A 230,686-nucleotide genomic window follows, 5' to 3' on the forward strand; every position below is an offset into this window, starting at 1 on the left:
AACTAACCTTCCAACTAATGGAAACACACGCAGCACATCTTGACGCTCTTGACGGATGATCTCGTTCAAGGCTTGCGCTTTATCTTGTTCTCTTAGGGGAAAATAAACATGAGCGTGGTACATAACTTCTCCATAATCACTTCCACTTGAGCACTACCTACTTTGGATAAGCTCAAGGACTGCCGAGGGTATACATTTGTAATGCCGTCACCCTACCTTGATTCCACTCAGTTGGGAAGAAGTTATGCATTCTCATAAGGTCGAGGCTTCGAGCACAACAAAAATTTGCAATTCATCATATAGCAACTGTTTGAGTTGATTCATTAATAATGACTCACTTTGTCAAATTTTACAGCCAAATTTTGTTGCAAATATGTTTCATTAACCAGTAATTAAATTCGATTTTAAAAATACCACCAACAAAATAGCAGCATATTACTCTGCAAAATCAGGGTGTAAGCAAAACTTTACTACTGAGCGAAAGTCAAAATGAAGCATAATTTAACAATTTGTTTACACTTATTGTATCTGGCTATACCACGATTTAGTTAGAGGGTTAGATGCAGAAAAAATGTTTCTCTGTGTCTTGCGATGAAATAGCCGCAGCGGTGTTATCGGAAAATAGTTTAAAGGACGTACAGATGCCTACAGCTATAGAAAACACAAGCAACCTTAGGTATGGCCTTTGCGCTGATATCAGAGTTTGAGTACCCATACAAACTCTGGTTTGATATGAACAGCTGCAGTCCAAAAGACACGCAGCGTCAAAAGGAGCTTGAGATGAACGTTCAGGCATTACCCATGCATCGGTTTATCGACCATCATGGGGACCTAGTCGGCCAACTACCCAACTGGGCTGACACTGAAACTTTGGTCGGGTTTTACCGAGACATGGTATTAACTCGCACTTACGACAACAAAGCCGTTGCGTTGCAACGCACCGGCAAGTTAGGGACCTACCCTTCGCACCTAGGTGCTGAAGCCATCGGCATTGCGGTCGGCAGAGCGCTGAAAGCCGATGATGTATTTGTCCCTTATTATCGCGATATGCCTGCAATGTGGTGTCGTGGTATTGGCATGGAGAAGAATCTTCAATACTGGGGCGGTGATGAGCGCGGTAGTGATTTTGCTCCTGAGGGCAGCCCAATTCCTAGCCGAGATCTTCCATTCTGTGTCCCCATTGCGACGCAATGTACGCACGCTGTCGGGGTGGCTTCCGCACTGAAAATTCAAGGTAACCATGAAGCTGCGCTAGTCATGTGCGGCGATGGCGGTACATCCAAAGGGGATTTTCTAGAGTCAATAAACTGTGCGGGTGCTTGGAATATTCCACTTGTTTTCGTTGTGAATAACAACCAGTGGGCAATTTCAGTGCCGCGTAGCCTTCAATGTGCTGCCGATTTCTTATCAGAAAAAGCGCAAGGCGCTGGCATCCCGGGCATTACGGTAGATGGTAACGATGTAGTCGCCGTTTATGATGCAACTAAGACCGCACTTGAGAGAGCGAGAAAAGGGAAAGGCGCAACACTCATCGAAGCGGTCAGTTACCGATTAAGTGACCACACTACGGCCGATGATGCGACTCGTTATCGTAAAGAGGACGATGTTCAAACCGCATGGCAATACGAACCTATAGCACGTCTTAAAACGTATCTCCTTAATCAAGGTGCTTGGAGCGATGAACAAGAGCAACAATGGCTAGAATACTGCAAGGAACAAGTGGAACTGGCAGTTGAGCGCTACCTCAGCTTACCGTCACAAGCACCTGAAACTGGGTTCGATTATTTGTATGAATCGCTTCCCCAAGAGCTTCACGCTCAAAGAGATGAACTCATCAACAAAGCAATGCGAATGCAGGGAGGCAAACATGGTTGAGCTAACGTTAGTTGAAGCAGTAAACCTCGCTCTGCACCACGAAATGCAACAAGACCAAAATGTTGTCGTGTTAGGTGAGGACGTAGGTGATAATGGTGGCGTATTCCGTGCCACCGTAGGGCTCAAACAAGAGTTTGGTCTCAAACGAGTGATCGATACGCCACTCGCTGAAGCGTTAATCGGCGGTGTTGCGGTCGGCATGGCAACGCAAGGATTACGACCTGTCGCCGAATTTCAATTTCAAGGTTTTGTTTTTCCGGCAATGGAGCACTTAATGTGCCACGCGGCACGCATGCGTAACCGAACTCGCGGTCGCCTCACTTGCCCTGCGGTTTTTCGTGCGCCATTTGGTGGCGGTATTCACGCTCCAGAGCACCACTCAGAAAGTGTAGAAGCGCTATTTGCGCACACTGCTGGCTTTAAAGTAGTGATTCCTTCTTCACCTCAACGCGCATACGGCCTGCTTCTCGCCGCGATTCGAAGTAATGATCCTGTCATGTTCTTCGAACCGAAACGCATTTATCGAACCGTAAAATCTGAAGTCGTTGATAATGGCGAAGCACTTCCACTCGACACCTGCTTCACCTTACGTAAGGGGCGAGATATCACGCTTGTTACTTGGGGCGCATGCGTCGTAGAGTCACTTCAAGCCGCACAGACCTTATCTAGTCAAGGGATTGAAGTCGAGGTGATTGATTTGGCGAGCATTAAGCCAATTGATACCGCAACGATTTTCAGCTCACTAGAAAAAACCGGACGTTTACTCGTTGTTCATGAAGCGAGTAAAACTTGTGGTGTGGGCTCTGAGCTTTTAGCTCGAACAGCCGAACACGCCATGTGCTTACTAAAAGCCCCACCTAAACGAGTAACTGGAATGGACACCATTATGCCTTATTACCGTAACGAAGATTATTTCATGGTTCAGGAAGAAGACATTGTGACCGCAGCGCGCGAACTCGTGGAGGATTGGAAATGAAGACGTTTAACTTACCCGATCTCGGCGAAGGCCTCGCTGAATCAGAAATTGTAAAATGGCACGTTAATGTCGGTGACATGGTTAAGTTGGATCAAGTGATCTTAACTGTCGAGACAGCAAAAGCGACGGTCGACGTTCCCGCCCCCTACTCGGGCCGTGTAGTCAGCCGCCATGGGGAAGAAGGTGATATCGTCAATATTGGCGCATTGCTACTCGAAATTGACGAAACTGGCGCAGAGCGCGGGGCAACGGTAGAGAAAAAAGAGACCGCTGACGCCGCAACCGTTGTCGGCAACGTTTCTCATCAAGCGCATCACGTTAACGTCGATGACTTCTGGATTGGAGGCAATCACAACACGACTGAGAGTAATCTAGTTACTGCTCTACCGTCGGCTCGTCTATTGGCACAAAAACTTGGGGTAGATCTTAATCTCGTGTCAGGCAGTGGTCCAAACGGTCTTATCGTTGATGCCGACATTTACGACGAAGCCGGAAAACAGCGTCCGGGCACAGAAGTATTGAAAGGTGCTCGACGCACCATGGTGTCCTCGATGACTGAGTCACACGAGCACGTTGCTGCCGTGACCATTACAGAAGAAGCGTTGCTGGAAGACTGGCTGCCGAACGAAGACATCAGTATCCGCCTAGTTCAAGCGATTGTTCATGCGTGTCAGGAAGAGCCCGCTTTAAATGCTTGGTTTGATGCAGAAACCATGACGCGTTGCGTGCACAATACAGTTAACCTTGGTATTGCTGTAGATAGCCGTCATGGCTTGTACGTACCCGTATTGCGCCACGCAGATGAATACGAGCCACAAGATGTTCGTCGTTGGCTCGATCAAACTGTTGAAGGGATCAGAGAGAGAAAAATCGGTCGAGAGCAATTACAGCACGCGACGATTACGCTTTCCAACTTCGGGGCGATTGCTGGCATTTACGCGACACCTGTCGTCACACCTCCGCAAGTCGCTATTGTTGGTGCTGGTCGAATACTCGACCGAGTGGTGATAAGAAATGGTCAAGCAATTTCGGTGAAAGCAATGCCGCTATCAGTAACGTTTGATCATCGCGCTTGTACTGGTGGTGAAGCAGCAAGGTTTACTAAAGTGCTTGCAGAACACCTGCAACGCCCGAGCGAAAAGTAACTGGTAAAAACCAAATGATAAAGGCTTCCATTTCGGAAGCCTTTTGTTTGAGAGAACAGATTATATCTACAGCTTCTCTAGCAACTCCGGCATCACCTCAAATAAATCGCCGACCAACCCATAGTCAGCGATGTCAAAGATAGGCGCATCGGGATCGCTGTTAATTGCGACAATCACCTTTGAGTCTTTCATTCCCGCTAAATGTTGAATAGCACCAGAAATTCCGACGGCAATGTATAATTCAGGTGCAACAATTTTACCAGTTTGCCCGACTTGATGGTCATTAGACACATACCCCGCATCAACCGCCGCTCGGGACGCTCCTACCGCTCCACCTAGCTTATCAGCCAATTGTTCGACTAAAGCAAACTTCTCTTTACTCCCGAATGCACGACCACCCGATACCACCACTCTAGCCGCTGGCAATTCTGGTCGCTCACTTTCTGGCGTTTGCTGCGAAATAAACTCACTAAGTTTGTTGATAATCACTGTATCGACTTGAGTAACCTTAGGGACAACTGGTGTGTCTGACAGATCTAGGGCATCAAAAGCCGTACTTCGTATGGTCATCACTTTAAAGGGGTCGTTCGACGCGACTCTCGCCAATGCATTCCCGGCATAAATGGGACGAATCACCGTATCGATAGACTCGATGGTCATCACGTCCGAAAGTTGCCCTACATCGAGCAACGCCGCCACGCGAGGCATCACATTCTTACCAAACGTGCTGGCAGGAGAAAGAATGTGTGAGTAATTTTTGGCTACTTGTGAAATCAAAGGCGCAATGTTTTCCGCTAACCCATGCTCGTATTCCTTTGCGTCAATCCAGATAATTTCTGCAACGCCCTTAACGCACTTCAACTCATCCAAAACCGATTGGCACTGATAACCAATAAGCAATACAGAAACAGGAAGCGATTTATCATCATCCTTGATATCAAATGCCGCTTTAATTGCACACAGCGTCCCTACAGCCAAGGACTGGTTGTCATGTTCCGCAATGACAAGTGTTGCTAATGGTTGGTCGTCCATGGTCATGCCTCGTATAACACGTCAGATCCATTACTTGAGCTTAGTTCACTTCACGTTAACGTCAACTGAGCTATAGTTTTCTGTATAGAAACCAAAAACCTGTCACGCAGATGACGATAATAGAAAGGAAGCAGATAGATGGAACGAGAATGCATGGAGTTTGATGTCGTGATCGTGGGAGCCGGACCTGCGGGCTTAAGTGCCGCTTGTCGCCTAGCTCAACTCAACCAAGATAGTGAAGGTGACGCACTTTCAATTTGCGTTGTAGAAAAAGGCTCAGAAGTGGGCGCACATATTTTATCTGGCGCTGTTTTTGAAACCAATGCCTTGGATGAACTTTTCCCCGATTGGAAAGAAATGGATGCCCCGCTATCAGCCTCAGTTCAGCAAGACCATTTCCTTTATCTTACTACTGAGCAAAACCATATTCGCGTCCCTCATTTCCTTACGCCACGTCCAATGATAAATGGCGAAAATAATTATGTAATTAGCCTTGCCAACCTTTGCCGTTGGCTCGCTAACCAAGCAGAAAGTCTTGGGGTGGAAGTTTTTCCTGGCTTTGCCGCTGCAAACATCAATTATGATCAGAGTGGCGCCGTGACAGGCATTAATACGAGCGATATGGGACTAGATAAGAACGGCCAAGCCAAATCTAACTTTGAGCCAGGTATCGAGCTAAAGGCAAAATACACCCTTTTTGCTGAAGGTTGTCGCGGACATCTGGGTAAAGAACTTATTCAAAGGTTCGACCTAGACGCAGGCAAGCAACCTCAGCACTACGCGCTTGGCCTAAAAGAGATATGGGAATTACCCACTGACAGCAAGGATGTATCTGGCAGTGTTATCCACTCCGCTGGATGGCCTTTGAGCGAGACAAATACCACTGGCGGCGGTTTTCTATATCACATGGAGAACAACCAAATCGCGGTCGGTTTGATCGTAGATTTAAACTACAGCAACCCTTACTTAAGCCCGTTTGACGAGTTTCAACGCTTTAAGCATCATCCAGCTATCGAGCAGCACCTAAAAGGTGCCCAACGTATCGCATATGGTGCAAGAGCCCTTGCAAAAGGTGGGCTTTCTTCCCTGCCGAAACAGCAATTCCCCGGCGGTTTATTGATTGGTTGTGATGCAGGAACTTTGAATGTCGCTAAAATTAAAGGCAGCCACACAGCTATGAAGTCCGGAATCATTGCAGCAGAAGCAGTACATACTGCCCTACAAACTGGGGCTTCTGAGCCAGACTACCAGTCATTGTTTGAATCATCATGGTTGTATGACGAGCTCGCTGAAACACGTAACTTTGGTGCGAACATCCACAAGTTTGGCAGCATACTGGGCGGTGCACTTTCGACCTTTGAGCATAACCTATGGCAACCACTGGTTAAGAAGCCGTTACCTTGGACTGTCAAGGACTATTCGTACGATCACGAACAGTTAAAACCTAAACAAGAGTGCCAACCAATTACATACCCAAAACCAGATGGTGAAATCAGTTTTGATAAGCCTTCGTCGGTATTTTTGTCGGGAACACAGCACGAAGAGAATCAACCTTGTCACCTTGTTCTGACTTATCCTCACATTCCAATTGATGTCAATTTGGGTATGTATGACGAGCCGAGCCAGCGCTATTGCCCTGCGGGGGTTTACGAAGTGGTGGAAGTTGAGAGTAAGTTGAAGTTTCAGATAAATGCCGCCAACTGCGTGCATTGCAAAACCTGTGACATCAAAGATCCTTCACAGAACATCACATGGAAAGCGCCAGAAGGTGGTGGCGGACCAAGCTATCAAAACATGTAATCAAAGAACCACTTAAAGTGCAGAAGCAGTGCATTTCTACTGCTAATTTTTAAAATGGTTAAGCAAAAAGTCGGTAGCTAACAACAGCAGAAAAGAAAAACAGCACCTGATGATTCAATCAGGTGCTGTTTACTAAAATAACTTTATCTTCAGGTAATATTAATCCACGCTAAAAACTTGGTGATGGAACAGCTGATCAACGATTTCATGAGATGTCGCTGACGACCCTAGCTCCAACCCTGATAAATCAAAGTTCTCTAATGCCACGGACATTGTGTTGCTGCCTTCTCCAGTAATCGTCAAATTCAGAGTATCTAGGGCACTATCGTAGTCTGCACTTACGTGTTCCAACAAGTTATCCATATCCGTTGTGTCGTCACCGACAAACTCAAGAATGTCACTCAAATCCAACTTGTCTTCATCCAGCCTAAAGTCTTTAATCACATCTCTTGATGGCGTCATGTCCAGTGATTCTTGAGTAAAGGTGAAGGTGTCAAGACCCTCTCCACCTGTCAAGATGTCACTGCCTAGGCCTCCCATAAGGATATCGTTTCCAAGCCCACCAACCAGAATGTCATCGCCTGCGCCACCATTCAACGTATCTTCACCTGCTTGACCTAGCAAAATATCAATGCTTTCGCCACCAGTGATGCTATTCGCAAACTCATCTCCCACCGACGCATGGCGCTCAGTTTGCACAATATCGGTGCCAGAATCGTTCAATGTAAGTGTAAAGACGTTTTCACTTATGCCACCTTTACCATCAGACACTTTAAACAAGAAATGCAAATCCGCCTGCTGGTCTCCCTGTAGAGTAAGCTCATCGCTTTGAGTAAAGCTATAACTGCCATTGGATGACACTTCCAAAGTGCCGAACGCTGTCTGGATATGAAGCTGACCATCTACGTCACTGGATGAAGAAACTAACGGCTGATTTACAGTTACACCGTGCAGATCTGCGCCCAGCAGAGTGAAATCGCCTTCTGCCAAAGAAACGGTCATGCTATCACCATCAGCATCCTGGCTTCCCGCCAGTAACTCACCGGCAATTGGATCGGGAGAGAACTGGTTTAGGTACTGCCCCAAGTCTTCACCTGAGTCGATAAACACCACTTTGTCGCTAAGCTCATCTAGAGCCTCTGCTGCTTTGACATTATCAGAGAGAGCAATACCAATCCCATATACCTTGGCGTCATGAGTCTGTTTGTAATCTTCCCAGCGCTCGGCTAGATCAGGAGAAGTAACAGCGCCCTCGCTAGGGTTGGGTTCGCCATCTGAGATAAAGAATATGGTGTCCTTACTCTCAGACGGTTTTTCTGGACCGAAATAGTCCCAACCATCCTGCCAAGGGTAAACGGCATTACTTGCCTCACCAGGCTCCATTACAGCCTCTAAAGCTTTATCGTAATCCGTATTGGTACCGTATTCTACGTCACACCAGTTGCGCACATATTCTGACACTTCATTTTGGAAACTTAAATCGTTTGGATCACGGCCATTCATCTCTGGTGGGCGTGTCATCAACTCAACTTCACTCAAGGTCAGCCAGCTATGTGTGGATGTATCTCCGTCGAAACGTACCAGGCGGATATAGGTATTTGATTCTCCTCCACCGGCAATCATGTTTTCAACCATGGAATGTAACGCTGCTGCTGCTTTGTAAGCTCTCGATTCAGTTTTCGGTGCGGTTGCCTCACGACCCACGGTATTTTCACCGTCAAAGGTGCGGGTCATGCTGTTCGAGTGGTCGAACACTACCGTCACTTTATTGATCGGTAAGTCTTCCATCTGAGCAAAGCCCTGAACTGGAGATGAGGTTGGGGCATGGTTCTCAGTGACATTCAGGATAACCTGAGTTGTATCGGTATCCACACCATCGCTTGCAGACACTTCCAACTGATACGTTTGCTGAGTCGAGTGATCCAGTTTTACACCATCTTTCAGCCAAATCTCACCACTATTAGAGTCAACACGGAATAGATCAGCATCACCACCACTCAATTCATACTTTATGGTGTCACTGCCATCCGGATCAAACGCTTCCACCTGGCCGACTAATACCCCAACTTCTTGCTCAGCGACGTCAAAGCTTGCTGTATCTTCTGTTGGCATACCGTTGGCATCGGTGCCATGGGTTTGGTCTGTATCACCGACACTGATGAATTCTGGTGCGCGATCTCGGATATCAATGGTAACTTCGCTATTTGTAGTATCACCGTCAGCATCGATAACCGTAACGTTAAGCTTCTCTTGTTGATGACCTACAACATTGCTCGCTTGATAGTCGTAGTGACCATTTTCAAAGTTAATGGTCAGCTTGCCGTGGTTGGTATCAATTTGCGCCAGAGAATGGTCCGATATTTTCGTGCCATCGCTGTTAGTGACATCACCGTTTACTTTGTTGTAGTAATATATCTCGCCATCGATAGTGATGTGATCTACCCACTGAGCATCACCGCCATTGTCATCCAGAAGGTTGCCTTGCAACTGGCCTGAGACCGTTTTACTAAGCAAATCCCCAATCTGAGAATCATCTACAACGACAATAGCACTGCCTTTATCTGTCGCGATCGACTCCAGATGTTCCAGAGACGCTCCATTACCAATACCAACAGACCAGATATTTTCAACATCCTGACCGCTACTGCTGATGCTATTTTCCATCGCATTTTGCAGAATGATGCCCTCTTCTTCAGAAGTAGGCTGAACCCGACCATTCACTATGTCCTGATAACGCTGTTCACTTTCAAAATCATCTGATGTTGACCACTTAATCAAGTTTTCACGGGTTTGAATTTCTCCCACGTTTGTTTGATTTGTCCAATAGGTAAAATCGGAAGGTCGACCATCTGAGATAAAGTAAAGCTGGGTATCGGTATTACTAAGCAATGCGTCATCTTCTGGGTCACTAAGTATTTCATTTATTTGGTCAACGGCCTGGTTATATGGCGTCGATGCATATGGATGTATACCAGAGATAAAGGCATCAATGGCCTCGGCAGAATCTAGCCACTCAGAAATCTGGCCAGATGGTTGTCCGCTGTAAGTTGCAATTCTAAAACTTACTGGACCCAAATCTTGGTATTGCTCAAACATTGACTTAATAGAGTCTTGAGCAAGTTGCCAGCGAGTAACATATTGTCCGTCTGCATCTGTTACCCAGTCGAGCATTGATTCTGACGCATCAAGTGCAATCACAACACTATTACTTTGTGAATCAACATCATTTATTTCGTAGTGAGCTGAAGACGATGACGGTAATGAATCCGTTACATTCAGATGCAAGGTGGCACTCTCAGACTGACCTCCGGCATCCACCTCGACGCTAGCGCGGATATCCAGCATGTCCGCCCCCTGCTCCGCATGATCAAGAGGCATATGTTGATCAACTGTGAAATGACCCGTTTTGCTATCTATGCTGGCTTGAACCACTTTGATGCGGTCGGCACCTGTTCCAGTATAACCAGTTAGAGTGCTCTGATCTGCACTCACTTCAAACACGACCTCTTTACCATCGCTGGTGAAACCACCTAGGTTTTGATCGGCGTTGAAGTGATATTCAGCCTCCGTTGCAGACCCGAGGTTTGCGATAAAGTTGCCTTCAGCATGTACGCCAGTATCCGTGCCAACTTGAGATTCATCCAATGCTGCGTGTGCATCACTGAGCGACATAGGCTCACCCATCACACTAACGGTAACTTTTGCTTTATCAGTCAGACCGTCGTCATCACGGATGGTGTATTCGAAGGTATAATCTTTCACTTCACCCGTTTTCAGGGTTTGTTGATCAGCTGGCAGTGACTCTAGGTACTTGGCCGCATCAAAGACCAATTTACCATCTTGCAGACTAAGGAAGCTTTCTGATGGATAGTCGATAATAGTCAGAGCGTCACCGTCCGGGTCGCTGTCATTCGCTAGAACATCCAGCTCTAAAGTGCCTGAGCCGTTGGTCTGGTAAGCTTCATCAAAGGTCGTCAGGTCCGCTGATACCTGAGTAATAAAGTACTCTGAGCCTTTAGGATCAATGACACCGTCTTTATAGCTGGTTGTAGACATTTCAATACTATCGAAGAAACGCCCATCTGCATTGATGTTGACTACTTGATTACCACCACGGGTACCTTCAAACACACCTGTCGCAACCAAGTCACCTTTGTAGTAAGCCTTCCAAACACCGCGCTCAATACCAGGCTCCCAGCTACCGTTCGAAGTATCTGTCCATAGGTTTTTCACTTCAACTTCAGCATGATCGGCAACCTGACCATTAGCGAAGGAGAAGCGCATTGCTTCACTTTGTCCAGTTGCATCATCATATCGAATCTGACCATCTTGAACCCGGTCTGAGCCGCTGTCTAGCGCAGAACTAACGCCATATTTGTGGTCGCCGTCACCAACATAATCAGCTTTCGATGCATCAGAAACCTTGTTTCCAGATCGAGTATCAATCACATAATAATCAACTGTGATATCAACACTGTCATCCCAGTTGCTCTGGTCAAGTGTCTTGGTTGTTTTTTCAATGCCCTTATCATCTTCAGCAATAGGGGCTTCATTAATATCGCGAACCAACACTTCGACCTGAGCGGTGTCTTTACCGCCAAACTGGTCACGAGCTTCCACTTCTAGCTGGTAGTTATCGATAGATTCATGGTCCGGATTTGCACCATTTTTGACACTGATCTCACCGGTAAGACTGTTGATTTCAAACAGTTCGCTATGACCGTTTAAGTGATAGGTTATCTGACTGTCCTGATCGACATCGAATGCATTTACTTTTCCAATTACACCCGATTGACTGTTTTCATCAACGCTAAACTGGTAACTATCGATGTCGGTTTTACCTTGGGCATCCAGACCAAAGTTGTCATTACTCCCACTAACAAATTCAGGAACATCATTAGTGCCCGTAATATCAATCACGATGTTTTGTTGGGTGCCATCGGTCGCCGTGAGAGTGATGGTGTCTTGTACCTGGTCACCCTCGTCCAACTGTTGAACCTGGCTTTGATCCAGCGTATACGTCCACTTTCCATCCGCCAATACTAGCTCACCGTAGGTGCCCGTAACGGTAGTGTTGCTGAACACTGGCTCATCGCCATTATCAACATCAGAGATGGTGATGGTACCTGCTGCGGTCACAACATCACCGAGATTGCCTTCGGTCACCTTGCCGGTAAACGTACCGTCAACAATAGGCGTGTCTTCGGTGCCCGTAATATCAATCACGATGTTTTGTTGGGTGCCATCGGTTGCCGTCAGGGTGATGGTGTCTTGTACCTGGTCACCCTCGTCCAGCTGTTGAACCTGGCTTTGGTCCAGCGTATACGTCCATTGCCCATCCACCAATACCAGCTCACCGTAGGTGCCCGTAACGGTAGTGTTGCTGAACACTGGCTCATCGCCATTATCAACATCAGAGATGGTGATGGTGCCTGTTGCGGTCGCGACATCACCGAGATTGCCTTCAGTCACCTTACCGGTGAACGTGCCCGTCACGACTGGCGCGTCTTCGGTGCCCGTAATATCAATCACAATGTTTTGTTGGGTGCCATCGGTTGCCGTCAGGGTGATGGTGTCTTGCACCTGGTCACCCTCGTCCAGCTGTTGAACCTGGCTTTGATCCAGCGTATACGTCCACTGCCCGTCCACCAATGCTAGCTCACCATAGGTGCCCGTAACGGTAGTGTTGCTGAACACTGGCTCATCACCATTATCAACATCAGAGATAGCAAGGGTGCCTGTTGCGGTCGCGACATCACCGAGATTGCCTTCGATCACCTTGCCGGTGAACGTACCCGTCACGACTGGCGTGTCTTCGGTGCCCGTAATATCAATCACGATGTTTTGTTGGGTGCCATCGGTTGCCGTCAGGGTGATGGTGTCTTGCACCTGGTCACCCTCGTCCAGCTGTTGAACCTGGCTTTGATCCAGCGTATACGTCCACTGCCCGTCCACCAATACTAGCTCGCCGTAAGTACCCGTAACGGTGGTGTTTGCAAAAATCGGATCGTCGCCATTATCAACATCATAGATAGTAATGGTACCTGCTGCGGTCACAACATCACCGAGGTTGCCTTCGGTCACCTTGCCAGTAAACGTACCGTCAACAATAGGCTTGTCTTCGGTGCCCGTAATATCAATCACGATGTTTTGTTGGGTGCCATCGGTTGCCGTCAGGGTGATGGTGTCTTGTACCTGATCACCTTCGTCCAGCTGTTGAACCTGGCTTTGGTCCAGCGTATACGTCCACTTCCCATCCACCAATGCCAGCTCACCGTAGGTGCCCGTAACGGTAGTGTTGCTGAACACTGGCTCGTCGCCATTATCAACATCAGAGATGGTGATGGTGCCTGTTGCGGTCGCGACATCACCGAGATTACCTTCGGTCACCGACCCCGTAAACGTGCCCGTCACGACTGGCGTGTCTTCGGTGCCCGTAATATCAATCACAATGTTTTGTTGGGTGCCATCGGTCGCCGTGAGAGTGATGATGTCTTGCACCTGATCACCCTCGTCCAACTGCTGAACCTGGCTTTGGTCTAGCGTATACGTCCACTTTCCATCCACCAATGCCAACTCACCGTAGGTGCCCGTAACGGTAGTGTTGCTGAACTCTGGCTCATCACCATTATCAACATCAGAGATGGTGATGGTGCCTGTTGCGGTCGCGACATCACCGAGATTGCCTTCGGTCACCTTGCCGGTGAACGTACCTTCAACAATAGGCGTATCTTCGGTACCCGTAACATCAATCACGATCTTTTGTTGGGTGCCATCGGTCGCTGTGAGAGTGATGGTGTCTTGTACCTGCTCCCCCTCGTCCAGCTGCTGAACCTGGCTGTGGTCCAGCGTATACGTCCACTTCCCGTCCACCAATACCAACTCACCATAGGTGCCCGTAACGGTGGTGTTTGCAAAAACCGGATCGTCGCCATTATCAACATCAGAGATAGTAATGGTACCTGTTGCGGTCGCGACATCACCGAGATTGCCTTCAGTCACCTTACCGGTGAACGTGCCCGTCACGACTGGCGCGTCTTCGGTGCCCGTAATATCAATCACGATGTTTTGTTGGGTGCCATCGGTTGCCGTCAGGGTGATGGTGTCTTGTACCTGATCACCTTCGTCCAGCTGTTGAACCTGGCTTTGGTCCAGCGTATACGTCCACTTCCCATCCTCCAATACTAGCTCACCGTAGGTGCCCGTAACGGTGGTGTTGCTGAACACTGGCTCATCGCCATTATCAACATCAGAAATAGTAATGGTACCTGTTGCGGTCGCGACATCACCGAGATTGCCTTCAGTCACCTTACCGGTGAACGTGCCCGTCACGACTGGCGCGTCTTCGGTGCCCGTAATATCAATCACGATGTTTTGTTGGGTGCCATCGGTTGCCGTCAGGGTGATGGTGTCTTGCACCTGATCACCCTCGTCCAGCTGTTGAACCTGGCTTTGGTCCAGCGTATACGTCCACTTCCCATCCACCAATACTAGCTCACCGTAGGTGCCCGTAACGGTAGTGTTGCTGAACACTGGCTCATCGCCATTATCAACATCAGAAATAGTAATGGTACCTGTTGCGGTCGCGACATCACCGAGGTTGCCTTCAGTCACCTTACCGGTGAACGTGCCCGTCACGACTGGCGCGTCTTCGGTGCCCGTAATATCAATCACGATGTTCTGTTGGGTGCCATCGGTTGCCGTCAGGGTGATGGTATCTTGCACCTGCTCCCCCTCGTCCAGCTGTTGAACCTGGCTTTGGTCCAGCGTATACGTCCACTTCCCGTCCACCAATGCTAGCTCACCATAGGTGCCCGTAACGGTGGTGTTTGCAAAAATCGGATCGTCGCCATTATCGACATCAGTAATAGCAATGGTGCCTGTTGCGGTCGCGACATCACCGAGATTGCCTTCAGTCACCTTACCGGTAAACGTACCTGTCACGACTGGCGCATCTTCAGTGCCCGTAATAGAGATCACAACTTCATGCTCAGTGCCATCTACAGATAAAACGGTAATACTTCTGATGACTGGGTCACTGTCATGATCCAAAGCCTGCACTTCTTCGTGCTCATTATTCAGCTGATAATTCCAGTTACCGAAAGCATCAATTGAGAAGACGCCCCAATAACTATCTTGAACCTCACTCTGTGATTGGAATAACGCTTCACCTGTATTTGGATCAGTAACACTGAGGTTGCCAGAAGTTCCAAGCGTCACGTCTTCTTGAACGGCACCTCTATCTTCACCATCAATCAACGCTTCAGTTTCACCAAGCTCTGAGGTTGTGAATCGAGAAATATTAAATAGCGTTGTACTTTGCTCTGTCGTCACGCCGGCGGTTTCAAAAAAAGTACTTGCTAGTACTTCTGCCCCCGTTCGTTCAACAGTACCAGAGGCAGTCAAACTTGAACCCGTAACTTCACCAGCTTCAGTAGCATATTCATCACCTAGTTCACTCGGGTCTTGTCCTTTTTCGATGGCCTCTAATATTTTCGCAAGCTTGTCGGTAGAATCAGTTTGAGCTTCACCTTCTGTGTCAGCAATATATACATGCTGAGGTTGGATCTTCCCCTCTACTAATTCAACGACCACTTCTCCCGGTAACAAGTTTTCTTTAGACGCAAAAGCTTTAATTTGACCATCTAGGCCGATTACAACATAGGTTTGTGCGGTTAATTTTGATGGTCCAACCAAGAGCTTATACCTCATTTAGTAAATACAAAAATCTCAAAGTCCATAAAACTAAGAAAGTAATAAGACTTATTTTCAAGAAGCGATATACACAATTGGACGTAAGCTAGCATCAATTAACCCATCTAAAACACGCAATTATCCTATCAATAATTTTCATGTTTTAAATTTGTTTTATTTTGCACCGTAAAAACATATGTTATGCGACCTATTTTTAATATTCTTTAAACTTGTCATTAAATTTTCATTGAAATAGCAGCTTACATTCCAAAAAAGCAAGCAAAAGGAAACGTTTGCCTTGGGTAATATTAGTAATCTTTAATATTTATTTTTGAAAAATAACTGGCGTTAAATTATTTGGGGAGATTTTAGTGAAGCTAAGTAATATTAGTATCGCGTGTTTTGGTTTGCTAATACCACTGGTTTCTAGCGCACAAACTTTAGAACAAGCAATAGCGACAACATTTGCAACGAACCCTGATATCAAAAGTGCGTTTAACGAGTATATGAGTAGTCGTTATATTATCGATAAATCACGTGGAGCATATAAACCTAGTCTCGATATTGACGCGGGTATCGGTTACGAGAGCATTCACCCTTCCGACTCTACTGGTAAGAGTGATACCGAGATGACCCGCAAAGATATGGCAATTACTCTTACCCAGTTGATCTGGGATGGTTCAAAAACCCTATATGACATTGATCGTACCTCTGCAGATGCAGAGTCTGTGCGCTATCAGTTACTTGCAGATGCCCAAAATGTTGCGTTAGAAGTCATCAAAGCTTATTTGGATGTAGTAAAAACGCAAAAGCTGACTGCGCTTTCCACTAGCAACCTAAACACACATAAGCGAATTTATACTGATATTAAAAAGCGTACAGAGTCAGGAATTGGCTCAGTTGCCGACCTTAACCAGGTTAAAGCTCGTTTAGCAAAAGCTCAAAGTAATGTTTTAGCTGCACAAAATAACCATAAAGACGCTCAAACAGCATTCTTTCGCTTAGTTGGTGAGGCACCAACTAACCTTATTTTTCCGCACGCAGACCAAAACTTTATCCCCAATTCTCTAGACGAGGCCCAATCGCAGGCTTTTGACAATCATCCTGTCATAAAAATAGCACTCGCAGATGTCGATTCTGCCAGGTTCCAATATAAACAAGCGGATGCAAACTATTTCCCAGTCATCTCATTTGAAGCGAAACAAAGCTGGAACGATGATGTAGGAGGAGTAAATGGTCTCAACTCTGAAACACAAGCAATGCTTCGTGTCCGATACAACCTTTACAACGGTGGCCGAGACTCTGCAAACAGTGACAGTATGGCCTATCAACTCAATAAAGCGAAAGACCTCAGAGAGCGAGCATACCGAAGTGTGGAGCAAGAGCTCCGCCTTTCTTGGAGCGCTCTTGAGCTGACTAAACAACAAAAGTCTTTTTTAATACAACACGTTGATTCCATGTCAAACACCGTTATTGCATACCAAAAACAATATCGTATTGGAAAGCGCACCCTACTTGATCTGCTGAACACTGAAAACGAGTTGTTTGAATCACGCAAAAACTACTTAGAAACACAATTTGCGCAGCAATACGCACAATATCGAACCCTGACTTCAACCGGGCAGCTTTTAGACGCATTGCGCGTCGACATACCGGAAGAGTGGACTCAATCGGTGGAGTACTAAATACAATGAAAAAGAATCTTCTAATCACTCTGGCTTTAGTCATAATGAGTCATCATAGTGCATACGCAAAAGATGAGCTGGCGTACATTCCTATACCAAAGGCGAATCAGATTGCTGACCTAAACGACTTGGACCAAGATGGTGTGATAAACGCTCGTGATCTTTGCGCAGGTACTCCAATAGGGGCAGAAGTGGACAATGATGGTTGTGAAACCTATTTGCATAAAGAAGAGCAATACCAACTTAAGATTTTGTTTGATAATGACTCTGCTCTTATTAACCAAATTTTTAAAAACAAGATAGATGAGTTGGCTGCATTTCTTAAAAAGTATCCAACCACTTCTATAGAGATACAAGGATACGCAAGTAAGGTAGGACGTGCAGAATACAATTTAAACCTATCTCGCCATCGTGCAGAGAATGTACGCAATCTATTGATAGAAAAAGGAATCCCGGGTGACCGCCTAGCAATTATTGCTTTTGGCGACACACAGTTAGCAGAGCCGGGTATGGATCGTGTCAGCCACGCATTAAACCGCCGCGTTACTGCCACTGTTGTCGGCCAGCAAGGAATGGTTAAAGATGAGTGGACGATATTCACTACCTTCCCAGAAGTAAAATAAACTTATACCCCTGCTTATTTGCATAGATGAGTGGGGTATTTTCATGTCATTACGCCTAACTAATTAGACACAACTAATAAAACAAACACTAACATTAATCATAACTCACTAATATTATGGCAAAAATTAAAAAGTGAGCCTTTACTCTATATTAGTAGTAATATATTAGAGTCAAAATGAAAACCACCAATACTTTTAAATGGGAAGAAGATAAGCCAATCAATAACACTGAGGGGTTTAAGCAATCACCTTTCTTCACCACAATATGAAATCAATTTATTATATAGCTTTAATAAATCAATCATCTATTGAGGAAACATAATAAAACATGACAGAAACATGTCTTCGTAGATTGAGCCAGTTATTAAAACATTACAAACACTCTCAAACGTATCACGTAAACCTCGACGATTTAGAACTGGTTTTTTCAACTTCTAGACGCAACATATCTAATATACTGAGAATACTTGACAGCTACAATTGGATCCATTGGGAGCCAGGTCGTGGTCGTGGGAAAGCCAGCACACTAAAAGTGACGGTAACAATACATCAAGCCCTCTACTTTACGATTCGTAATGAAATCAACAATGGTAGCTTTGACGTCATCTCGAGGTTACTTGAGCATTACCGTAGCACCGCTGTAAGCGCACTTAGCCAAGCACTCGCAGAAGTTTCAGAAGAAAACAAAGATTCAAATACACTCATCGTCAGCCAGTATCCTTGGGTAGATGAGCTAACCCCTTCACTGACTTATCGCTTTTCAGAACTGCAGGTAATACGCAGCTTGTATGACACCCTATTTACCGTTGATCACTACGGTCAATTAAAAAATCACCTCGCTTGTGAGTACAAAAATGAAGGCAGTTGTATATATATTTGGCTCCGCCCTGATATCTGCTGTCACGATGGGCTAACATTACAAGCAGAAGATGTCGTACACTCTTTAAATAAGCTCGTTACAACAGATGGCCCCGTCCAAAAATTACTTCAGCAAGTCACTCGTATCAGCTTCGATAATGCCAAACAAGCTATACGTATTGACTTAAAGCAGCCTAATAACTTATTCATTTACTGCTTAGCAACCGCAAATGCGTCTATCACTACTCGACGTCAGAAGAGCTTTAAAGGTCGCAGTATCACAATAGGTACTGGCCCGTTTGTACTTAGGCATTGGGATACCAACAAAATAGTACTGAAGAAACATCATAACTATTTCGCAAAAAAGGCATTATTGGAGCAAATAACGCTCTCTCATCAAGGGACTGAGCTGGATCAATACATCAGTTATAATCAGGAAACTGACGATACCGAATGTTATATGATTCAGGCATTTTCTTTTCTAGCACGTAATCGTCGCGCCGAGTGCTCACTAAGCGAGCAAACTTGGCAGCGCCTATTTTCTTTTATCGAGAGTCGTAGATTTGAATTTGCCAAAGCGAATGGCTTGGAAACGATGCACATTCTCGATGATAACTCTCACAACGAGAGTGTTCCTCAGCTTGAGGGAACGTTAGTCATAACCCATCCAAAGTGGACGATTGATTATTTAAGTAAAGCGAACCAATGGATCGTAGATTTAATCCGTCAAACTGGGTTGCATGTAGAATTTGTGGAGCTAACTGACGCTAGTAATCCTCAACTTGTAAAAGAACAAGCCGACTTGCTCTTTGTCGAAGATGTCATTGAGCCACCTTTAACCTATGGAATTTATGAGTGGCTATTAACAGGTACAGGTATTCGATTTGCTCTTCACTCTGATGAATTTGAACAGCATGTTAATCACGTACACGATGCAGTCTCAGATCCCACGCCTGAAAAACGTTTGGAGGGAATACTCTCAGAGCTCAGAGATGATACAACAATCTTACCATTGTTCTGGGGGCAAGAAAAAATCACCAGAGCGAAAGGTGTAAGCGGTGTTCAACTCCGTAAATCTGGGTACAGTGATTTCTACAAACTAAGAGTCAGAGCCGGACAAGACTAATCTGTTAGAAGCTTCTATTTACTAATTACTTTTGTAATCTACGATGTGAGTTTTCAAAATAATGCTTAATCACACTAAGCGAGCACAAAATTGAACTCACCGACCACACGACCATCAATGTTGACAGGCTCAAACTGCAAATAATCACGGGCTTTTCCGCCCCACCACTCGTTACCAGTTCGCCCTTTCAAATAAAGCTGAGTCGTTAACAGCTCTTTCTCTCCACGCCACAATTTTACGTGGATGTGGGGAGGTCGAGAGCTATATGGAACCGGAAATAACGTTTGAAAAAGGTAATTCCCATCTTCGCCAGTTAAAACTGCACCAAATCCTGCAAAGTGAGGATCAAACTTATTATTGTTAGGTTGATTCGGGTGATCATAGATGCCTTGTCCATCACATTGCCATATTTCTATTTTCATTTCAGACAATGGGTTTCCTGCTGTATCCATTACCTTACCCTGAAGAAAAATGGGCTCACCAATAAGACCTTTCGACTGCAAAATCAAATTTTGACGAAGTGGCACTGGAACCACGGGATAAAATGGCCCTTCCGTTTGAGGCGGTGTCGGCTTCATTGGGCTAGCGGATTTTAGCGAAGGCGCAAATATTAGCGACCATAAAGCTAAGAAGTGTCGACGTTCCATATCATCACCAGTGATTGTTTGCCTTACTTAAGTTTGGTGATTCTTGATGATTTTTCCAGCGTAGCAGTACACTAAAACAAACATGCCTCTGTTCAGGGCAACGCTGAACAGAGGCATTTACAAATTAGCTACTAATAATTAAACGGCTTCAAAGGCTAGTGCTTTCTTCTCTACCTGGCGGAAGATAAGAGTGAGCACACCATTTACGGTTAAATAAAATGCGCCTGCAATACCAAATACCGTCAACGTATCGTAAGTTTGTGCGTTAATGCGCTGCGCGTAACCCATCAGATCCATGATCGTGATCGTGCTTGCTAGTGAAGTACCTTTGAAGACCAAAATCACTTCGTTCGAATAAGCCGGAACGGCACGACGAATAGCGTATGGCAGCAGCACTTTTAGCGTTGCGGTTTTGTTCATCCCTAGAGCACGACACGCTTGCCATTGACCAGAAGGAATCGCGTTAAACGCGCCTTTAAACAGCTGAGTGCTGTATGCAGCGGTATTCAGTGCTAACGCTAACATCGCACAAAACCAAGGTTGGCTTAACCATGTCCAAAAAACACTTTCTCTCACTACATCAAACTGACCCGGACCGTAGTAAACCAAGAAGATCTGTACCAACAAAGGCGTACCAGTAAACAAGGTGATGATGCCACGGCTTACCCAATGCAAACCCGGAGTACGTAGAATCAGAGTCAGCGTCATCATCAAAGCTAAGAGGCAGCCGACAACCAAGGAAGCGGCGGTTAATTGAAGGCTAGTACCTAAGCCATCCACCATTTGCCAAACGTGTTGTTCGTTCATGCGGTTGCCTCCTGTCCCATGCTCATGCCTTGAATTGAGAACTTCTTATCAATCAGTTTCACGGCACGTTGCGTAATCAAAGTAATGCCTAAATAAATCGCCGCAGCGGTTGCGTACCATGTAAAGGCTTCATGAGTTGCTGCCGACGTTAGCTGCGCTTGCTTCAACAAATCCGTTACGCCAATCAGTGATACAAGCGCGGTATCTTTCAACAGAACCAACCATTGGTTAGTTAAACCTGGTAGCGCGTGTCTTACTGCTTGTGGCAAAACAATGCGAACAAAAGCATGTGCCTGACTGATGCCGAGTGCACTTGCTGCTTCTCTCTGCCCTCTTCCAACGGCTTTTAACGCGCCACGTAGAGTTTGAGAAGCATAAGAAGCGAAGATCAATGACAACGCCACCACCCCAGACAAGAACGGGCTAACTTCAATAAAGTCGCCGGTGATTAAAAACAGAACCTGCGTCGAACCAAAATAGATGAACAACACGACAAGGATTTCTGGCAAGCCACGCACAATCGTCACAAATGCCGTCATTGGCCATTTAACGAAAACGCGGCGAGACATTTCACCACTGGCGAATACCACTGCCAGAATCAAACCGACTAAAAGGCTTGTGAAGGCTAGCTGGACAGTCATCCAACTAGCTTGAACAAGCGATAAAGAGTAACCCGTTAGTGCCATATTACTTACCGAAGTACTTGTTGTAGATTACGTCGTATTCGCCGTTCGCTTTCACTGTTTTCAGTGCCGTGTTCAGCTTGTTCACTAGCTCATCGTTACCTTTGTTTACTGCGATACCGAAACCGTTACCGAAATATTTAGGGTTGGTTACGTGCTCGCCCACATATGCTAGATTGTCTTCTTTCTTGAACCATTCAGCTACGACAGCTGTATCGCCGAATACAGAATCAATACGACCGTTCTTCATATCGATGAATGCGTCTTGGTAGCTAGAGTAAGGAACCGCTGTTACGCCCGGCATTTGCTCAATCAAGTAACTTTGGTGTGTTGAACCGTTTTGAACACCAACGCGCTTACCTTCTAGTGCTTTTTGATCAGCAACTTTTTCTTTGATAGAAACAAACGCTGCTGAGTTTTCATAGTATGCATTCGTGAAATTCACTTGCTCCAAACGCGCCTCAGTAATATCCATTGCAGAGATAGCCGCATCGTAACGTTTGAATTTTAATGCAGGGATCAGGCTGTCAAAAGATTGGTTATGGAAGGTACATTTGGCTTCCATTTCTTTACATAGTGCGTTCGCCAGATCCACGTCAAAACCTTGGATTTGGTTGTTTTCATCCATGTATTCGAATGGTGCGTACGTCGCTTCCATCGCGAATTTGATCTCTTCTTGTGCTGCTGCGTTTGCTGCCATAGTTGCAGAAGAAAGGCCGATTAGTGAAGCTAGTAGAATCTTTTTCATTGCAATACTCCGTGTGTACTTAGTGGGCTGACACTCGCAATGACAGCCGAGCTTATCTGTTAAATAGACTGAACGTTAAAAACGTAATTTAGTGATTTAGGTAGTCAGCAAACTGGGCGGTTTGCGGGTTAGAAAACGAATCATTTGTGCCGTGCTCGACGATGTATCCTTTTTCTAGATACAGTACGTGGCTAGCGATTTTTTTAGCAAAATCGACCTCATGCGTTACTACGACTTGGGTGATGCCAGTTTCGCTTAAATCTTTAATAATCTTAACGACTTGGTTAGTAATTTCCGGATCAAGCGCAGCGGTCGGTTCATCAAAAAGCAAGACTTCCGGTTTCATCATCAATGCACGAGCAATCGCCACACGTTGTTGCTGACCACCAGAAAGCTGCATCGGCCATGCATCCGCTTTGTCTGCCAAATGCAGTGTTGCGAGAATTTGCATTGCTTGGTTCTTCGCTTCTTCTTTATCCATGCCAGATACTTTTACCGGAGCCTCAATCAGGTTCTCCATCACTGTCATGTGCGGCCATAAGTTGTACTGCTGGAACACCATGCCTACTTTACGACGAAGTGCTAAACCTTGTTTCTCTTTGATTTCAGTAGAGAAATCAAAAACATCATTTGCGATGTTTAGCTTGCCGTTATCCGCCCCTTCAAGAAGGTTAAGAACACGCAGTAGAGAGCTCTTACCTGCGCCACTTGGACCGAGTAAAACCAGTGTTTCCCCGCTTTCACACTTAAAGCTGACATCGTGAAGCACTTGTGTCTCACCGTAGGATTTATTGATTCCGCTTACCTGAATAGTCATGCTGACATACCGCATTAATTGTCACTTGGTATTTATATTACTCAATTGGACTTTTTATGCAATAAAAATGTATAAAAATTTAATTTGTTAATTTTTTGTATGATCAGCAACCACCAAGACAGAGTATCTGACTGGTTTGAAGAGTTAGTTTTAACTGAATTTGTTGAAGAAAAATCCAACAACATGGTGACGACCGAAACAAGGTTAAAATGGTGGTTACTTTTGTGCTGACGTGTAGAGGAAGCTTTGAGTCGATGAGGATGATCTATTCCAAGTACACCCGCTCATTTTTGCACAGCATCCCCTGTTGATTTTCCTGTAAAACCCTCAATCGGCGGGGTACTGATTACGGCTTCGCGTATGGACTATAATTTCTCTTTGTACTCTGACTCTTAATTTGAGTCATCTAAGTATTAATGGGATAACTCCATGTTGAAGTCGCATTGTTTTTCTCTCGTTACACTCGCTTCTCTGAGCTTGCTTTCTATATCCGGCGTTTGGAGTAGAACAGCAATCGTGTTACCTGGGTTGCATGAACAGGGTGTTGATCTTCAAGATAAGCCTATCTCTGCTGCCGCTGCACTTGAATGGGAGTTGGATAATGCCGATATCGTGTTTGGAGCTTACAGAAATAAGAGTGATAACGAGCGTGTAAAAGCGCTTGGTTACATGTACAACCAAAAGCTGGAACTTAACTCAGGTTGGCTGGAAAACGATATACGTAACCAAGCAGAACTGAATGGAGTTGACTACGAAGATTTCTTTCTCCACTTTTCTGAAGACACTATCATCGCAGAGGTTGACTCAAGCCATGGTGAAAATACCTTACTCAATCGAAAACCGATGATCGTTGGCTATACGGCTAGCGATGACCACGCCGGTTTTTGGCTATATCAACCACCGCCATGGGATGCTGATGTATTCGGTCAGGCAAATAATGGTGGTGCCCTCTATGTTTATCACTCAGAGAAGTTCGACCGCTTAACCCTTACGTTTTCCCAGTTTGCTCAAGGTGGCAACTTCATAATTGAATACCCTTCTGCCATCGATTCATTCGGTCTGGTAACAGAATGGAAAAACTTCGCAATTAAAAAAGCAAGACTGAGAACATGACTAAAAACCAAACGGTAAACTGGTCTGTTCCTTCGGATTGGGTTCGCGCTACGACACACGATGGTAGCGGACAAACCTATGGTGGCGGTCAGTATTTTGGGTCCACTTTTTTACGCGACGGCGGCCGCCTTTACGTTGCGAAAATTACTTGGCATGACGACAACATAGAAAACCGCCCACGCCTCGAAAACATTCAACTCAAAGATAGCTTCCCTGTCGTCAATGTCTCAGGAGCACCAACGGAGACACCTGAAGGTCAAACCATTCAGCGCTGGCGACAAATTCGAGGTTTTGACAAATCAGCCGATCGAAACCAAGATAATTATCTTTCTTGGCAAGAGTTCAAGAGCCGCTCAAATAAGAATGCAACGGCACGATTTCGTTGGGAGTCACGCGTTATTCCATTTGGTCGCATGTGGAATCAAACCTCTTCTTGGGCATTGACTAATCTCGGCAATCCCGATTTTGTCAATACAAAGCGCCACTATTATCAAGCTGAATGGGCGAAACAAGGTTTAAACGGTGCGTACAACGACGATACGAATAAGTTACTCGGAGAAAATCAGTTCTACGTTTATTCCGGTGGTACGGTGGATGAGCTTGGTTTGGTGGCGGGAAGCCAAGCCGCTGATGATGCATACAAAGCGCAATTCTCGGCGTTCTTAAACAAATTGGCGACGCTGGATGCGGATGCGTTAATTGGCCTCAACATAGGCGCGGCCAACTTATTCGGTCGTAACGGCCAAAACCACTTGGTTGGTGCTGGCTCCTTGTACTTGCGCGAGCACTACCTTTTCCCTTCTACCGGCTTTAGTGGCTATGCTGGCTTGGCTAAATTTTGGGATAACTCTGCACTCGCCAAAGTTGGCCAGAAAGTGATTTATCAAGCGACAACGCGTTATGGTCGCGTTCAATACTTTGGTAACACAGAAGACAATTGGAAACAGGACCAATACTCTGCACTAGCGGTGTTCTACTTAAACTATCACCCTGAGCGCAGTTACTTTAATCAGTGGAACAATGGCTACCTATATGGAAGCAATAACACCACCGTTAACAACTTCTGGAAGGCAGGCGTACCAAAGAATATTGCTTATCAACCTAGCACCTTGCTTGCCATCGATTTAGGTACGCCAGCCAATCAAATCCCAGATGGGTATCAGGCGACTCCGCTAATGATGTCCACCAGCACGCCCTATTCCGCCGATTACACGGTGATTGGAGATGCTTCTATGAGCAAAGTGGCTCATCCTGACTTGCCTAATGGCGCTATCGAATTGTTACCAACCCATACGTACTTTGCGTATCGCTCAGACGATACGGTAGTGATGCATGGCCCTACGGAGATGGTGTTAGCCCGAGAATTCACCAAAGGCCGAGTGCTGTATCGGACTGATTTCTTTGGCAAGAATATCGATTACTTCTCCTCACCGAAGATAACTATCGCACTTCCAGAGCCTATGCGACCTGTAGATCAAGACGGTAACATCGGCGACTATGTTTCTCACATTGAGATCGGCGGCTACGAAGGGGTGTTCTTGCTGTATTAACTCCCTTTCAACCACTCTCACTAAACGCTTCATAAATCGCCGTTTTTATGCTTAACGTCACTGAAAAAACCTTGTTCACTGAATCTTTATAAACCGATGTATATACTGAAGTAAATGACAACGACAAGGAAATTCAGTCACATGAAGACGACACCTTCACTGCTCTCTGTTCTGCTGCTATCGGTATTATCTACTCATGCAAATGCGGATGAATGCGGAAAAATAACCATCGCAGACATGAATTGGAATTCGGCCAGCTTAATGGCGCACATCGACCAATTTGTCTTAAATGAAGGCTACCAGTGCGATGCGGAATTGATCCCTGGTGATAGCGTTCCTACGGGCACCTCTATGATTGAAAAGGGACAACCTGACGTTGCGCCAGAGTTATGGACAAACGGCATTAAAGAAGCGCTTGATAAAGGCATTGCTGATAAACGCTTGCGCATCGCTGGTGAGTCGCTTGTCAATGGCGGTGAAGAAGGGTTTTGGGTTCCCGCCTATCTGGTAAAACAGTATCCAGAGCTCGCGACGATAGAAGGCGTCATTAAACACGCCAAGCTGTTTGAACACCCTGAGGATGATGACAAGTTCGCCTTTTATAGCTGCCCTGCTGGTTGGACATGCCAAATCACCTCCGGTCACTTGTTTAATGCATTAGGGTTAAGTGAGCACGGCTTTGAGATGGTTGACCCAGGCTCTGGCGCAGCATTAGCTGGCACCATCGCCAAAGCCTATGATCGCAAAATGCCTTGGTTTGGTTACTACTGGTCACCAACACCCGTATTGGGCAAGTATGATATGGTCAAAGTGGATTTTGGTAGCGGAACAGATTTGGAAGAGTATCGCAACTGTACCACCCAGCCTGATTGTACTTCTCCCAAAGTAACAATGTACCCACCTTCTCCAGTTCGCACAGTAACTACTGAGGCGTTTGCGAGCAAAGAACCCCAAGCATTTGCGTACTTGCAGAAACGCGGATTTACCAACGAGCAAATGAGTGAAATGCTGGCCTGGATGGAAGATAACTACGCGGATGGTGAAGAAGCGATGTTTTACTTCTTTAATACCTACCCTGACTTGTGGAAAGGTTGGGTATCTGAAGACGTAGCGGTGAGAATCGAAAAAGCGCTTTGATGATTAATACTTAAAGTGCCACAAATCATTTAACCTCCCATACCGTTTGAATAAACGGCATGGGAGACTAATCAACGATTCGTTAATACATGGTGTGACCATTCAATGTTTCTTTAGGAATCTCTTGCAGAGCGTCCCAATGTTCGACGATTTTCCCATTATGATCAAAACGAAAGAAATCCATCGTTACGTATTCAATATCATTAGGCCATGTTTGGTGAGTGTGTAGTGCCACCAGATTCCCTTCAGCAATAGCTCGCACAAACGTAATGTCTTTATCGGGATACTCATTTTGCATCCGCTCAAAATACTCGATAAAAGCCTCGGGGCCATTTCCGACTAATGGATTGTGCTGAATGTACTCATCGCCAACGTAGTCTTCAACTGCCTTTCTTGGGTTACCTCGATAGGCGGTTTCGTAAAACGCAATGGCATTTCTTTTGTTCTCTTGCAGGTCCATTTTTCTTCCCTATGTCGCTCTACTTGGTATTTAACGATAATCATAGTCTTAGAACCTAAGAAGTGACCGAACATCGCGCACAAAAAAGGCCGCTAAACCGCAGCCTTCATCACTTGAAACTTGGAATCGCTGTCCCTTCAGAGCTTAAACCACACCACCAGCGCCCTGCATGGAACGCTCACTGTTCTCCACTAGCAATGCGGTTGCGGTTTGTTTCAATGTTTCCCACTCTTGGTCTTCGACAAAAATACCATTTTGCCAAGAGGCTTGTTGCGTGTTGCTTAACTCATTGCCTTCAATGTGAATGGTGTATCCTTGTGCGCTTTTCTCGATATCGAAATCGTTCACAGAGAGTTCGATAACCATACTATGCAAATCCGTATCATGCCCATCAAACTGATCCGAGAAAAAGACTTCTGGCGCGATTCGTCCACGATTTAACACATAAAGCGTTCGCTTGGGACTAGAGCCATTGACCCATTGTGCACGGCACGCAATGCCTTTTGCAGAGAGCTTCAACAACTCACTAAAACCTAGCCACCGATTATGACACTGTTTCAATGTGATAGTAATCGACTTGCTGTTGATCATTTTCTCAAGTGCGAAATCCAACACGGCGGGTAAGTGGCACGCCACACTGCCATTGTGCAAATCCATCTCGATACTCGCTGACGTGTTGTTGGTCACCGATACAGCGCAGTCCGAATCTAACCCAAGAAACAGGCTGGCGTTATTAAAGTGACGCACCCCGTGCAAGCCAACCATTTGCAAGTCCGCCACCATGTTCGCAATGACATCCGCCTCACCACAGTGACGGCGCATGCCAAGAAATGCCTTATTAACCGCGGCCACCAATTCGTTGTGAGAGACGATCATAATGCAAATCCTCCGTTGATTTTTAGATTGTCACTTTGCGCAATTTCTTCTCGTTCCGGCATGCTTGGGAAAATCCATGTGTCCGCCAGTTTAGGATCGTGAATTTCATCTAACAGCGGCGCACCTTGGAAGAAAGTTACTCGAACCCAACGATCCGAGCGCGGATCAAACTTAGTCGCACCAAAGATCGCCAACTTACAGCGCAATAAGTGCATTGGCAGTGCATCTTGGCGTAGCACGTTCATTTGAATATCACCCATTGCTCGGTTGCCTAACGTCCATACGCGACGTGTGATCGAACGGTAAGTCGGATTTTGCAACAGAAACTCTGCTACGGACATTTCTTCATCACAACCAAGCAAGGCGTGGTACAAGCGATTCACTTGTCTGCCGATATCAAGCGGCAGCTCTTTTTCTTCTCCTACTTCCTCCCCACGAACACCAAGCCTTGGTTCTTCTTTGTCTTGTGAACGATACCAGAACCAGTAGTTGTTCTCGGCTAGTGAGTAATCCGCATTAATCGCCCAGCGGTATTTGCTTTGCAGCACCTCAAGTAAATCTTGGATCTTTTTCCCGCCCGGAATCGATAACGTTTCATCCGTATTCATTTGGCTAGCAAATTCATCCACTAAAGATGGGTAGAGTTCGATCAAGCAAGAGGTGAGGATTTCTTGGGCTTCCACACTCATTGTTTTCTTATGCTCGACCAAACTCGCCCAGTTCGGATGTAATGCCATTAACGTTGTTAGCTCCGATAGCAGTTGTTTGATGTCTGCTATCGCTTGATGATTGAGCCTGTCTTGATGTTCATTGATGGTGATGACTTGCTCTAAATGACGCTGTGCTTTTTGAAGCAATCCTTGCAAAGGAGCATGGAACGACGCTTCACACGGCATCGCAAAGACTCGCGCTACCGCACGTTCGCGAGAGGTCATCCATTGGTCAACGATGCACGGGTGATTAATCAAGTATGGAGCCATGCCCAAGCCAGTCGCATTGCCGACACCAAGGTAGCGCTGCAAGCCACGATGCAAAGCCACCGCGTTGTCGCCTCCTTGCTGAAGTGCCAGGTAGTGCACCCAATCCAGGCTGAATTCACGCAACATATATACGGCACACATTTGCGCACTAAAAGACTGGCTGAAATCTGGGTTATTCTCTAACAGTTTGAAATCGGCGATACCAAACTTTCCGTTACCATACACAGCAGTGGTACGAAGGATATACCCCACTTCCGCCAACTCTTTTGGCTCGGGCTGCTTGCCTTGAGAAAGAGCGCTAACAATGTGCTCAAACACGCGCACGCTTTTGTTTGCGCGAGCCAGAACAAGTACGTTGTTTGGATTACGTCCCGCTTCTTGCAGCGGTACATTTGCTCGCAATCTTTCCAACAAAGTAACATCAACATCGCCTTGAACCAGTGCGAATGTGACGTCCCACTTTTCAGCAATGACGCGGTCATTACGCTCGTCATCAGCAATTTCATCACAGAACACCACCAAATGATAAACGTGCTCTAGCGTGGTCAATTTGTAAATAACGTGACCATAACCACGCGGACAAAGTTGCCACTCATGCTTGGTTACTTGCCAATTTTGGCTTGCCATATTACGAATCAGACTACGAACAAAGCTGATTCGGTTTTGGTGCATTGCGCCAAGCCTTTCGGCTGCCATGACAATCGCTGCATCGCGCATAGTTGCTTCCGTATAAGTAGAACGATGTGCATCCATTTTGCTCACCACCTATTTGTTATTGTAAGAATACTAGGGTTTGTGCGGATGCAGGAGGAAAACACCCGCACAAGCTCCACGTTGTTTGAATTAGATAATTGTTATAGCCCTTGCTCTTTCGCCATTTTGATTGCGATTTGCGGTGCATTCCAAAGTGACGGCAACAGAATCAGCGAAACCGGAACCGCGGTAATCACAATGAAAGATTGCAGTGCAGAGATGCCGCCAGAGCCAAGCGAAATCAGGATCAGAGCTGTTACACCCATCATTACGCCCCAGAAGGTACGGATGATCGCATTCGGCTCCGTTTCACCACTGATCACGACACTGATTGTGTAGGTCATTGAGTCGCCCGTCGTGACGATGAAGATCGTGGTTAAAATCAGAAATAGAATTGAAGTCAGCATTGGCATTGGTAGTTGCTGAGTCACCGCAAGCAAAGCACCTGGCAAGTTAAAGCCTTCAAACGCCGCACTCACACTACCCGGCTCAGCAATTTCAAACGCAAGGCCAGAGCCGCCTACAATCGTGAACCAAAAACAGGTGGTGAGCGGAGCCACAATACTGATGGTTGAAATAACTTGGCGAATAGTGCGACCACGAGAAATACGCGCAATAAAGATTGCCATCATCGGACCATAACCAAGGAACCAGCCCCAGAAAAATACTGTCCACCAGCTTAGCCAACCCTCGTCACCGCGATAGGTCGCCATTGGGATAAAGTTATCCAGCATGCTACCTACGCCTTGAATGTATCCGTTAAAGATAAAGTTCGTCGGACCAAAAAGCAGAATGTAAACCATCAATGCCATGGCCAGAATCACGTTATAACGACTAAGCAGTTGCATGCCTCGGCTTAATCCGCTGAGCGCAGACAAGGTGTAGAGCGCAATCGCAAATAAAATGATGATGAGCTGAGTGGTAAAGCCATCAGGAATATCAAACAGTGCATTTAACGCATAGCTAACCTGCAAGCCGAGAAACCCAATTGGGCCGATGGTGCCCGCGGCTACCGCGATAATGCAGCACGCATCAATCAATGCACCGAGCTGGCCTTTAAGCGCTCGTTCGCCCAACACTGGATAAAGCAAAATACGGGGTTTTAGTGGCAAACCTTTGTCGTAATGCAGGTGCATCACCACGATAGAAGTTAAGCTACCGACAATCGCCCAAGCCAAAAAGCCCCAGTGCATAAAGGATTGCGACAACGCATTCACCGCACCTTGCTGCGGGTTATCTTGCGCGCCGTATAGAGGAGGTGGGCTAACATAATGCGCGATAGGCTCAGCCGCAGCCCAGAAAACGCCACCACCAGCCAATAAGGTACAGAAAATAATCGCCATCCAGCGGAAAGAATCCATTTCTGGTTTCGCAATCCCGCCCAACATCACCTTGCCTGTTCGCCCTGCAGCCAAGCCAAGACCAATAAGAAAAGTGAGAAGCAGCAGTAACTGCCAGTAAGGACCAAACACCTGAACTGCCCAGCCAAAGCCGGCGTTAACGATCGTAGATAACAACTCGCCGTCATAAAGTGCAATAGCAACGAACAACGCGATAAAACCACCGCTATACCAAAAGGCCGGGTTATTCAGTCCTAATTTGTCCGTCGTGTTTTCTGTTGTTGATGTGTTGTGTGTTGCTTTTGACTTGCCCGATGACACGCTCATCGTGGAAGCTTTCATGCTATTGGTTAAATCAGACATACTCTGGCTCCAGAGGTTCTTTGCAGCTGCCAAAGACTGGCTACAAATGTGAGTTTTACGCCTGCCGTATTGTTGTTATGTAGGCAGGCGGTTCCTAATTTTGGGTGTACTATGAAATAGGCTCTAATCCTTCTTTGAGGAAGTTAAACCAGTTTTCACCCAATATTTTTCCTGCCTCAGATTCACTGAATCCGTGACACATTAATCCGTTGTAGATGTTCTCCATCCCTGCACTGCCGCAGAACCATGGCAGCGCATCTGGCCATCCCGAGTTACTTGCCGAACCTTCGCCGTAATCCATCGCTTTTGACCAACGACCGTTGCGCATCCACTCCAACACTTGTTGCGGCTGGTTTAAGCACAAATCGCTACCGATACCTAAATGGTCAACGCCAAACATGTCTGCGGTTTTCGCAACCATCTGGCAGAAATCATCCAGCGTGCACTGGCTGCCATTTGGCAAATGGAACGGATATAAACTGAATCCAATCAAACCACCGCGCTCCGTCAGTGCTTTGATCACGGTGTTGGACTTGTTGCGCAGTGCGTCATGCGCAAATGTCGGGTTAGCATGGCTGATACAAATTGGACGCGAAGAGAGCTCGATAGCTTCCAACGTTGAACGCTCTGCGCTGTGGGACATATCAATGATCATCCCGACTCGGTTCATCTCTTCAATCGCTTGTTTACCAAAGCGAGTTACGCCGGAATCGTTTTGTTCGTAACAACCTGTCGCCAGTAAGCTTTGGTTGTTGTAGGTCAGTTGCATGATCAGCAGACCTTGGCGGCGCATCACTTCAATCAGACCAATTTCATCATCAATCGGTGAGCAATTCTGCGCGCCGAAGAAGATGCCGACTTTGCCTTCTGCTTTGGCTTTTTCTACATCTGCCATTGAATAAATAGGCATGATGAGGTCCGCATTTTGCTCGAAGCGCAAGTTCCATTCAGCAAAACGCGTTAAGGTTTCGCGCGCAGTTTCGTGGTAGACGATGGTGGCATGAACGGCGGTAATGCCACTCGCCTTAAGCGTTTGGAAATACTCTCGATCCCAATTGCAGTACTGCAATCCGTCAATCACAATCCGTTGTTGGTACATAACCACTCCTTAAACAATTTCTTAGCCTTTTCGTGCGGGCAACTGACACCATCAGTTACCCTGCCGATCTTAATAAGGACGCTGATAAGCGGTTTTCACTACGGTGTAGAACTCTTTGGCGTACTGACCTTGCTCACGAGGACCAAAGCTAGATTCTTTACGGCCACCAAATGGGACGTGATAATCTGTACCCGCAGTTGGCAAGTTAACCATGACGCAGCCCGTTTGGACTTGCTGTTTGAAGATCGCGCTATTGCGCAGGCTTTGCGTAATAATGCCGCCTGTCAGGCCAAAGCGCGTATCGTTCGCGACCGCAATTGCCTCATCCAGATCAGAAACGCGAATCACGCTTGCCATTGGTGCAAAGACTTCTTCTTGGTTCACTTCCCAGCTGTTTTGTGTGTTCAAGAACAGGGTTGGTGACATGTAGTACCCGTCATGCTCTAGGCTCAGACGCTCGCCACCAAAAGCCAGCTCTGCGCCCGCTTGGCGAGCGTTTTCGATCCACTCAAAGTTCGCATTCAGCTGGTTACCATCAACAACAGGACCCATGAATACGCCCTCTTCCAGTGCGTGACCCACTTTAAGTTCGCTCATGCGTTTGATTAGCGCTTCAACATACGCGTCGTGAATTCCGTCCATAACCACAAGACGAGAAGACGCGGTACATTTTTGACCTGCACCCGAGAATGAGCCTGCGATTGTGGCTTCAACGGCAATTTGAATGTCTGCATCATCTGCCACTACGAGCGCGTTTTTGCTGCCCATCTCTAGCTGACAACGCACAAAGTTTGGTGCCGTTGCCGCCGCTACTTTACGGCCTGTGTCCACAGAACCAGTGAAGCTCACGCCGTTCACGTCTTTCGAATTGATAAGGGTATTACCGACTTGCGAACCGCTACCCAAAACGAGGTTAAACGTGCCAGCAGGTAAACCTTGGCGATGGATAATCTCAGTCAGTGCAACGGCACTTGCTGGAGTTAGGTTGGCAGGCTTCCAGACGACACTGTTGCCAAACGCAAGTGCTGGCGCGATTTTCCAAGCCGCTGTTGCTGTTGGGAAGTTCCAAGGAGAGATAATGGCGATAACGCCGACTGCTTCGCGAGTAACTTCAACGGAGACACCTGGACGGACGGAAGCAGCGTTATCGCCAATTTGACGCAGTACCTCAGCAGCAAAATATTGGAAGAATTGGCCAGCACGGTAAATCTCACCTCGACCTTCAGCAAATGGCTTGCCTTCTTCACGCGAAAGCAAGGTGCCCAATTCGTCACATCGTGCAATGAGCTCATCACCAATCGCTTGCAGCACTGCTTGTTTACGCTCGATTGGTGTTTTTTCCCAATCTGGCTGCGCTGATTTAGCCGCTTGAATCGCTTGCTCTACTTGCGACACACTCGCTTGTGCGAAATCGCCTATGTTTTCGCTGATATCAGAAGGGTTAATATTGGCGATGGTGTCCATGCCCGATTGCCATTCACCTGCTATGTAGAGGGATTTTTCTGCTTGAACATTGTTAATAAAAGTCATGGTTCTTTCCTTGTTCTTCCGATTTGTGATGGCAAGCCACCCACTCACTGATCTCAATTATTCTTGTTGGATTTATTCTGGTTGGCTTGCCGACGCGTAGACGACAAACTCCACCAACATTTCTTCTCGTGCTAATCCTGCAACCACCATGGCGGCGCGATTTGGGTACGGCGCTTCAAAATATTCCGCGTACACTTGGTTAACGGTTTTTAAGTATTCTCTGTCGGTCACGTAAATCAGGACCTGCAATACAGAGTCCAAAGACTCCCCTGCACACTCCAGGGTGTGAATGAGATTGTTAAAGGTTTGACGTGTTTGTGCTTCGATGCCGCCTTCCACAACCGCGCCTGTGTCATCAATAGGAATTTGAGCCGTATACAGGGTTCCGTTGTTGACTATCGCCCATTCAAGCGGCGCTTTAGAAGCAAATAGACTGGTTTTAACTGGGTGTTTTTTAGTAGGAGTATTCACGTGCCTTTCAACCTTTGTAACAGCTTTGTTTCAATATAGTTAAATGATGCACATTGACAGGCGATAAATCTAACGGTAAATTTTTTACATTTGATAAATAAAACTTATCACCTCATTGAGAATAACGTAAATAAAGGGATTAAGAGGCATTAGGGATGAGTATTAAGCTTCAACAATTAATGCATTTTGTGATGGTAGTCGAGGAAGGTGGGTTTCGAGCCGCTTCACATCGTGCAAATCGATCTCAGGCTGCGCTCTCCACGTCGATAAAAGAGCTAGAGAAAATGCTAGGACAAACGCTGTTTGAGCCCGGCAACAAAACCAAATTAACGCCTTTTGGTGAGATTTGTTTGCCCAAGGTGGTTCAGTTTCTCAATATCTACAGTGCGCTGGACAACGATCTCAAAGCTGCCGCGGCCGGACAGCAAGGGAGAGTGCGAATTGCGAGCGTTCCTTCTGTTGCAGCGAAACTCATCCCGAGCGTGTTGGGTGCCTTTTGCGAGCAGTATCCAAATGTAGAAGTAAGCTTGATCGATGATAACGCGGCGGGCGTCGAGGCTCGCTTACTCTCCGGTGAAGTCGACTTGGCGCTCGGTAACCCCTCTCACCTTGATGAGGGCGGCATTGACTTTACACCGCTGTTGTCCGACCCCATTGGCGTGGTGTGTTTAAAAGATAACCCGATTGCCAATAAAACAGAGGGAATCGAGTGGCAAACTTTGCTCGAACAACCTTTTATTCGTAACGGCACCTGTACGCTTCTCGATCCAACCCCAGCCAGAGCACTGAGTGAGCAAGCGCTCTATTCGGTCGAGAATATCACTTCGCTGTTTTCTGTCTTAGAACTTGGGATTGGTGTCACGACCCTACCGAAGCTTGCTTTCCCAACCAATGAAACACGCTTGGTTTGGATCCCGCTTATCGATCCACCGCTTGAAAGGCAAATTGGTATCTTTGCGTTGACCGACCGCACGATCTCGCCTCAAGCAAAAGCGTTTCATGATTTGTGTGTACGTTATCTAAACTATCAAGATGAAGAGACGTAGTTCGAAGGTTTTAGCTAACAGTGGCTCCATTAGATTTTAGAGCCACTGTTATTTGATATTAAGTGACAGCTCCCGTCATATGAAATGACGACGCTCTTATTGCAATTATTCTGGCTTGATATTCTGATTCATTCTGAACAAGTTATTTGGATCAAACTTCTTCTTCACTGCTTGTAAACGCGCAAAGGTTGGACCATAGGCAGACTCTGTACGTTCAGCTTCGTCTTGTGTAAGGAAATTGATATACGCTCCGCCACTCGCATAGGGCTTAGTCTTGGCAAAAAATTCCCTTGCCCAGCTGATGCAAGCTTCATCATCTTCTGCTAAATCCCATCTTCCATGCACATTTAACACATAGTTTGCATCACGGCTGGAATAAGCCATAGACTCGGGCTCAGGTCTAGAGGCAGCGCAGCCAAGAGAGGCGATAAAAATCTCACACTGAGGCGATGGTAACTTACCTGCGTATTCTATCGCCGCATCAATCACACCTTCGCTTAGCGAGTTAAAATTGTGCGATTTCCAATAGTTACGTGCGCCCGGAGTAAGCAATGGATCAAACGCTTGCTGCCACGCCGCAAATGGCTGTACACCAACATGCTCACCATGTGCATCACCAAACTCTCTCAACGGTGCAATTAACTTCTCACCTTCAGCCGGGTCACCCGCATAACATATCGCGAGCACAACCACTTCTTTACCGTGAACGCTTTCAGGTAAAAATGGGAGTGGCGGCGCTCTCCGACTCACCATCCAGACACTTAGATCATCAGGGGCCGACTCAGTGAATTTCGCAAACTGGGTGATAATGGATTTCGCTTGCTCAAATGGAAAGACAATGAGACCACTTAACACCTCTGGACCGACAGGATGTAGCTGGAATTCAAAACGCGTAACGATACCAAAGTTACCGCCGCCCCCACGTAACGCCCAGAATAAATCGGCATTTTCTGTCTCATTCGCGAGCAGTTGACGACCATCTGCAGTTACGACATTTGCAGAGACCAAATTGTCTATCGTCATACCATATTTTCGGCTCAACCAACCAAAACCACCGCCAAGCGTTAACCCCGCAATTCCCGTGGTTGAATTAATGCCGACAGGCGTTGCTAATCCATATTTTTGTGTGGCCTCATCGACATCAGCCAACGTACAGCCAGGTTCAACGAAAGCCCTTCTTTCGCTTTCATCCACTTGAACATGATTCAAAAGTGACAAGTCGATCATCACACCATGATCGCAAACCGCATTGCCCGCAATATTATGCCCGCCACCTCGGACCGAAAGTAGCTGATTGTTATCCCGAGCAAAGTTAACCGCCATCACGACATCATCGGCAGACTTGCAGCGAGCGATAACACCGGGACTGCGATCTATCATACCATTCCAGATTTGACGAACTTCGTCGTACGTAGGATCTCCGGGCAAAACAACATCACCCTGAAATTGATTTTTAAAGTGTTCAATGGTTGCATTTTCTAGACTATTCATATTAGTTGCCTCTCACGTTTTACATGAGGCTTGCAAAGCACAATGCAACGACAAGCTAATACAAGTCCCTCACAATTAAACGTGACGTTTGAGTAGCTATTTTCAGAAAATAAACAAGGCCCCACATTAACTATACCGTAGGGTCACAAATTCCCTTACTCTCTTGGGTTCGATAAAGCTGAAACACAGTTATAAAAATCAGATAGTTATCGCAATGATACCGCACCTCAAAACACCTTCTGTATTCTTTACCCTGTGTGACACTCGCACCTAATTATTAATAAGTTCATTGTAAGTTTAGAATGCAATTTAGTTTCAGATATGAAACTTTGTCTTATAATTAATATTTTTAATAATTAATTATATTACCTTTATTTATCAATTAAATAGGATTATAAAAATATTTCGGACTGCGAATAGTGAATAGCCGTTAGAGGCAGTGATATTGAATTAAATTGAATAGCCTTCTTAGTGTTTTAGAAGACTATTGCGCTATTTATCAATGATATACCGCCACTTAAGGTGAGTTATTTACGACGATTTCGGTTCTTATACACCACGCAAAAGTTACCACGTTTGGTTCGGCATTTTGAGCAGCGCTCGCAATCCACTGGCGCTCGATTACCCTCTTTCCAGCGCTTTATTAACTGAGGCTCAGCCAATAAAGGACGTGACACAGCGAAAAATTGGATATCTGTGTTTTCTGCAATTTTCTCAATCGCACCAATGTCACTCAATCCGCCGACAGTAATCACCGGGATGCTCACATCTTGACTGATCACATGTCCATATTCGTGAAAATAGCCTTCTTCTTGTAGTGTGTAACCATCGAACGTTTCACCAACAAGCTCGTTTGCTTTGCCGTGAATATTGCCAGACACGATGATCGCATCAACGCCCACTTCTTCGAGTTTCTTACAAACGACGCGAGTTTCATCGAACGTTAAACCGCCGTCAAAGAATTCTGTCGCGGTAAGCTTCACAAGGATTGGGAAAGTATTCCCAACCAGCTTTCTGGTTTCAGAAAAAATTTCTAAAAGGAAACGCATGCGATTTTCTAAGCCACCACCGTATTCGTCTTCGCGACGATTATAGTACGGGCTTAAAAACTGGTTAATTAAATAAGTGTGCGCCGCATGAATCTCTACGCCGTCAAAACCAGCGTCTTGAGCACGTTTACTCGCCAATGCAAATGCCTTTACGATGTAGTCGATTTCGTCTTTTGTCATCGCTTTGCCTTGCGTATTCGTGCCACGCTCAGGCACGTCACTCGGAGCGAAGATGACACGCTCACCGACGTTGTAGGTGGTTTTGGTGCCACCGTAAGCAATTTGCATCACGATTTTAGAATCGTGTTGATGTACTAGCTCTGTTAGCTTTTTGTATTCTTCAATAAAAGAGTCGTTGTAGATCCCCATCATCCCAGCGTTGGGTTTCTCTTCTTCCACGATATTGGCATAACCCGTGACAATAAGCCCAACTTCCCCTTTCGCAAGCGTTTCGTAAATATCGTAAAGCTTTGCCGTCATGTGGCCATCTTCGGTCGCCATGTTCTCCCACGTTGCGCTGCGCACAAAACGGTTCTTTAGGGTCATGTTGCCAATGCGGGCTTCGGAAAACAAAATGCTCAAAACCAGTCCTCTTAATGTTGTCTTTATGGTTCTATCTTTTCCCAAGTAACCAAGAACAAAAAAGGAACAGCGATACACAACGTATGGCTGTTCCTTCTCTGAACCCGTGAGACCTGCAAACTACAGGCGCACCTTAATGCCTCGTGGGTGACAAAACTTTAATCTGGATTAAGGTTTAGTGAGATAAGCTTTTAAGCAAAGCAACTCTGCCGATTTCTCAGTTAACCTTCACTCTACATTCTGGGGGTAAGATCTTCTCTTTTTCGAATGAGACTTCACAATCCACAAGAACGCTTCCTCCCCCATGTAGGTAAAAGTAATCAAGAACGAAAAATACTTTATTATCACGCTCTCCATACTCTTCTACAAAAACGCCAGCACTCTGGTTGAAATCCAGTTTTTCATTATCTAGAGAAATGGAGGAAACTCGAAATACATCATTTATTTCATAATCTGAACGATTAATTGTATCGACTTCAATCACTGGATTAACCTCCATGTTGTGGATAATAAGCCTAACAAGAGTATCTCCAACGCGATAAGTTTCCACGGAGCTAACCGAGGACGGAACTTGGGCTAATACGCATGAAGAAATTGCAACAATTGGAAGAAGAGTAAAACGACGGAACATGAACCACGACCATAGTTAAAAGGGATAATCATATTATCTCTTTTAGGCATGAATTCGAGTCTAGCAAAGCATGTAGCTCTCAGAATGGGAGCTACATGGAAGTGATATTAAAGAATTTCAAACTCAATAAATAAACGGCAACGGAATAAGCTCTAATCCTAGTACACCACTGATCCCCATCACCACTAGCAGTGAGACTTTAAACACCGACTTTGACCAAGCGATGTAGTTGCTGTCATCAATGCTGCGAAAGGTCACTTTCGTCCACATAAAGCAAACGACCGCTGCAACCGCTAAGTATTCATACCCGGCTTCACCAAGTAAAAATAACCCCAACGATACGGCCCCAAACGCCACGACATACGCTTTCATGTGTCGATGCGCTTTATGAATGCCCTCTTTAACTGGTAATACGGGAATCCCGGCTTCTCGGTAGTCTTGCATCCGGAACATGGCAATGGCATACGAGTGAGGCATTTGCCAGAGACAGAACATGGTAAAGAGTAAAATCGCTTCCAAGCTAATGAAGTTTGTTACCGCCAAGTAACCCACCAATGGCGGGACTGCGCCTGAAATACTTCCCACTAAGGTTCCATACACCGAGTTACGTTTGTACCACATCGTGTAAAAGAACACGTAATACACGTAGCCAAGCAACACGACGACAGCGGATAGTGGGTTCACTCGGATAAATAACAGTGCGGTGCCTACCAGCAATAAAGCAAGTGCATAAACAAACGCAATATCGATATTGATGTTGCCTTTCACTGTTTCACGATTTCGTGTACGTGCCATCTTTTGGTCGATATCACGATCAAAAATATTATTCACCACACAACCTGAAGCGATGACTAACCCAACCCCAACTAACGTCGTAACGAACAACATTAGACTGGCTGGTTCTGTTTTTGCGGCGAGGAAGAACCCCGCCGCAACAGAAATCAGGTTGCCGAAAATAATGCCCGGTTTGGTGATAGACAAATAACTTTTCAGCATACCTTGGCCTACAACTTCATGTTGACGTTCATGTTGTAGATGATCCATACCGAGCCAGCGATAAGGATAAGTACAACAATGGCGGTAAACATCAGTGATACAAGGTTCCAACGTCCGTCGGATGTTTTTGTTTCCATGTGCAAGAAGTATTTGAAGTGAACAAATATCTGCACTAATGCACATCCAAATAGAATCGCATAGGTTGTTGTATCTGGTAATGATTTCGTCCAAACAAAGTAGAACGGAATTACCGTCAGAATCAGTGAGACAATGAAGCCTTTCACGTAATCTGACGCACTGGTTTCTACATGTTGATCCATTACATTACCCCCAGTAAGTAAACGATGGTAAAGACACAAATCCAAACGATATCTAGAAAGTGCCAAAATAGGCTTAAGCAGTTAAAGCGCATTGCCATATTGTCGTTCAGACCTTTCGTCGACAGTTGGTGATACGCTACCGCTAACCAAATCAGACCAAAGGTTACGTGCAGGCCGTGCGTACCAACCAACGTAAAGAATGCCGATAGGAATGCACTTGTTTGTGGACCATAGCCTTCTTCAATCAGGTGATGGAACTCATAGACCTCCATACAGATAAAACCAAGACCAAGTGCGAACGTTACTAACATCCAACGTTTGAGACCAGCAACGTTGTTGCGCTTCATCGCGATAATGCCAAAACCAAATGTGATACTGCTAAACAGCAGCAGCATGGTTTCGACAAACACGAATGGGAGTTCGAAAATGTCTTTACCTGTTGGGCCCGCAATTGAATTGCTCGACAGTACAGCGTATGTCGCGAACAAGGTCGCAAACAGCACGCAATCACTCATCAGGTAAACCCAGAAACCAAATAGCTTGTTGCCATTCGTGTCATGGTGGTGATCATGGTCGTGATGTGCTGCGATATTAGTTTGCATACGTCACCTCCAGATCATCTTTACTTTCGCTGTCTTTCACTGAGTTTTTCTTCGCTTCTTCAAGCTGAGCTCGACGCTCGGCCTCAATTGCTTTGATCTCTTCAACTTCCACGTAGTAATCCACGTCATCGTTGTAGCTATGCTGAATACACGTCACGATAATACCGACCAAACTTGCCGCCGCTAGCCACCAGATGTACCAAATCATGCCGAAGCCAAATAGGAGCGACCAAGCCGACACGTAGATGCCTGTTGCCGTGTTTTTGGGCATATGAATACGTTCGTATTCCACTTCTTTAGTTGGATCGAACTCGCCACTTTGTTTCTGGTACCAGAAGGCATCCAGCACATCACCTTTTGGTAGGTGTGCAAAGTTGTAGAATGGCGGTGGAGACGATGTTGCCCACTCAAGAGTACGACCACCCCACGGATCACCAGTTAGGTCACGGTTTTGCTCGCGGTCACGGATACTCACGTAAATTTGGATGAACTGAGACAATACGCCCAGCGCTATCACAACCGTACCTGCTGCGGCAATCGACAACAGTGGGAAGTATTCAGGGTTGATGTCTTGGCTTAAACGACGAGTCATACCCATAAAGCCCAATGCGTAAAGCGGTAGGAACGCCATTAAGAAACCAATAATCCAAAGATAGAACGCACGTTTGCCCCAAGTTTCATTCATGGTGAAACCTGTCGCTTTCGGGAACCAGTAAGTGATCGCAGCGAAACACCCAAAGACCACACCACCGATGATAACGTTGTGGAAGTGAGCAATCAGGAATACTGAGTTATGCAGAACGAAATCTGCGCCCGGAACAGCCATTAGTACGCCTGTCATACCACCAACAGTAAAGGTGATCAGGAAGCCCACCGTCCACATCATTGGCGTCGTAAAGCGGATGCGGCCTTTGTACATGGTGAATAGCCAGTTGAAGATCTTCACCCCTGTTGGGATAGAAATGATCATCGTGGCAATACCAAAGAAGGCATTTACGTTCGCGCCAGACCCCATCGTAAAGAAGTGGTGTAGCCAAACGACAAACGCAAGAACCGTGATAACTACGGTAGCCCAAACTAGCGATGTGTAACCGAACAACTTTTTACGTGAAAAGGTTGCGGTGACTTCTGAGAACACACCAAAAATTGGCAAGATCAAAATGTACACTTCTGGGTGGCCCCAAGCCCAAATCAGGTTGACGTACATCATTACGTTGCCGCCAAGATCATTGGTAAAGAAGTGCATGCCTAGGTATCTATCCAGCGTTAGCAGAGCGATAGTCACCGTTAGGATTGGGAATGAAATGATGATCAAAATGTTTGCACACAGAGACGCCCAAGTGAAAACTGGCATCTTCATCATTGGCATAGACGGTGTACGCATACGCAAAATGGTCGCGAAGAAGTTCACGCCTGTTAACGTCGTACCAACCCCTGATATCTGCAGTGCCCAAATCCAATAGTCGACCCCGACTCCTGGGCTGGCCTCAATACCTGAAAGCGGCGGATACGCTAGCCAGCCGGTGCGACCAAATTCACCTAAGCCGAGAGACATGTTTGTTAGGATGACACCTACAACAAACAGCCAGAAGCTCAAGTTATTCAGATACGGGAAAGCTACGTCACGCGCACCAATCTGCAATGGCACGATGATGTTCATCAGACCAATGACCAATGGCATCGCTACGAAGAAGATCATGATCACGCCATGGGCAGTAAAAATTTGATCGTAGTGATGCGGTGGTAAGTAACCTGCTTCACCCGCAGAAGAAAGGAGTTGCTGACTACGCATCATGACTGCGTCAGCAAAACCACGAACAAGCATCACCATCGCTACTGCGATGTACATGAAGCCAAGTTTTTTATGGTCTACTGAAGTAAACCATTCATTCCACAAATATTGCCACTTTCCGGCTTTAGTTACCGCGTAAACTACGGCTAAACCAACCAGCGCCACAACCGCTAAGGTGATGACGATAATAGGTTCGTGGAATGGAACTGAATCAAGAGTTAATCTTCCAAACATTACGATTATCCTTGGTTTTCAGGCAAACAGTTCATTGAACCAGGATGCTGAGTCACAACGTCGGTGAACAAGAACGGAGGAACGCTAGAGAACAAAGTGACTGGCTCTGCGATACTTGGCGCTGCCAGTGAGCTGTATTGCTCCCAATCTTCAATACGATCAGGGCTCGCCTTCACTTTCTGCACCCAATTTAGGAACGCAGCACGATCAGACATTGCTGAAGCTGTGAACTTCATTTGCGAAAAGCCTTCGCCGCTGTAGTTCGATGCAAAACCCTTGTAGTCACCTTCGTGGTTCGCTATCAGGTTGAGCTTGGTTACCATGCCTGGCATCGCGTAGATCTGTGTACCTAAGCGAGGGATGAAAAACGCGTTCATGATGTTGTCCGAAGTCAGTTTGAACTGCACTGGCACGTCTTTCGGGAACGCCACATAGTTCACCGTCGCAATGTTTTCTTCTGGATAGATGAACAACCATTTCCAATCGAGTGACACCACTTCGATCGTCATTGGTTTAACATCACTTTCCAATGGTTTGGAGGGCTCTAGTTCATGAGTCGAACGCCATGTGATCGTCGCAAGAATCGCAATGATGATGATTGGAATTGTCCATACCACCACTTCGATTTTGGTCGAGTGTGACCACTCGGGAGCGTACTCTTCTTCAGTGTTAGAGGCGCGGTATCGGTAAGCGAAGTAAATCGTCATTAAAATCACAGGGATTACAACGATCAACATCAGCAAAAGAGCAGTAATAATTAGCTCTTTTTCCTGCACACCAATGGCACCTTTGGGGTCAAGTAAAGCTGAATTACATCCTGAGAGCATAAGTATGACGGACGCCAAACTTCCCCTCGACAAGATGCGTTTATATCTTGAGGCTTCCATTAACTTTCTCGATGGTTGTCTGGTTTCAAAACAAATGCCAATCACAGTAAATAAGAGCTCAGAAACAGCGCTGGGGACATGTTTGATAAAAAGGCAAAAATTTTGATAAGTAGTTATTCTACTCACAAATTTTTCAGCGCCGTTATCAAGCATCTTAACCCGCTAGAATGAACAATTACTTGCTACGATTGGTATCAAGCTAAGAACCAGTTGTTATAGTCATTAGAATGTTTATGTGTTGAGCATGAGTAACGTCGGGATCAGAGCGAAACAAAACGGAATTGAGTGGAGATCAAAACCACACTATTAGTGTGAGTTTATTGTTACACTTTGAAACACAATGTTACATTTGGCGCATTATGAGGAGTAAAAAGTTAAAGCTCATTAGCCACAACTGGAAACTAACCTTCCATTAATGAAACCCACACACTTAAAATAGGAGATTAACCTCAACACGAATTTCACGTGCTTCACAGTTAATGTCTTTTGAAACAGACAGTTGCAAATTCATTTTGATGAGACTGACTATCAACTGCATTTACATAGATAGCTTGATTACGAAGGGGAAATTAAAAGTGGAAAATTGTGATCAATGTCAAACTAATGATTTCACTTAGTATTTGAGTGGTATTTACTTCTCATTATTTACTTTTGGCAAACCATTCGCAGGGCGAATCCAAACATGAGTAATAAACACACTTACGTTGCCCAGAACTGGCTCTCGGAAAAATAGGAAATGTTGAAAGGAAAAGAAGCTTGTCATTCCGGTCTGTGGGCCTAACCCTAGGGCTTTACATACGAATGCCTCCATCCACTTCTAAAACTCTGCCAGTAAAGTAATCACTCTCAAGAATGTATTTTACTGCATGTGCGATTTCACTTGTTTCACCCATCCTTCCAATTGGGATCATCTTTTCTAGCCGTTCTATGGCTTCTGGTTTCATTTGCTCTGCCATCGCGGTATGTACCACACCTGGTGCAATCGCCGCCGCGCGGATACCGTATCTTGCTAACTCACGGGCCCACGTTGTTGCCATGGTTGCGACCGCCGCTTTAGATGCAGAATAATTGGTTTGACCGATATTCCCTGCTCTCGCGACACTAGAAATATTGATGATAACGCCTTGTGAACCGCTCTCAATCATCTTGACGGCAGCTTCACGCCCACACAAAAATGTCCCCGTAACGTTGACGTTCATGACCAAATTGAATTGATCCAAAGACATCTTACTGATCACGCCGTCTTTTGATTTTACAAGTAACCCATCTCTTAGCACGCCAGCGTTATTGACTAGTCCATTGAGTTGGCCAAAATCTTGGATAACCGCGTCAAACGTGGTTTCAACGTCGATTTCGCTCGTTACATCCACTTGATAAGTCAAAGCTTTCGCACTCAGCATTCGGCACTGCTCTTGTGTTTCCATTAAGCCGCTAGCGTTTACATCTAATAACGCTAAATCTGCTCCGGCTTGAGCAAGCGTAATTGCCATCATTTGCCCAAGTCCCTGCCCTGCACCTGTAATGGCAATGACACTATTTTTAATATCCATAGTTACTGCACTCCTTCGCTAATAATGTTCCCTATTTCAAGCCTGTTTAGGTGGTCCGAAATGATGAGTTTTACTTCACCATTTCAGACGGCTTTGTAGCAAAACTCAGTCTAGCCCTTCTTACTCTTGTAAAACTCAAACAAGCTTGAGAAGTCGAGCTCGCCGTGGCCGCTCGCGTTGTGGAAAGAATATAAATTACGCGCCAGTGAGCCCATCGGAACCGAAGAGTGTGTTTGTAACGCCGCATCTAACCCCAAACCGAGATCTTTCAACATGAGTTTGCTCATAAAGCCCGGTTGGTAATCGTTGCTGGCTGGTGCACTGTCCATCACTCCTGGGCAAGGATTGTAAAGCTCCAATGCCCAATTTCGGCCGGAGCTTTGCAGCATGATGTTTGATAACACTTTGGGATCGAGCCCATGATCGATACCTAGATTTATCGCCTCGCACGTACCAGACATTAAAATGCCGAGCATCAGGTTATTACAGATTTTCGCCATTTGACCATCGCCCGCTTTACCGGCATGGAAAACATTTTTACCCATGTACTGCAAAATGGCATTGGCTTTAGAAAACGCTTCATCCGAGCCACCAACAATAAAGGTTAATGTCGCCGCTTTAGCGCCGGCAACGCCACCCGAAACGGGCGCGTCGACAAACAGCACGCGTTTATTTGCCGCTTCATTGGCGACTAATCGCGCAGAGTCCGGATCAATGGTTGAACAATCAATCATCAAGGTACTTGGCGAGACAAGATTGAGGACACCTACGCCGCCGTGTAAGTCACCAAGATACACGGAACGAACGTGAGAACCTGCTGGTAGCATCGTGATGACTGTGCTTGCACCATCCACGACTTCCTCAATAGAGCTCGCCACCACCGCACCAAAAGGTGCAAGTTGCTTTGCCGCTTCGCTATCGACATCAAATACTTGCACGTTAAATCCAGACGCTAATAAGTTTTGCGCCATCGGATGCCCCATTCTTCCTAAACCGATAAATGCGATGGTACTCATGATCATTCTCCTTCTTGACCTAGTGTTTGTTCACCCAAATCAGCAAGCGGATGTTCGTCATCCGGCCAAAGTGAGGTAAACAAGGTATCGATGACATCTTCATCGACTTCACTGACACTGTTAAACATCCAGTTAGGTTCGCCATCCCGGTCAATAAGCCGAGAACGGACGCCCTCTTTAAACTCACCTAATAAGGCGCTGCGAACCGATAAACTCAGCTCCAAGCGGAAGCAATCTGCAAGTGGTAAGCTGTGGTATTCTTTCACTTGTCTGAAGCAAATATGCGCGGTGATCGGACTGCCCGCGGCGAACGTTTGTTTCGCGTTTTCTATCCACTGACTGTTCCCTTCGATAGCTATGACTCGCTGTGCTATCGCATTAAGATCAAAGCCTTTGCACGCTTCCTCTATCTGATCTAAGTATGGACAAATTTGCGTGGTTGGTTTGCTATCAATAACCTGTTCTTCCATTAATTGTAGTAGCGCAGTTACCAACTCTTTCGCATCTTCTTTGCCCCACTGGAGCCGCTTTAGCTCATCCAGTAAGGTGGGATACTGCTCTTCCAACAGTAACCAATCGGCCAAACCAATAGTGACAGCGTCACTTGAATTCACCATTGAACCTGTCAATCCGAGGAATAAACCCACTTGCGGGTCTATCTGGCTTAAAAACCACGTACCTCCCACATCAGGATACAGTCCGATATTGATTTCTGGCATAGCAAGGCGTGATGTTGTTGTCACAACTTTATGGCTGGTTCCCATAAAAAGCCCCATCCCACCCCCCATGACAATACCTTCTCCCCAACCGATAATGGGCTTGTTGTAAGTGTGAATGAGATAGTCACACTCATACTCCAACGAGAAATAGTCCGTACAGAACTCTACGATTTTTTCTTTACTCTCGTTATGCATGACGTGATACATAGCTCGAACATCGCCACCAGCGCAGAATGCTTTTTCTCCAGCGCCAGTGAGTACCACACAAGTCACATGCGGATCGTCTTGCCACTTGATAAGCTGATCGTTGAGTTGGACTAACATGTCATACGTCAATGCATTCAATGAAGCGGTGTTGTCTAACGTTGCGATACCAATGCGGTGCACGCCATCTAAGCACTCTATTTCACTGATGGTTACCATCCCTGCCATGTGGCCTCCTATCGGTTTTTCCATTGCGGTGGGCGTTTTTCTAAAAAGGCGCGAACACCCTCAACTTGATCTTCCGTATCAAAAAGATTCAGAAACAACTCTCGCTCTTTCATTAAGCCGTGCTTAAGTGGCGCAGAGCGCATATTTTGAATGAGCGCCTTACACGCAGCGACAGAAGATGGCGACTGGTTCGCAACAGATTCAGCAAGCTCCAACGCTTTACTTAAAGCTTCGCCTTTGGGAACCAACTCCTCAACCAAGCCTAGTTCTTTTGCTTTGTCAGCGCTGACTTGCTCTCCACATAAAATGATACGCTTTGCCCAGCCTTCCCCTACTAACGCTGTGAGGTTTTGGGTACCGCCAGCGCAGGGCAAAAGTCCGACTTTGGCTTCAGGTAAAGCAAGTACCGCTTGCTCTTCAACTACTCGAATATCACAAGCTAATGCCACTTCTAAACCTCCGCCCATGGCGTAACCATTAATGGCGGCAATGGAAACACCACGGAATTCCGAGAGCGTTTCAAAAGCTTCACCAAAGCATCGCGCCATGTCTAACGCAACCGCTTTGTCACCATCAGAAAATAGCTTGAGATCCGCACCAGCAGAGAAAAACTTTTCTCCACTGCCAGTTAAAACCAGTGCGTAGACCTGCTTATCATTGTTAAGTGTGAGTATCAGCGACTTCAGTACCTTGAGGCTCTCTGCTGTCCACGTATTGGCTGGCGGGTTGTTCATTGTCACCACCGCAACATGATTAGTGATCGTATGTTGAATGGCTTCTTGGGTTAATGGCATATCTGAATCCTTTCTCAATGAGCAAATCCAATACTTCGCTACAGCAAGGCCGATTCCTCAGAGAGCAAACGGCGCGCGATGATCAAGCGCATGATTTCGTTTGTCCCCTCCAGAATTTGATGCACACGCACATCTCTGAAATGACGCTCCATTGGATACTCTTTGATGTAACCATAGCCGCCATAAAGCTGCAACGCTTGGTCGCAAACCTGAAAGCCCACATCGGTTGCGAACCGTTTTGCCATCGCGCAATAAGCCGTGGCATCCGGGTCATTTCGGTCGAGTTTACTGGCGGCATAGCGCACCAACTGCCGCGCAGCCACTAGCTCTGTCGCCATGTCTGCCAATTTGAATTGTAAGGCTTGAAACTGCGCAAGCGGCTTGCCGAACTGCTTACGTTCTTGAATGTACCGTGCCGCCTGATTAAGGGCCTGTTGAGCCGTACCGACGGAGCAGGTCGCAATATTTATACGCCCTCCATCAAGCCCTTTCATCGCAAAGACAAAACCTTGCCCTTCTTCGCCCAGTAAATGGCTAGCTGGAATAACGACATTTTCAAAAGTAACCGATCGTGTTGGTTGACTGTTCCAACCCATTTTGGGTTCTTTGCGCCCATAGCTGATGCCATCTGCTTGAGCAGGAACGACAAATGCAGACACGCCTTTGGCACCCGCTTCTCCAGTTCTCGCCATCACGACCAAAACATCTGTCTCTCCTGCGCCAGAGATAAAGGTTTTGCCACCGTTGAGCACATACGTATCCCCCTTTTTTGTAGCGGAAGTGGTCAGTGCAGCGGCGTCTGATCCTGCGTTGGGCTCGGTTAAGCAATAGGAGCCTAACCATTCCCCCGTAACTAACTTCGGGCAGAACTGCGTTTTGGCTTCATCGGTAGCAAAACTGGCTATCATCCAACTGACCATGTTGTGAATCGTCATAAACGCCGTAGTGGACGTACATCCCATGGCCAGTTGTTCAAAGATAATTGACGCATCTAAGCGACTCAGCCCTAAGCCACCTTGCGCTTCTGGAGTGTAGAGACTCAGGAAGCCTAACTCTCCGGCCTCTCTCAATACGTCTTTGGGGAAGATCTGTTTTTCATCCCACTCCGCCGCCATCGGTGCTAAACGCTCATCGGCAAATTGCTGAGCGGTATCGGCAAATGCACGTTGATCTTCAGTAAGTTCAAAGTCCATAAAAGCTCCTTCTATTCACTCAGCGCAGTTGAATGGTCAAATTAGGCCCCGTTGGAATATCGTCATCAAACCAACGTGCCGTCACCGTTTTAGTCTCGGTATAAAAACGTACCGCTTGTTTACCATACGCATGCAAATCGCCATAGAAACTGCCTCGCCAGCCTGTAAAAGAGAAAAATGGCAAAGGTACCGGAATTGGCACATTGATCCCCACTTGACCGACTTGAATGTCATGCTGATATTTTCTTGCAGCAGCGCCATTAGCCGTAAAAATGGAAGTGCCGTTCCCGTATGGGTTGCGATTCACTAACTCAATGGCCTCTTGCAACGTTTCGACTTCCATACAAACTAAGACAGGGCCAAATATCTCTTGCGTGTAAATCGACATATTCGCTGTTACACCGCTAAACAAGGTTGGGCCAATCCAGTTTCCATCAGGAAAGCCTTCCACTTCACACTGACTGCCATCCAGTTCACACACTGCGCGTTGTTGTTTGCCATCTTCAATTAGGTCCAATACGCGTTGTTTAGCTTGCTCACTGATGAGTGGGCCATAAGCAGCTTGCTCATCGTCCCAAGGCCCTGGGTGTACTTTCGCCATTGCCTGTTTGAGGTCTGTAATCCATTGTTTTGAATCGCCGACAAATACCGCAACAGAAATTGCCATACAACGCTGCCCCGCCGCCCCAACGGAGGCCCCCACTAGGTTATTCACCACTTGTTCCTTGTTCGCATCAGGCATGATCACCATGTGATTTTTAGCACCAGCAAAAGCTTGAACGCGTTTAAAGTGTTTCGTACCCGTGGTGTAGATATAACGGGCAACAGGAACCGAGCCAACAAATGACACCGCTCGAATGTCAGGATGAGCCAGCAGAAAGTCGACTTGGTCTTTGCGACCATGAACGATTTGCAACACTCCTTTCGGCGCGCCAGCTTGCTCAAATAGTTCGGCTAAACGAATAGAGGTCAACGGCACTTGTTCGGAGGGTTTGAGCACAAACGTATTACCCGCAGCGATAGCGATTGGGAACATCCACAACGGAATCATGGCAGGAAAGTTAAACGGCGTAATGCCGCAACACACACCCAGGGGCTGAATCATTGAGTAACTATCAATGTCCGTGGCAACGTTTTCGACGGTTTCGCCCATCATATTGCTGGCAATGTTTGCAGCCTGCTCAACAACCTCTATGCCTCGCCACACATCGCCTTTAGCATCCACTAAAATCTTACCCGTTTCATGAGAAAGCAGTGTGGCAAGCTCATCATGATGTTCTTTGAGAAGGTGCTGATAACGAAGCATGACTCTGGCACGCTCGGATACTGCCACTTCCTTCCAGGATTGGAATGTCTCTTTCGCATTATCAATGGCGGCTTCCATCTCGTGATCCGTTGAGCAGGGAACGTACGCAATGACATCATTAGTGGCAGGATTGGTCACCTCAACCCAATCCGAAGTTTGAGATTCACGAAACTCTCCACCAATAAACAAGGGAACTAAACGAGTCATCATTTACTCCTTTCTGATTTCAATTAAAGCGGTATTTCAATGCCTATCGCCGTTGCCTCTCCACCACCGATACAAAGTGACGCAACGCCTCGCATCACTTTTTTGGCGTCTAGATCACCGTCGGTACCTAAAGCTTGTAGCTGACGCAAACTATGAATCAATGTCACCAGAATTCGAGCGCCACTTGCGCCTATCGGATGCCCGAGTGCACACGCTCCGCCTTTAATATTAACTTTGCTTATATCAAGCCCAAGTTCTGCTACCGCGATTTGTGTCACGACAGCAAAGGCTTCATTGATTTCCCACAGATCCACTTCGTCAATTGACCAATCCAATTGGGACAACAACTGTTCAATCGCATAAACGGGAGCCAAAGTATATTCAGCAGGTTTTCTGGCGTGTGTGGCGTGAGACTTGATAACGGCGAGTGGCTCAAGACCTTGGTGGAGCGCAGTCTCTTCATCCATTAGAACAAGCGCTGCAGCGCCATCGGAAATCGCACTCGAATTAGCAGCGGTCACTGTGCCTTTTTTATCAAATGCAGGTTTGAGTTGAGGGATTTTATCCAGATCAACCGAGCGCGGGTGCTCATCGTAATCCAGCGTTCCTTGTTCAGACTTGGTGTTGAGTTCAATCGGTGAGAGCTCGTCGGCAGATAAGCCTCGCTCTTGAGCTTCCAACGCACGTTTTGCCGACATCACTGCCCATTCGTCCATTTGCTCTCTGGTAAACTTAAGCCTATCTGCGACGTGCTGAGCATAAACACCCATTAAGTGCCCTTCGTACGCATCTTGCAATCCATCGAGAAACATGTGGTCATACGTCGACTGGTGGCCCATGCGCATTCCCTTTCTCGCCTCTTTCAATAAATACGGCGCATTGGTCATACTCTCCATACCACCAGCAATGGCCGTTCGAATCGTTCCAGCTTTGATAAGATCGTGCGCCAACATGACGCTCTTCATGCCGGAACCACACACTTTATTGATAGTCGTGCACCCTACACTCATGGGTAAATCCGCACCAATTGCCGCTTGTCTCGCCGGGGCTTGCCCACAACCAGCAGGGAGCACACATCCCATGAAAACTTCATCTACAGATGTCACATTCACTTCATGCGTCGCAGCCTTTATCGCTAGTGCACCTAATTGGGGAGCGGAGTAAGTTTGCAACTTTCCTTGAAAGCGCCCGATCGGCGTTCTTTTCGCGCTGACAATCCAGATGTCTTTTTCCATGATTCGCATTCCCTTGAGGTATATGTGAACACTAGACTGACTGATGACGCCCCTGCATGACATTACTCACCAAGTGCTACGCCAGTCTTTGTCGCCCTTTCTCACTGACAAACTTTCATACTGCGATTTCTTGACGTTTACGTAAGCATAGCACTAGCCTTTACAATGAGATGAAAAAACACACCAAGTAGTCGTTTATCTTTCAAAATTTGCGTTCGGCCTTTCCGTTGAAGGTTCGATTTCCAGAAACTGGATTTTTATTCGAGGTAAGTATGTTATGGAAAAATACAAGATCAGTGACCTCGCCAAGGAGTTTGATATTACCACTCGCAGTATCCGGTTTTATGAGGACGTAGGTCTGATTGAACCAGAGCGAAAAGGCAACATGCGCGTTTATCAACGCAGAGATAAAATTCGTCTCAAACTGATTTTAAGAGGGAAACGGCTCGGTTTTTCACTGGCAGAAATTCGTGAACTTTTCGAGCTCTATGACATGCAACAAACCGAAGGACAGTTATTGAAAATGCTCAATATCATTGAAGAGAAACAAGCCGTCCTACAACAGCAACTCAATGACATCAGCGTCGTAATGGCAGAGTTGAATGCCGCTAAAGAACGCTGTATTCAAACACTCAAAAGCAAAGAGACATAACCGCTATACTCAAATAGCGACACTGCAATCGGCTTTTCCACCTTACCTCTGATATCGGGAGACGTTATGAAAAGCACCTACGCCCCACTCAATTTCGGACTTGGTGATACCATCGATATGCTCCGAGACCACGTTAATGCCTTTGCTACGGAACATATTGCTCCCATCGCCGCAGATATAGACCGCGATAACCAGTTTCCAAACCATTTGTGGCCTTTGTTTGGAGATATGGGGTTGCTCGGTGTCACCGTCGATGAAGAATTTGGTGGTGCAGGCATGGGATACCTCGCTCACGTTGTTGCAATGGAAGAAATCAGCCGTGCCTCTGCATCTGTCGCTTTAAGCTACGGCGCTCATTCTAACCTGTGCGTCAATCAGATCTTTCGCAATGGCACGCCTTCTCAACGCAAGAAATACCTTCCCAAACTCATCGATGGTACGCACGTTGGCGCCCTAGCTATGAGTGAGCCCAATGCCGGTTCAGACGTGATAAGCATGCAACTGAAAGCGGAGAACAAGGGCGACCATTTTGTACTGAATGGCAACAAAATGTGGATCACCAACGGTCCCGACGCTGACATAGTGGTGCTTTACGCTAAAACGGATGTCAATGCAGGTTCACGAGGTATTACCGCATTCATTGTTGAACGCAACGTCGAAGGTTTCAGCCATGCTCAAAAGCTGGACAAACTAGGCATGAGGGGCTCGAACACTTGCGAACTTGTATTTAACAATTGCGTAGTGCCGAAAGAGAATATTCTTGGCGAGCTGAATCAAGGCGTCGAGGTGTTAATGAGTGGACTAGATTACGAGCGCGTCGTCCTCGCTGCCGGACCACTCGGGATAATGCAAGCTTGCATGGACATTGTGGTCCCGTACGTACATGAACGAGAGCAGTTTGGAAAATCCATTGGCGAGTTTCAGTTAGTTCAGGGCAAGATCGCCGATATGTATTCTCGAATGAGTGCAGCAAAAGCGTATGTATATACCGTCGCAGCGGCTTGTGATCGAGGTAACGCAACGCGTAAAGATGCCGCAGGAGCGATTCTATACAGTGCAGAACTCGCCACACAAATGGCACTCGATGCAATCCAATTGCTCGGTGGGAATGGCTACATCAATGAATACCCTGCTGGTCGTTTGCTACGTGATGCAAAGCTTTATGAAATCGGCGCGGGTACCTCAGAGATTCGCCGCATGTTAATAGGCCGAGAACTGTTCGAAGAATCTCGCTAAAGGAACATACGACAAGGAAGTCATTATGGCCATTATCAAAAGTAAAACTAAGCCAACTGACGAGTTATTTCTTTCCAATAAAGCTGCGATGGAAACGTTGGTCACTCAACTGAATCAACATATCGAGACCATCAAACAAGGAGGCGGTGAAAAAGCCATTCAGCACCAGAGGCAAAAAGGAAAACTCCCCGCACGAGAACGCATCGCGCGCTTGCTTGATGACAACACTGATTTTCTTGAAATTAGCCAGTTTGCCGCCTGGCAAGTGTATGACGAATCCATCCCCTGCGCTGGCGTTATCGCCGGCATTGGTTTCATAGCGGGGATTCAATGTATGGTCATCGCCAACGATGCTTCGGTAAAAGGCGGAACCTACTACCCACTCACGGTAAAAAAACACCTTAGAGCGCAAGAGATAGCCCAACGTTGCCAACTCCCCTGCGTATACTTGGTGGACTCCGGTGGCGCAAATCTCCCTCATCAGTCCGACGTCTTCCCCGACAAAGAACACTTTGGTCGCATTTTCTTTAACCAAGCGAGGATGTCAGCAAAAGGCATCCCTCAGGTTGCTGTTGTGATGGGGCTTTGCACTGCTGGGGGCGCATATGTTCCTGCCATGGCGGATGTGTCCATTATGGTCAAAGAGCAAGGCACCATATTTTTGGCGGGACCGCCTCTGGTGAAAGCGGCCACTGGCGAAGTCGTGACGGGTGAAGAGCTCGGCGGTGCAGACGTGCATTGTCGTAAATCTGGTGTTGCTGATTATTACGCTGAAAATGATGAGCATGCCCTAATGCTTGCCCGAGAAGCCATTGCCAATGCCAATGCCAATAGAGCGAAACCGATTAAGCCGGAGAACACCGTGCTACCTCCCCGCTACGATGCTGAAGAAATCTACGGAATCGTGAATGCCAACTTACGACTATCATTCGACGTCCGAGAAGTCATCGCCCGCATCGTCGATGATTCTGATTTTGACGAATTCAAAGCCTTGTACGGCAGAACGTTAGTGTGTGGCTTTGCTCGCATTCACGGACACTTGATCGGCATTGTGGCAAACAACGGCATCTTGTTTTCTGAATCGGCACAAAAAGGCGCACACTTTATTGAACTTTGCGCCAAACGGAAAACACCGCTTCTCTTTCTCCAAAACATTACCGGATTTATGGTCGGGAAAAAGGTGGAAGAAGAAGGCATCGCAAAACATGGCGCCAAGCTGGTGATGGCCGTCGCTTGTGCTGATGTACCGAAGTTTACCGTGATCATCGGTGGGTCGTACGGCGCTGGCAATTATGGCATGTGCGGCCGAGCTTATGATCCAACCATGATGTGGATGTGGCCGAACGCGCGTATTTCTGTGATGGGCGGAGAACAAGCGGCAGGAGTCTTAACACAAGTTCGAAAAGACGCGAAGGAACGCCAGGGAGAAGCGTGGTCAGAGCAAGAAGAACACACTTTTAGAGAATCGATCATAGACTTGTATGAAACACAAGGACATCCCTATTTTGCGAGCGCTCGGCTATGGGATGATGGAATTATTGACCCCAAACAAACGCGTCAGGTGTTGAGTCAGGCGCTAACGGCAGCATTAAATGCTCCCATTCCTGATAGCGAGTTTGGCGTCTTCAGAATGTAAATATCCAAAGATGAATTAAGGAAGTTAGTATGCAGGAAATGCAACCAAGCATTATTCCCAACGCCCAAAGGCAAGATGATGTTCTTTGGCATGTCGATGACAATGGCGTAGCAACCATCACTCTAAACAGAACAGCCAAGCACAATGCTTTTGACGCTTGTACGATCGACTTGCTGATCCACCGCCTAGATTATCTCGCTTTACGAACGGATGTGCGATGCTTGGTATTAAAAAGTAACGGCAAGCACTTTTCATCCGGGGCCGACCTGAATTGGATGCAGTCGATGGCCGACAGCACGAGGCAAGATAATTTCGTTGATGCCCAAAACTTGGCAAGACTCATGGAAACACTAGATTCGTTCCCTCAACCCACCATCGCGCTTGTACAAGGCTCCGCTTACGGCGGCGCGCTGGGATTGATTTGTTGCAGTGATATCGCCATCGCGAGCCAATGTGCTAACTTTTGCTTAAGTGAAGTTAAGCTTGGTTTAGTTCCGGCAACCATTGCGCCTTACGTCATGCGCGCGATGGGGAATCGACAAGCTAGACGCTATATCTTAAGTGGTGAAGTCATTTCAGCCGAGGATGCCGAACGGTTTGGTATTGTGCATGAAGTGAAAGAAGCCAAACAACTTGAAAGTGCGGTCGATAGCGTGATCAAGACGTTACTACTTAATAGCCCAGATGCGATGCGTAAAGCGAAAACGCTATGTCACCAATGTCATCAAAACCCCATCGATCAACAACTGATTCACTATACCAGCAAGCTCATTGCGGACATTAGGGTATCGCCACAAGGCCAAGATGGCTTGCAAGCGTTTCTTGAAAAACGAAGCCCACGTTGGGTAACCAAATCACAGGACAAGTAATGCTGCCTTCCAAAGTAAATATTGTCGAAGTAGGTCCACGAGATGGGTTGCAAAATGAATCTCCTGTTGCTACCCAGACTAAAATCCGGTTGATCAACTTACTCTCTGATACTGGGCTAACGCATATTGAGGCGGGCTCTTTTGTTTCGCCCAAATGGGTGCCACAAATGGCGGACTCAACAGAGGTCATGAAAGCAATAACAAGGCGAAATCATGTTACTTATTCTGCCCTGACACCAAACCTAAAAGGCTTCGAACAAGCCTTGGAGGCTGGTGCCAATCAGGTCGCAATTTTCACTTCATCATCAGAAGGATTCTGCCAACACAATATCAATTGCTCGATTGCAGAAAGTTTAACTCGCTTCGAGCCTGTAATGCGATTAGCCACCAAACACGGCATCCCTGTTCGAGGCTATCTATCCTGCGTTGCCGATTGCCCTTATGACGGTCCAACAGCCCCTAAACAGGTGGCGAGCGTGACCAAATCGCTCATCGATTTAGGGTGCTATGAAGTATCCCTAGGCGATACCATCGGCACAGGCACGCCAAATCGAATTGCAGCTATGCTAGAAGCCGTCATGTTGGTTGCACCTCTTCCCCAGCTTGCTGTCCATTTCCACGATACATGGGGACAAGCGCTCGCCAATATTCATCAAGCATTGAGTATGGGCATCAATACCATCGACAGCAGTGTAGCTGGGCTGGGTGGATGCCCATACGCTCATGGTGCCTCGGGGAATGTCGCGACGGAGGATGTACTGTATTTATGCCAAGGATTAGGGATCGAAACGGGGATCGACCTAGAGCTGTTAGCAAAAGCTGGCTGGATGATCAGCGAAGAGCTTAATCGAGAACCCACGTCAAAAGTATCGCTAGCTTTGCGTAACCGTATGACATCTCTAACGTAAGACGTTTATTAAACCTCGTAGTTTGCTTTGATACCGATATCAAAATGAAGTGGCATCCGCCACTTTGATATAGACAGGAAGCCCATAATTAAGCCAGACAAGCCTGTCGCAATAGTCGCTACCGTCAGTATTTCGAAACAAAACGCAAAGGTTGCGATGGCAAGTAGCACTGGCACCGCTTTCAAGCCTGGAACTTTAAAACTAAAGGACTCTTTCAGCGCCACACCGGAAAAAGTGACAAAGACAAAACCAAGAGAAAGCCACACGCGGGATAAGTCTGGGTCGCTCACCATGAAGAGCAGTCCCACCCAAGTTGACCAGCTGATGACAGTACGTACAGTTTTACTGTAGACATGGATATTGGCTGCAGTTAATACACCCGCAATGGCGATGATCAGCAACACATTTCGATCATAAAATGCCGAACCTTCAATAAGGTGCAAACCCGATATCGTCATCGCGATAAGTCCAAAGGCAAATACGCTAATTCCTAAACGGTATAAACAGACACTTAAAATATCTAAAAAGTCTAGTGATTCCTGATGCTCAGTATTGGCCATGCTTCACTCCTAAATTGTTCCCTACCCAAACCTCTTGAAGCTACCTAGGGATAGACAAACGAAATCGCCCGCCAGTACGGTAAATAATAAGAGAAAATAAGATAAGCACACAGCCTACTAGCTTATTTGCCGTTAGCACTTCGCCATACCACAGCACGCTCAGAATGACGGTCCAAACTGGCTCTAATATCATGATCAAGGCAGCATTACCTGCCTGAACAAATTTTTGCCCCATGGTTTGCATTACGTAACGCAAGCTCGTCGCTAGCAAAGTGCTCAACGCGAACCACCACCAAATGGAGGAGTCAACCTCTGCCGGAAAAGACTCCATAAAGAAAGAAACCAACAAACCTAAACAACCAGCAGAAAAAAGCTGCACGCAAGTAAGCAGCAACACAGGCAATTTTTGAGAATATTTACTGTTCACATTAAAGTGAAGCGCAAGAACCAGTGCCGCCCCAAGAAACCAAAATTGACTGGCCGATTGCTTCCAACCGCCAACTAAAGAGAGACAGGCGAGACCTAATACCGCGATAGGCAAAGAAAGCCAGAAAATTCGTTGTGGTCGTTGACGAAACATAACCCACGCAACAATCGGCACAAATAGCATGGAGAGACTCATGATAAATGCGCCTTCCCCGAGCGTGTCGCTGATGGAGATGGCGTAAATCCATGTCATAACGGCACTACCTAACAGGAGCCCGACACCACCAGCAGAAAGCACATCTCTCAAATTCGCTTTCAACAAAGGTCGATAGCACAACGGCAGCAGACAGAGCGATGCAATAGTAAATCGCGCCCCGATAAAGCCAAAAGGTGGTAAGCCCTGTATTGTTTCCTTAGAAAAGATCCAACCAAGTGCCGCGATCATCGTTGTCGCAACCAGAATAACCGTCGCTTTGCGTTCTGAGTTAAACATAAGTACTCACAAAATATGGAACACAGTATCGCAGCAAGGGAAGTTTGCTGCGCTGTTGTATCAATTTGAAAGGAGTTTCTGTCGAGCGAAAGTGAAAGCCCGATCCTCTCCTGTGTTGTTGTTACGCAGATTGAAGTTCTGCGGTCGGATACATTAAAGGCAGGTAAAGTCTTAAGGCAAGCGTTTTCGTATACTAAATTGCCTAAGCATCTTATGCACTAAACAAACTGGCTAAAACTTGGACCGGATGTCGAACTACCTCCCCTTCAAAACGCTTAACTTGACTGCGGCAGGAATATCCCGTGGCTAACACACGCTCGGTGGGCAGGTTCTTTATATTCGGTTTCCAACTCAGCTGATAAATAGCTTCAGACGTACTTTTCTTATCCACTTCATGGCCGAATGTCCCTGCCATGCCACAACATCCCGTAGGTATCACTTGCAGCTTTAAACCAAAGTGATGAAAAATAGACTGCCAAGACTTCTCAGTCTCCGGTACTTTGGTCTTTTCTGTGCAATGCGCCATCAAATACCAAGGCTCTTCGTCTGATAAACTTACTGGCGGCCATTCATTGAGTGTATCCACCAGCCATTCATGAGCCGTATAAACTGTAAACTCGCCCCGCTTTTCTTTTAGAACCTGATGGTATTCATCACGATAACAAAGCACTAAGGCAGCATCGATACCGATCATAGGAATTTCAAGCTCAGCAACTTGGTTGAGAAAATCCGAAGTGTTTTGTGCATTTCTGGCGAATGCCTTAAGGAAACCTTTTACATGTTGAGCTTTCCCATTAGGTTTGAAAGGCAGAACAACAGGGTGTTTCCCTAACCGCTGCAATAACTGAATAAAGTCCGAAACCAACTCGGCTTCATAAAAGCTGGTAAATGGATCTTGAACAATCAAGACGTAATTTTGCTTCACTTCTGGGGAAAGCGATTCTAGATACGCAAAGTCAAACGGGCTCACGCCAAGTGCCTGACATCGACTTTGCAACGTAGGGATAGATAGCACTGGCGAATCAATAAAACCGATGGATGTCTCTAATACTTGCGTAACGGGCCTACTAGATGCAATTTGATTAACCAGCTTGGGAGCTTTTGCCATAATCGGCAGCAGTTGCTCAATATTCGACACCAGATAGTCGCGCAGAGGTCTGCGATAACGCGAGTGATAAACGTGTAAAAAACGTGCTCTAAAATCAGGCACATCAACTTTAACAGGACACTGACTCGCACACGCTTTGCACGCTAGACAGCCATTCATCACCTCATAAACTTCATGCGATAGGTCATCAGATGCGGGGCGAGATATCATCTGACTCAGCTTCTGAGCCAAAAGCTTAACCGATAACGTTTGATTGAGAAGCTGTTGTTCGTTAGCGAGCAAATCGAAGCCACTGTCATTCAGGCGACGCAGCCATTCACGCATTATCCCAGCCCTCCCTTTCGGAGAGTGGCGACGATCGGCTGTTACTTTAAATGATGGACACATTGGGCTATCAGCATCGTAATTAAAACACAGCCCATTGCCATTGCAAGACAGCACGGGCTTAAGCGACTCTCGGACTGCTACGGGGATCTGACGATCATAGTAGCCACGCTTGGTCGCTGTGACTTTTACCATTTCAGCGTCGCTATTCAGTGGTGTGCAAATCTTCCCCGGATTCATTTTATTGTCTGGGTCAAACGCCGCTTTAATGCGCCTTAATTCAGTAAAGAGCTCATCACCAAAGAAGGCAGGTCCATATTCTGAGCGATATCCTTTACCGTGCTCTCCCCACATTAAGCCATTGTATTTTGCCACCAGCGCGACCACATCATCGGACAGTTGATGCATCAACGCTTCCTGCTCAGGGTCACACATATCGAGCGCCGGACGCACGTGAAGGACGCCAGCATCCACATGACCAAACATGCCATAATGCAGGTTATTGCGGTCTAGCAACGTACGAAATTCCGCGATAAAGTCCGCCAAATTTTCAGGCGGCACACAGGTATCTTCCGCGAATGCAATCGGCTTTGCCTGACCTTTGGTCGCGCCAAGCAGCCCGACCGCTTTCTTGCGCATGCCATAAATGGCTTGGATGTCTTGGGGTTCACGACAGACTTGATAACCGATGATACCACTGCGTCGGTGAGCTATTTCTTTATCGAGAATTGAAAGTAAGCGTTCAACTTTATCCTCAATATCATCGCTGTGACTGCCTGCGAACTCGACAAAGTTAATCCCTTGCATCTCTTTGCCCTGCACATCTGAGATCGCGTGTTTTACCGAGTGCCAGACAATGTCTTCTCTTGCAAGATTAAGCACCTTTGCATCAACCGTCTCTACCGATAGCGCCTCTGCTTCGACCATCAAGGGAGCATTTCGCAATGCAGAGTCAAAACTATCGTATTTAACGTTCACTAATAGTCGCGTGGTAGGTATTCGCGTAAGATTGAGCTTGGCTTCAGTGATAAAAGCTAACGTGCCTTCAGAGCCACATAATATTCTCGTGACGTCAAACTCTTCACTCTTGTCGTTTATGGCATTTTTTAGGTCATAACCAGTAAGAAATCGATTCAGAGGAGGAAACTTATCCAGAATCTGTTGACGCTTGTCTCGACAAACTTCCTCCGTAATTTTTAACGCTCGCGATACTACATCACTGTTTAACCATTTGTTTTGTTGAATTGCTTCGGTATCGAGCACCGAACCATCCGCCAATACGGCTTTGAGTGCCAACACATGATCCGAGGTTTTACCATATTGCAAAGAGCCTTGGCCTGATGCATCGGTATTAATCATCCCACCTAATGTTGCGCGGTTGCTGGTCGACAGATCTGGCGAGAAGAAATAACCATAAGGACGAACGATGTCGTTGAGTTGGTCTTTGACTATCCCAGTTTCCACTCTCACCCAGCCTTCCTGCTCGTTAATCTCTAACACTCGATTCATGTAGCGAGACAGGTCAACCACAATCCCCGAGCTCAATGATTGTCCGTTGGTGCCCGTTCCGCCTCCTCTGGGCGAAAAGGTCAGGTGTTTAAATTCATCAAGTGCACTGACCTTGCCAAGTATTACCACATCATGATGGTTGGCAGGAAAAACGACCGACAAAGGAAGTTGCTGGTAGACGCTGTTGTCAGTCGCCATGCTCAATCGAGTGGTATAACGAGCATCAGTATCCCCCTTGAAACCAAGCTGTTTAAGGGTGTTAAAGAACTTGATAACCACAGGATCAGAGGAAACCTGTAGCGGAAGTGCAGGAAGCATAATTTGAATCAGTGCCTTACGGTTGTCTTTTTAGGTTCATAACATGAATGTGGAGTTAAAAGCGGTAGAGGCGCTTGGGGTTATCGACCAGAATCTTACTAAACAGTGTCGTATCTTGCGTCCAGTGCCACAAGGTATCTAACAACTGGCCATCATTTGGCATCTCAGCAGCAAAACATGGATGAGGCCAATCCGATCCCCAGACACATTGCTCTTCATTCGCTTCTAACAAAGCTTGAGCAAATGGATAAACATCATCATAAGGCGGTGATTGAGGCGACAAACGATACGGCGCCGACAATTTTGTCCACACTTTCCCCTCAGCTTTAAGCTTCAATAAGGTTTGAAAACCAGGATGAGAAATAAGCTTGTTTGTTGGCATATGTCCAAGATGATCAATCACTACGGGCACGGGTAAAGCCCTTAATCGCTGATATAAGTCATCAAACTGCGAAACATCAATTAAGCATTGAAGGTGCCAGTGTCGCTCTGCAAGGCGAGCCGCTAAACGTTCAACATCACGCCACTCAATACCACCTTTAAACAGTAGATTCATCCGCACTCCACAAAATCCCGCATCTTGTAGCTCATCCAGCGTTTGCTCGGACACATCCGCATCCACGACCGCGACGCCTTTGTAGTCGTAACCTTGCTGGCGTAAATACCGTAATGTATCAAGATGCAACTGGTTGTCATTGCCATACACACTCGGCTGAACCAGCACGCCATGACGGATGCCTAATTGCTGGTGCAAATGCAGGTACGCGCCGACGCTGGCATCAGGTGGTGTGTAGGTTCGCGTTTCACTGTACGGATAACGTGAAGAAAAAACGTGGGCGTGACAATCAACCGCGCCTTCAGGAATCGCGATTGTTGGTTTATTTACAAATGGGTCAGCCGCTTCACAAAATGGAATTATGCTCATCGAAAATCATCCTGTCAGAAAGGTAGAGGTGCCATCAACGAAAGCACCTCTTAAAGACTTAACTGAAGTTCTCACTCAACCAGTTCGCGATCACGCCAGAGAACTGAATAAACTTAGGATCGTCGTCCAACATCCACTCGGTGTGACCACCTTCCGGCAGTAAGAATAGAGATTTCGGCCCAGGGTATTTCGCGTACAGCGACTTTGCTTCGGTCACTGGGTGAAGGTCGTTTTCTGCACCGTGCGCAATCAAGATTGGCGCGTCTGCAAATCGCTCATCCAGTAGAGCTTCCGGTTTGAAATTGATGAGAGAATCCGCAAAATCCAGATCAGATGTCACGCCGTAGCCCGGCGCTTTGACCAGTTCAGTGAATACATATTCGCGGCTTACTGGATCAAGCGGGTAGATTTCAAATGGATCAATCCCCTGCTTTTCTCCACCAAGAGCAAGACGTGTACGCTCTTCTAACATAAATTGACGGAACGCTTTCCAGCCGTGCTCGCCACGTTGAGCAACCTGAACACGTACCGCATCATAAAAGCCGTTCATGGAGATAAGGCCATCAATCGCATCTTGGCAAACTCGGTAAGCATCAAGAATTAATCCCCCCGCCATGCCCCAGCCAGCCAGTACGACTTTGCGGCCTTCCTCGTCAGCGCGCTGTTTCACAACCGCAACCGCGTTCGCGATGTCGCGTACTTGTTCATCCAAAATAACTCGCTCACGAATGCCCTCAGATTCACCAAAGCCACGGTAGTCAAATCCGAATACCGTAAAGCCCTTCGCAGTTAAGGCTCTCGCGTAACGCTCTGGGTGAATATTTTTTTGCCCAGTAAAGCCTGAGCAGACAATAACGATCGGTAAGTCTGGGTTGTTAACGTTCTCGTCAGTAAAGAAAGCGCCATCAAGGCGTAGACCATCACTAATTACTGGGGCTTTTTGTTCAATCATAATTATCTCGTCCAAATGAATGTGTATGCTCGACAAAGAACTCCTTGTCTTAAGTCACATCATGTTCGAATTTTGATAGCAATAATTTAACAATTGCGACATTCTTATCCAGAAATACGACATAGATGAACTGCCCACTTGGTGACCACAGAGAATGAAAACGACACACACGTATCGCATTGGTTTTTTCCTTATTCCTGATTTTTCGATGCTCTCTTTTTCGGCGGTTATCGAACCTCTTCGAATGGCCAACCGCCTCGCTGGTTGCGATTTGTATCAGTGGGATATTTATGGATTCGAAGATAAAGAAGTATCGGCCAGTAATGGCGTTTCATTCTCGCCAACACAGTCAATCAACAACATTGCTCATTTAGACTTGCTGCTGGTTGTGGCAGGTATTGGCGCCCATGTTGCTGCTGCGAGTGGCTCGGTGAATCAGTGGTTAAAACAGGCGCTTCGTCAAGGCATCGCCGTGGGCTCGACTTCGACAGGCAGCGTGTTGTTAGCAAAAGCTGGCCTGTTAAAAAACAAAACGTGTACCGTGCATTGGGAGTCCGCCAACAGCCTGGCAGAGGAGTTTCCAAACATTAACGTGACCAGTGAGTTGTACGAATTCGACCCACGCACACCAACTTGTTCGGGCGGCTTAGCCGGTTTGGATATGATGCTTCATTTAATTACAAACCAACATGGGAGCGACTTGGCGAATCAAGTGGCTGAGCAATGCATTCACCCTGCGATTCGACCAGCGCATGATAAACAGCGGATGTCGTTAATTCGTAAGCACAACATCCGCCACCCGCGCCTGCTCGACGCTGTAGAGATCATGGAAGCCAACATGGAAGAACCGCTAAAGTGCTATGAAATTGGCGAACAAGTAGGGTTATCGGTCAGGCAGATGGAAAGGTTATTTTTACAATACTTGCAAGACAAACCAGGCAATTACTACCTTCAACTGCGCCTAGAGCGCGCTCAACATTTGTTGTTGCAAACCATGTTGTCCATTACTCAAATCAGTACCGCTTGTGGGTTCAGTTCTACATCGTATTTTGCGCGCTGCTACAAAAAACGCTATGAAAAAACGCCGCGTGAAGAGCGACGTTTAACTTAAGATTGAGTAAGAGAAAAGAAATTCGATCTCTTCGATCTCATCGTGATGTGTCAGACGGCTTATCAGACAAAGTGCCTTGGTAAAGCAGTGATAGCCAAGCAAGTACCTGCTCTTTACTGGCTTTATCAAGTTGCAAACAGCCCTCTTCTATCGCTGACACGCGCGAAGCGGACAATTCTTTCTCTGCCAAAGTGCGAAACTTACCTTGCATCTCGTCTCGACTGAGAGGATTTTCAGGATTACCTCGCGCAATACAGGGAGGCGACGTCAGTTTGTCGCCATTTTTCAACGTCACCACGACATGCGCCCAGCGTTCGGCTGGAAACTTATCATTGTAAGCAGGCTCTTCAATTAACTTCATCCGCTCCGTAATTGCCAAGCGAGCAGGATCTTTCAGTCCTTTGGTAACGGCTTCTACCGTGACCGTATTATCCATGACCGCACTCGCGACTGAAAATGGCAAACTGTACTGAGCCTGCTCGGTTGTCTCAGGGCGCTTGGTATGCAGGCACACCGCCTGGTGAAAGCTGTGAACTTCGATAAGTTCAATCTCATCAGGTTCTAGTTTATTTTCTTGTTGCAGTGCTCTCACTGCTTCAACCGCGGGTTGAGCCCAACGACAAACCGGATACGGTTTAAAGTATTGCTCCAGGATATACCAGCGCTGCCCTAAATCTGCCCACAAAGCGTGAGTTTGTTGGTCCAGCAGAGTCACGGCTGGCGCGCCAGTAAATCCTTCTTCTGCCAGCTCTGCACTGGCAAAGCCCGCCATTGCTCCCCAGCCAGAGCCGTCTTTGAGCATGGTTGGATGTTCAATACAACGCATCATTTGGCTGCGCGGGCCATAGAACTCGGCAATGCCGAGCGCATGCTCTGTTTGTGCCTCCGTTAATTCTTTTCTTCTTGCAGATACTGCGGCGACGCCCAACGCATTCCAAGCACCAGAAGTATGGTAGTCACAAGCGGTTTGATGCAGAGCGATTCCGGCGCGAGTTGCTATTTCGTAGCCAATGACGAGGGACGTTAATAACTCTTCTCCCGTAACTGCTGACTCATGCATACTGGCGAGCAGCCCCGGCAAAACAGCGACGCCAACATGGCCTTTCGTCAGGACTTGGCCGTCGTGCGCGTCCATACTATCAATCAACATGCCGCCATATAGAGTCGCCCCACAACCACTGGCCGTGTGATCAGAAAACAGCATCGGCGTATCACCGGCAAACTGCTTCTGCGCGAGTTTGGCTACCATGTTTTGCAGCTGCGTCGCTTTACCAGCTGCGGCGACACCTAACAAATCCAAGACGCAATATTTCGCTTGTTCAATAACGTCAGCTGGAAGGTGTTCAAAGGTTAATTCGTGAATAAATCGATGAATAGATTGCATCGTCTACTGCTCCAGTTTTAGCGTTTTGCCTTCGACAATAGCGTTGTGATCAATGGTGTATTGCTGTCTCGCATGGTAGGCAGCTCGAATCTGGCTTTATCAATATCGTCCAATGACAAGGTCGCAGTTATCAAGGTTTCACCGTCTTCTGCCTGCGCCAATAGCTCACCCGTTGCAGACAAAATACAGCTTCCTCCCCAAAACCACGCTTCGCCCTCTGGCCCGTAACGGTTGGCCATCAAAACTGGGGTCCCGTAGAGCACCGCATAAAATTTAACGTTAACTAACCAGTTGTCTTCATTGGAAAAGTCTTTACTGACAATACTGCTGGCCGAGTTGATCGGCGCGAGCAAGATTTCAGACTTATCGAGTAGCGCGCAATGAACCAAAGGTGGGTTCCATAAATCGGCACAAATTAAAACCGAGCCTCGCCAATTATCATCAAGAGAAACGCTGGTGGTGGCATCTCCAGAATGAAACCACTTGCCCTCTTCAAGCCCACCATAGGTTGGTAAATTGATTTTGCGATGCACAGCAACCACCGTACCACCGAGCAACCAAGCCATCGCGTTGTAGTACTCTCCCGGAGCAGCCTGTTCAACAAAGCCGACAATCACGGACATGTGCGGTGCAAGTTGCGCAAGGTCTTTAAGCCGAGCATCATCACGCTTCATGGCGACTTCACGCACAGAAGATTGGAGCTGGTATCCGGTCAAGGAGAGTTCAGGAAACAGCAATAGCTGCGACCCCAAGGCCGCAGCTTGCTTTATGTAATCCTGATGAGTATTCAGATTGGCATTCACATCGCCTAACTGGGCGTTGATTTGGGCCACACTGACTTGCAGGATAGTCATGGTATTACCCCAAGTTATGCTCAGATAGGAACTGGCTTGCGACTTCTGAGATCGAACGTCGCTCCACATCAACTTGTTGATTCAAAGTCGACATCGTATCGCCATCGATCGCCGCAGAAAGCGCGTTCATTTGCTCGGCAAGCTCTGGGTTCGCATCTAGCGTTTCTTGGCGAACCACAGGAGTGATCGCGTAATCAGGGAAGAACTGTTTGTCATCCGTTAAAACGGTAAAACCGAATGCTTTGATACGACCATCGGTTGCAAATACGAGCGCAGCATCGACTTCTTTCCCTTTCAGCGCATCATAAGTTAACCCCGTATCCATGCGTTTCACTTGGTCTCGTGACGCTTTGAATTTGTAGGTTTTCTGTAAAGGTCGGAAGCCATCTTTTCGTGCATAGAATTCCGCATTCAAAGCAATGGTCATTGGCGGGTCTTGGCGCATTTGCTCGGCGAAGTCGGATAAGGTTGAAATGCCACGTTGTTTCGCATCGTCACTGCGCATAGCGAGCGCGTAGGTGTTGTTCGCTTTTGAAGGGTTAAGCCAAACTAGGCCTTTCTTCGCATCGAGTTCCTTAACGCGTTGATACACTTGCTCTGCTGGGAGCTTGTCTTTGACTTTGTTGTAAATGATCAGTGATGTGCCCGTGTATTCCCAATAAAGATCAATCTGGCCGTTTTCTTGCGCTTTACGCAAAACCGCACTGCCCATGCCCGAACGCTTATCAACGTCGTAGCCTTTTTTGGTTAAATATTGAGACGTGATCTCCGTTAAAAGCTGTTGTTCTGTAAAGTTTTTACCACCTACCACGATTTCCGCGGATGCGTGAAAACTTGAAAGCAGTACACCAACGGCCAGCAAGCGGCGAGTAATTTGCTTTAACATGTTTGACTCCTGTCTGTGTTCAATTTTTAGGATTGTTATTGTCTAGCTCTAATAGGGTTACAGCCTTTAGGTACAGTGACATAGGAAACGGCTCCTACCACACTGTCGATAGCGATAGCCAACATTGCTGTAGGAATAGCGCCTGCCAGCATCATGATCGGTTCATCCAGATCAATACCGGTAAAAATGAGCTCCCCTAACCCACCGCCACCAATTAAGAAGGCCAGTGGAACGGTGCCCACGTTGACAGCTAACGCCGTGCGGATACCGGCAAAAATGACGAACAGCGCATTAGGAATTTCAACCTGAAACAACATTTGTAACTCGGTCATACCAATGCCTGACGCCGCTTCTTTTAAATGAGCGGGCACTTCTTTCAGCCCGATGTAGGTGTTTCTGACAATCGGCAACAACGAGGCAATCGTCAGCCCAAATACCGCAGGCACGGTACCAATGCCAAGAAAGCTCATTGCCAGCGCAAGAATAGCTAAAGTAGGAATCGTGGTCCCCACATTCAAAACCTGCATCGCCGATTCTGCGACTTTCTGAAAACGAGGACGGCTGAGCAATACGCCGACGGGAATAGCGATTAGGATCGCCAATCCACCAGACAGCAGCACCAGTTCAATGTGCTGAACCGTCAAATAAACAATGTCTTCTTGGTAGTAGAGGAAATCATCGATCGTACCCGCGCCTTGTAAATAAATACCCAACGCAAAGACACACGCCAATAAAACGAAATAGTAGGTTTGTTTTAGCTGATTGGTCACGATGCCTCCTTAGCCTGATGCAATGGCTGTGGCTCACTAAGAGAGGTATCGCGCTGATAAGTTGCGCCTAGATAATGGGTAATGCCGCGCTGTGTGACTTCGCCCACTAAGCGGCCATTCTCGTCAACACACGGCATCCAAACAATGTCGTGCGTGAACATCTTCGATGCGACTTTACGCAGATCATCCGTGGTTCGGGCGATTGTTTTCAGGCCGACATAATGTGCACCGCAGTACCCCTTCATATTGATTGCGGTAGCTTTGGGCACATAACCGATAGGTTGGTGTTGGTCATTCACTAATATCACGGCGTCGCGATACCCATACGCGTCAATTTTGGTTAGAGCGTCGGCAAGCGTATCGTTAGGTTTCACGTACGCAAAAGTGGTCTGCATGACGGACTCAGCCGTCACTAAGCGAAGACGTTTAAGTGCGCGATCATCTCCGACAAAGTTTTTCACGAAATCATCTTTCGGGTGTGCGAGCAAATCGTCAGGCGTATCGTACTGAACCAGGTGACCATCACGGAAAATCGCAATTCTATCGGCCATTTTGACCGCTTCATCAATGTCATGACTGACAAACATGATGGTCTTGTTGAGCTCTTGCTGCATTTTAAGGAACTCATCCTGGATTACTTCACGGTTGATCGGGTCAATCGCGCCAAAAGGTTCATCCATCAGCATGACGGGAGGATCCGCCGCCAGCGCTCGGGCAACACCAATTCGTTGCTGCTGTCCGCCAGACAACTCATTTGGATAACGATTAAGGAAGACACTAGGATCAAGAGCCACCATCTCCAATAGCTCTTTTGCACGCGTCATGTATCTTGCCTTATCCCATCCTAATAACTTGGGAACCACCGCGATGTTTTCGCCGATCGTCATGTTGGGAAATAAGCCAATTTGCTGAATAACATAACCGATATTGCGGCGCAGAGTGACTGTATCCATCCCAGAAGTATCTTCACCACCAAGATAGATCTTGCCCGATGTCGCGGGAATAATTCGGTTGACCATTTTCAGCGTGGTGGTTTTGCCACAACCGGACGGGCCAAGTAACACACATATTTCACCACTGGGAACTTCCATCTCAATGTGATCTGCGGCAGTCACCGGGCCATTAGGCGTTTCAAAAATTTTGGTTAGCTTGTCAATTTTGATCATTTGAATGTCCCTATTATTTGTCCTTTATCGAGCTGCAGTCAGGCCCGGTGGCGTTAATCTTTTTTGTAGTCGAATCAATCCATAATCCGCGATGATAGCCAGAAGGCTGACGGCGATGGCACCAACGATCAGTTGTCGAGGATCACTTTGCGAGATGCCGCGGCTGATAAACACGCCTAGCCCTCCTGCTCCGATATACGCGGCGATCGCCATAACGCCAATATTCATTACTACTGCCGTTCTCACACCCGCCATAATCACCGGAATCGCCAATGGAATTTCCACCATTTTCAAACGCTGAAAAGGCGTCATCCCGATGCCGCGAGCTGCCTCTCGGAGTGACGGTTCTACGTTGTGAATGGCGGTATAAGTGTTGCGAATAATAGGCAGCTGAGAATAAAGCAGTACGGTAATCACGGCGGGCACGTAGCCAATCCCATGACCAATGGTCGATAAGAGAGGAATCATCAAACCAAACAGTGCGATTGAAGGAATGGTGATAATGATGGACGCTACGTAAAGCACCACTTTCGCAACGCGCTCATTTTGTGTGATAAGAATGCCGATAGGTACGCCAGTTAGGATGGCAAGCCCAACAGCCAGAGCGACCAAAGAGATGTGCTCCATGGTAAGCGTACCTAGCAGCGCTAAGTTATCTATGGTGAAATTTAGTAAGTCCAAGTAGGTCTCCCCCAACTGTGATTCGCAACCAAGTTAACAGGAGATTAAATTACGCTACTTTTTATTAACAGTGTTGTAAAATAGCGACACGTTAAGATAGAAATACGAAATATTAAGGAGGGAAATAATTGGCTTTCTCATCACCAAAAAAAGCGCTTTATTGGCGATGAGCAGCAGTAGTAAACAAGTTGATTATATCGGAACTGAAAAAAGCCATTGATAGCATGAAGAACCAACTACAATGAGCGGTTAAATTGCTCCACAGCCTCTACGACACGGCTAGCGCCATCTTGTATTTCGTTCATCACATTCCCCGCTTTTTCTGAAAGCTCTAGCGTATCTAGTGCTTCTTTTTGGCACTTGGCGATCAGTTGGACAGCATTATCGGTTCGCTCTAAGTTTTCAGTTACCATTGAGACAATTTCATCCGTGGTCGCATTGGTTCTTGTGGCAAGCTGTCTAACCTCGTCAGCCACCACGGCAAAGCCTCTACCATGCTCACCCGCGCGAGCTGCTTCTATCGCCGCATTTAACGCCAGTAAGTTAGTTTGGTCAGCAATACCACTGATGCTATTAACCAGTTCACTAATGCGTGATGAGTGCGCTTTGAGCTCGTCAATGGCCGTATTCGCTTGCTGCATTTGGTCAGACAGTGTTTGCACCTTTTCTAGCGTCGAACCTATCACTTGCTGACCTTGCAGTGTTTGTGTTCCGGTCTCTTGAGAAACTTCATTAGCCAATTGCGCAGCCTGAGCCATTTGCTGCTCTTGCATCACCTGCTGGGTGATGTCGGTCGCGAACTTGACTACCTTGTAGAGCTCTCCTCTATCGTTATGGATAGGGTTATAGGAGGCTTCTAACCATACCTCTTCACCGTAACGGTTAACTCGCTTAAACCGGTCTGAAGCAAACTGTCCTTTTGCCAAACGTTGCCAGAACTCGCGATAAGCTTCAGAACCAGCCTCTTCCTGATCGCAGAACATACGATGATGCTTTCCTTTAATTTGATCCAGTGTATAACCCATCGTACTAAGGAAATTATCATTGGCTTTTAATACATTACCATCTAACGTGAACTCAATAACCGCCATAGAACGGCTCAACGCATTCAGCATGTCCTCTTGCTCACGCGATGTTTTGATCGTTCGCGTAAGCTCAGAAGCAAACACAAAAAAGCTTTCAACTTCTTGATGTTCGTTCAAAACAGGCTGGATAACCGTTCGTAACCACGCTTCTTCGCCGTTGCCTTTAAGTACTTGCATCGCGCCATTCCAAAATACTTTGTCTTGAACGGCTCTCTTCATTCGATGAAAGTGCTCTGTATTACGCGAATTTGATGGAACCAACTCGGTAATCGGTTTCGCTAAAATATCCGCATCAGTGAAAAAGAGTTGTTGCTGAAGTTTTGTATTTGCAGAGGTAATGCAGCCTTTCTTATCCAGCGTTAAGCGAAGCATTTCTTCATCTAAACTGTGTTGGATTTGCTGCAAGCGTTGCAGATCCTGCTTTAATCGTTGGTTTTCTTGCTGAAGCGACTTATTAAAAAACATGACTTTCTCTCATTTGACTAATCTTCGAACTAGTCAACGGTTTATTATTTATATGCCCAATAGCCTGCAAAGATCCGATTTCGTTTGATCGTTCTTCAAACGCAATTCCTGTCTCCGAGCTGAGACACCTACATGACATAAGGCTATTTTTCTTTGTTATGACTTAAGCGCAGTATACTGAAATTTCTTCACCGCCCAAGTTGTTTATATATTTATCAATATTAAGACAATTGGCAGCTATTATAGATCCGTATTAATGCGGATAGTTGTATGGAGAAAGGATGTATTTGGATCAAAAAAAGCCCTTTCCATAAAGGAAAGGGCTTTGACTTAGTTCCCAAAATTTTTGCCGTTTTACAGCAGTTCCACCGACTGTTGAGCGATTACCCACTCTTCATTGGTAGGAATAACTAGTGCTTTCGCACCGAGCAACTCAGATGTTGCAATAACACCTGCGTTGCCAAATCTTGCATCTTCGTTGCCTTTCTCATCTTCAACAAAACCTAGCAGTTTTAGGTTTTTCAAGATTTCACGACGAATTGGTAGTGAGTTTTCACCAATACCACCAGTGAAGATGATGCCGTCTAATGAATCCAGAGCAGCTAGGTAAGAAGTAATGTATTTCGCAACACGGTAAGTGAAGATTTCAAATGCCAACTTCGCACGTGAGTTACCCGCTTCCATGGCTTCTAGTACACCACGTGCGTCACTTGTTACACCGGATACACCTAAGAAGCCTGACTTCTTGTTCATCATCTCGAACACTTCGTCTTTTTCCCAACCTTTACGGAAAAGGAACTCGATAACACTTGGGTCGAGGTCACCACAACGAGTGCCCATCATTAGGCCAGCTAGCGGCGTCAAACCCATACTTGTATCAACACATTCGCCATTTTTAACCGCACTCACTGATGCACCGTTACCTAAGTGCACGGTGATAAAGCTGCTTTCTTCAACCGGTTTATCTAGCATTTTCGCTGCTTCACGGCTTACGTAGTAGTGGCTTGTGCCGTGAGCACCGTAACGACGCACTTTATGCTCTTCGTAAAGCTCGTAAGGAAGCGCGTACATAAACGCTTTTGCAGGCATTGTTTGGTGGAAAGCAGTATCAAACACAGCGAATTGAGGCAGTGAAGGGAATGCTGCCATTGCTGCTCGCATGCCTTCTGCATTCGCTTTGTTATGAAGTGGCGCTAGCTCAGCAAGACGCTCAACTTCTTGAATAACTTTTTCATCGACTTTCACTGTGCCTTTAAAGGTTTCGCCACCAGCAACAATGCGGTGACCTACAGCTACAAATTTTGAGCTCAAACCCAAAGTCTCGAGTAGTTTTACCACTCGCTCAACAGCGTACTGATGATGGTTACCGCCAGCAGGAATTGCTTCAACGGTTTTTTCTCCCTGATATTTCCAACTGATTTCAGCTTCAGGTAGGCCAAAACACTCACCAATACCTGATACCAAAGCTTCACCGGTTTCAGAATCAATAACAGCAAATTTTAATGAAGAGCTACCAGAGTTGATCACCAGTACAAACGAATTAGACATGAAATAGTTATCCTGTTGTAGAGCAGAGGTTGTAATAGCGCTTGTGCGCTGCGTACTTCTTGTTTGCCCCTCTATTATTCAATAATTTTTTAATCTTTCAACAATCTTTTAGTAAAAGCGATTTGATTGAACAAATTTTGTTGATCTGTAGCAAGTTTTGATTTTATTTGAAGACTAAAAAATATTACTTGTTAAACATAATTTATAAATAGGTCAATTTGTACAAATTCAGAGATATGAGCTACGTTGTTTATTGGGTGAACAAAAATAATAAACCAATCAATAAATCGGGGTAATAATGTGCCCACTATTGCATTTCTATTAGTGATCTTAGGTTTGATTTTGCTCTGCTGGGGATGGCAGATGACAAAAAACATCTGCTCGAGAACTGATGTACCCGGGTGGACTTTCCTATTGTTGTTAATCAGCTGCTTCATTTTTGCGTATGCCGCTTTTTTACACGCTATAATGCAAAAACCTATCGCTTCCCTCTTGGAAACCGGAGTTTCTCTCATTTTATTCGGTGGCAGCATTTTTGTGGTGCTGGTTATCAAATGGAGCAACGACTCCATACTGGAACTTCATACCGTTGCTGAAAAAGAGAAGCGTAATGCCGTTCACGACGCACTTACTGGACTCCCTAACCGTAAATACTGCTTTGAGTTAATCGAAGATAGAATACAGTCTGGAGACCCTTTCTCAGTGATCCTTTTCGATGTCGTTAACTTTAAACAAGTCAACGATGCTATGGGACACTTTTGTGGAGACCAACTACTGATTCAAATTGGGCAACGTCTCCAAGAGAAACTTAAAGGCAGTGACAAAATTTTCCGCGTTGGTGGCGATGAATTTGTCATCCTCACCTCGTCAGCATGCGAGGAAACAGGCAAAAGTCTCATCGAAGAGTTAGATTCGGCACTGTCTAATCGCTTCCATTTAGATGAGTTTCAAGTCTCTTCCCGCGTTGTTTTCGGTGTCAGTACCTACCCTTATGACGCTCTGTCCAATGATCTATTGATAAAGCACGCAGACATTGCCATGTATCACGCCAAACGAAATGGCAATCTCTTTGCATTTTATAATGAGGACATGAACGTCGGGGCCAAGTACCAGCTCGAAATCTCTTCTCGTATTCAATGTGCGCTGGAAAAAGAGGAGTTCCAGCTATACTACCAACCGTTGATTGATGCACATACTAACTTAGCTGTCGGCTTTGAAGCCGTGATCCGTTGGCATGATGAAAATGGTAAAACGATTTCGCCAAACGACTTCATCCCCATCGCGGAGCGAAGTAATCAAGTGCACAACATCACCATGTGGGTCCTCAACCAAGTTGAAAAAGATCTCCAGACCTTTATAGAAAAAGACATCAAGCTTCCTGTCCACGTTAACTTATCTGCAAAAGATCTCTCGTCTAATTTATTGTTCAACCGCTTGGAAACACTGCTCAAGGTAAACCCTCAATTTGCTGACCTTATAAGCTTAGAGATTACTGAAACGATGGCGATTGATAGAGTTGTTGAGCTCAACCCCCTAATTCACCAAATCAAAGGATTGGGTATTAAGATCAGCTTGGACGACTTTGGCACCGGGTATTCATCTCTGTCGCTTTTGAGAGATCTCCCGGTTGATCAAATTAAAATCGACCGATCATTTCTTTGTACCGCAAGCCGGACAGAAGGCACCCGCTCTATCGTTGAGAACACAATAGCGTTAGCGCATGGCCTAGGGTATTCAGTCGTCGCAGAAGGCGTTCAAGACATGGATACACTGCATTTTTTGCGCAGTCGTGGCTGCGACATCATTCAGGGCTACTTGTTCTGCCCAGCCCTACCCTTAAACGAAGTAATAACCTGGGTAAATGAGCACGATGAAAAACAAAGCCGTATTCGACGCGCATAAAAAAGCCGAGCATTTCGCTCGGCTTTCAATTCTTGCGGCAATTTAATCAATTGCTCTAATCACTGATTCGTGATTATGCTTCTTGAGTGCGACGACCACGGCCGTGACCACGCTCACCACGGTGGTTACCACGGTGATCACCACCACGGTTACGATCGAAGCGACGTTCGCCACCTTCACGGTTACCATCGCGGTTGCCGTCACGGTTACCACGGAAGCCACCTTCGCGACGACCGCCTTCACGACGATCACCACCACGGTTGCCGCCTTCGCGGTTGCCACGGTAACCGCCGCCATCACGACGACCACCATCGCGACGACCACCGTCACGGCGACCACCACGAGACTCTCGGAAGTCATCGAAGTCACATACTACAGCACCAACATCTTGTTGACGGATGCGTAGTTTGCTTAGCTTGCCCGCAGCTTCAGAAGTCATTGCTTTTGGTAGCTGAACGAATGTGTGGCCTTGTGCTAGCTTGATCGCACCGATAGAGCCTTTACCTAGACCTAGTTCGTTCGCTAGAGCACCAACGATGTCTTTAACTTGAACACCTTGCTCGCGACCAACTTGAAGCTGGTAAGTATCCCAATCTTGGTTGTTGAAGTTACGACCGCCGTCACGACCACCTTCACGGCGCTCTTTGCGACGTTGCTTATCACGCTCAATCGCTTCAACCATTGGGTCTTCGCCAATGTAGAACAGAGGACGTTTACCTTGCTGACGCTTAAGAAGCATAGCAGCAAGCGTTGCTGGGTCGATTTCTAGAGAAGTTTGTAGTTTCTCTACTAGCTCAGCAAATTTGTCTAGAGCTTTGTGCTCTTTCTCTGCTTCAAGCTCAGCGCCTAGCTTAGCTAGACGAGCTTCAGCAACTTGGTCACGTAGAGGAAGTTGAATCTCTTCCATAGATGACTTAGTTACACGCTCGATAGTGCGAAGCATACGGATTTGGTTAGTGCGAACAAGAAGGATCGCTTTACCTTTACGTCCAGCACGGCCAGTACGACCGATACGGTGGATGTATGACTCAACATCGAATGGGATGTCGTAGTTGAATACGTGCGTAATACGTGGAACGTCAAGACCACGTGCAACAACATCAGTTGCAACTAGGATGTCGATAACACCTTGTTTGATGTGATCAACAGTACGCTCACGTAGAGACTGAGGAATGTCACCGTGCAGAGCAGCCGCTTTAAAGCCACGTGCAGATAGCCAATCAGCTAGACGCTCAGTGTCTTGACGAGTACGTACGAAGACGATTGACGCATCAGTTTCTTCCGTTTCAAGAAGACGAGACATCGCTTCATCTTTCTCTACACCCTTCACTACCCAGAACTGCTGTTGAACTTTGTCTACAGTGTGGTTCTTACCAGCAACGTCAACCATTACAGGCTCACGTAGGAAACGCTCAACGATTTTCTTAAGCATCGGAGGCATTGTTGCAGAGAATAGAACGCGTTGAGCAGACTCTGGTGCGTGTTCCATGATCGCAGTAACGTCATCAACGAAACCCATGTTTAGCATTTCGTCAGCTTCGTCTAGTACAAACGTGTTTACTTCATCTAGGTGTAGACGTTCACGGTTGATAAGGTCTTGAACACGACCTGGAGTACCAACGATAACTTGAGCACCGCTCTTAAGAGCACGCATCTGATCTACGATAGAAGCACCACCGTAAATCTCTAAAACTTTAAGACCCTTGATGTTCTTACCAAGGTTTTTCATTTCAGCCGCAACCTGGATCGCTAACTCACGCGTTGGCGCAAGAACGATAGCTTGTGGTTTACGTTGGTTGAGATCGATCTTATTTAGAAGAGGCAGAGAGAACGCTGCCGTTTTACCTGTACCTGTTTGAGCTTTACCCAGCGCGTCAGCACCTTCCAACAGGTGTGGGATTGCCGCAGCCTGAATTGGAGTTGGTGACACGAAACCCATTCCGTCTAGAGCAGAAAGGATAGAATCATTCAGAGATAAATCGCTGAATTGAATAACAGAATCTTGCATTGGGATCCTACTTAATTAAACAAAAAAACAGTCCCATATGCTCTTCCAATTCGATACTGATTCATCCAGTTACTGATTCCATTCAGACAGGAACACAGCACAGTACACAACCGCGATAAGCCATTAGGGACGACTAAGGGAGGCGGATTATTCCTTAAAAGCATAAAAAAAGCCAGAAAAAATTGAATTACATCACAATTTATTCTCAATAATGGCATTTTTAGCATATTTTTCCACCAGCCCCACCATTCCCCGTAGATTTGCGCAGCTCGCAGATGAGTTTTTCATCAATATTTAAGCCGATTTCCTGCAATTCGATCAGCAAAATTCACGGCGAAATTGCGCTCCACAGGTAGTAATAATAGCTCGCAATGATTATAGTGTGCCCAACTCCATAGGTAATTTAAGAAAAGATGTTTCAAGATAACCCACTACTCGCTCAGCTTAAGCAGCAAATCCAAGAAAACCTGCCGAAAAAAGAAGGCTCAATAAAAGCCACAGATAAAGGCTTTGGCTTTTTGGAAGTGGACAGCAAGACTAGCTTCTTCATCCCACCTGCGTACATGAAAAAGTGCATGCACGGTGATAAAGTCGTCGCCATTATCCGCACAGAAAATGAACGCGAAGTTGCAGAGCCGCAAGAGCTGTTAGAACAAGCCGTGACTCGCTTTATTGGTCGAGTCAAAATGTTCAAAGGCAAGCTAAACGTAGCACCTGATCACCCGCAGCTTAAAAAGCTTTCTCTTAAAGCGAAACTAAAGAAAGGTCTAAAACCTGACGAGTTCGCTGAGGGAGATTGGGTTGTCGCACATCTTATTCGCCACCCTCTAAAAGGCGATAACTCTTTCTTCGTAGAAATTTCTGAAAAAATCACAGATGCGAACGACAAAATTGCACCTTGGTGGGTAACGCTTGCTCAAAACGATCTACCAAACTCTGAGCCAGCAGGCATCGAGAACTGGGAACTAAAAGACGACGCCGATCTAGAACGCGTAGACATGACACACGTTCCTTTCGTGACTATCGACGGTGAATCAACCAAAGATATGGACGATGCGCTGTACGCGAAGAAAACCGAATCTGGCGATTTCGAACTGACTATCGCTATCGCAGATCCAACCGCCTACATCACACCAGAAGATGAAATGGATAAAGTAGCACGTGAGCGTGGCTATACTATTTATCTTCCGGGCCGCAATATTCCAATGCTGCCTCGCGATCTAGCAGACAACCTATGCTCTCTGATTGAAGGCGAAATCCGCCCTGCTATTTGCTGTACCGTAACAGTAAATAAAGACGGCGTAATTGGCGACGATATCAAGTTCTTTGCAGCAAACATCAAGTCACACGCACGCCTAGCATACGATCATGTGTCTGATTGGCTAGAAAACGGCAGCTCAGAAGCATGGCAACCATCTGAAGAGATCGCGACGATCGTTCGTGACCTTTACGACTTTTCTCTTGCTCGCGCAGAATGGCGTGAGAAAAACGCAGTGGTCTTCCCAGACCGCCCTGACTACCGTTTTGAGCTGAGTGAAGACAACGATGTGGTTGCTATCCATGCAGATATGCGCCGCAGTGCAAATCGCTTGGTTGAAGAGTCAATGATTACCGCAAACATCTGTGCTGGTCGTACACTGCGCGATAAATTTGAAACAGGTGTTTTCAATACTCACGCTGGCATTAAGACTGAGAAGATTGAAGAAGTGGTTCAACTTGTCAACCCAGAAGGTGAACTGGAATTCACAGCGGAGTCAATTACCACTCTAGAAGGCTTTGCTGCATTGCGTCGCTGGTTGGCTGCGCAAGAAACCTCTTACCTTGATAATCGTATTCGTAAGTTCCAAGCCTACAGTGAAGTAGGTAATCAGCCTCTTCCTCATTACGCTATGGGGCTGGATATCTATGCGACTTGGACATCACCAATTCGTAAGTACGGCGATATGATCAACCATCGCATGTTGAAGGCCGTCATCCTAGGCAAAGAGCCAGTGCAAAAACCTGATGATCAAGTCGGTGAAGAACTAGCTCTGCACCGTAAACATCATAAAATTGCTGAGCGAAATGTCTCAGATTGGTTATATGCACGTACGCTTGCTGATGAGCCGAACAAGAAAACTTGTTTCACAGGTGAGATTTTCGATATTAATCGTGCAGGTGCACGTGTCCGACTTCTCGAAAATGGCGCAGCAGCCTTTATTCCTGGTGCACTAATTCTTGATAATAAAGAAAGAATTGAGTGCAATGGCGACAACGGTACCATCTCTATCGATAAAGAGGTCGTATACAAACTTGGTGATACATTGGAAATTGTCCTTGCGGACGTAAACCAAGAGAACCGTAGTTTAGTTGCAAAGCCAACCCAGGTATTTGCTGAACAACCAGCAGCACAAGCAGAACAGACTGTAAGTGAATAATACCGAATGAAGTTAAAAGGCGCTCTATTGAGCGCCTTTTTTATTTGTTATGTAAAAATGATAAGAACGAATATGCCGAACATTGAGATCATTCGCTTTAATCACTTCACTGCGCGCAAAAGTGAACGTTACACCGCAACACATAATGGCTTATATGTTGTTGAAGAAGGTGCCCTATTAGTTCATCAACCAAATGGTGAACAGTTTGAACTTAAAGCAGGAGATTTTACTCTCTACAACTCTGCTGATTTGAGCAGCGCAGAAGCCATCCCTAGTGAAAATGGCTTTAAAGCACTGGCTCTAGTCTTCAACCCAAATCTATTCTGTGACTTTAAAAAAGCACACCCAATGCTACGCTCCAAGACGGAAGAAAGGCGCTTCTATCCTTTTTCAGCGCAAGCCAGCAGCGAAGTAGCACAACTAAAAGACACATTGGTCAACTTAGCGAGTCGCAATGCTCCAGACTACACACAAGGTCATATCGCAATGGCACTGCTGTCGTTAATGGTGGAGGTAGAGCCAAACATCCTATCAATCATAGATGATGCAAGCAGCCTAAGCGACTCTCAAAAGGCCATCAAGTATATTGAGAACAATATCGAGAAAGATATCACTCTGGAAGGCTTAGCGGCTCATATGAGCATGTCTATTGCGACCTTAAAACGCCGCCTCGCCGCAGAGGATCTTTCATTTTCACAGATATTAAAAGTGAAGCGGATCAACTTCGCCGCAACCCAGCTGCGCATGTCAGAAAAATCTATAACAGAAATAGCGTTTGAATCCGGATTTAAAAGTGCTGCGCATTTCAGTACCGCATTTAAATCGGTTTACAACATGACACCGAAAGACTTTAGAAACCAAGTCGTTAAATCTAAAGCATAAATCATGGTGACATTGACAGCTGTTAGAGTTGGAGCGTTCCCTATTCCCAAAAACACGCTTGAGGATCGCTTTCCAACTCAGTGAGTAGGTCTTCGAGCGTTTGACTGTATGGAAGTGGCTTATAAGGTATCCACCTTAATAATTCGTTGCGGTACGTTGGGACGTAGAAATACCAAAGCTGATTGCCCTCATCAAACACGATCTTCGCGACGGGAGAGGTATATTCGCTGTGCTGTGAATCAAGAAGAAAATGCGCTCTATGAAGCTCGACACCATTCTCCACTGGCTCATATAGGCACTTACCCTGCTCGACAGGCAGGTTAGCATTACGCGCAGAGCAGAGCGATTGAACTGATTTGTATAAACGACTTGTCGCCATTTGGGACACTGACATCAACGTTCTCCCGATGGATGATAGTTAGAGCTGTCGATCCTAGTATATAACCTTTACACCACCACCGATGGTGATTATCTGCCTACCTCAAACAAAGGGTGGCTATATTCTCATTTACTCAGATTATCATCTCACTCTGCTTGGAAACGCTACCTACATCACCTCTTGGTTAGAAAGAATTCCCTTGTTTAGACCCGACAATTCACAAAAGTGTAACCTGAACGCAATATCATAAACGCTGCTTTATACCGTATATGGAGTTTAATATGTTACGTTTTACTGTGGCGACGTTATTGGCCATAGCAGTCTCCCTCCCCGCCATTGCAAAAGAAATTAATATCTCTGGGTCAACCTCGGTTGCTCGCGTGATGGATGTACTTGCAGAGGAATACAACAAAACACACCCGGACGATTACATTGCAGTTCAAGGTATTGGTTCTAGTGCGGGTATCACAATGGTCAATAAAGGCGTAGCCGAGATTGGGATGAGCTCTCGCTATCTGACAGAAAGCGAAAAAGGTGAAGATCTCAACGTATATCCTATCGCTTATGATGGCCTAGCTGTTGTTGTAAACCGTATAAACTCTGTAAAAAACCTTTCTCAACAACAACTGTTTGATATCTACAAAGGTAAAATCAAGAATTGGAAAGAGGTTGGTGGTGCAGATCAACCTATCGCTGTTGTCACTAGAGAGGCATCTTCAGGCTCGCGCTACAGTTTTGAAAGTCTGCTAGGACTAACCAAAATCGTAAATGATCGCCTCGTCTCAGATATCAGCCCGAACAACTTGGTTGTAAATAGCAACAGCATGGTAAAAACCATCGTGAACCATAATACTCGTGCAATTGGGTTTATTTCTGTGGGATCAGTAGATCGCTCAATAAAAGCGATTCAATTAGATGGTATTGACCCAACTTCGGCAAACATTAGCAATCACAAATATAAATTGGCGCGGCCATTCCTAGTACTCTACAAAGTCAATAAGATTAGCGAACCAGGTAAAGGATTCGTCACCTTCCTTCGTTCAGAACAAGGACAAAAAGCGATTGCTGATTACGGTTACACTCCAGTAAAAAGCTTTAATCAATAAAACCAAAAAGAGAGCATATTAATGCTCTCTTTTTATATGTTTTCTATCTGGCTCTGGAATTAGAAATGCAGTTGAATAACAGAAACGACAACAGCACCAGGTCGACGAATACCTTCGATTTCCACTTTAATTTCACGCTCGATCTCCAAACCTTTTTTGATCGGCGTTACTTTTGTCAACGTGCTGACAGCACGAACGTTGTTTCCTGCTTTAACAGGGTAAGGGAAACGAACTTGGTTTAAGCCTAAGTTAACGACCATTTTGGCTGTTGGGAACATTGGCTTATCAGGGTCCACTGAGTCAGTCAATTTAGGCAACAATGCTAATGTTAAAAAGCCATGAGCGATGGTTGTCTTAAATGGAGATTCAACTGACGCACGTTCTGGATCTGTGTGAATCCACTGCATGTCTTCCGTTACCGCACCAAATTGATTGATACGTTCTTGAGATACATGCACCCAGTCACCAGTGTGAATCACTTCACCAATTTTTTCACTTAACTCGTCATACAGCTTTTGAGCCTCAGGTGCCATTACGATTGGTGCAGGTTGAGGCGCAACCTCTTCGTTAACAGCTGGCTGTTGGTGATCACGAACTTTCGAGAAAAGAAAGCTATTCTGAGCTTTTCCCAAAAAGTCACTCCAATAATCGCGTAACGTTGGAGACATCCAATTCATAAACTCGGATTGATGAGCAGAAATCGCATCAACTTTGTCTTTAAATAGATTTGTGACCTTCATAAACACCCTTAAAAAATTTAAGCACAACTGGCTATACCAGTTAATTTTGAATTAGTTCACAAAGTCTTGCAAATACTTTCGGGCGAACACCTGTACCCTAAAAGCAAGTTATTTCTTAAATATCATAAAGATAACAATAAAACACCATTTTATTGACTTGCGCCAATATAAAGTAAAAACTCTATAAATCGCTACTATTTGTCTCTTTTTTACCCCATTTTCAAACTGTTTAACATTACATCAGCGACTATAAAACGAGCGAACAGTACTTCTATTATAATTCAGCACTTTACAATTCGGACTATGCTCCCTATTATACGTTCCGCAACGGAGAGATGGCTGAGTGGTTGAAAGCACCGGTCTTGAAAACCGGCATACGTTAATAGCGTATCTAGGGTTCAAATCCCTATCTCTCCGCCACTTATTTAGAAAGCTCGCATTTATTGCGAGCTTTCGTCGTTTTAGTGCTTGTAAAATGACGGAGGTTCGAACCCCTAGTCGTATACGGCCCCAGAACTTCACCACATTCCAATAAAGAGCCCGCTAAAAATTAGCGGGCTCTTTATTTCTATTTTCTAGTGTTTAAGCAAACTTCTTAATCATTTCAGATAGGTCATTGGTACAACTTTGCACTTTAGAGTTCATCTGATTCGTTTCTGTCATCAGATCATACGATTCACTGTACTTTAAGTTAAGCGACTGGATGTTTTCGTTAATCTCATCCGTTACGTAAACCTGTTCTTCTATCGCTACCGCAATTTGTTGATTTCGCTCGACTACATCCTGAACGAGAGATTGCAGCTGTTGGATGCTCTCTAAAGCCGTGCCTAATAATGTTACCGTTCCGGTCGACATTTCATTGCCTTTCTCTAGCGCAGAAACCGCTGATTTACTGCCCTTTTGAATTCCTTCAATGGCCGCTTTAATTTCTGTTGTCGATTCCTGTGTTCTTTTAGCAAGGGTTCTCACTTCATCCGCAACGACTGCAAAGCCTCTCCCTTGTTCGCCTGCCCTCGCCGCTTCAATTGCTGCATTCAACGCTAATAAGTTGGTTTGTTCAGCAATATCATTGATCACTTCAACAACGGTTCCTATTTGCTCGGTTTGTTGGTTCAAACGCATGACCACTTTAGAGATTTCGCCGAGCTCATCCACCAGCTCTAGTACCGAGTGGTTAACATTATCGATAACGCTACTGCTATCTGTCATCGTGTTCTGCGCTTCTAGCGTAGCATCGGCCGTCGCTTGAGCATTATTTGATATCTCAGATGATGAGGCTTGCATCTCGTTGACCGCTGTAGCGACCGAGTCGATCTCTACTTTCTGTGCACTCAAGTTTTCCGTCACTTGCTGGCTATTAGTCGCAGCACTGTTGGCACTTGCACGCGTTTCTTCGCAAGAGTCTTTTACAGACACCCCGACTCGCCCTAATAGCGCATCTGCAAATTGCTTACGCATCTTCATACCCAGCTCAATTTCAGCCAGATCGTTAATTTTTCCGCAATAAATATACTCCATTAGCGGATTGTTGAAGTCTTGCCTAGCCTGTCTAGCAAGCTTCTCAACTGGCCTTGTTAATACATAAATTGAGAAAACGGAAAGTAATGCAGCAATGCCAAAGGCCACCGCTGGTGATTGGTTCATTTGTAGAGTTAGCAAGCCAAGAAGGTTTGAAATGAAAAGAAAGAAGGCTGATCTCATCCACAAACGCGTACGAGGAAGATACATTTGCAATGGTTTACCGTTATTCCGAAGCTTTGAATACGCTTTTTCCGCTCGTTGAACGTGTATACGCTCAGGTTTAAATCGAACCGATTGGTATTCAACAACTTCGCCATTGGATTTGATAGGAGAAGCAAACGCATCAACCCAATAATACCCTCCGTTTTTACGTCGGTTTTTCACCATTCCCATCCAGTGTTTTCCGGCTTTTAGGTGCGTCCATAAATCTTTAAAAGCCTGTTTCGGCATGTCGGGGTGGCGTACAACATTGTGAGGCTTACCGATAAGTTCACCATCACCAAACCCCGCGACTTCATTAAAGTTTTCACTGGCATATTTGATATAGCTGGACGTATCGGTGATAGAAACTAGGCTGTAACTCGAAGGGTAATCATATTCCGTTTCACTCATAAACATGTGTCCTTACATTGATTAATTAAATAAACGGCAAGTATGAGTGTAGCAGCATAACATTTATGCGCATAATGATAAGCGCATTGTAAAATTCAATGAAATTACTGATAGGTCAATTTATTACCTGCAAGCGTAGTGGCTGTTTCACTCTCAAATAGCACTACCCTTGAGTGCTCACAAGATGCTGCATTGATTAAAATTAATACACAAAAGCGCTTCCTTACTGAGTTCGTAAATTGTTATAAATAAACGATTACAACGAAAACAAGGAAGACAAACATATGACTATTCGTTTTAGTCAACTTGCTGCTCAAGAGAACACGGCTCACCTATTTATTGACGATTGGAAAATAGATACTCAGCAATCTTGGGGAATATTCAGCGCGGATGGGGATATTGGTTCTCTACTTGGAGACCTTATTTGTGGTGAGCTTTTACCAATAAGCGGAAAACTTGAGCTTGATGGGCTGTCCGTTGCTCAAGTGTCGTTATCAGAGCAACAGCGATTACTGGAAAGAGAATTAGAAAAGGACGATACAGACTTTCTTGATCGTATCGATCAAGGCAGTACCGTTTACTCACTCATTCAGGAGCGCAGCCAAGACGCTAATTTAATAGATCAACTGATTACCGACCTCGACCTAACTCACCTTAAACACAGTGGCTTTCGTGTTCTCTCTACAGGGGAAACAAGACGAGTGATGTTAGCTCGCGCTTTAGCAACACAGCCTGATTTGTTACTGTTAGATAACCCATTTACTGGTTTAGATATTGCCCATCGAGCAGCTCTCGCTCACTATTTACACTCGCTTTCTCAAACCGTACAGCTGCTGGTCACGTTTTCTCGCGAGTCTGATATACCTGAGTGGATTGATCGAGTTGCGCTTTTCAGTGCAGGAAAGCTGGACAGTACGATGGATAAATCCAGTTGGGATAATCATCCAATCATTGGACAACTTAAATCTCAGTCCGAGCAACAGAGTGAAGAAATGATGAACTTGATACGTCAGCATCAGCACTCGACACACTTCGACAACCCAATATTTAAACTAACAAATGGGTCTGTTGAATACACTGATAAGAAGATCTTTACTGACTTAAACTGGCGAATAGACAAAGGTCAGCATTGGCAGGTCAAAGGCCCAAATGGCTGTGGGAAGAGCACCTTGCTTGGGTTAATCTTTGGTGATCATCCTCAGTGCTACAGCAATGACATTGATATCTTTGGTAAAAAGCGAGGGTCTGGCGAGACAATCTGGGAAATTAAGCAGCACATAGGTATGGTATCTTCAGCGTTACACCTTCAATACCGCGTTAACTGCAGTGCGCTAGACGTGATTTTGTCCGGTTTTTACGACTCCATAGGGTTGTATAACCAACCCACTCGTAAAGAAGTGGACATCGCAAACGAATGGCTCGACATCCTGCACATGAGCCAATACCGAAAAACCTCATTCAAGCAATTAGAGTACGGTCAGCAGCGCCTGTTGTTGATTGCAAGAGCCATAGTTAAACAACCAACATTACTGATTTTGGACGAGCCATATCAAGGGTTAGATTTTCTTGGTAGGCGTTTAGTTAAGAATACACTTGAGCTCATCGCCCGAGAGAATTTAAGCCAGCTATTGTATGTATCTCATTACCAAGAAGACCGCTTGGATAGCATCAAGAATGAGCTAGAGTTTGTTTTTGATGACAATGACCAATGTTATCGGGCTAACGTTTACCAATCATAATGACTTCGCTGAGCAAGTTGATCATAAGGTAAAGGCTTGGAGTAAAAATATCCTTGATGATATCGCACTCCCATCTTTTTCAAATGGTCGGCTTGCGCCGTTGTTTCTACACCTTCAGCGATGAGTTGTACTTTTAGCTCTTCCGCAAAGTGAACAATAGCTTTTAAAACGGAAGCACTAAGGCTAGGTATACCAATAGTTTCGACAAAACATTTATCGATTTTTAGGTAATCAATACGCATGTGCTGCAGAAACGCCAGCGAGGTTTGACCGGTACCAAAATCGTCGATTAACACATCAATGCCATGTACTCGCAGCGCTGCGATACACTTTCTGGCTTCAGCATCAATGAGTTGACGTTCTGTTATCTCTATGCCTAATGAGACGTTATTTCGACTTAACTTCCTATCAATGAGTTGAATCTTTCTAATCGCGTTTGGCCCAACTAAGTAACCGGGCGGCACATTAATACCAAGGTGAACAGACTGATTAAAGTCTAATTTACTAAAGTCTTCTGCCGCTTTATCGAGAACGTAATCCGTGAGCAAAAAGACCAATCCACTTTGCTCCGCCGCTGGCACAAACTCATCAGGAGAAATGAACCCTTTATTCTGATGTTCCCATCGCACTAGGGCTTCAAAACCAAATAGTTGACCAGTATCGACGTTAATCTGGGGCTGGTAATACAGAGTCAACTCGCCTTTCTTTATGGCTTTCTTTAAATCCAGGACCAAGCTTCGATGAGGATCGATAAATTTATTTAACGCATATAAGCAAAGATAGATAACAAAAATGATTGGAATTGAATACAAAAAATAGGAAAGTGTTCTCTGTTTGACGAACAGATCGCTAGCTTCACTCAAAGCTTCATACTCAAACATTTGCGACGATTTGATGCCAATAGGATTACTTCCCGTTCTCAACGCTTCTTCAGGTGCAACTTGGTCATGGATAAATAAGGCAGAGCGTTTTAAACGTAAATCGTTATTAAATCCTATCTTCGCATTAAAGTAGTCATGATCAATAATCGTCACCGCTTGATAACCTTGCTCTCCTTCGGTCACGACGAGCAAAAATTGGTCATATACGCTATCCACGTTTCCCAGTGCTAACGCTTGTCCCTCAGGAAATGTAATGTGCTCGGCTAACGGCTTAGAAATTACGCCCAGTTTAGAAGAACACGTAATGATCCCATCTTTTACAATCAGCATTTCTTCGATATCTCGTTCAAACATCAAGTTTTGCTGAAGCTCTTCACATCGTCTAGGATGCAACAAAGCCGTGCGGTTTTCGGTCTCTATTTGGAATAAAATTTCGTCTGCGATTTGAACGTTTTTTTCTAATAGATGGTTGAGGTTGTTTTGCACGCTTTCACGAGCTAAATACAAGACTTCGCCAACAATCAAAGGAATGGGCAACAAAAAAATGATGGCTTTTTTAAAAAGCGCCTTATTCAGCATATAAAAGTAACCTTTTATAAAACCGATTTACTGAGATGGTATCTGGATTCTGATACCCACTAGCAACTCTCGTTTATAATATTATTTATTTAGATTAACTCAGTATGCGAAACACTTAGTAATACCGCAAACTAAACAATACCTTAATCCCTCTTGTTCCAATTTAGCATCAAACGACTCAAACCTGAGACATCAATACGACATCACTTTTGAGCCCATCGGTACCAAGGTAAGCCCTAAGCCATCAAATTCTCACCCTGCGAGAATTACCCATTAAAATTATTTTTCTTTTCTCAGTGATTAAGAATTATATTTGTCGTAATTCATATAACACGTTACAACACTCTCATGACGACAAACAAAGCTAATGCGAACCAGGTAAACGAAAAAGCACTGCAGTTGTTAATGCAAGTTGCAGTTAGTCCATTCCCAGTCTCTGCGAAAACGCTAAGCGAGCAATTGAACGTTCCTTTGAGCAGTCTCTACCGACACTTGAAGCTGCTCAAAGAGTGGAACTTGATTGAAGAAAGCGTACACGACAAGACATTTGTCGTTGGCCCGGCAGCATTGCTGCTCATGCATAGCTATGAGACCGCACAGCATGGTTTAGATATGGTCGAAACCATACTGGCTCGGTTGGTACAACAAACAGGGGAAATGGCCGCTTATATGGTACCTGCAGGGTATCGCGCGCTTTGTGTCAGACAAAAAGAAAGTATGCAGGCGCTGCGTTGCAGCTTCGTCCAGGGTCAAAGTCAACCTCTGCTACGTGGTGCCTCATCTAAAGTGATGCTCGCTTTTATGCCTCAAAGTCGATGCGAGAAAATCTTGAGATACTTTAATCAAGATCACCGACGAGACGAATGGGAACAAGAGCTCACAACCATCCGTAAACACGGATATGCCGTCAGTACTTCAGAAATTGACCCGGGTGTTTCTGGCATCAGTGCACCAGTGATGAAAGGAAGCAAACTGATCGGCGCGGTCTCGGTGATGGCTCCGGCCCACCGAGTCGAAAAGGATAAGCAGCGCATTATTTTGCATGTGTTGCAAGCGGCAAGGGCACTACCACCAGAAAGGTAATTCATCATGTTAAGCTTTTTCAAACGCTATAAACTCCACCACACCGTGAAACAGCCGCAGCATTACCCTTTTTCTTTTATGACAGTGTGTGAGTATTTGCCACCCATGTCTAAAGGCGCGTTTGAATTAGCTGATCAAAGTTTGGAAAATGCTAGCGATTGGCTATACCAACAGCATGATCATGAAACCGCTGAAAACTTTGGTCACTTCAACCACGACAAGCTGGAAAATGGCGAGTTTCAGGAAGCGTTAAGTCTTTCGCTTTCTCGTCATTCTATTCCCGTTTTAGTGACCAACTGTACCGAGGCAATCTTGTCCATGTTACCTGTGGTCGTGTCTTATCGAGACGAAGTGGGTGTGGTAAATATTGGACATGACATGAACTTGAAGCCGACACTTGAACCACGTTTAGGCTCGGCATTCCATTTTGCTCTTTCTCGCTATCAAAACGTGCGATTATTTTTTGCTGGTGTTAGCGAACAAGATACAAAGCAAGAAACGTGGGAATACGCGGAGGATCAAGGTTGTGACTGGGTAACCGATAAAGAGTTTTCTTTTCGTCATCGCAATAATGTAAAGCAGTTGATCGGCAATTACCTCGACCATTGCGACCAAATAATCCTCAGTATCGACCTTGGCTCCCTAAAAACCAAAAACAGCCTTGATGGTACCTCAGAAATTGATATCCAAATGGTTCTACGCACCATTAGGCAATGTCTGGTTGCAGGTAAAGTCAGAGCCATTCAACTCGTAGGCGATCGCGATCGTCTGGTCTATTCGAGACAAACGAAAGCCATACTAGAAGAGTTATATCAAATGGCGCCACTCATTGTTCACGCAGCCTAGGATTAAGTTCTGTTCAGAATCAGGACGCTCAAGCTACTGATTCTGAACCAACATGGTTAATTATTATCTTTTACCAACAAATAGTTACACGAATAAAGCGACTTATGTCACACTTAGCTATTGAACTAATCACATACTTACGTTCTAATAACACCACTATGCTTTGGTATGACATACGAAATAAAAATAGCCAAAGTTCAATAAGTAAGCGGATTAAAAACCAAAAACACCGCCGACATTTCAACTTCTGTGAGCATTTGCTCACGCTCGCTTGATGCCATCTTGTTCCACTTTTTTAGGACATTTGATGATGCGTCTTTGCAGTATTTTCGCTGCGGTTCTTGTTTTACCGCTAGCCTCACACGCCACCACTTATGACGTCAAAGATCTATCTGAGCTAGGTCAACTTTGCTCACACAAGAGTTTTAGTATCGAAAGCGATGGCACGACTTATCGCTGTACAGGGGAAATAGTCCTACCTGCAGGTGACAAAATTATCTCCTCATTACCGGAAAAAGAGATAACGTTAAAAGCAGATTATGGCATTGTGTTAGAGGGTAACAATACGATTGGTGACCCCAATAAGCGTATCTCTCTACACGCACTCGCTACCGGATTAACGGTTAACAATGAGAAAGCTTCAAGCATTGACGATTACCAAAACAAGCACACTGTTATCTATGGTGATCTTCTATCGGCTTATCCAACAAAGCTGCATAACATTCTCATAGACGGGAATATTAAGCTAACAGGTTCGACACTTCACATTGATGGAGCATACAACACCATTATTGGTGAGATTTCGACACACAGCACGACCGATATATTCAATGCAAACATCTGCGGTAAGGTCGAATCACAAGGCGACACACTACACCTAAAAACAAACCATCCTTTACAAGATCATTTTGTCGTCGGTGACATTGTGGCGCACAGTTCTCTGCTTATTGATGACATGGAGATCTACGGCACTACTGAGACTAAAGGAGCATCTGCCGCATTGAACGGTTCGTTCTATGGCTCTACTACAGCAATTAAATACTTCCAAACATTGAACTTCAACAACGCTCCAAATCAGCCAAGTCAAGTTTGTGGTGAAATCCAACAAACGCCAGGAAGTGCACAAACGAAAGCACAAGACAACAGATACACGCAATACTGTGGATTGGGCGACACTGATTGTCACTACTCTTCTCAGCTCTGTCCGATCACCCCTCAAGATGTTCCGAATTGCAGCATGCAACCTCCATCGGAGAACGACTTCGACCTAAGCGTCACACCATCGGACGATATGGCACTGATGTGCGGCGACGATCTTCCGCAATTTACAGCAACAACAACCAATAATGGAGAAGTTGTAAGCGCAGAAGTCAGTGCTGTCCTATCACACCCTGACTTGTTCACTTTAGAGGTGGTCAAAGGTCAGCAGATATTAAAAGCAAACCAATTTATGTCTGACGACAATGGTGAGCTCGTTGTTCGAGTGGTCCCGAACGATATTGATGCCATCGCGTTAGATACTAACTACACGCTGACTTTCACTATGGCAGAAGACACCAGCAAGCATCAAACGGTTAGCTTTATGTTTACGCCATTTATGTTTGAGGCCTACTCAAAGACGAAAAGCGCCACTTTAAATGAAATACGCGTTATTGCAGGTAAACCAGAAAACGTGCATACGCGATTGCTTGCTTGTGCTTCCACCGGCGAACCTGTAGTCGCAAGCAACTACAATGGTACTCCTAAGATTTTTCATCCATTGGTTCAACCATTAGGAGGAAGTGAAGGAAACTTTAGCTATTCAGCGGAATTTAAAGACGGCTTGTCTGAGCATGGTCTTATCACGAACGAGTCCGGCATATTTGAAGTGACATTGTCCGATCATTTTGAATGTGAGGGATTTGAAGAGTGCCCAGAAGAAGGCAAAGTGGAAGTGAAAGGAACATTTAATGTGTACTCGCGACCATGGACACTCGCTATTTGTGACAACCAACGTGCTTTGCCTTCTGGCACCTCTGAACAAGGAGATGGGTTTATTGCCGCCGGAGAACTTTTCTCTCTAACAGTGAAGCCGATCATTTGGCAAACTGACGGCTCTGTAAGTGGTTCTGTTGAATCAGCACGTTATTGTGATGCCTCTATCACCCGTAATTTTATGCTTGATGACGCTCCAGCAGCATCGGTTGTCTTGTCGAGTGAGCAACATACGCCATCAGAGACAGCGAACCAAACCTCGAAATTGCTAAAAAGTAGTTACTCACTGGCTCAGGCGCATAATTCAGCCAAGAATGATCAATTCGTCTTTAATGGATTATATTGGGAAGAAGTCGGGAGCTTGAGAGTAAAAACAAACCTAGAAAGTAAATATCTAGGTATGACTGTTAACGAAGGCTATCGTTACATCGGTCGTTTTTACCCAAAATATTTTCAAGTGCAAGACCAAGAATGGCACTACCCACATGGCCAAACTTTTGCTTACATGAATCAACCTTTTGAGAAAGTCACTTACGATGTTGTCGCACTCAATGCGAATAAGGAAAACGTGAAGAACTACGTCCACTTTTCATCTAACCTTCAACAACATTTCGATTTAGGCGAGCTAAGCTCATACTCCGATCGGTTTTTGCCGCCTAAGCCTAAGAAGGTAGACTGGAAACTACTGGGTAACGCGAGTGTTGGAACGTTTGTGATCGAGAAGCCCTCGACCAATGCGACTTGTAACAATAGCCCATGTTGGAAAAAGAACACGACCGATAAACAATACCCTGATGGCCCATTTAATAAAGGGACTAACAGTGACAGCAGCAAAATAGGTATAGTCACGACTAAAGCCGTTGATGAGGTAAATTTCTTTGATAACAGCGAAATGCTCACTCAACAACCGGACATTCGATTCGGTCGTTTGAACTTTCAAGATGTAGGTGGCAACCAAGGCATGGTGATCAAAGTGCCACTTGATGTGGAAATTTGGCAAGACGGCCGATTTACGACTAACTTCGATGACAGCTCAACAACGGCGAATGGTGAATATTACTTCAGCACGCCAATTTGGTCGCATGCGCCAGAAAACAACGCCCTGCTTTCTGGAGTTGGAACGATGAGTATTGGCAGAATGACCGATATCGTTGCAAGCCAAATTGACTCAGCGCGTGAGCAAATACAATTCCACCTAGATTTAGACAGCTCAGGCAATCGAATCCCTTGGCTGAAATACGATTGGGATAGCTCTACAAGTGAAGAGGAAAACCCACCCGTCATTGTTACGTTTGGTATTCACCGAGGAAACGATCGCATTATTTATCGTGGTGAACCCAATATGCTTGGCCTAAATTAACGCGAAACGGCAAACAAAAAGAGCCCCTCCATTGAGGGGCTCTTTTCATCACAAACTGATGTAATTTACTTTGCGCCACGACGCGCTTTCAGGCGCTTCACCATAGCAAGACGACGCTCTGCCGACCCTTGGTCTGTTGCCGACTGGTTCGGATTATTACGACGACCTTGACGATTCTTGAATGCTGGTTTTGAGTGCAGCTTTTCAATGTAAGATTCACGCTGTTTTGGTTCATAGCCTGCAAGCTCAATACGGCGAATGCGTTGCTGGATTAGATTTTCAACCTGAACCACCGTGAGCTCTTCATCTCGATTTACAAATGAAACAGCATGACCTTGTTTACCTGCACGGCCCGTACGACCAATTCGGTGAACGTAATCTTCCGCTAGGAAAGGCATGTCATAGTTCACAACGTGAGGTAAGTCTTCAATATCTAGACCTCGAGCAGCGACATCGGTAGCCACCATGACACGTGCTTTACCGGACTTGAACTCTTCTAGCGCACGACGACGAGCACTTTGAGCACGGTCACCATGACAAACCACCGCTTTGATACCATCAAGTTTCAGCTCTTTTACCACTTCGTTTGCGGTCTCTTTGTAGTTCACAAATACCAACACTTGTTTCCAGTTTTTGCGACCAATTAGCTCTGAAAGCAGTTCTGTTTTTCGCTCTTGATCAACTGGATATAGCACGTGAGCAACTGTTTGTGCCGTAGTATTTGCACGCTCTACTTCGATACGTTTTGGTTTACGCAGAATGTCTTTCGCTAACAGATTTAGCTGGCTTGAAGTCGTTGCCGAAAACATCATGATTTGTGGGTCTGTATCTACATCCAGCATGATCTTACGAACTGCATGAATAAAACCCATATCCAAGATACGGTCTGCTTCATCAAACACCAAAAACTCTAAGTGTGCCACCGAGACATTACCTTGTTCGATGTGCTCTTCCAATCGACCAGGTGTAGCCACAAGGATATCAACACCATTTTCCAGTGCCGCAACCTGAGAAGACATTTTACGGCCACCGAAAATCGCCGCCACCGACAGATTGGTGTACTTCGTGTAAGCTTTGATGTTGTCAGCAATTTGTTCAGCAAGCTCGCGAGTTGGAGCCAAGATAAGTGCACGAGCAGTCTTACGAGAAGCGCTACGGTTACTGTCTAACAACTGCTGAATCATAGGCAGAGAAAACGCAGCCGTTTTACCAGTACCTGTTTGTGCTGTAGCGAAAATATCATGGCCTTTGCGAGCCATTGGAATCGCCTTCTGTTGAATTGGCGTTAACTTTTCATAACCGCATTCTGCCAGTGCTTTAACCACTTCTGGCGCAAAACCTTGAGATGAAAATGACATTGAGCGTATTCCTTAAACAAACCACTAAAAATAGCTTTAAAAATTTAGCCGTGCACTATACCCGAATTTGAGTGATTTATCTCACTTTTCTCATTGAAACGCTACAAAAGCAAAAACGACGAACGCAGACAGATTGCTGGCTCACCGTTTCCGTTTAACATTTGTTCGATTTAACGCTTGATGCCAGACAGCTGAAGGAGAATTTGCTCAAGTTCATCCCATGGCAACAGCTGAGAATCTATCACTTCTAATCGTGATTCAAACCCTTCTAAGCTGATTTCATTTACCGACACGACTCGGTTGGCAACATTAAACGCGTAGCACCCCTGATCCGTGTTGACCACCGCTTTAACGCGTTCCGCCGTTAAGTCCGAAAGCATTGAGAAAAGTTTATCAAAATCAAACGTGTACTCTGCCCCAAACAACCACCCGCAACTAAAATACCCTTGCCCTTTGTTCTCTTTGCGCACAAAGGCTTCACCTGGCGGCAACTGGAATTGAGGCTCTTGGTGAGCATGGTCATGATGATGTGACTCGATATGGGAAGAAGCGCTGCCGTAAACCCGTTCGATATCCAAGACTTCTATCGGTAACTCACCGTCATGAATAAGCTTACTGAATACTTTTGAGGGAGATTGGTCCGTCACCCAGTCATTAAACACATCAATGTCGTGACTGGTACAAAGGTCAACCTTACTGCCTATAACCACATCTGCGCTGTCTAACTGGTCCACGAAATTTTGGTTAGAAAGATATTTTTCATCACTTAAGTTACGCGGATCAACCAGAGCGATCGTCGCTTTTAGATCAACGTAAGGTTCATACTGTTCTGAGGTAAGCGTCGCGATAACCTGTTTTGGATGACCAAGGCCTGTCGGCTCAATCAATAAACGGTCCGGTTTTTGGCGCAGTAACGCGGTAATACCGACCGACATCGGCACACCCGCCGTGCAACACATACAGCCACCCGGCACTTCTTTAATAAGCGCACCTTGGTCGCTCATCAATGCACCGTCGATGCCAATCTCACCAAATTCATTGACCAAAACCGCCCAGTTTTCGTTTTCCGGTTTGTTCTTCAGTAGATTTAAAATCGTGGTCGTTTTACCGACACCCAAAAATCCGGTCAGTATGTTGGTTGGTACTCGATTTGACATGCTTATCTCCGACACGTTAGTGCATTAATGCTCCAGCAAAGTATACGGAGAATGTGACTCGCTTCAACGCTTTTTATCGCGCTCATCAAGCTCATTGCGTGATGCGTGGGTACACATTTTTTGAGAATGATCAGAGTGACTTATCAACTCTGATCGCTTCATATCAGAAAGATACATACTGGTGTAAATGACGCAGGTAAAAAACGCGGTAATAGCGACTACGATGGGAAGAACTCCGAGCGTGTTTTCGAATTTAAGCGCAGCGATAGCCAATGCGAAAACAACGACAGAGATAAGTGCGATAGACTTACTTTTGTTGCTTTTCATGATAACTCGCCTTTCGTAAAGGTAGCCCCTAATACCTCCTGTATTAGGGGAGTGCCAGTTTGAACAACATCCAACCTGACTATTCAATGCTACTCCTTTCGCTACTTGTGAAATTTGACAAAGCTAACATTTATTACAACATCAAACGATGAACTTATTACTAGCTTTCAGACACTTAGTGGACTGTAAAACACTTACTAGCAAATCGACCCGCCGCTGACCAATATGTCGTTTTCATTGGCAATACAAACTTGAGCCACCAGCCTTAGCCCTTCGACTATCATCTCCAGAGACATGGAAGGCTGACTGCCATCTACTGCTTGTTCTGGCAATAATGGGATATGAACAAACCCATGACGAATAGGTTTGTCTTTTAGATAATGTTGGATGCCATAAAAAAGGTGGTTACATACAAATGTTCCGGCACTGTTAGAAATCTGGCTAGGTATCCCCTGCTTTTGCAGCGTTTGAACAACACGCTTTATCGGCAGCGTCGAGAAGTAAGCATCTGGGCCGTCAGCAACTACGGGTTCATCAATCGGCTGATGACCAGCGTTATCTGGAATACGAAAATCATCCACATTAATTGCGACACGCTCTGGGGTGATCGCGCCACGTCCGGCCGCTTGCCCAACGGTAATCACACAATCTGGCTGGTGCGCTTCTATTGCATCAATAACGGTATTCACTGACTCATACCGAATCACAGGAACTGGGCAAGTAACGATCATGGCATCTTCTATTGCCGCAGCCTCTAATCGCTTCACCGCTTCTAAGGCGGGGTTAATGGCGTCACCACCAAAAGGTTCAAAACCGGTAATCAGGACTTTCTTCATAACAGCCTTTAGGAAAAGAGTTTCACAAATTATTGCACTCCCCTTCACCCCATCCAATAGCAAAAGTATTGTTGACATAAGCCAGACAACATTATGTGACTCATGTCTAACCAGCGAGGGTTTTCACTTTATTGAATCTAGACAAGTTCCGGACTATCGAGACTAACTATCGATGATTAGTGGCAGGGCTAGGCTCTCTCATTACATGACTCACGCAGAAACTTGGTTTCCACGCTTAACTTAGGTAGAGTACGCGACCGCAATGCAATTCGAAGAGATTGAATACAATGAATATTGATAACCATGTAATCGAAACGATTGAAGAGTTAGAGGCATTTCTGCATTTAGTAGAAAGCGGCGCTCTGGGTCTTGAAGGTGTCACTGGCGTTGCGCTAGCCACCTCTAATACCGATGGCCGTCCATTTGTTGCCGTATTAGGAGAAAAGCACCAATTGCTCCTTGGCCGCTGGGTTTCGCAGCACGTATATGACAATGGTAAAGACATCGTTCGTAACGGCCCAACCAGAAAACACTAAGCGCTCTGCACCATCTATAACACCATGCCGTCTTATACACCAAACGTATGCTTTGAAAGCAATGCGCTTGGTGTACTTAAAAATAAAAAAAGAAAAGGCTAGCCTTTATTAATTTTGTCGGTATACTGCACATCAGCTCTTACGGAAAGAGCTATTAATGTAATTAAAGATCAAAGTTTCTCTCAGTTCCACATCGAATTCCTCGTTTACGTTCCTGCGACAAAATAGTTATCTCTAAAATCATATAGTAGCACTTGATATTAGCTAAAAATTCAATATTTAAAACAATCAAATATAGAGGTATCTATGTCTAATAAATTAACTGGTTCAGTAAAATGGTTCAACGAAACTAAAGGTTTTGGTTTTATTTCTCAAGACAATGGCGGTGATGACGTATTCGTTCACTTCCGTTCTATTGTTTCTGAAGGCTTCAAAACTCTTACTGAAGGCCAAAAAGTATCGTTCGTTGTTGAACAAGGTAACAAAGGTTTACAAGCTGCTGAAGTAACTGCACTGTAATTCTTTGTGTGGCATCAACGTTGTTGGTGCCACCATCTCCTTCCACTTATCGCCGCCCTTACTATTCTCTATCTAAGTTTATATACCCAAATCACTTACCTCTCCCACACCGTCATTAATCACTTTCAATAAAGTCACTTTGGTATACATCTTTAGGTAATCACACTACCTATCTTGCAATTCCAGTTTGGAATTAAATTAATCTGATTCATATCTGAATCACTTCGCCTCATGCTTTGCTCATATAAATAAAGTTTATAAAATAAAAGCGATTGGCGAATATAAGAGAAAAAAATGAAATTAAATATATCCGCACAATCAATAAATTCTAATAATTACGAGCACATTATCCCTAGCCGAGACGTTATCCTTAGCCTATTCGATAAAGTTAAAAATCACTTAAGTCACGAGCAAATTTCTCGCTCTACTGGCTTAGATGAGAAACCACAAAAAGACGCTTTAAAAAAACGTTTACGCGCTATGGAGCGCGATGGCCAGTTGATTTTCACGCATCGCCGTGGTTATAAAAAAGTCGATCAAACCGCTTTAGTTTCAGGAAAGGTCAGCATTCACGCAGACGGCTTTGGTTTTGTCACTTACGACAGTAATGAAAAAGACCTTTTCTTACCTAAACACCAACTTACTCATGTGTTTGATGGCGATATCGTACTGGTTCTGAAAGGCAATGCTCAGCATCAAGGACGCTCAAATCATCGTTTCATCAAAATAGTGGAACGAAAAACAACCCACATCATAGGCTTGTTAAAGAGAAAAGGTTCGAACTTCTATCTAGTGCCAGAAAGCGCGAAACTGACTCAAACCATTCATGTCACACCAAATGATCTTATCGCCAAAAGTGCCGGTAAACTCGTTCATTGTAAAGTCACTGCCTATCCAGATCACAGACAATCAACAACAGTTGAAGTGGCGGAAGTATTAGGGCGTCCGGGAGAAGCAGGGATTGAAGTTAAATTGGCGTTACGTCGACATGGCATCAATGACCATTGGGATGATGAAGTTCTTCACGCTGCTTCCGCATTTGGCAATCACGTAGAAGAAAAAGACAAAACGTCACGAGTGGATTATCGAGATTTACCGTTCGTCACTATCGACGGGGACGACGCGAAAGACTTTGATGATGCCGTTTATGCATACCAAATGGACAATGGGCATTGGAAGTTATTCGTCGCGATTGCAGACGTATCTCACTACGTTCAGCCAAACGACCATTTAGATCTTGAGGCGCAATCTCGTGCAACGTCCGTTTACTTTCCCGGATACGTTGTACCAATGCTACCAGAAACATTATCTAACGGTTTGTGCTCGCTTAACCCGAATGAAGACCGATTGGTTATGGTATGTGAGATGACCTTTGACGACGAAGGTAACATGCTAGATTCAGAGTTTTCTGAAGGGATCATTCACTCGCATGCTCGTTTAACTTATAACGAAGCTTACCGCATTGTTTCCCAATCAACGGAAGCAAAAAAATACCAAGGTAAAAACCCAAAACAAAACATCAAACAGCATCTGGTGAATCTCCATCGCTTGTATTTGAACCTATCTGGTCAACGTCAAGTCCGTGGTGCCATTGATTTTGACACGCAAGAGCTTTCATTCACGTTAAACAATAAAAAGAAAATCGCGTCCATCGTTCCTGTAGTTCGAAATGATGCCCACCGAATGATCGAAGAATTCATGCTATGTGCCAACGTTGCCACCGCTCAATTTTTGCAGCAACAAAAAATACCGAGCTTATACCGCGTGCACTCTGGTCCTCAGATGAAAAAACTGTCTTCATTAAGAATGATGCTTGCAGAGAAAGGGCTAACGCTTGCGGGTGGTGATAAACCAACTTCTCATGACTACAACGCATTACTGGAACAAGTGCGAGATTTGGATGAGTGTGATGTGATTCGTACCCTACTGCTACGTTCTCAGAGTCAAGCCGAGTATTCGCCGAAGAATATGGGTCACTTCGGTTTAGCCTATGACGCATACGCACACTTTACTTCGCCAATTCGTCGTTACCCAGACTTACTCGTTCACCGCGCCATTCGCGCTAAACTTCGAGAGCAAAAAACAGGCAAGCTACGCAGTCTGCTCATGAAACTAAAGCCTATTCGTCAATTGACAGGTGCTGCGAACAACTACCCTTACGATACAAAAGTGATCGAGCAACTGAGCGTGCACTGTTCGCATCAATCTCGTCAGGCAGATGAAGTGAGTCGAGAGGTTGAATCAGCACTGAAATGTCATTACATGAAGCCATTTATCGGGCAACACTTCACGGGGACAGTGTCTGGGGTCACACACTTCGGAGTATTTGTTGAGTTAGAGGAAAACCGAATCGAAGGTCTCATTCCTTTATCAAGTTTCCAAAATGGTGAGTTCGAATTTGATGCAGTCAAACAAAAAATTTCTAGCCAGAGCACCACGTTTACTTTAGGGACTAAAGTGCACGTGTTGGTTAAAGACGTCGATTCGAAACAAAGAAAGATCATGTTCAATTTAAAAGATGCAGAACACACGGTAGGTTAGTCTGTTGTCGTCTATTTTCTAACCCATTGTTCAAAAATAAAAAATAAGCTTTAGATACCGCGATTAACTTGTGACATTTCGCTGACATCAGCTCATTCTAAAACCCTAATATCTGGCAAAGGAAACGAATCTAACTTTTGTTTCCAGACACCATCGCAGAGTGTATTTCCAGCACTCTGTTTGCCTCGAGAGGTTCTTATGACAGCCTAGGATCTCTCGGGGCTTTTTTGCGTCTCTTAAATCCCACCTTATGTTGTATCCAACCCGTTACCAACCACACAAATTGTACTTTTTAACTAGTGCACTAGATCGCGAACTCTGATTTAAGCAACTGATCACACAACCACTTCTAAATTTTGGGTATAAAAGTATCAATACTTTCGTTAACTAGGATGTAAATAATGAAAAACTCGTTTGATCTCACCATACCCAATGAAGAAGGATACTTTGGTGAATACGGTGGTAGCTTCGTGCCGCCGGAGCTTGAACAAATCATGCGTGACATCAACGCAGCTTATGAGGAATGCAGCAAAGATCCTGAATTTAAAGCGGAACTTGCTCGCCTGTATAAGCACTTTGTTGGACGACCTAGCCCAATCTTCCATGCGGAAAACTTGTCTAAAAAATACGGAGCAGACATCTACCTAAAGCGTGAAGACTTAAATCATACAGGCGCACATAAAATTAACCACTGCTTAGGAGAAGCCATTCTCGCTAAAAAGATGGGTAAGAAGAAACTGATTGCAGAAACTGGCGCAGGACAACACGGTGTTGCGCTTGCTACAGCCGCGGCATTGGTTGGCTTGAAATGCGATATTTACATGGGTGAAGTTGATATCGCCAAAGAGCATCCGAATGTCGTCCGCATGAGAATCCTTGGTGCTAATGTCATTCCTGCCATTCATGGGCGCAAAACCCTCAAAGAAGCGGTAGATTCTGCATTCGAAGCTTATCTGAAAGATCCTGATACACAACTTTATGCGATAGGCTCTGTCGTTGGCCCTCACCCATTCCCTAAAATGGTACGAGATTTCCAATCAATTATCGGCAACGAAGCACGTGTTCAATTCAAAGAAATGACTGGTAAGCTACCCAATAATCTCGTTGCATGTGTTGGGGGAGGATCTAATGCGATGGGGCTATTTACTGCTTTCTTAGACGATGAACAAGTCGCTATTCACGGCGTCGAGCCCGCGGGCCGCTCTTTGAAAAAGGTTGGCGAGCATGCTGCAACACTCACACTCGGTGAGCCAGGTATTATGCACGGATTTAAGTCTTACATGCTTAAAGATGAGCAAGGCGAACCACAGGAAGTCTATTCTGTAGCAAGTGGCTTAGATTACCCATCGGTTGGGCCTCAGCATAGTTACTTAAAAGACATTGGCCGTGTCAATTACGGCTCAATCACCGATGACGAAGCGATTGATGCATTCTTTGAACTGTCTCGCGAAGAGGGGATTATTCCAGCGATTGAATCCTCACACGCTGTCGCTTACGCGATTAAACTCGCGAAGCAAGGAGAAACTGGCTCAATTCTGATCAACTTATCCGGTCGCGGTGACAAAGACATTGATTTTGTCGTTGAACACTACGGCGAAAAATATGGCATTGAATCAATTATTTAGTCACGACTTCGTAGGCTAAATGTCTATACAAAAAGCTACCTATTACTAGGTAGCTTTTTGTTTGAGCCTTACTTTCCCTGCATGCGCTTTGAAGGCTTAACTACACAGTCCAAACCTTTTACTTTTGAGAAATAGGCATAGCTGAGAAAGCCCTCTCACTCACCACTCCAACTAGTCCTTTAGAACATAATTCGATTAACCGACCAGAGCAGGAATACCCGGAAGCTGACCAACGACAGCAAGCGAACCTGCACAAACGATAAATGCAGTGCCAGGAATCAGGTATTTATCTTTCCGCGAGAGTTCGTTGGCACGCTCATGGTCGCCGATAAGTCCAAGGTTATCCAGTAGCATCGTGATTGCCCAGCCAAAGACTGGATTAACGAATGCACAGGCAAAAATACAGATACCTGCACTGAGTGAATCTTTATGCTTGTGGATCATCTGCATACCCGCTTCAAGAAGTGGTAAGAATACACCGACAATCAAAGCAACGCGCAGAACAGGTTCCCACATCGCTAGATCCATAGGGTAACCAATTACCGCGGCGGCAATACACATGAAACCCGTTAACAGTGCGCCACCTGGAATAGGACGTTTAGCAATTGCGGCTGGAATCATGTACGTTCCCCAAGAAGAAGCTAGGTTTCCGCCACCTAATAGTGAGCCAACCCCCTGACGAACAGACGCTCCGACCATCGTGTCGTCGACATCCATGAGTACGCCTTTCGCTTCTTTTGGGTAGTTCAGTTCTTGAAACACACGATGGCCGAGATAATCAGGGGACCACATAGCGACTGCCAGTAGCGCAAATGGAGTCACGGCAATAAAGTGCTCTAGGGTTGGCCAGCCTAGCTGCCAGCCTGTATCTTCACCCCACCAGTAGAATGGACTGAAATTAGGCAAGCCCGGTTCTGTGGTAAAAGCAAACTCAGCGCCCATCAAATAAGCAACAATACCCGCGAGTGCAGAGCACAGTGGGATTGCCAACCAACGCTTGTTGATCTTAGCTAGGTAGGCATAAACCATAACCGTTAGACCAATGACAACAAACGAAATGTAACCTTGGTCTGTACTTGCAGCCCACGCCTCAGTCTTATTAATTTGTCCGAGCAACCCAACAGCGCCTAGGTAGATCAATAACCCTCCTCGAACCCCAATGCCAGTCAAGGTCATGAGTTTAGAACCGCCTTTAGTCAAAGCGAGAATTAAGCCAAAAGCACATACCATCAAGCCAAGCGCCAGAGGATGCCCTCCTGCGGCAGCAATCATGGGAATCAGCGGTATCATTGGGCCGTGGGTACCGGCTAAGTTTGCATTCGGGTTTAGGATGGCAGAAAACAGAATAACGAACAGAGCACCCGCGATAAGCAATTCGTAACGCACGTTTTCTGCAACGAACTCCGGAGATAAACCGAACTGAGCAGCAAAGGCAGCAACCATAGCGGTGACCATCACCACTTTACCAATGGTTGCGGCTAATGCAGGCACCCAGTCTTCGATTTCAATACTGTAATCACGTGATGGCAAATGAATACCCCAGCGACGAAAGCTCATGATGGTTAAATCATGGTTTAGAAAGTCTTCACGACTTTCAAATTCATGCGGTTTTTTGCGCACATCCCTGTAAAAGGTCTTACTTGAGTCAGACATTGAGCTATCCTTTGTTATATTTCAACGTTGAACTATGCCAACTAGAGTTTCGCTTGGTATACAGACCAATACGAGACAACACCCACATCAAACATCGAGGCCAGACCAAGAAAGTGGTATGGCTAATTTTTGATTTGAACCTATTAAGCATGTATTGCTATCGGTAGGAATATTAGACATTAGTAAAAGAACAACAAAAATCTCACTTATTACACAAAGATTTAACATCACATTAGAGTACGCTGATCTTTAGTGAGAGTTTTTGAACAGCAATTCAAAAAGAGGAACAGTCGCAACTCCACCTGTGCTTTTCAAGGTAGAAAAACATGTCTGAATTCACACAGGTAATTGGTTAATTTTGCTCATGCTAGTACGCACTAACAACATCAAATCGAGTTGCAACTCAAACCATCGCTGCCTAACTATAGATATCTCTGTAATGTATACTTTGCTAAACTCCACCCTTTGATGAGTAAGGCCCCTAAAATGATGACTGACGAAGAAAGAATCGAACTGCAACGGAACAACCCACTGCACGGGTTAAAGCTAGAGACAATGTTGCAAGAGTTGGTGGATTTTTATGGCTGGGACATTCTAGATACAGCAATGCGCTTTAATTGCTTTAACACTAAGCCTTCGATTGCAAGTAGTGTGAAGTATTTAAAGAAGACCGAATGGGCGAGAGAAAAATTAGAAAACTTTTACCTTTATCGCTTTAAGCGCATGCCACGCGCAAGTGAAGAAGAATATGATTTACCACCGAGAGCTCGTACGTTCCCTCATGGTCTTGAACCTAAAGAGCCAATGCCGCTAACCGTTGACTCTATCCTCAAGTCACAAGCTAAAGCTGCATCCGCATTTAAAAAACGCTCACCTCGTGGACGTCCGACGCGCCGATAGTACATAACCTTGAAAAGCAATAGAGCCCTACTGGTAGCTCCAGCAAGGCTCTATTGTTCTTTAAAGAAATGGCTAGAAGAAAATACTCAAGCTAGTGCGCCCCCTTCTCCAGCGCCTCCCATAAGTAAACTCACATATAGTTTACGTTTTCTATTGATTACGCTTTTTCTTCTTTTTCCCTGTACCTGCTGGCTTTGCTCGCGGCTTCATTGGTAAAAAGTAGGCTTCACTCTGGTCGTCTTCCACTTCAAAACCAGCTACCTGCTCGCGTTCAAGTTGGAACTTATTTTTCTTTTCTATCACTTTGAAATGGTGGTAGTCATCGTAATCGATAAGAGATAACCCTAGACCCACTTCACCAGCACGACCACTACGCCCTATTCGATGCATATAGTCAGCAGGACTACGCGGGAGATCGAAGTTAATCACCACTGGCAGCTTTTCAATATCAAGGCCACGTGCTGCGATATCGGTGGCAATAAGAACTTGAATCTCGCCAGACTTAAAACCGTCAAGTACACGAGTACGAGCGCCCTGCCCTTTATCACCATGGAAAACTTCAGCTGTAATACCGCGTTTTGACAGTTTTTGAGCTAAATGGTTACAGGCATTCTTAGCATTCACAAAAATCAAAGTCTGTCGCCACTGATGTTGTTTGATTAAGTGCGCGAGTACCGCCGTTTTCTCACCTTTATTTACACTAAACACGCGTTGCACCAAAGTGCTGGCTTCTGCGCTCTGCAACTGAACTTCAGCAGGGTCGCGGAGCAAGTGCTGAGACAGCGTCGTGACTTTATCAGGGAAAGTAGCAGAAAATAGCAGCGTCTGCTTCTTCTCTGGCAGTAACGCAAGAATCTTATTGAGTTCTTCGGTAAATCCGAGGCTCAACATACGGTCAGCTTCATCGAGCACGAGCGTTTTTACTTGGTCCAACTTAATCGCGTTACTGGATACCAGATCAAGTAATCGACCTGGCGTAGCTACGATAATGTCACAGCCACCGCGAAGCGCCAGCATTTGTGGGTTCACCGACACACCACCAAATACGGCAACCGTTTTGATCTTATCTCTAAGATGGTATGAGTAAGATTTGACGTTGTATGCCACCTGTGATGCCAGCTCACGAGTTGGAACTAAAATCAGGTGAGAAACGAAGTTACCACGGCGATTATTTGATTCATCTTGCTGAACAATTTTTTGCAGAATTGGAAGCGAAAAAGCAGCGGTTTTACCAGAGCCCGTATTGGCACCGCCAACAATGTCTTTCCCTTCAAGGATATAAGGAATGGTATGAGATTGAATGGGCGTCGGTTGGCTGTATTCTAACGCTTCTAGTCGCTCGACTAAGGTTGGAATCAGGCCAAGATCGGCAAATGTCGCTTGCTGTGTTTTATCTGTCATTACGATGAGTGGCTCAGTGCTAGTAAAGGCCGTGTATATTATGCTATTTCGCGTCTGGATGTTAGCGATAATGAGCCAAACAGAAGACTGGTGAGAGAAGCACTGTAGGGAGCAGGAATTTCCTTTCACTAACATGAGTTAATGGTTTCGATAACCAAGGCTCTACGACTCACGGTGGTAGCGTTCGCGACGAACAAAGGGAAAAAGAGTCAGGCCTTCTGAATCCTGTAAAGCAAAATACATTGTATTTTGGGGAAAGAGATTGCAAAGGCAGGCCACATCCGAATCAAAGGCTTAACCACACTATTTAGCCCTGCGGTGTTGAGAGCTTAATATAGCTTGAGAAAACACTATAGCTTGCAGTTGGACAAAGTTACTTAGAACTTCTACTTAAATTAGTAATGTACGAGTAACTTCAAGTATGGAAAATTACTTAATTCAGTGTCCAAAATTGCTGGTTCGGATCTAGTAAGACAAACGGATTCCCTTAGTTTTTTGGGCTCTTGCTTTAAACGATAATGGAGTACTGTCGAGCTAGAACGTATCTACTCTTCGTGGTGAGTCACAATACATGCTTGTGCAAGCTGTTGATATTCAGCTTGCATGGTTATTAGAAAGTCATCTGCATTTTCAAACCTCGCGATTGGCGCTCCCAATACAACATCACAGTTAAAAGGAACAAGCATCGCTGTTCCTTTAGGGAGCGCTCGACCTAATCCGCGCATCACCACCGGAATGACAGGACAAGTTTTATGTTCATCAACTAAGTGATGAACCCCTTTCTTTAACCCGCTCATCGTTTCAGGTTCACCGCGACTACCTTCAGGAAAGATAATCAAGATATCTCCTTGATTAAGTGCCTTATGGCACTCATCAAATACGGTATGCCGCTCACTTTTACACGGTGAACGATGGATGGGAATAATGCCCAAAATATTAAGTGATAACCATGCTGATACTTTGTTTTTGAGAAAGTAATCGGCTGCTGCCACAGGACGCACCTTATGTACCATACTGATAGGAAAGAGTGCCAGTAATACCAACGTATCGAGATGACTATTGTGGTTAGCCGCGACCACCGTAGGACCATTGCTTGGCAGATTTTGCCGATTAATGATGTTGAGCCCCAAACCAACAAACACCAGTGGTTTCACAAACAGCAAGACGAACAAAACTTTTAAAATTTTCATATCGCCTTCTTAGTAGTAAAGGTAATAAATATAGTGGAAGAATAAGGGGGCGGTGAACATCAGACTATCAATACGATCTAAAATGCCGCCATGGCCGGGGATAAACTGGCTGGTATCCTTAATTTGTAAGTCACGTTTAACCGATGAAATTACTAAATCGCCAATAAAGCCACTCAAGGCGATAATCATCCCTGCAACTAAACCTTGAACTGACGTTAATGGTGTCAGGTAAGGTGCCACAAAATAGCTAGTGATGATTATGGTTGCCGCACCACCAATAAAGCCTTCCCATGTTTTGTTTGGACTGACTTTCGGTACGATTTTGTGTTTACCGAAGCTCTTACCCCATACGTATTGACAAACATCATTAAACTGAGTGAAGACCAATAAGAACAGTAGCATTCCCATTGAACCGGCCTCTGGATTCTTGCTGGGCAATACCAATAAATATGCCATATGACTAACACAAAATACCGTCAGCATTAACGCCCAGTGAATGATACCTGCTGAGCGAATGAAACCTTTGGTATCGCCAATCAACACCGCGACCATTGGAAGATAGAGGAAGATGAAGACAGGAATAAAGATGATATACATGCCATACCAACCGATTGATAACCAGTAGTATTGAAACGGGATCGAAAGGTAAGCCCAGAAGATCACGCGTCGATCTGTCATGCGCGTTGGTACTACAGAGAGAAACTCTTTCAGCGCCATAAAACTCAAAAAGGCGACAGAAATCAGCGTGTATTGAGTGGGCAGATAGAGCACAACAAAGACGATTCCGATCATCCACCACCAAGAACGAATGCGAAGTTTAAGCTCGTGGTAATCCTTATTAAGATTATGGCGTGACAAATACAGGTAAACCAAAGTGCCAATCACTAGTACGAGTGTGATGGCGGCCATCATGTATAGCGAATGCGTAGGGATATTAATCATGGCTAGTCTCACCTACCGCCTTATCGATTGTCTCGTTGGCGGTTAGAGACTTAGAATGCTTGGCCTGCTGATTTTTTTCATGGTTCGATAATAAGTTAGCGAGTTCTTCTTTAGCATTAAAAATACATACCAAACGACGCCAGCAAGTTACAGCACAGCCAATTACCATGATTGCAAGCGATATGTCCATCAAATAAATGCCAAGTGATAACGTAAACCAATGGTTAATCGCCATTACTAAAAGCGTTACTGTGAGTACGGCCATTCGATGCTGCTTAGCCATTGGTCCTCGAAAATCGGCCGAGCAGTCCATGCTAACACCCAAAACGCGAATGTAAGCTGAAAGTACCGCTAATAGTGCCGCAATCCAAGCCAGAGGCATAGAAAATGCTGAATGAGCAACTAAACCGGCAGCGACAATCAACAGCGGATCGGCAATGCGGTCTGGAACATCGTTAAACAATTCACCAGCAGGGGTTTTCTTCCCACCTTCTACAGCGACCATTCCGTCAAATAGATTGCACAATAACCGCATTTGAACCATCAGAGCGATCAGCACTAACCAAATTGGCGTAGGCCAGAAGCGAAAACTAACTGCAAACGCAAGGCCAATAGCGGCAAATAGGATGCTCATCAGTGAGATTTGGTTAGGGGTAATGTTTTTTTGGCTCAGCCAAATAGCAATGCGTTTGATAACAGAGATTCTACGCACTGCAAGAGGGCGTCGATTAGACTCGTTTTTGGATTCCATGCAGTCCATGTCCTTAAATAAGTTTTGTCGTTTTATACTTACGTGTTTTTCTTTTAAAATATTATGCATTTGCCATCAGTAGCATTGAGTCTACAGGTATATTTGATATCTCCACAATTCAGACTTTTATCGGGAAAAGCCTATAAACTGAATGCGAACGAGTAAAAGGCCTAACGCATTTTGGGGCAAATCCGAGCTAGCTCAATATTGGATAAATCTTGCCAGTGTGTTTGTAATTTAGAAAACTATGGGTAATCACAGGTATTGCAGTTGTTGAGAAGAGCTAGTGCGATGTTACTCATCGCACTAGCAAAAAGGTTGGATTAGTACAGTTTAAGTGACGTTACGTTAAATCATCGAGCTTTCACGTACATCAGATGTATTCCTGTTGGGGTGATTTTTGTTAAATCTCGACTGTACACATATCCATATTTTTCTAACAAGTCGATAGAGTGATATGTCCATCCAGCAGCAAATGCCACGCCTGCCAATGCAAAATAAATACTAATTTTGTTAGCTAACTGCATAGCTCTTTGAGAATAAAGTTCATTAATCTTCTTCCCATATAGCAATGCTTTAGGTGTCATAAAAAGCACACACACTAAAGCCCCAAAAACACCAACAGGAACCCACAAGGTAATAATGGAAACTTGCACGGTATCGGCTCGATTCAATAGTTCAAGGTAATCCAGATAAACGCCATAAGAAGGATAAAACCAACACAACAACATTAGTGAAATAAAAAACAAGCCAGCCAAACGGATTTTAGTTTTATATCGCACTTTCTAACCTTTCAACTATCGTTTGAGAAATTTTGTATTCGCCCCAAGCCCATTCAATTAGAAGATATTTCGCTGTTACAGCAATTGCACAGATAATTATCGGTTGACCTAAGAAAGCAGCAGCAAACAATGCGGCTTCACCAACTGCGCTCTGGAGTATAAATTTGAACATGTCAGAGCCAACATTACCAAACCAATTCACTAGGTGGTAATCATCTTTGAACACTAGGTCACTGGTAGCAATACTCGCCGATACAACAAACGTTAAAACTCCTGCACCTTTAAAGTTTGCAGCCCTAGATTTCGGGCCAAAACCAGTTTGCATTGCTTTAAATGAGTTAAGCGGGTATTTTTCCGTTCATGTTGATACGAGAGCCATTCACAAACGCATGTTTGAGTGCTTTCCCGTTCTGATCTGTCCCATTGAATACGACAAAGATTTTTCCTCTGCTCTCAACAAGATCCGCCTTAATGTTCATGTCCCCGAATTGCTTAGCAATAGACGCGGCGTCAAACATCGGCTCTGTGTGGTTGAACCATGATTTTTCTGCATTAATACTCGCAGCAAGAGCTGCAACGTCTTTACCAGAATCGAGCCAAACGTTATGCAATATCTTGTGCGCATCTTCTAAATCAGTAATAAGTATATGCTGATGATTCTTCGCCATTTCATCTTCAAGTGAACACTGTTGCCCGATAGAATCGCTCAGAATTTGAGGCGTTTTTAAACCTTGAGAGATTTGACCTAATCCAGCCTCTTGTCTATCTCTAAGAACCCTCTCTCTAATTTGTGCCCATCGCTTTTCATCGCTCGCGGTATACCTCAACTCTTCCTGCGCTCTCGACGTTGGCGAGCTGCTCGTTCTCTAGTTGTTTCTGTCTTTCTTTTGGGGCTACAGGAGCGGATTCATATCTCATGGAAGTCGGTTTTACTGATAAATAAAAACGATAATAACAATATTTTCAGGTATTTATCATCATCAAGAAGACAATCTGATGATTCAACCAACTAAATAGGCAATCTGACAGGCTAAATAAGCATAATGAAGACTCAATCGTGTTGAGTTGCATTCTATCGAATAACTTTTTGTAGGGTAAAATGAACGACACAGATCTTGTAGAGTGTTTGGTCTAGCGAGTCTTGGGGCACTTTTGCGTTAGAAGTTGCCCACGCTAAAGTTTCTGGACAAAAGCGTTTTAGTTCACATGCTTCGCCTGACGTTACATAATTTTGGCCTATAAAAAACTTTTATTCATTGCAATGAATGAGCAATGACAATCATTCAGTTTTCCCTTAAAGCCAATCACACCAATATCTAGATCACTGATTTCTTAGCTTGCCACTGCTAGCGTGTGTGTTTCTTGATGTAAACAGGAAATAACACACATGGCACTACCCACGCTCACCGAGGATAAAGGCAAAGCTTGGCTCTTCAAGGTCATTACCTAAACACCAGAGCTAAATGCTTGTCTAATGAGGTTATTCTTGGATAGTGGAATGACAACACTAGAGATATACCGCATCCAAGTTCGTGATATTGTGAAGAAGAATGGACAGTTAACAAAATTCTTTGCGGTTAAAAGATGGTGAGCATCCTAGCATACTAATCGGTAGAAGCACTTTTGCAGTATGACTGGAACATAATGACGTGAACGTACCAATCATTCATTTGATGATTGGGGATAAGTCATTAGAAACAACATTGAGGCTAATATAAACAGATACTGTAAGTATGTTAGCCATTGCTGATATGGAGTTTAAAAATAAAACATATGCTGAACAGTTGTGTTGTAGTGGTCAACTAAAATTTAGAGGGGCACCTTGTATATGGAAAGCTTCGTCTGTTTTTTATAGTAGAATAGACATAATATACAACAGGTTAAGTTTTATTGAATAAGGGAAGATAATGCAGAAGTTACAGCCAATTCTTTTGATAGGATTATTTTTACTGGCAGGCTGCGAAAAAGAAGCTACCCCAACACATCCGCTTATGCGGCAAGAATTGGTTGAAATGATCAAAGCAGGTAGAGATGTAACTCAGGTAGATGTTTCTAAAATTAAAGATATGAGTAGACTTTTTGCTCATAGGCATACATTTAACCAAGATATCTCTAGATGGGATGTTAGTAACGTTACTAACATGTCCTATATGTTTCATGATGCTAAAGCGTTTAATCAGGATATCTCTGGATGGGATGTTAGTAACGTTACCAATATGACCAATATGTTTAGCCATACTCATTCTTTCAACCAGAACATATCGGGGTGGAATGTTAGTAATGTGACGGATATGACAGCCATGTTCTTTGCGGCTAGGACCTTTAATCAGGACTTGAGTGCTTGGAATGTCTTGAATGTGGCCAACTATATGACTTTCAATTACGATGATGATGAAATGACTTCAGCGCTGACGGATGAGCATAGACCCAAATTTCTTCCAATGAAGGTTACTGTCGATGATATTAAGGCGATGCTCTACTTCAAGGAGGATATATCAAACGTTGATACTTCTGAAATAACAGATATGAGTAAGCTTTTTTATGAAATGCATTCCTTTAACCAGGATATTTCTAATTGGGATGTTAGTAATGTAACCAACATGGCGGGAATGTTTTGGAAAGCAGACTCTTTTAATCAAGACCTATCAAAATGGAATGTCTCCAATGTGACCAATATGAGAACTATGTTCGGTGGTGCTAGCTCTTTTAACCAAGATATTTCAAACTGGAACGTTGGCAAGGTTGAGGATATGAATGGAATGTTTGCTAAGGCAAAGTCTTTCGATCAGGATATCTCAAGCTGGAATGTAAGCAAAGTCAAGACTATGGAAGGTATGTTTGCTAATGCTGTATCATTCGATCATAGCATAAATCTCTGGGATGTAAGTAATGTTGAAAATATGTCCTACATGTTTTATCTGGCGAGAAAATTCAACCAAGACTTATCAGAATGGGATACAACTAGTGTACGATATATGTCGTATATGTTTCATGGAGCGAGTAAATTTAATGGAGATATCTCATCTTGGAACACGGGTTCTGTGCACTACATGAAAGGTATGTTTTATCAAGCAGAGAATTTTAATCAAGACATCTCCAACTGGGATGTTACTGGAGTGAATAGTACTTATATTATGTTCTACGGAGCCAAATCTTTTAATCAGGACATAAGCAATTGGGATATAAGAAATATTAACTCAATGTGGGGAATGCTTCATGGTACAGAGTCCTTCTCTTATGATTTATCCGATTGGGCTCTTGATTCTATTTTATACGCAGATCCTGAAGAATCTACTCTTTAATCCTTTCTCTAGATTTCCTATAGTTAAATCACTGATAAAGCATGTACATTTGCGTGGATACTTATTTCTCTAAATAAGCGTTCTCAATTGTAAACGGTATAATCTAATTGGTACACACACCAAAAGGATACAGTGCTAGGACTGAATGGCCCAAAAAGAGTCAGCCTAACGGTCTGGCTCTTTTGAATGAAAACACATGGTATCGTGGAATAACTAGGGAGGCTGTGGCAGATTACACTCACTTACTCCTTAGGCAGGTGACCAGTTTCCTTCGCAAGCTTTTGCATCGCCTCGGCAAACGTTGTTGTCCCGCCTTTAGCTTTCACCTGTATTACCTTATACCCCATTTTTTCCAACACTTGGCGCTCTGCCAAAACAGCTTTGTCATCTTGCTGGCTACCTTGAGCTGGCTGATGAATGTAACATCCCTCTAATTTACCATCTTCGACCAATTGGTGGTGTTTCAGTGCATCGATATCAAAATTCATAATAAGTCTTTTCATTAAAAGTGGGAGTTTCTGTGGCAGGTTACATACGCTTCAAAGGCTTCACGACACTATCTAAGCCTTCAATTTTGAGCGCTAAACACAGCTTGAGCAAATCCCCTAGCTCGCCGCTTGGCCAGCCCTTTTTATCGAACCACAGTAAGTATTCTTCAGGTAGGTCGATTAACACTCGCCCTGCATATTTCCCAAATGGCATTTGCATTCTAGCGAGTTTAATGAGGTTTTCTTTTTCTAACATAAGTGACAAAGATTTGAGGTAACTCGTCCAAGAATATCACTGCCGCCCTCTCCTCACCAGCAAATCGCACTCACGTTTATTTTGGCGGCTTTGACTCGCTTTGTGCTAGAGTACGCGGCATAAAAAATGAGAACGAGAAAGCAATGAAGTCACCTTGTCGAGCAGCATGTAAAAATAACGCCGGAATATGCTCTGGTTGTCACCGAACGATGGATGAAATCATCCAATGGAAAGACAAAACCGATCTCCAACGAAACACGATTATCGAACAAATCGCAGGGGAAGATTCAACGCACAATTGTCCTGAGTGCGGGACTCAAGCCCATTGTGATATCGCCGCAGGCAAAGAAACCTGTTGGTGCTTTACTATTGAAACCCGTGATTTACCCAAGCCAAGCGCCAACCAGCTGTGTTTGTGCCGAAAATGTCTAGAAAAAAAGCCAGTCGCATAATACGACTGGCTTACTGTTCTGCGTTTTCTGACTGGTGTTTATTTAGCGGTTAAAGCGGGTGCTTCAAACCTAATACCATCCCACCCTGTCACCATAAAATTACGAATATTCTGGTGTTCGCTGTTCTCTGGATGCTGCAATACATCTTCACGATAAAAACGGCCAAAGCAGGCTAGCGTCGCTTCTTTGTCTAGGTTATTTAGCAAGCCGAAAGCGAAGATCTTACACGAACCGTTGTTCTCACCCGCGTTGTTTTGCGTCTCACCATTAACAAAAGCGGTTGGCTCAAACGTATAGTTATCTTCGATCACCGCCATCGTTGCTTCAAATTCGACCTGCTCTGGTGACGCTGCCAACAAATCTAAAAACGATTTTAATTCCATTATTCCCTATCCCTACCTCATCATTTTGATGACACATTAGTTTCATAAAAAGCCAATATAAGAGTCATCAATCATACATATATTCAGAGCCTTACCAAATCACACGTCATTCAGCGTTCCATCATTCCAGTGGCGGAAATGGACAGAAACATAAAACCCATGCTGATTGACAACCTATCGGATTGATAAGGAGATATCATGATCACCCCTTTAAAGGCAATCGGTGCACTCGCATTGTCATCACTTGCCATCGCGTGTTCATCACAACCCGAAGATACCGTGGCTTCATTCGCTACACAATGCAAACCTACCACTGCACCCGTTACTGGGGAAACTTCAATTCAAGGGTTAACGTTTATCGGGACATCCGTTGCTGATGCCCCATTCGACACATCGGCAGCTGAAATCGTTAGTTATGACGCCTGTACGGATAAGCTCTATGTGGTCAATGCTGAAGCAAAACGTGTCGATGTAATGTCTATGGATGACAACGGCGTACCAATGCAAACCGCATTCATTGATCTCAACAGCGCTGGCGAAGCAGCGGGCATTGAAATTGGCGCTGCAAACAGTGTCGCTGTATTCAATGGTTTGGTCGCGGTTGCGATTGAAAACAGTAATAAACAAGCGAATGGTATTGTTGGTTTGTACCGCTCCGACGATTTGTCATTAGTCACGACGTTCCCAACAGGCGCATTGCCAGACATGGTTGGCTTCTCGAAAGATGGCCGATATATCGCAACCGCTAATGAGGGCGAACCAAACAGCGATTACAGCGTCGATCCTGAAGGTAGCGTCACTTTGATCGATCTGAACCTTGGCGTTACTCAAGCAGAAGTGGCACAAATTGGCTTTAACGAGTTTGATGGTTCACGAAAAGCAGAGCTCCCAATGAATGTGCGTATTTCGGGGCCAAACGCCACCATCGCACAAGATCTAGAGCCTGAATACCTCACTTTTGCAGATAACGGTAAAATCTATGTCGCGCTACAAGAAAATAACGCCATGGCAATCGTCAATCCAGAGAGCAAATCGGTAGAAAAAATTGTTGGCTTAGGTGAGAAGTCTTGGTCGGACGCTAAACTCGATGCATCTAACAAAGACAAAATTATTGGAAACTTGAAAAGCTACCCACAACTGGTTGGCTTATTTATGCCTGACACCATCGACAGCTACTCAGTGGATGGCAGTACTTACATCGTATCTGCAAATGAAGGCGACGGACGTGAGTACGGATTCAAAACCACTCAAGAACTGTGCGACAAAGCTGGCTTTATGTGGGATGAAGACGATTACCTTGGTACAGATGAATACACATCTGAGCAAGGGAGCTGTTTAAGCCATATTGATGAAGTGCGTGGTAAGAAGCTGAAAGTAGCAGCAGAACACCCATTGGCAGAGGCACTAAAAGACAACAAACAACTCGCGCGTTTAAAAGTGATTAAGCCGGCACAAACGCTTTCTGCACAAGATAAGGTTCAAGCATTTGGCGCACGTTCATTCTCGATTTGGGATGAAAACGGCAAGTTGGTGTTCGATAGTGGTGACGATTTCGCGACCATCGCGCTGCTGAATGAAGGTAAAAACTTCAACAGTACCAACGATAACAATCACAGTGGCGATGACCGAAGTGATGATAAAGGCATTGAGCCAGAGGCGATTGAAGTAGCACAAATTAACGGTCGTCATTACGCGTTTATCGGCTTGGAGCGTCAAGGCGGTATCATGATTTATGACATTACCGATCCGAAACAAGTGCAGTTCCTACATTACGTAAACCGTCGTGATTACAATCAGCCAGTGTGTACACAAGTGGAAGATGGAGAATGCACCAACGACACATACAATCCAAAAGCAGGCGATTTAGGCCCAGAATCCATCAATTACTTTACCCGTAATGGTAGTCATTTTATCGCTGTTGGCAATGAGGTATCTGGCACGACATCCGTCTTCCGAATTAACCTATAAAGCAATGTAAAAGTCATTTAGAAACACAACGCCCGGCATAAAGCCGGGCGTTTTTGTGTGAGGTAATGTCCTACTCTTTCGATGCTAGCGCATCACACTTTGATGCGCAGATAAAATCGTTTTTATGCAGACCTTTGATCGAGTGACTCCACCACGTTACGGTGACCTTACCCCACTCCAACAAAATAGAAGGATGGTGGAACTCATCTTCTGCCAGTTCCGCGATTTTGTTACTGAAAGCCCATGCTTGTTTGAAGTTCTTAAATTTATACACCTTTTCTAGTTGAGGTATGTCTTCTCTTTCAATGATCTGCCAATCAGACAATTGCAGCAGCAGAGATTGTTGTTCTTCTTTGCTTAGTGCAATGGCATCGATACTACAAGCTTCGCATTTTTGTTCATTCAACATGAGCAGGTTCCTTTGGTTCAAAAAGTGGAGGAAGCAGTCCAGCTTCAATCGCTAGATCGGCTTGTTTCAATAAATTTAACTGACTGATTTTAAAGAGCTGAGAAAAGTCATCAATCACGTAGTACTTCGGTTGCATGATGTCGATACGATAAGGCGTTCTCAGCACAGTTTGTAATTCAAATGGGTCGCGAATTGCTACATCACTCTCTAATGCGTAGAGGGTTTCGCCAGGAGATGAGAGAATACCACCACCGTAAATTTTGGTTTTGTCCCCTTCTTTCACCAAGCCAAACTCTACGGTAAACCAGTAGAGGCGAGCGAGATAGGCTCTTTGTTTTGGGGTAGCGGCTTGCCCTAGTTGACCATAATGTTCGGTAAATGCAGCAAAATCTGGGTTGGTTAACATCGCACAATGACCAAATATTTCATGGAAGAAATCCGGCTCTTGCAAGTAATCGAACTCTTCTCTGGTACGCAAGAATGTGGCGACGGGAAAGCGCTTATTACCGAGCAGATTAAAAAAACGGTCGAAGTCAATAAGCGCAGGAACGGGCTCCACTTGCCAACCTGTTGTCTCCATCAGGACACGATTAATTTCTGGCAATTGAGGAACGCGGTCTTGAGGTAAATCAAGCAGCGTTAAACCGTGTAAATAAGCCTTACAAGCTCTGTTTTGGATCACACCCATTTGTCGTGTTACCAAATCTCGCCAAATGGCGTCTTCTTCACGGCTCCATTCAACCCTGCCTTCCTGGTTTACGGGTTTAGAACGATACTGAGTCATGGCACATCTCCATTAACAAATCCTTTACATTAAGCCTATCTTCAGTCTTAAGAGCTTCCAATCCCTACACGATTTTCTCAGTATCGACTCGATGTAATATATTGTTTACAACGCATCGTAACTGCATGATTTTTATGACACGATATAATATCTAGCTTGTTTGACTTTATCGTGTATTCCTCTCAAACTAAAATCTGTTACCACTTTGTTATAGAGGGACCTATGCGCGAGAGCAGCAAAGTATGGCAACCGAGCGAAAGTCGTATCGAAGAAGCCAACATCACACAGTTTATTGAACACATTAATCGACAAGGAAATACCATTGAAAACTTCGCCGATCTGCATCAATGGTCGCTCGATCATGTGGAAAAATTTTGGCAAGAAGTCTGGTTATTCTGCGACGTCATTGGTACTCAAGGAGAGACCGTAAAGGAGCAAGCAGAAAGTCGCTGGCAGCAACCCGTCGAAAATAGAGACATAAAATGGTTCCCAAACGCACAAATTAACTACGCAGAAAACTTGCTAACCTACGCGTGTCACCAACCCGATGATCTCGCGATTTGGTTTGAAAATGAACGTGAAGAAAAGCAAACCTACACATGGAAACAATTGTGTGAAGAAGTTTCGAGTGTCCAGCAATGGTTGAAAGAATGTGGAATCAAGCAAGGTGATGTCGTCGCTGGCTATTTGCCTCACTTACCTCAAACGGTGATAGCCATGTTAGCAACCACCAGTTTAGGGGCAACCTGGACTTCTACCTCACCTGATTTTGGCGTTGAAAGCGTTTTGGAGCGCTTTGGTCAAGTGAAACCTAAAATCCTGTTTACTTGTGATGGCTATACATTCAATGGCAAAACTTTCGATATGTCTGAGAAAAACCAGCATATTGCGGATCATCTTGATGGTCTTAAACAGGTTTGCCAAATTAGCTACCTGAAACCACACATTTTTGAATGCGACGTCTGCACTCAAGATTGGCAAAACGTCCTGAATCAATACACACCTGAAGCGCTGACTTTTACTCGTGTTAATTTTAACGATCCGCTATTTGTGCTCTATTCTTCAGGCACGACAGGCAAACCGAAATGCATCGTTCATTCCGTCGGCGGAACAGTGCTTAACCATTTGAAAGAGCATCAACTGCATTGCGACATCCAACCGAACGACAGAGTGTTTTATTACACGACCTGTGGCTGGATGATGTGGAACTGGCACGTTTCTTCACTCGCGAGCGGCGCATGTTTAGTAATTTTTGATGGTAGCCCTGTTTATCCCACTCATAACGTGCTTTGGGACCTCGCTGAACAAGCCGAAGTGACGCTGTTTGGAACTTCGGCGAAATACCTAGAGGCATTGGAAAAAGTTTCTTTTTCTCCGCCGAAAAGTGATGCATTTCCAAGTCTGAAAACCATTTGCTCAACGGGCTCAGTTCTGTATCCAGAACAGTTTGATTATGTCTATCAGCACATTAAAGAAGATGTCCACCTCGCATCGATCTCAGGCGGGACAGACATTTGTGGCTGCTTTGTGTTAGGCAACCCTATTTCTCCCATTTATCGAGGAGAGTGCCAATCAGCGGGATTAGGGGTCGATGTCAGAGTCTTTAACCCGCAGGGTAATAGCGTAATCGGAGAGCGCGGTGAGTTGGTTTGTGCCAATTCATTGCCCAACTTCCCCTCTGGCTTTTGGAACGACACCGGGGAGAGATACCATCGTGCTTATTGGGATAAGTTCGACAATATTTGGCACCACGGCGACGATGTTGAACAAACCAGCGTTGGTGGATACGTGTTTTATGGTCGAAGTGATACCACGTTGAATCCCGGTGGCGTAAGAATCGGCACGGCCGAAATCTATCAGCAAGTGAACAGTATAGACGGTATTCTAGATTCCATCGCAGTAGGAAAAGAAGTCGATCGCAACGAAAAAATATGGCTGTTTGTCCAATTAATGAAAGGGATAGAGCTCAACGACGAGATGATCGCCTCCATCAAAGCACAGCTAAAATCTGCATGTTCTCCAAGACATGTACCTAGTGCAATTTACGCAATAAGCGATATACCTAAGACCCGTTCGGGAAAACTGGTTGAGTTAGCCGTTAAGCAAGTCGTTAACAATCGGAGTGTAGAAAATTTAGGCGCAATAGCCAATCCTGAAGTGTTGGAGGAGATACGCAGGATAGTCGCCCCAAAATAACCTCAAAACACTTGGTTGTTAGAGAACCACTTTGCGTACACCCGCAGCGACAGGTTGAAGAACAAGTGAGGTTAACTTGGGTACATACCCTCAACCGATAAGAAAAAAGCGAGCTAGGTAGCTCGCTTTTATCATGTGGTGTTCTTTATTAAGTCTTAACGGCGACCAAGCCCCATTAATACCGACATCGTTTTACCGTCAGATGTAATGTCAAAAACGTGTTGCGATTCCACCTCAGTAAAACCTGCATCTTTCAAAGCACGTTTAGACTTCGCTAGGGTAAAACCGTCTTGTTCAGATTCTGCAATCCAATCAAAATGAACAAAGTAACCGCCGTGGTTAAGTAAAGAATGCGAGATTTTTAATGACGCGTCTAAGTCTTCCACAAACGCTAAAACTGACGATGCAACTACTAGGTCAAACTGTCCACGAAACGCTGGATGCTGAGCGACCAAGCCGCGAGACAATGCATCTACGACAGGTTCTACATTGGCAAGCTCTTTTTTATCGAGTTCTTCAATCATGGCTTCCGATGCGTCTAATGCTACGATGTCTTTAACCATCGGTGACAATCGTTGACTTAACTGCCCTGTTCCGCATCCAAAATCTAGTACTTTAATGCCATCAAGCTGAGTTAGCTGTTGTAACTGCTCAAACACCGACTGCGCAAATTGCTCTGTTGCTGGATTTGATTCCCAGTTTTTTGCTAAGCCGTCCCAATCTTGTGCCATCGTGGCCTCCATGTTCACTTTTTGTAACCCACATAGATTACCGCAAAACCGTTAAAAGACCATAGACTTATCTGGCGGATTCGCGTTTTTTTCGATAATCTTTCACGGCTTTGGGAGCATATCTGCATAATACCCAAATTATTTGAATTCATTTATTGGTTGTGTCAAATCATGAACTTAACTCAAGTAGAAGCCTTCTGCACCATCGCTGAGTGTGGTTCTGTTTCTGAAGCAGCGAGGCAACTCGATTGTAATCGCACCAAACTCAGTATGTCGATTAAGGCTTTAGAGAAAGATCTCAACGTTGAGTTGTTTACCCGAACTGGCAACCAGCTCACTCTCTCTGAAGCTGGGAAAGCCATTTACAAAGATTGCGAACACCTACTTATCATCGCACAGCGGATAAGAAAAACCTGTGCTCAAATCTCGGAAGGTTTTAACGCGGAAGTTTGGGTTGCACGTGACGACTCCTTGCCTGATGATCTCTGGCAGGAGCTTTCTCATACACTGAATAACCGCTTCCCTTCCACAACCTTCAACTTAATCTTGGCATCCAGTGGCGACTTGGCCAACTTAGTTAGTACCCATCAAGTGGATTTTGCCTTTGGTGTTGATTATGAGCGCGTCGACGATCCTCGTATCGTGTATAACCCGCTAGGCAAGATACGTATGATGTCAGTATGCAGTGCGGAACATCGCCTAAGTAAGATGCGCCGAGTCTCAGACGAAGATCTACGCAGTCAGATGCAAGCATTGATGGTGTACCTAAATGAGAAAGACAACCCTGAACTGCAGCCTTTCTCGACTCGATACATTGGCTTTTCAAGTTTTGACTACATGCTTAACACCATCTTAGAAGAAGACGCTTGGGGTGTACTGCCAGAACCATTAATCCGCCATTACCTTCGCCAGCAAAAGCTCGCCGTTATCAAGCATACATACGGATTGACACAAGAAGACTACTGTATGTTTTCACCTAACGGTCAAACTGAGCACCCAGCAATGACATGGTTAGCGGATAAATTGAGCGAGTATTTATTTGACTTCTAAACATTTTATCAGTGAGCGCCAATTTTATTGGCACCAAGATCATGCAGCAAGTTATTGTTTTATAAGAACATAAACAAAAACGCAACTTTTTAGATTAGAACCTGCTCACTTAGTGGTTGCCTAAATTACCTTATGCGAGAAGAATAGTAAGGTATTAAAATTTAAAGGCATCTTTTATGTGTGACAGGACAAGCAAAAACGAAAACCGTATTCTAACCATTTCAGCCCTTTTAGCATCTGGGTTCGCTGCTGGTGGTATGGTACTTGGCTTGCTTGTAGGATCAATTGTCATCGTTTTTGACGGTGTTTACTCTTTGGTCAGCTTACTGTTAACTTTATTGTCACTGGCCGCTTCCTACTATATTAACAAGCCCTCAAAATCTGTATTCCCATTTGGAAAAGCGGTCTTAGAGCCAATCGTTATTGCGATAAAAGCGGCTGTTATTTTAGTGGTTGTAAGCTTTTCTCTTTACTCTGCAATTTCAGCATTGATGTCCGGAGGCCGTGAAGTCGATGCTTCTATTGCCACTCTATTCGGCATCGTAAACGTCATCGGTTGTGGTTACGCCTGGTGGTTTATGGCTAAACGCAACCGTCGCTTCTCATCAGGCTTGATTGAAGCAGAGAAAAAACAGTGGCAGATGGATACGCTATTAAGTGTAGCGGTGACGGTAGGATTTGTTGCTGCTTGGGTTGTATCACTAACGCCATTCGCTGAATATGCGGTTTATGCCGATCCTATGATGATGGTGCTAATGGGCTTCTACTTTCTGAAAGTTCCTTTTGATATGTTGGTTGGTGCACTACGTGAGCTACTAATGATGACACCAAGCAAAGAGCTATGTCAGGTCGTTGGCAATGATGTACTAGAGATAGAAAAAACATCTGACCACCAGCTGAAGTTAGCGGGTATCACTAAAGTGGGCCAAGAGCTTCGTATTAACATCGATTTGCACGTCGATGACGACACCATCGCATTAGATAAGTTGGAACAAACTCGCACTCAGTTAACGAAACGTCTGTCGAAGCACAGATTCAAACTGCAACTCCATTTAAACGTCGCAAACTGTTAGAACACGAAAGAAAAAGCTCCCGACCGAGGGAGCTTTTTCTTTCTGTCATTTGAGCATACAGCGCAAAAACAAAATCAGATAATTTTGGTTTAACCTGCTGCTTCACGCTTCTCCTTGGTGACTACCCAACAAAGCAAAGAGCCCACCGTAACCATCACAACCCCCTGCCAAAAACTCGGACTCAACGTCACACCAAGAATAATGGAAGAAAATAGCGCAGAGAAAATGGGCGTAAAGTAAGAAAGTGTCGCAAGAAAGACCATGTTTCCGCCAACAATCGCGATGTTCCACAAACCATAACCACCAGCCATCAACGCCGCAGAAGCAAAAAGGTAGCCCATTGCTTCCCATGAAAAAGTCATCTCTGGCTCATCAGCAAACGCATATTTCATCCATAACGAAACAGCAGTAGCAATGAAAAACAACGTAATCGCGTTATGTTTGGATTGCTGCCTTTGGGTTAAATTACAATAAAAGGCCCATATAACTGCTCCTGCGAAAGCCATAAAGTACACCAAAGGGTTACTACTGACATTGGACATAATCTGAGTAACGGATAAGCCATTCTCACCACTCACCGTCCACGCGACTCCAATAAACGCCAGCGCAACCGCTGGATAAAGCAGCAAGTTTGTTTTTTTGTTACTGCCTAAAACCGCAAACAAAACGGTGAGTGCTGGCCAAAGGTAATTGACAATCGACACTTCAATAGCCTGCGCACGCGAGTTGGAATATCCCAGAGATAAAGCGAGAAATATTTCATAGCAAACGAACATCGCGCCACCAAGCATGAGATACTTTGGAGAAAAGTACGATAACTTCGGAATACCAACTACGATAAGAAGGAAAATAGAACTGAGAGAGTACAACATGGCCGCCCCGCCCACGGGACCTAGGCTCTCGGTAACCAACCTGGCAATGCCAAGTAAACAACTCCAAGAGAGGATGGCAATACAACCATAAAGTGTGAAACGAAATTGCACTGATTTCATGTGACCTACCACTCACGAATGCCAAAGGAAACATCAGCTTAACTCAAAAATGATCAGGTTCAACGTACTGTTTTATAAAAATCAGTATAAAAATCACTCCATTACGCAGTTGGAGTCGATATGAAACATTTTCTGCCCTCGAGTGTTATGCTTACACCTTTTGTTGTGCGCTACTATGATGAAGAAGACGACGATAGCGAAATCGCCGAAACTGATTCGAGCACTCAACATCTAAAAGAAACAGAGCAACAAACGGAAACCTCAGACTAAAGGAATTCTCAAATGAAAAAAGTCGCAGTTATCTTCAGTGGTTCAGGTGTTTACGATGGCACAGAACTACATGAAGCCGTATTAGCACTCCATGCCATTGAAAAAGAAGGTGCATCATGGCATTGCTTTGCTCCTAACATCGATCAATTACACGTGATTAATCATCTAACTGGCGAAGAGATGGACGAAACACGAAATGTGTTGGTGGAATCTGCACGCCTTGCACGTGGCAATATTGATGATGTTGCAAGATTAAACCCAGATGAGTTTGATGCCCTACTCTTACCTGGCGGTTTTGGTGCCGCTAAAAACCTCACTGACTTCGCAGTATCAGGAGCTGAGTGCTCGATTAATACACACGTAGCTCAAGCATGTCGCGCATTCGCTTATGCGAAAAAGCCAGCAGGTTATCTGTGTATTTCACCTGTCATTATTCCGATGATTTATGATCAAGGCGTGAAAGGCACCGTAGGCAACGATGAAGCGATCTCGATAGCATTTAATCAAATGGGCGGTGAGCACATCACTTGCTCTGTCGAGGATATCGTTTTTGATGAAACACACCTCGTTCTATCAACCCCAGCTTATATGTTGGCAGAGAATATCTCTCAAGCGGCATCAGGTATCGAAAAGTTAGTATCAAAGCTGATTGAAATTGCCTAATTATTGATAGATAACTTATAAACCTACCTCCCATCCCCATTGATAGTTAAGTTATTAATGGGGATTTTTTATACTTTAGTCTAATTTAGAGATATATCCGTATTAGATATCAATTTTTGCCAATCGATTGCGTCACTGGTTTCATATTTGTTCTACTTTATATCTGTGTTGCACCTATATGCTGTGCAACAAGATCACTGTCACAGTTTTTCTCTTGCAAATACCTCTAAATAGGTAAACTTGCTTCAGATCAACTTCAATCTGGAAACGAGTGTGCGACAGTAAATGGCAAATTAAGAAAGATTATTAAAAATAACGACGGAGCTATCCAATATGACAAGTGCATTTTTTATCCCTACGGTAAACCTAATGGGCGCTGGTTGTTTAAAAGACGCAGCAGACAGCATCCAATCTCAAGGCTTTAAAAAAGGTTTGATCGTTACGGATAAGATCCTTAACCAAATCGGTGTAGTCAAACAAGTTCAAGACCTTCTCACTGAACGCGACGTAGCAACCGTTGTGTACGATGGCACTCAACCAAACCCTACTATCACCAACGTTAATGATGGCTTAGCTTTACTAAAAGAAAACGAATGTGACTTCGTTATCTCACTCGGAGGCGGCTCACCGCACGATTGTGCAAAAGGTATCGCTTTAGTGGCGTCAAACGGCGGCAAGATCGGCGATTACGAAGGCGTTGACCAATCCGCAAAACCAATGCTGCCTCTCGTATCAATCAACACAACGGCTGGTACTGCTTCTGAAATGACACGTTTCTGCATCATCACAGATGAAGAGCGCCACATTAAGATGGCGATTGTGGACAAACACACAACACCATTGATGTCAGTGAATGATCCTGAATTGATGCTTGCTAAACCTGCGTCTCTTACTGCCGCAACAGGTATGGATGCGCTAACACATGCGATTGAAGCTTACGTATCTATCGCTGCGACACCAATCACTGACGCGGTAGCAATCAAAGCAATTGAACTGATTCAAACTCACCTTCGCACAGCAGTGAAAAACGGTGAAAACCTTGAAGCTCGAGAGCAAATGGCATACGCACAGTTCATGGCAGGTATGGCATTCAACAACGCATCTCTTGGTTACGTTCACGCAATGGCGCACCAACTAGGCGGCTTCTACGACCTACCACACGGTGTATGTAACGCAATTCTTCTACCTCACGTACAACGTTACAATGCGCAAGTATGTCCAGAGCGTTTACGTGACGTTGCTAAAGCAATGGGTGTTGATGTTGAAGGTATGTCAGCAGAGCAAGGTGCTGCGGCGGCCATTGATGCTATCGTTGAGCTTGCTAAAGATGTCGGCATCCCATCAGGCATTAAAGAGCTTGGTGCGAAGCTAGAAGATATCCCAACCTTAGCGGACAACGCGCTAAAAGACGCTTGTGGTTTCACTAACCCGAAACAAGCAACGCACGAAGAGATCTCTAAGATCTTCGAAGAAGCGATGTAGGCTCGCTAAGTAAACAATTCTCTAGTCTTAATTCAATCCCCGATCTCGTATTGGGGATTTTTTATATTCGCATACCCTGCCAAACATCCTCTTTTAGTGTTAGCTTTTAAGTATCTTGGATTCATATTGGAAGGAACCATGAGAACTATCACTGCGACCCTACTCGCTTGCCTAGCTTTTTCTATCGATGCTGCGGACTATCGTGCCAATGAGGTTGCCAATGGGTTTCAAATCCCATGGGGAATTGAATTTCTCGATAAGCAACAAATGATCGTGAATGAAAAAAACGGCACCGTTTCATTACTTAATATTGCGTCGGGAAAACAGCAAACCCTCTTCAAAGTACCGAATGTGAACACCAGTGGGCAAGCTGGTTTATTAGATGTAGCTCTAGTGCCGAATACCGCTCCACAAAATCCACAACTTTTCTTTACTTACAGCAAACGTACCGATAAAGGAAATACTGTGGCCTTAGCGACCGCACAATTGAAAAACAATCAACTTGTGGATTGGAAAGACGTCTTTGTCGCCGACGCAATCACGGACACCAGCCGTCATTACGGCAGCCGTATTGCGTTTGTCGATGACAAGGTTTACTTCTCAATTGGGGACCGTGGCGAACGTGATAATGGGCAAGACACTCAAACCCATGCAGGCACTATTCTTCGCCTCAACCTTGATGGCTCGGTACCACAAGATAATCCATTCAAGACTTCTGAGGCTCGCCCTGAAATATGGAGTTACGGGCACCGCAACCCACAAGGCATGTTTTACGACGAAGCAACAAAACTACTTTGGTCGATTGAGCATGGCCCTCGTGGTGGTGATGAAATCAACCTGATTAGGAAAGGTGCAAACTACGGCTGGGCAAAAGTCTCTCAGGGTAAAGAGTATTGGGGACCGTTAGACGTTGGAGAAGCGAAAAGCTTACCGAATATGGAAGACCCAAAGTTGGTTTATATTCCGTCTATCGCGCCAAGCAATATGGTGGTGTATCGTGGTGATAAGTACCCAGAGTTGGATGGAAAAATCCTCGCCGGTGCCTTGAAGCTGGCGCACATCAACGTGGTTTCTATTGAGAATGGCAAGCTCACCGAATCAAAAAGATTGATGGAGAATCTTGGCGAGCGAGTCAGAGATATTACCATCAGTCCGGATGGCTATGTCTATTTTTCAACAGATACAGGCAAAATTTTCCGTCTTGAAGAGAAGTAATCAAACACCAACATTATTGAGACTATTTAATTTGTGACGTATCAGTGATTTATTTTCGTACAAGTAACACGTTTGAATCTAAAATTAACAATAACCTTTTGTTTTTAGAAAGATAGCTTGGTTTAAGTCGTACGAGGTCATCATGGTTCCTTTTCCATTAAAACTTGAAAGAGTCAAAGCCGTTATTTTCGACTTAGACAATACGCTCGTCAGCTCCGATATGAACTTCAAAGATCTTCGTCAGCAACTAGGCTGTCCACAAAACGAAGATTTATTGGATTTTGTTGATAAGCTTGACCATCCACATCAGAGAGAGCATGCCCATAATGTTATCTTTGATCATGAAATTTCTGATGCCGAGCAGTCATCTCCGATGCTGGGTTGCCACGAGCTTTTGGCATACTTACATCAGCATAAAGTTAAAACCGCGATAGTAACGCGCAACTGTTTGATCGCTACGCAGCGTAAGTTGGAACATAACCGAATTAATGTTGAACATGTCCTCACTCGTGAATGCTACCCAGCAAAACCTGATCCTTTATCACTCCAAGTCCTAGCTAAAGAGTGGCGATTAATGCCAGATGAAGTACTTTATGTGGGCGATTTCCTTTATGACCTACAAGCCGCATACAACGCCCAAATGCCATCCTGCCTTGTTCACCACAATACGACTGCACAATTCCACGACTCCGCCTCTCTTGCTGTAACAGAACTGACCGATTTACTCGAACATTTTCAGTCTTTTAAGCACATTCACGACTAACTAGGTACTTTCATAAACAAAGGAGCACTCGCGTGCTCCTTTGACTTATTCCCGACTTATTTATGCCTTCCCAAGTGAGTGCTTGGGCGATGCGTCGCTTAGCCTTGTAGGTAAGCGTTAAGCATCCACATTAATTTTTCTTGCTCACGGATGTAGTCACCCATCAATGCCGCGGTACCTTCATCGCCTGCTTCACCCGCGTTTTGTAGAATCTCACGCTGTTTTAGAAGTAGAACGCTAAAGCCTTGAACCAGACCTTGTACACACTCCTCACCAGAAGTCGCGTTTTGATGTTCTTTAATTTCACTTGCTTCCAAGTAGTTGCTGAATGCGTGCGCTGGCGTATGACCCAAAGTTAGAATACGCTCTGCAAGCTCATCGATTTTTGTTTGCAGATCAGTGTAGATCTCTTCAAATTTTACGTGCAGTTCGAAGAATTGCGCACCTTTAATGTTCCAGTGGTAACCGCGAGAGTTCATATACAACACTTGGTAATGCGCTAGCAGTTGATTTAGCTGTTGAGCTAGTTGTGCTGATTGTTCGCTGTCTAGACCAATTAGGCTTACTTGTTTGTTCATAATCTTGCTCCTAGAAGGATGATACCAATCATAGTAACGAACGATTCTCTTACCGGGATTGGTATAAAGTTTAAAAATTCTTTTGCAGTATTTGCTGCCGATGGAGTCATATTACGACTCCACCTCGGTGAAGAAAATTTGGTTTTAGCTATGATTTAAATAGCTAAATCCAATGAGCAAGTAGACGAATATCGGCGTATCATCCAACAAAAAGCCCCAACCCTTTTTGTGTAAAAAGGATTGGGGCTTTTTTACTATTTGGTTAACGTTCAAAAGTTTATGAAAAGATGTAAACCTTATCTACGCCGTTTTGAAAGTTGCCATCTGTTGATTCAGCTCGGTAACTTGCTCTTTTACTTGCAATGATGTCTCTGATGCACGTTGGCTGTTATTCGAAACCTCATCCACTGATTGAGTAATATCGGACATTAATCCAGTGATCGAATTGGTCGCATGAGATTGCTGCTCTGCCGCTGCCGCAAGTTCTGCCATTTGTTCATTCAAAGAGCCAATTTGCTCAGTAGTAACAAGCAAACGAGTTACCGCTCTTTCAATGTGCTCCGCGCCCTGCTCCGCAAGTGATTGGCTGTGTTCAATTTCCTCAACTACCGAATTAGTCGAGCGTTGAATCGCATTGATGATGCCGTTGATTTCTGTCGTCGACTGAGTAGTGCGAGTCGCCAACATACGCACTTCGTCCGCCACAACCGCAAAGCCTCGTCCTTGATCACCCGCACGCGCTGCTTCTATCGCCGCATTCAATGCCAGTAAGTTAGTTTGCTCTGCCAAGCCTTCAATTACTTCTGTCACTCGACCAATGGCTTCGCTCTCTTTGCTTAACTGCGTCACTTGCGTACTCGCGGTTTCAATACTGCCGTGCAAGCTTTCCATGGTGACTTTGTTTTGCTCTAAAGCATCACGACCTTGTTCAATCTCGCCTTTTGAATCAGAAAGCTTCTGCACCGATTGGTTAGCTTGATCTAGGGTGTTACGCGCCGCTAAAGCGATTTCATCCAATTGGCTTCCCATTTCAACAATGCTGGTCTGTTGCTGTTCCACATTCGATGAGGTGACTTGCGCCGATTCCAACAAAGCCCCCATACTGGCATCCACTTGGTGCGCTTTTTCACTCACCCCTGCCACAATGCTCGCTAACGATTGGTTCATGCGGTTAATCGAATCGGTAAGGTCTGCCAATTCATCTTTCCCAACAACGGTGAGCGGAGGCTGAGAAACATCTCCTGAAGCGATCGTCTTGGCTCGCTCCGATAAGTTTTTCACTCGGCGACCAATGGTGTTGCCCATGTATTTTGAAATCGCTACCGCGGCAAACAAAACCAACGCTGCCGCAATCAGCATGGTGGTGAGTACGTTTTTGATCGACTGATTAATACCCTGTCCGCTTTGATCAGCACGACTTTGCTGCGCCAATACGATCGTTTCTAAACTTTGGTCTAGGGCATCCGCTGCTGGTAACAGTTCGTTCGCCATCAGCAAGTTTGATTCGTTCCATTCTGGTGACTGACGTAATGCAATTACCTGCTCTGCTAAAGGAAAGTACAGTTGCTGCATTTCTTTAAACAGTGACCACAATGATTGGTCGTTATCAGTGAGCCTGTCGAGTTTGCTATCGATTTCCGCCACAGACTGATTGTGGTACTTAATCAAGTCGTGGTATTTGTCCAGATGATCTTGCTGCCCGTACAACAGGAAATCACGCAGAGCAGACAGAGCATTGGCGAGCGAGGTATAACTGTCGGCGTAAACTTTAAACAGACGTTTTCTGTCTCCACCAAATGGGTTTCCTGACTCTTCATTGATTAAGCTTTGAAGCTGATCAAGTGCCACTTCTGCAATGGGTGCCGCTTCGTTAATAAAGAGGTTGTGCGCGGGTAAGTTCTCATCACTGTGGCTGAGCTCAATCAGCTTGTTCAAAGAGACTTTGACCGCATCCCACTGACTTTGAATCGCTTGAAAATCCTGTTCAGAGATCAAAGCCTGCAACGTTGGAAGCGACTCGTCTGTTGACGCCATGATATTGCGTACGTCCTCACTTAGACGTGCGCTCGCCTCTTCATCGCCACCTAGCAACATGTAGGCTCGAATAGAGGACAGCGACGCCTGAACGGACTGTTGGATACCGCGACTGGTGTCGACGGTCGGTAAATCGGATTTAAGTAACGAAGAGGCGTATTGCTCTACAGTGGTGACGTTGCGATACGTGAATACCGCTGATGCCATAAAAAGTACGGCTAGCAGCACAAAACTGAGCTGCAACTTCCCTGATATCGTAAGGTTCATCCATAAACTCCTGACAACGATGAGCCTTAAATATAACGATGTTTACAAAAATGTTAAACGCTTGTATCAAAAACAACTTCAGAACAAGGCATTATTTGTGATTGATTGCATTATTTAGGGATAGCAGCTAAATGAAAGGCGTCTTTAGTAACTATACCGGATATTAGCAAACACCAAAGTTGCAGGTGTTTCTCCAAATAAGCTGCCGTCCGTACCGTTAAAATGTTGAACTACAGTTAGCAGTTGCCAATTATTACTGAGTGAATAGCTGCTGGATAATCCAGCAAAGTAAGAGCCATCATCATAGTAACTAGCCGATAAGGTGACGCGGTTGAGCGCCGTTAAGTCGAAGCTAGCATCGGCATAAACAGTATGCTCCGTGAAGCTCAAGGTTTTCGCAGAGAGAGGGAGGTTTAGGTAAGTTAATGCGCTGCTCGCTGGCTTTGGTTCAGAAATAAACAACCAAGCACCTCTCACCATCCAGTTACGCACACCACCAAAACTGTAGTCTGATTCCAAACTAGCGACTGTCGTATCCTCAGTAGGCTGACCTTGATGCTTTGTATCAATAGGATCAAACCAGCTTAACTCGCCTCGAAACCCAGCTTGATAGATATCAGTCGCGAACCCTGCTCCAAGAACATAGTCTTGCCGAGATCGACCCGCAATGATTTGATAGTCCCAACCAGAAACGTTGGAGAAATATCGTAGTGACGTGCTGTTTTCTTTAGACTGCTTTGACGGAGAGAAAACGAGATCTAACCCAGCGGCAAACCCAAGTTTTTTACTCACCATGACAGCGTCGGTGCCCGCCCGCTCTTCGTAATCAAAGTCGTAAATAGAATAGGCGTTGTAGATGTCGTTTGGGTTCCAAATGGTGTTCATTGACCAGTTGACCCGGAACCGCCCTAACCTTGCACTCCAATCTTGGTCACTCCAAGAGACGTAGAGTCGATCCAGTTGGGTATTGAGGATTGCATTATCTTCTCGCCAGTTTTTGCTTAGATCAAAATACCCATTATCAAGCGCCACAAGTTCCGCATATTGAGGAATCTCAAGCGCATCGCCCCACAATGCTCTATTCCTGATACCAAGATTTATTCGCCATTCAGGAGAAAAGCGATATTCAACGTTAATCCGGTTATGGAGTAGATGGTCAAGGGTATTACCCTGCTCGTCAGGCATACTATAGGTCGCCATGTATTTCACATAGCCATTGATATCCCATGCTTTTTCAGGCTCCAAACCCGGTATGCTGGCATTAGTTTTAATGCAAATTACCGCAGGACTTAACGCAAAAAAAAGCCGCAATAACTTGGATAGTAAGCTTACGCCTTCTACTCTACCACGCATGGCTCTTCTCTATGGTGTTATCAATGTTGGCAAAATCTCGTGCCAAACGCCCGTCCTCAAATACTATGATTCGATGTGCGCGCTTAATAACTCTAGGATCATGGGTAGAAAAGATAAATGTCGTGCCTTCTTTTTCACTGAGTTGTTCCATGATATCAAGCAGCTCGGCTGTACTTTTTGCATCTAAGTTGGCGGTAGGCTCATCTGCCATTACAAACCTTGGTTTTGGTGCCAATGCTCTTGCAACCGCAACTCTCTGTTGTTGGCCTCCAGACATTTTACTCGGACGTTTATGCATCTGCTGTGATAATCCAACCTGTTGCAGTAGCGCGCTGGCGCGTTCACGACATTCCCTTTCTGTTTTCCCTTGCAATTGCATAACAAACTCGACGTTTTCAAGAGCTGTCAGTACGGGGAGCAGGCTATAATCTTGGAAGATAAAGCCAATGTTATCGCGCCGATAAGCGATCAACTCTTTTTCTGACATATCAGAGATTAAGCATCCATCAATTTCCACGCGTCCTGATGTAGGCGAATCGATCCCGCCCAACATGTTTAGTAGCGTCGTTTTCCCTGAACCAGAAGGTCCCATAATAGCGACAAACTCACCTTGCTTGATCTCCAAATCTACGTTCTGAACCGCATGTACCGGGAAGTCACTCTTTGGGTTGTACGTCTTGGATAAGCCTTCCAATTTAATCGTCATTACGTTTTCTCCGCCATGGCATCCGCAGGTCGATGTTTGAGAATTTGCCTTGCTGGATACAGAGCCGCAAATAAGCTCGCGACAAAAATAGCCACAATAATCAATTGATACTCGTAAAACGATACTCTTGGATAAAGCAAGGTATCGACGCCATAAGCACCTAATCCATCAGCAAGTGCGCCAAGCGATAAGCCAGTAATACTCAGTATTTTCAGCATGACTGCGCTTCCTAATAACCCTAGCGCGCAACCACTTAAACCAAGGAATAGCGTTTCCAAAATAATCAGTGTGCGAATTTTATGCTGCTGCATGCCAACCGCCATTAACACACCAAACTCTCTCGTTCTTTCAAAAACTGACATCAGCATGATGTTGATGATTCCGAGAGTCATGGCAAGTACGAAAACGACCAACATAATTTGGTTAGAGATATCCATTGAGCTCATCATTGTTGCGAGTAAAGGCTGTATTTCTTGCCATTTTCTCACGACCAATTGTTCACGGTTGGCTTGTGGCAATATTGATAACGTAAATGCCTCTGCACTTTCTAGCTGTTTAGTCTCGTTGGAGTTCAACAAAACGCCAATTTCATGCGCACCCGACAAGCCTGCGATTGTTTCGAGATCGACTTTACGGACGTAGACATTACCGTCATCAAACGTGGTGGATGGCGTTTTAAAAATACCTCGAACGCGAAAAGCTGCGCCAGATACATCACCCTTGATGTCAGATAATGTTAAAACCACTTTCGATCCAACACGCAGCTTCAACCGATTTGCGGTTTTTTGCGAAACAAGAATGGGGTTTCTTCCCACTTCGTTTAACCATTCTCCGTCTATCACATGGCTTGTAAGCGGTGTGATACTTTGCTCTTGTTCAATATTGATGCCATTGATCCGAACGCCTCTCGTACTACGCGCAGAAGCAATCATGCCATCAGCAAGAAATCGCGCCGATACCGCTTTAACATCTTGATGTGCAGCCAAAGCGGCCGTTATCGTTTGATAATTCGTTATTGTGTCACTAAGGTCAGGATTATTAAGGTAGGATTTCTGATGCACTTGTAGATGACTGGTTTGCCACGCAATCGCGTTTTTGATCATGCTGTCGACCAAACCGTTCATGAATCCAATCATGGCAACAACGCCCATTAAGCCGAACACCATCGCTCCTAGCATAATGGAAGTTCTGAGCTTGTTCCGCCATAAATTACGCCACGCCAATTTAATCAACATGCGCGCCTCCTTTTAGCCCACTAGCAATGGGCAAGCGAAGAAGTCTAGCCATCGGATACATCAGACATAACGATAAAATAACGAGAACGACAAGAATTTGATCAATTAACAAATACGGCTCTAGCGAAACAGGTACGATTGGTTCAAAGCCACTCTCCAGCATCACTTGTGCAGCATCGCCTGTAATCTCAATCGGATTGATATAGAAATACGCAAGCACAGGCGCGCTGATCAAGATACCGAGCACAAGACCAATAACGGAGATAAACATCGATTCAATGGCGACGAGCCCCATAAGCTTGCTGCGCAACATACCCGTCGCGAGCATCACCGCAAATTCACGCTGGCGCTCTAACGTCATCATCAAAATCGTGGCAAACAGGCCAAAACCAACAATGCCGTACAAGATATAGATCAAAAAGATCCCACCCGCTTTGTCCAAGGCGATCTGTTGGGAAAGTTCTGGCGACAGCTCCTGCCAGCTTTTTACTGCGACGCCATTCCCGTAGTGGCGCTTTAGTTGTTTAACAATGTCAGGCAACACGCGTAAACTTTGAGTGTTAAGGACCCATGCGGTGACTTGGTTATCAAGCGAATACAGCGCTTGTGCGGTATCAAGAGGCATGTAGACCAACTGAGAATCTAACTGCTGCAAAGGAAAGTGCAAAATACCAGACACCTGATACAGTCCAGCCGCCGTTTGACCACGATAACCCGAACCATACAACACCAGTTCATCACCAACGTTCAAATGAAGGTAGTTTGCCAAGCCCTCACCAACAAGCACCGAGTTTTGTCCAGATGCAATAAAGCGCCCTTGTACGATTTTGTCACTAATGCTGGAGTAGCTATCTTCAGCGTCAGGCTCAACGCCGAGCACCATCACGCCTTTGGATCGTTCGTCTTTGGCGGCAAGCGCAAATGACTCAATTCTCGGCAGAACGATGTCGATATCAGGATTATTTTTGGCAGATGCAATGAACGCAGGCGTTTGTGGAAGGACATCATCAATGCTAGAGGAGTCCCCAAAATCGGGATGTTGTAGCTGAATTAATCCCGTATAGAACTTCGCAGCGTTTTTAATATTTGAGGAGTAACTTCCTTCTTGGAACGCTCGAGTCAGTAAGGAGAGAAACAGAACAAGAGCTAACGCAGAAGCGGTTAACAATGTCCGCCGTTTTTGCCGCCATAGATTTCGCCATGCGAGCTTGATGAGCATCCGATTCTCACCTCTTATCTAAACCAAAATCCACCCTAATCTCGCAGAGCCTTCATTTGCTGCTGGGAGAAAAAGTCATCATCGATATCAAAATCAAATTGCGCTTCGTGCGTAATCAAAACCGTTTTATTTCCTGGTTTATCTATCGGTTGCATCTCCATGCGAGTCGCAACGTCTCGCCCACCCAACGTTTTCACATCGTAAGTCGTCAAAACATTTACTAGTTCATCAAATTCATCGTAAAACTCGACTTTGCGCTGTAAAAAGCTCGTTTGAGAGATCCACAGTCTGACTTTGCTCCAAACCACTGGGGCGTCAGGCTTGGCAAGTGCATCAACTACCCAAACTTTGTCACCATCAAAGGTTTCACTTTGAAGCAGTTGATGTTGATAATCGACAACAATAGAAGATTGGTTAATTAAATCATCATTCGTGAAGTCTGATCCCATCCAAGACTGACTGAGCATGGATGGCGCAATTTTAATCACTCGCTCTATACTCGGCACCCAATTCCACATTTCTCTATGACGTTTTAACGAGGCGCTACCTTTATCTTTCGCCGGAGCAGTCACCAAGACCAAAGATAATTCCGTACCTTTCGTCCAACTCTTCATGGTCATTGAACGTGACCAGTCAGGGCGAACAATTTTCATGATGGCTTCGCTATAACTGGATTTTCCGCGCATCGCTTGATCAGACTTTTGGACTATATCGAAAGCGCTCTCAGCGTAAGAAAAAGAAGAGAGAAGTACACAAGCGAGAACACAAAACGTTTTATACATACCTTCCCTTTGTACCGACACGACCTAGAATTTGAAGCTAAACGGGTATAATAATTTTAAATTCAATTGAGTATAGCAAGTGAGGATTTAGAAATAGCGATTGGTGACTCAAAAACGCTAAGGGACTTGACGAAGCTCAGGTTGAACCTGGCTGTCTGTTATGACTTGAAACACAGCGCGATTTTTACCTTCAGACTTACCTTGATACATCAGTTGATCAGCGTCTTGTAAATTCACGATGTGAGTAAATTCAGGGTAGTATGCGCAGCCTAAGCTAATGCTCAAATGAATCGCTTGCCCGCCAAGGATAATAGGTTGTTCGTACACGGCTTTGCAGAGCATTTGAGCAAAGTTGCTCGCTTCTCGCTCAGAGAGCGATGCCGTCACGAGTGCGAACTCTTCTCCGCCAATTCTCGCCAATGTCATACGTTCATCAGTCATTGATTTTGCTGTTTCAGCCACGGCCACTATCGCTCTATCTCCGACAAGATGACCGTATTGGTCATTAATTGATTTAAAATCATCAATATCAAATACCATTACCGTCAAGCTTCTCTGCAAGTGATTCAAGAGCGCCAATTGTTCAATCAAGTGTCTACGGTTGTAGAGTTTTGTTAGGGAATCCGTTAACGTCATCTCCAGCAATTGCTGGTTAGCAATCGTCAATTGTCTTGTGCGCAGCGCAACCATGCGTTTGAGTGCGAAGATATGATACAGCGTCGCGACCGCCATAACGAAAATCGCAATAGGTAGGAGATAAAGAGGATAGACCGTTTTCACCACACTCCACCGATTGAGGATCCTTTCTCGATCTGTATCGATAACTTTTTCAAACGCTCGAGAGACATCTAAAATGGAAGCAGAACTATGCAACCCTGCTGCAATCCGAAGGTCTTTACTATATAAATTTATTACAGGAACAAACATGCCTGCTCCCGGCATAGTTGCCATATAAAAGTTAGCTACTTGAAGGTCCGCGACGAAATACAGCACCTTCTTATCGACAGCGGCCTGTATCATCGTGTCGTTATTAATGTACTCTGCAATAGGCGCATTAGGATAATTCGTCTTAATAAACTCAGACTCGTAACTTCCTTTAACGACACCAATTGGCAACGTCATTTCACCAGCTAAAACACTTTTGACATCAATCGAAAGCACGTCTTGATTGACATATAATTTAGTTTGAATGGGCATGATAACTGCGCCAAAATCCAGGTAATCGGCTCTTTCCGATGAGTAAACCAATCCCGCGTGAAAGTCAGCACGCCCCTCTTTTACGGCCTGTAAAGAAGCCTCCCAATCAAGAAGCAGAAACTGAACATCAATTTGGTTGTCCGCCGCATACGCTTTCCAGAAGTCGATCAAAATGCCTTTGGGTTCACCGTCTGGGCTAAGGTAAGAGAATGGCTTCCAAGCTTTGGAGTTAGCAACAATTAAAGAATGAGACTCTGACTTGTGCGCATACGTCATCGGGCAAATAGACAGCCATAGTAGTAACAAAGAAGCACACGCTTTTGTACACTTGCAACCATAAGTACCATAACTCGTCGATGACATACCTACTTCTCACCAGTCTTTTTAAACCATAATCTCGGCTGTTTTGTCTGATCTAAAGATATAGCAGAGCGGTGTCGGACAGGAAGTAGCTCCTATTGATATGAATCTAACTTAGTAGGTTTTAGTACTTATTTGGTACTTTTCAGCGTCTAGTTTTAAGAAGAAAGCTAGCCAGTACAAGGTAAGATAAGAGTGATTTAACTAACACTAAACCATTGAATTTGAATAGTTTGATAAAAACCAGCATCAATAAAAAAGCCCTATTCAAAATCCACATCGGGGAGAACTTTGAATAGGGCTCTTTGCCTCTATGCTTCATTTTCCGACTGAAGCTGCCTTTACCTTTTTTCGCTTTTACGACTCGTGTTCTGAACAATTGACTGGTGACAACCGCTTTTAACGCATTGTCCTTGATTTCACCTCTGCCGAAATCGGTCTCGTGTTGTAACTCATTCGGCTGAGGACTGGTTTTAGGTTTTGCCATAAATCCTCCTTAATGGTCGAACCAGATTGGACAATAATTATATAAATAAGTCAAATTTATAGATTTAGTTGAATTTTATGCTGAAAAACTTCACATCACCGTCATTTATTTGAAATTTAATCAAAAACATGCTGGTTAAATAGTGACTAAATACAAATATTTGTCCATAAAGCACTAATATATGTTGACTCTTCGTGGAATTAACCTAGACTCAAACACGGCTAGAAAGAAAGTTCTTTGTTTTCACATTTCGTTGGATTACTTGTAACCCGTCGTCCTGTGGTACGCAATAGCAATTTATTTTTCCACGCTATAAGCGCCGTTGAGGCGAAAGATTACATTATTTAGATATTTAGGAAATAGACATGTCTAACACAGCTACTGGCACAGTTAAGTGGTTCAACGAAACTAAAGGCTTCGGTTTCATTCAACAAGAAAACGGTCCTGACGTATTTGCTCACTTCTCTGCAATCACTGGTGACGGCTTCCGTACTCTAGTTGAAGGCCAGAAAGTAGAATTTGTTATCTCTCAAGGTCAAAAAGGCCCTCAAGCAGAGCAAATCAAAGTACTTTAATTCTTAAAGAATTTGATACGATAGCCAGCTTCTAAAGCTGGCTATTTTTTTGTCTATAACTTATTTTTGCCAACAAAAACGATATAAATCCATGGCTCTTAAACCGACTATTTATAAATTTCGTATCGCCATTTCCGATATGAATAACGACTATTACGATTCTAAAAATCTAACTATCGCCCTTCACCCTTCAGAAAAACCTCAACGAATGCTGGCTCGTGTTTTAGCTTACTGCTTAAACGCTCAAAGTAATTTAGAGTTTACGAAAGGGCTTTCTACAATTGAAGAGCCTGATTTATGGCATGTTGGCGATGATCAAAGCATTACTCACTGGATTGAAATTGGCGAACCAGAACCAGAAAGAATCAAGAAAGCCTCTCGCCTAGCAAAACACGTAAAAGTCTACACTTATAACACTAAAGCGACGGTATGGTGGGATAAAATGTCAGGAAAGTTCTCAATGCTTCCCGTCAACGTAGAAAGCTTTGACTACGACGCTATCGACTTGATTTGTCAGCACCTTGACCGAGGCACTAGCCTTTCTGTTATGATTACCGGCAGCTCTATTTTTGTTGATATCAACGATCAACACGTCGAAGTAACGGTGAAGGAACTAAAAAGCCATGACGTCTCTTAGTGAACTGAGTCAAGAGATGGGATTCAAAGAAATTCCCTTCGTTAAAGAACATAAAGCGGCAAAGCGACGTTGGTTAAAAGAACAGTCACAACTGTTTACAAAAGTTTGTGAGAACAAACCCGCCACGGCGCCTACTCTTCACCTGCTTGGTCTTTTGACTAAGTCGCATATTGAAGCCAGCGCTAACTATGAGCAACATGCGCATTCTGCCCAGCAAATGCAGCAAGTGCTGACTGACTCCTTGGGTGATGAGCACGCGGATAAGTTCACTAACCAGTCCGCAGAAGACCTTATCTTGATAACCCACCTTTGGCTTTATACTCAAGGCTATTTGAATATGGACTTTAGCTTGGCGCACGATCATGCCGAGCAAACTCAGAATACATTGCAACACGAGCTTGTTGTAAAACGCATGGATGTTGATGCATTCAGAACCGAACTGATGCAAAGCTTTTATCTAGGTAGAGAAGCCAGTCCAGCTTCGACTAGCGGTTTTTGGGGCAGGTTAAAACGCTTATTTTCCGCATAAAATACATGGTTTTATCCATTTCAAACAACTGATAGACTTCACGCTCAATGCAACAAGCATCATGATTGCATTTTTAAAGGACAATTACCCAATGAACATCAAGGGATCATTATGAAGTTTATCCGTTGGATTTTAGGCAAGGTTATCTTATTGCTGAACGCCGTGTTCTCACCTCGTGGTGTTAAACGCAGTGCAGAAGAACAACAACGTATTGATGAAAAAGCAAAGCAATACGCACTTTACCAATTTGAAGCTTGCCCTTTTTGCGTAAAAGTCCGCCGTGCAATGAAGCGTCAGTCAGTGAACATTGAGCTACGTGATGCAAAAAATAACCCGACTCATCGAACTGAACTAGAGCAAGGTGGTGGACGAATTAAAGTCCCTTGCCTACGTATCGAAAAAGATGGCGAAACACAGTGGCTATACGAGTCATCTGACATCGTCGCTTACGTTGAAAAAGAATTTGCCTAAGTTCCCCCTATGAACATTGGCGGATGTAAAAGAGGCACCATACAGGTGCCTCTTTTCTATTCAGTCTAGCTGCTCGTTGCTATGCCTAGCCTTTGGGTTCACTCTTCTTGCTCATTCCCAGACGGAAACGCCAGTAAACACATAAGGGCTCAGTGAAAACGACACGACGTAGTTTATCGACCAGCCATCGCCTTACTCATCAACGATCAGCGTTAGCTCTACGCGTCGATTACAAGCTTTGCCACTGGCTGTCGAATTACTGCACTGCGGCACATACTCGCCAAAACCTCTAGAAAATACGCGTTGACGAGGAATACTCGTCGCCAGTAGTTGCTTTTCCACTTCACGAGCTCGCTTTTCTGACAACGTGTCATTAAAGCTGGCAGCTCCTGTGCTATCGGCATGGCCATCGATCACGACATCCACATCCGTTCTTCCTGCTAGATAGTGACCAATGTTTCGAATCCAGTCTTGAGATTGCGCTGATAACTGAGCAGAGCCAGTTTGAAAATGCACTTGCTCTTTCAAACGTATCATTAAGTGACCGCCACTGAGTGTCTCATGAGGAATATTGTGCCTGTTCAGAAACATTTCCAAAGAGGTCACATTTTGCGACTTTTTTACTGATGCCCTCTCAGTCTGATACGTGCGAGGTGAAGAAGCCACACTGGAGGCGCTCGGATAGCCCCACTCAGGATGTCTCAGCTCGGTGTTTGTTTTAGGAGCTGTATCTAAAATGTTCCCGCCAGGAACCATGTCTTGATCAAGGCTACTGCACCCAGTCAGAATGCCGCAAACAATTAAAAACCACTGCTTCATACCACTACCAACTTAGAAAAACTCTTGTCCATTGTGTCGACAAAACACGCCGAATCTTTAGCGCTTTTATCCACCGATTGGTTTGTATATGCAGCGTTCATGCCACTGGAATCAATATCAAGTATCTCTCAAATAAAAAGCGATGCCAAAATACCTCCCTGCAGCCTACACATCAGGAAAAGTCTGTTACCAATCGTCTCACTTTATTGTTATTTAATGGTTTTAGTCACTATCGTTAACCGATAAACTAACGCAAATTTCTTACTTAGAGCATTATTATGTTAAAAACCATATCGAAAGGCTTTGCTGTGATTGCCGCCATGATGGCCTTGTCGGCATGCGATAGCGGCAACACTCAGCCTCAGCAAGGCAAACAATACGAAGTTTTGCCTGTATCCCTTGAAGAATATGATTTGGCGCCATTGACAGAAGCTTTTGCCCTAACTTGCGGCCACTGCCGTTCAATGGAAGAGTTTGTCCCTCAAATCGAATCGCTAACTGAGCAAAGCGTTGAAAAAATGCATGTAACTTTCAATGAGAGTGCACAAGTAAGCGCCATCATCTTCTACACTGCAGTCATGCAACTAGAGTCGACACCTGACAAAGCATTTATGGCGGATCTTTTTGCTGCCGTACAAATGGGTCCTGATGCGACTGCTGAGGAACGTCAAATCGCCGTAGAGAAAGCCTTTGAGTCTCGCAACCTTATCAGCCCTTACCATTTAGATGAAGCACAGCAAAAAACGCTGTTTGAGTACATCACTAAGGCAGAAGCGATCACGACTCGCGGCCAAATTAACTCCGTTCCAGCCTTTATCGTTAACGGAAAATACCAAGTCATTACTGGTGTTCATGACAGCGTCGAAGCCATGGCAGAAACCATTAACTATTTGCTAAAACAACCTAAATAGACAAGGAGCTTACGTGTCTAAATTTTTGTTCCCTCTCATTATTTTCATTCTGGCGGGCTTTTTCATTTACCGTACTTGGACAAACCATAAAGTAGCGGATGAAAACTTTGCGAAAGGCCAAGCATTCTTGCTCGAGAATGCGAAAAAAGAAGGCGTCATTACAACAGAAAGTGGTCTTCAATATATTGTTCTTGAAAAAGGCGAAGGTGAGGTTCACCCAACCGCGACAAGCAAAGTCAAAGTGCACTACCACGGCACGTTGATTGATGGCACTGTGTTTGATAGCTCCGTTAATCGCGGTGAGCCAATTTCGTTTGGTCTTAACCAAGTCATTAAAGGCTGGCAAGAAGGCCTACAATACATGGTCGAAGGTGAAAAAATCCGCCTTTTCGTACCAAGCACGCTCGGTTATGGCAAAAGTGGCTCAGGCCCAATTCCACCAGCAAGTGTTTTGATCTTTGATGTTGAATTGTTAGAGATTCAATAATTCTAGAAACTTTGCATTAAAGCCAAACTATCAAAACCAAAAACGCCGCGAACCACGCGGCGTTTTCTGTTTAAAGAGAGGCTACAAGCCAATATAGTGATCCGAAAGCAATGCAATGAACAACGCAAAAAGGTGATAGATAGAAAATTTAAACGTCTCCATCGCGGTATTGGGCTCTGGCGCGTATTTTAGCTTCCATGCATGGTACATAAAGCCAGCGTTAAGTAGTAACGAGGCAAAAAGATAAACTACGCCGACCATTCCAACCAACACCGGCAGCACACAAACCAACGTCAACAACACCGTATACAACAGAATGGAAGTTTTGGTGTACTTGATACCATGTGTCACTGGCAACATTGGAATATCCACCTTACGATAGTCCTCTACGCGATGAATTGCGAGTGCCCAAAAGTGTGGTGGCGTCCAGATAAAAATGATCATCACAAGCAGCCAAGCATTCGCATGCAAGTGCCCTGTTACGGCAGTCCAACCGAGAAGAGGCGGCATCGCACCCGCAATACCTGCAATTACGATATTTTGGGGCGTAGCGCGTTTGAGGTACATGGTGTACACCATCGCATAGCCGAGTAAACTCATCAAAGTCAGCCATGCCGTCAGTGGGTTGACCAGCGCATATAAAAGAACAAACCCTATGACGCCTAACGCCGTCGCAAAGGTTATCACCGATAACGGCTTAGCTTCACCCGATGGCAACGGACGTTTGTGTGTGCGAGCCATTCTCGCATCAATGCGGCGGTCAATCAGGTGATTAAACGCTGCCGCGGAGCCTGCCATCAAACCAATGCCTGTTAGGCCAACCGCCGCCTGCAACCAAGGAAACTCAGTAACAGGCGCTAAACTCATCCCGACAACGGCCGTCACCAGCATTAATGCGACTACTTTAGGCTTCGTTAACTTCAAATAAACGGAACTTAGTCGCTTTCGCTCATTTAACGACAGTGCGATTTCTTTACTCATAGCGAACTCCTTTCGCGGTGTAACTCCAAGCTTTTTTGCCCTGCCACAAATAAAACTGACTCACACAAACAAGACTCAACATAATGGCGGCACCCAAGTTATGTGCCACGGCGACATAAATAGGAAGTTGGAATACAACGTTGCTCACGCCCAACATAATTTGACACGCTAAAGTGAGTAGTAACCATCCTCCAATGCGCTGTGAATGATGGGAATCTTGCCTCATGAGCATAATGCTATAAGCCAATACGACGGTAGCGGTGACCATCGCACCGAGGCGATGCGTAACATGTATGGTCATTCTTGCCGGATACTCCAATACACCAAACTCGTAATTCTCGAATCCGGTTTGCCAGAAAGAAAACGCCTCTTTCCATGAGAGATAACTCATCCAATCTCCCTCACAAATCGGCAGTGAGGTGCACATGAGCGCGGCATAGTTTGACGAAGTCCACCCTCCTAGCAGCACCTGCATAAAAACAACCAGAAAAACCAATAATGAGAAGCCTCGCAGCGAGCTGGAAGACGGAGAGAAATAGAGATTATTTTGCGCTTTTAACTGACAGTAAAAAATCGCCTGCAGAACCAGTAAAGTAAAGCCACCAAGCAGATGAAGCATTACGATAACTGGCATTAATTTGAGCGTCACGGTCCACATCCCCAAAAGTGCTTGCCCGACCACCAGTATACTGAGAAGCATCGGAATAGTAGGATTCACGCGCTCAGACCTCATTGATATCACTGTCATGGCAAAAATGACCAAACCCAACGTTCCTGCAAAATAGCGATGAATCATTTCAAGCCATGCTTTCTCATGCTCGACAGCCCGTTCAGGGAAATTAAGATTGGCACGTATTACGTCTTCTTCTTGATGAGGCACAGCAAGATGCCCATAGCAGCCGGGCCAATCAGGGCAACCTAACCCTGCATCAGAAAGGCGAGTATATGCGCCTAACATGATCACCACGAAAGTTAGGAGCAAACTGAATTTAACCAACTGAATTAACTTCATATACGCCCCTTTCTAACCAACTCGTGACAATTTTAAGAGCTTGCGTAAATCCGCCAACATACCTTTGTTGAACGAGACTAAATCTTCATTCGGTTGCGGCGAGTAAGACATCACCAATTGCCCCAGAGGATCAACGATTAATATTTGTCCGGGTTTCACTTTGGCGGTAACCGATTGATTCATTTGCATTGTCGTCATCGATACATCTACGGTATCGGACAACTCTGTCTGCCAAAGCACCGGCACCACACGCTCTTGATATTTTCCTAAAGCGACATGGCTTTGCTGAAGCAGGTAAAGCTGCTGCCTGCATTGTTCTGTGCACTCATTAGGTAAAACATAAGCGAGTTGCCACCTGTGCTCCTCGAGTGGGGACTCTTGACCAAGTAGCTCTAACGTTGTGTATGGTTCAACTAACACACCTATATTGGTCACACCGCTTTGATACCACCCTTGGGTGAGAATGACCTTAGCGATGACGGCAGGAAGCGCAAACGTACACACCAACGCAATCAACATTAGCCGCCCTTTGGTTACTTTAGATGTCATGCTTCACCTCCATGTGACGCAACTTTCTTTGCCAACGAACAAAAACAATTAAGGTCAATAATAAGAAAACGCCCGCCATCGAAAACCACTGAATCGAATAACCGAAATGCTTGGCGCTGTTGAGCGGCAATGGGTTCCAAGGAAAGTCGTAAGGCCAATTTTTTAGATTGTCTGGCTGCAAGACTGCGGGCATAAGTTCAATATTAAGTAGCTGATTCAGTTGCGCGATATTCAGGTTCTGCACACGAATGGCATCGCCAACTTCTGGCATTAATTCAGAGCTCAACGGGTTAGCAGATTTTCGGTACAGACGTCCCGAGATAAAGGTCGAGACTTCGAGTGTTGTGACGGTTGGTAATATTGAACGATCTGCTATTCCCTCCACAAAACCAAGCTCTAATAATGCATAGGTTCCTGATTCATCACTCATAGAGACAATCTGAAATGCTAAATAGCCCACATTGCCCTGATGCGTTTGGTTATCCAGTAAAATCACGGGAAACGCCTGAGGAACAACATTAGCTTCCACTTTTTTCCCGAGAATGCTGCCTTCTCTCCAATCGTTTTCTTCAAGAACTTCGCCTAATGCTTGGTACGCACTATCCGCTCGCGCAAGAATGGCTTGTTCCAAAGCCTGTTTTTCTTGCCCTCTCTCAAGCTGCCAAAAACCCAGTTTGACCAAAAGAGAAAACACAACCACAGTTAAACCAACTGCAACCCAAAACCGTTTCGATAGCCATAATTGTCTCGATAACAACAACGATGAAACCGGAGGTGCTATGTCCACCGTATTTCTATTCAAACTGACGCTTGTCCTTTTGCTGCTTTTCATTATCTTCAACCTCGCAAAAGCGCTTATCGAAATGGTTCGTGAAGACCCAGATAATCCCGAAAAAAGAGACAAACCTATGAGTCATTACTTAGGCCGTCGAGTCATGTTCTCCGCTTTAGTAGTTATCCTTCTACTTATTGCGCTCAGTTCAGGCTGGCTGGCTCCGAATCCCCGTCCTTACTAATCGCCCAATGCACCTACAACACGTACACAAACACAAACAGACACAACCAAACCACATCCACAAAGTGCCAATACCAACTACCTGCTTGGAAGGCAAAATGGTTGTTAGACGAAAAATGATCTTTAGCGATTCGGAGCAATAATACGATTAAGAAAATCGTCCCAAGACAAACGTGCAAACCGTGAAAACCCGTCAGCATAAAGAAGGTGTTTCCGTAGATACCAGATTGCAACGTGAGCCCCATTTCTTGATAAGCATGAGCATACTCAACCGCTTGGTAATATAGGAAAAAGCCCGCAAGCACGATGGTGATTTCCAACCAAACAATCAGTGCCGTTCTTTTGTCTTTTTCAAGGCTTATGTGCGCCATATGCAGTGTAATCGACGACAATAACAGCAAAATAGTATTAGTAAGGGGAATGCCCTGCCACGGCATAGCTTGCGTTGTGTCTCCACCCGGAGTCAGTGTGAGTGGCCACATCGCTTCGAAGGTTGGCCACAAAACCTCGTTGGTCATGAAGTTGTTATCTGCCCCACCTAACCAAGGCACAGAAATCATCCTGGCGTAGAATAACGCACCAAAAAAGGCACCAAAAAACATCACTTCAGAGAAGATGAACCAGCTCATCCCTTGGCGAAAAGAACGAGTAATTTGCGAGCTGTACTTTCCACTCAGTGACTCAGTAATCACATTACTAAACCAGCCCGCCAACATGTAAAGCAAGAACAGAAAACCTACCGCTAGCACAATGCTACCAATGGTTCCCACAGCCCCTTCACTTTGTGTCCCCTGAACGGTCATTCCTGCACCAACGGCAACTAAAAATAGAGCAAATGCACCGATGATCGGCCAGCAACTTTGAGCGGGAACATAATATGTTCCTGGCTTGTTACTCATAATTTCTCTCCTTACTGACCAGCCTTGGTCTGTATCTCTCTCCTTGAGTGGCTAAGAACCTGTAGGAGGGGGAAGTTTATAGAGTGTGTAAGACAGCGTTAACGTGTGTATCGACTCCGGTAAGTCCGGTTCGATATAAAAAATCAACGGCATTTGAGCTTGTTGTTTGCCATCCAAAGGCTGTTGGTTAAAACAAAAGCACTCAATCTTATTGAAATAAGCGGCACCATTCCCGGGAGAAACAGAGGGAACGGCTTGCCCTACCAACTTCTGCCCGCTTTCATTAAATGCAAGGTATTCGGTTTGTACGACTTCACCGGGATGAACGTCCATCGAAATCACTTTGGGTTTAAACTCCCAAGGCATATCGGGGCTTACATGCGCCATAAACTCCACGCGAATGGTTCGACTCATGTCCGGTTGCATACCAGTTGGTTGAATGGCGGCCACTTCACTTGTTTTTCCATTGATACCCAGTGCGTCGCACATTACGTCATACAATGGGACAAGTGCGTAGCCAAACCCAAACATCAAAAGGGTCGCTAAAAGCAACTTCACAGTGAGCTTTTTGTTTGATGGATTCGGTTTCATCTCACTCACCCCGTTCGTTTCTAATCGACTTTAGGCGGCGTAGTAAACGTATGATGGGGCGCCGGGCTTGGCACCGTCCATTCTAAGCCCTCCGCACGTTCCCACGGTTTTGCAGCAGCCTTTTCACCGCCACGAATACACTTAATCACCACCCATAAAAAGATCAATTGTGACAACCCAAACGCAAATCCACCAATGGAGACAATTTGATTGACATCAGCAAACTGAATAGCGTAATCCGGGATACGTCTTGGCATACCCGCTAAACCTAGAAAGTGCATCGGGAAAAACAAAACATTAACTGAAATAATCGAGCACCAGAAATGCCACAAACTCAGCTTGTGGTCGTACATATTGCCTGTCCACTTAGGTAGCCAATAGTACGCAGCCGCCATAATCGAGAATACAGCACCAGATACCAACACATAGTGGAAATGCGCAACCACGAAGTAAGTGTCATGATATTGGAAATCCGCCGGCACAATCGCCAGCATCAACCCTGAGAAACCGCCAATCGTAAAGAGCACAATAAAGGCAATGGCAAACAACATTGGCGTTTCAAATGTCAGAGCCCCACGCCACATGGTGGCGACCCAGTTAAAGACTTTCACCCCGGTTGGTACCGCAATCAGCATGGTGCAATACATAAAGAAAAGCTCTGCAAAAACTGGCATCCCCGTTGTAAACATGTGATGCGCCCACACAAGAAAAGACAGCAACGCAATGCTGCACGTCGCGTAAACCATCGAATGATAACCAAACAGCTTCTTGCCACTGAAAGCAGGAAGGATGGCAGAAATGATGCCAAACGACGGTAAAATCATGATGTACACTTCTGGGTGACCAAAGAACCAAAAGATGTGTTGGAACATCACCGGGTCACCGCCACCAGCAGCATCAAAGAAGCTAGTCCCGAAATATTTGTCGGTAAGAACCATCGTCACCGCACCTGCTAATACCGGCATAACCGCGATCAACAAGAAAGCGGTGATTAACCAAGTCCAAACAAACATTGGTAACTTGAACCAAGTCATTCCCGGAGCTCGCATATTTACTATCGTCACGATAACGTTTATCGCGCCCATGATGGAGCTGATACCCATGATGTGAACAGAGAATACAAACAGCGCGGTGCTATCTGGGCCATAAGTCGTGGACAACGGAGCATAGAACGTCCAGCCAAAATCGGGGCCGCCGCCAGGTAAAAACAACGAGCTCAATAAAATAAGAAATGCAAAAGGTAGAATCCAAAAGCTCAAGTTGTTCATGCGAGGTAGCGCCATATCTGGAGCACCGATCATCATTGGAATCATCCAGTTAGCAAGGCCCGTAAATGCTGGCATCACAGCACCAAACACCATCACCAAACCGTGTACCGTAGTCATTTGATTAAAAAACTGTGGATCAACCAGCTGAAGTCCAGGCTGGAATAATTCGGCACGAATGACCATCGCCATCGCACCACCAGTCAGAAACATCGCAAAACTAAACCAAAGGTACAGGGTGCCAATATCTTTATGGTTTGTGGAATACAGCCAACGAGCAATACCTTGGGGAGCATGATGATCATGGCCATCATCAATCGCAATGGTACTGTTTGCACTGGCTTCCGCTGGAGCAGACTTCACTGCCTTATCTATTGGCTTACTCATATTTCCTCCTTAGCACTGCCTTGTGCCTTAAAGGCATTCACATCGGATGCTTGCACCCTATCACCAGTGTCGTTGCCCCATGCGTTTCGCTGGTATGTGATGACCGCAGCAATTTCTTTGTCACTTAACTGGTTCGAAAAAGACTGCATTGCAGTGTCCGGACGACCATTCACAATCACATCAATGTGCTCTGAAATTGGGCCTGTTGCGATAGGACTGCCCTTAATCGCGGGAAATGCACCCGGAATCCCCTCACCATTAGCCTGATGGCACACAGCACAACGCGCCGTGTATATCGATTCGCCCTGCGACATCAACTCATCCATGGATAAGTCTTGAGAGAGCGCCTCTTGTGCCGCCGCTTTTTGAAGTGCGATTTCTTCCTTCTTATTCGCTAACCATTCATCAAACTTTTCTTCTTCCATCGCATGCACCACCACCGGCATGAACCCGTGTGCACGACCACATAGCTCCGCACATTGACCGCGATATACGCCTGGCTCATCAATTCTTGTCCATGCTTCATTAATAAAACCAGGGATGGTGTCTTTCTTGACAGCAAAATCCGGCACCCACCATGAGTGAATAACATCATCAGAAGTCATCAAAAAACGCACTTTGCGATTCACAGGCAACACCAAAGGGTTGTCTACTTCCAATAGATAATGCGCGCCTTTTGTCTCGATACCATCAATTTGCTTTTGGCTGGTGGCAAGCAAACTGAAGAACTCAACATCTTCACCAAAATAGCTGTAATGCCATTTCCATTGCGAGCCTGTGATCTTGACCGTGATATCTGATTGGCTTGTGTCTTCCATTGCGACTAAAGTTTTCGTTGCGGGAATCGCCATGGCGACAAGAATGATGATAGGTATGACTGTCCAGATAATTTCCACTTTTGTACTTTCGTGGAAATGTGCGGCAACTGCTCCTTTTGACTTGCGATGACGAAAGATGGAATAGAACATGACACCAAATACAATCAAAGCAATTACGCAGCAGATATAGAAAATCAGCATATGTAATTCATACACTTGCCCACTTATCGCTGTGACCCCTTTGGTCATGTTGTAGTCACTTTCCTTTGACCAACTGAAAGAGGAGAATGTGATTAAAATCACATTCAGTGATAAGGCTAGAGTAGTCGTTAATCTTTTCAAAAGATCTCTCCTCTGCTCAGCCGCTACGCTTGCGCGAGCTTCCTTGCGTCCCGATGCAAATATCGAACAACTTTACGAAAAATCACAAAAACTACGATTTCGACACGGTTTGTTATATTTATGTTAAAAGGCTAGTTATAGTTCCAAGGTTCTTCAAGAAATTAAATATGATTAAATTTTGTTCGGATAAGAAAAATTAATTCGGTTTATCGATTGCCCTCTTTGAAATGTAATTGAGAACCATTTACATTAATTTAAAAGAAAACATTGAGATACTTACAAAACGAAGTGTCCAAGAAAGTAGGCGCCCCCTACTAAGGAATGATTGATATGACAGCACTAATTACTCAATGGCTAGAACGAGACCCTGATCCTAAGACTCGCGAAGAGCTACAACACCTCGTCGATACAAATAATGAACAAGAGCTTACTGATCGCTTTGGATCACGCCTTGCCTTTGGTACAGCAGGGTTACGCGGCAAAGTGGGCGCAGGTCCAAACCGAATGAACCGTTTGGTGATTCAAGAGACAGCCACTGGTTTAGGAAACTATTTGCTAGAGCAAGTCAAAGATGCCGCAAGTCGTGGTGTCGTTATTGGCTACGACGGTCGTCCTGATTCGAAACAGTTCGCACATGATACCGCTTCCGTACTGACTGCCCTTGGTATCAAGGTGTACTTGACGTACGACGTCGCAGCGACCCCAATTGTTGCGTTTGGTGTCCGTACATTGAATGCTGCTGCCGCAGTTGTCGTTACCGCCAGCCACAATCCACCGGAGTACAATGGCTTTAAAGTATATTGGGAGAATGGCGCACAAATCATTCCTCCACACGACTCTGGAATCGCAGCGAAAATTGATGACGCAACAACAAAGCCATTACCTTTAATGTCTCTCGATGATGCAAAACAGCGCGGTTTGTTAGTTTGGTTGGAAGACGACTACTACCAAACTTACCGTAAAACGATGAACGAAAACGCGCTGCTTACTCCTGACAACAACACCGATATTTCTATCGCTTACACTGCGATGCATGGCGTTGGGGCGAATATGGCGGAAACGCTACTTACCGACGCAGGCTTCCAAAAAGTGGCAAGTGTTAAGGAACAGCGCGAACCTGATGGCAGCTTCCCAACCGTCAACTTCCCAAACCCTGAAGAAGCGGGAGCAATGGATATGGTGATGGCGTTGGGTAAATCTGTAGATGCTGATATCGCTTGTGCCAACGATCCAGATGCCGACCGTTTTGCAGTGGCGGTAAAACGCCCAGATGGCGAATACCAAATGTTAACCGGTGACCAAGTGGGGTCACTGTTTGGCGATTACTTGCTAGAACAGCAACCTAACGCTCTGGTTGGCAACACCATCGTATCATCAAGAATGCTGAGTAGCATTGCCAAAGCGCATGGCGCCCAATACTACCAAACGTTAACAGGCTTCAAATGGCTCACGAACGTTGCAATGGAGCAAGAGACAGAAGCCAATCCATTCTTGTTTGCTTATGAAGAAGCGCTCGGTTATACCGTGGGTAACAAGGTGTGGGATAAAGATGGTTTATCTGCAATCGTCGCATTTGCTCAGCTAACAGGTAAACTTAAAGCTCAAGGCAAAACACTATGGGATAAACTGGAAGAACTGTACCGCGAGCACGGTTTCTACTTTAACGCTCAGCGCAGCATCGCTCTCGACCCGAACTCTCCACCAATCGGCGACAAACTCCGTGCAAACCCACCAACAGAGATTGCTGGTAAAAAAGTCGCAGTAACTGAAGATCTAAAAACATCGGTTCGCATGTTTGATGACGGCTCAGAAGAATCCATTGACTTACCAGCAAGTGACGTATTGATTTATCACCTAGAAGATCAATCTCGCGTGATTGTTCGCCCTTCGGGTACTGAGCCAAAACTAAAATGTTACTACGAAGTCATCAACCTCTTCCCTGCGGATATGAGCTATGCACAAGCACAGCAAGCGGCAGAGGCGAAGATGAACGAACTTATCGACGCGCATCAGACAAGTTTGTAAGTCAAAGAGAAGTAGAGACATCTGATACGATAAGAGGCGCAAATTCGCGCCTCTTTTTTTGATTTTGACTAGAACAAGTCAAGCTAACCAGTGCTTTTCCCTAGCTTACAATTTCCTTTTGTAGAAAGTACTTGTGGATGCCCTCTGCAGGATAGCCTGAGTACTGCCCTACTTTTTCAAAACCCAATTTGAGATAGAATTCGAGAGCTTGGAAGCTGTAGGTATCCAAATAAACATGGGTAACCCCGTGAGGCTTTACTTTTTCTTCTAACATTGACATTAACTGGCTACCGATACCAGATGTCCGACTTTCAGCATCTACCCACAAAAACTCAACAAACACCGTGTTTTTAAACATTTCGCCAGTCAGACCACCCATGGTCTTGCCATTCTCATCTTTAGCAAAACATCCCACAGCATGCACTTCCCCTTCAGGCAAATGCAGTCGGTTATAAGATCGAATACCTTCACGAACAGAATCAAGGTCTGTTTGATCTGGATTTAAACAAAATTCAAGCTTCATACATCCTCTCCTTAGGAAACACCAATATCCTAAAACAAAAAGCCAGCAATTGCTGGCTTTCTGGTGGAATATGATAACTTTACAAGGCGAAACTGCTCAGCATCCACAACGCGAGAATAACGAACACTAAACCCATTAGTTTATGTTGATACGTGCGGAATTTTTCGTTCTCGAGCAGCCCCTTACCCAATGTGCCTGCCAGCCCAACAAGTAATAAATTGAATGACAAGCCAAGGACGTTTAACAATAACCCTAGTGCTAGCATCTGCTCACCAGAAGACGCTGTAATATTGCTTGAGACAAACTGCGGCAAAAACATCACAAAAAATACCAACGCTTTAGGGTTAAGCAAATTACTCATCAAAGCACGTTGATAATAAGTTGACGCCATTTTGTTTTGACCATCAAGCTCTGGAGCCGAAGATGCCTCAGCTCGTAAGCAGTCCCAACCCATTTTTAACAAGTAAGCGCCACCTAAGAGATGAAGGACTTTAAGGGCGATTGGGCTCATTGCAATCAGGGTAGATACTCCCATTGCAGCAAGCAAAGTAAGAATAACACCAGACGTCGCATTGCCTAAGCTAGCAAACAGACCGACCTTCTTACCGTAACTCATACTAGAGCTCGCGATAAGCAACATATCGGGCCCTGGTAACAGCAACAAAGCCACTACTGCGGTGAGATAAACAGGAAGTACAGATAAATCAATCATGATGGAACCGCTTTTTCTACAACAAAGCGGCGAATGTTATACCAACAAAATGACAACAGCCAGCCCAAAATCACCAAGATAATTCAGAAAATAAAAATCATAGTTTGCCAGGACGAAAAATAACAATCAATTCGCCTATTTATAAAAATCGAATAGCAATTTTGTACAAAAATAAGCACGATGGATCCGTTACACTTCTAAGATGATTTTCTTGAGCAGACCGGATAAAGATGAAAGAAAAGAATAAGGAAATCGCTACCTTCAAGATAGCTCAAGAGCTCGGCGGTTTAGAACTTCTCGATGCAAAGTATGAGAAGCAGAATTTTTCACGCCATAGCCACGAAGGTTACACTATTGGCGTCATCGAGAAGGGAGCACAGCAGTTCTTTCGAACAGGCGGAAATCATATCGCGCCACAGGACAGCATCATCCTTGTAAATGCAGATGAAGTACACAACGGGCATTCGGCCTCAGAAGGCGGTTGGGAATACAAAGCAATGTACCCCGTACCACAGCAGTTTCAGACCTTGGGGCAAGAGCTTGGTTCACCAAATGTAGCTCTGCCCTATTTTCCTCAACCTGTGGTTTACGATCCTGAGCTGGCTAGTCAGTTGCGATTGGTGTTTGAAACGCTAGAAAAATCAGACAACCGACTACTACGAGAAACTTTGATTTACGGCACGTTGATCAAACTAGCCAGCAAACACAGCACCCACCGGGCACCGCTCAAAGAATCAACCAGAGCTCAGCGACAAATACAGTTGGTCAAAGAGTTTTTGGAAGACTTCCCGCAAACGGACGTCTCGCTAGAAGAGCTCGCAAAACTGGCTGGGTTAAGCCCTTTTCATTTGCTAAGAGAGTTTCAAAAACAGTTTGGCTTCCCTCCCCATGCTTATCAAATTCAGCAACGTTTACGTATGGCGAAGAAGCTACTAAAAATGGGACAAAAAATTTCAGATGTGGCACAAGAATGTGGCTTCCATGATCAAAGCCATCTGCATCGACACTTTAAAAAAGCCATGGGCGTCACTCCCGGCCAATACGTCCGTCACAGCTAAAGCAGCAATATTGTACAAGGCGTTATGCGACTACCGAGCTATCTTGGTAGCCTGATTTAGGAATAACTAAGAAGAAACTATGGACCACACTTTGCCGTTACAAGAAGAATCAAAAGCCACGCTATTTTGGCAAGGCACACTTGCGATGATGCCACTGAGTATCGCGGTGTTACCGTGGGGTTTGCTCGCAGGCTCATTCGCGATTGATACTGGGCTTCACCCTTTGGAAGGACAAGCACTATCCGCCATTCTGTTCGCAGGTTCCGCGCAGCTCGTCGCGATGGGGATGATTAAATCGGGGGCAGGTCTAGTAACCATGTTACTAACAACGTTTTTTATCACCTCTCGACACTTCCTCTACAGTGTATCGATGCGCAGTAAAATTGCACCACTTCCTCTTAAATGGCGGTTATCACTCGGATTCTTACTCACTGATGAGCTGTTTGCGATTGTAGGTCATCATTCCGATAAACAATTTAATCGCTGGTATGCGCTTGGGGCTGGTTTGAGTTTTTACCTGTTTTGGAATATCGCGACATTGACGGGCATTATTGCGGGAAGCCTGATCCCTGAACTGAACGAAATGGGATTGGAATTTGCTGTGGCCGCGACTTTTATCGCAATTGTAGTTCCGACTATTAAAAATATGGCGGTGCTCGCGAGTGTTGTCGTGGCATTAGTGAGCTCGGTCGCCCTAACCTATTACCAAGTGGAAGGAAGTTTGATGATTTCGAGCATTTTAGCCATGCTTACAGGCTACTTTGTGGAACAAGTACAGGAGAAACACTAATGATCATGTTGTCTATTTTACTGATGACGGGACTTGTTTTCACCAGCCGCTACTTGTTTTTAGAACCCAAGCTACCACTGCGATTAGGAACACGTACACAAAAAGTGCTCAACTACGCCAGCCCTGCGGTACTCACTGCGATCTGGGCGCCTATCGTTTTCATTCCCGATGGAGCACTCAGCGTGAATGTGCACAACCCATTTTTATTGGCTGCCTTGCTGGCTGCGTTAATCGCGTACTTTACTAAAAATGTTCTTTTAACGACGGTGATCAGCATGGTGGTATTTCTCGTTCTGCGAATTTGGCTTTAATCCGCCACCCACTCAATCTCCAACAAGGTGACATCACCACACTTTAATCGTCCAAGGAAGATGTCACCTTTATGCACCTCACCAACTCCTTTTGGTGTGCCGGTCATTACCACATCGCCATCTTGAAGTGTTGTGTAACTCGTTAATTCATCCAAAATGGTTAGCGGCGGATATAGCATCTGGTTAACGTGACCTTTTTGTACACGAACGCAGTTAATCAAGAGCTCTAGGTTAAGATCATTAATATCAATGTTATCCAAAGAGACAAATCGACTAAACACTGCGGAGCCATCAAACGCTTTAGCACGCTCCCAGGGCAACCCTTGTTGTTTAAGTGAAGACTGCAAACCGCGCTTGGTCAGATCCAATCCCAAACCGACCGCTGAATAACGTCCATCTTTGATCAGAAAACAGATTTCAGCCTCGTAATGAAGAGGCTCTTGATGAAATGAACGCAGAGTCGTCGATACGGAAGTCGCGGGTTTATTAAATACCACCATTTGCTCAGGGATCGCATTATCAAGCTCATGAATATGTTCAACGTAATTTCGCCCAACACAAAGCACTTTACCCACTTCTACTTTCTTTTCTTCAACTTGAATAACGCTCATCGCTCTTCCCTGCAAAACAAAAACCTCATCATAATCTAACCTATTGACTTAACGACACTAAATCCCATCCTCTAGTGTGAAAAATAAGACATTCACCCCGTTTTGAGTTTTGTATCATCTAATTGAAACATCACGGTATTTACAAAACAAATAGACAAAAAAGCCAGCACGAGGCTGGCTTTAAATCAATAAGGGTGAATGATTGTTCTCGCTAAATCCTATTATAGGTAGTAACGAGCACCTATCGCCCATTTGTCATCAGTTTCACGACCATGGTCATCATTTAGGTCAAACTGGTAACCCGCGTAACCAACAAATTTAGGCGTGAAGTTGTACTCTGCCTGCAGTGCCATTTCCTCACGAGCGGTTTCTGTTTTAGAATTTTTGAACTCTTTACCTTCAACCATCTCGTAGTTAACGCTCAAGTTTAAGCTGTTCGCTAGAGCGTATGCGATGATCGCTTCGTACGTATCACTTTCCGCCAAACGGTCGCCATTTACACTGAAGTTCATATTTTCATTTGAACCATATACCGCGGCAAGGAACAGACCTTGGCCGTAAGCGCCGTAAGATGCAGACACAACATGTGATTCTGCGGTGTGTTTACCTGTGTAAGCAGGGTGTTGGAAGTCACCACCGTTGTATGAGTAGCCAATTTTCGCGCCCATGATTGCGTAAGAAAGCGCAACTTGCATGCGGTCATCGTATTTAAGACCACCAGTGATAGTACCTGCGTCGTTACGCGTGTATTCATCATTTGCGCCTTGCCATCCAAGACCAACGTTAATCGCACCTGCTTCGCCTAAATCAAAGCCATTTCGATAAGACAGCATTTTATCCGCACGACCTGTGCCTAGGTTTCCGTGATCGTCGTAAATGAAGTCATTCGCAAACGCAATTGGCATATCCGCGATGCCTGCTACATCATAGTAAGGTGACCATTGCGTACCACCTACTGCACGACCGTAAACCTCATGTGTTAAACCTAAGTAACCTAGACGAGTTTTAAACGACTCTTCACCGCCATCTAAGTAGTTTAGAGCCCATTCACCACGTGCGTCTGCGGTGAAGCCATTGCCTAAATCTTGTGTCGCAGAGATATTGATACGAGGAGAGTTAGTACCAACATCCGTGTCACCTTGCTCTGAACCATTTAAGTTAACAGAAACGTGGCCGCCCATCGAAAATGTTGTGCCATCGTTATTATAAAGTTCCACTGCCACTGCTTGAGTGCCGAAAGTTGCTGCTGCGATTGCCGCTGCTAATAATTTTTTATTCATTTCTAAATCCATTACTTATTAGTTGGTTAGTCAGTTTTAGACCCAGCTCTGATTCACTTTCGTAAAACGAAATGATGAACACAGAAAGGAATACAAAGGCCCTCTGGGGCATCTTTTCCGCCAGAATGGATTTACCTTTGTGTAACAACTGCCGACACTTTATTTGATTAGTTCCTGATAACCGAGTGAAAAATTCTCAGCAAAAAACTAAAAAGCAAACGTTTACTTATCCGAAAAAAAATCCAGGCGTAAAAACCTTACAAAAAGAAATGCTTTAACGAGATAGTGCTCACAAATACTTGATGAACCCCAACTTTTGAAAATAACTTTCCCGTCAAAATGAAATATTTACTTACATTTTGGAACAAAAATAGGTTCAGGAACTTTTTGAAAAAAGCACGGTCTCCAATAGAAGGCAGAAAAACCTCAAAAAAGATAAAACCTTTCTTTTTATAAGAGATATAAGAAGGGGCACTTATTCTCGCCAGCAATAAAAGTGCAATCAAATCATAACTTAACAGAAATCTATCTTTCATTTTCAGGGTTTACCTTAGCGTCATCAACACATCGGGCAAGAAAGCCCATCGATTACAACTAGGGTAATAAGAAAATGAAAAAGGCAGCACTAACTACTGCAATTCTTACAGCATTGGTATCAGCACCATCATTCGCAGCAACAGTATACAAAAACGACGGTACTGAATTAAAAGTTGGCGGCCGCGTTGAGTTCCGTGGTGACTTCATCGGTTCAGGTGGTGCTGAAGTTGAAGGCTCAATGGAAGATAAAAGCCGCGCTCGTCTTAATCTAAAAGGTAAAACGGACATCGGCAATGGCCTTTCTGCATTCGGTGTTTACGAAGCCGAGCAAAAAACGGGCAAAAGTGAATTCAAAAACCGCTACATGTATGCAGGTGTCGACTCTGATATCGGTGCTTTCTCTGTAGGTCGTCAAGACATGGCTGCAGTCATCATCTCTGACATGACGGATATCACTGAGTTCTCTGGTGTTCAGCAAGTTATCGATTCGTCTTCTGATAAGCAAGACAGCGTTTTCGCATACCGTGGTGCGTTTGATGCGCTACAACTGCAAGCAACCTACCAAGCAAACTCTAGCGATAACGAAGATAAATACGGCATCTCTGGAATGTACTCACTGCCAATGGGCCTAGACCTCGGTCTTGCATATTCTGGTGGCGACGTAAATAAAGACAACTCTGAAGATCAAATTCTAGGTGGTATCGCCTACTCGATGGATAACCTATACCTAGCAGGTACTTATTCTCAAGGTTCCCTGACTGACGCTGAAGACTTTACGGCTTACGAGCTAGTCGCAAGCTACAAAGTAGCAAGCAAAGTGACACTTGCTGCGCTATACACAGCTCAAGAGAATGATCCAGACAACAGTTCAAAGTACGACACCGTTGAAGGTATCGAGCTTGTTGGTTACTACAAACTAAACAGTAACTTCCGTACTTACCTGTCTTACTACATCAACCAACTCGATGAAAAGAAGGATGTAGTAGATGGTAAAGTGAAAGTGGTTCAAGGTGAAGACACACTACGTCTAGGCGTACGTTACGATTTCTAATTCACTCTTGTCCTAAGAGCGAGTCCAATTGGCCAGCATGCTTGCTGGCCATTTTTTTGTGTAACCCAACATAACTCGATAAATTTTCACACTATCCAAACGTCGCTCAGCAATGAAAAACGAGCGTAGTGACTCCTGCCTCTGCCCTCTTTTAATGCGATTTGTCACTAAGTTAGTGCATTTCTCCTAATAGCCAACCGAACTAAAATAAAAAGACAATTAAAATCAAATAGATAAAAATTGGCACGCGTTCTGCAATATTATTTATGCAAATGCATGGCAGCGTTTGTGCTTCTCGTTCTTTGTACCTGTTATAACAGGCACGTCCTTTGAATTGGTAATGTCGCCTCCCTCTGGGAGGCATTTTTTTATTGGCGCGAAAAACAATAGGACGTATGATCCCGCCACCTCTATCAAACTGGAATTTTTCAATTGAATCATCATCCTGTTCAAGGTGCGTCCTGGATGCTAACAGCTGGCTTGGCATTCGCCATAGTGAACAGCTTCGCCCAAATTGCTAGCATCAACTTTGGTGTCTCTTCCACCACATTCGCATTATTCCAATACGCTATTGCCTTATTTGTCATTCTGCCCTATCTGCGTACACTTGGAATTAGACGCTCACTAAGAACCCAACACTTTGGTTGGCATGCCTTCCGTATTTTTCTCTCTGTTATCGGGATTCAGCTTTGGCTTTGGGCACTCGCTTATCCAGTTCCGATTTGGCAAGGCATTGCGCTGCTGATGACCTCTCCGTTATTTGCAACGGTTGGATCTGGCTTGTTACTCAAAGAGAAAGTAGGTACTGCACGCTGGTTAGCAACATTAACAGGGTTTGTTGGTGCTATGATCATTCTTGAGCCGTGGGCAGATTCATTTACATGGGCGACCCTGCTTCCTGTTGGCGCCGCATTTTTCTGGGCAGCGTATTCTCTGATGGTAAAGAAAATGTCGGTCAACGATCCGCCCTCAACCATGGTTGTCTATTTATTACTGCTGATAACGCCGTTTAATATCTTATTGGCAATACCGACATTTACGATGCCAAATACCTGGACGATATGGGGCGTACTTTTAGCCGCAGGCGCGCTTACTGCACTCGCTCAATGGGCTATCGTTAAAGCATATGCAGTAGCAGACGCTTCATTTGTACAACCATTTGATCACGCAAAACTGCCTTTGAATGTCGTTGCTGGCTGGTTGGTGTTTGGCTGGGTACCACCTGGTCGTTTATGGCTAGGCGCCGCGATTATTATTGCCTCCATTGCGTTTATTACGCACTGGGAAGCGAAAAAGACAAAGCTAGTTGAAAGAAAAGTCTAATTTCGAGGTTCTATATTTTCAGGAAAGGAAATGAGGAACACCATATGAGTCAACCAATCAAAATTACACTGTACCGCTGGGCTGGTAGTTGGGGTCCATTCAAAGTCAATATTCCTTGTGGTGAATGTACGTTAACTAAAGATATTTTGACGGATACTTTTAAAAACGAACTCGCTGATGTCCCCGTTGAACTGGAAGTAAAAGATTGGTTATCACATTGGTGGGAACCATTAAAAGCAGGGGCCTGGCATGCACCGATTCTTATTGTCGAAGGAAAAGTGGTCAGCCAAGGAGAAGCGCTAAACCGGGGCGTGCTTGTGCAATCAGTTATCGCTGAATGGGTCAAACGCGATGAGCTAAAAGGCAACATTGTTTATGGTAAAGCCACCTGCCCTTACTGTGTCAAAGCGAAACAACTACTTGACGATGCTGGTGTTCAATACGAGTATCATGACGTGGTTAAAGACAGCGCCGCTTTGTATCGCATGATCCCCGAAGTAAAAGCCATCATTGGAGAAAAAACGCCGGTAACAGTGCCGCAGATCTGGTTGGATGGAAAGTATGTTGGAGGCGCTGACGATTTAGAAAAGTGGTTAGCAGCAAAGGGGCTAGATAAAGTGCCTAATAATGTCGTGGAGATACCAAGCCAATCCGCTTAGCGTTTGATTCAAATGCCATCCGTCTTTGAGTAGTGGTTTACCAATGTTGTTCAATATGTAGGCTGCCACTAAAAACAAGACAGATAAAAGCAAAAAGCCCTGATTCTTCAATCAGGGCTTTTTAAATTATTTCGCCAGTTTTTTCATAACACGAGCAAAAACAGAAGCTTTTTTCTTCTTCGCTTTACCGTAAAGCGCTTTGTGCATCGCGTCTTTTGCAATCATCTGGCCAATATAAGCACCACCAAGTTCGTTACCCATGACCTTCTCCTGAATGTATTGACTTAACTATGTTGTAATTTTACACCACAATTAGATAAAAACAAGACTAGCGTCACATTTATTTTGTAATTAACTTTCAGGTTAGTTCTGATTACTTTTTCGAAACGGGCGCCTATCGCTTAGGTTGCTGGTATGTTTTACCCGCTGCGACGTACGTATCTTTCTGTTTGATTTCAAAGAATGTTTCAAAGAACCACGCAGCAAATTTGATCAAGTGATCGCCTTCATTCATGACGTGCTCCACGTATTCTTGCTCTTCTCCGGACTCGTCTTCTTGAGTGGTAATATGGTAAATACGTTTCTCGCCATCAACTTCTGCAAGACCAAACTGACCCGTTAGGGATTGTGCCGCTTGTGCAACTTCTTCTTCCTCACACGCCTTCAAGACTTCGAGTGCCTTTGGCATGCTTTCTTGCTGAGTAATTTCTTTTACCAGTGTTTCAAATTCGTTTTGTTGCATTCTTTCACCTAACGATTAGAGATCGGATAGTCATTTGGGCAGAAAGGTATCCCCAAGCTGAGAGGAGCATCAGGCATTGCCCTCTTCCTCTCAAACTGAGTCATTCAATATACACAATGATCCTGACTTAATTTAGCAGCGCATTTTAGAAAGCTGCCTCTTTCGTTGCAAGTATATTCAGGTGGAAGTTTCTGCTTGAATCGTCCCTTCTGGCACTTTACGAAATTGGCTTAGTACGAGAACAAAGCAAGAAAGTAACGCAATAAACAAATAAAACACCCCAAGCTGGTTTTGATTCGTGACCCAAGAATCTACCAAGTATCCGCCAAACAAACCGGCTAAACACATTTGAATTGATCCAGATAGCGCAGAAACCGCTCCGGCCTGTTGCTTATGTGGCGACAGCAACAAACTAATTGATACCGGAAACGACATGCCTTGGGCAAAACTTAAACACGTAAATGCCACTAGTAATGAAAATACACTGAAGGGTGTAACCAATAACATGAAGCCAGCAATAGCAACAATCGCGAAACTCATCAGCAAGATTTGCTGAGCTTTGTAACGAGCGTTGATCAAATTAAGCACCAAGCTACCCGTCAGCAAACCAACTGACGGTATGATCATCAAAGAACCGTAATCTGCCGCCGTTAAGCCTAACTCTTGTTGCATTAAAAATGGATACAAGGAGAGCGTAACCAGAGCCGATAAATAACTAAGCCAGTTGTAGCTCGCACTACCAATCACTTGTGTATTCGTTAACAGACGCAAATAATTCGCGCTGACTTGGCCTACTTTAAATTTTCGCTTCGGGTAAGGCAGCGTTTCTGGCAACACCAATAAACCAAGTGTAAAAATTGCCATTAAGTAAATCAGCACAAACACGAAGACAGCATGCCAACTCAGGTGAAAAGCAATCCAGCCACCAAACAGCGGAGCAATAATTGGCATCACAGATGCCGTGACTGAAATATAAGATAGCGCTTTGGTTAATTGCATACCGTCATAACTGTCACGCAATACGGAGCGACCAAGCACCGAGGCACTGCCCGCTCCCAAACCTTGTAGTAACCGCCCCGCTTCAAGAGCGATAATGTTGTCCGAAAACGCGATACACATAACCGTACCAACTAGGTACACACTTTGGCCCAGAATAAACACTGGTCGACGACCAATCGCATCAGACAATGGGCCGTAAAAAAGCTGAGAGATACCGAAACCAACGAGAAATAGTGTGACGAGATTCTGAATCGAATGTTGCGGCAAATTCAAGTCATGACCAATCAATGGTAAAGAAGGAAGATAAATACTAACGCCAACTTGGCCTGTGGCAATGATCATCATCGCTAATAACAATGGTGTTTTACGCAAACGTTCCTCCTACTTTGTGACAGATTGATGGCAAACAGTGTATATTTGATACTCAAAGATGATAATCAGCTAAGTTGGAAAGGAATTAATTCCCAAGGAGACACAATGGACTGGATTCAAAGCGTGAAGAGTTATATTCGTGTGGTCGAAGAAGGTAGCTTTAATGCTGCAGCGCGGAAACTCAATACCACCAGCTCAGCTATCAGTAAACGAGTTCAATGGCTAGAAGATAAAATTGGCGTTCAGCTACTTAAACGCACGACCCGCTCTATTAGCCAAACCGAAGCTGGTGCGCTGTTTTATCAACGAGCAAAAAGTCAGTTGGATTCATGGCAATCAGTATTAGATGAAACTCGCTCAGTCAATCAATCACCAGCAGGGTTATTGAAAATTGGCGCGACACTGGCGGTTGGTTCTAAGTTTTTGGTGCATTACCTAGATGATTTTCTTGAGAAATATCCAGACATTACGCTTCAATTAACGACAACGCTACCGGGCCAATTGCCAGAGCTAAGCTTAGACCTGTTTATTAGCCGGGAATTAGAGCAACTTAATTCGCTAAGTTTCAAAGCCACCGCACTTTTCGAACATAAAGCCCAGTTTTACGCCGCGCCTAGTTACCTAAAAAAATATGGCACGCCACAATGCGTTGAGGATCTGACAGAGCATAATGTCCTGATTTGGGGTGAAAAGCCCTCACGAGAAATCAAAACCAATCGAGGCAAACGTATCAGCTTGTCCGGTAACTTTGCCACGACCAACCCAGAAGCGCTGTTTCATGGTGCCAAAAGAGGCATGGGTATTCTGATGACGAATAACGTCATGATCAAAGATGATCTCAAATCCGGAGCTTTAGTGCCTATCTTGCCCGATATCACAGCGGATAAAGCCACTGTATATGCCTACTATCCAAAGCTGGATTATCAGCATACCCGAACTAAGCTGTTCCTCGATTATCTCAAATCGCGATTAGAAGAGGAGAAGCGCGCCTAGCTTAGCGTTTTTATCGCTATACCTTTAAAAGGTTCAAGCATAAAAACATGAAAATAATGATTTGTTCGTTCACAAAATTTGAAAAATTCGCCTTAGTAACCGATAGTTTATTTGATGCATATCAAATAATAATTCTTCGTGTCTCACACGATATGGTAATCACAACGCTAGGTGAAATGCTCAATGGGTCAGGTACAAATCAGTTTCCACAAAATTGATGAAATATTGAAGCTAAACGGCACGGCTCAGCTAAACCGAGTCACGTTAGATATTCATCAACAATTGCAGAGCCATTGCACTTGCGTTGTAGAAGTTGCGCATCTTCAACATTCGGCTCATACCATCTCCTTCGCTAGCAATGGAAAAATTACAGACAATCTAAGCTACCACCTTTCAGGCACCCCCTGTGAAAAAGTGGCAAAAGACATTGGCGAACATATTTTCTATCAGGACCAAGTTTACAAACGCTTTCCTGAAGATCAGATGTTTCAAGAGGATGGTATTCAAGCTTACATTGGTCTGCCATTAAAGACACAAAATGGCGAGGTTCTGGGAATTTTATTGTCCACCTTTACCCGAAGCATCCACGCTAAGGAAGCGCAAGATATCCTCGACTTCCACCGCTTTTATGCCAATGTCATTATTCACAGCTTACGTGAAAAGTGGGTCAGTGAACGTTCAGATAAGCTTCTTAATCAGCTTAGCTATGAAGTATCGCATGATAACCTAACTGGACTGCTCAACCGTAGCTGCTTAGCTGACACCTTGGAGACATTGACGCAACAGGCCACTCGTCCATTCAGTTTGGCTTACCTAGACATCGATAACTTTAAATCGATCAATGATATCAACGGAAACTACATCGGCGACCAAATCATTAAGTTTACGGCGAACGCCATTCAACAAAGCTTGTCATCGCCAAACAACGCTTTTCGTGTAGCAGGAGATGAATTCGCCTTCATTACTTACGACGAAGATCCTGTCGCCGTGTGTCAGGAAGTACTCGACAAAATTGAAAGCGGCTACAGCGACAAATCTAACCGAATTTCTTTCACTGTTAGTATTGGTATCGCGCGCGCACCAGTACATATGTTGAACAGCGATGAGCTAATTTTGAATGCCAGTCTCGCTCTCAAAGACTGTAAAAAACATCGCGATACACGAATTCAGCATTACGACACACACCTTAGCGCCCTTTATCACCGTAGAACGCAGCTTATTGAAGCTATGCGCATTCAACTTAGCGCTGACATACATGATAGCGAAGAGTTGTATGTCGTTGTTCAGCCAATCGTAGATATCACAAGCGATCGCTGGAATTACTTTGAAATCCTAGCCCGCTGGAACAGCAATGTTTACGGAAACATCTCCCCTGCGGAATTCATTGAAGCTGCCGAACAATCAGGCCTGATTATCGAGTTGGGTGAACGTATTATTGAGCTCGCATGTATCGCAAAACAAGAGCTAGAGGCCAACTTAGGATACAAAGTTAAACTCTCTATCAATTGCTCTGCGTATGAGCTGGTCGACTCTAACCGCTATATTAACCACCTAACTAACATGGTTGAAAAGTATCAGCATGAAGCAAAAGACTTTGTTATAGAGCTCACCGAGACCGTTTTACTCTCGCAAAGTGGTCGTGAACAGATGGTACTTAACTCATTGCGGTACTTAGGTTTTAAAGTCGCGTTGGATGATTTTGGTACGGGATACTCAAGCTTGAACTATATACACAATTATCCGATTGATAGCATTAAAATCGATGCAACCTTCGTCCAAAACATGCTCTCAAATACAACCTCTGAACAAGTGGTGTTTTTGATAGCGCAATTGGCAGAACTGCTTAATGTGGATTTGATTGCCGAAGGCGTAGAAGACGATAGAGCACTACAAAAGTTAATTGAAATGGGCTGCCACTACATTCAAGGCTATTTCTACTCTCGCCCACACAGTGTTGATGAAATCGTACACCTGATAAATGAACGTGAAGTGCGGAGCGCCTAAGAGCTCTAAACAAGCGACGGTCATGGAATGTAAATCTAGTTAATGCACAAAGTAAAAGAGACCAAGCTATGCTTAGTCTCTTTTTATTTTTTGAGCGAAGTACTTTGTTACAGCACTGCTTTCTCTTTATCGCGTAATAGCTTATCCATTTCATCTCTGTTCGCGACAAAGGTTGCCATCTCTTTCTTAGGAACAGAGCTCGCCATTGGGATGTTTGCTCGCATAGCGTTAACTGGACGGCCGTATTCAATCAATTCATAGTGAAGGTGTGGCCCTGTCACTCGACCTGTTTTACCGGAAAGACCGATACGCTGGCCTCGAGAAACCTTTTGCCCTTTCTTAACCAGGATCTTACTTAGGTGTAAGTAACGGGTTTTGTATTTGCTGCCGTGCTCAACAACCACGTAGTTACCCGCATAAGGGTGTTTACGAGTCATGATCACTGTACCGTCACCAGTAGAAACGACTGGTGTACCGGTTGGCACGGCAAAGTCAGTACCGTTGTGCGGCGCGACGCGCCCCGTTACTGGATGTAAACGATTAGGATTGAAGCCAGAACTGATACGCCAACGGCTACTTACAGGATAACGCTGGAATGCGCGTTGCAAGCTCTCGCCTTTAGCATTGTAGAATTGACCATCGGTATGAAGGTAAGCCGTGATTTCACGTCCGCGATTGTAGATCTTAATCGCCTCAATTTCGTTCTTGCCCGTTGGCACACCATTGATGCTTTGCGAACGACGAACGACTTCAAATCGATCACCTGCACGAAGATCACGCCCAAAGTTGAGCTGCTCTTTGAGTAAGCTCACAACTTGACTCACTTCTGCCGACGTTAGACCTAGTCGACTTGCAGAAGAAGAGAAACTGCCTTGAATAACACCAACCAATGGTTCTTGGCTCCACACGCCAGGAATCGAGATATCGGTAAAGTCATAGCTACCATCACTATTTAGTTGGTAGACCACTTTATCTGCAATAGAAAATTGCAGTTCCATTTTCTCTAACTCGCCTGTCGCATCATCACGCCAAAAGCGGAGCGTGTTGCCCGGCTTTAGTGTATCAAGTGCAAGGTAGTTCAAATCCGTTTCCATTACTTTCATTAACGAGCTGTAACCGAAACCGAGCTGGCTAAAAATAGTGCTTAGGTTGTCACCTGCTTGGATTTGATATTCGAAGTTCGGGGGAGTGACAACTTCGGCAGTTGTCGCATCAAGAATTTTTTCAACGACCTGAGATTCAGGCAGGTTCAATGCGATGGTTTTGGTTAAAGATGACTCTTTGAGAGAGTGAGAAACACCAATCGCAACTAAAACTGGCAAGGAGTATAACAGCAGCGCTCTACGACTTGTCAGATTCGGCAACCGTCTTGTAATTTCATTTGTAGACACGGGAATTACTATCTCCTTTCAAACAAGGCTCATAGCTTATGCATTCCCGTATAAGAAATCACTATGAAATTTCGAGATCTAGCGCAGAAAACACTGATTTTTTACAGAACTCAAAAAAATTTCATCACTGTTGCATATGTAAGTTATTCCCTACACGCTTTAATGTGGATGAATTTAATTGATTTGGCGTATCTGCCATTGCTTGATCGTCACCATGCGCTAAATATGAAAGCGTGATAATGGCATCACTTTCCCATGTAATTTGGGTAAATTTAACGCGGTCACCGACAAAAATACTGTCTAAAAGGACAACTCGGCTCGGCACGGGATCAAACTTAAACAAGCCAACATAGTTAAACGAACCGCTACCTTGTGTCGTTACAATCATCGGTGCAGCAATCCATGAAACACTCTCAATCTCACGCTGACTAATAAACGCAGTTGGAACAAGTACCTGACCTTTTGTCGCACCTGCATCATAATCGCCTATCAAATAGCCGTTTTCTTTGTCCCACTCATCAAGAAAAGTGACCGCTCCCTGCTCTGGTACTTGAATCGTCCATGGGTTGCGTGAAGTAATTCCCAGCGTCTCTTGCACAATAACATTGGTTTCTACTTCCGTTTGAGGAAACTTAGCCATGATCTCTTCATCAGACAAACTAAAGCGATAAACACCCGCGATCACAACCACGACCAATAATACGATCGGAATAAGAAGAATAAGTGGTATCGGCAGGATTCTTTTGTGAGCCATGAAGACTTCCTTGTTTAAAGGTATAAATGAAAAAGCGAGTATAGCATTGTATACCCAAATGATTTCATCCCTTCAAGTGTTTCAAAATTAAACTAAACTGACTGTATCCAAATGATTTTCAAGCCCAGAGTTCATAACTGGCCACTGACACTGCTCTCAGTGTTCCAAATTCATTGGTGTATTGGGAAGAATAGGTAATCACGATGACAACAACCATTCATACATGCGAATGCGCTTGCGGTTTAGTTGAGCTCCGTTGTAAGGGAGAACCCATCCGTACGTCTGTCTGCCATTGTTTTGAATGCCAAAAGCGGACAGGCAGTGTGTTTGGGGTACAGGCTCGCTTTGATAAAGAGCACGTAACCTTAAACGGTGAAGTCACCTGCTATACCCGAATGGGGGATGATGGCAGCGAGGTTCAGTATGAGTTTTGCCCTTCTTGCGGCACGACAATGCGCTTATTGGTCTCTACATTTCCTGAAATCATGATCATTCCCGTCGGTCTTTTTACTGATAAAGAGTTCCACCAACCAACGGTTTCAATCTATGAACAGAGGAAACATGGATGGGTGAGTTTCGAATGTACAATGGAACACATCAGGTAGGGGAAATCCCCCTCTATGTCGTTATCATGGTCAAAGCAAAAGCTCGATAAATGAGATTTTTTTGAGAATGATCAACCGAGTTTTACTGTAAGGGGTTTCGTAACGCGGTGTGAGCGTTATAATCGGCTCCTAACATTTGGTGGGGTTTTATTGTGATTTCCAGACTTCCTCGTTGGGTGGAATATGGCGCGTTTCTACTTGCCCTTCTCGCGGGCTGCGTCAATGCCGTTGGTCTTCTCGGCTTTCAACATCAAGCGATAACACATCTTTCGGGAACCGTAACTCAGCTAGGGAACAGCTTGTTAACAGGTGTGGATAGCTCCATTCACCTGCTCTTCATCGTATTTAGCTTTTTGATCGGTGCTGCCTTTAGCGGTTTTTTTATTGAGAGCAGTGCGTTAAAACTAGGGCGAAGATATGGTGTTGCACTGTGCATAGAAGGGAGCTTGCTCCTACTCAGTTTGGGCTTTTTGGTGCAAGGGGATTTGTACGGCCAATATCTAGCGTCAGCAGCATGTGGATTACAAAACGCAATGATCACTACATTCAGCGGCGCAGTAGTCAGAACCACACATATGACTGGGATCATCACCGATCTGGGGATTATGATTGGAGAAAGCTTAAGAGGTCGCCAATTTGATCGACGTAAAGCAAAGCTATTCCTATTCATTTTCTTCGGATTCTTGCTTGGCGGTGTCGCAGGAGCCGCACTTTTCGTGGTATATGGATTATATACGCTCGTTTTCCCTGCAATATTGGCTTTCGCTACGGCTCTGATCTACTGGAGTTACCTTTACATGCTTAGTCGCCAACAAAAAGCATAAAATCTCGAACCGATTGAGGCCGAATGCTTCAATCGGTTGTAGATCAACTCTCTCACCACTGCACATCATAATAAACGTTTTATCGTGTTGTAACGCAGCTAAAAAACCTTATAACATCTAGGGCTAACAGGGCTCCCGGCAAAAAGTTAGTTAGATCAAAGTCACATTTGTTTACCGTTTTATTATTCCAGTCACAATGCGCCCCATAATTCTCTGCGCTGCCCGCGCTCCGTGCTACAATTTTCTAACACAAGCAACATATTCGTATACACTTATACGTTATTTGACCAATTACCCGACAAATCGGCTGAATAACTAGATGTATTTAATGAATAGTATTGCAATGGATGCAGTTTGCGGGTACCCTCCGCAAAACTGTGATTAAATACGGATGTTTAGTGAATATTTATGTCATGGAAATGGCAAGTATTGACTAGTAGTAACACGAGACAACTATGCATAATACCACTAATGCTACTGAAGCACCTAAGGGCAACTTTTGGATGTTTTTCATCCCTTCCCTTATCGGTCTTCTACTCTTTATGGCTCCGATCTCATACGATGGCGGCCTAACTATCCCTGTTGCGGTTATGGCAAAAGTCATCCCGGCAGTATTAGGCGATACCTTGATCGCTATCGTCACCAGTATCATCGCTTTCATGGCAGTCGCTTCTGTTCTTTGCAAAATTTTCAAGCCTGCAGCGATTTTACGTAATGGATTTTTAAACGGTCTTTTCAATCCATCGCCACTTTGGCTTATTGTTCGCTTAATCGGTGGTGCAGCCGTATTAATGACATTCTTCCAAGTGGGTCCAAAAGCGATTTGGGAAGAAAATACAGGAGGCCTTGTTCTTACCGGTCTTCTACCAACTTTGTTTGCGGTGTTCATTTTTGCGGGCCTACTCCTTCCGCTTCTTCTGAACTTTGGTCTTCTTGAGCTGTTTGGCGCGTTACTGAGTAAAATAATGCGCCCGGTATTCAACCTGCCTGGCCGTAGCGCAATTGACTGTATGGCGTCTTGGTTAGGCGACGGCAGTGTTGGTATCTTGCTAACCAGCAAACAGTACGAAAATAAGTTCTATACTCAGCGTGAAGCCGCTGTTGTCGGGACAACGTTCTCAGCAGTATCGATCACGTTTAGCTTAGTGGTTATCGCTCAGGTACAGTTAGAGCATCTGTTCCTACCTTTCTACGGCGCAATCTGTTTAGCAGGTATTGTCGCTGCGGTTATCATTCCTCGCTTACCGCCGCTAAGCCTGAAGAAAGATCGCTACATTGATGGCAGCAACCCAGATAAAGATGCTGACGCCGTACCAGAAGGCCACACCACATTCTCATGGGGTATGGATCTAGCACTTAAGCGCGCGGGTCAGGTAACATCTGTTCAGTCGGTATTTAAAGAGGGCGTACATAACGCAATCGACATGGTGTTTGGTGTACTGCCTGTGGTTATGGGTCTGGGTACCGTGGCATTAGTGATTGCAGAGTACACTCCTGTATTTGAAATTCTAGGTCAGCCATTCATTCCATACCTAGAGCTACTGCAAATTCCAGAAGCTGTCGCCGCATCACAGACTATTGTTGTTGGCTTTGCGGATATGTTTATCCCGGCAATTTTAGCGGCATCAATTGATAATGAAATGACACGTTTTGTTATTGCAGCAATGTCAGTAACTCAGCTTATCTACATGTCAGAAGTTGGCGCCCTACTACTAGGCAGCAAAATTCCAGTAAACATTGTAGAACTGTTCGTTATTTTCATTCTGCGTACGCTAATCACATTACCTGTGATTGCTGGTGTTGCTCATCTGATTTTCTAAAATCAAAGCATCAATCAACAAAGGCTCCGCATTGTCGGGGCCTTTTTTATGTCTAAAACTCTATCTACAGCTCTATTCAGATCACTTAATTAGCAAACGCTCATAACTTACAACGAACAGCTCCAATCACGCCCCCTTTTACGACAGTTAAGTCGCTCTCATCTCACCAATAACGCCAACCTGAAACACTATGCTTTACGCAATTCTTTTCATTATGACGCTTTCATTAACAGAGCGCACAAATCTGATCAAACTCACGGTTTTTGTCGTAACTTACCGTTTTGTTTAAATTTGGTTAAAAAAGACAACAAATAGACTCATGTTTTTGACAAAGATGTCGATAAAAAAGATAACCAAACACAATAGGTTTCTCTTGATGCCGAATTCGCCCGTTCAAAAAGAGGTGAAAGCATAGTGAAGCCAACCGGGAGAATCAGAGGAAAGCTCATGAAATTTAGACATAAGGTTGTCACAGCCTCGTCATTTTTGCTGCTAATTACCGTGTCACTACTGTCGACGCAACAAGTTATGACGATCCGCTCCCAAACGCAGGAGCACATTGACTCGAGTGTGAACGAGATATTGACCAGTGTTGGCAATACCGTGCAATCAGAAATGAATGCTAAAAAGGATCTCGCTCGTTCTATTACTGAAGTTATCGAACTTAATCCAAGTTCACACAACTACGTTCAGAACATTCTTGAGCGACCAACACCAAAAGCCAGCTTTCTTGCGATTGGCTTTGGTTATGAAAGCAATGGCTTCGTGATTGAAAATGACGACGGCTGGGAAGCAGGACCAGACTACGATCCGCGTCAACGTCCTTGGTTCATCGCAGCTAAAAACAAAGGCGATTTGGTCGTAACAGACCCATACGTCGATGCGTCTTCAAAAAACGTCATCATCTCTGTTGGTACACCAGTAAAAGAAAACGGCCAGTTCTTAGCTGGTATGTTTTATGACCTTGAACTAACTACCCTTTCTGACCTCGTCAACCAAGTGAATCTGTTTGACGCTGGTTACTTATTTTTGGTCACCGCTGATGGAACAACCATTGCTCACCCTCAAAGCAAATACAACGGTGAAAAAGTTGGTAGCTACCTACCACAGGTCGATCTTACACAATCAACGCAACACATTGAGATCGATGGCGATCGTTATATGATTAACTTGACTCACATCCCGGGCGAGAACTGGTACGTGGGTTCAGTTATTGATGAAGCTATCGCCTACTCTGCCGTAGGAGAGCTTCGCAACAGCGCTATTATTTATTCAATCATTGCCGTGATTGCTTCTGTTATTGCACTGACTCTACTCATTCGCACGCTCATGCGTCCGCTGGACACTTTAAACAACGCGATTAAAGGTGTTGCGTCTGGGAAAGGCGATCTTACACAGCGCCTTGAAACTGATACTGACCAAGAATTCTCAGAGCTTGCTACAAACTTCAATACGTTCATGGAAAACTTGCAACAGCAAATTATTGAGTCGAAGAGTATTTCTGATCAAATTTTGAATGGCACTCAAATCACCGCTGAGGGTGCAAAAGATTCGGCAGGTGCTATTCAAACTCAGCTACAAGAGCTAGAACAATTAGCCACCGCGATGCACGAAATGTCTGTTACCGCGACTGAAGTTGCCAATAATGCGCAAGGCGCAGCGAGTGCAGCCAAAGAAGCTGATCAAGCAACGGTTGAGGGCTCTTCTGTGGTCGGTGAATCGACACAAACGATCAATATGCTTTCCGATAGCATTGACCTTGCTGTCGAAGAAGTGCAAGTGCTTGAATCTGCAACCGCCAACATCGAAACGATTCTAAAAGTCATCAACGATATTGCGGACCAAACGAACTTACTCGCGTTGAATGCCGCGATTGAGGCTGCACGTGCGGGAGAATCTGGCCGAGGCTTCGCCGTCGTTGCTGATGAAGTTCGCACACTGGCGCAACGAACTCAAGAATCAACAACAGAAATTCGTACTATGATTGAGCAGCTGCAATCTGGCGCATCATCTGTGGCAAATGCTATGCATCAAAGCAAGGGTAGCGCTGTAGAAGCCGTAGAAAAAGCAGACTTGGCAAACAACGCGCTACAACGTATTCGTGATGCGATTCAGCGTATTTCTGATATGAACTTACAAATAGCCTCAGCGGCGGAAGAACAAAGCTTAGTTGCGGAAGAGATCAACAACAATACGGTGAATATTAAAGACCTATCGACTCAAGTCGCCGAATCTGCAAATCGAACTAACGATGCTATGCAGGCACAGCAAGAAGATGTACATAAACAAGATCAAATATTAAACCGATTTACAGTCTAGTCTTCACCTAAAAAAACAGCGAGCCAATGCTCGCTGTTTTTGTTTTTAGACCTCTATCGCAGTGGTATCTAGACTTAGAACGCCTAGTTTTTAGTGTTGTTGCCACTCGGCTCAAAACTGTTATCACGCTTGCTATGCTGCCTTTCCCACTCTAGTTGAATTCAACATGGATATAGCGGTCATTGGAGCGACGATAATAACGATCATCCACTTTTAAATAGGTGAAATCTCCAATCTTTATGTAGGTACTATTACGAGGAATTCGGTCGTGGTAGTAGTAACTGCGTCTTGGTCGTCGAGACTCCACATAAATAACGTCACGATGTTTATACTTATACTTATACTTATACTTATACTTATACTTATGTTTATGCTTGTGCTTGTGCTTGCGTTTATGATGATGGTGATGCTCATGATGGTGATCATATCGATGACCATGCCTATGTTCCGGGTCAGCCATCACTTCTGTACTAAACACACCTAAAGACAATATAACGCCAACCATGGCAAAAGATAATTGCTTTGACACAACAGAGCCTCTTATTAATATCAATAGCAACATAATAGGTAGGTGAATCACTGCACATGTCAGCCTTTCGCTAAGGAGTTTTACTACAAGGTCAAAGCTTATCGTGATTATCAGAGAAACGTCAAACATCACAAATGCTGATGACTTTGAGTGGCCTGGATTCGGCTATGAATACAAAAAAGCCGCCCGTTATACAACGAGCGGCTCAGTTTTTAAATCAGCTAGCGTGATTTTATACTGCTTGGGCAAACAGCAAGAAACAGCCGAACAGGAAGATCATGCTCATTCCCATTACGCCACCACCAGCTTCATAAATATTGTCATCTTCTACTGGCACTCGACGCACTTTCATTGTCATTGATAATGGGACAAAGACCGCGAGAAACACAAGAATAATCCCCGCGTAGCTAAGAATAGCCAAGAAGTGTTCTGGCGCAAACACAGCACCTAGTAGTGGTAGCACAAAAGTAGTAACAAAAATCACTGGCTTACTTGCTTTCAGTAAGTCTGCATTTTGATCGTATAGCGCCATTGCCACACCTAAGAACGACGTTAGCAGTGCTAACCCAGTGAACATGGATAGGATAAACTCCAAACCCTCGTATTGCTGACCTAATACCGAGATCAACTCCGTTACGTTGGAGTATTGAACAAGCTCATGAGGTGGTAGGTTACCGACAACTGCTAACAACCATAATAGGTAACAAACAAGCGGAATAGTTGAACCCACGATAATCATATTACGCAGTTGTGTTTTGCTCGCTTCTTTGTTGTAAGTTACAAGCGATGGGATCACGACCATAAAACCGAAACTGGTGAAAAGCACCGAGCTTGTCTTAATTAGCGCCATCTTATCGTCACTCACGACTTCATCAAGTCCCTCAAACGAGACGCTTGGTGCAAGCGCAAAAAGTGTCAGGATCAACGCCACGATCATGCCTAGGAACAAACCGCGATTAAGCTTATCTACAACCCCTGTGCCTGCCGAAACAATGATACCGACTAAAAGAGTAAAACCGACTTGGCTTGCAATCGTAGATGTTGGCAGCCCAATTGAGGCTGTTACTTTTTGTACGAGATCACCCGCACCAATGATATAAGCCATCAATAGACAAACTAACAGGGCGTAAAGCAAGCTGTTGGTTACCAACTGGCCACCTTTACCTAGCGTTTCGCGAGCAATTGCATTCATGCTCACGCCGCCGCCTACTTTGCAACTGGCTTCAAGAAGGAGCAGCGCAGCGTAAGTCGTCCCAGCCCAGATGAATAACATAAGAAGAGTGCCCCAGAGGAGGCCAAATTGAGCAAGCACCATTGGTATAGCAAGCATACCAGCGCCAAGAGCAGTACCTGCAACGATCAGGGAGCTGCCGACAAGTTTTAGGTTCACGGTTAATACCTCTAAATTCAATCCGTTTATTTCTCGCCAGTTGTGCTACATCCAAAGCACACCCAACAAAACGCTCTACTCAACCAAAATTTGGTTACAAGAACCCTATATGGCTAAGAAAACATGCAGCAAAAGGTGGTTAATTCAATTGCACATGAACACTTGAGAGACGTTTTGGGCGATGTCATCGTTGATGAAATGCGCACAACTTTGGGTTCGAAGCAAAATTGTTCATCTTAATTCATCAACGCCATTCGTTATGAATGGATTTGGTTCGAAAAGATTGTAAGGCATAAGCAGGACGATTGAAAAGCAAAAGGTCAATCTTATAGCGATATATTTTAACAACTCTCCTCATTCACCTAAGATGTGTCGTTATTTTCATCACTAATCAGTCTTTTATCGCCTAATGAAGAGTAAGAACGTGCTCAACCGCTCAATTTTGGATGGGTGTACAAATTAGTTTACAGTTCAAGTACAGGTGTTAGATTCCAGGGGCGTAGCCTAGATCGGACAATATCGCTATTATTCGCTGCGTACCGGCACTGTTCGGTTCACATACCTCTAAACACTGATTTACGGTTCGAAACTATAGGTAAATGAGTGTCCGAATGCTGGGTGTGGTTCCCCAGCATTTGCATCCTTTCTTTTAGGTGTTATCCAAACTGTCTAAATCTAAGCTAGCTTGCCCATTCTATTAATACTAATACGCTTTATCTAACGCTCCGATGATATAAGTTAATGCTGAAACGCCCATATCCGCGACCTGCTTCTCAGTCACACTCATATTTTCATACGCAATCTGCAACTCTACCTCACCTATCGATTCTTTATGAAGATAAAGCTCTTTGTAGTTCATCAACCTCTGTTGAGACTGTCGAGTCAGAGCGACAACATTTTCTTTAGTGACACGATGCTGCTCATTAAGCTCGCTAAATAATTGATCTAAAATGCGTTGCATTTTGCGAATTGAAGATTTTATCTCGATCGATTTGTATGATTGATACTTTTCCATTGAGTTTATAACTGACTAAAATATGTACATTTTTATTAGATAGCTATTCTTATACTGATTGCAAAACAGGTAAATATGAGATGGTTAAACTGGTCCACTTCTTGCTTTATTTAGGTCAAAACTGTCCTTTCAGGAGAGCACATGCAGGTCGATCCTATTATTGAAGCACTGATTGCGAGAAGAAAAGCGAGTGGCCTATCCCGTGAACAAATGGCAAACATCGCAGGGATGAGCGTGAAAACGTATCAACGGATAGAGCGTGGAGAATCCGACCTGAAACTTTCCCAATATCGCTCCATACTGCGCTCTCTGCATTTGACCGATCTCGACATCGCATTGGATATAAGAGACGTTCAACATGTAACAGCGGATGATCTAATGGCCGTTGCACGCTTGCTGTCTCCTGAAGCTCAGTCCCTACTTGTTCGCCTGTTATCGCTCGTTATTGAACAGCGGAACACAAAAAGCGGCTCATAACCTTATGACTGATTAAGAACAATAAAATTCCCGCTCGTCCTATAATATTCTCGGATTATGGCCTTCGTTCCCTTTTTCATTGATTCTTCTTTTCACGCTTTAAATGACATTCGCGTTGTCTGTTCTACGCCTCCCCAAAACGAATAAAACCCGCAGCTTGGCGGGTTTTAGGGCTGTATAAGAAAATACTTCGTTTAATGTGTTTGGGATTTTACTTAGTAAAAATCCTTAAACTCTGGAATCCTGGCCTTACCTCTCAGCAATAAGAAGTTCAAGAATCGGCTCGTCGACGTAGTGAGTATCTTCTCTTCTTCCACACCGTGTTTTTTCAGCAAAGCAATCGCCAAATCTAACTTGGAGATCTCTTCACAGAAGTGCGCATCAGACCCGGTACTGAAGTAAACGCCAATCTCTTTGCCCAGCTCGACAATTCGATCACAACGAGAATCACTGCCCTTACGGCTTTTGCCTGTCAAAGATGTATTGTTAACTTCAACCGCAACATTGTGCTCTTTAGCACAGCGGAGCACCTGTTCCATATCGAATGGGTAATTTGGGTTACCTAAGTGACCGAGAACATCCACTCTGCCGCTTTTAATCGCATTTATCAGAGCGGCAGTATGCTCAGCTTCGGTTGCGGGCTTGAATACGGGTTCATGGAAACTCGCAATCACCCAGTCAAGATGTTGGTCAGAGGAAGGTGGTAAGTCTATCTCCCCTTTCACATTCAGCGTGTTGGCTTCTACGCCGCGGAGAATACCTACATCGTGTAAAAAACGGGGCAAAATTCTTTGATTGTTGAAATGCCAGTAGTGAGGGGCTCCTGGCATCTCGGGAGCATGATCGGTGGTACAAAGAAGTTTTAGCCCCTTATTCTTAGCAGACAATGCGTTCTCTAAAATCGTGCTGTAAGCGTGTCCACTGGCAATAGTATGGGTGTGGCTATCAACGACGATATCCATGGTGACCTCCTAAATTGTGGACGAATTATCGAATTTCGAACGAACCGTTTTGATTGAGAAACAGCGTGAGATCCGCTGGAATTGAGTGATTTAAAACCTTATCTACATTTACGGCATCTGAGTTCAAATAAAACTCCAATGCAGCTTCTGGCTCTGTACCACCAAGAATCTTACGATTGACTAAACGCTCTTGTAGAAACTCAGGCTGTGTATCTACAAAGACGGTAAAATCGGCCAAACGATGCAGTTCATTCCACACCGGTTCATTAAGCAGTAACCAATTCCCCTCAACGACAACCACATTCCGATTTACCAAAATGGCGTCGTCGACTGGATCATGCAAATTGCGGTCGTAGTATGGCCATTTTGTATCTTTCATTTTGAGCTGTTTGAGCTTGTCGATAAGCTCCGTCAGATTAAATGTTTGATAGGACCCCTTAATACTGCGCAGAGGCACGAGCTCGCCATCTCGTTCAATCGTATTGTTGTCGAGGATCTCATTTGGATAGTGGAAACCATCAAACGGCAGCACTTGTAAAGGCTCTTGGCTTTCATCATGTTCAGAGAGATATTCCCAGAACGCAGCAAGGGTTGACTTACCGCTGCCCGGAGGGGCACACAAGAACACCACAATGCGTTCCTGCTTCTCATGATAAAGACGGGTAAATTTTTCGATAAGAGGTTGATGGATTCGCTTTACGTCGGCATCAGGAAAGGTAGCTTCGGTTTCAAAACCACTGACGTTTAAATTCACTTTCATGGTGAACCCTTATTGATTGATCTCCCCTTCGATTCTTTCTATCAACATTTCACACGACAGCTTCAACACTGTTTTGATGAGAGATTCGTATCTCATTTGCGAAAAGGACTCAAACGAAGAGAACTTAAGCTGATTGATCGACTCAAGATAAAAGCTGTCTTGCTGAGAAGAGAGTACCGCCTGGTTTTTGATGAAATCGTAAATCACGTCATCCGCGAATTCGACTTTCTCCGGTTGGCTAACCACATACTCCAACACCTGATCGTACAACCCGATATCGGCGTAAGTTTCCAAAGAGATTTTGCCCATCGCAAACATCAGCTTCGATACCACATCGGTTGTTGCTAACGGACCATCTTCTTTCAATAAAGGATCCACAGCATACTCCTTCACAAGGTCGTCTTGAACGAACACTTTCGGAAGCAGTGCTTTTAACTTGAGGTTAATTATTTTGTTAGAAACCTGAAGAAACGCAGTGGCATTTTCGCACTCGTCCAGTTTCTCCAGTAATTCATCTTCACGTGACAACGTATTATGACCTCTCCATTGTGTGGCAGCGCAAAGGCTACCACACAAATTCGTTGCAACTAAACCGTTAAGCTCACGTCATAAAACTCAAGTAACGCTTTTTCTGCATGTGCGTTCCACACATAGTTATTAGCGTTCAAAATTGCGTCTAATTCGGCGAAGAACGGGTCTTGGTCTACCAACGATAAGAAATCATCAATCGCGGTCAATGGCAGGTCAATATGCGGGTAAATCAACTTCTTACCGCCCGGAATATCCAACTGATTCAAAATCGTATGGGGTGCAGCTTGTAAGCCACCAACATGCGTGATCATGAACGATGGATTGATCTTACCTTGTGAGGAAAGCTCTATAGATTCCACCATGTCACCGGTCGAGCCGCCAGATGTGCCCACAATGTGCGTTGATTCGTAATGCACGTTATAGAAGTTAAACGGTACTTTGAATTTTTTATCGGTAGGGCCTGCGAAGAAATTCAAGCAGCCATCATTGCCAAGTAGCTCATCGGCTTGTTCTAGCACTTGCGATACTGCTGCATACACCATCACATCATCGTAGCCTTTGCCATCGTTCAGCGCTTTCAGATACGCGACCGGATCGTCGATTTGAGCGGTATTCACATAATGCAGATCAACGCCTTGCTCTTTTGCTTTCTCAACAGGAATTAAGCACTTAGCTCGGTCTAAACGTGCGGCATCAATGTCAGTAACCACCACCAGCGTTGGCTTTACAGGTCCGTTGATCGCGTAGTCAATCGCACCAATCCCCATTGGGCCAGCGCACGCCAAAAGCGCTAACGCACCGCCCTCTTTGATGCCCATATCATGCTCGTACACGTATTGCGTGGTGTGGTAGCTCGCATGGTACGCACCGATAATGCAAGACATTGGCTCAGCCAAAGACGCATCTGCAAAGTAGTCACCGTGGTAAGGCAAAACGCAACCTAAGTCGATAGCGATTTTAGGAATGATGGAATACGTTGCGTTGCCGCCAAAGGTTTCGTAGCTGTAACCCGCTGAGTAACCAGTAGGCAAACCCATTGCTGGTTGCAGTACAAAGTAATCGCCTGCTTTGTATTGATCTTTTAGGTTCTCACCAACTTCAACAATCACACCTGCATATTCATGACCAGTCATCACTGGCACTTCATCAATGTTTTCAGGAACGCGTTTGTGTTTGCTACCTAACAATGCTGCTTTGTAAGTGGATAGACAAATGCTGTTTGAAATGTTTTTAACCAGAAGTTCGTCGGCTGAAATGTTTGGTAAATCAAAGGTTCTTAATTGAACGTTTTTCTCACCACAGATAACCGCTGCCGTTGTTTGTACCATGATTTCTCTCCTAATTGGGGCGATACCTGCCGCCCCAAACTGCATTGTTAGGCTGGTTGCTCAGTCGCGACCGTTTGTTGCTTAATCTTATCCATCAGCTCGTCAAGCGCTGGGTCGTTGAGGAAGTTCTTGATCGTTACGACTGGTAAACCTGTCGCGTTGACTGCGCGGCTTTCTAAGCTCTCATGTGTCACGACGATATCGGCTTCACTCGGGACTTTCTCGATGGCAAAGTTCTTCACTTCAATCTCTATCCCAGCTTGTACTAGCTTGCGTTTGAAGGTCGAAGCGCCCATTGCACTAGAGCCCATACCCGCATCACATGCGAATGCGACAAATGAAATTGGTTTGCTTAGTTCTTGCGTCGTCGCAGCTGCAACTGGCTTAACTGCGCCTTCCGCTTTCATCTCTTTCATGTCAGAAACTGACTTCTCAAACTCGCTTTCTTTATCTTCTGATTTGCTCACCTTCAGAATCGCACTTGCTACCAAGAAAGAGACAATCGTTGCACTTGTCACACCGGCGATGGTCGCAATGAAGCTACCTTTCGGAGTAAGAGCAAGGTAAGAGAAGATAGAGCCTGGACTTGGACCCGCGACCAAACCTGCATCGAATAGGTTGAAGGTTGCGATGCCTGTTGCCGCACCAGCAATCATTGCCACAATCATGATTGGTTTCATGAGTACGTATGGGAAGTACAGCTCATGAATACCACCAAAGAAGTGAATGATGATGGCACTTGGCGCAGAGCGTTTAGACAAACCCTGACCAAATTTCGCGTAGGCCAGTAGCATACCAAGACCTGGGCCTGGGTTAGATGCCACCATAAAGAAGATAGATTTACCTGTTTCAGCTGCCGCCTGCAGACCTAGTGGGTAATAAATGCCTTGGTCGATAGCATTGTTTAGGAACAGTACTTTCGCAGGCTCGTTGATAATCGCAAGCAGAGGAAGGAATCCCGTTGCCACCAAGGCTTCGATGCCTGATTTCACAAACAAGTTTGCCGCTGTTACCGCAGGACCAACAATCTCGTAGGCGAACAGACACAGAATCATGCCCACAATACCTAGTGAGAAGTTGTTCACGACCATCTCAAAACCAGAAGGTATGCGGTGTTGAATACGTTTATCCACTTGCACCACAATCCAAGCGCTCAGTGGACCCATGATCATTGCGCCAACAAACATCGGTATATCAGCCCCGACAATCACGCCCATCGTACCGATAGCCCCCGCTACCGCGCCGCGTTTTTCACCAACAATCTGACCACCGGTGTAACCAATCAAAAGTGGCAGCAAGTAAGTGATCATTGGCCCCACGAGTTCGCCAAAGGCTTCGTTTGGCATCCAACCCGTGGGAATAAAGAGTGCAGTAATAAAGCCCCAAGCGATAAAGGCTCCGATATTTGGCAGCACCATGGCGGTCAAATGACCTCCGAAGGCTTGCACATTAGCTCGCATGTTTGCTTTCACGTTATGTTCCTTTTAGTATGCTTTTATTATGTCTAGCACTTGTTCTTTGGAAGAGGCTTGTGCCAGTTTTGCAATGTTCTCTTCATCCACAAACATCTCGCTCAACGCTTGAATCACCTCAATGTGGGTATCAGAGTCTTTCGCAGCTAAGGTAATAAGAATATTGGCCGGACCGAGATCCGATCCAAAATCAACAGGTGATGGGAAAATATGGATGCCTAAGCCTGTTTTTAAAACACCAGTTTCAGGTCGGGCATGAGGCATTGCCAATCCAGGGCATAACACATAGTAAGGACCGTTTTCTTCCGTTGAACGGATGATTGCATCAGCATAATGCTGGGAGACGTAACCTTTGTTTTCTAGGTATTGAGTGGTCTTTTTAACCGCATCTTGCCATTGGTAAGCGCGATCATTAATTACATCTACTAGTTCGTGGTCGATTAACTCGTACAACATATTTAACCCTATCAACAGTTCGTCATCTGATGGGTTAATTATCAATAACAGAGTCCCAACCGCGCAACCGAGCTACTTTTGCGCTTCGAGTCACACTTTAAAGCCTGTCAATTTGTTTAAATGGACAGAGCTCAAAAATCCCACACGTAAAAAATCTACAAATTTTATTTGAGCAACAAGTCAATAGACGAATTTTGAATACAATCACCTTCTCGAAAATATTCTTAAAGTTACATTATTTAAATCAGATCACATTAGACCTATTGACTCGATATAATTCGTGATTAATTTCAAAGTTCATTTCGGGCCGTTTCTTGATCACTCGCGCTCAAACGTAGATAAGCATCACACTTGTTGGCTAGAAAAAATAAAAACGTCACTGGCTTTCACCAAATTGCAGACACAAAAAACCGCCATTCAGGCGGTTTTGATCAGTCCGCAGACCAAACGGATCGTATGTCTGGCCATCCCCAGTTTGTGAGTGCGACATCTTCCAAGACCCCTTGAAAACGTAGCGTCTGAGTATGGTGAAACATCGGTGCAATCCAATATTCGCTAATCAATGTGGACGCAATCGGCTCTAACGCGCTCAGGTAATCTTCAAGCGGTGAGAATGCGCGGACATTTTCCATTTGAGCATCCAACCACGCCGCATTTTGCGCCCCTAAGGTGTGGTAAAGCACAGTATTGCTAAAGAAGTTGCTAAACGCAGACGCATGACGGTTATCGTCCAAGTTAATATTGGTGACAACCAGAGTCTCATCAAGCGTGCCGTTTTTAGCTTTCTCGCTCAGTTCACGGTAGGAGTACATAACGATCTCCACTCGGCTGCCCGCACGCTCTAAACGCGAAGAAATCGCTCGTGCGCACCGGCGTAGCGCCGTGTAATTGTACCCTGCGATGGTGATCAGCTTTGGCAACTTGACCGCATCTCCAAAGGGGCGCAACACTGGCTTCCAGTTAGGCAATAAGTTATAAGCAGGTATGCTCCCAAATATAATGTTTTCATTACGCATCACGTCAGCTAGCAGTTCAGGTTGAATCAATTCACTGATGTATCGGCGCTGGGCCTGAGACAAAGCGTGCTTTGCATGATGGTTAAACAGTGCGAACAAACAACCGTCTTCCGTTCGACTGCGTTTACTCGCTGGTGATACTTCACTGTTTGGCGTCGACATATAGTGGCTGCACATGTCATCAGCAGAATCAGGTTCTGGTTGCAATGTGTTTGCGGCAAGCGATGGATTTTCCATCTGTTCATCGTTGACGATCCATATCGTCACAAAATCCGTTAATACTCGACACGCGTAATAGCCATCAAACGCTTGCAGTTTCAAACGGTTTTCACTGTGCTCAACGACGGAAAATGGACCACTCCCCACCACCAACTTGTTGTTAGCAACGTTCACCTGACTCACGGGCTGAATGCCATATTTCACGCCAGAAATAAGTCCAGCAAAACCCAAGTCAGGTCGGTTAAGCTTAAAAACAACCTTCAATGGATTAAGTGCCGTAATGTTGGCAACATGCGCCAGCTCTTTTTCGTAGTATTCCAAAGAGCTTAATTTGGCGAACAAACTGACAACCGTTTCAGCATCAATTGGGTTGCCATTATGAAAAGTCAGACCCGGACGAAGATAAAATGTCCATTCGTACAAGCTGTCATCATAACGCCAATGATGAGCCAGCTCTGGCTGCACCTGCCCGTTGTAATCGCTCGAAACCAAACAACAATAAATTTGGCGAAGCAAAAAACGTTCACTACTTCGCTGCAGTTGATGCGGAACCACACGCTCGAACATGCGTTTGTAGGTCAGCTGAATATTGAGCCGCCCCTCTTTTACCGATGCGCCCGACGTTGTTTTGAGGAGTCGCCCAAATGCAGCTTCATCTTCATCCAGAATCGACAGCGCTTTCTCGTACTTACCAAGCTTGATTCGCTCTAGTGCAAGGCTTTCTTTTAGCGCGCTGAGTTCAACGTTTAACAACAATGTTGAACGCTGGTTCCGTCCCGGTTTTGGTCGCCAACTTAACCACGCTATCTCTTGCATCTGCGCCAGCAAACTGCGCGCATGACGAGGCGAAGTAAACAACAAATCGGCGATTTCTTGCAGCGTGGTTTTTGCTTCATTACCAACACCAAAAGAGAGCAAGCGTTGGTAATAACGAAATAAGTTGAGATCAGACACCGCACGTACCTTAGCTCTAGGAGGTCATTGGATAGGCGTATTTTACTGAACTTGGCGGCAATAAAATAAGAAAACTTCCAAACACTTTGTTCCCCTTTTACTAGCATTTCGTCCCTATATTGTAGGAAAACCCCACCAATTCGGTTTTATCAGGAATAAAGCGAAGAAATCTACTCTCTTTTTTGCCTCCCCTTTTTTCACCATACTGGTTTGGCGAACAGGAAATATAGAGAATTGCTCATAACCTAACCCCAAGCAGAACTTAGCTCCTGATACCACACCCCCAATTCGTCGTATCTTTAAGTTCTGCTTTTTTATTTCTAGTACTCGCATGCTTGATTCAAAACGAATAGAGTACTAAAAGTTAACTAGTTGAAATAGCGTTGTTTCCCTTAGCTAGCTTCTAACACAGCGATCATAGCTTTTCGTAACTGGAATAATTGCACAAATGCCTGAGCTGGCAATAATGATTCGATGAATTTAGAATAGCGAGACATAACTTTCCGATGACATTAAAACCCAATAATCCCGCTTGTTTCTACTAACATTGCAACTGCTTTCGAATAGAAACACTTACATAGTTAACCCCTTACTGAACTAAAACAAGCGACAGGTGATCTCATTAATAAAAATTAGTATGCTTATATACCTGCGGCAGTACTTCAAAATAGATCTGATTTATATCGTGATGCCAAAAATTAAATAATACGTTTTATTTTTATAATTAAAGCAATCTTGGATGATAAGAATTACATCTTAAACATTCTATTTGATCAGGAGTTAATTTTACCTAGATAAAATTAACTCCGATCGGTATAAAAAAGCCAACAAAATCAAAACATTAAGATTTTTTACTTTTAAGTGTAAACATTCACATACAATAATTATTAGATATGTTGCAAAACTGTGCTTGCAATCTGATTGACATTGCTTCCATTAGTAGTAACTCCCTTAGAAGTAAAGTTCCACTCTTTATTTTCATAAGTCAAAAGGCCAATATAAATTCCTGTATGACTTCCTTGTTCATTTAAAGTAAAGCGACAAATCTCATTTGAAGACTGGTCCAAAATACGGCAGAAAGCGTTTTCGACTTTATCGAAAGTTTGTCCTCGAAAGCTGTTAACTGTAACGGCAATGTATTTAACAGAATTGGGCAATTTTTTCAGGTTAATAGCAATTTTCTCATCGTCACCATCGCCTTCGCCTGTCAAGTTATCTCCTTGATGATTAACAGATTTACACTTTGATTTCAACTGAGCGTACCAAACAGAATCTAGTACATTTAAATTTTCATCAATCAAAAGACAGGATGCATCTAAATCAATTGAAGTGGTACCAAAAATAGAAGCAAGGAAACCTTTCGATTTAGCTACATCCCAACCTAAACCAACAGTAATACTTGATAATTTTTCAACCTCTTTAGTTAGCGATATCGTTGAGTTCTTTGATAAATTAATAGACATAATCTTACCTTATTGATAACCAGCCACAATATCGCCGAGGCCTAGTTGGTACCCAGCTCCAACTGCATGGAATTCCCACTCGCTACCACTTTTAACTAATGAACCTACTTGCACAGCGGATTCGTTTGCAAATTCTTGACCTAGTTTGTATTCAGCAATCAAGCTCCCGGTTACATCATTGTAAAGCTTGATATAGCTGGTATTTACGTGCGAAAAGCCACGTGTATCATTATGAATAGTAACGAAAATAGATAGCTCAGCTGCTCTTGTGTCAATTGATTGTAGATCGATGGTGATGACTTCATCATCACCATCACCAGCACCAGTGCGGTTATCACCTTGATGTACCACAGCTCCTTGGGGACACTTAAGGTTATTGTAAAAAACAAAGTGCTGATCAGATAACAGCTTAGGGTGCTCTTGTGCATTGTAAGAACAAATAAATATACAGCAATCAATATCAATTGGTGGTTCTGTAGGTATTAGATCCCAACCAAGACCGAGTCTTAATTTACTTAACGCAGGCTCCGCTTTCGTCAAGTTTATCGCATTACCTTTTTCTAAATTAATCGCCATAAATTACTCCTTATTTTTCAGTAAGTTAGATAGTTCTCTTTTCATATTAACCATTTTTTCATCAGCGATCTCACGATTTCTAGCCCCCTCCTGCTCAATGGATACAACATCTTGCAATGTTGTGATAAGAGTATTTTGCACGTGCTCCAGTGTTTCCAGATCTATAACCGAACGTTGATTAGCTCTTGCTGTTTGCAACGTGTTTTGTCTTAATAAATCTGCATTTTTCTTAATTAAGTCATTTGTAGCAGTGTCAATTTTTCCCGCAAGTTCTAGCGACTTTCTCTGCTCCAACATAGAAATAGCAAGCGTAAATTGCTTCTTCCACGATGGGATTGTTAGTGTCTTAATATTGTCGAACTTCTCAATCAAAGTGATATTGTTAGTCTGTACCATCCGAATCATTGGAGCCGTTTGTAACGCAAGCATTTGCAATGACCTTAAGTCGTGAACGCGTTTCTCAATACGATTATGAAAGGATTGTAGATCGCTTAATTCTTGTGCTTTTAAAGGAGAGTCTTCATCTTCAAGTTCTTTTGCTAAGACTTCTGCTTTATCTTTAATAAGCAAACGCCTTGACTCCCCGTATATTATGGCTTCTGTTAACGCCTTATACTGCGTAATGTTTTGAGAAAAAACAGTTTCAAGCTGAACAGAGCGCTCTTGTAGGCGTGCTTGTTGCGAATTAATCTCTTTTACTACTCTGTCGAGCTGGGAACTTACCGAGTTAAACTGCGCTAGAATAGCCTCTTTAGAATATTTGAATCTAGATATCAACTTTCCAAAAAAGCTGTCTTTTCCCATTAGCCCACTCAAGTCAACCCCTTTAGCCAAGCCTACAACTTGATTTAGGTTCTCTCCCATTTCTTCAAGATCTTTAGTCCGAACTTGACTCAACATAGAGTCAGAGTATTGAGCAATTTTTTCCGCTGACTCGTGACCGAGAGTACTAATACCTCGTGAAGAATAGATATCAATCTGAGTAAGTTGAGCAACTATACGTTGAAGCGTTTCTTTCGGATTTAAGTTCGCTTCTCTCAGATCTGCTTGATAAATTTCAATCGATTTTTCAACACAGCTGTATAGACTTGGAACAACTTGTCCTTTAGTCGCCGATAGTTTAGAGACATCTGGCGTGTCTGTAACTATTAGTGAGTTTTCTATTTTTCTTTCAACACTAGTATTAGATGACTTTACTAGATCGCTGGAGTTAACATTTGTGGATGTAAAAATCTTTGGTTGAAATACCATTTATCGTAACTCCTCTATATTACGAATCAATTGTTCTTGAACATCGGTAAGCTCATAGTAAAGGATTGAATCGCTTGACTCGTCGATAGCAATCACTGTTAAAAATTGCTGCTTCCAGACTTGGATAACATCTACTTTTATTTTTTCTAGTTGTTCAAAACTGCCTAATAAGTTAGAGATATATAAGTCGATTTGAGGAAAAGTTAAATCTATCGATTGTTTTAGAGAAAGCAAAGTTTTTATTTTTCTTTCCCATCTCTTAATTGAATCAAAGTCATTATTTATAGAAGAAGTAGATAGATTAATATTTTCTTGTTGATTTGAGTTTTTTTCTCTTTCAATCCTCAGTATCAATGCTACCATTTTAAATAGTAGGTTTCGATTCAAGTTTCGTAACTCAATAGACCAATACTGAAATTTTTCTAGATGTGCTCGCATTTCAGCTAGGTTATCAAATACTCGATCTATTCTTTCATCAATATTATCACTCACACGATCAAACTCATACTTAATCTTTCTTATCTTTTGATTATGGTTACCAAAAATTTTAGATAGCTTCGTCCCAACTCTATTTGGATTGAAAATATCAATATCTATACTTTTCGATAATTTAATAATAACTTGTCCTAATCCTAATATTTTATCGACTTTACCTAACTTGGCATAATCAGATAAAAAACCTTGCAGTTGTTGAAATTTTTTTGATTCTTCATTACCAAATTCTATTTGAAATACGGGATCATTGAAAACAATGGAATGATAGATATTAATTATAATCAAATAATCTCCATTATTTAAATTGACATCTTGAAACTCTTGTTTACACACTCTGTCAACTTCATTTTTAAACTCTTCTTCGACAATAATTAAGTCACTTTTAATTGACTTGATTTTATTACTAAATAATACTGATGGTTTCTTCTTATTAGTAGATTTGATATGTTTTTCTTGTTTTTCACTCTGAGGCTGTCTAAATTTGTCTTCGGAAACAAGATTTTTAGTAGGTTTAACATGACTAAACCTCTTAACAACTGGTTTATATTTTTCTTCATTTTCAGAAAGATCATTAATATGAGTTGGAGTTGAATCTTTATGATTAAATATTTTTACCATTACTTCTAGCACTCCGATATTAAATAGAAACTGCTCAACAATATTTAGGTCATACGCTATCTAAAATGAATTAGCTAAAAACTTAGTTCGTTTAGCCCAATTGCTGTGACATGCTATTTCCATCATTTGTCCATTCATTTGATATACAGCTGGAGAAGAATCTTCCAAAACTGATTTAGCCTGATCGATATGTGTATTGGAATAATTTTTAAAAAAGCCTTCAATTACTTTAACTTGTTGAGGGTGAATAGCAGTCTTACCAAAAAGGCCATAATTCACATCCATTGCAAGTTCCCTTATCAAGGTTTTATGGTCATCGAGCATATCAAACACGGGTGCAGAAAGCTCATACCCGTATGGTCTAAAAGCGATGATTAAACTCTCTATCACCGAGCGTAAGGGGGTTTCATAAATTGTTTGACCTGGCATACGTTTTATACCTAGAAGATTGAATAAATCGTTACCTCCTATACGAAGGCAAGTTATATCTCCGTAGATATTCTGTAAACTTTTTCTAACCTCCGGCAATTTAAAAATATCCAACACATCAAGTGATTCTAACGTTGGCATTAGTTTAAACTTGATAGAGCGGCATTTTAATACTCTATGATAATCATCACATGTTTTGAGATCATATTTAGGGAGAACAAAACCATCAATTTTTTCAACCCCTCTAAAATGCATAATTTCTTCAAGAACTTCTGGCGTTCTGGGACGAATAAACCTTTTGAATTGTGTCCCCGAACTATCTAAGCCCTCGATCGCAACACTTAAACTCTCAAGTGATTGAACTAATTCACTTTCAGAAATGGCATCCTCAGTACAAAAAACCATACTCTTAGATCCCAATCCCTCTTTCATCAACGTTTCTAGATTTGGGTGATTACACGGAGTATACAATGTTGCTCCCAAAGAAAAATAGCTCGAGATGTTCATTCTATTGTCTCTATATTAAGTGGCTTAATAAGTGCACATGCTTCAAATAGTAGGGTCGATTCTATTTCTACTTTGACTCCTTTCTCCTCAGCTAATATCAATAGATGTTTGACTTTATTGCTGTCTATTGAACGAACAATAAGTAAAGAAGGCACGCGCCTCAACATGACTCTAGTTGCTTCAGCTATCCCAGGCTTAATATAGTTTACATCTTCAATAGAATATTTAATGCTCAACAAGGAAGTAAATCTATTTATTAACTCTTTAGTTTTACCTAAATCTACACTTGTCTCATTTTGATCAACAAGTTCATTATTAAACAGCTTTTTTGAAAAACATTCTGATATCTTCTCAATGAACCATCGAGAATAATCAACCTCTCTTAAATGATTATTGATCACACAACCATGGAAAGCTTGTTTTTTAGGATCTTGCCATAAGCTTCGCGAAATCAAACCTGATACTGTAGAATTCAACATAGATGAAGGTATTGGATAGTCTTCTTTCGTAGCACAATAGTCGGCAATCCCACCTGTATCACTGACGACATAGAGGTATGGTTTTATATCAGTATTATTTCTCTTGTTATAAACGGAAATAGATCGCTTTAATTCCTCAGTGATTACTCCTTTTGCGGTCCAGCCATCGATGAATACTAAGGAAGAAGAATCGTATTTTTTAATTTTTAATAAGTAATCAAGAGCAACCGAATCAATACCTCTATCCCGAATAATGCTAATACTATAATGATAAACCTTTCTATTAAAATAATATTCTAATGCTCGCTTTATTAAAACGCCAATTGGTGTTCCTGCTCTAGCTAAAGAAACCAGGATAATATCTCCAACTTGATTACTATTAATTTTATTAGCGAGATAAAAAATGTGTTTTGCTAGTTTATGTTTATACTTATCAGTAAATTCAAAGAACAACTTTTGATATTTACTTGATGGTTTTGATTCTTTGTTCAATAATTCAGAGTAATGAATCCCTTCAGACTGAATTAGATTTTCTTTTTCACTAATTGAAAAAAACTGACACTTGACAACCTCTAACAGGAACTGACAGTCGTTATCATCATAACTACCTACTATTGGAGATATAGATAAGCTCATAATATTATTACCAAGATAAAGAATCTGCGATCTGACTGTGAGTGGGCATCAATGTAAAGTCGGCAAGTTTCATAAATGGAATATCAGATAGACTATCGCCCATAGTTAAGATTAAGGACTTTTCATCTAATTGACGGATTAAATAATCAACAGCTAATTTTTTCTGAGTATAAGGTGGCAAAAGTGCCATATTTCGATCATTAATATGTATTTTCATATCATTTAAATCTATACTGCTTTGTGAAATTATTGATTCGAATATAAATTTATAATCTATAACTTCAGTACATTTTACACAAACATAGCAATCAATTTCATCCTCAGAAACAATATAACTTTTTGCATTAAACCCTTTAGAACTTATAATTTTTTTTAATTCTTCATTTATTAATTTCAACTTATCAGACCATATTCCAAGTGGAAATTTATTGTTAATATGCTCAACCCAATCTTGACACTTCTTTCCGGTAGGTTCGATAATTAACGCACCATGAGAAACGACCATCCACGACTTAAATAATGAACTTACTTGAACTCTTTGGAGGGTGTTATAACTCCGCCCAGTTACTGGAATAATCGTAGCTCTAGTGTCAATAAATAACTCCAAAAGAGTACGCTGTTTCTCTGACATAAATGAACGAGCTTGACCATCAATATCTAATGACGCAATAGAAAGGTTATCGCTTTCTGAAAACTTTCTTTTAGTTGCCATAAAACAATCATCAATATCTGTAAAAAGCACAGTATGCATGATAACTACTCTCTCTCGAGTGGAGGAAAACGCTGGGCTAATTGATGCTCAGATCTATGTGATTCATCTTCTAAAAAGAGCACTGGTAACCTCTCATTCTCTTGAAGGTTATAAATGTAATGCTCTACATCCCGGCTATCGACCTGAAAAGCTTCTTTCGTATTAATTGCATTTCCCACCATAATCGGGGAACGAGTTGTGGATTGAAAGACCACATCTCCTCCTCGACACTCTGCTAACTCTGCAGCTAGGAAAGGCAAATATAGGTGCTCTCCATCTCCGATAACAGTTCTCGGGAAAGTAATATCTAGTACAGGTATATGACCACAGAATGGCATTTTCATAGCAAATCGCCCTAAATCATCCCGACAAGGCTTTTTGACAAGGTCTCCATCAACTCTGTCCGGGAGAGAGAGATTTAAGTTATGCTTGGCTTGAAAGTCAAACTGACCATCAATTAATGACACGTGAGTAACTGGAACATCCCATTCTTCATACTGAGTGCGATTTTCTTCGCTTAACCAGTTTACTAATGAGACAATTACAACCTCTTTTATAAATCGCATCTTTGGTAGAATCTTATCACCGAGTAACTTCAGCGTACGACCAGTTGAAATCTCATCATCAACAAGTACAAGACGCTGGCACTTAGAAATAGGTTCTAATAATTCTGTCTTTGGCTGATACAAAATATGATCAATAGCGTGACTATGGGTTTCATCTAACGTAAACCAAATTGGTAAGTCGCACTCATAACGAGTGGTATGCTGATAGTAAACTTCTCTACTTTGTGTCCTAGCTAAACTATCCGCTACACCAGCACCAAAACCCGTCGCTGTTTCAGCCATACCAATCACAAAAGTACTTATATCGTTACTAATCTGTGAAACAAGTAAATCATAAGTAGCTCTCATCGTACTTGGTTTTACTGAAATATGTTTACCTAAAACTTTAGAAACAAATAAAAAACCTCTTTTGGGGTTCTCTCTCGAAGCGAAGTCCAATAGATTGTTAAAAGGAATTACCTGCTTAAATAAGTTAATATTTAATGTTCCATTTTTAATTTCTATTTGATATTTATTCATTATTATAAGTCATTAAGTAATTTCATTCATCGTTAATAATCTATCATAATAAATATAACAAGAATAAAAATATGATAGTCACAAATGAAAATAATATAATAATAAATATGAAAGATGTATATGAAGAACTTGCAGAACGAACTAAAACGCTACTAATTTGGTGATTATGCATACCAAGCATATGCTTGGGTCATAAAAATCACCAAAAGTCTTAGTTTTTATCCTTCTTGAAGATTAAAAGTAATTTCAATCATATAAGCCTCAATGTAGAGAAGGCTCAATACTTTTACGGCTTTGTTGCAGAATAAATCAGAAACTTACGATCAGATCAGGGACATGAATTCACTTACTTTAATATCAGGCCAAAGCCTCGCTACAAAACCACTAACTGGCGCAAGTAAAATAACTCACTAATCAACCTAGGTTCACTCACGTTTTGGATTGATGAAGAGGCGATAACCGAGTGGAAACAACCTAAGCAGGATAGACGTGGTAGACACGATTGTTTTGTGACCTAACTATCACAACCGTTGTCATGGTAAAGCACATTTTTCCTTGTCTTTAAGGACGTTGCAAAGCTTTATCGACTCCGTTTTTAGATTGGCGAATGTTCTATTGGTTTGTCACCACTATACCTGTATAAGTCGCCGCTCTAAGGATGTCGAGGTTTGCTTTAAAGCCTCTTCACGAGGCACTATTCAGCACCTAGCCTTTGATGCGACCGGACTCAAAGTATATGGTGAGGACTAAAGGAAAGTGAAAAAGTATGGAGCCGACGGAAAGCGTCGAGTCCGGCGTAAACTCCATCTTGCTGTTGATACCGATACTCATGAAATTATTGGAGCTGAGCTGACACTATCAGGCGTGACAGATGCGGAAGTACTCCCCAATATGTTCAAACAATACGCCGAGCCATCAAGGAGCTCTCGGGAGATAGCGCATACGAGACAAGGGAGTTCCACAGGGAAATTAGGGTTAAGAAAACGATACTTCTAATCCCTCCGAGCGAGAGAGCAACCTTCTGGGGAAACGGCGCTTCCACGCAATTTAGCGGGTGGCTGCCAGAAACTTTATGGGTCGAACAAAAAGTGGAAACAGAAGCATGGTTACCACAGACGTTCACTGTCCGAAACCGCTATGTATCGCCTGAAACAGTTACTTGGAGCATAACTCACTCTTCGGAATTACAATGCACAAGTCGGGAGACTTACACTATGCTCAAAGACCTCAACAAGTTAACTGGGATAGGTATACCCGAAACTCAGTATATCGTTTAAGAGGTATACGATTTAGCTAGCGTCCACTCAGCAACAAAGCCTTAGCTCGTTACACAGAGACGAAAAAAACGCTTACGTCGATAATTGTTCATTATGGTAACCTAGCAGAGTTTGACCTAATTCATTGTTAGTTAAACAAATATGTTTTAGAAATTATCCCTCACTATTTCTGACGTCGCTTATCTTCAATTCTCCTTTCAACAGTTGCGCCGTATAAAAAGCACACGTACACTTAATCGTAATTCGACGATTAACTATAAAGGTCTGCTCATGAGCAACAAATGCAACGAAACGTGCCAAATTGCTTTTGAAACCACGCAACAACAACTCGATAAAGAACAAGCACTCGCCGCTCAAGCGAAAGCGCTGTCTCATCCTGCTCGCTTACGCATTCTGCATATTCTTCACACTTTAGACACCATGGGTGGCTGCTTAAATAGCGATTTAGTCTCTGAGTTAGGTTTAGCGCAATCGACTGTATCAGAACACTTACGCATTCTAAAACAGGCCGGGTTTATCAGTGCAGAACCCAACCCGCCAAAGGTTTGTTACCGTATTCAACGTGAAAAACTGAACGCGTTTAACGCTCAGTTTTCCGGTTTATTTAGCTAAGACACGTTGCGCGCTTTCCACGCGCGCAAAGATAAACTATAACTTAATACATCGCCTTTCGACGATAAACGAATAGAGACCACTATGACGACTGAAGTTTTAAATAGTGCCAGTGAAAAAATGAGCTTTCTTGACCGCTACTTAACGGTCTGGATTTTTGTCGCAATGGCCATCGGCGTGGGGATAGGCGCAGTCTACCCGCAAGTAGCAGAATGGAACGAAACAATGTCCGTTGGTAGTACGAACGTACCGCTCGCCATTGGTTTGATTTTGATGATGTACCCACCACTCGCCAAGGTGAACTACGGTCTATTAGGAACGGTAACGAGAGATAAAAAAGCCATCACGCTGTCTCTGGTTATGAACTGGATCATCGGCCCAATCCTGATGTTCGTTCTTGCTTTAACCTTTCTTGGTGATCATCCAGGTTACATGGTCGGTATTATTTTGATTGGCCTTGCACGCTGCATCGCTATGGTTTTAGTGTGGAATGATATTGGCGGCGGCAACAAAGAATATGGCGCGGCCTTGGTGGCATTAAATAGCGCATTTCAAATTCTGACTTACAGCGTTATGGCTTGGCTATTCATCACCGTACTTCCACCGTTCTTTGGCTATGAAGGTTTTGTGGTTGATATTTCCATGGGAGACATTGCGGAAAGCGTATTGATTTACTTAGGCATTCCGTTCCTCGCTGGTTTTCTCAGTCGTAAATGGTTAGTCGCTGCAAAGGGTGAGAAGTGGTACAACGATGTGTTTATTCCTCGAATTTCACCCATTACTTTGATCGCTTTGCTCGCCACCATCTTGCTGATGTTCAGCCTCAAAGGAGAGATGATTTTACAGCTACCAATGGATGTGTTCCGCGTGGCAGTCCCACTAGCGATCTACTTCGTATTGATGTTTTTTACCAGCTTCTTTATCGGGAAGAGAATGGGCATCCCCTACGATAAAAATGCCTCCATCGCTTTTACGGCGACGGGCAACAACTTCGAGCTGGCGATCGCGGTTTCCATTGCTGTATTTGGCCTGAACTCCGATCAAGCATTCGCTGGCGTGATTGGTCCGCTAATCGAGGTTCCTGTTCTGATTGCTTTGGTTAACGTCGCACTGAGGATGAAAACCAAATACCAGAGCTAAAATTGGAAACATAAAGATCGAGCCAAACAGCAATATTAAGTACTAACTGACGACAGTTTTTATGTACTCACTGGGCGTTAAACCAAACTTCCCTTTAAATCGTTGGCTAAAACGCCCTTCCGATTGATAGCCACACAACTGCGCGAGTAACGCAACGTTGTATGAACCATTTTGCATCAGGTAGAGTGCGTGATTTAAGCGCACTTCTGCCAGCACTTCGCGATACTGAGTGCCCTCTTGCTTGAGTTTGCGTATCAACGTTGCTCGGCTCATAGCAAAGCGCTCAGCAACAAATTCCAAAGGGTGGTCATCGCCCGGAGAGCGTGACAGATAGCGGCTGAGTTTCTGACTGAACGAGGTATTGGAACTCGAGAAAAGCCGATGCAATAGTCCTCGCTCTGCTAGCTGCTGATACAACCCCATCATCCAATAACGTTGCGTCGCTTCACTTAAACTTTCCCGTTCAAAAGAAAACAAGGCATTTAATGTCGCTTGCAGTGCTTTGTCTGTCTCCACCGCTGGGACATAATTTCCCAATGCATTACTCATACTCAGCTCTAACATTTCAACGCTAGGTACACAGTGAAAACTGAACATTCGTGAGAGAAAACGCCCTTGTTGAGGAAGGTTTTCAAAATTCAGCGAAGCGTTTGCTTCACAAAGCATGATGTTAGGATGAAGAATATCAAACGCTTCGTCTTTCCAAAACAGACGCTTACTCCCTTTAATGATCTGGATAATACTCGGGGAGTGAATCCTGACGTTACGCAGCTTTTGCTGCTGCTCCGCACGAAACAGCGTCACTTGATATTGATGCCCCATCTTCTCCCCTTAAGTATTTGTTTATCGCGTGTAAGTCGCGGTTAACTGCGCGTTGTCCAATGCGACACTATTCAACGTAAATCCCACAACCGCCGCTGGCGTGTTCTCATCCAAGTTCAACTTATCACTCGGCAGCGCCCAAACGGTAAACTGGTAGCGGTGCATACCATCTTTTTCTGGAGGACATGCGCCGCCAAAACCAGTAGTACCGTAATCAATACGAGACTCCTTACCGCCTAGCTTACTGATATCAACGCCACGAGGCAGCTCGTTAACTGAGGCTGGAATATCAAACGCTATCCAATGCCAAAAACCACTGCCTGTTGGTGCATCAGGATCGTACGCGGTAATCGCAAAACTTTTTGTACCCTTTGGAACGTCTTTCCACATCAGTTGTGGAGACTGGTTCGCACCATCACATCCCCAACCTGAATATTCAAATGTCTTCGCCATTGGATGACCTTCTTGAATATCTTTGCTCGTTAGTTCAAAAGCATGGGCAGAGCCGATAACTAAAACGCTAAGGGCCAAAACAGACTTGTGAATCGCTTTCATGTGTTTATTCCTTTCAATGAGTTCAATTCAAGTCTATTCATCAACCCAAGCCAAGATACATCAATAAGTATCACAAAATATAAAACCATCGTCTATTTTGATACTTTAAGATTCAAACATAAATTTCTTATTCTCTGAGTTGCATCTGGTTTATGCTAACCAACCGCTCAGAGAACAAGGAAGACAAAATGGAACTGGATATCTACGTCGTTGACGCATTTACAGACACGCAATTTAAAGGCAACTCAGCCGCAGTCGTACCCTTGCAAGAATGGTTAGAACCAGAGCGAATGCAAAACATTGCAGCGGAAAACAACCTCTCTGAAACCGCGTTTGTTAAAGCGATTGGTACGAATCAATATGAAGTACGCTGGTTTTCGCCACTCACAGAAATCGACTTTTGTGGACACGCAACGCTCGCCGCTTCCATGGTGTTGTTCGACCAACTCGGCGTTACAGGAAGTATTGAGTTTCACACATTAAAAGTGGGCACCTTAACCGTAATTAAGAACGCACTTGGCAAGATTGAAATGACATTTCCGACAAGAGCACCACACCCCGTCAACGCCGTTCCTACGCAATTAATTGAGGGATTAAACTGCGAAGTAACACACGTACTGCTTAGCCCGCAAGCTTACTTCGTCATCGTGGAAGATGAGCAAACCGTTTTCGATGTTCAATATCGATCCGACCAACTGAAACAACTCGCCCCTTACGATGTCGTCGTCACATCAAAAAGCAGTCAATACGACTTTGTATCTCGTTACTTTTGGCCAGCAAACGGCGGAGATGAAGACCCTGTCACAGGATCAATCCACGCAGGCTTAGCACCATATTGGGCGCAAGAGCTCGGCAAAGCATCTTTAGTGGCGTATCAAGCATCAGCGCGTGGTGGCGTTCTGTACTGCGAAGTCAAAGAGGATTGCGTCAAAGTATCTGGTGATGGTGTGTTGTATATGAAAGGCAAAATTTACGTCTAAGTGTGCCTCGAAGATTGGCGTTAACTGTTTTTATCCTTGAGAGCCTAGCCGCCCGCTAGGCTTTTCTATTTCCTGCTGCTTCTGCGTTAATCGTTACAAAGGTGTTCGACAATACACACTGGAGAGCCTATCTCACAGTCATAACCCGTTGCAGTAATTTCCCCTGTTTGAGGATTGCGACGAAAGCTCACCACATTGTTGGAATGTTGATTGGCAACCAGCAACCACTTTTGATCATGAGACAACACAAAATCTCGTGGAAAAGCCCCTTCACAGTGAATGGCTGCTCGCCTTTTGGGCGTATCACCAGACACATCAAACACACTGATTTTGTTCTGAGCTCGGCAAGAGACATACAAAAACGTTTCATCTAACGAAAGACGAATCGCCGCCGCCGCTTGCTGATTATCTTCCCCTTCTAATAATTCTGTTTGATTCGAGATAAGCCATTTATCTTGGTGCTTAACCAACACAATCAAGGTTTCTGACAGTTCGCAAGCCACATACGCTGTCGACTCTTGTTGGTTAAACACCACATGGCGCGGTCCCGAACCTGCGGGTAAATGAATCACTTGCGACAGTGAAAAAACCGGCGGCTGGGCATCGTAATCATAAATAAGGACGCTATCGCTGCCCAAGTCTACGACAACCAATTGATGACTGTGCTTTAAAAACGTGACTTGATGAGCGTGAGGAGAAGTTTGGCGCTCTAAATTCGGCCCGCATCCATCAACGTATAAATCCGCCAATAAACCAAGCGGTTTACCATCGCGATCCAATTGAAATACGCTAACATTTCCAGAGCCATAATTAGCAACCGCCAACAACGGTTTTTTGATATCCAAATGACACGGATAATCGCCATTAATCGGCAAAGAGACGGATTCACTACCGCGAAAAAACGCGAGCTCTGCACCTTCATTTCTATCCATTTCGCTAAACGTATACAGCCCGTGTTCGGTGATCGTGAGATAGGACGGATTACGTTGAACTACAACATCGTCAAGCCGAGTCAGTTCACCCGTTTCAGTGTTCAGCGATAGACGCGCAATGCCCGTGCTCGTACTCGGTGGGTTGGTGTAAGTGCCAATATAAAAATGCACGTGACCAGTTGTTGTCATGGATGGCCTTATATGAGTGATTCGTATTATTCAACACCTTGCCTATTGTCATGGCAGACCGCAATCCATTTTACGAATCAGCCACTTAAAATGTGAAGTGATTTCTAATTCAGAATCAAGTGACAACTTGCTGCCCCAACTAGCCTAGTGTTTATCGCTGGGCATTTAATTTTACTTATCAGGAAAAACCTGACCTCGTTCAAGGTTTTTTCATTCCACCTCGCGACAAGCTTGTTCCAACGCTAAGCCTCTCTATTTAAAAAGAATCGCTTGTAGATAAAATGCTAAGCTCTAAAAAGAAATCGTTATGGATGGCGGTTAGCGACGGGTTGGCGGGCTCAATCAACACGCTCCCGTTCGCAAGTTATCTATTCATGCATTACTTCTTCAAAGGAAGCACCGCACTATGAAGCGAATCATTTTTGGCACATTGATTATTGCTCTTTTAAGCGCCTGTTCAAAAGATAACACGCACCAAGCGCTTGGCACCTTAGAGCGTGACCGCGTAACGTTTACCGCCACATCTAATGAGATAATTAGAGCCCTTCCTGTCAAAGAAGGCAGCTTGGTCAATGAGGGGGAAGTGTTGGTTCAGCTCGATACTAAGAATCAACAAGCAGTTCTTGCACACGCCGTTGCAGAGCAAGCCAAAGCGGGAGCGTATTTGCTTAAATTGACCAATGGTGAACGCCCAGAAGACATTGCTGCTGCATCGGCTCGCGTAGCCCGAGCGGAAGCGCAGCTCACCGAAGCGCAGAAAAACTATCAACGCAAAGCAGAACTGGTGCGTAAAAAACTCATCAGCCAATCCGAAAAAGATTCCGCTCTTGCGGCAAGGGACTCGGCGAGAGCCGAATTAGACTCAGCAAAAGAAGAGTTCAGTAAGCTCACCGCAGGTTCTCGCCTCGAAGACATCGAACAAGCTAAAGCCGCTTTAATGGCGGCAAAAGCCGAAGTGGCGTTGCAAGAGCAAAAACTGGCAGAACTCACCATCACGGCCACGCGTGACGGTACGCTCGATAATTTGCCTTACAATCTTGGCGAACGCGTACCAGTGAACGGTGTGGTTGCCGTGATTCAAGCCAACCGCGTGCCGTATGCGCGAGTGTATGTTCCTGCCGATTATCGAATCGGGTTTATTCCTGGGAAAACCGTGACGGTAAATGTCGATGGCCTTGAGAGTTCATTACAAGGCACCGTTCGTTGGGTGGCTAGTGAGCCTTCATTCACGCCCTACTTCGCACTAACCGAAGAAGAACGTTCACGATTGATGTATCTAGCAGAAGTTGATTTACCTGAGTCTGCAAAAACCTTGCCGTCAGGTGTGCCTGCCCAAGTAGATTTGGTGGAGTAAGCCAATGACCGAGTATGCAATTCAAGCTCAAAATGTGGTCAAAAAGTTCGGCGACTTTACTGCTATCAATAACATCACTCTCAACGTGCCCAAAGGCAGCATTTACGGATTTTTGGGGCCAAATGGTTGCGGTAAGTCGACCACCATTCGTGTGCTCACCGGCCTTCTCAGTCCAAGCGAAGGCAGTGTGGATGTGCTTGGATTAGAAATCCCAAAACAATCCGAACAACTGCGGCTCAAAATTGGTTACATGACACAAAAGTTCTCGTTGTACGATGACCTATCCGTTCAAGAGAACCTCGAATTTATTGGGCAAATTTTTGGTTTAAGCAGCAAGTCGCTGAAAGAGCGGATAGAAGAGCAGCTCACCACTTACGGGTTGGATCAATTGCGCAAACAGCGCGTAAGCGGCATGAGTGGCGGACAAAAGCAGCGTCTTTCACTCGCCGCCGCGACCATGCATAAACCCGAACTGCTATTTTTGGATGAGCCGACATCCGCCGTTGACCCCGAAAATCGACGCGATTTTTGGGAGCAGTTGTTCGACTTGTGCGATCAAGGTACGACGATTTTGGTCACCACGCATTACATGGACGAAGCGGAACGCTGCCACCGTCTGGCGATCATGGAATCGGGCGAAATTCGTGCCGATGGCGAGCCCGAACAGTTAATGGAACAGATGGGCGTTAATATCATTGAGGTGAAAGCCGACAAACTTCGTGAACTCAAAGAAAAGCTGATTCAACGTGACGAAGTTCGCTCTGCGGCGCAGTTGGGGATTCGTTTACGCATCCTTATCCACCAGCATGTCGAGCAACCGATTGAATGGTTAAAGCAGACGTTTCCCGAACTTCAAAACACTGAAATGAACCACGCTCGCCCAAGCTTAGAAGATGTTTTTGTCAGCGTGACAGGGAAAGGCCGCCAATGATGAAACCTATCGCCCGCATGAAAGCCGTCATGATCAAAGAGATTCGCCAACTTTCCCGTGACCGAATCACGTTTGGCATGGTGGTGATGATCCCGCTTATCCAGCTTTTGCTGTTTGGCTTCGCAATCAATACGGACATTCGCAACATTCCGGTAGGTGTTGTCGACCAAAGTGGCAGCACCGCTGGGCGGATCATTACCCAGTCCGTAAAAGTCACTCAAGTGGTGGATATCAAAGAAACCTATGCCACCGCGCAAGAGGCCGAACAAGCGATTCAAGATGGTATTGTGCGCGCCGTGCTGATTTTACCAAGCGATCTCACACAACGCATGATGCAAGGTCGAGAGCTTGGGCAATGGATTGTGGATGGGTCAGATACCATGATCAGCTCAGCAATATTGTCGTTGCAAACCATGCCATTGACCGATTTTGATTTCGAGATTCGCCCAGCGCCAAGCAAAACATTCGAAGTCGCACTCTACTACAACCCAAGTCGTCGTTCTGCGGTCAACATCGTACCCGGCTTACTCGGTGTGATTCTCACCATGACGATGATTTTGTTCACCAGTGCCGCGATTGTACGAGAACGTGAACGGGGAAATTTGGAGCTATTGATCACCACGCCCATCCACTCGATAGAGCTAATGGTGGCGAAAATCGTACCGTATATCTTTGTCGGCTTAATTCAGGTTTTCATCATTCTAGGGTTGGGACATTGGATTTTCGGCGTACCGATTAACGGTGCCATCAGCCAAATTCTGTTTGGAACCTTGTTGTTTATCGCCGCCAGCTTAACTTTAGGATTGGTCATATCCACCATCGCCACAACTCAGCTTCAAGCCATGCAAATGACGGTGTTCATTCTTCTGCCTTCAATTCTGCTGTCTGGATTTATGTTCCCTTACGAGGGCATGCCAGTCGCAGCACAGTGGATTTCAGAAGCCCTGCCCGCCACTCACTTTATGCGCATGATTCGAGGCATAGTGTTGCGAGGAGCGGATCTGATGGACTTATGGCGAGATACCCTTTGGTTGCTCGGGTTTACCGTATTTGGATTGGTCGTTGCGTCACTGAGGTTTAAGAAATCGCTCGATTAAACTTGCCAATTTTTCTCTTCCGCAGAAACAAAAATAGCCTCGACAATGAGGCTATTTTTGTTTGGATATTCAAATTTAGTTTTACCGGACTTAACTAAGCAACTCACCTTAATAATATTCGCCGTACGAGCAGTCTCGTAAGTCTGAAATACTGTAGTTTTTCAAAGAGTTGATTTTAAAGTTAAACACCACCTGTTTACAGACGACACCTTCACGATCGGTATAGGTAATAAAGCCTTCACTGTAAGCACGTTTGCCATCAGAAGACGTAACATCGGCCACGAGTTCTAAATGCCCTTTGTGCGCCTCTACGCGATTCATCATCTCAAACACATCCATCCACTCTTCGCGATTTGCCATTTGTATCAACATGGATTTGGCCTGTGTTTCCAACTGCTGCGGATACACGTAATAACGGTTGTAACCAAAGTATGCGCACATCAGTAATAAAACGAGTGCAAATGAGGTTGTTCTTGTCATGCAAGCTGCCTCTTGTTGTTATAAAAATCCTGCTTCGTTAGTTCAGTATAGGAAGCGAGCAAAGTTTAGGTCATGGAACTTGCTCAAATAACAGAGAACAGTCAGAGAGAGTCAATTCTATGACAAGCTCAGCACAGGTTTAACTTATGCAACACAACAAATTCTAAGGGCTTTAACTATGGAATATGCACACCGATCTGGGTTGTCACCATGCGGTGATCTGAGCCTTGTGGTAAAGCAGAGGATTCACGAGAGCAGATGATTCGCTGTCCTTGCTCAGATTTTAGCCACAAATGATCAATACCTATCATCATCGGCTCTGGCACGTTGATGCCTTTGATGTTAGTTGGCCAGCTCGTCACTGGCGCGGTTTGAAAACTCGGGAACAGCGTAGCAAAACGAGGGCTAACCGAGGAGAGATTGAAATCCCCCACAACCAACACCTCTGGCTCGGGATAAAGCGCGGTCAGCATTTCTATAGTTCGCACCAGCGCATTTCTTTGATGCCAAAGCTCGCTGGTTCTTGGTGACGGTGGATGAGCCGCAAACAAAGTGATCGGTGCTTGACCTTTAGGCAACCAAACCGCTCTGATGACTTCTTGTCCATTTGGCGCACGATAAACCGAAACCTCCGTGATCGGGTGTCGGCTAAGAATCATCAAATTTGATGGGTACCCTACGTCACGTTGGCCACCATAATAATGCGGATAGACATCATCCAACATGTGCAAAAGGCTGCCAACACGCGGCGTCAGCTCTTGCATCACCACCAAATCAGCAGGATGCCTCAACAGATAGTTGATGAACTGATTGATGTCCGAGTTTTCGTAAAAAAGATTGAATTGAATGACGCTCAACGAGTGCGAGCAAGACGCCACATGGCTGCGCTGCGACGGAACAAGTAACGAGACAAACAAAATAGCGACAAAGGCGGAAAATGCACTTTGCAACCATCGACGAGTGATGAAAAACGCCGATGCTAAAGCAACGTAAGTGAACACAATGAGGGCGGGAATCGAGGTAAGATTCTCCGCCCACCAAATATGTTCAATTTGCCTGACCGCCAGCCAAATAAGAGCGGGTAGAAGCAATATGATCCACTTAAAAACGCTCGGCACACGCACTGCTCGTTTCGCTATTACATATCATAAGCTTAAATGCAATTTCTCAACTCGCCAGTGCGTGAAGCGTTGATGTTAGACGTAGTGTACCGCCTCCTCGACAGGCTCTGGTTGAGCGGCCATTTCACTGATTTCAATCTTCACCGCTGCGACTTTGAATTCAGGAATTTTCGCATGCGGGTCCGTTGCCGTAGTCGTCAATCGGTTAACTGGCGACTCAACGAAATGGAAAGGAATAAACACGACGCCTTTTTGCATTCGCTTGGTCACAAACGCATCAATTTCGATGCTGCCACGACGAGTCGACACTTTTAGGCGCTGACCATTATGGATACCAATTGCTTCAGCATCTTCAACGCTGATCATCGCTCTTGGCCCAGCAAGATTATCCAACCCTTTCGTTTTGCGTGTCATCGTACCGGTGTGGAACTGTTCTAGCACACGCCCTGTTGTAAGCACCAAAGGATACTCTTCATCAGGCAACTCGGCTGCATAGCGGAACGGCACGCCCACCATTTGCCCTTTCCCTCGGGTAAATTGGGTTTGGTGCATAATACGAGTACCGTTTGGATTGTTCTTGTTACTTGGCCATTGAACACCGTTCGGCGTGATCGCGTCCCAACGCAACCCTGCATATTGCGGCGTTACACGCGCGATCTCACTAGTGATTTCAGAAACACACTGGTAATGCCAATCGCTGCCCATCGCGTTTGCGATCGCTTGAATGATCCACCAATCTTCTTTCGCCTCACCCGGCGCTTTCACTGCCGCATTAACGCGCTGCACGCGTCGCTCAGTATTGGTGAAGTGACCGGATTTTTCCGCAAATGAACAAGAAGGCAATACCACATCGGCGTACTGCGCCGTCTCGGTGAGGAAGATGTCTTGCACGACCAAGAAGTCGAGTGCTTCCAACCCTTCAATCACGTGTGCTTGGTTTGGATCGCTCAGTACTGGGTTTTCGCCCATGATGTACATCCCGCGAACTTCTCGTTTGCACGCCGCATCGATGATTTCCGTTAGGGTAAGCCCTTGCTCAGAAGGTAAGTTCGGCGCATCCCACTCAATCGCGAATTTCTGACGAACAATCGGGTTATACACTTTTTGATATCCCGGATAACAGTTCGGCAATGCGCCCATATCACACGCACCTTGTACGTTTGATTGACCGCGCAGTGGGTTAATACCACCACCCTCAATACCGATGTTGCCACACAACAATTGCAGGTTTGCAATCGAACGAACGTTGTCGTGCCCTGTTGTATGCTGGGTAATACCCATTGAGTAATACACCGCCGTGCGTTTTGCCGTACCAATCATTCGCGCCATCGCGAAAATATCGTCCGCTTTTACGCCCGTTACTAACTCAACTTTATCGAGGTTGTACGCTGGCGACATCACCTCCTGAAGCAAGGTATCAAAGCCGTCGACGCGCTCTTCGATGTATTCTTGATCGTACCAACCATTTTTGATGATTTGCTGCATCACGCCATTGAGCAACATAACATCCGTACCCGGACGATGCGCCAAGTACAGCTCTGCATGTTCGGCCATGTCTACTCGTTTCGGGTCTGCCACAATCAAGCGCGCCCCGTGATGACGAATCGCCTGTTTGATGTGCGAAGCGATGATCGGGTGCGCAGATGTGGTGTCAGAACCGATAATAAAGATCACATCGGAATGCTTAATGCTTGGAATGTCGTTGGTCATCGCACCACTCCCCAACGATGCTTCAAGCCCTGTCACACTTGATGCGTGACACAAACGTGCGCAGTGATCAACGTTGTTCGTACCAAGTTCACGACGGATGAATTTTTGAAACGCGTAGTTATCTTCGTTAGTAGTTTTCGCTGAAGAGAATCCGGCCAGTGCGTTGCTACCAAAATCTTGCTTGATGGTCGAAAGCTTCGAAGCCACTAGCTGAATCGCTTCGTCCCAACTTGCTGGCTGCAACCAACCATCTTTACGAATCAGTGGTGTCGTTAAACGCTCTTCGCTGCTAATGAAATCAAAACCAAAACGGCCTTTCACGCACAGCATACCTTGGTTAACCGGCGAATCCGCCCCTTTTACACAGCGGATTTTGTTTTGTTGCTCATCGACAAACATGGTCAACTTACAACCCACACCACAATAGGTACAAATGGTATCGACGGCTTTTAAATGTTCGGTTCTGCCTTGAGAGCGGTCACGGCTGTCCACCATCGCGCCCGTTGGACATGCCTGAACACACGCCCCACATTGCACGCATTTTGAATCGCCCATGAGCGTCAAACCGCTGCAACCTACGCCTTTTTCATCGGAGCGGAATCGTGGACGATCATCTGGTCTTAAAGCTGGTCGGCCATTTTTATCCGACACAAAACTCAACACACCATGTACCGCTTGCTCGCGGCATGCTTGAATACACTGACCACAACTGATGCAGCGGTTAGCATCAAATTCAATGAACTCAGAACTGCGGTCTACTTCGTATTTGTGACGAAGATCTTTCGCTCGCAAATCGAGCCAATCTTGATGACCAATCACGCTAGCAGAGGAAACGTCCACGGAAACATCGAAATGTTGCTCGGCATGATATTCCGTTGAGTAATCTCGCAAGGCACAGTCGGTATTCGCTTGGCAACCACACTCTAAGCAGCGCGCCGCTTCTTTCATGGCCTCTTCGTTATCAAAGCCCAGTTCCACTTCAGCAAAACTCTGCTCACGCTGCGCTGGGGTCAACTCTGGCATGATTGAACGAGCAACTTTTTGGATGTTTTCAAAATGAAGTGGGTCAACCTGCGCCAGTTTTTTCTCTTTACGAGAGTTGAACGCAGGTTTCGGCATGTCCGCCATATCGCCATGGAGGAACAGATCAATCGCTTTTGCCGCAACTCGCCCATCTCCCACTGCTTCAACCGCTGTCGCAGGACCACGACGAAAATCACCGATACTGAAGATATTGCCCGTACCCGTGTGCATGGTTTGCGAGTCGGACTCAGATGTGTTCCAACGTGTTAGTGGAATAGACAAATCATCGTTTTCTAAGAAGCTGAGATCCGGCTTTTGCGATACCGCTGCAATCACGGTATCAAATGCTTCAGTAAAGAACTCACCCGTTGGTTTCGGGCTACGACGACCAGACGCATCTGGCTCACCTAACGCCATTCGCTCTAATCGAATTGCCTTCACGCGGCCGTTTTCATCCGCGATGTTTTCCGCCGGATTCGTTAAGAAATGGAACTTCACGCCCTCATGTTCAGCTTCGACGATTTCGTAGTCTTCGGCTGGCATTTCGTCGCGAGTTCGACGATAGATCAAAGTGGTATCGGCACCCGCACGACGCGCCGTACGCGCACAGTCGATCGCAGTGTTACCACCACCAATCACGGCAACTTTTTTGCCCGTAACGTAGTTTTGTTCTGTAACGTAATCTTTCAGGTAATCAACACCGAGATAACAACCGTCCAAGTCGCTACCAGAATAATTCATTTCTACCGCTTGAGACGCCCCCACTGCCAAACAGACAGCATCGTAGTCTTCACTCAATTGAGACAGCGTGAAATCAACACCAAGCTTTTTGTTGGTTTCAACTTGCATGCCGTTGCGGCACATCAGTTCGATTTCTTTGTCTAGAATGTCTTTGGGTAGGCGATATTCAGGAATGCCATAGCGTAGCCAACCGCCTGCTTTTGGCATGGACTCAAATACGGTGACGTCATAACCTTCATTCGACAAGTAATAACCTGCCGTTAAGCCACCGGGGCCACTACCAACAACGGCGATCTTGCGATGCTTCGCTGGTTTTTTCTCTGGGACATACGCTTCATGCGCCGCTAAATCTGCGTCTGCGGCATGGCGTTTGAGTTGGCGAATGGCAATCGGCTCATCCACCAAAGAACGGCGACACTCACTTTCGCAGAATGCCGGACACACACGCCCAATCGATAACGGCATTGGTAGTGTGCGTTTAATAACTTCAATCGCTTTTTGATGATCGTTTTGCGAGATATGGTAGAGATAAGATTGGATGTCTACCCCAGCAGGACACGCCGTTTTGCATGGAGCTTCACAGTCTGCGTAGTGGTCCGTCATGATTCGGTTGAGCGCTTTTCTGCGGTGCTCACTAAGTTGTTCTGATTGTGTGACGACATTGAGACCGCGGTACACTTTGAGATCACAGGCGCGCTTAGTTCCGCCACTTTCCACTTCGACCACACACAAATCACACGGAATTTTCTCGTTACTTTTGTTCATTCCGCACAGTGAAGGGATTTCGACCCCGCACACTTTGGCTGCTTCCAGAAGGGTTAGCCCCTCTTCTACAATTCTATATTTTCCATCGATGACAATTTCTATCATACAACCCCCGAAGCAGGCACACTAAACCTTACATTCTATAAGGATAACCCCTACCATGGAAAGTTCGTGTGACAAAAAACTCACTAGCGAGATATTTCTTAGCGATTAATATGTCCAATTGACTTTAAGATGTAGAACTCATTATCTCGAAGTGGGGTCGGTATAATCCTTGACTTTACCCCTAGGGTAACCTTTATTATTTAAGGGTTACTCGATATATAAGCTCATTTTGACTGGAAACCGTATGCGTCTGAAATCATTGCATACAATTTGGCTAACGTTATGTACAACGCTGATACTGCTGGTATCTAGCGTGGTAAATAGTGCGCCTTTAATGAGCCTAAAAATGATGTCGAGTGATGCCATGATGTCTGCTCACATGACGGAAATGGCAAGCGAGAACGATCACTGCGGCTCCCCGAGTATGAGCATGGAGATGGCCTCATCGTTGAGCTCCGACTCTGCAGAGATTACCATGAGCTGTGTTGATGGCTCCGGTATGATCCACAATTGCTGTACAGCATCTTGCTCATTCGTTTTTGTCCCATTACCAGTCACTGACAGCCAGCTCTCCCCATTGGCTTGTCGCGCATCCATTGCCTCAGAAATTACCGCACCAGTGGTACAAGTCACCCATGATTTGTATCGGCCTCCGATAGTTTAATCCATACAAAGCATTCGACCCTGCATCGCTTTGCAGGCAGTTTCTTTGCGCCCAACTGATAGCGTGCTCACCTCAGCTATTCGCTCGTAACTCCATTTGTTACCTGCTATTTAGCGATAAAAAAGTGCGTCATCCGTTTGGCAAATACCAACGCTCTCCCGCTCGGTTCAATCGATCCCGAAACGCAAAAGAGCTTGGTATCAATTTGGATGTAAATTATGGAATTCAACCCAAATCGCTTAGTGGCACCAGTATGCTCACTGGCTCTGGTTGCCCTACCTGCTTTCAATGTGGTGGCACAATCGCCAGCCAATACGAAAGCACAACAAGAAGCGCAAGCTCAATCAATCCAAGCTCAGTCAACCAATGAGCTAGCAAACCTCATTAGCGTTGCGTTGAGTAACGATGGCAACCGTAAGCAGTTCTATGCTCAATCGGAAGCAATGCGTGAAACAGGCGTAGCCAGCGCAACCTTGATGGACCCGAAATTGAAAGTCGGTTTTGGTGGTTTGCCTGTCGATAGCTTCAAATTTGACGAGGATCCGATGACCAATATCTCCGTCGGTTTGATGCAACAGTTCGAACGAGGCTCGACGCTCGACCTTCAACAAAAGAAAGCCAATCAACAAGCCGATGGTTTGTCGTTGCAAGTTCACGCACGGGAGCTTGAAGTGGCAAACAGCATGACTCAGCTTTGGTTGGAGTTGGGCTATCAGCAGAAAGCAGAGCAAATTTTGCTAGAAAACCGTCGGCTCATGACGGAGATGGAAAACTTCATTCAAACCAATTACTCAATCGGCAAAAGCGAAGCGCAAGATTTACTGAATGCACAGCTTCAAGTGAGTAAGTTGGATGAAAAGCTGCAAGCCAACGCACAAATGCAGCGCCGTTTGGTCTCGCAACTCTCAGAATGGCTGGGCTCTGACTGGCTCAATACCTATACCCAAAACGGACGCTCAACACTTCAAGCCAGCAACACACTGACTTGGGCGTCATTAAACCAAAAGTTGTCTGCAAATAGCGAAACGACCAAGCACTACCAACAGTTGAGTGATCACCCGATGGTGAAAATGGCAGACGTAAGTATTTCTGCCAATGAAACTCAAGTGGACATTGCAGAGCAAGCTTACACGCCTCAATTCGGTGTGGAAGTGATGTACGCCTATCGTCAAGCCAACAATATGAAAGGCGAACCTGCATCGGATTTGGTGAGCGCGTATCTAACAATGGACATTCCCCTGTTCACTGGCAATCGCCAAGACCGCAACTTAGCCGCCGCTCAGTATCAAGTGGGTGCTGCTCGCTCACAAAAAGATACGTTACTGACTCAGATGAACGCGAAGGTCAACACATTGCTGGTTGATCGCGCCAACTTGAGTCAGCGTTTAGAGCGTTATCAATCCACCTTACTTCCCCAAGTTCAAGCTCGTATTCACGCGGTAGAAAGGGGTTATCAAAACAACACCGCACAGTTTAACGACGTGATCATGGCAAGCACAGACGAGCTGGCGCTAAAGCTCGAACAGCAACGTCTTATTACCGATTTAAACATCGTAAACAGCAACTTAGCGGCTTTATTGGGTGGTTTCGAATATCAAGTATCCGCACCCAACATTACGCCTGAAGCAAGCGCGAACTAAAACAAAAACATGAGAGAACCCAAGTTTGGGGACGATGGCGAATGCACACCAATAAACAATCAACATCGCTGTCATGCCTCATGGGGAAAATAAGGAATTAGGAATGAGTTCAAATTCAATCAAGATAGCAACCATCGCTCTGCTTGTTGGCGGGGCACTAGGGTTTGGCGTTAATCAGTACCTATCTGGTGCAAACCACGACATGAGTGGCTCAGGCGCTAACGCTGCAAGCAGCTCAAACGAACCACTCTATTGGGTTGCTCCAATGGATCCAAATTATAAGCGCGACAAACCGGGCAAATCGCCAATGGGCATGGACTTGATCCCAGTGTACGCTGAAGATCTCGCGGGTGAACAAGACAAACCCGGCACGGTAAAAATTGACCCATCAGTTGAAAACAACTTAGGTGTAAAAACCGCTCAAGTCTCTTTAGAGCAACTTTCACCTCGGATTGAAACTGTCGGCTATATCGCATTTGACGAAAGCCATTTGTGGCAAACCAACGTTCGCGTGGCCGGCTGGGTTGAAAAGCTTTACATCAATGCCGTGGGTGAAAAGGTCAAAAAAGGCGATGTGCTGTTCACGCTGTACTCGCCTGAGCTAGTCAAAGCACAAGAAGAGCTGCTGAACGCCTACCGAACTGGGCGTAATGGCCTGGTGAAAGGCGCGACAGAACGTTTAGTGACACTGGGTGTTGATCGTTCTCAAATCAGAGCCATCACTCAACGCGGGAAAGCATCGCAAACTATTGAAATTAAAGCTCCGGAAGATGGCGTCATCGCGAGTTTGAACGTTCGTGAAGGTGGTTACCTATCCCCTGCTCAAGCGGTAATCAGCGCGGGCCCACTTGAAAACGTATGGGTGGATGCCGAAGTATTTGAGCGCCAAGCTCACTGGATGAAAGCAGGAAGTAGCGCCACTATGACGCTTGATGCTATTCCAGGCAATGAATGGAAAGGGGTTGTCGACTACGTATACCCTATTCTGGATCCTAAAACTCGTACCTTGCGTGTACGCCTCAAGTTCCCTAACCCGAATGGCGATCTTAAACCTAATATGTTTGCCAACATTGCCCTTCAACCAGTCACTGATAACGCAGTTATGACGATTCCTAAGTCTTCCGTTATTCGATCCGGCGGTATGACCCGAGTCGTGTTGTCTGAAGGCGATGGTAAATACCGCTCAACGCGCATCAAAGTTGGGCGTGAAGCCGACGACAAAATCGAGGTGCTGCAAGGTCTGTCTCAAGATGATCGCATCGTAACCTCTGCGCACTTTATGTTGGATTCGGAATCGAGCCAAACGGCTGATCTATCCCGTATTTCATCACCTACTGAAGCCAAAGTAGAAACAGTTTGGGCTAAGGGTGAAATTACCGATGTGATGAAAGATCACCGTATGTTGACCATTAATCATCAGCCCGTAGCAGAGTGGAATTGGCCGGGTATGGTCATGAACTTTACCCTCGCAGATGACGTTGATGTGGGCACTCTGCAAAAAGGCCAAGCTATCGAGTTTGAAATTCAGAAAACAGAGTCCGGTCAATATGAAGTCGTTGACTACAAAGCCGATGACAGCGTTGTCGTGACTGACGTATGGATTACCGGAGATATCAGCATGTTGATGGCGGATTTTGGGATGATAACTCTCAACCACCTCCCAGTTGCAGAATGGAACTGGGAGGCAGGAGAGATGAACTTCTCTGTAGGTAATGAAGTGGATCTATCCGGATTCAAAGAGGGTCAGAAAGTCCGATTTCTAGTTGAAAAACAAGGAGCTGACTACGTCTTGAAGCAACTTGAAGCGGTTGAGGGCTAACTATGATTGGAGCAATAATCCGCTGGTCGATCAAAAACCGTTTCATGGTTTTGATCGCAACCTTAGCGCTTGTTTTAACCGGACTTTACAGTGTAAAGAATACACCTGTAGACGCCATTCCGGATCTTTCTGATGTTCAGGTGATCATCAAAACAAGCTACCCAGGCCAAGCACCTCAAGTAGTTGAAGATCAAGTTACTTACCCGCTAACCACCGCCATGCTCGCCGTACCAGGAGCGGAAACAGTTCGTGGTTATTCATTCTTTGGTGACTCATATGTTTATATCATTTTTAACGATGATACCGACATGTATTGGGCACGTTCGCGCGTTTTAGAGTACCTAAGCCAAGTAGCACCTAAATTACCACCGAGTGCAAAACCGACATTAGGACCAGATGCAACGGGTGTGGGCTGGGTCTACAGCTATGTACTGCAAGATAAAACTGGCAACCATGATCTTGCTGATCTACGCAGTATGCAAGACTGGTTCTTGAAATATGAGCTGCAAACCGTCGATGGCGTCTCTGAAGTCGCAACCGTTGGCGGTATGGTGAAGCAATATCAAGTTCAGATTGACCCAGCTAAGCTACGTGCTTACGACCTGACACTGCAACAAGTGAACATGGCGATCCAAAACGGCAATCAGGAAACGGGCGCCTCTGTTGTTGAAGTAGCGGAAGCGGAACATATGGTTCGCACTACAGGTTACCTAACGAGTATTGAGGATATTGAATCACTCCCGCTCAAAGTGACAGAGAAAGGTACACCGCTCTTATTGGGCGACATTGCAGACATCAACTTAGGTCCGCAAATGCGTCGCGGCATCTCTGAGCTTAACGGCGAAGGTGAAGCGGTTGGTGGCGTTATTGTCATGCGATTCGGCGAAAATGCGAGTGAAGTCATCAGAAAAGTTAAAGACAAACTGGAAGATTTACAGCGCAGCTTACCGGATGGTGTAGAAATCGTGCCTACTTACGATCGCTCCACGCTGATTAACGCTGCCGTAGAAAACTTGTGGAAGAAATTGGCGGAAGAATTCATCGTCGTGGCGATTGTTTGTGCCCTCTTCCTATTTCACATCCGTTCGTCTTTGGTGATCGCTCTGAGCTTGCCCGTCGGTATTTTATCCGCGTTTATCGTCATGCATTCTCAAGGCATTAATGCCAACATCATGTCGCTCGGGGGGATTGCCATAGCCATCGGTGCTATGGTGGATGGTGCCATCGTAATGATAGAAAACGTTCACAAGCATATTGAACGAACGCCTCTCACGGATAAGAACCGCTGGCAAGTGATTGGCAAAGCCGCTGAAGAAGTGGGCGCGCCCCTGTTCTTCTCACTGCTTATCATCACGTTAAGCTTTGTGCCAGTGTTTGCACTGGAAGGTCAAGAAGGCAAGATGTTCTCCCCTCTCGCCTTTACTAAGACTTATGCCATGGCCGCTGCGGCAGGTTTGGCAATTACCCTCGTACCTGTGCTAATGGGGTATTTCATCCGTGGCAACGTATTACCAGAGCATAAGAATCCAGTAAATAGAGGCTTAATTGCGCTGTATCGCCCGTTGCTGAATACCAGCCTCAAGTACCCTAAGAGTATGATCGTTATCGCTTTAGGCCTAATGGCGTCAGCTTACTATCCAACCAGTCAACTGGGTAGCGAGTTCATCCCACCATTGGATGAAGGCGATTTGATGTACATGCCGACCACCTACCCGGGCATTTCCATCGGTAAAGCACGTGAGTTGGTTCAGCAAACGAACAAGCTGATCAAAACCGTACCGGAAGTTAAAACGGTTTGGGGCAAGATTGGCCGTGCAGAAACGGCCACCGACCCTGCACCACTCACCATGATTGAAACGGTAATTCAGCTCAAACCTCATGACCAATGGCGTGAAGGTGTGACCACTGAGTCATTGCGTAAAGAGTTCGACAATCTCGTGCAGTTCCCGGGGCTAACCAACGCGTGGGTAATGCCGATCAAAACGCGTATTGACATGCTGGCGACCGGTATTAAAACGCCAATTGGGATCAAAATCGCAGGCCCAGACCTGAAAGAGATCGAAAAAATTGGTGCTCAGCTGGAACCTATTCTTAATAGCGTTCACGGTACCTCATCTGTATATGCGGAGCGTGTCGCGGGTGGCCGTTACGTAACGATTGATATCAAACGCCGCGCAGCTGCGAGATATGGATTGAGCATCAAAGACGTTCAGCAAGTCATCTCAACCGCTGTCGGTGGTATGAATGTTGGAGAAACCATTGAAGGGCTAGAGCGCTACCCTATCAACGTCCGCTACCCGCAAGACTACCGTGACTCGGTTGTTAAACTGCAAAACCTACCACTGGTAACCCCCAACGGCGCACGCATCGCACTCGCAGACGTGGCAGATATTCGTTATGAAGATGGTCCACCGATGATCAAAACCGAAAACGCGCGTCCAAACGGTTGGGTTTTCGTGGATATCGAAGGTCGTGACCTAGGCTCATACGTAGTGGAAGCACAACAAGTAGTAGCAGATCAACTTGAATTACCTGCGGGTTATTCGCTGGCTTGGTCAGGTCAGTACGAATACATGGAACGCGCCAAAGACCGCTTAAGTGTCGTAGTACCAATCACTATTGCGATCATCATGATGCTACTTTACTTCAGCTTTCGCCGTGTAGGTGAGGTGCTGATCATCATGCTGACGCTGCCTTTAGCAATGGTTGGTGGCTTATGGCTGATGCATTATCTGAACTACAACTTCTCTATTGCCGTGGGGGTTGGGTTTATCGCCCTCGCCGGCGTTGCGGTGGAGATAGGCGTCATCATGCTGGTGTATCTCAACCAAGCGTGGCACCACCGAAAACTGGATGCAGAAGAGAAACAACGACCGCTTCAAGCACGGGATCTTACAGACGCAATTCGCGAAGGCGCTGGCTTGCGTGTGCGGCCTGTCATGATGACCGTATTAACGGTAATCATTGGTCTTATTCCAATCATGTACGGCGAGGGGACAGGCTCTGAAGTGATGCAACGCATCGCTGCACCGATGATTGGTGGCATGGCCTCTGCCCTGCTGTTAACGCTGCTTGTGTTACCTGCCATCTTCAAGCTGTGGAAACAGCGTGAAGTGAAATCAACTCAACACCAAGATAAATAACAACGAGCGCCATTATTCAGAAGAATAATGGCGCGATATCTAATTGATAGTAAAGGAAATCAACATGAAAAAGACTCTTATCACTCTTGCTCTAACCATGGTATCGAGTGGCGTATTTGCTCAAATGGATAACTCAAACATGAACCACGAAAATATGGAGCATGGTCAAATGGATCACGGTTCCATGAACATGGATAAAATGCCGATGGATCATGGAAAAATGGACCACGGTAAAATGGATCATTCTGGTATGAGCGGCATGCCAGGCATGTCAGCGGTTGGTATGCCTGCAAATGGCGCAAAACCAGACAAAGTCGTTCATGTACTCTTAACGGATGATATGAAAATTACATTCAAAAAAGACGTGACAATAGAACCGGATGATGTGGTTCAATTTGTGGTAATGAATACAGGCAAAATCAATCACGAATTTACCATTGGCTCAGCAGAAGAACAGCTTAAACACCGTGAAATGATGAAAACCATGTCTGGCGATCACATGCATGACTCCGGCAATGCTGTCACTGTTGAACCAGGCAAAGCGAAACAACTCCTGTGGCACTTCCATGGCGATAAAAATGTAGAGTTCGCGTGTAATATCCCCGGACATGCAGAAGCCGGCATGGTCAAAAAAGTGGAACTGTAGTGAGACCGGATTAACGCATTCATACGGTTCATAGACGTTAAATGTAAATACAAAAGGAGCTAATATCAGCTCCTTTTTATTTCGCCCCAAATACTAGATTATCGCATCACAAACAGCTCTTCATGATAGTGATGTTCTGTATCAAAACGATATGCCTCTAACTCTTTTTTCAGGGTTCGAGAAAATACCTCCGGTCCACAGAAATAAAACTCATAACGCGATAAATCGCCGCATTCCTTCGCAATTTGTTCAACATTAAGTCGAGGTGAAATCGCAGTATCTATCACGTTCAGTTTCACTTGTGCCTGACGCGCAGCATTCCACAGTTCATCCACTAAATGACTATCTAAGCCACGTGTGCAATAAAACAAATGCACTGGCGGATGTCTTTTTAACGCTTTCAATGAAGATAAGATAGCAAAGAACGACGCTATCCCGACACCACCAGCAACCCAAACTTGCGGCTTGTTGACATCAAACTCTAAACGCCCATACGGTCCTTCAACAACAACCTCATCACTCGCTTTCACACGCTGGTACAAATTGGTCGTGAAATCGCCTAGCTCTTTGATCAAAAAGCGAATCTCTGGATCGTGCTCACCTGAAACAATCGTAAACGGATGCGGATCTTCATTACCAAAACGAACATAAGCAAACTGCCCGGCTTTGTGTCCTTGCCAAGGTTTTCCTTTACCGTTATTGCCTGGCGCCAAAACCAGCTCCATCACTCGCGCTTGAGGGAAGTAGCGAGTCGACACCACTTTGGCGGGATAGCGATTCGCTCGTCCGACAAAGCCAAACAAGCTATAAACGGCAGCCGCAGAGCCCATCAATGCAAAACCTAAAGCGACAAAATGAATGGGATCGCCCCAGTACGCGTGCTTGATCAGCAAAACGGAGTGAACAGCAACCATCAGATACACCACCGCCATTAAACGATGGGACAACTTAAACGGTTTGTATTTAACAACAGTCCAGAGTGACACTGCCAGCAATGCCAATAGCAAATAAAAGCCCCACTCACCTAAATCCAAGCCTACATCACGCAGTTCTTTAACCCATAACTCCAAACCAACGAAGTTATTGCCCGATGGCCCTGCTCCAGTGTGTTTTAGTGGTTTTTCCAACCAACCAGCAGCAACGAGCCACTTTGGAACTTTATACATAAGCCAATGGATCACACCCAAACTGACACCTGCTATGCCTAGCCACTTGTGCACTCGATATGCCTTGTCCATACCATGAACCCATTGCTCTATTACAGGTAAGCGCAGCGCCAGCACCATCGCAATAGACATCAAAGCTAACGACAAAACACCAGAATATTGAATAAGCGCGGAGCGCAATTGGAAGAATTGGGTCGAGGAAAGCAGTTGCGGTTCACTCATCCACCACAACACAGACACGGCGGCAATTATCATCCATACAAAATTTCGTACAGTTTTCATGAACATCACTCTCAAATTGACGACAACTCTAGTTTAGTTTTTCTAGCGTAATGCAACGTCAATATTCGTAAAGTTGAGTAAAACCACAATATACCTAAGGTCAATAACAAACTTGGAGGTATTGCGCAGAATCCTACAAAAAATCGACATGGATTTAACAGTGGTTAGAGTATTCGCTCGTTATAGTTTGCGTAACATCGCCACAGTGCGAACCAAAACCAAAATGAAGAACACGACGCATGAAAAAGTTATTTTTGTTGGCTGGGCTAATGGTTTGCTCAACCCTAAGTTACGCTTCCCAACTGAATGAAGACATTTCTCTCATCGAACAACAAACCTCAAGCAGAGTTGGGGTCTCGGTTTGGGATACGCAAACCGATGAGCGCTGGGATTACCGCGGCGATGAACGCTTCCCACTCATGAGCACATTCAAAACCTTGGCTTGCGCCACAATGCTAAGTGATATGGACAGCGGTAAGCTAAGTAAAAATGCGACCGCGAAAGTCGATGAGCGCAGCATCGTTGTGTGGTCTCCAGTGATGGACAAACTCGCAGGCCAAAACACACGCGTAGAACACGCTTGTGAAGCTGCGATGTTGATGAGTGATAATACTGCTGCCAACTTAGTATTGAATGAAATCGGCGGCCCTAAGGCCGTGACAATGTTTCTGCGAACTATTGGTGATAAAGCAACGCGCCTAGATAGATTAGAACCACGTTTGAACGAAGCGACACCGGGAGACAACCGCGACACAACCACACCTAACGCCATGGTAAACACTCTGCGAACCTTGATTGAAGGAGAAACGTTGTCTTACGAGTCTCGCGTGCAATTAAAAATCTGGATGCAGGACAACAAGGTTTCAGACTCGTTAATGCGTTCAGTATTACCAACAGGTTGGTCTATCGCCGACCGCTCTGGTGCGGGTGGTCACGGTTCGCGCGGTATTAACGCAATCATATGGAAGGAAAACCATCGTCCTGTTTACATTAGTATCTATGTCACGGAAACCGAGCTATCACTTCAAGCCAGAGACCAGCTCATCGCGCAAATCAGTCAGTTGATTTTACAGAAATACAAAGATAATTAATTCACTGCTTACGTATTTACTTTCCTAAGTTCACCCTCTTTGCCCTTCTCTTCCCTGAAGGGCTTTTCATTCTTTGGTTCTACCTCAAAAACACCCCTTATTGAGTAATGACTTACTTATAAATAGGTATAACATTTATTCATTTAGGCGTGAGTTAACGCCCACATTAAGCAATTGAACACACATAGATGGCGATAAATAAACCATAATCTTACGTAGAAACGCATTTTTCTTGAAAATAGCTTCGTGTAACTTATTGTTGGTATTTGCAACATCGCAAGGAGATGTCTATTGAGACTTGAAAGAACTTTTAACCCTGATGACTTATCGATGCAGAACATGGAAAGTCCGATCTGTATGCCGATAGGGTTTGTTCACTTTTTAGCTCAATCGGAAACATTGCAGCAGGTGCTCGATACAGTCGCAGAATGGATAAATCGTATATTCAATTCCGACCGCGCGAGTATCACGCTTTATGAAAATGATGATCATCTAAAGGTCTACTCTTTCTCTGGTAATAAAGCGATTCCGGCTGAATTCTTGGTACCTATTCACCGAGCTTTTGTTGGCCGAGTGTTCAAAAAACAACAACTGATGATCTGTGACGATGTCACTCAATCTGATGAGGTCGATTGTGTGATGCTGGCATCCAATGGCATGGGGACGTGTATGGATGCGCCTTTAATGCACGGTAAAGTCTGTTTGGGCACGCTTAATGTTGCACATCATCAAACGCACACTTATACAAACGAACAAGCGGCACAGCTTCAGTGCATCGCTAACTGGATTGCTTTAAACATTGCTCTTCATATACAAATTATGAAAATGGAGCATCTCGCCACAACGGATGATCTGACTGGCATTCCAAACCGCAGAGAATTCATGCGACAAATCGAAAGCCGCTTGACTGAATACCGTACCCAAGGCATTGACTTCCATGTTGCTATTCTAGATTTAGACAACTTTAAGAGCCTTAATGATCGGTTTGGTCATGATGCTGGCGATAAATCGCTGATCCATGCAGTCAACACCATTCAAAGTCATCTACTTGACTGTGACTTACTTGCCAGAGTTGGCGGTGAAGAGTTTGCCATCGTACTAAGAAGCCGCTCATCGCAAGAAGCCCTAAACACATTAGAAACGATTCGCAATGCGCTAGAAACTACGACGATTCAACACTCAGGTCGTGATATGAGCTTTACCGCTAGTATTGGTGTAACTCAAGTCTGTAGCTTGGATGACTCGTTTGAACCACTCGTAAAACGCGCCGACTTAGCCCTTTACAAAGCCAAAGAAACCGGTAGAAACCGTGTTGAGGTTCATAAAACAGAAGAAAACTAGAAAAGAGAGTGATAAAAAAGGTAGCGACTTGTTGCGCTACCTTTTATAAATTCTAACCCGCCTAAAATAAGTAATACGAACTTTAAGCCAGTTTAGAAATAAGAGTGAGCAAATTTAATTATGCTTTCTTAAGATCTTTAGCTGGGTAAGTTAGCGTTTTCTCGCCTGCTTTTACGTGTGTGTAAAAACCGCCACTGCTTAAACCTGTAACAACCATTTCGCCAAGATCGATACCTTTAGTCGCTACTACTACGTCACCGATTGAAAACATATTGAATACCTTGTTTATTTAGATTAAGACACTAAGTCGTTGCGCGGTATTTAATATGATATTAGGCAAACCACCTAATCGAATTTTTTATCGTAAAGATTAATTTTTATTTGGCGTGAACTCTAAGTTTCCATATTGAAAAAACCACAATATTTCCCAAAAACAGATGCGCTATTCTTGTTAAATACGTTAAGATTTTCTAGCATCAATTGCGGAGGTTTACTCCGCCTCATTGGAGATAAATGATGAAGAAAGGCCTAAAAATGCGTGCACTAGAACGCTCTGATTTGCGCTTTATTCACGAACTAAATAACAACCGAAATATCATGGCCTACTGGTTCGAAGAGCCTTATGAATCTTATGATGAGCTCGAAGAACTTTACCGAAAACATATACATGATGACGCAGAAAGACGCTTTGTGGTTGAAGATGAAGACGGCATAGTGATTGGATTGGTCGAACTTATTGAGATCAACTACATTCACCGAAGCGCTGAGTTTCAGATAATCATCGCCCCAGAGCATCAAGGACGAGGTTATGCGACAGAGATGATTAATCGAGCATTGGATTACTCCTTCTCGATTCTTAATCTACGTAAAATATACTTATTGGTCGCAGTGGATAATGAAGTCGCTATTCATTTATATAAGAAATGTGGTTTTATTGAAGAAGGCCATTTAGTAGAAGAATACTTTATTAACGGAGCCTATAGCGATGTTAAGCGTATGTATATATTAAAACACCAATATCAGAAAAAGATCGAAGAAAAGAACGCGATTCACTAATTTATTCCATCAAAGTAAAAACGCAGCCATCGTTGCTGCGTTTTCAATTTACTCAAATTGATATTGGTAAGATAATGCGACGCGCCTATCTGCCTCATCTAAATACGTGTTGTTGTCCATGACAAACGTCATTACGTTAAACGAGTGACGTTTATTCACGAGATAACCAAGGCCGATACCACCAAAGAAGCCTTTGTAGTTCTCTCCTTCACTGTTTTCTGAGCCGTAAGTGCCTGCTGCGAAGCTGATTAACGTCAGTTCTTTGGTAAACGATTTCAGCGCAAATGCACCAACGTAACCGCTGCTGCCTGAAGAGCTCATCATATTGAAGCCATTCTCTGCACTTGGAGTGCCCGTAAAGTTAGGCTCGCTACAGTGGCTACTTTCTGCGCCGTCACAAACAGGAACATCACCAGTGTTGTACGTATAGCCTGCCATTGGGAAAATTTGGAAACCTGCTGGCTCAATCCCGAAATAACTTAGCGGCATAAAGGTACCAACACTGTAGTTGGTTTGATCCGCGCCGTTTACGTATTCATTTTTACCGAAGTTGAAGTTCACGATACCGACCGGAAACAACCACGAGCCACCAATACGCCACTCGCTCGCATCATCATTGATACGCAGGTTCATTTTGCGCGCTTGGTCAAGCGCAAGTGAGCCCGAGAATGAGATGTTTTGATCATCAAAATCGTAGTTGTTTGCGTACGACGCGCCAAATTTCGTAATGACTTTTGTTGGGTCATCCGCCAACTTGTTTTTATTGTCTTTTACTCGGTGCTCGGCACCATGAGCCAGCGTACTGACCAACAAAGTCGTACACACTAACGCTAGTTTATTTTTCATTTTTAGTCCTTTGAGATGTTGAATACCCGCACTTAGCCACGCAGATACTTTTTAAATCATCACTCACTGGGTGTGACAGAAGCGCCCTAACTACCTTAGATAGCGTGACAGCATCCAGTGCAGGTAGTTAGGGTAGAATGGCCTGTAAGGAAGGCGTTTTAGCGATTAGGAATGATTAGTTTTTCCAGTTGTAGCTCATGCTCATGAAGTACAGAGCAGGCTCATCAAAGCCAGCTTGTAAGCTTGGCGTTTCTGACGATTCCATCAAGATCGCTTCAAACGCGAAACCAATTGAGTTTTCTGAATCCAATGTGTAATCAATGCCTGTACCAATGCGGTACGCCTTGCCAGTAGGAACGGTAATATCACCGTTTGATTGGCTCTCATACATGCTGGTATCGAATGCAAAACCTGCATTCCACATCATTTTTTCATTCAGTTTGTACTGAGTACCCAATGCGATTTGGTAAGTGTCTTGTGTCTCTACGTTCAGCGTGGTTGTGTATTCGCTCCAGTCTTGCCAGTTCACGTTCCACATCACCGCTAGGTCATCATTCAATTCGTGGTAAGCACTGAAGATAAGTTGTTGTGGAGCAATGGAGTTGCTGTTGTCGAATTCAAATTCGGTTTCAGAAGAGTAAGACAGACCAAGACGCGTGCCTGGTGTTGCCTCATAAAGCACACCTACTCGGCCATTAACCTGAGTATTTTGGTCTTCGTCTAAGTATTTTTTATGCACGCCAGAGCTAGCCAACGTCCCTTCTACTTCATACATACCGTACTGAATACCAAGCCCCGCACCCACAGACCAGTGATCATTGATGCGGTAAGAAGCGGAAGGTTGAATGGTCAAGGCTTGCGTCATTGCTGTAGGAATATCTAAATGATTATCCAAAAGACCTTCGTACTCGAGGCCAAGACCGTAGTTGCCATATAAACCAATACCCAGCGTCCATTTGTCGTTCACTTGTTGGCTGTAAAATGCCGACGCCATAGGAACAAAACCAATCACGTTGCCAGCATCGCCAGTCATCGTGTCTAGTTGCGCGTCACCGTAAAGGCCAATCAGGTTACCAGAGAAAGATTTACCAGAAACATTCGCCAGACCAGCCGGGTTTGCAGCCATTACTGAGGCATCTTGCGCACGAGCCGCCATACCAGCGGATGCCAAACCAATATCCGATGCTGTTGTTTCGTAAAGGTATAACCCACCCGCTTGCGCAGCAGCACACGTCAGTAGAGAGCTCGCTACGACGATTTTTGAAAGATTTTTCATGCTAAAACCTATTATTGTTTGGGGAACCCACGCTGCGACGGTGGTTGTATATCAATGAAAGGCATTGGCCAATCGCATACAGCGTGGGGGTGTTGTGGAGTCAGTCGGTTGAAATCAGCGTTATTGCTCGCTCACCTCAAGTTCAGTGGGTTTCTTTCGCTTAAACTTCTCGCGCAGAGATTGCATCATCACGAAAAACACTGGCGTCAGCAACGTGCCTACAAACGTAGAAAGAATCATGCCGCCGAATACCGCAAAGCCCAGTGAGTGACGAGATGCCGCACCAGCACCCGATGCAATCACCAACGGGAATACCCCCCAGATGAAGGCGAATGCGGTCATCTGTACTGCACGGAAACGGATTCGAGCAGCTTCTTTGGCAGCATCAATGATTGATAACCCCTTTTCTTCTCGCAGAACTTTGGCAAATTCCACGATAAGAATCGCCACTTTGGCGGACATACCGATCAAGATGACCACACCAATCTGCACGTACAAATCGAACGGTTGTCCCACCAGTAATAACGTCCCCATTGCGCCGAGAATCGCGACTGGAACCGCCATCATTACCGCAGCAGGAATGGTCCAACTTTCGTACTGAGCCACCAAGAACAAGTAGGTGAACAGCAAAGACAATGCGAACGCGATTGGTGCCATGTTGCCTGCTTTCATCTCTTGGTAAGTCATGCCTGACCACTCGTACGAGTAACCACTTGGCAAAGATTCAGCAGCCAGTTTTTCAATGGCTTTTACGACATCACCCGAGCTGTAGCCTGGCGCTGGCGCACCGTTCACGGTTGCAGAACTGAACATGTTGTAGTTCGACAAGGTATCAGGGCCGAAGATCGGCTTCACTTTCACTAGCGTTGCCAGTGACACCATTTTTCCAGAGCTTGAACGAACAAACAGATGGTTGATGTCGTCGATGTTGTCACGGTATTGCTCTTCTGCTTGCACTTTCACTTGGTACGAACGACCAAACAAGTTGAAGTCAGAAATGTAGGCACCGCCCAACTGTGCTTGCAGTGTGCTGAAGATTTCATTCAACGGTACGCCCATCGAAATCGCTTTATCGCGGTCAATATCGATGTAACGTTGCGGAATGTTCGCACGGAAAATCGAGAACGCACGCGCCACTTCAGGCAGTTGATTGATTTGGGCAACAAAATCAGCGGTTGTTTTTGCCAACTCTTGTGGAGAACGGCCCAAGTTGTCTTGCAGCACAAGGTTGAAACCATCCACCGCACCCATGCCTTTGATTGCCGGCGTCGCGAAAACGAACGAAGCGGCATCTGGCGTTGAGTTCAGCATTTGGTTAACTTTATTCATCAATGCGCGTTGGTGTAGCTCAGGGTCTTTACGTTTGCTCCAGTTATCCAGTTTGATGATCAACATACCCGAGTTTGGAATCGACGCCATGTTAATTACCGAGAAGCCCGCAACCGAAACCACGTTCTCCACACCTTCCATCTGTTTTAGCTCATCAACGTACTTCTTCATTAATGGTGCAGTACGCTGCAATGCTGCTGCGTCTGGCAAACGCATTTCGACCATGAACACGCCTTTATCTTCGTTCGGTACGAAAGAAGAAGGTACGGTCATGAACGCAAACGCCAGCACCGCAATAAGCGCGCCATACACAGCGATACTCAGCACAATGCGGCGGCTCAAGAAGCCAACTAAACCTTGGTATTTGCGCGTTATTGCTTCAAAACCTCGGTTAAACGCACGCAAAGGTGCAATAGGTTGCGAGTGAGTTGATTTCAACATCAACGCACAAAGCGCTGGCGTTAACGTTAATGCGTTGATCGCAGAGATCAGCACCGACACACAGATGGTGACCGCGAACTGGTTGAACATTCGACCAGAAATACCCGGCAATAGCGCAACCGGTACGAATACCGCCAACAAAATAAGCGTTGTTGCCAATACTGGCCCCGTCACTTCTTTCATGGCTTGGATCGTGGCCGGAATCGGGTCTAAATGCTCTTCATGGATAACCCGCTCCACGTTCTCCACCACGATGATCGCATCGTCCACCACGATACCGATGGCGAGGATCAAGCCAAACAACGAGATCGTGTTAATGGTCATGCCCATCACGCCCATGATTGCGAACGTCGCAATGATGGAAACCGGAATCGCTAAGGTTGGAATGATGGTCGCTCGCCAGTTCTGCAAGAAAACATACACAACGAAGGTGACAAGAAGTACCGCAATCACCAGTGTCTCGTACACTTCATCAATCGACGTCTCTACGTATTCGGTAGAGTCATACGCGATGTCGTAGACCAAATCATCTGGGAACGATTTCTCGTACTCTTTCATGGCCTCTTTCACGCGTTCCATCACGTCTAGCGCGTTCGCTGTCGGCAACTGGTACAAGGCCAGAACGGCGGCTGGTTCGTTATTCATACGACCATCAGCTTCGTAACCTTGTGCGCCAACTTCCACACGAGCCACATCTTTCAAGCGAATCAAAGAACCTTTCTTGCTCGCACGGATGATGATGTTCTCGAACTCTTCCGCAGAAGTAAGGCGGCCTTTGGTTTGCAAAACATATTGATATTGCTGTTCACCCGGAGCTGGCATACCACCGATCTTACCCGCCGCCACTTGGATGTTTTGCGTTTTAATTGCGCCAATAACATCACTAGCGGAAAGCTTCAAGGTGGCCAGTTTATTTGGGTTCAACCAAATACGCATTGAGTAGTCTTTCTTACCCAGCAGCGTAATGTCACTCATACCTTCGATACGTTTTAAACGCTCAACAATATTGAGATCCGCATAGTTAGAGAGGTAGATACTATCGTAAGACTGTTTCGGGGAACGCAGTGTAATAACGCCCAACATGTCAGAAGATTTCTTCTTAACCGTCACACCGATTTGGTTTACTTCTTGTGGGAGAGAAGACGTCGCTTGCGCCACCAAGTTGTTCACACGAACTTGCGCCATATCGCCATCTGCGCCCACTCGGAAATAGATACGTAGTGTGTATGAACCATCGTTACCAATCACAGAAGACATGTAAATCATGTCTTCAACGCCGTTGACTTTGGCTTCTATCGGCTGTGCAACCGTCTTTTTAACCACGTTCGCGTTTGCACCCGGATACATGGTGCTCACCGTAATTACCGTCGGAGAGATTTGAGGATACTCAGAAATTGGCAAGACTTTCAGGGCGATCATACCCATCAATGTCATCGCCAGTGAGATCACCAAAGCAAACTTCGGCCGGTGAATGAAAAATTTACTTAACATCAGTACTCACTCAGCCTTGTTCACTCTGTAGTTCAACGTCTTTCACCGTTGCACCCGGACGCACTTTTTGTAGACCATTGACGATGACTTTTTCGTTAGCCGCCAAACCAGTCAGCACAGCACGTTTCACACCGTAGGTCTGACCGAGTTCAACGTTACGACGAGACACCACGTGATCATCACCAACCACCATGACGTAGTCACCCGCTTGGTCTTGCTGAACAGCCGCCGATGGGATAAGCAAACCATCAATAGTTTTGTTGCGCAGCTTGATGGTCAAGTTGCCATATTCACCCGGCATAAGCGCGTAAGTTGGGTTATCGAATTGTGCTTCTGCTCGAATTGAGCCTGTTTCTAAATCGATCTTGTTGCCAACAGCGTAGATCTTGCCATCAAGTGGATACAATGAGCCGTCTGAAAGCGTCAGTGTTAAATCAACATCCAGTTTGTCATCGTTACGATGAGCCACATCAATGGCACTTCTTACTCGGCGGTAGAGCTTCTCATCTACATCAAAGCCAAAGCGAATTGGGTCGATTTGAGTGATCGAAACAAGAGGAACGAGTTGAATTTTCGAAATACGGTCACCCACTCGGAAGTTGCTGAAACCCACGCGGCCAGAGAAAGGAGCACGCACAGAGCTAAATTCAAGATCGAGCCTTGCTGAAACCAGCGTCGCTTTCGCCTCTTCTACCGAAGCAATCGCTGCGGCGTGCACAGCAATGGCGTCATCGTATTGCTGTTCACTGATGCTTTTATCTTTGATGAGTTTCTTCACACGTTCTGCATCACGCGTAGTTTGAACGAGTTGTGCTTTTGCTTTTTGCAACGACGCTTTTGCATACGTCAGTGC

The 230,686-nt window shown here is 44.9% G+C and carries 197 protein-coding genes, 1 tRNA gene and 4 pseudogenes (2 of these 202 cut by a window edge); 77 read left to right on the top strand and 125 right to left on the bottom strand.

The genetic code is table 11. The features are described 5' to 3' along the window. A protein-coding gene (locus L3V32_RS11010; protein WP_005375836.1) for a DOPA 4,5-dioxygenase family protein crosses the window boundary here: on the bottom strand, positions 1-123 show its start. The gene continues 198 nt to the left of window position 1, outside the view; only the first 123 of its 321 coding nucleotides appear in the window; the start codon lies at positions 121-123; its stop codon lies off the left edge, out of view. 657 nt (positions 124-780) lie between these two features. Between L3V32_RS11010 and pdhA the strand changes: the two genes are divergently transcribed. Genes pdhA through L3V32_RS11025 form a run of 3 tightly spaced genes read left to right on the top strand, consistent with a single transcriptional unit; the run spans position 781 to position 3,996 of the window. Next, positions 781-1,875: a pyruvate dehydrogenase (acetyl-transferring) E1 component subunit alpha gene (pdhA, locus tag L3V32_RS11015; RefSeq protein WP_012842500.1), complete on the top strand. Its 1,095-nt coding sequence runs from the start codon at positions 781-783 to the stop codon at positions 1,873-1,875. Then, positions 1,868-2,851 carry an alpha-ketoacid dehydrogenase subunit beta gene (locus tag L3V32_RS11020; RefSeq protein WP_237284284.1) on the top strand — a complete coding sequence of 328 codons (984 nt, stop codon included), beginning with the start codon at positions 1,868-1,870 and terminating at the stop codon, positions 2,849-2,851. Before pdhA ends, L3V32_RS11020 begins: the two co-directional genes overlap by 8 nt. Further along, a complete protein-coding gene (locus L3V32_RS11025; RefSeq protein WP_047009272.1) occupies positions 2,848-3,996 on the top strand; it encodes a dihydrolipoamide acetyltransferase family protein in 1,149 nt (382 codons plus the stop codon). The genes L3V32_RS11020 and L3V32_RS11025 overlap by 4 nt, the downstream gene beginning before the upstream one ends. Before the next feature lie 66 nt (positions 3,997-4,062). Here L3V32_RS11025 and L3V32_RS11030 read toward each other — a convergent pair whose 3' ends face one another. Then, positions 4,063-5,028, bottom strand: coding sequence for an electron transfer flavoprotein subunit alpha/FixB family protein (locus L3V32_RS11030; RefSeq protein ID WP_226420770.1), 966 nt, complete (start codon positions 5,026-5,028; stop codon positions 4,063-4,065). 138 nt (positions 5,029-5,166) lie between these two features. Between L3V32_RS11030 and L3V32_RS11035 the strand changes: the two genes are divergently transcribed. Further along, on the top strand, positions 5,167-6,828 hold the full coding sequence (locus L3V32_RS11035) for an electron transfer flavoprotein-ubiquinone oxidoreductase (protein ID WP_237284285.1): 1,662 nt from the start codon (positions 5,167-5,169) through the stop codon (positions 6,826-6,828). A 159-nt stretch (positions 6,829-6,987) separates the two neighbouring features. Here L3V32_RS11035 and L3V32_RS11050 read toward each other — a convergent pair whose 3' ends face one another. Then, a complete protein-coding gene (locus L3V32_RS11050; protein WP_267136661.1) occupies positions 6,988-15,525 on the bottom strand; it encodes a VCBS domain-containing protein in 8,538 nt (2,845 codons plus the stop codon). A gap of 368 nt (positions 15,526-15,893) precedes the next feature. Between L3V32_RS11050 and L3V32_RS11055 the strand changes: the two genes are divergently transcribed. From L3V32_RS11055 to L3V32_RS11065, 3 genes are all read left to right on the top strand, one after another. Beyond that, entirely contained in the window at positions 15,894-17,207 is a 1,314-nt protein-coding gene (locus tag L3V32_RS11055; protein ID WP_048625183.1) for a TolC family outer membrane protein, read from the top strand. A 5-nt stretch (positions 17,208-17,212) separates the two neighbouring features. Beyond that, entirely contained in the window at positions 17,213-17,830 is a 618-nt protein-coding gene (locus tag L3V32_RS11060) for an OmpA family protein (RefSeq protein ID WP_182033546.1), read from the top strand. Positions 17,831-18,158: 328 nt separating this feature from the next. Next, a complete protein-coding gene (locus L3V32_RS11065) occupies positions 18,159-19,814 on the top strand; it encodes an ABC transporter substrate-binding protein (protein WP_237284286.1) in 1,656 nt (551 codons plus the stop codon). A gap of 74 nt (positions 19,815-19,888) precedes the next feature. Here L3V32_RS11065 and L3V32_RS11070 read toward each other — a convergent pair whose 3' ends face one another. The 5 genes from L3V32_RS11070 to artP form a co-directional block, all read right to left on the bottom strand. Then, positions 19,889-20,461 (bottom strand): protocatechuate 3,4-dioxygenase, encoded by a 573-nt coding sequence (locus tag L3V32_RS11070; protein WP_012842497.1) that lies wholly within the window; start codon positions 20,459-20,461, stop codon positions 19,889-19,891. A 138-nt stretch (positions 20,462-20,599) separates the two neighbouring features. Next, positions 20,600-21,268, bottom strand: a complete 669-nt coding sequence (gene artM / locus L3V32_RS11075; RefSeq protein WP_237284287.1) for an arginine ABC transporter permease ArtM — start codon at positions 21,266-21,268, stop codon at positions 20,600-20,602. Next, complete coding sequence (artQ, locus tag L3V32_RS11080) at positions 21,265-21,954, bottom strand: arginine ABC transporter permease ArtQ (protein ID WP_005388570.1); 690 nt, start codon at positions 21,952-21,954, stop codon at positions 21,265-21,267. The genes artM and artQ overlap by 4 nt, the downstream gene beginning before the upstream one ends. A 1-nt stretch (position 21,955) precedes the next feature. After that, positions 21,956-22,699 carry an arginine ABC transporter substrate-binding protein gene (locus tag L3V32_RS11085; protein WP_005390934.1) on the bottom strand — a complete coding sequence of 248 codons (744 nt, stop codon included), beginning with the start codon at positions 22,697-22,699 and terminating at the stop codon, positions 21,956-21,958. An 88-nt stretch (positions 22,700-22,787) separates the two neighbouring features. After that, entirely contained in the window at positions 22,788-23,516 is a 729-nt protein-coding gene (gene artP / locus L3V32_RS11090; protein ID WP_101911867.1) for an arginine ABC transporter ATP-binding protein ArtP, read from the bottom strand. A 429-nt stretch (positions 23,517-23,945) separates the two neighbouring features. Between artP and L3V32_RS11095 the strand changes: the two are divergent. Continuing rightward, positions 23,946-26,179: pseudogene (locus L3V32_RS11095) on the top strand (hypothetical protein). A gap of 141 nt (positions 26,180-26,320) precedes the next feature. Continuing rightward, positions 26,321-27,316 (top strand): ABC transporter substrate-binding protein, encoded by a 996-nt coding sequence (locus L3V32_RS11100; protein ID WP_237284288.1) that lies wholly within the window; start codon positions 26,321-26,323, stop codon positions 27,314-27,316. An 82-nt stretch (positions 27,317-27,398) separates the two neighbouring features. On the opposite strand, the gene L3V32_RS11105 is transcribed toward L3V32_RS11100, so the two are convergent. From L3V32_RS11105 to L3V32_RS11135, 7 genes are all read right to left on the bottom strand, one after another. After that, positions 27,399-27,776 carry a nuclear transport factor 2 family protein gene (locus L3V32_RS11105; protein ID WP_031777276.1) on the bottom strand — a complete coding sequence of 126 codons (378 nt, stop codon included), beginning with the start codon at positions 27,774-27,776 and terminating at the stop codon, positions 27,399-27,401. Positions 27,777-27,920: 144 nt separating this feature from the next. After that, complete coding sequence (locus L3V32_RS11110) at positions 27,921-28,652, bottom strand: DUF3726 domain-containing protein (protein ID WP_237284289.1); 732 nt, start codon at positions 28,650-28,652, stop codon at positions 27,921-27,923. Further along, the gene (locus L3V32_RS11115) at positions 28,649-30,385 is read right to left on the bottom strand and encodes a hypothetical protein (protein WP_237284290.1); all 1,737 of its coding nucleotides are present in this window, start codon (positions 30,383-30,385) and stop codon (positions 28,649-28,651) included. The genes L3V32_RS11110 and L3V32_RS11115 overlap by 4 nt, the downstream gene beginning before the upstream one ends. A gap of 101 nt (positions 30,386-30,486) precedes the next feature. Next, positions 30,487-32,088, bottom strand: a complete 1,602-nt coding sequence (locus tag L3V32_RS11120) for a BCCT family transporter (protein WP_006742452.1) — start codon at positions 32,086-32,088, stop codon at positions 30,487-30,489. Between the two features lie 109 nt (positions 32,089-32,197). Then, positions 32,198-33,187: a membrane dipeptidase gene (locus L3V32_RS11125; RefSeq protein WP_237284291.1), complete on the bottom strand. Its 990-nt coding sequence runs from the start codon at positions 33,185-33,187 to the stop codon at positions 32,198-32,200. A gap of 69 nt (positions 33,188-33,256) precedes the next feature. Further along, on the bottom strand, positions 33,257-34,717 hold the full coding sequence (locus L3V32_RS11130; RefSeq protein WP_237284292.1) for an aldehyde dehydrogenase family protein: 1,461 nt from the start codon (positions 34,715-34,717) through the stop codon (positions 33,257-33,259). 72 nt (positions 34,718-34,789) lie between these two features. Then, entirely contained in the window at positions 34,790-35,188 is a 399-nt protein-coding gene (locus L3V32_RS11135) for a RidA family protein (protein ID WP_005375789.1), read from the bottom strand. A gap of 155 nt (positions 35,189-35,343) precedes the next feature. Between L3V32_RS11135 and L3V32_RS11140 the strand changes: the two genes are divergently transcribed. Beyond that, positions 35,344-36,234 carry a LysR family transcriptional regulator gene (locus L3V32_RS11140; protein ID WP_237284293.1) on the top strand — a complete coding sequence of 297 codons (891 nt, stop codon included), beginning with the start codon at positions 35,344-35,346 and terminating at the stop codon, positions 36,232-36,234. Positions 36,235-36,339: 105 nt separating this feature from the next. Here the strand turns inward: L3V32_RS11140 and L3V32_RS11145 are convergent, their stop codons facing one another. The 15 genes from L3V32_RS11145 to L3V32_RS11215 all read right to left on the bottom strand — a co-directional run bounded on the left by L3V32_RS11145 (position 36,340) and on the right by L3V32_RS11215 (position 53,270). Next, positions 36,340-37,725 carry an FAD-binding oxidoreductase gene (locus L3V32_RS11145; RefSeq protein ID WP_237284294.1) on the bottom strand — a complete coding sequence of 462 codons (1,386 nt, stop codon included), beginning with the start codon at positions 37,723-37,725 and terminating at the stop codon, positions 36,340-36,342. Between the two features lie 527 nt (positions 37,726-38,252). Then, positions 38,253-39,356, bottom strand: a complete 1,104-nt coding sequence (locus L3V32_RS11150; protein ID WP_237284295.1) for an NADH:flavin oxidoreductase — start codon at positions 39,354-39,356, stop codon at positions 38,253-38,255. A gap of 217 nt (positions 39,357-39,573) precedes the next feature. Beyond that, positions 39,574-39,987, bottom strand: a complete 414-nt coding sequence (locus L3V32_RS11155) for a hypothetical protein (RefSeq protein ID WP_237284296.1) — start codon at positions 39,985-39,987, stop codon at positions 39,574-39,576. 123 nt (positions 39,988-40,110) lie between these two features. Then, the gene (gene cyoE / locus L3V32_RS11160) at positions 40,111-41,031 is read right to left on the bottom strand and encodes a heme o synthase (RefSeq protein WP_031780178.1); all 921 of its coding nucleotides are present in this window, start codon (positions 41,029-41,031) and stop codon (positions 40,111-40,113) included. Next, positions 40,992-41,303, bottom strand: coding sequence for a cytochrome o ubiquinol oxidase subunit IV (gene cyoD / locus L3V32_RS11165; RefSeq protein ID WP_167415969.1), 312 nt, complete (start codon positions 41,301-41,303; stop codon positions 40,992-40,994). The genes cyoE (L3V32_RS11160) and cyoD overlap by 40 nt, the downstream gene beginning before the upstream one ends. Next, positions 41,303-41,905, bottom strand: coding sequence for a cytochrome o ubiquinol oxidase subunit III (gene cyoC, locus L3V32_RS11170; RefSeq protein ID WP_005375782.1), 603 nt, complete (start codon positions 41,903-41,905; stop codon positions 41,303-41,305). The genes cyoD and cyoC overlap by 1 nt, the downstream gene beginning before the upstream one ends. Beyond that, positions 41,895-43,931, bottom strand: a complete 2,037-nt coding sequence (cyoB, locus tag L3V32_RS11175; RefSeq protein WP_237284297.1) for a cytochrome o ubiquinol oxidase subunit I — start codon at positions 43,929-43,931, stop codon at positions 41,895-41,897. Before cyoB ends, cyoC begins: the two co-directional genes overlap by 11 nt. 5 nt (positions 43,932-43,936) lie before the next feature. Beyond that, positions 43,937-44,818 (bottom strand): ubiquinol oxidase subunit II, encoded by an 882-nt coding sequence (gene cyoA, locus L3V32_RS11180; RefSeq protein ID WP_005388604.1) that lies wholly within the window; start codon positions 44,816-44,818, stop codon positions 43,937-43,939. A gap of 791 nt (positions 44,819-45,609) precedes the next feature. Next, positions 45,610-46,368, bottom strand: coding sequence for an SDR family oxidoreductase (locus L3V32_RS11185; protein ID WP_065646176.1), 759 nt, complete (start codon positions 46,366-46,368; stop codon positions 45,610-45,612). A gap of 110 nt (positions 46,369-46,478) precedes the next feature. Further along, positions 46,479-47,384 (bottom strand): 3-hydroxyisobutyrate dehydrogenase, encoded by a 906-nt coding sequence (gene mmsB / locus L3V32_RS11190; protein WP_237284298.1) that lies wholly within the window; start codon positions 47,382-47,384, stop codon positions 46,479-46,481. A 2-nt stretch (positions 47,385-47,386) separates the two neighbouring features. Next, positions 47,387-48,535, bottom strand: a complete 1,149-nt coding sequence (locus L3V32_RS11195; RefSeq protein ID WP_237284299.1) for an enoyl-CoA hydratase/isomerase family protein — start codon at positions 48,533-48,535, stop codon at positions 47,387-47,389. An 8-nt stretch (positions 48,536-48,543) separates the two neighbouring features. Then, a complete protein-coding gene (locus tag L3V32_RS11200) occupies positions 48,544-49,329 on the bottom strand; it encodes an enoyl-CoA hydratase (RefSeq protein ID WP_145472032.1) in 786 nt (261 codons plus the stop codon). A gap of 38 nt (positions 49,330-49,367) precedes the next feature. Continuing rightward, positions 49,368-50,522: an acyl-CoA dehydrogenase family protein gene (locus L3V32_RS11205; protein WP_237284300.1), complete on the bottom strand. Its 1,155-nt coding sequence runs from the start codon at positions 50,520-50,522 to the stop codon at positions 49,368-49,370. A gap of 19 nt (positions 50,523-50,541) precedes the next feature. After that, a complete protein-coding gene (locus tag L3V32_RS11210; RefSeq protein ID WP_237284596.1) occupies positions 50,542-52,035 on the bottom strand; it encodes a CoA-acylating methylmalonate-semialdehyde dehydrogenase in 1,494 nt (497 codons plus the stop codon). 23 nt (positions 52,036-52,058) lie between these two features. Next, on the bottom strand, positions 52,059-53,270 hold the full coding sequence (locus tag L3V32_RS11215; protein WP_237284301.1) for a thiolase family protein: 1,212 nt from the start codon (positions 53,268-53,270) through the stop codon (positions 52,059-52,061). Between the two features lie 277 nt (positions 53,271-53,547). Here L3V32_RS11215 and L3V32_RS11220 point away from each other — a divergent pair, with 277 nt between their 5' ends. Further along, the gene (locus tag L3V32_RS11220; RefSeq protein WP_012842485.1) at positions 53,548-53,922 is read left to right on the top strand and encodes a MerR family DNA-binding transcriptional regulator; all 375 of its coding nucleotides are present in this window, start codon (positions 53,548-53,550) and stop codon (positions 53,920-53,922) included. Positions 53,923-53,988: 66 nt separating this feature from the next. Next, a complete protein-coding gene (locus tag L3V32_RS11225; protein WP_237284302.1) occupies positions 53,989-55,158 on the top strand; it encodes an isovaleryl-CoA dehydrogenase in 1,170 nt (389 codons plus the stop codon). Between the two features lie 64 nt (positions 55,159-55,222). Here L3V32_RS11225 and L3V32_RS26200 read toward each other — a convergent pair whose 3' ends face one another. Continuing rightward, positions 55,223-55,489, bottom strand: a complete 267-nt coding sequence (locus L3V32_RS26200; protein ID WP_276574083.1) for a hypothetical protein — start codon at positions 55,487-55,489, stop codon at positions 55,223-55,225. Here L3V32_RS26200 and L3V32_RS11230 point away from each other — a divergent pair. Genes L3V32_RS11230 through L3V32_RS11240 form a run of 3 tightly spaced genes read left to right on the top strand, consistent with a single transcriptional unit; the run spans position 55,370 to position 58,571 of the window. Beyond that, complete coding sequence (locus tag L3V32_RS11230) at positions 55,370-56,794, top strand: carboxyl transferase domain-containing protein (protein WP_276574082.1); 1,425 nt, start codon at positions 55,370-55,372, stop codon at positions 56,792-56,794. The two genes, L3V32_RS26200 and L3V32_RS11230, sit on opposite strands and share 120 nt — an antisense overlap. Before the next feature lie 29 nt (positions 56,795-56,823). Next, the gene (locus L3V32_RS11235) at positions 56,824-57,663 is read left to right on the top strand and encodes an enoyl-CoA hydratase-related protein (protein WP_237284304.1); all 840 of its coding nucleotides are present in this window, start codon (positions 56,824-56,826) and stop codon (positions 57,661-57,663) included. Next, on the top strand, positions 57,663-58,571 hold the full coding sequence (locus L3V32_RS11240) for a hydroxymethylglutaryl-CoA lyase (RefSeq protein WP_237284597.1): 909 nt from the start codon (positions 57,663-57,665) through the stop codon (positions 58,569-58,571). The genes L3V32_RS11235 and L3V32_RS11240 overlap by 1 nt, the downstream gene beginning before the upstream one ends. An 8-nt stretch (positions 58,572-58,579) precedes the next feature. Here L3V32_RS11240 and L3V32_RS11245 read toward each other — a convergent pair whose 3' ends face one another. From L3V32_RS11245 to L3V32_RS11265, 5 genes are all read right to left on the bottom strand, one after another. Next, positions 58,580-59,131: a hypothetical protein gene (locus L3V32_RS11245; protein WP_237284305.1), complete on the bottom strand. Its 552-nt coding sequence runs from the start codon at positions 59,129-59,131 to the stop codon at positions 58,580-58,582. A 40-nt stretch (positions 59,132-59,171) separates the two neighbouring features. After that, on the bottom strand, positions 59,172-60,050 hold the full coding sequence (locus L3V32_RS11250; protein ID WP_048625206.1) for a DMT family transporter: 879 nt from the start codon (positions 60,048-60,050) through the stop codon (positions 59,172-59,174). A gap of 211 nt (positions 60,051-60,261) precedes the next feature. Further along, positions 60,262-63,309, bottom strand: coding sequence for an FAD-binding and (Fe-S)-binding domain-containing protein (locus L3V32_RS11255; protein ID WP_237284306.1), 3,048 nt, complete (start codon positions 63,307-63,309; stop codon positions 60,262-60,264). A 55-nt stretch (positions 63,310-63,364) separates the two neighbouring features. Further along, entirely contained in the window at positions 63,365-64,234 is an 870-nt protein-coding gene (locus L3V32_RS11260) for an amidohydrolase (protein ID WP_237284307.1), read from the bottom strand. A gap of 58 nt (positions 64,235-64,292) precedes the next feature. Continuing rightward, positions 64,293-65,186, bottom strand: coding sequence for an alpha/beta hydrolase (locus L3V32_RS11265; protein ID WP_005375755.1), 894 nt, complete (start codon positions 65,184-65,186; stop codon positions 64,293-64,295). A 154-nt stretch (positions 65,187-65,340) separates the two neighbouring features. Between L3V32_RS11265 and L3V32_RS11270 the strand changes: the two genes are divergently transcribed. Continuing rightward, the gene (locus tag L3V32_RS11270; protein WP_182033584.1) at positions 65,341-66,297 is read left to right on the top strand and encodes a GlxA family transcriptional regulator; all 957 of its coding nucleotides are present in this window, start codon (positions 65,341-65,343) and stop codon (positions 66,295-66,297) included. A gap of 37 nt (positions 66,298-66,334) precedes the next feature. Here L3V32_RS11270 and L3V32_RS11275 read toward each other — a convergent pair whose 3' ends face one another. The 9 genes and pseudogenes from L3V32_RS11275 to L3V32_RS11315 form a co-directional block, all read right to left on the bottom strand. Next, the gene (locus L3V32_RS11275) at positions 66,335-67,681 is read right to left on the bottom strand and encodes an MmgE/PrpD family protein (RefSeq protein WP_237284308.1); all 1,347 of its coding nucleotides are present in this window, start codon (positions 67,679-67,681) and stop codon (positions 66,335-66,337) included. Between the two features lie 17 nt (positions 67,682-67,698). Beyond that, positions 67,699-68,535, bottom strand: coding sequence for a nitrilase-related carbon-nitrogen hydrolase (locus L3V32_RS11280; RefSeq protein ID WP_237284309.1), 837 nt, complete (start codon positions 68,533-68,535; stop codon positions 67,699-67,701). 4 nt (positions 68,536-68,539) lie between these two features. Continuing rightward, complete coding sequence (locus tag L3V32_RS11285; protein ID WP_046873659.1) at positions 68,540-69,421, bottom strand: glycine betaine ABC transporter substrate-binding protein; 882 nt, start codon at positions 69,419-69,421, stop codon at positions 68,540-68,542. Between the two features lie 35 nt (positions 69,422-69,456). After that, entirely contained in the window at positions 69,457-70,191 is a 735-nt protein-coding gene (locus L3V32_RS11290) for an ABC transporter permease (protein WP_006742426.1), read from the bottom strand. Further along, complete coding sequence (locus L3V32_RS11295) at positions 70,188-71,357, bottom strand: ABC transporter ATP-binding protein (RefSeq protein WP_237284310.1); 1,170 nt, start codon at positions 71,355-71,357, stop codon at positions 70,188-70,190. The genes L3V32_RS11290 and L3V32_RS11295 overlap by 4 nt, the downstream gene beginning before the upstream one ends. 24 nt (positions 71,358-71,381) lie before the next feature. Beyond that, positions 71,382-71,984 (bottom strand): ABC transporter permease, encoded by a 603-nt coding sequence (locus L3V32_RS11300; RefSeq protein ID WP_005391019.1) that lies wholly within the window; start codon positions 71,982-71,984, stop codon positions 71,382-71,384. Between the two features lie 290 nt (positions 71,985-72,274). Then, positions 72,275-72,811: a methyl-accepting chemotaxis protein gene (locus L3V32_RS26315; protein WP_374043502.1), complete on the bottom strand. Its 537-nt coding sequence runs from the start codon at positions 72,809-72,811 to the stop codon at positions 72,275-72,277. Continuing rightward, a pseudogene (locus L3V32_RS26320) lies at positions 72,809-73,588 on the bottom strand (PAS domain-containing protein); the annotation flags it as partial. The gene L3V32_RS26315 and the pseudogene L3V32_RS26320, both read right to left, overlap by 3 nt. A 354-nt stretch (positions 73,589-73,942) precedes the next feature. Further along, positions 73,943-75,136 (bottom strand): acetate/propionate family kinase, encoded by a 1,194-nt coding sequence (locus L3V32_RS11315; protein WP_006742422.1) that lies wholly within the window; start codon positions 75,134-75,136, stop codon positions 73,943-73,945. Between the two features lie 363 nt (positions 75,137-75,499). Between L3V32_RS11315 and L3V32_RS11320 the strand changes: the two genes are divergently transcribed. Then, positions 75,500-77,038 (top strand): bifunctional diguanylate cyclase/phosphodiesterase, encoded by a 1,539-nt coding sequence (locus L3V32_RS11320; RefSeq protein WP_031780182.1) that lies wholly within the window; start codon positions 75,500-75,502, stop codon positions 77,036-77,038. 73 nt (positions 77,039-77,111) lie between these two features. On the opposite strand, the gene L3V32_RS11325 is transcribed toward L3V32_RS11320, so the two are convergent. Next, positions 77,112-79,046 (bottom strand): DEAD/DEAH box helicase, encoded by a 1,935-nt coding sequence (locus tag L3V32_RS11325; protein WP_047009310.1) that lies wholly within the window; start codon positions 79,044-79,046, stop codon positions 77,112-77,114. A 413-nt stretch (positions 79,047-79,459) separates the two neighbouring features. Here L3V32_RS11325 and rnb point away from each other — a divergent pair, with 413 nt between their 5' ends. Continuing rightward, positions 79,460-81,463, top strand: coding sequence for an exoribonuclease II (rnb, locus tag L3V32_RS11330; protein ID WP_046873665.1), 2,004 nt, complete (start codon positions 79,460-79,462; stop codon positions 81,461-81,463). Between the two features lie 72 nt (positions 81,464-81,535). Beyond that, positions 81,536-82,345: an AraC family transcriptional regulator gene (locus L3V32_RS11335; RefSeq protein WP_084742270.1), complete on the top strand. Its 810-nt coding sequence runs from the start codon at positions 81,536-81,538 to the stop codon at positions 82,343-82,345. Positions 82,346-82,385: 40 nt separating this feature from the next. On the opposite strand, the gene L3V32_RS11340 is transcribed toward L3V32_RS11335, so the two are convergent. Next, positions 82,386-82,739 carry a DUF3024 domain-containing protein gene (locus tag L3V32_RS11340; protein ID WP_104970115.1) on the bottom strand — a complete coding sequence of 118 codons (354 nt, stop codon included), beginning with the start codon at positions 82,737-82,739 and terminating at the stop codon, positions 82,386-82,388. Positions 82,740-83,005: 266 nt separating this feature from the next. Between L3V32_RS11340 and L3V32_RS11345 the strand changes: the two genes are divergently transcribed. Then, complete coding sequence (locus L3V32_RS11345; protein ID WP_237284311.1) at positions 83,006-83,830, top strand: phosphate ABC transporter substrate-binding protein; 825 nt, start codon at positions 83,006-83,008, stop codon at positions 83,828-83,830. Between the two features lie 59 nt (positions 83,831-83,889). On the opposite strand, the gene L3V32_RS11350 is transcribed toward L3V32_RS11345, so the two are convergent. After that, entirely contained in the window at positions 83,890-84,570 is a 681-nt protein-coding gene (locus L3V32_RS11350; RefSeq protein ID WP_005391037.1) for a MaoC family dehydratase, read from the bottom strand. 329 nt (positions 84,571-84,899) lie between these two features. Between L3V32_RS11350 and L3V32_RS11355 the strand changes: the two genes are divergently transcribed. Then, a tRNA-Ser gene (locus L3V32_RS11355) sits at positions 84,900-84,990 on the top strand. Positions 84,991-85,152: 162 nt separating this feature from the next. Here the strand turns inward: L3V32_RS11355 and L3V32_RS11360 are convergent. After that, the gene (locus L3V32_RS11360) at positions 85,153-86,703 is read right to left on the bottom strand and encodes a PAS domain-containing methyl-accepting chemotaxis protein (RefSeq protein ID WP_237284312.1); all 1,551 of its coding nucleotides are present in this window, start codon (positions 86,701-86,703) and stop codon (positions 85,153-85,155) included. A 284-nt stretch (positions 86,704-86,987) separates the two neighbouring features. Here L3V32_RS11360 and modF point away from each other — a divergent pair, with 284 nt between their 5' ends. Continuing rightward, positions 86,988-88,442 (top strand): molybdate ABC transporter ATP-binding protein ModF, encoded by a 1,455-nt coding sequence (gene modF / locus L3V32_RS11365; protein WP_237284313.1) that lies wholly within the window; start codon positions 86,988-86,990, stop codon positions 88,440-88,442. On the opposite strand, the gene L3V32_RS11370 is transcribed toward modF, so the two are convergent. Beyond that, positions 88,430-89,902 (bottom strand): EAL domain-containing protein, encoded by a 1,473-nt coding sequence (locus L3V32_RS11370; protein WP_237284314.1) that lies wholly within the window; start codon positions 89,900-89,902, stop codon positions 88,430-88,432. The two genes, modF and L3V32_RS11370, sit on opposite strands and share 13 nt — an antisense overlap. Positions 89,903-90,250: 348 nt before the next feature. Here L3V32_RS11370 and L3V32_RS11375 point away from each other — a divergent pair, with 348 nt between their 5' ends. From L3V32_RS11375 to L3V32_RS11385, 3 genes are all read left to right on the top strand, one after another. Next, on the top strand, positions 90,251-90,985 hold the full coding sequence (locus L3V32_RS11375) for an IclR family transcriptional regulator (RefSeq protein WP_005391048.1): 735 nt from the start codon (positions 90,251-90,253) through the stop codon (positions 90,983-90,985). A gap of 6 nt (positions 90,986-90,991) precedes the next feature. After that, on the top strand, positions 90,992-91,831 hold the full coding sequence (locus tag L3V32_RS11380; protein ID WP_005391051.1) for an arginase family protein: 840 nt from the start codon (positions 90,992-90,994) through the stop codon (positions 91,829-91,831). 307 nt (positions 91,832-92,138) lie between these two features. After that, positions 92,139-95,165 carry a DUF6701 domain-containing protein gene (locus tag L3V32_RS11385; protein WP_237284315.1) on the top strand — a complete coding sequence of 1,009 codons (3,027 nt, stop codon included), beginning with the start codon at positions 92,139-92,141 and terminating at the stop codon, positions 95,163-95,165. Between the two features lie 65 nt (positions 95,166-95,230). Here the strand turns inward: L3V32_RS11385 and L3V32_RS11390 are convergent, their stop codons facing one another. The 4 genes from L3V32_RS11390 to pcp form a co-directional block, all read right to left on the bottom strand. After that, complete coding sequence (locus L3V32_RS11390) at positions 95,231-96,523, bottom strand: DEAD/DEAH box helicase (RefSeq protein ID WP_005386186.1); 1,293 nt, start codon at positions 96,521-96,523, stop codon at positions 95,231-95,233. Positions 96,524-96,693: 170 nt separating this feature from the next. Beyond that, complete coding sequence (locus L3V32_RS11395; protein WP_237284316.1) at positions 96,694-97,680, bottom strand: GTP-binding protein; 987 nt, start codon at positions 97,678-97,680, stop codon at positions 96,694-96,696. A gap of 63 nt (positions 97,681-97,743) precedes the next feature. Next, positions 97,744-98,007, bottom strand: a complete 264-nt coding sequence (locus L3V32_RS11400) for a hypothetical protein (protein ID WP_237284317.1) — start codon at positions 98,005-98,007, stop codon at positions 97,744-97,746. 197 nt (positions 98,008-98,204) lie between these two features. Further along, positions 98,205-98,843 (bottom strand): pyroglutamyl-peptidase I, encoded by a 639-nt coding sequence (gene pcp, locus L3V32_RS11405; protein ID WP_237284318.1) that lies wholly within the window; start codon positions 98,841-98,843, stop codon positions 98,205-98,207. Positions 98,844-99,130: 287 nt separating this feature from the next. Between pcp and L3V32_RS11410 the strand changes: the two genes are divergently transcribed. The 4 genes from L3V32_RS11410 (at position 99,131) to trpB (ending at position 104,064) form a co-directional block, all read left to right on the top strand. Then, positions 99,131-99,379, top strand: coding sequence for a hypothetical protein (locus tag L3V32_RS11410; protein ID WP_005375646.1), 249 nt, complete (start codon positions 99,131-99,133; stop codon positions 99,377-99,379). 306 nt (positions 99,380-99,685) lie between these two features. Continuing rightward, positions 99,686-99,898 carry a cold-shock protein gene (locus L3V32_RS11415; RefSeq protein WP_005375644.1) on the top strand — a complete coding sequence of 71 codons (213 nt, stop codon included), beginning with the start codon at positions 99,686-99,688 and terminating at the stop codon, positions 99,896-99,898. Between the two features lie 294 nt (positions 99,899-100,192). Further along, positions 100,193-102,439: a ribonuclease R gene (gene rnr, locus L3V32_RS11420; protein ID WP_237284319.1), complete on the top strand. Its 2,247-nt coding sequence runs from the start codon at positions 100,193-100,195 to the stop codon at positions 102,437-102,439. A 401-nt stretch (positions 102,440-102,840) separates the two neighbouring features. After that, positions 102,841-104,064, top strand: coding sequence for a tryptophan synthase subunit beta (trpB, locus tag L3V32_RS11425; protein ID WP_237284320.1), 1,224 nt, complete (start codon positions 102,841-102,843; stop codon positions 104,062-104,064). Positions 104,065-104,259: 195 nt separating this feature from the next. Here the strand turns inward: trpB and L3V32_RS11430 are convergent, their stop codons facing one another. Beyond that, positions 104,260-105,717: a DUF3360 domain-containing protein gene (locus tag L3V32_RS11430; protein ID WP_109169087.1), complete on the bottom strand. Its 1,458-nt coding sequence runs from the start codon at positions 105,715-105,717 to the stop codon at positions 104,260-104,262. Between the two features lie 486 nt (positions 105,718-106,203). Between L3V32_RS11430 and L3V32_RS11435 the strand changes: the two genes are divergently transcribed. Then, complete coding sequence (locus L3V32_RS11435) at positions 106,204-106,617, top strand: VF530 family DNA-binding protein (protein WP_005391068.1); 414 nt, start codon at positions 106,204-106,206, stop codon at positions 106,615-106,617. Positions 106,618-106,767: 150 nt separating this feature from the next. On the opposite strand, the gene L3V32_RS11440 is transcribed toward L3V32_RS11435, so the two are convergent. The 6 genes and pseudogenes from L3V32_RS11440 to L3V32_RS11465 all read right to left on the bottom strand — a co-directional run bounded on the left by L3V32_RS11440 (position 106,768) and on the right by L3V32_RS11465 (position 112,601). Continuing rightward, complete coding sequence (locus tag L3V32_RS11440) at positions 106,768-108,018, bottom strand: DEAD/DEAH box helicase (RefSeq protein ID WP_237284321.1); 1,251 nt, start codon at positions 108,016-108,018, stop codon at positions 106,768-106,770. Positions 108,019-108,563: 545 nt separating this feature from the next. Beyond that, a complete protein-coding gene (locus L3V32_RS11445) occupies positions 108,564-109,208 on the bottom strand; it encodes a lysophospholipid acyltransferase family protein (protein ID WP_237284322.1) in 645 nt (214 codons plus the stop codon). Between the two features lie 9 nt (positions 109,209-109,217). Beyond that, a complete protein-coding gene (locus L3V32_RS11450; RefSeq protein ID WP_237284323.1) occupies positions 109,218-110,150 on the bottom strand; it encodes a phosphatidate cytidylyltransferase in 933 nt (310 codons plus the stop codon). Next, positions 110,143-110,910 (bottom strand): CDP-alcohol phosphatidyltransferase family protein, encoded by a 768-nt coding sequence (locus L3V32_RS11455; protein WP_237284598.1) that lies wholly within the window; start codon positions 110,908-110,910, stop codon positions 110,143-110,145. The genes L3V32_RS11450 and L3V32_RS11455 overlap by 8 nt, the downstream gene beginning before the upstream one ends. Positions 110,911-111,254: 344 nt before the next feature. After that, positions 111,255-111,683 (bottom strand): hypothetical protein, encoded by a 429-nt coding sequence (locus tag L3V32_RS11460; RefSeq protein ID WP_237284324.1) that lies wholly within the window; start codon positions 111,681-111,683, stop codon positions 111,255-111,257. Further along, positions 111,673-112,601: pseudogene (locus L3V32_RS11465) on the bottom strand (hypothetical protein). The gene L3V32_RS11460 and the pseudogene L3V32_RS11465 overlap by 11 nt, the downstream one beginning before the upstream one ends. Positions 112,602-113,590: 989 nt before the next feature. On the opposite strand from L3V32_RS11465, the gene L3V32_RS11470 reads away from it, so the two are divergent. After that, a complete protein-coding gene (locus L3V32_RS11470; RefSeq protein ID WP_053303747.1) occupies positions 113,591-114,985 on the top strand; it encodes a BspA family leucine-rich repeat surface protein in 1,395 nt (464 codons plus the stop codon). 242 nt (positions 114,986-115,227) lie between these two features. Here L3V32_RS11470 and L3V32_RS11475 read toward each other — a convergent pair whose 3' ends face one another. Continuing rightward, the gene (locus tag L3V32_RS11475; RefSeq protein WP_074189940.1) at positions 115,228-115,473 is read right to left on the bottom strand and encodes a hypothetical protein; all 246 of its coding nucleotides are present in this window, start codon (positions 115,471-115,473) and stop codon (positions 115,228-115,230) included. 40 nt (positions 115,474-115,513) lie between these two features. Then, entirely contained in the window at positions 115,514-115,729 is a 216-nt protein-coding gene (locus tag L3V32_RS11480; RefSeq protein ID WP_005375557.1) for a DUF3820 family protein, read from the bottom strand. Positions 115,730-115,872: 143 nt separating this feature from the next. Here L3V32_RS11480 and L3V32_RS11485 point away from each other — a divergent pair, with 143 nt between their 5' ends. Continuing rightward, positions 115,873-116,181 (top strand): cysteine-rich CWC family protein, encoded by a 309-nt coding sequence (locus L3V32_RS11485; protein WP_084742272.1) that lies wholly within the window; start codon positions 115,873-115,875, stop codon positions 116,179-116,181. Between the two features lie 38 nt (positions 116,182-116,219). On the opposite strand, the gene L3V32_RS11490 is transcribed toward L3V32_RS11485, so the two are convergent. Then, positions 116,220-116,564, bottom strand: a complete 345-nt coding sequence (locus tag L3V32_RS11490) for a HopJ type III effector protein (RefSeq protein ID WP_237284325.1) — start codon at positions 116,562-116,564, stop codon at positions 116,220-116,222. A gap of 198 nt (positions 116,565-116,762) precedes the next feature. On the opposite strand from L3V32_RS11490, the gene L3V32_RS11495 reads away from it, so the two are divergent. Further along, positions 116,763-118,532 (top strand): choice-of-anchor I family protein, encoded by a 1,770-nt coding sequence (locus tag L3V32_RS11495; RefSeq protein ID WP_237284326.1) that lies wholly within the window; start codon positions 116,763-116,765, stop codon positions 118,530-118,532. 70 nt (positions 118,533-118,602) lie between these two features. Here the strand turns inward: L3V32_RS11495 and L3V32_RS11500 are convergent, their stop codons facing one another. Together L3V32_RS11500 and phhA are read right to left on the bottom strand one after the other, a co-directional pair. Next, complete coding sequence (locus L3V32_RS11500; RefSeq protein ID WP_104970144.1) at positions 118,603-118,941, bottom strand: 4a-hydroxytetrahydrobiopterin dehydratase; 339 nt, start codon at positions 118,939-118,941, stop codon at positions 118,603-118,605. After that, positions 118,931-119,725, bottom strand: coding sequence for a phenylalanine 4-monooxygenase (gene phhA / locus L3V32_RS11505; RefSeq protein WP_005391119.1), 795 nt, complete (start codon positions 119,723-119,725; stop codon positions 118,931-118,933). Before phhA ends, L3V32_RS11500 begins: the two co-directional genes overlap by 11 nt. Before the next feature lie 222 nt (positions 119,726-119,947). Between phhA and L3V32_RS11510 the strand changes: the two genes are divergently transcribed. Further along, a complete protein-coding gene (locus L3V32_RS11510) occupies positions 119,948-121,921 on the top strand; it encodes an acetoacetate--CoA ligase (RefSeq protein WP_237284327.1) in 1,974 nt (657 codons plus the stop codon). A 155-nt stretch (positions 121,922-122,076) separates the two neighbouring features. Here L3V32_RS11510 and L3V32_RS11515 read toward each other — a convergent pair whose 3' ends face one another. Then, positions 122,077-122,652, bottom strand: a complete 576-nt coding sequence (locus L3V32_RS11515; RefSeq protein WP_006742039.1) for a class I SAM-dependent methyltransferase — start codon at positions 122,650-122,652, stop codon at positions 122,077-122,079. A 171-nt stretch (positions 122,653-122,823) separates the two neighbouring features. Between L3V32_RS11515 and L3V32_RS11520 the strand changes: the two genes are divergently transcribed. After that, positions 122,824-123,702 carry a LysR family transcriptional regulator gene (locus tag L3V32_RS11520; RefSeq protein WP_006742040.1) on the top strand — a complete coding sequence of 293 codons (879 nt, stop codon included), beginning with the start codon at positions 122,824-122,826 and terminating at the stop codon, positions 123,700-123,702. Between the two features lie 176 nt (positions 123,703-123,878). After that, positions 123,879-124,775, top strand: a complete 897-nt coding sequence (locus L3V32_RS11525) for a cation diffusion facilitator family transporter (protein ID WP_237284328.1) — start codon at positions 123,879-123,881, stop codon at positions 124,773-124,775. An 89-nt stretch (positions 124,776-124,864) separates the two neighbouring features. Here the strand turns inward: L3V32_RS11525 and yddG are convergent, their stop codons facing one another. Beyond that, positions 124,865-125,767, bottom strand: coding sequence for an aromatic amino acid DMT transporter YddG (gene yddG / locus L3V32_RS11530; protein ID WP_237284329.1), 903 nt, complete (start codon positions 125,765-125,767; stop codon positions 124,865-124,867). A gap of 120 nt (positions 125,768-125,887) precedes the next feature. Between yddG and L3V32_RS11535 the strand changes: the two genes are divergently transcribed. The 5 genes from L3V32_RS11535 to L3V32_RS11555 all read left to right on the top strand — a co-directional run bounded on the left by L3V32_RS11535 (position 125,888) and on the right by L3V32_RS11555 (position 130,160). After that, positions 125,888-126,037: a hypothetical protein gene (locus tag L3V32_RS11535; protein WP_006742043.1), complete on the top strand. Its 150-nt coding sequence runs from the start codon at positions 125,888-125,890 to the stop codon at positions 126,035-126,037. 12 nt (positions 126,038-126,049) lie between these two features. After that, positions 126,050-126,700, top strand: a complete 651-nt coding sequence (elbB, locus tag L3V32_RS11540; protein ID WP_237284330.1) for an isoprenoid biosynthesis glyoxalase ElbB — start codon at positions 126,050-126,052, stop codon at positions 126,698-126,700. A gap of 333 nt (positions 126,701-127,033) precedes the next feature. After that, entirely contained in the window at positions 127,034-128,182 is a 1,149-nt protein-coding gene (yiaY, locus tag L3V32_RS11545; RefSeq protein ID WP_237284331.1) for an L-threonine dehydrogenase, read from the top strand. 138 nt (positions 128,183-128,320) lie between these two features. After that, a complete protein-coding gene (locus L3V32_RS11550; protein WP_237284332.1) occupies positions 128,321-129,397 on the top strand; it encodes a PQQ-dependent sugar dehydrogenase in 1,077 nt (358 codons plus the stop codon). 142 nt (positions 129,398-129,539) lie between these two features. Beyond that, the gene (locus tag L3V32_RS11555; protein ID WP_074189932.1) at positions 129,540-130,160 is read left to right on the top strand and encodes an HAD family hydrolase; all 621 of its coding nucleotides are present in this window, start codon (positions 129,540-129,542) and stop codon (positions 130,158-130,160) included. A 98-nt stretch (positions 130,161-130,258) separates the two neighbouring features. Here L3V32_RS11555 and L3V32_RS11560 read toward each other — a convergent pair whose 3' ends face one another. From L3V32_RS11560 to L3V32_RS11600, 9 genes are all read right to left on the bottom strand, one after another. Continuing rightward, positions 130,259-130,738 (bottom strand): Dps family protein, encoded by a 480-nt coding sequence (locus L3V32_RS11560; RefSeq protein ID WP_074189931.1) that lies wholly within the window; start codon positions 130,736-130,738, stop codon positions 130,259-130,261. Between the two features lie 300 nt (positions 130,739-131,038). Next, the gene (locus tag L3V32_RS11565; RefSeq protein ID WP_237284333.1) at positions 131,039-133,039 is read right to left on the bottom strand and encodes a methyl-accepting chemotaxis protein; all 2,001 of its coding nucleotides are present in this window, start codon (positions 133,037-133,039) and stop codon (positions 131,039-131,041) included. A 144-nt stretch (positions 133,040-133,183) separates the two neighbouring features. Further along, positions 133,184-134,392: a hypothetical protein gene (locus L3V32_RS11570; RefSeq protein ID WP_237284334.1), complete on the bottom strand. Its 1,209-nt coding sequence runs from the start codon at positions 134,390-134,392 to the stop codon at positions 133,184-133,186. After that, a complete protein-coding gene (locus tag L3V32_RS11575; protein ID WP_114322896.1) occupies positions 134,382-135,098 on the bottom strand; it encodes an ABC transporter ATP-binding protein in 717 nt (238 codons plus the stop codon). Before L3V32_RS11575 ends, L3V32_RS11570 begins: the two co-directional genes overlap by 11 nt. Beyond that, positions 135,098-136,333, bottom strand: a complete 1,236-nt coding sequence (locus L3V32_RS11580) for an FtsX-like permease family protein (protein ID WP_046873696.1) — start codon at positions 136,331-136,333, stop codon at positions 135,098-135,100. Before L3V32_RS11580 ends, L3V32_RS11575 begins: the two co-directional genes overlap by 1 nt. Next, positions 136,323-137,552 carry an FtsX-like permease family protein gene (locus L3V32_RS11585; protein ID WP_074189927.1) on the bottom strand — a complete coding sequence of 410 codons (1,230 nt, stop codon included), beginning with the start codon at positions 137,550-137,552 and terminating at the stop codon, positions 136,323-136,325. The genes L3V32_RS11580 and L3V32_RS11585 overlap by 11 nt, the downstream gene beginning before the upstream one ends. Before the next feature lie 35 nt (positions 137,553-137,587). Next, the gene (locus L3V32_RS11590; protein WP_237284335.1) at positions 137,588-138,334 is read right to left on the bottom strand and encodes an outer membrane lipoprotein-sorting protein; all 747 of its coding nucleotides are present in this window, start codon (positions 138,332-138,334) and stop codon (positions 137,588-137,590) included. A 117-nt stretch (positions 138,335-138,451) separates the two neighbouring features. Further along, complete coding sequence (locus tag L3V32_RS11595) at positions 138,452-139,894, bottom strand: diguanylate cyclase domain-containing protein (RefSeq protein ID WP_237284336.1); 1,443 nt, start codon at positions 139,892-139,894, stop codon at positions 138,452-138,454. A 142-nt stretch (positions 139,895-140,036) separates the two neighbouring features. Beyond that, a complete protein-coding gene (locus L3V32_RS11600; protein ID WP_047008363.1) occupies positions 140,037-140,378 on the bottom strand; it encodes an alternative ribosome-rescue factor A in 342 nt (113 codons plus the stop codon). Positions 140,379-140,743: 365 nt separating this feature from the next. Between L3V32_RS11600 and L3V32_RS11605 the strand changes: the two genes are divergently transcribed. The 4 genes from L3V32_RS11605 (at position 140,744) to L3V32_RS11620 (ending at position 142,590) form a co-directional block, all read left to right on the top strand. After that, entirely contained in the window at positions 140,744-140,953 is a 210-nt protein-coding gene (locus L3V32_RS11605) for a cold-shock protein (RefSeq protein WP_005375625.1), read from the top strand. 91 nt (positions 140,954-141,044) lie between these two features. Next, positions 141,045-141,590: a YaeQ family protein gene (locus L3V32_RS11610; RefSeq protein ID WP_005391156.1), complete on the top strand. Its 546-nt coding sequence runs from the start codon at positions 141,045-141,047 to the stop codon at positions 141,588-141,590. Next, positions 141,577-142,119, top strand: a complete 543-nt coding sequence (locus L3V32_RS11615; RefSeq protein WP_124007598.1) for a hypothetical protein — start codon at positions 141,577-141,579, stop codon at positions 142,117-142,119. The genes L3V32_RS11610 and L3V32_RS11615 overlap by 14 nt, the downstream gene beginning before the upstream one ends. Before the next feature lie 111 nt (positions 142,120-142,230). Beyond that, the gene (locus tag L3V32_RS11620; protein WP_046873702.1) at positions 142,231-142,590 is read left to right on the top strand and encodes a glutaredoxin; all 360 of its coding nucleotides are present in this window, start codon (positions 142,231-142,233) and stop codon (positions 142,588-142,590) included. 192 nt (positions 142,591-142,782) lie between these two features. Here L3V32_RS11620 and L3V32_RS11625 read toward each other — a convergent pair whose 3' ends face one another. Further along, a complete protein-coding gene (locus L3V32_RS11625) occupies positions 142,783-143,409 on the bottom strand; it encodes an OmpA family protein (protein WP_048625248.1) in 627 nt (208 codons plus the stop codon). Positions 143,410-143,687: 278 nt separating this feature from the next. On the opposite strand from L3V32_RS11625, the gene L3V32_RS11630 reads away from it, so the two are divergent. Together L3V32_RS11630 and L3V32_RS11635 are read left to right on the top strand one after the other, a co-directional pair. Further along, positions 143,688-144,320 carry a thiol:disulfide interchange protein DsbA/DsbL gene (locus L3V32_RS11630; protein WP_237284337.1) on the top strand — a complete coding sequence of 211 codons (633 nt, stop codon included), beginning with the start codon at positions 143,688-143,690 and terminating at the stop codon, positions 144,318-144,320. A gap of 13 nt (positions 144,321-144,333) precedes the next feature. Then, a complete protein-coding gene (locus L3V32_RS11635; protein ID WP_005391162.1) occupies positions 144,334-144,807 on the top strand; it encodes an FKBP-type peptidyl-prolyl cis-trans isomerase in 474 nt (157 codons plus the stop codon). An 81-nt stretch (positions 144,808-144,888) separates the two neighbouring features. Here L3V32_RS11635 and cyoE (L3V32_RS11640) read toward each other — a convergent pair whose 3' ends face one another. From cyoE (L3V32_RS11640) to L3V32_RS11655, 4 genes are read right to left on the bottom strand one after another with little or no spacing between them, the layout of a single operon-like run. After that, positions 144,889-145,788 (bottom strand): heme o synthase, encoded by a 900-nt coding sequence (gene cyoE / locus L3V32_RS11640; protein ID WP_237284338.1) that lies wholly within the window; start codon positions 145,786-145,788, stop codon positions 144,889-144,891. Further along, entirely contained in the window at positions 145,781-146,800 is a 1,020-nt protein-coding gene (locus L3V32_RS11645; protein ID WP_237284339.1) for a heme A synthase, read from the bottom strand. Before L3V32_RS11645 ends, cyoE (L3V32_RS11640) begins: the two co-directional genes overlap by 8 nt. 12 nt (positions 146,801-146,812) lie before the next feature. After that, a complete protein-coding gene (locus L3V32_RS11650; RefSeq protein ID WP_152813975.1) occupies positions 146,813-147,349 on the bottom strand; it encodes a cytochrome oxidase biogenesis cluster protein in 537 nt (178 codons plus the stop codon). Continuing rightward, on the bottom strand, positions 147,339-148,136 hold the full coding sequence (locus L3V32_RS11655; protein WP_374091187.1) for an SURF1 family protein: 798 nt from the start codon (positions 148,134-148,136) through the stop codon (positions 147,339-147,341). Before L3V32_RS11655 ends, L3V32_RS11650 begins: the two co-directional genes overlap by 11 nt. Here L3V32_RS11655 and L3V32_RS11660 point away from each other — a divergent pair. Then, a complete protein-coding gene (locus L3V32_RS11660; RefSeq protein ID WP_005391169.1) occupies positions 148,129-148,365 on the top strand; it encodes a DUF2909 family protein in 237 nt (78 codons plus the stop codon). The genes L3V32_RS11655 and L3V32_RS11660 overlap by 8 nt on opposite strands. Before the next feature lie 13 nt (positions 148,366-148,378). On the opposite strand, the gene L3V32_RS11665 is transcribed toward L3V32_RS11660, so the two are convergent. From L3V32_RS11665 to coxB, 4 genes are read right to left on the bottom strand one after another with little or no spacing between them, the layout of a single operon-like run. Continuing rightward, positions 148,379-149,263 carry a cytochrome c oxidase subunit 3 gene (locus L3V32_RS11665; protein ID WP_237284341.1) on the bottom strand — a complete coding sequence of 295 codons (885 nt, stop codon included), beginning with the start codon at positions 149,261-149,263 and terminating at the stop codon, positions 148,379-148,381. Between the two features lie 51 nt (positions 149,264-149,314). Beyond that, on the bottom strand, positions 149,315-149,854 hold the full coding sequence (locus L3V32_RS11670) for a cytochrome c oxidase assembly protein (protein ID WP_005391173.1): 540 nt from the start codon (positions 149,852-149,854) through the stop codon (positions 149,315-149,317). 20 nt (positions 149,855-149,874) lie between these two features. Continuing rightward, positions 149,875-151,506 (bottom strand): cytochrome c oxidase subunit I, encoded by a 1,632-nt coding sequence (gene ctaD / locus L3V32_RS11675; RefSeq protein ID WP_048625255.1) that lies wholly within the window; start codon positions 151,504-151,506, stop codon positions 149,875-149,877. Next, positions 151,503-152,666 (bottom strand): cytochrome c oxidase subunit II, encoded by a 1,164-nt coding sequence (gene coxB / locus L3V32_RS11680; protein ID WP_237284342.1) that lies wholly within the window; start codon positions 152,664-152,666, stop codon positions 151,503-151,505. The genes ctaD and coxB overlap by 4 nt, the downstream gene beginning before the upstream one ends. A 330-nt stretch (positions 152,667-152,996) precedes the next feature. Here coxB and L3V32_RS11685 point away from each other — a divergent pair, with 330 nt between their 5' ends. Further along, positions 152,997-154,691: a phospho-sugar mutase gene (locus L3V32_RS11685; protein ID WP_237284343.1), complete on the top strand. Its 1,695-nt coding sequence runs from the start codon at positions 152,997-152,999 to the stop codon at positions 154,689-154,691. A 100-nt stretch (positions 154,692-154,791) separates the two neighbouring features. Here L3V32_RS11685 and L3V32_RS11690 read toward each other — a convergent pair whose 3' ends face one another. Continuing rightward, positions 154,792-155,214 carry a GNAT family N-acetyltransferase gene (locus L3V32_RS11690; protein WP_046873711.1) on the bottom strand — a complete coding sequence of 141 codons (423 nt, stop codon included), beginning with the start codon at positions 155,212-155,214 and terminating at the stop codon, positions 154,792-154,794. A gap of 79 nt (positions 155,215-155,293) precedes the next feature. Then, positions 155,294-155,926, bottom strand: a complete 633-nt coding sequence (locus L3V32_RS11695; RefSeq protein WP_005375522.1) for a LysE family translocator — start codon at positions 155,924-155,926, stop codon at positions 155,294-155,296. A gap of 230 nt (positions 155,927-156,156) precedes the next feature. On the opposite strand from L3V32_RS11695, the gene L3V32_RS11700 reads away from it, so the two are divergent. The 3 genes from L3V32_RS11700 to L3V32_RS11710 all read left to right on the top strand — a co-directional run bounded on the left by L3V32_RS11700 (position 156,157) and on the right by L3V32_RS11710 (position 158,085). Then, the gene (locus tag L3V32_RS11700) at positions 156,157-156,984 is read left to right on the top strand and encodes an AraC family transcriptional regulator (RefSeq protein WP_006742070.1); all 828 of its coding nucleotides are present in this window, start codon (positions 156,157-156,159) and stop codon (positions 156,982-156,984) included. 79 nt (positions 156,985-157,063) lie between these two features. Next, a complete protein-coding gene (locus L3V32_RS11705; protein WP_046873712.1) occupies positions 157,064-157,774 on the top strand; it encodes an AzlC family ABC transporter permease in 711 nt (236 codons plus the stop codon). After that, positions 157,774-158,085, top strand: coding sequence for an AzlD domain-containing protein (locus L3V32_RS11710; RefSeq protein WP_006742072.1), 312 nt, complete (start codon positions 157,774-157,776; stop codon positions 158,083-158,085). The genes L3V32_RS11705 and L3V32_RS11710 overlap by 1 nt, the downstream gene beginning before the upstream one ends. Here the strand turns inward: L3V32_RS11710 and L3V32_RS11715 are convergent. Together L3V32_RS11715 and L3V32_RS11720 are read right to left on the bottom strand one after the other, a co-directional pair. Next, positions 158,082-158,696: a fumarylacetoacetate hydrolase family protein gene (locus tag L3V32_RS11715; RefSeq protein ID WP_065645772.1), complete on the bottom strand. Its 615-nt coding sequence runs from the start codon at positions 158,694-158,696 to the stop codon at positions 158,082-158,084. The two genes, L3V32_RS11710 and L3V32_RS11715, sit on opposite strands and share 4 nt — an antisense overlap. A gap of 221 nt (positions 158,697-158,917) precedes the next feature. Next, positions 158,918-159,976 (bottom strand): porin, encoded by a 1,059-nt coding sequence (locus L3V32_RS11720; protein ID WP_237284344.1) that lies wholly within the window; start codon positions 159,974-159,976, stop codon positions 158,918-158,920. Between the two features lie 610 nt (positions 159,977-160,586). Between L3V32_RS11720 and L3V32_RS11725 the strand changes: the two genes are divergently transcribed. From L3V32_RS11725 to L3V32_RS11735, 3 genes are all read left to right on the top strand, one after another. Then, on the top strand, positions 160,587-161,564 hold the full coding sequence (locus L3V32_RS11725) for a porin (protein WP_226422072.1): 978 nt from the start codon (positions 160,587-160,589) through the stop codon (positions 161,562-161,564). A 465-nt stretch (positions 161,565-162,029) separates the two neighbouring features. After that, positions 162,030-162,887 carry a DMT family transporter gene (locus L3V32_RS11730; RefSeq protein ID WP_005391192.1) on the top strand — a complete coding sequence of 286 codons (858 nt, stop codon included), beginning with the start codon at positions 162,030-162,032 and terminating at the stop codon, positions 162,885-162,887. 44 nt (positions 162,888-162,931) lie between these two features. Continuing rightward, positions 162,932-163,546, top strand: a complete 615-nt coding sequence (locus tag L3V32_RS11735) for a glutaredoxin domain-containing protein (protein WP_053809571.1) — start codon at positions 162,932-162,934, stop codon at positions 163,544-163,546. A gap of 126 nt (positions 163,547-163,672) precedes the next feature. Here the strand turns inward: L3V32_RS11735 and L3V32_RS26090 are convergent, their stop codons facing one another. The 3 genes from L3V32_RS26090 to L3V32_RS11745 all read right to left on the bottom strand — a co-directional run bounded on the left by L3V32_RS26090 (position 163,673) and on the right by L3V32_RS11745 (position 165,659). Further along, a complete protein-coding gene (locus tag L3V32_RS26090) occupies positions 163,673-163,807 on the bottom strand; it encodes a hypothetical protein (RefSeq protein ID WP_005391196.1) in 135 nt (44 codons plus the stop codon). Between the two features lie 133 nt (positions 163,808-163,940). Continuing rightward, positions 163,941-164,288 (bottom strand): hypothetical protein, encoded by a 348-nt coding sequence (locus L3V32_RS11740; RefSeq protein ID WP_005391198.1) that lies wholly within the window; start codon positions 164,286-164,288, stop codon positions 163,941-163,943. A gap of 177 nt (positions 164,289-164,465) precedes the next feature. Next, positions 164,466-165,659 carry a multidrug effflux MFS transporter gene (locus L3V32_RS11745; RefSeq protein WP_012842462.1) on the bottom strand — a complete coding sequence of 398 codons (1,194 nt, stop codon included), beginning with the start codon at positions 165,657-165,659 and terminating at the stop codon, positions 164,466-164,468. Between the two features lie 105 nt (positions 165,660-165,764). On the opposite strand from L3V32_RS11745, the gene L3V32_RS11750 reads away from it, so the two are divergent. Together L3V32_RS11750 and L3V32_RS11755 are read left to right on the top strand one after the other, a co-directional pair. Continuing rightward, a complete protein-coding gene (locus tag L3V32_RS11750) occupies positions 165,765-166,652 on the top strand; it encodes a LysR family transcriptional regulator (protein ID WP_017635852.1) in 888 nt (295 codons plus the stop codon). 183 nt (positions 166,653-166,835) lie between these two features. Beyond that, complete coding sequence (locus L3V32_RS11755) at positions 166,836-168,656, top strand: bifunctional diguanylate cyclase/phosphodiesterase (protein ID WP_237284345.1); 1,821 nt, start codon at positions 166,836-166,838, stop codon at positions 168,654-168,656. Positions 168,657-168,763: 107 nt separating this feature from the next. On the opposite strand, the gene L3V32_RS11760 is transcribed toward L3V32_RS11755, so the two are convergent. Both L3V32_RS11760 and L3V32_RS11765 read right to left on the bottom strand, forming a co-directional pair. Next, positions 168,764-170,047: a peptidoglycan DD-metalloendopeptidase family protein gene (locus L3V32_RS11760; protein WP_031780190.1), complete on the bottom strand. Its 1,284-nt coding sequence runs from the start codon at positions 170,045-170,047 to the stop codon at positions 168,764-168,766. Positions 170,048-170,171: 124 nt separating this feature from the next. Then, positions 170,172-170,801, bottom strand: a complete 630-nt coding sequence (locus tag L3V32_RS11765; RefSeq protein WP_203342804.1) for a hypothetical protein — start codon at positions 170,799-170,801, stop codon at positions 170,172-170,174. Between the two features lie 203 nt (positions 170,802-171,004). Between L3V32_RS11765 and L3V32_RS11770 the strand changes: the two genes are divergently transcribed. The 4 genes from L3V32_RS11770 to L3V32_RS11785 all read left to right on the top strand — a co-directional run bounded on the left by L3V32_RS11770 (position 171,005) and on the right by L3V32_RS11785 (position 176,369). Continuing rightward, entirely contained in the window at positions 171,005-171,406 is a 402-nt protein-coding gene (locus L3V32_RS11770) for a GFA family protein (protein ID WP_012842460.1), read from the top strand. A 152-nt stretch (positions 171,407-171,558) separates the two neighbouring features. After that, positions 171,559-172,230, top strand: coding sequence for a YoaK family protein (locus tag L3V32_RS11775; RefSeq protein ID WP_006742080.1), 672 nt, complete (start codon positions 171,559-171,561; stop codon positions 172,228-172,230). Positions 172,231-172,685: 455 nt separating this feature from the next. After that, entirely contained in the window at positions 172,686-174,050 is a 1,365-nt protein-coding gene (locus L3V32_RS11780; RefSeq protein WP_031780191.1) for a YjiH family protein, read from the top strand. Positions 174,051-174,497: 447 nt separating this feature from the next. Next, on the top strand, positions 174,498-176,369 hold the full coding sequence (locus L3V32_RS11785) for a methyl-accepting chemotaxis protein (protein WP_048625268.1): 1,872 nt from the start codon (positions 174,498-174,500) through the stop codon (positions 176,367-176,369). A gap of 151 nt (positions 176,370-176,520) precedes the next feature. On the opposite strand, the gene L3V32_RS11790 is transcribed toward L3V32_RS11785, so the two are convergent. The 3 genes from L3V32_RS11790 to L3V32_RS11800 all read right to left on the bottom strand — a co-directional run bounded on the left by L3V32_RS11790 (position 176,521) and on the right by L3V32_RS11800 (position 179,303). Beyond that, positions 176,521-176,898 carry a hypothetical protein gene (locus tag L3V32_RS11790; RefSeq protein WP_237284346.1) on the bottom strand — a complete coding sequence of 126 codons (378 nt, stop codon included), beginning with the start codon at positions 176,896-176,898 and terminating at the stop codon, positions 176,521-176,523. A 232-nt stretch (positions 176,899-177,130) separates the two neighbouring features. Then, a complete protein-coding gene (locus tag L3V32_RS11795; RefSeq protein ID WP_005391218.1) occupies positions 177,131-178,288 on the bottom strand; it encodes an amino acid permease in 1,158 nt (385 codons plus the stop codon). Between the two features lie 703 nt (positions 178,289-178,991). Next, entirely contained in the window at positions 178,992-179,303 is a 312-nt protein-coding gene (locus L3V32_RS11800) for a hypothetical protein (protein ID WP_237284347.1), read from the bottom strand. A gap of 141 nt (positions 179,304-179,444) precedes the next feature. Here L3V32_RS11800 and L3V32_RS11805 point away from each other — a divergent pair, with 141 nt between their 5' ends. Beyond that, positions 179,445-179,780 carry a helix-turn-helix domain-containing protein gene (locus L3V32_RS11805; RefSeq protein ID WP_005391220.1) on the top strand — a complete coding sequence of 112 codons (336 nt, stop codon included), beginning with the start codon at positions 179,445-179,447 and terminating at the stop codon, positions 179,778-179,780. A 215-nt stretch (positions 179,781-179,995) separates the two neighbouring features. Here the strand turns inward: L3V32_RS11805 and L3V32_RS11810 are convergent, their stop codons facing one another. The 15 genes from L3V32_RS11810 to L3V32_RS11880 form a co-directional block, all read right to left on the bottom strand. Beyond that, positions 179,996-180,742, bottom strand: coding sequence for a phosphatase (locus L3V32_RS11810; RefSeq protein ID WP_124007586.1), 747 nt, complete (start codon positions 180,740-180,742; stop codon positions 179,996-179,998). A gap of 25 nt (positions 180,743-180,767) precedes the next feature. Further along, positions 180,768-181,502, bottom strand: a complete 735-nt coding sequence (locus L3V32_RS11815; protein ID WP_237284348.1) for a nucleoside/nucleotide kinase family protein — start codon at positions 181,500-181,502, stop codon at positions 180,768-180,770. 9 nt (positions 181,503-181,511) lie between these two features. Then, positions 181,512-182,030 (bottom strand): MltR family transcriptional regulator, encoded by a 519-nt coding sequence (locus L3V32_RS11820; protein ID WP_031780192.1) that lies wholly within the window; start codon positions 182,028-182,030, stop codon positions 181,512-181,514. Positions 182,031-182,089: 59 nt separating this feature from the next. Then, on the bottom strand, positions 182,090-183,361 hold the full coding sequence (locus tag L3V32_RS11825) for a zinc-binding dehydrogenase (protein ID WP_237284349.1): 1,272 nt from the start codon (positions 183,359-183,361) through the stop codon (positions 182,090-182,092). A 47-nt stretch (positions 183,362-183,408) separates the two neighbouring features. Continuing rightward, entirely contained in the window at positions 183,409-184,833 is a 1,425-nt protein-coding gene (locus L3V32_RS11830; RefSeq protein ID WP_308191685.1) for a PTS mannitol transporter subunit IICB, read from the bottom strand. Between the two features lie 12 nt (positions 184,834-184,845). Continuing rightward, positions 184,846-185,289, bottom strand: coding sequence for a PTS sugar transporter subunit IIA (locus L3V32_RS11835; RefSeq protein ID WP_005391226.1), 444 nt, complete (start codon positions 185,287-185,289; stop codon positions 184,846-184,848). A gap of 431 nt (positions 185,290-185,720) precedes the next feature. Continuing rightward, positions 185,721-187,478, bottom strand: a complete 1,758-nt coding sequence (locus L3V32_RS11840; protein WP_237284350.1) for an SgrR family transcriptional regulator — start codon at positions 187,476-187,478, stop codon at positions 185,721-185,723. Positions 187,479-188,365: 887 nt separating this feature from the next. After that, a complete protein-coding gene (locus L3V32_RS11845; RefSeq protein ID WP_237284351.1) occupies positions 188,366-188,941 on the bottom strand; it encodes a TerD family protein in 576 nt (191 codons plus the stop codon). Positions 188,942-188,950: 9 nt separating this feature from the next. Then, complete coding sequence (locus L3V32_RS11850; protein WP_237284352.1) at positions 188,951-189,517, bottom strand: TerD family protein; 567 nt, start codon at positions 189,515-189,517, stop codon at positions 188,951-188,953. A gap of 3 nt (positions 189,518-189,520) precedes the next feature. Beyond that, positions 189,521-190,768 carry a toxic anion resistance protein gene (locus tag L3V32_RS11855; RefSeq protein WP_237284353.1) on the bottom strand — a complete coding sequence of 416 codons (1,248 nt, stop codon included), beginning with the start codon at positions 190,766-190,768 and terminating at the stop codon, positions 189,521-189,523. Further along, entirely contained in the window at positions 190,769-191,881 is a 1,113-nt protein-coding gene (locus L3V32_RS11860) for a hypothetical protein (protein ID WP_237284354.1), read from the bottom strand. 60 nt (positions 191,882-191,941) lie between these two features. Continuing rightward, a complete protein-coding gene (locus tag L3V32_RS11865) occupies positions 191,942-192,817 on the bottom strand; it encodes an HpcH/HpaI aldolase/citrate lyase family protein (protein WP_267136662.1) in 876 nt (291 codons plus the stop codon). Continuing rightward, positions 192,814-193,932: a cysteine protease StiP family protein gene (locus L3V32_RS11870; protein ID WP_237284356.1), complete on the bottom strand. Its 1,119-nt coding sequence runs from the start codon at positions 193,930-193,932 to the stop codon at positions 192,814-192,816. Before L3V32_RS11870 ends, L3V32_RS11865 begins: the two co-directional genes overlap by 4 nt. 7 nt (positions 193,933-193,939) lie before the next feature. Beyond that, the gene (locus L3V32_RS11875; RefSeq protein WP_237284357.1) at positions 193,940-194,683 is read right to left on the bottom strand and encodes an HAD family hydrolase; all 744 of its coding nucleotides are present in this window, start codon (positions 194,681-194,683) and stop codon (positions 193,940-193,942) included. A 5-nt stretch (positions 194,684-194,688) separates the two neighbouring features. Continuing rightward, complete coding sequence (locus tag L3V32_RS11880) at positions 194,689-195,768, bottom strand: phosphoribosyltransferase domain-containing protein (RefSeq protein ID WP_237284358.1); 1,080 nt, start codon at positions 195,766-195,768, stop codon at positions 194,689-194,691. Positions 195,769-196,181: 413 nt separating this feature from the next. On the opposite strand from L3V32_RS11880, the pseudogene L3V32_RS11885 reads away from it, so the two are divergent. The 3 genes and pseudogenes from L3V32_RS11885 to arsB all read left to right on the top strand — a co-directional run bounded on the left by L3V32_RS11885 (position 196,182) and on the right by arsB (position 198,797). Continuing rightward, positions 196,182-197,045, top strand: a pseudogene (locus L3V32_RS11885) (IS5 family transposase). A 270-nt stretch (positions 197,046-197,315) separates the two neighbouring features. Next, positions 197,316-197,657 carry a helix-turn-helix transcriptional regulator gene (locus L3V32_RS11890; RefSeq protein WP_005482591.1) on the top strand — a complete coding sequence of 114 codons (342 nt, stop codon included), beginning with the start codon at positions 197,316-197,318 and terminating at the stop codon, positions 197,655-197,657. An 84-nt stretch (positions 197,658-197,741) separates the two neighbouring features. Then, positions 197,742-198,797 carry an ACR3 family arsenite efflux transporter gene (gene arsB, locus L3V32_RS11895; protein WP_237284359.1) on the top strand — a complete coding sequence of 352 codons (1,056 nt, stop codon included), beginning with the start codon at positions 197,742-197,744 and terminating at the stop codon, positions 198,795-198,797. Between the two features lie 42 nt (positions 198,798-198,839). On the opposite strand, the gene L3V32_RS11900 is transcribed toward arsB, so the two are convergent. Further along, positions 198,840-199,619 (bottom strand): helix-turn-helix transcriptional regulator, encoded by a 780-nt coding sequence (locus L3V32_RS11900; RefSeq protein WP_114322868.1) that lies wholly within the window; start codon positions 199,617-199,619, stop codon positions 198,840-198,842. A gap of 21 nt (positions 199,620-199,640) precedes the next feature. Continuing rightward, the gene (locus L3V32_RS11905; protein ID WP_025557905.1) at positions 199,641-200,174 is read right to left on the bottom strand and encodes a YbhB/YbcL family Raf kinase inhibitor-like protein; all 534 of its coding nucleotides are present in this window, start codon (positions 200,172-200,174) and stop codon (positions 199,641-199,643) included. Between the two features lie 188 nt (positions 200,175-200,362). On the opposite strand from L3V32_RS11905, the gene L3V32_RS11910 reads away from it, so the two are divergent. Beyond that, a complete protein-coding gene (locus L3V32_RS11910; protein WP_237284360.1) occupies positions 200,363-201,154 on the top strand; it encodes a PhzF family phenazine biosynthesis protein in 792 nt (263 codons plus the stop codon). An 86-nt stretch (positions 201,155-201,240) separates the two neighbouring features. Here L3V32_RS11910 and L3V32_RS11915 read toward each other — a convergent pair whose 3' ends face one another. Further along, positions 201,241-202,275 (bottom strand): lactonase family protein, encoded by a 1,035-nt coding sequence (locus tag L3V32_RS11915; RefSeq protein ID WP_237284361.1) that lies wholly within the window; start codon positions 202,273-202,275, stop codon positions 201,241-201,243. A gap of 406 nt (positions 202,276-202,681) precedes the next feature. On the opposite strand from L3V32_RS11915, the gene L3V32_RS11920 reads away from it, so the two are divergent. The 3 genes from L3V32_RS11920 to L3V32_RS11930 are packed head-to-tail and all read left to right on the top strand — an operon-like array spanning position 202,682 to position 205,657. Beyond that, positions 202,682-203,629, top strand: a complete 948-nt coding sequence (locus L3V32_RS11920; RefSeq protein WP_053300641.1) for an HlyD family secretion protein — start codon at positions 202,682-202,684, stop codon at positions 203,627-203,629. Between the two features lie 4 nt (positions 203,630-203,633). Beyond that, positions 203,634-204,560, top strand: a complete 927-nt coding sequence (locus L3V32_RS11925) for an ABC transporter ATP-binding protein (RefSeq protein WP_047725664.1) — start codon at positions 203,634-203,636, stop codon at positions 204,558-204,560. Beyond that, the gene (locus L3V32_RS11930; RefSeq protein ID WP_005498311.1) at positions 204,560-205,657 is read left to right on the top strand and encodes an ABC transporter permease; all 1,098 of its coding nucleotides are present in this window, start codon (positions 204,560-204,562) and stop codon (positions 205,655-205,657) included. The genes L3V32_RS11925 and L3V32_RS11930 overlap by 1 nt, the downstream gene beginning before the upstream one ends. 108 nt (positions 205,658-205,765) lie before the next feature. Here L3V32_RS11930 and L3V32_RS11935 read toward each other — a convergent pair whose 3' ends face one another. From L3V32_RS11935 to fdhF, 3 genes are all read right to left on the bottom strand, one after another. After that, positions 205,766-206,137 (bottom strand): hypothetical protein, encoded by a 372-nt coding sequence (locus L3V32_RS11935; RefSeq protein ID WP_005391248.1) that lies wholly within the window; start codon positions 206,135-206,137, stop codon positions 205,766-205,768. Positions 206,138-206,313: 176 nt separating this feature from the next. Beyond that, a complete protein-coding gene (locus L3V32_RS11940; RefSeq protein ID WP_237284362.1) occupies positions 206,314-207,261 on the bottom strand; it encodes an endonuclease/exonuclease/phosphatase family protein in 948 nt (315 codons plus the stop codon). A gap of 72 nt (positions 207,262-207,333) precedes the next feature. Then, positions 207,334-211,602 carry a formate dehydrogenase subunit alpha gene (fdhF, locus tag L3V32_RS11945; RefSeq protein ID WP_237284363.1) on the bottom strand — a complete coding sequence of 1,423 codons (4,269 nt, stop codon included), beginning with the start codon at positions 211,600-211,602 and terminating at the stop codon, positions 207,334-207,336. Between the two features lie 244 nt (positions 211,603-211,846). Here fdhF and L3V32_RS11950 point away from each other — a divergent pair, with 244 nt between their 5' ends. From L3V32_RS11950 to L3V32_RS11970, 5 genes are all read left to right on the top strand, one after another. Beyond that, positions 211,847-212,266: a hypothetical protein gene (locus L3V32_RS11950; RefSeq protein ID WP_005391253.1), complete on the top strand. Its 420-nt coding sequence runs from the start codon at positions 211,847-211,849 to the stop codon at positions 212,264-212,266. A gap of 218 nt (positions 212,267-212,484) precedes the next feature. Beyond that, positions 212,485-213,906 (top strand): TolC family protein, encoded by a 1,422-nt coding sequence (locus L3V32_RS11955; protein WP_237284364.1) that lies wholly within the window; start codon positions 212,485-212,487, stop codon positions 213,904-213,906. Between the two features lie 103 nt (positions 213,907-214,009). Beyond that, a complete protein-coding gene (locus tag L3V32_RS11960; protein ID WP_005391256.1) occupies positions 214,010-215,725 on the top strand; it encodes an efflux RND transporter periplasmic adaptor subunit in 1,716 nt (571 codons plus the stop codon). 2 nt (positions 215,726-215,727) lie between these two features. Beyond that, positions 215,728-218,868 (top strand): efflux RND transporter permease subunit, encoded by a 3,141-nt coding sequence (locus L3V32_RS11965; RefSeq protein WP_237284365.1) that lies wholly within the window; start codon positions 215,728-215,730, stop codon positions 218,866-218,868. Between the two features lie 64 nt (positions 218,869-218,932). Further along, complete coding sequence (locus L3V32_RS11970; protein WP_053313544.1) at positions 218,933-219,514, top strand: cupredoxin family protein; 582 nt, start codon at positions 218,933-218,935, stop codon at positions 219,512-219,514. Positions 219,515-219,612: 98 nt separating this feature from the next. On the opposite strand, the gene L3V32_RS11975 is transcribed toward L3V32_RS11970, so the two are convergent. After that, positions 219,613-220,962, bottom strand: coding sequence for a ferric reductase-like transmembrane domain-containing protein (locus L3V32_RS11975; protein WP_237284366.1), 1,350 nt, complete (start codon positions 220,960-220,962; stop codon positions 219,613-219,615). Between the two features lie 239 nt (positions 220,963-221,201). Between L3V32_RS11975 and blaCARB the strand changes: the two genes are divergently transcribed. Together blaCARB and L3V32_RS11985 are read left to right on the top strand one after the other, a co-directional pair. Further along, positions 221,202-222,053 carry a CARB family carbenicillin-hydrolyzing class A beta-lactamase gene (blaCARB, locus tag L3V32_RS11980; protein WP_065645751.1) on the top strand — a complete coding sequence of 284 codons (852 nt, stop codon included), beginning with the start codon at positions 221,202-221,204 and terminating at the stop codon, positions 222,051-222,053. Positions 222,054-222,344: 291 nt separating this feature from the next. Then, positions 222,345-223,394: a sensor domain-containing diguanylate cyclase gene (locus L3V32_RS11985; RefSeq protein WP_006742172.1), complete on the top strand. Its 1,050-nt coding sequence runs from the start codon at positions 222,345-222,347 to the stop codon at positions 223,392-223,394. A gap of 118 nt (positions 223,395-223,512) precedes the next feature. Here the strand turns inward: L3V32_RS11985 and L3V32_RS11990 are convergent, their stop codons facing one another. Next, positions 223,513-223,665 carry a hypothetical protein gene (locus L3V32_RS11990; protein ID WP_005375418.1) on the bottom strand — a complete coding sequence of 51 codons (153 nt, stop codon included), beginning with the start codon at positions 223,663-223,665 and terminating at the stop codon, positions 223,513-223,515. 245 nt (positions 223,666-223,910) lie between these two features. Here L3V32_RS11990 and speG point away from each other — a divergent pair, with 245 nt between their 5' ends. Then, a complete protein-coding gene (gene speG / locus L3V32_RS11995; RefSeq protein ID WP_041853120.1) occupies positions 223,911-224,450 on the top strand; it encodes a spermidine N1-acetyltransferase in 540 nt (179 codons plus the stop codon). Between the two features lie 48 nt (positions 224,451-224,498). Here speG and L3V32_RS12000 read toward each other — a convergent pair whose 3' ends face one another. From L3V32_RS12000 to vmeP, 4 genes are all read right to left on the bottom strand, one after another. Further along, a complete protein-coding gene (locus tag L3V32_RS12000) occupies positions 224,499-225,296 on the bottom strand; it encodes a hypothetical protein (RefSeq protein ID WP_237284367.1) in 798 nt (265 codons plus the stop codon). A 175-nt stretch (positions 225,297-225,471) separates the two neighbouring features. Beyond that, positions 225,472-226,572 carry an OmpP1/FadL family transporter gene (locus L3V32_RS12005; protein WP_237284368.1) on the bottom strand — a complete coding sequence of 367 codons (1,101 nt, stop codon included), beginning with the start codon at positions 226,570-226,572 and terminating at the stop codon, positions 225,472-225,474. Positions 226,573-226,692: 120 nt separating this feature from the next. After that, entirely contained in the window at positions 226,693-229,833 is a 3,141-nt protein-coding gene (gene vmeQ / locus L3V32_RS12010; protein ID WP_237284369.1) for an efflux RND transporter permease subunit VmeQ, read from the bottom strand. 10 nt (positions 229,834-229,843) lie between these two features. Continuing rightward, a protein-coding gene (gene vmeP, locus L3V32_RS12015) for an efflux RND transporter periplasmic adaptor subunit VmeP (RefSeq protein ID WP_237284370.1) crosses the window boundary here: on the bottom strand, positions 229,844-230,686 show its 3' portion. 300 nt of this gene lie beyond the right edge of the window; 843 of the gene's 1,143 nt are visible here — the last part of the coding sequence; the start codon falls outside the window, past its right edge — the gene reads right to left on this strand; it ends in the stop codon at positions 229,844-229,846.

This window comes from Vibrio sp. J2-4 (assembly GCF_021728155.1).
GTDB lineage: Bacteria > Pseudomonadota > Gammaproteobacteria > Enterobacterales > Vibrionaceae > Vibrio > Vibrio diabolicus.

Bases quoted from the DNA above. Each gene is read 5' to 3' on its own strand.
- pdhA (WP_012842500.1), top strand. From the start codon at position 781: ATGAACGTTCAGGCATTACCCATGCATCGGTTTATCGACCATCATGGG.
- L3V32_RS11020 (WP_237284284.1), top strand. From the start codon at position 1,868: ATGGTTGAGCTAACGTTAGTTGAAGCAGTAAACCTCGCTCTGCACCAC.
- L3V32_RS11025 (WP_047009272.1), top strand. From the start codon at position 2,848: ATGAAGACGTTTAACTTACCCGATCTCGGCGAAGGCCTCGCTGAATCA.
- L3V32_RS11030 (WP_226420770.1), bottom strand. From the start codon at position 5,028: ATGGACGACCAACCATTAGCAACACTTGTCATTGCGGAACATGACAAC.
- L3V32_RS11035 (WP_237284285.1), top strand. From the start codon at position 5,167: ATGGAACGAGAATGCATGGAGTTTGATGTCGTGATCGTGGGAGCCGGA.
- L3V32_RS11060 (WP_182033546.1), top strand. From the start codon at position 17,213: ATGAAAAAGAATCTTCTAATCACTCTGGCTTTAGTCATAATGAGTCAT.
- L3V32_RS11065 (WP_237284286.1), top strand. From the start codon at position 18,159: ATGACAGAAACATGTCTTCGTAGATTGAGCCAGTTATTAAAACATTAC.
- L3V32_RS11070 (WP_012842497.1), bottom strand. From the start codon at position 20,461: ATGGAACGTCGACACTTCTTAGCTTTATGGTCGCTAATATTTGCGCCT.
- artM (WP_237284287.1), bottom strand. From the start codon at position 21,268: ATGAACGAACAACACGTTTGGCAAATGGTGGATGGCTTAGGTACTAGC.
- artQ (WP_005388570.1), bottom strand. From the start codon at position 21,954: ATGGCACTAACGGGTTACTCTTTATCGCTTGTTCAAGCTAGTTGGATG.
- L3V32_RS11085 (WP_005390934.1), bottom strand. From the start codon at position 22,699: ATGAAAAAGATTCTACTAGCTTCACTAATCGGCCTTTCTTCTGCAACT.
- artP (WP_101911867.1), bottom strand. From the start codon at position 23,516: ATGACTATTCAGGTAAGCGGAATCAATAAATCCTACGGTGAGACACAA.
- L3V32_RS11100 (WP_237284288.1), top strand. From the start codon at position 26,321: ATGAAGACGACACCTTCACTGCTCTCTGTTCTGCTGCTATCGGTATTA.
- L3V32_RS11105 (WP_031777276.1), bottom strand. From the start codon at position 27,776: ATGGACCTGCAAGAGAACAAAAGAAATGCCATTGCGTTTTACGAAACC.
- L3V32_RS11110 (WP_237284289.1), bottom strand. From the start codon at position 28,652: ATGATCGTCTCTCACAACGAATTGGTGGCCGCGGTTAATAAGGCATTT.
- L3V32_RS11115 (WP_237284290.1), bottom strand. From the start codon at position 30,385: ATGGATGCACATCGTTCTACTTATACGGAAGCAACTATGCGCGATGCA.
- L3V32_RS11120 (WP_006742452.1), bottom strand. From the start codon at position 32,088: ATGTCTGATTTAACCAATAGCATGAAAGCTTCCACGATGAGCGTGTCA.
- L3V32_RS11125 (WP_237284291.1), bottom strand. From the start codon at position 33,187: ATGTACCAACAACGGATTGTGATTGACGGATTGCAGTACTGCAATTGG.
- L3V32_RS11130 (WP_237284292.1), bottom strand. From the start codon at position 34,717: ATGACTTTTATTAACAATGTTCAAGCAGAAAAATCCCTCTACATAGCA.
- L3V32_RS11140 (WP_237284293.1), top strand. From the start codon at position 35,344: ATGAGTATTAAGCTTCAACAATTAATGCATTTTGTGATGGTAGTCGAG.
- L3V32_RS11145 (WP_237284294.1), bottom strand. From the start codon at position 37,725: ATGAATAGTCTAGAAAATGCAACCATTGAACACTTTAAAAATCAATTT.
- L3V32_RS11155 (WP_237284296.1), bottom strand. From the start codon at position 39,987: ATGTTCCGTCGTTTTACTCTTCTTCCAATTGTTGCAATTTCTTCATGC.
- cyoE (WP_031780178.1), bottom strand. From the start codon at position 41,031: ATGGATCATCTACAACATGAACGTCAACATGAAGTTGTAGGCCAAGGT.
- cyoD (WP_167415969.1), bottom strand. From the start codon at position 41,303: ATGGATCAACATGTAGAAACCAGTGCGTCAGATTACGTGAAAGGCTTC.
- cyoC (WP_005375782.1), bottom strand. From the start codon at position 41,905: ATGCAAACTAATATCGCAGCACATCACGACCATGATCACCACCATGAC.
- cyoB (WP_237284297.1), bottom strand. From the start codon at position 43,931: ATGTTTGGAAGATTAACTCTTGATTCAGTTCCATTCCACGAACCTATT.
- cyoA (WP_005388604.1), bottom strand. From the start codon at position 44,818: ATGGAAGCCTCAAGATATAAACGCATCTTGTCGAGGGGAAGTTTGGCG.
- L3V32_RS11185 (WP_065646176.1), bottom strand. From the start codon at position 46,368: ATGGATATTAAAAATAGTGTCATTGCCATTACAGGTGCAGGGCAGGGA.
- mmsB (WP_237284298.1), bottom strand. From the start codon at position 47,384: ATGAGTACCATCGCATTTATCGGTTTAGGAAGAATGGGGCATCCGATG.
- L3V32_RS11195 (WP_237284299.1), bottom strand. From the start codon at position 48,535: ATGGCAGGGATGGTAACCATCAGTGAAATAGAGTGCTTAGATGGCGTG.
- L3V32_RS11200 (WP_145472032.1), bottom strand. From the start codon at position 49,329: ATGCCATTAACCCAAGAAGCCATTCAACATACGATCACTAATCATGTT.
- L3V32_RS11205 (WP_237284300.1), bottom strand. From the start codon at position 50,522: ATGGACTTTGAACTTACTGAAGATCAACGTGCATTTGCCGATACCGCT.
- L3V32_RS11210 (WP_237284596.1), bottom strand. From the start codon at position 52,035: ATGACTCGTTTAGTTCCCTTGTTTATTGGTGGAGAGTTTCGTGAATCT.
- L3V32_RS11215 (WP_237284301.1), bottom strand. From the start codon at position 53,270: ATGGAAAAAGACATCTGGATTGTCAGCGCGAAAAGAACGCCGATCGGG.
- L3V32_RS11220 (WP_012842485.1), top strand. From the start codon at position 53,548: ATGGAAAAATACAAGATCAGTGACCTCGCCAAGGAGTTTGATATTACC.
- L3V32_RS11225 (WP_237284302.1), top strand. From the start codon at position 53,989: ATGAAAAGCACCTACGCCCCACTCAATTTCGGACTTGGTGATACCATC.
- L3V32_RS11235 (WP_237284304.1), top strand. From the start codon at position 56,824: ATGCAGGAAATGCAACCAAGCATTATTCCCAACGCCCAAAGGCAAGAT.
- L3V32_RS11240 (WP_237284597.1), top strand. From the start codon at position 57,663: ATGCTGCCTTCCAAAGTAAATATTGTCGAAGTAGGTCCACGAGATGGG.
- L3V32_RS11245 (WP_237284305.1), bottom strand. From the start codon at position 59,131: ATGGCCAATACTGAGCATCAGGAATCACTAGACTTTTTAGATATTTTA.
- L3V32_RS11250 (WP_048625206.1), bottom strand. From the start codon at position 60,050: ATGTTTAACTCAGAACGCAAAGCGACGGTTATTCTGGTTGCGACAACG.
- L3V32_RS11255 (WP_237284306.1), bottom strand. From the start codon at position 63,309: ATGCTTCCTGCACTTCCGCTACAGGTTTCCTCTGATCCTGTGGTTATC.
- L3V32_RS11260 (WP_237284307.1), bottom strand. From the start codon at position 64,234: ATGAGCATAATTCCATTTTGTGAAGCGGCTGACCCATTTGTAAATAAA.
- L3V32_RS11265 (WP_005375755.1), bottom strand. From the start codon at position 65,186: ATGATTGAACAAAAAGCCCCAGTAATTAGTGATGGTCTACGCCTTGAT.
- L3V32_RS11270 (WP_182033584.1), top strand. From the start codon at position 65,341: ATGAAAACGACACACACGTATCGCATTGGTTTTTTCCTTATTCCTGAT.
- L3V32_RS11275 (WP_237284308.1), bottom strand. From the start codon at position 67,681: ATGCAATCTATTCATCGATTTATTCACGAATTAACCTTTGAACACCTT.
- L3V32_RS11280 (WP_237284309.1), bottom strand. From the start codon at position 68,535: ATGACTATCCTGCAAGTCAGTGTGGCCCAAATCAACGCCCAGTTAGGC.
- L3V32_RS11285 (WP_046873659.1), bottom strand. From the start codon at position 69,421: ATGTTAAAGCAAATTACTCGCCGCTTGCTGGCCGTTGGTGTACTGCTT.
- L3V32_RS11295 (WP_237284310.1), bottom strand. From the start codon at position 71,357: ATGATCAAAATTGACAAGCTAACCAAAATTTTTGAAACGCCTAATGGC.
- L3V32_RS11300 (WP_005391019.1), bottom strand. From the start codon at position 71,984: ATGGAGCACATCTCTTTGGTCGCTCTGGCTGTTGGGCTTGCCATCCTA.
- L3V32_RS26315 (WP_374043502.1), bottom strand. From the start codon at position 72,811: ATGCAAGAGCAGCAAATGGCTCAGGCTGCGCAATTGGCTAATGAAGTT.
- L3V32_RS11315 (WP_006742422.1), bottom strand. From the start codon at position 75,136: ATGTCTAATTCGTTTGTACTGGTGATCAACTCTGGTAGCTCTTCATTA.
- L3V32_RS11320 (WP_031780182.1), top strand. From the start codon at position 75,500: ATGACAAAAAACATCTGCTCGAGAACTGATGTACCCGGGTGGACTTTC.
- L3V32_RS11325 (WP_047009310.1), bottom strand. From the start codon at position 79,046: ATGCAAGATTCTGTTATTCAATTCAGCGATTTATCTCTGAATGATTCT.
- rnb (WP_046873665.1), top strand. From the start codon at position 79,460: ATGTTTCAAGATAACCCACTACTCGCTCAGCTTAAGCAGCAAATCCAA.
- L3V32_RS11335 (WP_084742270.1), top strand. From the start codon at position 81,536: ATGCCGAACATTGAGATCATTCGCTTTAATCACTTCACTGCGCGCAAA.
- L3V32_RS11340 (WP_104970115.1), bottom strand. From the start codon at position 82,739: ATGTCAGTGTCCCAAATGGCGACAAGTCGTTTATACAAATCAGTTCAA.
- L3V32_RS11345 (WP_237284311.1), top strand. From the start codon at position 83,006: ATGTTACGTTTTACTGTGGCGACGTTATTGGCCATAGCAGTCTCCCTC.
- L3V32_RS11350 (WP_005391037.1), bottom strand. From the start codon at position 84,570: ATGAAGGTCACAAATCTATTTAAAGACAAAGTTGATGCGATTTCTGCT.
- L3V32_RS11360 (WP_237284312.1), bottom strand. From the start codon at position 86,703: ATGAGTGAAACGGAATATGATTACCCTTCGAGTTACAGCCTAGTTTCT.
- modF (WP_237284313.1), top strand. From the start codon at position 86,988: ATGACTATTCGTTTTAGTCAACTTGCTGCTCAAGAGAACACGGCTCAC.
- L3V32_RS11370 (WP_237284314.1), bottom strand. From the start codon at position 89,902: ATGCTGAATAAGGCGCTTTTTAAAAAAGCCATCATTTTTTTGTTGCCC.
- L3V32_RS11375 (WP_005391048.1), top strand. From the start codon at position 90,251: ATGACGACAAACAAAGCTAATGCGAACCAGGTAAACGAAAAAGCACTG.
- L3V32_RS11380 (WP_005391051.1), top strand. From the start codon at position 90,992: ATGTTAAGCTTTTTCAAACGCTATAAACTCCACCACACCGTGAAACAG.
- L3V32_RS11385 (WP_237284315.1), top strand. From the start codon at position 92,139: ATGATGCGTCTTTGCAGTATTTTCGCTGCGGTTCTTGTTTTACCGCTA.
- L3V32_RS11390 (WP_005386186.1), bottom strand. From the start codon at position 96,523: ATGTCATTTTCATCTCAAGGTTTTGCGCCAGAAGTGGTTAAAGCACTG.
- L3V32_RS11395 (WP_237284316.1), bottom strand. From the start codon at position 97,680: ATGTCAAATCGAGTACCAACCAACATACTGACCGGATTTTTGGGTGTC.
- L3V32_RS11400 (WP_237284317.1), bottom strand. From the start codon at position 98,007: ATGAAAAGCAACAAAAGTAAGTCTATCGCACTTATCTCTGTCGTTGTT.
- pcp (WP_237284318.1), bottom strand. From the start codon at position 98,843: ATGAAGAAAGTCCTGATTACCGGTTTTGAACCTTTTGGTGGTGACGCC.
- L3V32_RS11410 (WP_005375646.1), top strand. From the start codon at position 99,131: ATGAATATTGATAACCATGTAATCGAAACGATTGAAGAGTTAGAGGCA.
- L3V32_RS11415 (WP_005375644.1), top strand. From the start codon at position 99,686: ATGTCTAATAAATTAACTGGTTCAGTAAAATGGTTCAACGAAACTAAA.
- rnr (WP_237284319.1), top strand. From the start codon at position 100,193: ATGAAATTAAATATATCCGCACAATCAATAAATTCTAATAATTACGAG.
- trpB (WP_237284320.1), top strand. From the start codon at position 102,841: ATGAAAAACTCGTTTGATCTCACCATACCCAATGAAGAAGGATACTTT.
- L3V32_RS11430 (WP_109169087.1), bottom strand. From the start codon at position 105,717: ATGTCTGACTCAAGTAAGACCTTTTACAGGGATGTGCGCAAAAAACCG.
- L3V32_RS11435 (WP_005391068.1), top strand. From the start codon at position 106,204: ATGATGACTGACGAAGAAAGAATCGAACTGCAACGGAACAACCCACTG.
- L3V32_RS11440 (WP_237284321.1), bottom strand. From the start codon at position 108,018: ATGACAGATAAAACACAGCAAGCGACATTTGCCGATCTTGGCCTGATT.
- L3V32_RS11445 (WP_237284322.1), bottom strand. From the start codon at position 109,208: ATGAAAATTTTAAAAGTTTTGTTCGTCTTGCTGTTTGTGAAACCACTG.
- L3V32_RS11450 (WP_237284323.1), bottom strand. From the start codon at position 110,150: ATGATTAATATCCCTACGCATTCGCTATACATGATGGCCGCCATCACA.
- L3V32_RS11455 (WP_237284598.1), bottom strand. From the start codon at position 110,910: ATGGACTGCATGGAATCCAAAAACGAGTCTAATCGACGCCCTCTTGCA.
- L3V32_RS11470 (WP_053303747.1), top strand. From the start codon at position 113,591: ATGCAGAAGTTACAGCCAATTCTTTTGATAGGATTATTTTTACTGGCA.
- L3V32_RS11475 (WP_074189940.1), bottom strand. From the start codon at position 115,473: ATGAATTTTGATATCGATGCACTGAAACACCACCAATTGGTCGAAGAT.
- L3V32_RS11480 (WP_005375557.1), bottom strand. From the start codon at position 115,729: ATGTTAGAAAAAGAAAACCTCATTAAACTCGCTAGAATGCAAATGCCA.
- L3V32_RS11485 (WP_084742272.1), top strand. From the start codon at position 115,873: ATGAAGTCACCTTGTCGAGCAGCATGTAAAAATAACGCCGGAATATGC.
- L3V32_RS11490 (WP_237284325.1), bottom strand. From the start codon at position 116,564: ATGGAATTAAAATCGTTTTTAGATTTGTTGGCAGCGTCACCAGAGCAG.
- L3V32_RS11495 (WP_237284326.1), top strand. From the start codon at position 116,763: ATGATCACCCCTTTAAAGGCAATCGGTGCACTCGCATTGTCATCACTT.
- L3V32_RS11500 (WP_104970144.1), bottom strand. From the start codon at position 118,941: ATGTTGAATGAACAAAAATGCGAAGCTTGTAGTATCGATGCCATTGCA.
- phhA (WP_005391119.1), bottom strand. From the start codon at position 119,725: ATGACTCAGTATCGTTCTAAACCCGTAAACCAGGAAGGCAGGGTTGAA.
- L3V32_RS11510 (WP_237284327.1), top strand. From the start codon at position 119,948: ATGCGCGAGAGCAGCAAAGTATGGCAACCGAGCGAAAGTCGTATCGAA.
- L3V32_RS11515 (WP_006742039.1), bottom strand. From the start codon at position 122,652: ATGGCACAAGATTGGGACGGCTTAGCAAAAAACTGGGAATCAAATCCA.
- L3V32_RS11520 (WP_006742040.1), top strand. From the start codon at position 122,824: ATGAACTTAACTCAAGTAGAAGCCTTCTGCACCATCGCTGAGTGTGGT.
- L3V32_RS11525 (WP_237284328.1), top strand. From the start codon at position 123,879: ATGTGTGACAGGACAAGCAAAAACGAAAACCGTATTCTAACCATTTCA.
- yddG (WP_237284329.1), bottom strand. From the start codon at position 125,767: ATGAAATCAGTGCAATTTCGTTTCACACTTTATGGTTGTATTGCCATC.
- L3V32_RS11535 (WP_006742043.1), top strand. From the start codon at position 125,888: ATGAAACATTTTCTGCCCTCGAGTGTTATGCTTACACCTTTTGTTGTG.
- elbB (WP_237284330.1), top strand. From the start codon at position 126,050: ATGAAAAAAGTCGCAGTTATCTTCAGTGGTTCAGGTGTTTACGATGGC.
- yiaY (WP_237284331.1), top strand. From the start codon at position 127,034: ATGACAAGTGCATTTTTTATCCCTACGGTAAACCTAATGGGCGCTGGT.
- L3V32_RS11550 (WP_237284332.1), top strand. From the start codon at position 128,321: ATGAGAACTATCACTGCGACCCTACTCGCTTGCCTAGCTTTTTCTATC.
- L3V32_RS11555 (WP_074189932.1), top strand. From the start codon at position 129,540: ATGGTTCCTTTTCCATTAAAACTTGAAAGAGTCAAAGCCGTTATTTTC.
- L3V32_RS11560 (WP_074189931.1), bottom strand. From the start codon at position 130,738: ATGAACAAACAAGTAAGCCTAATTGGTCTAGACAGCGAACAATCAGCA.
- L3V32_RS11565 (WP_237284333.1), bottom strand. From the start codon at position 133,039: ATGAACCTTACGATATCAGGGAAGTTGCAGCTCAGTTTTGTGCTGCTA.
- L3V32_RS11570 (WP_237284334.1), bottom strand. From the start codon at position 134,392: ATGCGTGGTAGAGTAGAAGGCGTAAGCTTACTATCCAAGTTATTGCGG.
- L3V32_RS11575 (WP_114322896.1), bottom strand. From the start codon at position 135,098: ATGACGATTAAATTGGAAGGCTTATCCAAGACGTACAACCCAAAGAGT.
- L3V32_RS11580 (WP_046873696.1), bottom strand. From the start codon at position 136,333: ATGTTGATTAAATTGGCGTGGCGTAATTTATGGCGGAACAAGCTCAGA.
- L3V32_RS11585 (WP_074189927.1), bottom strand. From the start codon at position 137,552: ATGCTCATCAAGCTCGCATGGCGAAATCTATGGCGGCAAAAACGGCGG.
- L3V32_RS11590 (WP_237284335.1), bottom strand. From the start codon at position 138,334: ATGTATAAAACGTTTTGTGTTCTCGCTTGTGTACTTCTCTCTTCTTTT.
- L3V32_RS11595 (WP_237284336.1), bottom strand. From the start codon at position 139,894: ATGTCATCGACGAGTTATGGTACTTATGGTTGCAAGTGTACAAAAGCG.
- L3V32_RS11600 (WP_047008363.1), bottom strand. From the start codon at position 140,378: ATGGCAAAACCTAAAACCAGTCCTCAGCCGAATGAGTTACAACACGAG.
- L3V32_RS11605 (WP_005375625.1), top strand. From the start codon at position 140,744: ATGTCTAACACAGCTACTGGCACAGTTAAGTGGTTCAACGAAACTAAA.
- L3V32_RS11610 (WP_005391156.1), top strand. From the start codon at position 141,045: ATGGCTCTTAAACCGACTATTTATAAATTTCGTATCGCCATTTCCGAT.
- L3V32_RS11615 (WP_124007598.1), top strand. From the start codon at position 141,577: ATGACGTCTCTTAGTGAACTGAGTCAAGAGATGGGATTCAAAGAAATT.
- L3V32_RS11620 (WP_046873702.1), top strand. From the start codon at position 142,231: ATGAAGTTTATCCGTTGGATTTTAGGCAAGGTTATCTTATTGCTGAAC.
- L3V32_RS11625 (WP_048625248.1), bottom strand. From the start codon at position 143,409: ATGAAGCAGTGGTTTTTAATTGTTTGCGGCATTCTGACTGGGTGCAGT.
- L3V32_RS11630 (WP_237284337.1), top strand. From the start codon at position 143,688: ATGTTAAAAACCATATCGAAAGGCTTTGCTGTGATTGCCGCCATGATG.
- cyoE (WP_237284338.1), bottom strand. From the start codon at position 145,788: ATGAGTAAAGAAATCGCACTGTCGTTAAATGAGCGAAAGCGACTAAGT.
- L3V32_RS11645 (WP_237284339.1), bottom strand. From the start codon at position 146,800: ATGAAGTTAATTCAGTTGGTTAAATTCAGTTTGCTCCTAACTTTCGTG.
- L3V32_RS11650 (WP_152813975.1), bottom strand. From the start codon at position 147,349: ATGACATCTAAAGTAACCAAAGGGCGGCTAATGTTGATTGCGTTGGTG.
- L3V32_RS11660 (WP_005391169.1), top strand. From the start codon at position 148,129: ATGTCCACCGTATTTCTATTCAAACTGACGCTTGTCCTTTTGCTGCTT.
- L3V32_RS11665 (WP_237284341.1), bottom strand. From the start codon at position 149,263: ATGAGTAACAAGCCAGGAACATATTATGTTCCCGCTCAAAGTTGCTGG.
- L3V32_RS11670 (WP_005391173.1), bottom strand. From the start codon at position 149,854: ATGAAACCGAATCCATCAAACAAAAAGCTCACTGTGAAGTTGCTTTTA.
- ctaD (WP_048625255.1), bottom strand. From the start codon at position 151,506: ATGAGTAAGCCAATAGATAAGGCAGTGAAGTCTGCTCCAGCGGAAGCC.
- L3V32_RS11685 (WP_237284343.1), top strand. From the start codon at position 152,997: ATGACAGCACTAATTACTCAATGGCTAGAACGAGACCCTGATCCTAAG.
- L3V32_RS11690 (WP_046873711.1), bottom strand. From the start codon at position 155,214: ATGAAGCTTGAATTTTGTTTAAATCCAGATCAAACAGACCTTGATTCT.
- L3V32_RS11695 (WP_005375522.1), bottom strand. From the start codon at position 155,926: ATGATTGATTTATCTGTACTTCCTGTTTATCTCACCGCAGTAGTGGCT.
- L3V32_RS11700 (WP_006742070.1), top strand. From the start codon at position 156,157: ATGAAAGAAAAGAATAAGGAAATCGCTACCTTCAAGATAGCTCAAGAG.
- L3V32_RS11705 (WP_046873712.1), top strand. From the start codon at position 157,064: ATGGACCACACTTTGCCGTTACAAGAAGAATCAAAAGCCACGCTATTT.
- L3V32_RS11710 (WP_006742072.1), top strand. From the start codon at position 157,774: ATGATCATGTTGTCTATTTTACTGATGACGGGACTTGTTTTCACCAGC.
- L3V32_RS11715 (WP_065645772.1), bottom strand. From the start codon at position 158,696: ATGAGCGTTATTCAAGTTGAAGAAAAGAAAGTAGAAGTGGGTAAAGTG.
- L3V32_RS11720 (WP_237284344.1), bottom strand. From the start codon at position 159,976: ATGAATAAAAAATTATTAGCAGCGGCAATCGCAGCAGCAACTTTCGGC.
- L3V32_RS11725 (WP_226422072.1), top strand. From the start codon at position 160,587: ATGAAAAAGGCAGCACTAACTACTGCAATTCTTACAGCATTGGTATCA.
- L3V32_RS11730 (WP_005391192.1), top strand. From the start codon at position 162,030: ATGCTAACAGCTGGCTTGGCATTCGCCATAGTGAACAGCTTCGCCCAA.
- L3V32_RS11735 (WP_053809571.1), top strand. From the start codon at position 162,932: ATGAGTCAACCAATCAAAATTACACTGTACCGCTGGGCTGGTAGTTGG.
- L3V32_RS26090 (WP_005391196.1), bottom strand. From the start codon at position 163,807: ATGGGTAACGAACTTGGTGGTGCTTATATTGGCCAGATGATTGCAAAA.
- L3V32_RS11740 (WP_005391198.1), bottom strand. From the start codon at position 164,288: ATGCAACAAAACGAATTTGAAACACTGGTAAAAGAAATTACTCAGCAA.
- L3V32_RS11750 (WP_017635852.1), top strand. From the start codon at position 165,765: ATGGACTGGATTCAAAGCGTGAAGAGTTATATTCGTGTGGTCGAAGAA.
- L3V32_RS11755 (WP_237284345.1), top strand. From the start codon at position 166,836: ATGGGTCAGGTACAAATCAGTTTCCACAAAATTGATGAAATATTGAAG.
- L3V32_RS11765 (WP_203342804.1), bottom strand. From the start codon at position 170,801: ATGGCTCACAAAAGAATCCTGCCGATACCACTTATTCTTCTTATTCCG.
- L3V32_RS11770 (WP_012842460.1), top strand. From the start codon at position 171,005: ATGACAACAACCATTCATACATGCGAATGCGCTTGCGGTTTAGTTGAG.
- L3V32_RS11780 (WP_031780191.1), top strand. From the start codon at position 172,686: ATGCATAATACCACTAATGCTACTGAAGCACCTAAGGGCAACTTTTGG.
- L3V32_RS11785 (WP_048625268.1), top strand. From the start codon at position 174,498: ATGAAATTTAGACATAAGGTTGTCACAGCCTCGTCATTTTTGCTGCTA.
- L3V32_RS11800 (WP_237284347.1), bottom strand. From the start codon at position 179,303: ATGGAAAAGTATCAATCATACAAATCGATCGAGATAAAATCTTCAATT.
- L3V32_RS11805 (WP_005391220.1), top strand. From the start codon at position 179,445: ATGCAGGTCGATCCTATTATTGAAGCACTGATTGCGAGAAGAAAAGCG.
- L3V32_RS11810 (WP_124007586.1), bottom strand. From the start codon at position 180,742: ATGGATATCGTCGTTGATAGCCACACCCATACTATTGCCAGTGGACAC.
- L3V32_RS11815 (WP_237284348.1), bottom strand. From the start codon at position 181,502: ATGAAAGTGAATTTAAACGTCAGTGGTTTTGAAACCGAAGCTACCTTT.
- L3V32_RS11825 (WP_237284349.1), bottom strand. From the start codon at position 183,361: ATGGTACAAACAACGGCAGCGGTTATCTGTGGTGAGAAAAACGTTCAA.
- L3V32_RS11835 (WP_005391226.1), bottom strand. From the start codon at position 185,289: ATGTTGTACGAGTTAATCGACCACGAACTAGTAGATGTAATTAATGAT.
- L3V32_RS11845 (WP_237284351.1), bottom strand. From the start codon at position 188,941: ATGTCTATTAATTTATCAAAGAACTCAACGATATCGCTAACTAAAGAG.
- L3V32_RS11850 (WP_237284352.1), bottom strand. From the start codon at position 189,517: ATGGCGATTAATTTAGAAAAAGGTAATGCGATAAACTTGACGAAAGCG.
- L3V32_RS11855 (WP_237284353.1), bottom strand. From the start codon at position 190,768: ATGGTATTTCAACCAAAGATTTTTACATCCACAAATGTTAACTCCAGC.
- L3V32_RS11860 (WP_237284354.1), bottom strand. From the start codon at position 191,881: ATGGTAAAAATATTTAATCATAAAGATTCAACTCCAACTCATATTAAT.
- L3V32_RS11865 (WP_267136662.1), bottom strand. From the start codon at position 192,817: ATGAACATCTCGAGCTATTTTTCTTTGGGAGCAACATTGTATACTCCG.
- L3V32_RS11870 (WP_237284356.1), bottom strand. From the start codon at position 193,932: ATGAGCTTATCTATATCTCCAATAGTAGGTAGTTATGATGATAACGAC.
- L3V32_RS11875 (WP_237284357.1), bottom strand. From the start codon at position 194,683: ATGCATACTGTGCTTTTTACAGATATTGATGATTGTTTTATGGCAACT.
- L3V32_RS11880 (WP_237284358.1), bottom strand. From the start codon at position 195,768: ATGAATAAATATCAAATAGAAATTAAAAATGGAACATTAAATATTAAC.
- L3V32_RS11890 (WP_005482591.1), top strand. From the start codon at position 197,316: ATGAGCAACAAATGCAACGAAACGTGCCAAATTGCTTTTGAAACCACG.
- arsB (WP_237284359.1), top strand. From the start codon at position 197,742: ATGACGACTGAAGTTTTAAATAGTGCCAGTGAAAAAATGAGCTTTCTT.
- L3V32_RS11900 (WP_114322868.1), bottom strand. From the start codon at position 199,619: ATGGGGCATCAATATCAAGTGACGCTGTTTCGTGCGGAGCAGCAGCAA.
- L3V32_RS11905 (WP_025557905.1), bottom strand. From the start codon at position 200,174: ATGAAAGCGATTCACAAGTCTGTTTTGGCCCTTAGCGTTTTAGTTATC.
- L3V32_RS11910 (WP_237284360.1), top strand. From the start codon at position 200,363: ATGGAACTGGATATCTACGTCGTTGACGCATTTACAGACACGCAATTT.
- L3V32_RS11915 (WP_237284361.1), bottom strand. From the start codon at position 202,275: ATGACAACAACTGGTCACGTGCATTTTTATATTGGCACTTACACCAAC.
- L3V32_RS11920 (WP_053300641.1), top strand. From the start codon at position 202,682: ATGAAGCGAATCATTTTTGGCACATTGATTATTGCTCTTTTAAGCGCC.
- L3V32_RS11925 (WP_047725664.1), top strand. From the start codon at position 203,634: ATGACCGAGTATGCAATTCAAGCTCAAAATGTGGTCAAAAAGTTCGGC.
- L3V32_RS11930 (WP_005498311.1), top strand. From the start codon at position 204,560: ATGAAACCTATCGCCCGCATGAAAGCCGTCATGATCAAAGAGATTCGC.
- L3V32_RS11935 (WP_005391248.1), bottom strand. From the start codon at position 206,137: ATGACAAGAACAACCTCATTTGCACTCGTTTTATTACTGATGTGCGCA.
- fdhF (WP_237284363.1), bottom strand. From the start codon at position 211,602: ATGATAGAAATTGTCATCGATGGAAAATATAGAATTGTAGAAGAGGGG.
- L3V32_RS11950 (WP_005391253.1), top strand. From the start codon at position 211,847: ATGCGTCTGAAATCATTGCATACAATTTGGCTAACGTTATGTACAACG.
- L3V32_RS11955 (WP_237284364.1), top strand. From the start codon at position 212,485: ATGGAATTCAACCCAAATCGCTTAGTGGCACCAGTATGCTCACTGGCT.
- L3V32_RS11960 (WP_005391256.1), top strand. From the start codon at position 214,010: ATGAGTTCAAATTCAATCAAGATAGCAACCATCGCTCTGCTTGTTGGC.
- L3V32_RS11965 (WP_237284365.1), top strand. From the start codon at position 215,728: ATGATTGGAGCAATAATCCGCTGGTCGATCAAAAACCGTTTCATGGTT.
- L3V32_RS11970 (WP_053313544.1), top strand. From the start codon at position 218,933: ATGAAAAAGACTCTTATCACTCTTGCTCTAACCATGGTATCGAGTGGC.
- L3V32_RS11975 (WP_237284366.1), bottom strand. From the start codon at position 220,962: ATGAAAACTGTACGAAATTTTGTATGGATGATAATTGCCGCCGTGTCT.
- blaCARB (WP_065645751.1), top strand. From the start codon at position 221,202: ATGAAAAAGTTATTTTTGTTGGCTGGGCTAATGGTTTGCTCAACCCTA.
- L3V32_RS11990 (WP_005375418.1), bottom strand. From the start codon at position 223,665: ATGTTTTCAATCGGTGACGTAGTAGTAGCGACTAAAGGTATCGATCTT.
- speG (WP_041853120.1), top strand. From the start codon at position 223,911: ATGAAGAAAGGCCTAAAAATGCGTGCACTAGAACGCTCTGATTTGCGC.
- L3V32_RS12000 (WP_237284367.1), bottom strand. From the start codon at position 225,296: ATGAAAAATAAACTAGCGTTAGTGTGTACGACTTTGTTGGTCAGTACG.
- L3V32_RS12005 (WP_237284368.1), bottom strand. From the start codon at position 226,572: ATGAAAAATCTTTCAAAAATCGTCGTAGCGAGCTCTCTACTGACGTGT.
- vmeQ (WP_237284369.1), bottom strand. From the start codon at position 229,833: ATGTTAAGTAAATTTTTCATTCACCGGCCGAAGTTTGCTTTGGTGATC.